The 230686-nt window shown below is 38.3% G+C and carries 199 protein-coding genes and 4 tRNA genes (2 of these 203 running past the window's edge); 115 read left to right on the top strand and 88 right to left on the bottom strand.

Features of this window, described 5'->3' with window-relative positions; genetic code table 11:
• The 3 genes from mtaB to BCL90_RS06310 all read left to right on the top strand — a co-directional run.
• Positions 1 to 500, top strand: partial view of a tRNA (N(6)-L-threonylcarbamoyladenosine(37)-C(2))-methylthiotransferase MtaB gene (mtaB, locus tag BCL90_RS06300; protein WP_121283145.1) — the final stretch only. It extends 823 nt beyond the left edge of the window; 500 of the gene's 1323 nt are visible here — the last part of the coding sequence; its start codon lies beyond the left edge, outside the window; the stop codon is at positions 498 to 500.
• A 502-nt stretch (positions 501 to 1002) separates the two neighbouring features.
• Positions 1003 to 2154 carry a prolipoprotein diacylglyceryl transferase gene (locus BCL90_RS06305; protein ID WP_121283146.1) on the top strand — a complete coding sequence of 384 codons (1152 nt, stop codon included), beginning with the start codon at positions 1003 to 1005 and terminating at the stop codon, positions 2152 to 2154.
• Positions 2155 to 2212: 58 nt separating this feature from the next.
• Positions 2213 to 3001 carry an inositol monophosphatase family protein gene (locus tag BCL90_RS06310; RefSeq protein ID WP_121283147.1) on the top strand — a complete coding sequence of 263 codons (789 nt, stop codon included), beginning with the start codon at positions 2213 to 2215 and terminating at the stop codon, positions 2999 to 3001.
• A 239-nt stretch (positions 3002 to 3240) separates the two neighbouring features.
• Here the strand turns inward: BCL90_RS06310 and BCL90_RS06315 are convergent, their stop codons facing one another.
• The 6 genes from BCL90_RS06315 to BCL90_RS06340 all read right to left on the bottom strand — a co-directional run bounded on the left by BCL90_RS06315 (position 3241) and on the right by BCL90_RS06340 (position 6628).
• Positions 3241 to 3792: a NifU family protein gene (locus BCL90_RS06315; protein ID WP_121283148.1), complete on the bottom strand. Its 552-nt coding sequence runs from the start codon at positions 3790 to 3792 to the stop codon at positions 3241 to 3243.
• Positions 3793 to 3879: 87 nt separating this feature from the next.
• Positions 3880 to 5226 (bottom strand): adenylosuccinate lyase, encoded by a 1347-nt coding sequence (purB, locus tag BCL90_RS06320; protein ID WP_121283149.1) that lies wholly within the window; start codon positions 5224 to 5226, stop codon positions 3880 to 3882.
• A 115-nt stretch (positions 5227 to 5341) separates the two neighbouring features.
• Entirely contained in the window at positions 5342 to 5539 is a 198-nt protein-coding gene (locus tag BCL90_RS06325; RefSeq protein WP_121283150.1) for a hypothetical protein, read from the bottom strand.
• Between the two features lie 141 nt (positions 5540 to 5680).
• Complete coding sequence (locus BCL90_RS06330) at positions 5681 to 6007, bottom strand: hypothetical protein (protein ID WP_244095061.1); 327 nt, start codon at positions 6005 to 6007, stop codon at positions 5681 to 5683.
• Between the two features lie 24 nt (positions 6008 to 6031).
• The gene (locus BCL90_RS06335; RefSeq protein WP_121283151.1) at positions 6032 to 6250 is read right to left on the bottom strand and encodes a hypothetical protein; all 219 of its coding nucleotides are present in this window, start codon (positions 6248 to 6250) and stop codon (positions 6032 to 6034) included.
• 156 nt (positions 6251 to 6406) lie between these two features.
• Positions 6407 to 6628 (bottom strand): hypothetical protein, encoded by a 222-nt coding sequence (locus tag BCL90_RS06340; RefSeq protein WP_121283152.1) that lies wholly within the window; start codon positions 6626 to 6628, stop codon positions 6407 to 6409.
• Between the two features lie 202 nt (positions 6629 to 6830).
• Between BCL90_RS06340 and BCL90_RS06345 the strand changes: the two genes are divergently transcribed.
• From BCL90_RS06345 to BCL90_RS06360, 4 genes are all read left to right on the top strand, one after another.
• Complete coding sequence (locus tag BCL90_RS06345; protein ID WP_121283153.1) at positions 6831 to 7397, top strand: RNA polymerase sigma factor; 567 nt, start codon at positions 6831 to 6833, stop codon at positions 7395 to 7397.
• A 6-nt stretch (positions 7398 to 7403) separates the two neighbouring features.
• Positions 7404 to 8498 carry a S1C family serine protease gene (locus tag BCL90_RS06350; protein WP_121283154.1) on the top strand — a complete coding sequence of 365 codons (1095 nt, stop codon included), beginning with the start codon at positions 7404 to 7406 and terminating at the stop codon, positions 8496 to 8498.
• 162 nt (positions 8499 to 8660) lie between these two features.
• Positions 8661 to 9296 carry a peroxiredoxin gene (locus BCL90_RS06355; protein WP_121283155.1) on the top strand — a complete coding sequence of 212 codons (636 nt, stop codon included), beginning with the start codon at positions 8661 to 8663 and terminating at the stop codon, positions 9294 to 9296.
• A 203-nt stretch (positions 9297 to 9499) separates the two neighbouring features.
• Positions 9500 to 9697 (top strand): cold-shock protein, encoded by a 198-nt coding sequence (locus BCL90_RS06360; RefSeq protein ID WP_121283465.1) that lies wholly within the window; start codon positions 9500 to 9502, stop codon positions 9695 to 9697.
• A 685-nt stretch (positions 9698 to 10382) separates the two neighbouring features.
• Here BCL90_RS06360 and BCL90_RS06370 read toward each other — a convergent pair.
• The 4 genes from BCL90_RS06370 to BCL90_RS06385 form a co-directional block, all read right to left on the bottom strand.
• Complete coding sequence (locus BCL90_RS06370) at positions 10383 to 11570, bottom strand: class I SAM-dependent methyltransferase (RefSeq protein WP_121283157.1); 1188 nt, start codon at positions 11568 to 11570, stop codon at positions 10383 to 10385.
• A 109-nt stretch (positions 11571 to 11679) separates the two neighbouring features.
• On the bottom strand, positions 11680 to 12942 hold the full coding sequence (locus tag BCL90_RS06375) for an aspartate kinase (RefSeq protein ID WP_121283158.1): 1263 nt from the start codon (positions 12940 to 12942) through the stop codon (positions 11680 to 11682).
• A gap of 1 nt (position 12943) precedes the next feature.
• The gene (locus BCL90_RS06380; protein ID WP_121283159.1) at positions 12944 to 13411 is read right to left on the bottom strand and encodes a GNAT family N-acetyltransferase; all 468 of its coding nucleotides are present in this window, start codon (positions 13409 to 13411) and stop codon (positions 12944 to 12946) included.
• A 1-nt stretch (position 13412) separates the two neighbouring features.
• Entirely contained in the window at positions 13413 to 14114 is a 702-nt protein-coding gene (locus BCL90_RS06385) for a YggS family pyridoxal phosphate-dependent enzyme (RefSeq protein WP_121283160.1), read from the bottom strand.
• Between the two features lie 93 nt (positions 14115 to 14207).
• Here BCL90_RS06385 and BCL90_RS06390 point away from each other — a divergent pair, with 93 nt between their 5' ends.
• The 5 genes from BCL90_RS06390 (at position 14208) to BCL90_RS06410 (ending at position 20358) form a co-directional block, all read left to right on the top strand.
• Positions 14208 to 14741, top strand: coding sequence for a DUF4296 domain-containing protein (locus BCL90_RS06390; protein WP_166792187.1), 534 nt, complete (start codon positions 14208 to 14210; stop codon positions 14739 to 14741).
• 1 nt (position 14742) lies between these two features.
• Positions 14743 to 17121 carry an endonuclease MutS2 gene (locus tag BCL90_RS06395; protein WP_121283162.1) on the top strand — a complete coding sequence of 793 codons (2379 nt, stop codon included), beginning with the start codon at positions 14743 to 14745 and terminating at the stop codon, positions 17119 to 17121.
• Between the two features lie 428 nt (positions 17122 to 17549).
• Positions 17550 to 18641, top strand: coding sequence for a PQQ-dependent sugar dehydrogenase (locus BCL90_RS06400; RefSeq protein ID WP_121283163.1), 1092 nt, complete (start codon positions 17550 to 17552; stop codon positions 18639 to 18641).
• Between the two features lie 297 nt (positions 18642 to 18938).
• Positions 18939 to 19643 carry a CoA transferase subunit A gene (locus BCL90_RS06405; RefSeq protein WP_121283164.1) on the top strand — a complete coding sequence of 235 codons (705 nt, stop codon included), beginning with the start codon at positions 18939 to 18941 and terminating at the stop codon, positions 19641 to 19643.
• A gap of 55 nt (positions 19644 to 19698) precedes the next feature.
• On the top strand, positions 19699 to 20358 hold the full coding sequence (locus BCL90_RS06410) for a CoA transferase subunit B (protein WP_121283165.1): 660 nt from the start codon (positions 19699 to 19701) through the stop codon (positions 20356 to 20358).
• A gap of 176 nt (positions 20359 to 20534) precedes the next feature.
• Here the strand turns inward: BCL90_RS06410 and BCL90_RS06415 are convergent, their stop codons facing one another.
• Positions 20535 to 21185 (bottom strand): uridine kinase family protein, encoded by a 651-nt coding sequence (locus BCL90_RS06415; protein WP_121283166.1) that lies wholly within the window; start codon positions 21183 to 21185, stop codon positions 20535 to 20537.
• A complete protein-coding gene (locus BCL90_RS06420) occupies positions 21182 to 22711 on the bottom strand; it encodes a LysM peptidoglycan-binding domain-containing protein (protein ID WP_121283167.1) in 1530 nt (509 codons plus the stop codon). The genes BCL90_RS06415 and BCL90_RS06420 overlap by 4 nt, the downstream gene beginning before the upstream one ends.
• Positions 22712 to 22993: 282 nt before the next feature.
• Here BCL90_RS06420 and BCL90_RS06425 point away from each other — a divergent pair, with 282 nt between their 5' ends.
• Together BCL90_RS06425 and BCL90_RS06430 are read left to right on the top strand one after the other, a co-directional pair.
• Positions 22994 to 23473 (top strand): Dps family protein, encoded by a 480-nt coding sequence (locus tag BCL90_RS06425; protein ID WP_121283466.1) that lies wholly within the window; start codon positions 22994 to 22996, stop codon positions 23471 to 23473.
• A gap of 106 nt (positions 23474 to 23579) precedes the next feature.
• Positions 23580 to 25415 (top strand): UbiD family decarboxylase, encoded by a 1836-nt coding sequence (locus tag BCL90_RS06430; protein WP_121283168.1) that lies wholly within the window; start codon positions 23580 to 23582, stop codon positions 25413 to 25415.
• 24 nt (positions 25416 to 25439) lie between these two features.
• On the opposite strand, the gene BCL90_RS06435 is transcribed toward BCL90_RS06430, so the two are convergent.
• From BCL90_RS06435 to BCL90_RS06445, 3 genes are read right to left on the bottom strand one after another with little or no spacing between them, the layout of a single operon-like run.
• Complete coding sequence (locus BCL90_RS06435; RefSeq protein ID WP_121283169.1) at positions 25440 to 27068, bottom strand: hypothetical protein; 1629 nt, start codon at positions 27066 to 27068, stop codon at positions 25440 to 25442.
• Between the two features lie 25 nt (positions 27069 to 27093).
• Positions 27094 to 27321 (bottom strand): hypothetical protein, encoded by a 228-nt coding sequence (locus BCL90_RS06440; protein WP_121283170.1) that lies wholly within the window; start codon positions 27319 to 27321, stop codon positions 27094 to 27096.
• Between the two features lie 46 nt (positions 27322 to 27367).
• Positions 27368 to 27694 carry a hypothetical protein gene (locus tag BCL90_RS06445; protein WP_121283171.1) on the bottom strand — a complete coding sequence of 109 codons (327 nt, stop codon included), beginning with the start codon at positions 27692 to 27694 and terminating at the stop codon, positions 27368 to 27370.
• Positions 27695 to 28062: 368 nt separating this feature from the next.
• Here BCL90_RS06445 and BCL90_RS06450 point away from each other — a divergent pair, with 368 nt between their 5' ends.
• From BCL90_RS06450 to BCL90_RS06485, 8 genes are all read left to right on the top strand, one after another.
• Positions 28063 to 28932: a hypothetical protein gene (locus tag BCL90_RS06450; RefSeq protein WP_121283172.1), complete on the top strand. Its 870-nt coding sequence runs from the start codon at positions 28063 to 28065 to the stop codon at positions 28930 to 28932.
• A gap of 10 nt (positions 28933 to 28942) precedes the next feature.
• On the top strand, positions 28943 to 29599 hold the full coding sequence (locus tag BCL90_RS06455; protein ID WP_121283173.1) for a hypothetical protein: 657 nt from the start codon (positions 28943 to 28945) through the stop codon (positions 29597 to 29599).
• Positions 29566 to 30351, top strand: coding sequence for a sensor histidine kinase (locus tag BCL90_RS06460; protein ID WP_121283174.1), 786 nt, complete (start codon positions 29566 to 29568; stop codon positions 30349 to 30351). Before BCL90_RS06455 ends, BCL90_RS06460 begins: the two co-directional genes overlap by 34 nt.
• Positions 30344 to 31003, top strand: a complete 660-nt coding sequence (locus tag BCL90_RS06465) for a response regulator (protein ID WP_121283175.1) — start codon at positions 30344 to 30346, stop codon at positions 31001 to 31003. Before BCL90_RS06460 ends, BCL90_RS06465 begins: the two co-directional genes overlap by 8 nt.
• A gap of 147 nt (positions 31004 to 31150) precedes the next feature.
• Positions 31151 to 31558, top strand: a complete 408-nt coding sequence (locus tag BCL90_RS06470; protein WP_134380592.1) for a hypothetical protein — start codon at positions 31151 to 31153, stop codon at positions 31556 to 31558.
• On the top strand, positions 31525 to 33528 hold the full coding sequence (locus BCL90_RS06475; RefSeq protein ID WP_121283177.1) for a hypothetical protein: 2004 nt from the start codon (positions 31525 to 31527) through the stop codon (positions 33526 to 33528). Before BCL90_RS06470 ends, BCL90_RS06475 begins: the two co-directional genes overlap by 34 nt.
• Positions 33529 to 33884: 356 nt before the next feature.
• Positions 33885 to 36893 carry a SusC/RagA family TonB-linked outer membrane protein gene (locus tag BCL90_RS06480; protein ID WP_121283178.1) on the top strand — a complete coding sequence of 1003 codons (3009 nt, stop codon included), beginning with the start codon at positions 33885 to 33887 and terminating at the stop codon, positions 36891 to 36893.
• Positions 36894 to 36918: 25 nt separating this feature from the next.
• Positions 36919 to 38316, top strand: coding sequence for a SusD/RagB family nutrient-binding outer membrane lipoprotein (locus tag BCL90_RS06485; RefSeq protein ID WP_121283179.1), 1398 nt, complete (start codon positions 36919 to 36921; stop codon positions 38314 to 38316).
• A gap of 122 nt (positions 38317 to 38438) precedes the next feature.
• Here BCL90_RS06485 and BCL90_RS06490 read toward each other — a convergent pair whose 3' ends face one another.
• Together BCL90_RS06490 and BCL90_RS06495 are read right to left on the bottom strand one after the other, a co-directional pair.
• The gene (locus BCL90_RS06490) at positions 38439 to 39968 is read right to left on the bottom strand and encodes an OmpP1/FadL family transporter (RefSeq protein ID WP_121283180.1); all 1530 of its coding nucleotides are present in this window, start codon (positions 39966 to 39968) and stop codon (positions 38439 to 38441) included.
• A 21-nt stretch (positions 39969 to 39989) separates the two neighbouring features.
• Complete coding sequence (locus BCL90_RS06495) at positions 39990 to 41000, bottom strand: hypothetical protein (RefSeq protein ID WP_134380595.1); 1011 nt, start codon at positions 40998 to 41000, stop codon at positions 39990 to 39992.
• Between the two features lie 198 nt (positions 41001 to 41198).
• Between BCL90_RS06495 and proS the strand changes: the two genes are divergently transcribed.
• The 5 genes from proS to BCL90_RS06520 all read left to right on the top strand — a co-directional run bounded on the left by proS (position 41199) and on the right by BCL90_RS06520 (position 46905).
• Positions 41199 to 42671 (top strand): proline--tRNA ligase, encoded by a 1473-nt coding sequence (gene proS, locus BCL90_RS06500; RefSeq protein WP_121283182.1) that lies wholly within the window; start codon positions 41199 to 41201, stop codon positions 42669 to 42671.
• Between the two features lie 110 nt (positions 42672 to 42781).
• A complete protein-coding gene (locus tag BCL90_RS06505) occupies positions 42782 to 43921 on the top strand; it encodes a cystathionine gamma-synthase (RefSeq protein WP_121283467.1) in 1140 nt (379 codons plus the stop codon).
• Positions 43922 to 44139: 218 nt separating this feature from the next.
• Positions 44140 to 44991: a TIGR02757 family protein gene (locus tag BCL90_RS06510; protein ID WP_121283183.1), complete on the top strand. Its 852-nt coding sequence runs from the start codon at positions 44140 to 44142 to the stop codon at positions 44989 to 44991.
• Between the two features lie 115 nt (positions 44992 to 45106).
• Complete coding sequence (locus BCL90_RS06515; RefSeq protein ID WP_121283184.1) at positions 45107 to 45721, top strand: Crp/Fnr family transcriptional regulator; 615 nt, start codon at positions 45107 to 45109, stop codon at positions 45719 to 45721.
• A gap of 536 nt (positions 45722 to 46257) precedes the next feature.
• Entirely contained in the window at positions 46258 to 46905 is a 648-nt protein-coding gene (locus BCL90_RS06520) for a response regulator (RefSeq protein ID WP_121283185.1), read from the top strand.
• 25 nt (positions 46906 to 46930) lie between these two features.
• Here BCL90_RS06520 and BCL90_RS06525 read toward each other — a convergent pair whose 3' ends face one another.
• Positions 46931 to 47116, bottom strand: a complete 186-nt coding sequence (locus BCL90_RS06525; protein ID WP_121283186.1) for a hypothetical protein — start codon at positions 47114 to 47116, stop codon at positions 46931 to 46933.
• A gap of 477 nt (positions 47117 to 47593) precedes the next feature.
• On the opposite strand from BCL90_RS06525, the gene dinB reads away from it, so the two are divergent.
• The 4 genes from dinB (at position 47594) to BCL90_RS06550 (ending at position 54050) form a co-directional block, all read left to right on the top strand.
• Positions 47594 to 48904, top strand: a complete 1311-nt coding sequence (gene dinB / locus BCL90_RS06535) for a DNA polymerase IV (protein ID WP_121283188.1) — start codon at positions 47594 to 47596, stop codon at positions 48902 to 48904.
• Positions 48905 to 48906: 2 nt separating this feature from the next.
• Entirely contained in the window at positions 48907 to 51918 is a 3012-nt protein-coding gene (locus BCL90_RS06540) for a DNA polymerase III subunit alpha (protein WP_121283189.1), read from the top strand.
• Positions 51919 to 52421: 503 nt separating this feature from the next.
• Entirely contained in the window at positions 52422 to 53528 is a 1107-nt protein-coding gene (locus BCL90_RS06545) for a Fic family protein (protein ID WP_121283190.1), read from the top strand.
• A gap of 12 nt (positions 53529 to 53540) precedes the next feature.
• Entirely contained in the window at positions 53541 to 54050 is a 510-nt protein-coding gene (locus tag BCL90_RS06550) for a YdeI/OmpD-associated family protein (RefSeq protein ID WP_121283191.1), read from the top strand.
• Between the two features lie 88 nt (positions 54051 to 54138).
• Here BCL90_RS06550 and BCL90_RS06555 read toward each other — a convergent pair whose 3' ends face one another.
• From BCL90_RS06555 to BCL90_RS06595, 8 genes are all read right to left on the bottom strand, one after another.
• Positions 54139 to 54894, bottom strand: a complete 756-nt coding sequence (locus BCL90_RS06555; protein ID WP_121283192.1) for a polyprenol monophosphomannose synthase — start codon at positions 54892 to 54894, stop codon at positions 54139 to 54141.
• A 499-nt stretch (positions 54895 to 55393) separates the two neighbouring features.
• On the bottom strand, positions 55394 to 56875 hold the full coding sequence (locus BCL90_RS06565; RefSeq protein ID WP_121283194.1) for a peptide MFS transporter: 1482 nt from the start codon (positions 56873 to 56875) through the stop codon (positions 55394 to 55396).
• A 64-nt stretch (positions 56876 to 56939) separates the two neighbouring features.
• On the bottom strand, positions 56940 to 58535 hold the full coding sequence (locus BCL90_RS06570; RefSeq protein WP_121283195.1) for a peptide MFS transporter: 1596 nt from the start codon (positions 58533 to 58535) through the stop codon (positions 56940 to 56942).
• Between the two features lie 136 nt (positions 58536 to 58671).
• The gene (locus tag BCL90_RS06575) at positions 58672 to 59568 is read right to left on the bottom strand and encodes a hypothetical protein (RefSeq protein WP_121283196.1); all 897 of its coding nucleotides are present in this window, start codon (positions 59566 to 59568) and stop codon (positions 58672 to 58674) included.
• 35 nt (positions 59569 to 59603) lie between these two features.
• Positions 59604 to 60779 (bottom strand): acetyl-CoA C-acyltransferase, encoded by a 1176-nt coding sequence (locus BCL90_RS06580; protein ID WP_121283197.1) that lies wholly within the window; start codon positions 60777 to 60779, stop codon positions 59604 to 59606.
• 439 nt (positions 60780 to 61218) lie between these two features.
• Positions 61219 to 61386: an Arc family DNA binding domain-containing protein gene (locus tag BCL90_RS06585; RefSeq protein ID WP_083488688.1), complete on the bottom strand. Its 168-nt coding sequence runs from the start codon at positions 61384 to 61386 to the stop codon at positions 61219 to 61221.
• 2 nt (positions 61387 to 61388) lie between these two features.
• On the bottom strand, positions 61389 to 61910 hold the full coding sequence (locus tag BCL90_RS06590; RefSeq protein WP_121283198.1) for a hypothetical protein: 522 nt from the start codon (positions 61908 to 61910) through the stop codon (positions 61389 to 61391).
• A 4-nt stretch (positions 61911 to 61914) separates the two neighbouring features.
• Positions 61915 to 62772 carry an SPFH domain-containing protein gene (locus BCL90_RS06595; RefSeq protein ID WP_121283199.1) on the bottom strand — a complete coding sequence of 286 codons (858 nt, stop codon included), beginning with the start codon at positions 62770 to 62772 and terminating at the stop codon, positions 61915 to 61917.
• A gap of 118 nt (positions 62773 to 62890) precedes the next feature.
• Here BCL90_RS06595 and BCL90_RS06600 point away from each other — a divergent pair, with 118 nt between their 5' ends.
• The 4 genes from BCL90_RS06600 to BCL90_RS06615 all read left to right on the top strand — a co-directional run bounded on the left by BCL90_RS06600 (position 62891) and on the right by BCL90_RS06615 (position 65437).
• Positions 62891 to 64969 carry an HD family phosphohydrolase gene (locus tag BCL90_RS06600; RefSeq protein ID WP_394341698.1) on the top strand — a complete coding sequence of 693 codons (2079 nt, stop codon included), beginning with the start codon at positions 62891 to 62893 and terminating at the stop codon, positions 64967 to 64969.
• Positions 64970 to 65050: 81 nt separating this feature from the next.
• Positions 65051 to 65137: transfer RNA gene (locus tag BCL90_RS06605), tRNA-Ser, on the top strand.
• Between the two features lie 102 nt (positions 65138 to 65239).
• Positions 65240 to 65313 (top strand) — tRNA-Pro (locus BCL90_RS06610).
• 50 nt (positions 65314 to 65363) lie between these two features.
• Positions 65364 to 65437 (top strand) — tRNA-Pro (locus BCL90_RS06615).
• A 111-nt stretch (positions 65438 to 65548) separates the two neighbouring features.
• On the opposite strand, the gene BCL90_RS06620 is transcribed toward BCL90_RS06615, so the two are convergent.
• The 10 genes from BCL90_RS06620 to BCL90_RS06675 form a co-directional block, all read right to left on the bottom strand.
• Positions 65549 to 67159: a hypothetical protein gene (locus tag BCL90_RS06620; protein ID WP_121283201.1), complete on the bottom strand. Its 1611-nt coding sequence runs from the start codon at positions 67157 to 67159 to the stop codon at positions 65549 to 65551.
• Between the two features lie 705 nt (positions 67160 to 67864).
• Complete coding sequence (locus tag BCL90_RS06625; RefSeq protein ID WP_244214189.1) at positions 67865 to 68116, bottom strand: hypothetical protein; 252 nt, start codon at positions 68114 to 68116, stop codon at positions 67865 to 67867.
• 314 nt (positions 68117 to 68430) lie between these two features.
• Positions 68431 to 68859 carry a hypothetical protein gene (locus BCL90_RS06635; protein WP_121283203.1) on the bottom strand — a complete coding sequence of 143 codons (429 nt, stop codon included), beginning with the start codon at positions 68857 to 68859 and terminating at the stop codon, positions 68431 to 68433.
• A gap of 499 nt (positions 68860 to 69358) precedes the next feature.
• Positions 69359 to 69808, bottom strand: a complete 450-nt coding sequence (locus tag BCL90_RS06645; protein ID WP_121283205.1) for a hypothetical protein — start codon at positions 69806 to 69808, stop codon at positions 69359 to 69361.
• Between the two features lie 62 nt (positions 69809 to 69870).
• The gene (locus tag BCL90_RS06650) at positions 69871 to 70320 is read right to left on the bottom strand and encodes an SRPBCC family protein (protein ID WP_121283206.1); all 450 of its coding nucleotides are present in this window, start codon (positions 70318 to 70320) and stop codon (positions 69871 to 69873) included.
• 227 nt (positions 70321 to 70547) lie between these two features.
• Positions 70548 to 71771 (bottom strand): DUF4272 domain-containing protein, encoded by a 1224-nt coding sequence (locus BCL90_RS06655; protein ID WP_121283207.1) that lies wholly within the window; start codon positions 71769 to 71771, stop codon positions 70548 to 70550.
• 517 nt (positions 71772 to 72288) lie between these two features.
• Positions 72289 to 72591, bottom strand: a complete 303-nt coding sequence (locus BCL90_RS06660; protein ID WP_121283208.1) for a hypothetical protein — start codon at positions 72589 to 72591, stop codon at positions 72289 to 72291.
• 77 nt (positions 72592 to 72668) lie between these two features.
• Positions 72669 to 73109, bottom strand: a complete 441-nt coding sequence (locus BCL90_RS06665) for an Hsp20/alpha crystallin family protein (protein ID WP_121283209.1) — start codon at positions 73107 to 73109, stop codon at positions 72669 to 72671.
• Positions 73110 to 73546: 437 nt separating this feature from the next.
• Positions 73547 to 74101: a hypothetical protein gene (locus BCL90_RS06670; protein WP_121283210.1), complete on the bottom strand. Its 555-nt coding sequence runs from the start codon at positions 74099 to 74101 to the stop codon at positions 73547 to 73549.
• A gap of 48 nt (positions 74102 to 74149) precedes the next feature.
• Positions 74150 to 74419 carry a hypothetical protein gene (locus tag BCL90_RS06675; RefSeq protein WP_121283211.1) on the bottom strand — a complete coding sequence of 90 codons (270 nt, stop codon included), beginning with the start codon at positions 74417 to 74419 and terminating at the stop codon, positions 74150 to 74152.
• A gap of 548 nt (positions 74420 to 74967) precedes the next feature.
• On the opposite strand from BCL90_RS06675, the gene BCL90_RS06680 reads away from it, so the two are divergent.
• Genes BCL90_RS06680 through BCL90_RS06690 form a run of 3 tightly spaced genes read left to right on the top strand, consistent with a single transcriptional unit; the run spans position 74968 to position 77761 of the window.
• Positions 74968 to 75750: a COG1470 family protein gene (locus BCL90_RS06680; RefSeq protein ID WP_244095063.1), complete on the top strand. Its 783-nt coding sequence runs from the start codon at positions 74968 to 74970 to the stop codon at positions 75748 to 75750.
• A gap of 39 nt (positions 75751 to 75789) precedes the next feature.
• A complete protein-coding gene (locus tag BCL90_RS06685) occupies positions 75790 to 76761 on the top strand; it encodes an ABC transporter ATP-binding protein (RefSeq protein ID WP_121283213.1) in 972 nt (323 codons plus the stop codon).
• Complete coding sequence (locus BCL90_RS06690) at positions 76748 to 77761, top strand: ABC transporter permease (protein WP_208529854.1); 1014 nt, start codon at positions 76748 to 76750, stop codon at positions 77759 to 77761. Before BCL90_RS06685 ends, BCL90_RS06690 begins: the two co-directional genes overlap by 14 nt.
• A gap of 133 nt (positions 77762 to 77894) precedes the next feature.
• Here the strand turns inward: BCL90_RS06690 and BCL90_RS06695 are convergent, their stop codons facing one another.
• The 7 genes from BCL90_RS06695 to BCL90_RS06725 all read right to left on the bottom strand — a co-directional run bounded on the left by BCL90_RS06695 (position 77895) and on the right by BCL90_RS06725 (position 90560).
• The gene (locus tag BCL90_RS06695) at positions 77895 to 80183 is read right to left on the bottom strand and encodes a GH92 family glycosyl hydrolase (protein ID WP_121283214.1); all 2289 of its coding nucleotides are present in this window, start codon (positions 80181 to 80183) and stop codon (positions 77895 to 77897) included.
• 147 nt (positions 80184 to 80330) lie between these two features.
• A complete protein-coding gene (locus BCL90_RS06700) occupies positions 80331 to 82538 on the bottom strand; it encodes an alpha-N-acetylglucosaminidase (RefSeq protein ID WP_121283215.1) in 2208 nt (735 codons plus the stop codon).
• Position 82539: 1 nt separating this feature from the next.
• Positions 82540 to 83772, bottom strand: coding sequence for an acyltransferase family protein (locus BCL90_RS06705; protein ID WP_121283216.1), 1233 nt, complete (start codon positions 83770 to 83772; stop codon positions 82540 to 82542).
• 8 nt (positions 83773 to 83780) lie between these two features.
• On the bottom strand, positions 83781 to 84761 hold the full coding sequence (locus tag BCL90_RS06710; RefSeq protein ID WP_121283217.1) for a metallophosphoesterase: 981 nt from the start codon (positions 84759 to 84761) through the stop codon (positions 83781 to 83783).
• A gap of 198 nt (positions 84762 to 84959) precedes the next feature.
• A complete protein-coding gene (locus tag BCL90_RS06715) occupies positions 84960 to 86558 on the bottom strand; it encodes a RagB/SusD family nutrient uptake outer membrane protein (RefSeq protein WP_121283218.1) in 1599 nt (532 codons plus the stop codon).
• A 12-nt stretch (positions 86559 to 86570) separates the two neighbouring features.
• Positions 86571 to 89612 carry a SusC/RagA family TonB-linked outer membrane protein gene (locus BCL90_RS06720; RefSeq protein ID WP_121283219.1) on the bottom strand — a complete coding sequence of 1014 codons (3042 nt, stop codon included), beginning with the start codon at positions 89610 to 89612 and terminating at the stop codon, positions 86571 to 86573.
• Positions 89613 to 89672: 60 nt separating this feature from the next.
• On the bottom strand, positions 89673 to 90560 hold the full coding sequence (locus tag BCL90_RS06725) for an inositol oxygenase family protein (RefSeq protein ID WP_121283469.1): 888 nt from the start codon (positions 90558 to 90560) through the stop codon (positions 89673 to 89675).
• 479 nt (positions 90561 to 91039) lie between these two features.
• Between BCL90_RS06725 and BCL90_RS06730 the strand changes: the two genes are divergently transcribed.
• The 3 genes from BCL90_RS06730 to BCL90_RS06740 all read left to right on the top strand — a co-directional run bounded on the left by BCL90_RS06730 (position 91040) and on the right by BCL90_RS06740 (position 95269).
• The gene (locus tag BCL90_RS06730; protein ID WP_121283220.1) at positions 91040 to 92047 is read left to right on the top strand and encodes a LacI family DNA-binding transcriptional regulator; all 1008 of its coding nucleotides are present in this window, start codon (positions 91040 to 91042) and stop codon (positions 92045 to 92047) included.
• A gap of 124 nt (positions 92048 to 92171) precedes the next feature.
• Positions 92172 to 93800, top strand: coding sequence for a sodium/sugar symporter (locus BCL90_RS06735; protein WP_121283470.1), 1629 nt, complete (start codon positions 92172 to 92174; stop codon positions 93798 to 93800).
• 50 nt (positions 93801 to 93850) lie between these two features.
• Entirely contained in the window at positions 93851 to 95269 is a 1419-nt protein-coding gene (locus tag BCL90_RS06740) for a glycoside hydrolase family 28 protein (RefSeq protein WP_121283221.1), read from the top strand.
• A gap of 59 nt (positions 95270 to 95328) precedes the next feature.
• Here BCL90_RS06740 and BCL90_RS06745 read toward each other — a convergent pair whose 3' ends face one another.
• The gene (locus BCL90_RS06745) at positions 95329 to 95613 is read right to left on the bottom strand and encodes a hypothetical protein (RefSeq protein ID WP_121283222.1); all 285 of its coding nucleotides are present in this window, start codon (positions 95611 to 95613) and stop codon (positions 95329 to 95331) included.
• 151 nt (positions 95614 to 95764) lie between these two features.
• Between BCL90_RS06745 and BCL90_RS06750 the strand changes: the two genes are divergently transcribed.
• Together BCL90_RS06750 and BCL90_RS06755 are read left to right on the top strand one after the other, a co-directional pair.
• Positions 95765 to 96088, top strand: a complete 324-nt coding sequence (locus BCL90_RS06750; RefSeq protein WP_121283223.1) for a TfoX/Sxy family protein — start codon at positions 95765 to 95767, stop codon at positions 96086 to 96088.
• Positions 96089 to 96251: 163 nt separating this feature from the next.
• Positions 96252 to 98132 carry a gamma-glutamyltransferase family protein gene (locus BCL90_RS06755; RefSeq protein WP_121283224.1) on the top strand — a complete coding sequence of 627 codons (1881 nt, stop codon included), beginning with the start codon at positions 96252 to 96254 and terminating at the stop codon, positions 98130 to 98132.
• Between the two features lie 132 nt (positions 98133 to 98264).
• Here BCL90_RS06755 and BCL90_RS25595 read toward each other — a convergent pair whose 3' ends face one another.
• Positions 98265 to 98420: a hypothetical protein gene (locus BCL90_RS25595; RefSeq protein WP_166792188.1), complete on the bottom strand. Its 156-nt coding sequence runs from the start codon at positions 98418 to 98420 to the stop codon at positions 98265 to 98267.
• Positions 98421 to 98765: 345 nt separating this feature from the next.
• Here BCL90_RS25595 and BCL90_RS06760 point away from each other — a divergent pair, with 345 nt between their 5' ends.
• From BCL90_RS06760 to BCL90_RS25900, 20 genes are all read left to right on the top strand, one after another.
• On the top strand, positions 98766 to 99497 hold the full coding sequence (locus BCL90_RS06760; RefSeq protein WP_121283225.1) for a hypothetical protein: 732 nt from the start codon (positions 98766 to 98768) through the stop codon (positions 99495 to 99497).
• Positions 99498 to 99717: 220 nt separating this feature from the next.
• Positions 99718 to 100602, top strand: coding sequence for a helix-turn-helix transcriptional regulator (locus tag BCL90_RS06765; protein ID WP_134380598.1), 885 nt, complete (start codon positions 99718 to 99720; stop codon positions 100600 to 100602).
• A 681-nt stretch (positions 100603 to 101283) separates the two neighbouring features.
• Positions 101284 to 101853: a DUF4255 domain-containing protein gene (locus tag BCL90_RS06770; RefSeq protein ID WP_121283227.1), complete on the top strand. Its 570-nt coding sequence runs from the start codon at positions 101284 to 101286 to the stop codon at positions 101851 to 101853.
• Positions 101850 to 102674, top strand: coding sequence for a hypothetical protein (locus tag BCL90_RS06775; protein WP_121283228.1), 825 nt, complete (start codon positions 101850 to 101852; stop codon positions 102672 to 102674). Before BCL90_RS06770 ends, BCL90_RS06775 begins: the two co-directional genes overlap by 4 nt.
• Positions 102675 to 102699: 25 nt before the next feature.
• A complete protein-coding gene (locus BCL90_RS06780; protein ID WP_166792189.1) occupies positions 102700 to 104280 on the top strand; it encodes a phage tail sheath family protein in 1581 nt (526 codons plus the stop codon).
• A gap of 33 nt (positions 104281 to 104313) precedes the next feature.
• A complete protein-coding gene (locus BCL90_RS06785; RefSeq protein WP_025146707.1) occupies positions 104314 to 104778 on the top strand; it encodes a phage tail protein in 465 nt (154 codons plus the stop codon).
• On the top strand, positions 104768 to 105238 hold the full coding sequence (locus tag BCL90_RS06790; RefSeq protein WP_121283229.1) for a phage tail protein: 471 nt from the start codon (positions 104768 to 104770) through the stop codon (positions 105236 to 105238). Before BCL90_RS06785 ends, BCL90_RS06790 begins: the two co-directional genes overlap by 11 nt.
• A 5-nt stretch (positions 105239 to 105243) precedes the next feature.
• Complete coding sequence (locus BCL90_RS26210) at positions 105244 to 105414, top strand: DUF5908 family protein (RefSeq protein WP_167467746.1); 171 nt, start codon at positions 105244 to 105246, stop codon at positions 105412 to 105414.
• A gap of 2 nt (positions 105415 to 105416) precedes the next feature.
• Positions 105417 to 106091 (top strand): CIS tube protein, encoded by a 675-nt coding sequence (locus BCL90_RS06795; protein ID WP_121283230.1) that lies wholly within the window; start codon positions 105417 to 105419, stop codon positions 106089 to 106091.
• Positions 106091 to 107890, top strand: a complete 1800-nt coding sequence (gene vgrG / locus BCL90_RS06800) for a type VI secretion system tip protein VgrG (RefSeq protein ID WP_121283231.1) — start codon at positions 106091 to 106093, stop codon at positions 107888 to 107890. Before BCL90_RS06795 ends, vgrG begins: the two co-directional genes overlap by 1 nt.
• 18 nt (positions 107891 to 107908) lie before the next feature.
• A complete protein-coding gene (locus BCL90_RS06805; protein ID WP_121283232.1) occupies positions 107909 to 108202 on the top strand; it encodes a PAAR domain-containing protein in 294 nt (97 codons plus the stop codon).
• Positions 108203 to 108206: 4 nt separating this feature from the next.
• Positions 108207 to 108635, top strand: a complete 429-nt coding sequence (locus tag BCL90_RS06810; RefSeq protein WP_121283233.1) for a GPW/gp25 family protein — start codon at positions 108207 to 108209, stop codon at positions 108633 to 108635.
• Between the two features lie 3 nt (positions 108636 to 108638).
• Positions 108639 to 112322: a baseplate J/gp47 family protein gene (locus tag BCL90_RS06815; RefSeq protein ID WP_121283234.1), complete on the top strand. Its 3684-nt coding sequence runs from the start codon at positions 108639 to 108641 to the stop codon at positions 112320 to 112322.
• Positions 112319 to 114679: a hypothetical protein gene (locus BCL90_RS06820; protein WP_121283235.1), complete on the top strand. Its 2361-nt coding sequence runs from the start codon at positions 112319 to 112321 to the stop codon at positions 114677 to 114679. Before BCL90_RS06815 ends, BCL90_RS06820 begins: the two co-directional genes overlap by 4 nt.
• Positions 114666 to 117479, top strand: coding sequence for a contractile injection system tape measure protein (locus BCL90_RS06825; protein WP_121283236.1), 2814 nt, complete (start codon positions 114666 to 114668; stop codon positions 117477 to 117479). The genes BCL90_RS06820 and BCL90_RS06825 overlap by 14 nt, the downstream gene beginning before the upstream one ends.
• Positions 117480 to 117592: 113 nt before the next feature.
• Positions 117593 to 119665, top strand: a complete 2073-nt coding sequence (locus tag BCL90_RS06830; RefSeq protein ID WP_121283237.1) for a hypothetical protein — start codon at positions 117593 to 117595, stop codon at positions 119663 to 119665.
• Between the two features lie 23 nt (positions 119666 to 119688).
• Positions 119689 to 120519: a hypothetical protein gene (locus BCL90_RS06835; protein ID WP_121283238.1), complete on the top strand. Its 831-nt coding sequence runs from the start codon at positions 119689 to 119691 to the stop codon at positions 120517 to 120519.
• Positions 120520 to 120589: 70 nt separating this feature from the next.
• Complete coding sequence (locus BCL90_RS06840) at positions 120590 to 121510, top strand: hypothetical protein (protein WP_121283239.1); 921 nt, start codon at positions 120590 to 120592, stop codon at positions 121508 to 121510.
• Positions 121500 to 122855: an ATP-binding protein gene (locus BCL90_RS06845; RefSeq protein WP_121283240.1), complete on the top strand. Its 1356-nt coding sequence runs from the start codon at positions 121500 to 121502 to the stop codon at positions 122853 to 122855. Before BCL90_RS06840 ends, BCL90_RS06845 begins: the two co-directional genes overlap by 11 nt.
• 10 nt (positions 122856 to 122865) lie before the next feature.
• Complete coding sequence (locus BCL90_RS25900; RefSeq protein WP_208529855.1) at positions 122866 to 123789, top strand: eCIS core domain-containing protein; 924 nt, start codon at positions 122866 to 122868, stop codon at positions 123787 to 123789.
• A 183-nt stretch (positions 123790 to 123972) separates the two neighbouring features.
• On the opposite strand, the gene BCL90_RS06855 is transcribed toward BCL90_RS25900, so the two are convergent.
• Positions 123973 to 124527 carry a hypothetical protein gene (locus BCL90_RS06855; protein WP_121283241.1) on the bottom strand — a complete coding sequence of 185 codons (555 nt, stop codon included), beginning with the start codon at positions 124525 to 124527 and terminating at the stop codon, positions 123973 to 123975.
• 333 nt (positions 124528 to 124860) lie between these two features.
• Positions 124861 to 124986: a hypothetical protein gene (locus BCL90_RS26105; protein WP_262707545.1), complete on the bottom strand. Its 126-nt coding sequence runs from the start codon at positions 124984 to 124986 to the stop codon at positions 124861 to 124863.
• A 294-nt stretch (positions 124987 to 125280) separates the two neighbouring features.
• Between BCL90_RS26105 and BCL90_RS06860 the strand changes: the two genes are divergently transcribed.
• The 6 genes from BCL90_RS06860 to BCL90_RS06890 all read left to right on the top strand — a co-directional run bounded on the left by BCL90_RS06860 (position 125281) and on the right by BCL90_RS06890 (position 134645).
• Positions 125281 to 126363 (top strand): efflux RND transporter periplasmic adaptor subunit, encoded by a 1083-nt coding sequence (locus BCL90_RS06860; RefSeq protein WP_121283242.1) that lies wholly within the window; start codon positions 125281 to 125283, stop codon positions 126361 to 126363.
• Positions 126364 to 126387: 24 nt separating this feature from the next.
• Positions 126388 to 129558 carry an efflux RND transporter permease subunit gene (locus tag BCL90_RS06865; RefSeq protein ID WP_121283243.1) on the top strand — a complete coding sequence of 1057 codons (3171 nt, stop codon included), beginning with the start codon at positions 126388 to 126390 and terminating at the stop codon, positions 129556 to 129558.
• Complete coding sequence (locus BCL90_RS06870) at positions 129551 to 130984, top strand: TolC family protein (protein ID WP_121283244.1); 1434 nt, start codon at positions 129551 to 129553, stop codon at positions 130982 to 130984. The genes BCL90_RS06865 and BCL90_RS06870 overlap by 8 nt, the downstream gene beginning before the upstream one ends.
• 389 nt (positions 130985 to 131373) lie before the next feature.
• Complete coding sequence (locus BCL90_RS06875; RefSeq protein ID WP_121283245.1) at positions 131374 to 132204, top strand: aldo/keto reductase; 831 nt, start codon at positions 131374 to 131376, stop codon at positions 132202 to 132204.
• A 776-nt stretch (positions 132205 to 132980) separates the two neighbouring features.
• A complete protein-coding gene (locus BCL90_RS06885; protein ID WP_244095065.1) occupies positions 132981 to 133442 on the top strand; it encodes a VOC family protein in 462 nt (153 codons plus the stop codon).
• 66 nt (positions 133443 to 133508) lie between these two features.
• On the top strand, positions 133509 to 134645 hold the full coding sequence (locus tag BCL90_RS06890; RefSeq protein ID WP_121283248.1) for a serine hydrolase domain-containing protein: 1137 nt from the start codon (positions 133509 to 133511) through the stop codon (positions 134643 to 134645).
• Position 134646: 1 nt separating this feature from the next.
• On the opposite strand, the gene BCL90_RS06895 is transcribed toward BCL90_RS06890, so the two are convergent.
• Together BCL90_RS06895 and BCL90_RS06900 are read right to left on the bottom strand one after the other, a co-directional pair.
• Complete coding sequence (locus BCL90_RS06895; protein ID WP_121283249.1) at positions 134647 to 134844, bottom strand: hypothetical protein; 198 nt, start codon at positions 134842 to 134844, stop codon at positions 134647 to 134649.
• A gap of 8 nt (positions 134845 to 134852) precedes the next feature.
• Entirely contained in the window at positions 134853 to 135074 is a 222-nt protein-coding gene (locus BCL90_RS06900; RefSeq protein WP_132397480.1) for a DUF3606 domain-containing protein, read from the bottom strand.
• A gap of 453 nt (positions 135075 to 135527) precedes the next feature.
• Between BCL90_RS06900 and BCL90_RS06905 the strand changes: the two genes are divergently transcribed.
• The 8 genes from BCL90_RS06905 (at position 135528) to BCL90_RS06940 (ending at position 144173) form a co-directional block, all read left to right on the top strand.
• The gene (locus BCL90_RS06905) at positions 135528 to 135701 is read left to right on the top strand and encodes a DUF3606 domain-containing protein (protein WP_121283251.1); all 174 of its coding nucleotides are present in this window, start codon (positions 135528 to 135530) and stop codon (positions 135699 to 135701) included.
• 10 nt (positions 135702 to 135711) lie between these two features.
• A complete protein-coding gene (ligD, locus tag BCL90_RS06910; RefSeq protein WP_121283252.1) occupies positions 135712 to 138408 on the top strand; it encodes a DNA ligase D in 2697 nt (898 codons plus the stop codon).
• A 50-nt stretch (positions 138409 to 138458) separates the two neighbouring features.
• A complete protein-coding gene (locus BCL90_RS06915; RefSeq protein WP_121283472.1) occupies positions 138459 to 138755 on the top strand; it encodes a Dabb family protein in 297 nt (98 codons plus the stop codon).
• A gap of 206 nt (positions 138756 to 138961) precedes the next feature.
• Positions 138962 to 139159 (top strand): hypothetical protein, encoded by a 198-nt coding sequence (locus BCL90_RS06920; RefSeq protein WP_121283253.1) that lies wholly within the window; start codon positions 138962 to 138964, stop codon positions 139157 to 139159.
• 217 nt (positions 139160 to 139376) lie between these two features.
• Positions 139377 to 140546: a DUF3095 domain-containing protein gene (locus tag BCL90_RS06925; RefSeq protein ID WP_121283254.1), complete on the top strand. Its 1170-nt coding sequence runs from the start codon at positions 139377 to 139379 to the stop codon at positions 140544 to 140546.
• A gap of 113 nt (positions 140547 to 140659) precedes the next feature.
• The gene (locus BCL90_RS06930; protein ID WP_121283255.1) at positions 140660 to 141805 is read left to right on the top strand and encodes a PAS domain-containing sensor histidine kinase; all 1146 of its coding nucleotides are present in this window, start codon (positions 140660 to 140662) and stop codon (positions 141803 to 141805) included.
• A 53-nt stretch (positions 141806 to 141858) separates the two neighbouring features.
• Positions 141859 to 143232 carry an NAD-dependent succinate-semialdehyde dehydrogenase gene (locus BCL90_RS06935; protein WP_121283256.1) on the top strand — a complete coding sequence of 458 codons (1374 nt, stop codon included), beginning with the start codon at positions 141859 to 141861 and terminating at the stop codon, positions 143230 to 143232.
• Between the two features lie 11 nt (positions 143233 to 143243).
• Positions 143244 to 144173 carry an NADP-dependent oxidoreductase gene (locus BCL90_RS06940; RefSeq protein WP_121283257.1) on the top strand — a complete coding sequence of 310 codons (930 nt, stop codon included), beginning with the start codon at positions 143244 to 143246 and terminating at the stop codon, positions 144171 to 144173.
• Positions 144174 to 144378: 205 nt separating this feature from the next.
• Here BCL90_RS06940 and BCL90_RS06945 read toward each other — a convergent pair whose 3' ends face one another.
• Both BCL90_RS06945 and mgrA read right to left on the bottom strand, forming a co-directional pair.
• Complete coding sequence (locus tag BCL90_RS06945; protein ID WP_121283258.1) at positions 144379 to 145320, bottom strand: cation diffusion facilitator family transporter; 942 nt, start codon at positions 145318 to 145320, stop codon at positions 144379 to 144381.
• A gap of 189 nt (positions 145321 to 145509) precedes the next feature.
• Positions 145510 to 146499 (bottom strand): L-glyceraldehyde 3-phosphate reductase, encoded by a 990-nt coding sequence (gene mgrA / locus BCL90_RS06950; protein WP_121283259.1) that lies wholly within the window; start codon positions 146497 to 146499, stop codon positions 145510 to 145512.
• Positions 146500 to 146865: 366 nt separating this feature from the next.
• On the opposite strand from mgrA, the gene BCL90_RS06955 reads away from it, so the two are divergent.
• The gene (locus tag BCL90_RS06955) at positions 146866 to 148038 is read left to right on the top strand and encodes an aldose epimerase family protein (RefSeq protein ID WP_121283260.1); all 1173 of its coding nucleotides are present in this window, start codon (positions 146866 to 146868) and stop codon (positions 148036 to 148038) included.
• Between the two features lie 73 nt (positions 148039 to 148111).
• Here the strand turns inward: BCL90_RS06955 and BCL90_RS06960 are convergent, their stop codons facing one another.
• Positions 148112 to 148777, bottom strand: coding sequence for an HAD family hydrolase (locus tag BCL90_RS06960; protein ID WP_121283261.1), 666 nt, complete (start codon positions 148775 to 148777; stop codon positions 148112 to 148114).
• Between the two features lie 96 nt (positions 148778 to 148873).
• Positions 148874 to 149506, bottom strand: a complete 633-nt coding sequence (locus BCL90_RS06965; RefSeq protein WP_121283262.1) for a phosphatase PAP2 family protein — start codon at positions 149504 to 149506, stop codon at positions 148874 to 148876.
• A 132-nt stretch (positions 149507 to 149638) separates the two neighbouring features.
• Here BCL90_RS06965 and BCL90_RS06970 point away from each other — a divergent pair, with 132 nt between their 5' ends.
• From BCL90_RS06970 to BCL90_RS06980, 3 genes are all read left to right on the top strand, one after another.
• Positions 149639 to 150682, top strand: a complete 1044-nt coding sequence (locus tag BCL90_RS06970; protein ID WP_121283263.1) for a tetratricopeptide repeat protein — start codon at positions 149639 to 149641, stop codon at positions 150680 to 150682.
• A gap of 15 nt (positions 150683 to 150697) precedes the next feature.
• Entirely contained in the window at positions 150698 to 151228 is a 531-nt protein-coding gene (locus BCL90_RS06975) for a metalloprotease family protein (RefSeq protein ID WP_208529856.1), read from the top strand.
• 426 nt (positions 151229 to 151654) lie between these two features.
• Positions 151655 to 152347: a lysoplasmalogenase gene (locus BCL90_RS06980; protein ID WP_121283265.1), complete on the top strand. Its 693-nt coding sequence runs from the start codon at positions 151655 to 151657 to the stop codon at positions 152345 to 152347.
• Positions 152348 to 152630: 283 nt separating this feature from the next.
• Here BCL90_RS06980 and pbpC read toward each other — a convergent pair whose 3' ends face one another.
• The 3 genes from pbpC to BCL90_RS06995 all read right to left on the bottom strand — a co-directional run bounded on the left by pbpC (position 152631) and on the right by BCL90_RS06995 (position 161581).
• Complete coding sequence (pbpC, locus tag BCL90_RS06985; protein ID WP_121283266.1) at positions 152631 to 155012, bottom strand: penicillin-binding protein 1C; 2382 nt, start codon at positions 155010 to 155012, stop codon at positions 152631 to 152633.
• Between the two features lie 350 nt (positions 155013 to 155362).
• Entirely contained in the window at positions 155363 to 155806 is a 444-nt protein-coding gene (locus tag BCL90_RS06990) for a transposase (protein WP_208529857.1), read from the bottom strand.
• A gap of 183 nt (positions 155807 to 155989) precedes the next feature.
• A complete protein-coding gene (locus BCL90_RS06995) occupies positions 155990 to 161581 on the bottom strand; it encodes an alpha-2-macroglobulin family protein (RefSeq protein WP_121283267.1) in 5592 nt (1863 codons plus the stop codon).
• A 213-nt stretch (positions 161582 to 161794) separates the two neighbouring features.
• Here BCL90_RS06995 and BCL90_RS07000 point away from each other — a divergent pair, with 213 nt between their 5' ends.
• Positions 161795 to 162217 carry a nuclear transport factor 2 family protein gene (locus BCL90_RS07000; protein ID WP_121283268.1) on the top strand — a complete coding sequence of 141 codons (423 nt, stop codon included), beginning with the start codon at positions 161795 to 161797 and terminating at the stop codon, positions 162215 to 162217.
• 133 nt (positions 162218 to 162350) lie between these two features.
• On the opposite strand, the gene BCL90_RS07005 is transcribed toward BCL90_RS07000, so the two are convergent.
• Together BCL90_RS07005 and topA are read right to left on the bottom strand one after the other, a co-directional pair.
• Entirely contained in the window at positions 162351 to 162755 is a 405-nt protein-coding gene (locus BCL90_RS07005; protein ID WP_121283269.1) for a hypothetical protein, read from the bottom strand.
• 93 nt (positions 162756 to 162848) lie between these two features.
• Positions 162849 to 165413 carry a type I DNA topoisomerase gene (topA, locus tag BCL90_RS07010; RefSeq protein WP_121283270.1) on the bottom strand — a complete coding sequence of 855 codons (2565 nt, stop codon included), beginning with the start codon at positions 165411 to 165413 and terminating at the stop codon, positions 162849 to 162851.
• Between the two features lie 553 nt (positions 165414 to 165966).
• Here topA and BCL90_RS07015 point away from each other — a divergent pair.
• Positions 165967 to 166479 (top strand): glutathione peroxidase, encoded by a 513-nt coding sequence (locus tag BCL90_RS07015; RefSeq protein WP_121283271.1) that lies wholly within the window; start codon positions 165967 to 165969, stop codon positions 166477 to 166479.
• 352 nt (positions 166480 to 166831) lie between these two features.
• Here the strand turns inward: BCL90_RS07015 and BCL90_RS07020 are convergent, their stop codons facing one another.
• Complete coding sequence (locus BCL90_RS07020) at positions 166832 to 167668, bottom strand: MBL fold metallo-hydrolase (RefSeq protein ID WP_121283272.1); 837 nt, start codon at positions 167666 to 167668, stop codon at positions 166832 to 166834.
• Positions 167669 to 167714: 46 nt separating this feature from the next.
• Entirely contained in the window at positions 167715 to 168158 is a 444-nt protein-coding gene (locus BCL90_RS07025; protein WP_121283273.1) for a MarR family winged helix-turn-helix transcriptional regulator, read from the bottom strand.
• Positions 168159 to 168328: 170 nt separating this feature from the next.
• Between BCL90_RS07025 and BCL90_RS07030 the strand changes: the two genes are divergently transcribed.
• Positions 168329 to 169558, top strand: a complete 1230-nt coding sequence (locus tag BCL90_RS07030; protein WP_121283274.1) for an MFS transporter — start codon at positions 168329 to 168331, stop codon at positions 169556 to 169558.
• A 203-nt stretch (positions 169559 to 169761) separates the two neighbouring features.
• Here the strand turns inward: BCL90_RS07030 and BCL90_RS07035 are convergent, their stop codons facing one another.
• Positions 169762 to 170799: a LacI family DNA-binding transcriptional regulator gene (locus BCL90_RS07035; RefSeq protein WP_121283275.1), complete on the bottom strand. Its 1038-nt coding sequence runs from the start codon at positions 170797 to 170799 to the stop codon at positions 169762 to 169764.
• 252 nt (positions 170800 to 171051) lie between these two features.
• On the opposite strand from BCL90_RS07035, the gene BCL90_RS07040 reads away from it, so the two are divergent.
• The 5 genes from BCL90_RS07040 to BCL90_RS07060 all read left to right on the top strand — a co-directional run bounded on the left by BCL90_RS07040 (position 171052) and on the right by BCL90_RS07060 (position 176280).
• Positions 171052 to 172881, top strand: coding sequence for a glycoside hydrolase family 2 protein (locus BCL90_RS07040; protein ID WP_166792190.1), 1830 nt, complete (start codon positions 171052 to 171054; stop codon positions 172879 to 172881).
• Between the two features lie 64 nt (positions 172882 to 172945).
• Entirely contained in the window at positions 172946 to 173770 is an 825-nt protein-coding gene (locus BCL90_RS07045; RefSeq protein WP_121283276.1) for an SDR family oxidoreductase, read from the top strand.
• Positions 173771 to 173837: 67 nt separating this feature from the next.
• The gene (gene uxuA / locus BCL90_RS07050; protein ID WP_121283277.1) at positions 173838 to 175001 is read left to right on the top strand and encodes a mannonate dehydratase; all 1164 of its coding nucleotides are present in this window, start codon (positions 173838 to 173840) and stop codon (positions 174999 to 175001) included.
• 741 nt (positions 175002 to 175742) lie between these two features.
• The gene (locus BCL90_RS07055) at positions 175743 to 175976 is read left to right on the top strand and encodes a hypothetical protein (protein WP_121283278.1); all 234 of its coding nucleotides are present in this window, start codon (positions 175743 to 175745) and stop codon (positions 175974 to 175976) included.
• Between the two features lie 230 nt (positions 175977 to 176206).
• A tRNA-Arg gene (locus BCL90_RS07060) sits at positions 176207 to 176280 on the top strand.
• Between the two features lie 123 nt (positions 176281 to 176403).
• On the opposite strand, the gene BCL90_RS07065 is transcribed toward BCL90_RS07060, so the two are convergent.
• The 3 genes from BCL90_RS07065 to BCL90_RS07075 all read right to left on the bottom strand — a co-directional run bounded on the left by BCL90_RS07065 (position 176404) and on the right by BCL90_RS07075 (position 179430).
• Positions 176404 to 177135, bottom strand: a complete 732-nt coding sequence (locus tag BCL90_RS07065) for a hypothetical protein (protein ID WP_121283279.1) — start codon at positions 177133 to 177135, stop codon at positions 176404 to 176406.
• A 393-nt stretch (positions 177136 to 177528) separates the two neighbouring features.
• Complete coding sequence (locus BCL90_RS07070) at positions 177529 to 178416, bottom strand: helix-turn-helix domain-containing protein (RefSeq protein WP_121283280.1); 888 nt, start codon at positions 178414 to 178416, stop codon at positions 177529 to 177531.
• A gap of 9 nt (positions 178417 to 178425) precedes the next feature.
• A complete protein-coding gene (locus BCL90_RS07075) occupies positions 178426 to 179430 on the bottom strand; it encodes an aldo/keto reductase (RefSeq protein WP_121283473.1) in 1005 nt (334 codons plus the stop codon).
• A 166-nt stretch (positions 179431 to 179596) separates the two neighbouring features.
• On the opposite strand from BCL90_RS07075, the gene BCL90_RS07080 reads away from it, so the two are divergent.
• From BCL90_RS07080 to BCL90_RS07090, 3 genes are all read left to right on the top strand, one after another.
• Positions 179597 to 180295 (top strand): DUF1826 domain-containing protein, encoded by a 699-nt coding sequence (locus BCL90_RS07080; protein ID WP_121283474.1) that lies wholly within the window; start codon positions 179597 to 179599, stop codon positions 180293 to 180295.
• A 124-nt stretch (positions 180296 to 180419) separates the two neighbouring features.
• Positions 180420 to 181136: a DUF92 domain-containing protein gene (locus BCL90_RS07085; RefSeq protein WP_121283281.1), complete on the top strand. Its 717-nt coding sequence runs from the start codon at positions 180420 to 180422 to the stop codon at positions 181134 to 181136.
• Positions 181137 to 181361: 225 nt separating this feature from the next.
• Positions 181362 to 181748 (top strand): hypothetical protein, encoded by a 387-nt coding sequence (locus BCL90_RS07090; RefSeq protein ID WP_121283282.1) that lies wholly within the window; start codon positions 181362 to 181364, stop codon positions 181746 to 181748.
• Between the two features lie 363 nt (positions 181749 to 182111).
• Here the strand turns inward: BCL90_RS07090 and BCL90_RS07095 are convergent, their stop codons facing one another.
• Complete coding sequence (locus BCL90_RS07095) at positions 182112 to 182345, bottom strand: hypothetical protein (RefSeq protein WP_121283283.1); 234 nt, start codon at positions 182343 to 182345, stop codon at positions 182112 to 182114.
• A gap of 162 nt (positions 182346 to 182507) precedes the next feature.
• Complete coding sequence (locus tag BCL90_RS07100) at positions 182508 to 182966, bottom strand: MaoC family dehydratase (RefSeq protein ID WP_121283284.1); 459 nt, start codon at positions 182964 to 182966, stop codon at positions 182508 to 182510.
• A gap of 383 nt (positions 182967 to 183349) precedes the next feature.
• Between BCL90_RS07100 and BCL90_RS07105 the strand changes: the two genes are divergently transcribed.
• From BCL90_RS07105 to BCL90_RS07120, 4 genes are all read left to right on the top strand, one after another.
• Entirely contained in the window at positions 183350 to 185740 is a 2391-nt protein-coding gene (locus BCL90_RS07105) for an ABC transporter permease (protein WP_121283285.1), read from the top strand.
• 500 nt (positions 185741 to 186240) lie between these two features.
• Positions 186241 to 188697 (top strand): TonB-dependent receptor, encoded by a 2457-nt coding sequence (locus tag BCL90_RS07110; RefSeq protein WP_121283286.1) that lies wholly within the window; start codon positions 186241 to 186243, stop codon positions 188695 to 188697.
• Positions 188698 to 188979: 282 nt separating this feature from the next.
• The gene (locus tag BCL90_RS07115) at positions 188980 to 189420 is read left to right on the top strand and encodes a PaaI family thioesterase (protein ID WP_121283287.1); all 441 of its coding nucleotides are present in this window, start codon (positions 188980 to 188982) and stop codon (positions 189418 to 189420) included.
• Positions 189421 to 189520: 100 nt separating this feature from the next.
• Positions 189521 to 189760, top strand: coding sequence for a hypothetical protein (locus BCL90_RS07120; protein WP_121283288.1), 240 nt, complete (start codon positions 189521 to 189523; stop codon positions 189758 to 189760).
• 265 nt (positions 189761 to 190025) lie between these two features.
• On the opposite strand, the gene BCL90_RS07125 is transcribed toward BCL90_RS07120, so the two are convergent.
• The 9 genes from BCL90_RS07125 to BCL90_RS07160 all read right to left on the bottom strand — a co-directional run bounded on the left by BCL90_RS07125 (position 190026) and on the right by BCL90_RS07160 (position 203036).
• Positions 190026 to 191297, bottom strand: coding sequence for a nucleoside recognition domain-containing protein (locus tag BCL90_RS07125; protein ID WP_121283289.1), 1272 nt, complete (start codon positions 191295 to 191297; stop codon positions 190026 to 190028).
• 259 nt (positions 191298 to 191556) lie between these two features.
• On the bottom strand, positions 191557 to 194415 hold the full coding sequence (locus BCL90_RS07130; protein ID WP_121283290.1) for a S9 family peptidase: 2859 nt from the start codon (positions 194413 to 194415) through the stop codon (positions 191557 to 191559).
• Positions 194416 to 194702: 287 nt separating this feature from the next.
• Positions 194703 to 196508 (bottom strand): membrane protein insertase YidC, encoded by a 1806-nt coding sequence (gene yidC, locus BCL90_RS07135; RefSeq protein ID WP_121283291.1) that lies wholly within the window; start codon positions 196506 to 196508, stop codon positions 194703 to 194705.
• A 20-nt stretch (positions 196509 to 196528) separates the two neighbouring features.
• Positions 196529 to 198145, bottom strand: coding sequence for a CTP synthase (locus tag BCL90_RS07140; RefSeq protein WP_121283292.1), 1617 nt, complete (start codon positions 198143 to 198145; stop codon positions 196529 to 196531).
• 159 nt (positions 198146 to 198304) lie between these two features.
• A complete protein-coding gene (locus BCL90_RS07145; RefSeq protein WP_121283293.1) occupies positions 198305 to 199066 on the bottom strand; it encodes a GLPGLI family protein in 762 nt (253 codons plus the stop codon).
• A gap of 6 nt (positions 199067 to 199072) precedes the next feature.
• Positions 199073 to 199762: a hypothetical protein gene (locus tag BCL90_RS26010; RefSeq protein WP_244095066.1), complete on the bottom strand. Its 690-nt coding sequence runs from the start codon at positions 199760 to 199762 to the stop codon at positions 199073 to 199075.
• Complete coding sequence (locus BCL90_RS07150; RefSeq protein WP_244095067.1) at positions 199710 to 201848, bottom strand: outer membrane beta-barrel protein; 2139 nt, start codon at positions 201846 to 201848, stop codon at positions 199710 to 199712. Before BCL90_RS07150 ends, BCL90_RS26010 begins: the two co-directional genes overlap by 53 nt.
• 144 nt (positions 201849 to 201992) lie before the next feature.
• A complete protein-coding gene (locus tag BCL90_RS07155) occupies positions 201993 to 202469 on the bottom strand; it encodes a DUF1572 domain-containing protein (RefSeq protein WP_121283294.1) in 477 nt (158 codons plus the stop codon).
• A gap of 24 nt (positions 202470 to 202493) precedes the next feature.
• Positions 202494 to 203036: a hypothetical protein gene (locus BCL90_RS07160; RefSeq protein ID WP_121283295.1), complete on the bottom strand. Its 543-nt coding sequence runs from the start codon at positions 203034 to 203036 to the stop codon at positions 202494 to 202496.
• Between the two features lie 267 nt (positions 203037 to 203303).
• Here BCL90_RS07160 and BCL90_RS07165 point away from each other — a divergent pair, with 267 nt between their 5' ends.
• Positions 203304 to 204257 carry a bifunctional helix-turn-helix transcriptional regulator/GNAT family N-acetyltransferase gene (locus BCL90_RS07165; protein WP_121283296.1) on the top strand — a complete coding sequence of 318 codons (954 nt, stop codon included), beginning with the start codon at positions 203304 to 203306 and terminating at the stop codon, positions 204255 to 204257.
• A gap of 116 nt (positions 204258 to 204373) precedes the next feature.
• On the opposite strand, the gene kdsB is transcribed toward BCL90_RS07165, so the two are convergent.
• The 4 genes from kdsB to trpS all read right to left on the bottom strand — a co-directional run bounded on the left by kdsB (position 204374) and on the right by trpS (position 207117).
• The gene (kdsB, locus tag BCL90_RS07170; RefSeq protein ID WP_121283297.1) at positions 204374 to 205162 is read right to left on the bottom strand and encodes a 3-deoxy-manno-octulosonate cytidylyltransferase; all 789 of its coding nucleotides are present in this window, start codon (positions 205160 to 205162) and stop codon (positions 204374 to 204376) included.
• Positions 205159 to 205362, bottom strand: coding sequence for a DUF5808 domain-containing protein (locus BCL90_RS07175; protein WP_121283298.1), 204 nt, complete (start codon positions 205360 to 205362; stop codon positions 205159 to 205161). Before BCL90_RS07175 ends, kdsB begins: the two co-directional genes overlap by 4 nt.
• A gap of 63 nt (positions 205363 to 205425) precedes the next feature.
• Positions 205426 to 206040, bottom strand: a complete 615-nt coding sequence (locus BCL90_RS07180; protein ID WP_090500686.1) for a deoxynucleoside kinase — start codon at positions 206038 to 206040, stop codon at positions 205426 to 205428.
• Positions 206041 to 206118: 78 nt separating this feature from the next.
• On the bottom strand, positions 206119 to 207117 hold the full coding sequence (trpS, locus tag BCL90_RS07185) for a tryptophan--tRNA ligase (RefSeq protein WP_121283299.1): 999 nt from the start codon (positions 207115 to 207117) through the stop codon (positions 206119 to 206121).
• 562 nt (positions 207118 to 207679) lie between these two features.
• Between trpS and BCL90_RS07190 the strand changes: the two genes are divergently transcribed.
• The 6 genes from BCL90_RS07190 to BCL90_RS07215 all read left to right on the top strand — a co-directional run bounded on the left by BCL90_RS07190 (position 207680) and on the right by BCL90_RS07215 (position 210837).
• Entirely contained in the window at positions 207680 to 208405 is a 726-nt protein-coding gene (locus BCL90_RS07190) for a lysophospholipid acyltransferase family protein (RefSeq protein WP_121283300.1), read from the top strand.
• 3 nt (positions 208406 to 208408) lie between these two features.
• Complete coding sequence (gene gatC, locus BCL90_RS07195) at positions 208409 to 208699, top strand: Asp-tRNA(Asn)/Glu-tRNA(Gln) amidotransferase subunit GatC (RefSeq protein WP_121283301.1); 291 nt, start codon at positions 208409 to 208411, stop codon at positions 208697 to 208699.
• 113 nt (positions 208700 to 208812) lie between these two features.
• Positions 208813 to 209571, top strand: a complete 759-nt coding sequence (locus BCL90_RS07200; protein ID WP_121283302.1) for an ABC transporter ATP-binding protein — start codon at positions 208813 to 208815, stop codon at positions 209569 to 209571.
• 82 nt (positions 209572 to 209653) lie between these two features.
• Positions 209654 to 210202: a cob(I)yrinic acid a,c-diamide adenosyltransferase gene (locus BCL90_RS07205; RefSeq protein WP_121283303.1), complete on the top strand. Its 549-nt coding sequence runs from the start codon at positions 209654 to 209656 to the stop codon at positions 210200 to 210202.
• Positions 210203 to 210287: 85 nt separating this feature from the next.
• Positions 210288 to 210509: a DUF2795 domain-containing protein gene (locus BCL90_RS07210; RefSeq protein WP_010603503.1), complete on the top strand. Its 222-nt coding sequence runs from the start codon at positions 210288 to 210290 to the stop codon at positions 210507 to 210509.
• 169 nt (positions 210510 to 210678) lie between these two features.
• The gene (locus BCL90_RS07215; RefSeq protein WP_109924584.1) at positions 210679 to 210837 is read left to right on the top strand and encodes a lmo0937 family membrane protein; all 159 of its coding nucleotides are present in this window, start codon (positions 210679 to 210681) and stop codon (positions 210835 to 210837) included.
• Positions 210838 to 211329: 492 nt separating this feature from the next.
• Here the strand turns inward: BCL90_RS07215 and BCL90_RS07220 are convergent, their stop codons facing one another.
• The gene (locus BCL90_RS07220) at positions 211330 to 211995 is read right to left on the bottom strand and encodes a 2-C-methyl-D-erythritol 4-phosphate cytidylyltransferase (protein ID WP_121283304.1); all 666 of its coding nucleotides are present in this window, start codon (positions 211993 to 211995) and stop codon (positions 211330 to 211332) included.
• Positions 211996 to 212053: 58 nt separating this feature from the next.
• Complete coding sequence (gene queA / locus BCL90_RS07225; protein ID WP_121283305.1) at positions 212054 to 213103, bottom strand: tRNA preQ1(34) S-adenosylmethionine ribosyltransferase-isomerase QueA; 1050 nt, start codon at positions 213101 to 213103, stop codon at positions 212054 to 212056.
• Positions 213104 to 213303: 200 nt separating this feature from the next.
• Here queA and BCL90_RS07230 point away from each other — a divergent pair, with 200 nt between their 5' ends.
• Positions 213304 to 214548 carry an ABC transporter permease gene (locus BCL90_RS07230; protein WP_121283306.1) on the top strand — a complete coding sequence of 415 codons (1245 nt, stop codon included), beginning with the start codon at positions 213304 to 213306 and terminating at the stop codon, positions 214546 to 214548.
• 606 nt (positions 214549 to 215154) lie between these two features.
• On the opposite strand, the gene BCL90_RS07235 is transcribed toward BCL90_RS07230, so the two are convergent.
• Positions 215155 to 216351 carry a pyridoxal phosphate-dependent aminotransferase gene (locus tag BCL90_RS07235; RefSeq protein ID WP_208529858.1) on the bottom strand — a complete coding sequence of 399 codons (1197 nt, stop codon included), beginning with the start codon at positions 216349 to 216351 and terminating at the stop codon, positions 215155 to 215157.
• A 113-nt stretch (positions 216352 to 216464) separates the two neighbouring features.
• Here BCL90_RS07235 and BCL90_RS07240 point away from each other — a divergent pair, with 113 nt between their 5' ends.
• The 3 genes from BCL90_RS07240 to bioA are packed head-to-tail and all read left to right on the top strand — an operon-like array spanning position 216465 to position 219197.
• A complete protein-coding gene (locus BCL90_RS07240; RefSeq protein ID WP_121283307.1) occupies positions 216465 to 217451 on the top strand; it encodes a cation diffusion facilitator family transporter in 987 nt (328 codons plus the stop codon).
• Positions 217438 to 217890: an NUDIX domain-containing protein gene (locus tag BCL90_RS07245; RefSeq protein ID WP_121283308.1), complete on the top strand. Its 453-nt coding sequence runs from the start codon at positions 217438 to 217440 to the stop codon at positions 217888 to 217890. The genes BCL90_RS07240 and BCL90_RS07245 overlap by 14 nt, the downstream gene beginning before the upstream one ends.
• Before the next feature lie 2 nt (positions 217891 to 217892).
• Positions 217893 to 219197, top strand: coding sequence for an adenosylmethionine--8-amino-7-oxononanoate transaminase (bioA, locus tag BCL90_RS07250; RefSeq protein ID WP_244095068.1), 1305 nt, complete (start codon positions 217893 to 217895; stop codon positions 219195 to 219197).
• Between the two features lie 574 nt (positions 219198 to 219771).
• Here bioA and BCL90_RS07260 read toward each other — a convergent pair.
• The 4 genes from BCL90_RS07260 to BCL90_RS07275 all read right to left on the bottom strand — a co-directional run bounded on the left by BCL90_RS07260 (position 219772) and on the right by BCL90_RS07275 (position 223145).
• Positions 219772 to 221145, bottom strand: a complete 1374-nt coding sequence (locus BCL90_RS07260) for an exonuclease domain-containing protein (protein ID WP_121283310.1) — start codon at positions 221143 to 221145, stop codon at positions 219772 to 219774.
• Positions 221146 to 221271: 126 nt separating this feature from the next.
• Positions 221272 to 221901, bottom strand: coding sequence for a hypothetical protein (locus BCL90_RS07265; RefSeq protein ID WP_121283311.1), 630 nt, complete (start codon positions 221899 to 221901; stop codon positions 221272 to 221274).
• A gap of 10 nt (positions 221902 to 221911) precedes the next feature.
• Positions 221912 to 222265 carry a response regulator gene (locus tag BCL90_RS07270; protein WP_244095078.1) on the bottom strand — a complete coding sequence of 118 codons (354 nt, stop codon included), beginning with the start codon at positions 222263 to 222265 and terminating at the stop codon, positions 221912 to 221914.
• A 121-nt stretch (positions 222266 to 222386) separates the two neighbouring features.
• Positions 222387 to 223145: a LytR/AlgR family response regulator transcription factor gene (locus tag BCL90_RS07275; protein ID WP_121283313.1), complete on the bottom strand. Its 759-nt coding sequence runs from the start codon at positions 223143 to 223145 to the stop codon at positions 222387 to 222389.
• A 397-nt stretch (positions 223146 to 223542) separates the two neighbouring features.
• Here BCL90_RS07275 and BCL90_RS07280 point away from each other — a divergent pair, with 397 nt between their 5' ends.
• The 4 genes from BCL90_RS07280 (at position 223543) to idi (ending at position 226416) form a co-directional block, all read left to right on the top strand.
• Entirely contained in the window at positions 223543 to 223818 is a 276-nt protein-coding gene (locus tag BCL90_RS07280) for a hypothetical protein (protein WP_121283314.1), read from the top strand.
• 329 nt (positions 223819 to 224147) lie between these two features.
• Positions 224148 to 225053, top strand: coding sequence for a MerR family transcriptional regulator (locus tag BCL90_RS07285; RefSeq protein ID WP_121283315.1), 906 nt, complete (start codon positions 224148 to 224150; stop codon positions 225051 to 225053).
• Positions 225037 to 225873, top strand: a complete 837-nt coding sequence (locus BCL90_RS07290; protein WP_121283316.1) for a phytoene/squalene synthase family protein — start codon at positions 225037 to 225039, stop codon at positions 225871 to 225873. Before BCL90_RS07285 ends, BCL90_RS07290 begins: the two co-directional genes overlap by 17 nt.
• Positions 225874 to 226416 (top strand): isopentenyl-diphosphate Delta-isomerase, encoded by a 543-nt coding sequence (idi, locus tag BCL90_RS07295; RefSeq protein ID WP_121283317.1) that lies wholly within the window; start codon positions 225874 to 225876, stop codon positions 226414 to 226416. It abuts the gene before it with no gap.
• A gap of 196 nt (positions 226417 to 226612) precedes the next feature.
• Here the strand turns inward: idi and BCL90_RS07300 are convergent, their stop codons facing one another.
• On the bottom strand, positions 226613 to 227350 hold the full coding sequence (locus BCL90_RS07300) for a DNA-formamidopyrimidine glycosylase family protein (RefSeq protein ID WP_121283318.1): 738 nt from the start codon (positions 227348 to 227350) through the stop codon (positions 226613 to 226615).
• 1 nt (position 227351) lies between these two features.
• The gene (locus BCL90_RS07305) at positions 227352 to 227555 is read right to left on the bottom strand and encodes a KTSC domain-containing protein (protein ID WP_121283319.1); all 204 of its coding nucleotides are present in this window, start codon (positions 227553 to 227555) and stop codon (positions 227352 to 227354) included.
• A gap of 538 nt (positions 227556 to 228093) precedes the next feature.
• Between BCL90_RS07305 and BCL90_RS07315 the strand changes: the two genes are divergently transcribed.
• From BCL90_RS07315 to BCL90_RS07330, 4 genes are all read left to right on the top strand, one after another.
• Positions 228094 to 228282: a hypothetical protein gene (locus BCL90_RS07315; RefSeq protein ID WP_090987306.1), complete on the top strand. Its 189-nt coding sequence runs from the start codon at positions 228094 to 228096 to the stop codon at positions 228280 to 228282.
• A 657-nt stretch (positions 228283 to 228939) separates the two neighbouring features.
• On the top strand, positions 228940 to 229752 hold the full coding sequence (locus BCL90_RS07320) for a HipA family kinase (RefSeq protein WP_394341699.1): 813 nt from the start codon (positions 228940 to 228942) through the stop codon (positions 229750 to 229752).
• Positions 229730 to 230113: a DUF3037 domain-containing protein gene (locus tag BCL90_RS07325; protein ID WP_121283321.1), complete on the top strand. Its 384-nt coding sequence runs from the start codon at positions 229730 to 229732 to the stop codon at positions 230111 to 230113. Before BCL90_RS07320 ends, BCL90_RS07325 begins: the two co-directional genes overlap by 23 nt.
• Before the next feature lie 173 nt (positions 230114 to 230286).
• Positions 230287 to 230686, top strand: the 5' end (the start) of a protein-coding gene (locus BCL90_RS07330) for an AAA domain-containing protein (protein ID WP_121283322.1). Its footprint extends 1514 nt past the window's final position; only the first 400 of its 1914 coding nucleotides appear in the window; its start codon is at positions 230287 to 230289; the stop codon falls past the right edge of the window.

Consider the following 230686-nt stretch of genomic DNA (forward strand, 5'->3'; position numbering starts at 1 on the left):
ACCGTAGCGATTTGTATGTTGAGCGTGTTGCTAAAATTAAGGAGGTAATGCCTCACTGTTGTATTGGCGTAGACGTAATTGTTGGTTTTCCTGGCGAAACGAAAGAAGATTTCCTGGATACCTATCAGTTTTTAAACCAACTTGATATTTCTTATTTACACGTATTTACTTACTCCGAACGCGAATTAACAGCTGCAGCCGAAATGAAAGGTGTTGTGGCAGGAAGTGAACGTAATGAGCGCAGTAAAATGCTCCATATTTTATCTGATAAAAAACGCAGGGCTTTCTACGAATCACAAATTGGTGCTGAAGCAGAAGTGCTTTTCGAAGCAGATCAGAAATCGGGTTACATGCACGGCTTTACTAAAAATTATGTGAAAGTACGTGCCAAATACGATCCGGTTATGGTAAATGAATTAAAAGCCGTTAAGCTTTTAGAAATTACTGCTGATGGAGAAGTAGAAGTAGCAGAACTGGAAACTGTTCATGCACATCATTAATTTAGTCCTGAGTCCTAAGTCATTAGTCAGAAGTCTTCAGTCAAATATCCTTTAGTGTCATTCTGAACGCAGTGAAGAATCTTTTACTATGAAAGGTTAAACCGTTTAGATAATAAAACATTTTACCATCACAATATAGATCCTTCACTGCGTTCAGGATGACAAATAAGCGGAGAAAGACAATCTCTTTTAGAATCTGTTTTTTGCACTTAATAATCCCCCAAGAACTACTGTAATAAGTTAATTAAACCTGATCGGAGCGAGCACGAACCCGATGTTTTTTCAATCGGGTGAGTAAAGTGGAGAGCAGGGCTGCAATAACCGATGAAATACCAAACCTCTCTTTTCAAAATAAAAAAGATTGATTTTTACCTCTTTCTTCAAATTTTAGATCTTGCTCTTTAGTCTTTCCGCTTTAGTCTTTAAGCTTTGGTCTTTAACCTTTGGTCTTTAACCTTTCAGCTTTGCGCTTTCTTTCCTATCTTCGCAACAAATTATTTGTATGTTTCCTACCGTTTCACATTTCTTAGAATACTTGTTCGGCATTAATTTACCGCTTCCATTTAATACATTTGGTGTTTTTGTAGCGCTTGCCTTTGTTGCCGGTTATTGGGCTTTTACCAAAGAGCTTAAACGTAAAGAGGCATTAGGCATACTCCACCCGATTAAAAAGACAATTGTGGTCGGTAAACCTGCTACTACATCCGAATTGATCATGAACGGTCTTTTTGGCTTTGTTATTGGTTATAAACTGGTTTATGCGTTGTTAAACTATAAACTTTTTGTAAATGATGCACAATCGATTTTAATGTCGGCCAAAGGAAATATAATTGGTGGTTTGTTTTTTGCAGGTTTATTTGCTTACTGGGATTATACCGAAAAAAATAAGCACAAACTAGACAAACCAAAAGAAACACAGGTAACCATTCACCCATACCAAACCATGAGTAACCTGATTGTTTGGGCGGCTATTTGGGGCTTTTTAGGCGCAAAATTCTTTGATAATTTAGAGTATTGGGATGATTTTGTTCAACACCCGATAGAGCGCTTATTATCTTTTAGCGGCTTAACTTTTTATGGTGGCTTAATTTGCGGCGGTGCAGCCGTATTAATTATCGCCAGGAAAAACGGAATTAAGCCTTTACAGATGCTTGATGTAGGTGGCCCGGGGATGATGCTGGCTTATGCAGTAGGTCGTATTGGTTGTCACTTAGCTGGCGATGGAGACTGGGGAATTGTAAATCCTAATCCAAAGCCATTTTCATGGCTTCCCGATTGGTTGTGGTCTTATAAATACCCCAACAATGTAGTAGGAGAAGGCATTCCAATTCCTGGTTGTACCGGAAAATTTTGTAACGAACTGGCACAAGGTGTATATCCAACACCGATTTACGAAGTAATTATCTGTTTAATTCTTTTTGCCTTTTTATGGCGCATCAGGGATAAAATAAAAGCACCAGGTTTGATGTTTGGTATTTATATGATCTTAAATGGTATTGAGCGTTTCTGTATCGAATTAATCCGGGTAAACTCAAAATACCATGTTTTTGGTTTGTCTTTTACACAGGCAGAAATGATTTCAACTTTTCTTGTAGTAGGTGGGATTGCACTAAGTGCTTATGCTTTGAGGAACAAAAACCAATTGGCTCAATAAACAGCCTTATAAATTCATTTAAAATCCAACAACAACCTTGTTCTGTTGTTAAACAGTTATGAATTACGAATTAATATGCAATAAAGTGATCTCGATTGTAAAGCTTACCGGAAATTTTATCCGTAAAGAGGCCTTGCAGTTCGACGTTCAGAAAATAGAATACAAAGGCTTGAATGATATGGTTTCTTATGTTGATAAAACAGCAGAACAGAAATTGGTTCAAAATCTTGAAAAATTAATTCCCGATGCAGGTTTTATAACCGAAGAGAAAACCATTAACCGGACAGGTAAAACCTACACCTGGATCATTGATCCTTTGGATGGTACAACTAATTTTATCCATGGCATTCCGGCTTATGGCATTAGCGTAGCACTTTATGAAGATGGATTACCTGTAATTGGTGTTGTTTACGAATTAAACAGGGGGGAGATGTTCTATTCGTTTAAAGGCGGACTTGCTTTTATGAATAAGAAAGAAATTAAGGTTTCTGTAAACCCTGATTTGGGTTCGAGCTTGTTGGCTACGGGTTTCCCATATTATCAGTTTGATAAACAAGAGAAATACTTAAAATTATTAGCCGAAATGATGCAGAAAAGCCATGGGGTACGTAGAATTGGTGCGGCGGCAATAGATTTAGTATATACAGCCTGCGGACGTTTTGATGCTTTCTTTGAATACAATCTGCAGCAATGGGATTTCGCAGCAGGATGCTTTATTGTTCAGCAGGCTGGCGGAGAGGTATACGATTTCTCTGGTGGAAATGATTACTTTGAAAAAAGAGAGATATTGGCTACCAATGGAAAACTTACCGCTGAAATGTTAACCGCAATTAAACAGTATTTTTAATGATGTTACCCGCACAGATCGTCATTCGATCGTAGCGGAGAAATCTTGTAGTTGAATATCGTAAAAAAATATCTCCATTCCGTTGCACTTCGTCCTATAGCTATCGGATTTATTTCAGGGTCTAGCCTAGCAGGAAAGATGCTGAAACAAGTTCAGCATGACGAGAAAGAAGAACGTATAAAAAAGGTCGCGATTCTCATCGCGACCTTTTTACTATATACTATGAAAAATGCACAATTTTAAAGCGCTTCCGACACTACTTCTGTAACTTCAGGTACCATTCTCTGTAATAAGTTTTGGATGCCTGATTTAAGTGTAATGGTAGAAGACGGACAACCACTGCAAGAACCACGCAGCTCTACAGTAACCACACCTTCATCAAAAGATTTATAAGTAATCGCACCACCATCCTGTTCAACAGCCGGGCGTACATAATCATGTAAAATCTGTTGAATTTTAATTTCAGTTTCCGTACCTTCAAAAGCAGGAGCTTCTTCGGCAGTTGCTTCTTTAATTTTTAATTCCGATTCTACAGCACCTTTAACAAATTCTTTTAGAATAGCTTCGATATCTGCCCATTCTGCATCATCTGTTTTGGTAATGGTAACAAAATTACTGGCAAAAAAAACGCCGGAAACGAAGTTGAACTTAAATAACTCTTTAGCAAAAGGCGAATGCTCAGCACTCTCTTTAGTTGCGAAATCCTCACTGCCATTTATTAACAGTTTATTTACCATGAATTTCATGGTCGCTGGATTTGGAGTTTGTTCTGTATATACGTTAATCGTCATGTCTTAATCAATTTGAATAAACAAAATTAACAATTACTCAGCAATAAAGCCTTTATTGGCTGTCTGCTTAACGTCAATTTAATTTTACTAAAAAACGCCGGTGTAATTAAAAGGAGTAATGGTTCTCAACTGCACTTTTACAGCTTCAGAAACCGCTAAACCTTCAATAAATTCGGCAATACTTGCTGCATTGATTTTTGAATTGGTTCTGGTTAATTCTTTTAAAGCTTCATAAGGGTTAGGGTAATTCTCTCTCCTTAAAACTGTTTGAATAGCCTCGGCAACAACTGCCCAGTTTTCATCTAAATCTGCATGTAAAGCAGCTTCATTTAATAAAATCTTATTTAGTCCACGTAAAGTAGAATTAATGGCAATTAAAGTATGTCCAAAAGGAACACCAACATTTCTCAATACGGTAGAATCTGTTAAATCTCTCTGTAAACGCGAGATCGGTAATTTAGCAGCAAAGAACTCGAAAAGTGCATTTGCAATTCCGGCATTTCCCTCTGCATTTTCAAAATCGATCGGGTTAACCTTGTGTGGCATTGCCGATGAACCAATTTCTCCGGCCTTGATCCTTTGTTTGAAATAGTTTTTGGAAATATACGTCCAGATATCTCTATCCAAATCGATAATGATGTTATTGATGCGTTTTAAAGCATCGCACTGGGCTGCAAACTGATCATAGTGCTCAATCTGCGTGGTATGTTGTGCACGGGTTAAACCTAATGTTTCATTTACAAATTTATTCGAAAAATCAACCCAGTTTACTTCTGGGTACGCAATGTGATGGGCGTTAAAGTTTCCGGTTGCACCACCAAATTTTGCACTATTCGGGATGTTTTTTAAACTTTCTACCTGGATAGCCAAACGGTCAGCGAAAACCAAAAACTCCTTACCTAATTTGGTAGGAGAGGCCGGTTGTCCGTGGGTATGTGCCAGCATAGGAATATCTTTCCATTCTGTTGCCAGGGCATTTATTTTTTCGATTAAAGAATCAATCGCCGGGTAGTAACTTTCGCTCAGCGCCAGTTTAATAGAATAAGGGATGGCAGTATTGTTGATGTCCTGAGAGGTTAAGCCAAAATGGATAAACTCTTTATAGTCTTGGAGAGATAAAGCATCGAATTTGCTTTTGATAAAATATTCAACCGCTTTAACATCGTGGTTGGTTACTTTTTCAGTTTCTTTAATTTCTAAAGCATCAGCTTCTGAGAAATTTTTGTGGATTTTGCGTAATTCAGCATAAAGATTTCGATCAAAATTTTCTAAGCCAGACAAGTTGATTTCGCAAAGTGCGATAAAATATTCGATTTCTACAAAAACCCGGTATTTAATTAGCGCTTCTTCAGAAAAGTAGGCGGCTAAACTTTCGGTAGTTTTTCTGTAACGACCATCAACAGGTGAAATAGCTTGTAGTGATGTTAAATTCATTATGCGGATTATATTTTTGCCGCAAATTTACTACAATTGATGGATTTTAAGGTCTTGATACCTAAAATAAAAAAGCCTTAGGCATACTAAGGCTTTTTTAAATGGTTTGATAAAACTATTTTTTAGTTGTATCAGCTGCTGTAGTGTCTTTAACTGTTGTGTCTTTTACTGTAGTGTCTTTAACTGTTGTATCAACAACTGATGTGTCAACAGCAGATGAATCACCGCCTCCAGCTTTTTTTTCTGAGTTACAAGCAACAACAGATAAAGAAAGAGCTAAAGCTAAAAAGCCAAATTTAAATGCATTTTTCATTTTTTTCGATTTGTTTGGTTTAAAAAAAAATTAATTACTTGCTAATTTATATAAAAAAATAAAAATTAACTCGTTTATGTTAAATAAAAAAGCTCATAATCTGAAATTATGAGCTTTTTTTGTATAAAATTGTGAAATAAATTAGTGTTTTACTTCGGTTTTCTCTGTAGTAGCTTTAACTGTAGTGTCTTTTACGGTAGAATCTTTAACTACTGTATCAACTTTAGTCGTATCAGTAACAATTGTAGAAGAATCTGTAACTGTTGTATCAGTACCATCAGCTTTTTTACCTGATTCGCCGCAAGCAGCAACTGTTAAAGATAGAGCTAGGGCTAAAAAGCCTAATTTGAATGCATTTTTCATGTTGATATATGTTTTAGGGTTAATATATACCATTAATACCTGAAAAATGAAAAGGTAACCCGCTTTTGGGGTAAAATGAAAAAACCTTTGAAAAATGAATTCCAAAGGTTTTTTTATAAAAAAGTTAAACTAGTGTTTAACTTCAGTTTTTTCTGTAGTAGTTTTTACAGTAGTATCTTTTACTGTAGAATCTTTTACTGTAGTATCTTTTGCAGTAGTGTCAGTGATTACAGTTGAAGAATCAGTAGCTGTAGTATCAGCACCTTCTGCTTTTTTCTCTGAGTTACAAGCAACAACTGATAAAGATAAAGCTAAAGCTAAGAAGCCTAATTTGAATGCATTTTTCATTTTGAATATTTTTTAAGTAATTAATTAATTTACCTGTTAATACCACTTATTTAAAAAGGTAACCCGAAAAAAGTAAAAAAAAGTAAAAAAAAGTAAAATAAAATAAAAAAGGCTTCCGATTTGCACCAGAAGCCTTTTTTTATGAGTAAAGTTAGACTAGTGTTTAACTTCTTCTGTAGTAGTTGTAGTAGCTTTTACAGTTGTATCTTTTACTGTAGAATCTTTTACTGTAGTATCTTTTGCAGTAGTATCAGTAACGATAGTAGAAGAATCAGTTAAAGTAGTATCAGCACCTTCAGCTTTTTTTTCTGATTTACAAGCTACAACTGATAAAGATAAAGCTAAAGCTAAAAAGCCTAATTTGAATGCATTTTTCATTTTTGAATTTTTTTAGTAATTAATTTCTTATTAATGCCGCAAAGGTAAAAAGGTAACCCGATAATTTTCAGAAAAGGTAAAATATTTTTTTCTGGCGATTTGGGTTACCGTTTGCTTTTAGTTTGTATTAAGCAATTATAGTAGCAATAAATATTTTTTTGTCTAATATTGGGTTACTATTTATAGAAAAATGTATTAACTAGTGAATAACAGTTTAAAGAGTTCAGTTCCAACAGATAGAGAGGTAATTTTAGGTATTCTAAATAACTCAGAAGATACACTTAACAAGTTATACAAAGCGTATTATGCGATGGTTTTGCAGTTTATCCTAAACAATAACGGTGATGAAGATGATGCAAAAGATGTTTATCAGGAAGGCATAATAATTTTATATAACAAAATTAAGGCTGGTAATTTTGAGCTCAGCAGCAAGCTGAAAACCTATATTTATTCGGTTTGCAGGCGTATTTGGCTAAAAAAACTTAGTCTAAACAGTAAAAAGGCCGGTAATATTACCGATTATGAAGATGTATTTGCTGTTGAAGAAGATGTAGAAAACCATGAAGAGAAAGATGCTTCTTTTGCAAAAATGCAATCGGCACTTGATCACCTGGGCGAACCTTGTAAAACCATTATTCAGGATTTTTATATCCACAATTTATCCATGCAGGATATCTGTGAAAAGTTCGGTTATACCAATACTGATAATGCAAAAACGCAGAAATATAAATGCCTGCAAAGGTTAAAGAAAATATTTTTTCAACCATAATTTGAAATGAGAAACGATTTGGAGTTAGATGCAATTATTGAAGATTATCTTTTAGGTAAACTTAATGCACAGGAAATGGAAGCTTTTGAACAGTTACGTCTTAATGATGCCACAGTAGATCATAAAGTAGTTTCGCATAAGTTCTTTTTAGCATCTATGGATACATTTGCAGAACAGCTGCGCTTAAAAGAACAATTAAATCATATTCATTCAGAAATTGATGTGGAAGGTCTGGCTTCAACACTTAGGCCTCATCCTTCACGTGTAGTTCAATTGTGGCGGAAACATAAATCTGCCATTGCAGTGGCAGCATCTTTTGTTGTACTTTCTCTGGTTTCTATCTACTCTATTCAGCACAGCACTCAACAGGCAGAGCGCTACAGACAGTTAAGTAATCGGGTAAATAATGCCATTAAAACACAAAATAGCTTAATTAGAAACATTAAGCATAACAATGCAACTTCTGATAAGCCAAGTACTCAGAATAGTTTTGGTGGGACTGGTTTTGCCATTTCTACCAATGGTTACATTTTAACTAATCTGCATATCATTAATGGTGCTGATTCTTTATATGTTCAAAACAGTAAAGGAGAATCATTTAAAGTAAAATCGATTTATACAGATCCTCAAAACGATATCGCAATTCTTAAAATAAACGATAAACACTTCAGTAACTTATCTTCTATTCCTTATACTATTAAAAGAAATACCAGTAACATTGGCGAAATTGTATACACTTTAGGTTATCCAAAAGATGATGCTGTACTTGGAGAGGGCTACGTGAGTTCTAAAAATGGTTTTATTGGAGATACCACTCAGTATCAGGTAGCCATTTCGGTTAATCCAGGTAATAGTGGCGGTCCGGTTTTAGACAATAACGGAAATTTGGTTGGTATTATCAGTGGCAAGCCAGATCAGACTGAAGGCGCAGCCTTTGCCATTAAATCAAAATATATCTTAGAGGCAATGAGGGCTATTCCCCAGGATTCATTGGGTATCAATAAACTTTCTGCCAACAAAAAGAGCTTATTGTCTGGTTTAAAACGTACCAAACAGATCGAAAAAATACAAGATTATGTATTTATGATTAAAGCATATTAAAATAATACCCCAAACAAATTAATATTTTTGAACCCTGTTGATTTAAATCTTCAGGGTTTTTTATTGGAATTGTAATTTGGAGGTCTGAAATTAATATTTAATCTATGTATTTACTATAGTATTGTTTAGATTTGTTATAGTCAAAATTAAATTAATAATATCATGAGTATAAGATTAGGCGATACCGCACCGAATTTCAAAGCCGATACCTCTATTGGCGAAATAGATTTTTACGATTATTTAGGCGATAGCTGGGGCGTGCTTTTTTCTCACCCTGCTGATTATACGCCAGTTTGCACAACCGAACTGGGTAGAACGGCTGCGCTAAAAGGCGAATTTGAAAAACGAAACGTTAAAGTTCTGGCTTTAAGTGTTGATTCTGCCGAGTCGCATAAAGGCTGGATTAATGATATCAACGAAACGCAAAATACTTCTGTTGAATTTCCAATCATTGCCGATCCGGATAAAACTGTGGCCAATCTTTATGATATGATTCACCCGAATGCTTCAGAAACATTAACTGTTAGATCATTGTTCGTCATCAGTCCTGATAAAAAGGTGAAATTAATCATTACTTATCCGGCATCTACCGGAAGAAATTTTAATGAAGTTTTACGTGTGATTGATTCTTTGCAGCTTACCGCAAATTATAGCGTAGCTACACCAGCCGACTGGAAAGATGGGGAAGATGTAATTGTGGTAAACAGCATTAAAACGGAAGATATTCCGGCTAAATTTCCGAAGGGGCACAAGGTAATTAAACCTTATTTGCGTACAACACCTCAGCCAAATAAATAAATCGAGTTTTATAGTAACGCAACATTCTTGTTGAACGGAGCAAAATGGCTTGTGTTAAATTCGTAAATTATTATATTTGGTAGTTTTGTTTCAATATTAACGCTTAAACTGGTTGTTTTATTTGTATTAATGCGCAATTGTTTAGATTAAATGCTGATCAAGGCTTAAAAGGTTTATTTATTTATACAATTTTTTATTTTTTTATGGCAACCGGAAAAGTTAAATGGTTTAATACGCAAAAAGGCTTCGGGTTTATTGTGCAAGAAGACAATAAAGATTTATTTGTGCACTTTAAAGATGTTTTAGGTGGAATCGAAAGCTTGAAAGAAAACGACATAGTAGAATTTGAAGTGGCTGAAGGCAGAAAAGGTTTACAAGCAGTAAACGTTAAGAAAGTTTAAGCAATAATATAACGATTATTTCTCAAGCCTACAAAAAGCTTTTCTAGAAGAAAGGCTTTTTGTATTTTGTAATGCCATGTTTGTCATTCTGAACGCAGTGAAGAATCCCTGACCTATGAATACTGGCTTCCGGACTGTGCCTTTGCACAAAGGTCGATTGGCATTTATGTTAGTTGCTCCTACTAGCAGATTCTTTATTACGTTTAGGATCACGACTTACTAATATGATATAATGGGTTCTGACCTATTTTTTTTGAAAAGCAGCAGTTGTGGTACTTCTGTTTCGATAGTCCCGCCATTTGCTTAATCCCGATTGAAATCCCTCTATGGATAAAATATAATACTCCAATCGGGATAACGCTGTCTGTCGGGTTTATTTTACAAACAACAGCTGTACTATTTAAGCCAGCTAAACCCGATCTTAGCGGGATGCCTATATTTTTCATCGGCAGAAGCGGGAGCGGGGCTGTAGGATCGCAAATGCTTCTGGACCTGCTTTCCAAAAAAAATAGTTGGTTTTGATTTAATTTTTTTAGTTAAAGATTCTTCACTGCGTTCAGAATGACAGAATCAATAGAGTGGTCGTCATCTCGACCGGAGCAACGCGAAGTGGAGAGATCTATTTAGGCAGATTTTTGCTTCGCAGAGCCTTTGGGTTAGCTCGAAATGACGATGCGCGGAAACCTTAATAATATTGAATAATCGAAGCCTTCAAAATCACATTTTCTCCATTTGCAATCTTTGTAAAAATCAAGAATTGTTCCTGATCTGACTTGATTTTATATTTCTTTACTAAATCTTCCGGTTTTGCAGGGTAATTACGAACAATTACATTCCCTTTTAAATTTGTCTCCTTTTTCAGTTCTCCCGTGTTTAATATGTCCTCGATTTTAAATATACGTCCAGGAAAATCTTTATCTACAATAGCCGAACTAAATAACTGCGTTTGAGGATGTAGTTTTAAAAGATTGTAAGTTGTGCCAATTAAATTAAAAGCACCTGATTTTAATAAAGCAGCATCGGGTTCATATAAGTAGTCATCGATATTTAAGTTTTCTGCAAATTGCGCTGAACCATTTGAAGATGACCTGTAAAAGGAAAAATCTTTTTCAATCCCGTTATTTAGCGTTACAGCTATAATTTTCGCGTCTTCGCGGTAATTTTTATCAATTACCCATAAAAGTTCTTTACACTCATTTTTTATACTTACAATGTGTATTTCACTCACCTGGCTCAATTCGGCTAATCCAGCTGAAATATCAAGCAGTGGCGCTGTTTTAACAATTATTCTGGAAGATTTTTCTAATAATATTTCCAGATGGCCTGCAATATCTGGGGTACAATCTTTTAACATAAAAACTTTACCCTTTTCGGCTCTTCGGGCTGGATCTACATAAATCGTATCAAAAGTAGTATCACTATTTTTAATATACGCAATGCCGTCTACCGCTTTAAATTCTATATTGGTTGCATGTAAAGCCTGTGCATTATGCTGGGCTATGGCAGATAGTTCGAAATTGATTTCGCAATGTGTAACCGCTTTTACCTTTTGCGAAAAGTAATAGCTGTCAATTCCGAAGCCTCCGGTAATATCAATCAATGTATCACCTTTAGCAAGCTTTGATTTGTATTTTGCGGTAATTTCAGAAGAGGTTTGTTCGATGGATAATACAGGAGGATAATAAATGTTTTCTGTGTGGAACCAGGTTGGTAATTTCTTCTCCGATTTCTTTTTGGCAGTGATTTGTGTAGCTAGCTCGGCTGGGCTAATACCTTCGAACGGACTTTTTGCTAGAGCAATCTGATTTACATCTGCATTTAAATTGACGCTGATATAATCTTGTACGGCTTTGGCTAAAAGTTTATTGTTCATTGTTTTAGGGTAGTATCAGGTATTAAGTAGCAAGTATCAAGTATTAGGTAGCGAGTATTAAGTAGCAAGTATCAAGGTGAACTCATCTCTTCCAACCCCGGACTTCCGACTATTTATTTTTCATCACCATCTGACAGGTATGCCGGCTCTTCACCTCTAATAAAATATCTTTATCAACTGTTACACGATCAATAGTTTGCTGGTTGTAATAACGGATGGTAACCAGTTCCAGGCCCTTGTTATATTTTACGGTAAATTCTTTTGAAAGGTCTTTAATCAGTTTTTCAATCTGGACAGGATGATCATCAACACTTACCGAAAAGCTGATCGCAGAATTAAGCATAGTATTGATTTTGATCCTGTGTGTATGGAAAAGTTCAAAAATATTGCTCAGATTTTCTTCAATAATAAATGAATAGTCTTTTGGGAAAATAGAAATCAGCGCCTGATTTACCTTAAAAATAAAAGAGGGTATAGGTAAGGGATTATTTTCTTTGGTAATTGCTGTTCCAGAGCCTTCTGGCTGGATAAATGACCTTACAAAAAGTGGAATCCCTTTGTTTTGAAGTGGTTTTATAGTTTTTGGGTGGATTACCGTTGCGCCATAATAAGTAAGCTCAATGGCATCATGATAAGAAAGCTGTGCTATTTTTTCCGTTTCATCAAACCATTTGGGGTCTGCATTTAATACCCCGGGAACATCCTTCCAGATGGTTAATGCAGCGGCATCTAAACAGGAAGCAAATATGGCTGCCGAATAATCAGAACCTTCGCGACCTAATGTTGTAGTGTAATTTTCGCTTGTTCCGCCTATAAACCCTTGTGTTACAATAATATTTTCTACTAATAACGGCAACAAGTCTTTTTGGATAATCTGATTGGTCTTTGCCCAGTCTACTTTACCTTCTTTATAAGTATTATCGGTCTGGATATAGTTGCGTGCATCTGCCCAAAGGGTTTTATTCCCCATTTCGTTTAACCAGGCTGCTACAATTTTAGTAGAAACGACCTCGCCTATAGATACAATCTGATCGTAAATATAATCAGGATTGTTATCAGGTTCATCCTCAATTAACCAATCGATCTCTACAAAGGTATTGGCCACATCATCATAAACAGGATGGTGTTTTCCCTGAAAAAGTTCGTCTATAATGCTGAAATGGAAATGTTTAATTTCTTCAAAAATTGCATGTGCCTCATCATTTTGCGAGAGGAAAGCATCGGTAAGGTCTTCCAGTCTGTTGGTGATTTTGCCCATGGCAGAAATTACGATCAGCAGATTTCCTTTTTTGTAATCGCGTACAATATTGGCGAGATTTTTTACACCTGCCGCATCTTTTACCGAGGCACCTCCAAACTTAAAAATATCCATATTAAAATGCCTTGATCTGTTCTTTAGAGAAAGCCGCGTTTAACCAGCCGCTTTCTAAATTTGCTTTATATTTATTGTAGAAGTTGATTGCTGGTTCGTTCCAGTCCAATACTTGCCAAACCATGCCACTATAGTTGCCATTTTTAGCCTCCTCTATTACTTTTTCGAACAATACTTTACCCAAGCCCTTTCCTCTAAATTCTTCTGTTACAATAAAGTCTTCGAGGTATAATCTGCATCCTTTCCAGGTGGAGTAACGTGTATAGTATAATGCAAAGCCTACAATCGTATCATTTACTTCTGCTACATAAGCTTTCCATACAGGATTTTTACCAAAACCAGCATCAATAAAATGCTCCAGACTAACCGTTACTTCTTCAGGAGCCCGCTCATAAACGGCCAGCTCTTTAATCAGTTCCAATATTCTTGGACAATCTTCTGCAGTTGCAAACCTGATATTGAAATCCATATTAGTTGGTCGAAATATCGTTTTTAAAATGTTTGATTATCCTTTTTCCGAAAATACTGCTGCCAATGCGGACCATAGTACTGCCTTCCGCGATCGCGATTTTATAGTCGGCACTCATTCCGGTCGATATTTCTTTAAAAGAATCCTCTTTACGGAAGAAACTCACTTTTATGCCGTCAAAAAACACTTTTAACTCATGAAATTCGATCGTAATCTGCTTTTCATTCTTGGTATTGGTGGCAATTCCCATTAATCCGACAATACGGATGTTTTTTAATTCAGCAAACGCTTCATCACGCAGAATTTCGATCACTTCATCAAAGCCGAGTCCAAATTTAGTATCTTCATCAGCAATGTAAACCTGTAATAAACAATCGATTACGCGTTTGTTTTTTTTCGCTTGCTTATCAATTTCCTGCAGCAGTTTCAAACTGTCTACTCCGTGTATCAGTTTTACAAAATGCGCAATGTATTTTACTTTATTGGATTGCAAGTGGCCGATGAGGTGCCATTCGATATCTTTAGGGAGCTGCGCTTCTTTTTCAACCATTTCCTGTACATGGTTTTCTCCAAAAATGCGCTGTCCGGCGTTGTATGCTTCTAAAATTGATTCTATCGGCTGTGTTTTTGAAACTGCAATCAGTTTTGCCCCATCTGATTCAACTTCGCTTTTATATTGTTTAAGATTATCAGCTATGCTCATTTATAACTATTTTTGGTAAAATTAATAACCTTGCCGCAATTTGGGCAAAAAATAATATTTAAATTAAGCATGAAGAGATTAATATGGGTTTTAATGATAGCTATATTATGGTTTGGCTGTAAGCCTGGTATACCTGATGGCATTATTAAACCTGATAAGATGGAGAAGATTTTATACGATATGCACATTGTTGATGGGTATCTTTCCAGCATTTATGTGGTAGATTCTGCAAAGAAGGTGGCTGCAGGTTATTATAAAGGGATTTATAAAAAATTTGGTACCGATTCTGTCCAATACAATAAAAGTTTACTCTGGTATAATACCAATCCGGTAGCGCTGGAAGCTATGTATAAAAATATTCAAAAAATGTTGACTAAGCAAAAAAAAGGAACGGAGTTGGCCGATTTAATGATTAGGAAAAAACAATTTAAAACTGATTCGTTGGTAATAGCAAAGAAATTTAAGGCCGATTCTCTTGCCATTAGAAAAAAAATGAAACCAGATTCTTTATCAAAGGTTAAAGCTGTGGCTGCAATTGCCAAAAAGAAAAAACAGGCCGATTCACTTATAAATATAAAAAAAGCTGGAGTAGCGAGCGCAATGCTCACACCAGCCGTAGTACAATAATATGTTATATCCCGAAAATTGTTTAGAACGTTTAGGTTTTGTGGAAATCAGGCAACTGATCAGCAAACATTGTTTAAGCCCTATGGGACAAACGATGGTGGAAAAGATGCAAGTGATGAACCGTTTTGATCAGATTGATAAATTTTTACGTCAAACAAACGAGTTTAAGAGTATTCTGCAAAATCAGGAACCCTTACAGATCAATACCTTTTTTGATATTAAATCGCTGGTTGAAAAAATCAGAGTGGAAGGTACTTATCTTTTAGAAGATGAGTGGTTTCAGGTATATACTTCCTTGCAAACTGTCTTTTCTGTTCTCCGTTTCTTCGAAGAGCGCGCGGAAGTGTACCCTACATTGGAAGCTTTATTTGAGCATCTGCCGATCGAAAAAAACATTCTGCGTAAAATAGAAACTGTAATCGATGCCAAAGGAAAGATTAAACCCAATGCATCGAAAGAATTGCAGGAAATTACCTCAGCTATTTCGAAGGCGGAGCAAGATGTGCGTAAACGCATGGATTCTATTTATAAACAGGCCATTGCTAATAACTGGGTTGCTGATGGCAGTTTAACCATCCGCGATGGCAGGATGTGTATCCCGGTTCTGGCTGAGAATAAACGCAAATTAAAGGGCTTTGTGCACGACGAATCGGCCACAGGGCAGACCGTTTATATTGAGCCGGAAGAGGTTTTTACTTTAAATAATAAGTTACGCGATTTAGAATTTGATAAGCGCCGCGAAATCATTAAGATTTTAATTGCGTTAACAGACGATCTTCGTCCGTATTCGCCATTATTGCTTTCTTACCATGGTTTTTTGACCAAGCTTGATTTTGTGCGTGCAAAAGCATTGTTTGCTTTAGATATTGAAGCTGAAATGCCCGGGTTATTAAAAGAGCCGAAAACCAAACTGATCAATGCGAGACATCCTTTATTATCAATCTCTTTTGCAGCCGAAAGGAAAACGGTTACACCATTAAATATCCATATCGATGCAGAAACGCGTGTAGTTTTAGTCTCGGGACCGAATGCTGGTGGTAAATCGGTTTGTATGAAAACGGTTGGCCTTTTGCAGATTATGTTACAGACAGGTCTGTTAATTCCCGTTGACGCCAATAGTGAGGTTGGCATTTTTGAAAATATTTTCGCCGATATTGGCGACGACCAATCGATAGAAAGTGATTTGAGTACTTACAGTGCGCACCTGAAAAAGATGCGTTATTTTGTAGAGCACGCTTCGCCAAAAACAATGGTATTGATTGATGAGTTTGGTACGGGTACTGATCCGCAGTTTGGCGGGCCAATGGCTGAAGCTGTTCTTGAGGTGTTGAATAATAAAAAGGTGAGAGGTGTAATTACCACCCACTATTCTAATTTAAAGCTGTTTGCAGGAAATACACCTGGATTGGAAAATGCATCGATGCTTTTTGATAATGCAAAGATGAAACCGCTTTACATTTTAGAAATGGGCAAACCGGGAAGTTCTTACGCTTTCGAAATTGCACAGAATATTGGTTTGCCAAAAGAAGTGATCCAGCTGGCGAAAGAGAAAACAGGATCTAACCAGAACCGGGTTGATACAATGCTTGTGGATCTGGAAAGAGAGAAGAAAAATATTTATGATGCGAAAGTAAGTTTGGCCAATCAGCAGAATAAAGCCAAAAACCTGGTTGCGGAAAATGAAAAGCTAAAAACATTTTTAGAGGAAAATAAAAAAATCCTGATTAAGGAAGCGAAACAAGAGGCGCAGAACATTATTAAAAATGCCAATAAACTGGTAGAAAATACCATTGCCGAGATCAAGGAAAAACAGGCTGATAAGGAAGTAACCAAGGAACTCCGCCAAAACCTGCAGCGCGAACTCGTTAAAAATACTGTACCAAAAGAGCGTCCTAAGCCAGTACCAGTAGTTGTAGGAGGTGAAATTGGAGTGGGGGATCTGGTTAAATTTACAGATAGTGAAACCATCGGTCAGGTTTTAGAAATTAACCGCAATGAACTGGTTTTGGCAATTGGTGATTTACGTTCTACCGTTAAAAAGAACCGGGTACAAAAGGTGAGTAACCGGGAAGCTAAAAAAGTGGTTCAGAGCAGTGCTAATTCTTTTGCAGGGCGCATGAATGAGGCAGTCTCTGGCTTTAGGGCTGAACTTGACCTTCGTGGGAAGCGTACAGAAGATGCCCTGTTCGAAGTAGAGAAATATTTAGACAAAGCTATTATGCTCGGTTTTCCCTCTATTAAACTTATTCATGGTAAAGGTGACGGAATTTTGAGAAAAATGATCAGGGAATATTTACGGAAGTATAGCCAGGTAAACAGAATGGAGGATGAACATGCGGATAGAGGCGGAGATGGGATTACGTATGTGTATTTGAATTGATTCGGATGGGTAATGTAGGAATGTAAAATGGATGATGGAGGATTTTGACTTTCATTCGCCTATTCCGTCATTACGAGGCACGAAGCAATCTTACCACTATGGGTGATGGCGAACGCTTTAACATTGCTTCTTCCGTTTCTTCTCTCAATGACGACTATTCTCATTTGCGATAAAATCGCAAAATTATTTATTAGCTCCTTTCTAAGGAGCGCAAGCGCAAGTAGATAAATCTTCATTTTCAACTCGATTTGGGAGCCACAAAGTGCTAATCGAAGATAATCTTAATGCTTTTAGTTGTGGTGCAGGATGTTACCATCCGGCACTAAATTACATTTTTTGAAATCTGTCAGATGGTAACATCTGACAGCAATACAGAAAAACTAAAACTTTTATAACCGTAACTATGTTATTTTTAAAATGTTACGGTTATGAAAAAAATCTTACTCTGCCTTTTTGTGGTATTGTTTACCACAACTTGCAAAAAGAATGACGATGATAGTAATGATGATCCAGGTACACTACCTGATGTAACGTTAAAATCAAAGGTTATTGTTTCTGGGTTAAGTTTACCATGGGAAATGGTTTACGGACCTGATAATCTGATCTGGTTTACTGAAAAAGCAGGGAAAATCAGCCGTTTGAATCCTGCTACAGGTCAAATTACACCCTTATTAACCATTTCAGAAGTACGTACCAATGGAGAAGGTGGTTTGTTGGGCATGGCCTTACATCCTGATTTCACTGCTAATCCTTATGTTTATGTGGTTTATGGATATGGAAGCACTTATAAGTCCAAAGTGGTCCGTTATACTTATAGCGGAGGTAATTTAACCAATCCATTAGTTTTACTCGATCAGATTCCAGCTGCCTCCATACACAATGGCTCACGCTTATTGATCAGCGGCGGTAAATTGTTTATCAGTACTGGTGATGCCTCCGATACTGCCAATCCTCAAAATATAAATTCATTGGCAGGCAAAATTTTAAGGATCAATTTAGATGGTTCTATTCCTGCAGATAATCCTTACCCAAATAATCCGGTTTGGAGTTTGGGACATCGTAATCCGCAGGGACTGATTCAGGTGGGCAACAAAATATTTTCCTCTGAACATGGACCGGATTCTGATGATGAAATAAATATTATCGAAAAAGGAAGGAATTATGGATGGCCGAACATCAAGGGTTTTTGTAATGAAAGTGGCGAACAATCGTTCTGTAGTTTGAACAATGTGGCAGAGCCATTAATCAACTGGACACCTACAATTGCACCAAGTGGTTTGACTTATTACAACAATGATTATATTCCGCAGTTTAAAAATTCGTTGTTGTTAGCGGTGTTAAAAGGTACGAAACTGATGCAACTGAAATTAGATGATACGCAGACAAAAATTATAGGGACTAAAGATTTTTATGTGAATACCTATGGAAGAATACGAGCTGTTTGCCAATCACCGGAAGGAAAGATCTATCTCTGTACCAGTAATGGAAATGATGATAAAATCATTGAAATTGCGAAATAAGCTTATTTATTTTTATTACCAGGGCACTTTTTACAGCGTTTGCCCTTTTTAAATTTCTCACAACATTTTTTGTGCTCAGCCGTGCAGCTTAGGATAAATCCCATGCCCTTTTGGAATTCAGGGTCTGTAGGTAATATAAACAGGCTTTCTTCTCTCTCGTAAATCATTGCAACACAAAGGTAATAGTTATTTAGATTAATTCCAATCAATTTATATTCCTAATAGATTTAAAAAATTTTAAATGCTGCATTTTTGATGGCAATTTGTAATTTAGCGAACTAACCAAAAATTCATAAAATGATAAATAAAGTGGTATCTGGAGCTGAAGAGGCTATCAAAGATATATCAGATGGTGCAACCCTAATGCTTGGTGGTTTCGGGCTTTGTGGTATTCCGGAGAATTGTATAAATGCTTTGGTGAGCAAACAGGTCAAAAATTTAACCTGCATTTCCAACAATGCTGGTGTTGATGATTTTGGTATCGGTTTGATGCTAAAGCAGCGTCAGGTTAAAAAAATGATTTCTTCTTACGTAGGAGAAAATGCTGAGTTTGAAAGGCAGTTGTTAAGCGGCGAACTGGAAGTAGACCTTATTCCTCAGGGTACTTTGGCTACCCGTTGTCTTGCAGCCGGATATGGCATGCCTGCAATTTTTACCCCGGCAGGTGTAGGAACAGAAGTAGCAGAAGGTAAAGAAGTACGTAATTTTGATGGTAAGGATTATTTAATGGAATACGCATTTGATGCCGATTTTGCCATTGTAAAAGCATGGAAAGGCGATACCGCAGGGAATTTAATCTTTAGATCTACCAGCCGGAATTTTAATCCAGTTATGGCTATGGCAGGTAAAGTTACCATCGCTGAGGTGGAAGAATTGGTAGAAGCTGGCGAATTAGATCCGGATTATATTCATACTCCTGGTATTTATGTGCACCGCATTTTTCAGGGTAAAGATTATGAGAAAAGAATTGAGCAGCGTACGGTGAGGAAGTCTGAAGTATAATAGCATATTAGTACATTACTCATTCTATCAATCAAAATTCAAACGTTTAAAATTTATGTTTTCAAAAGAAGAGATCGCACAGCGCATCGCTAAAGAAATAAAAGATGGATACTATGTTAACCTTGGCATCGGCATACCTACGCTGGTGGCCAACTATATTCCAAAGGGAATTAATGTAGTATTACAATCTGAAAATGGTTTGCTGGGCATGGGGCCATTTCCTTTTGAAGGGGAAGAAGATGCCGATTTAATTAATGCTGGGAAACAAACCATTACCACTTTACCAGGATCATCTATTTTTGATTCGGCCATGAGTTTTGGGATGATCCGTGCTCAAAAAGTAGATTTAACCATTCTGGGAGCCATGGAGGTGTCAGAAACTGGAGATATTGCTAACTGGAAAATTCCCGGTAAAATGGTTAAAGGAATGGGTGGAGCAATGGATTTGGTTGCCTCGGCCAAAAACATCATTGTAGCCATGCAGCACATCAACAAAGCTGGTGAAAGTAAATTGTTGCCAAAATGTACCTTGCCGTTAACCGGTGTGAAATGTATTAAAAAAATTGTAACGGAGCTGGCGGTTTTAGATATTTTACCTGAAGGTGGTTTTAAACTTTTGGAGCGTGCACCCGGCGTGAGTATCGAATTTATACAGCAATCTACGGCAGGTAGATTGGTTGTGGAAGGTGAAATACCTGAAATGAGACTGGATTAATTAGTGGTTTGTGGCGACACAAACCACGGCAATTAGAATGATCGTCATTCTCGCGCAGGCGGGAACCACGAAGTGCTCAGCGAAGCTAATCTTAATGGATCCTGTAAACCTATCAAGACATTACGATTCCTAGTAAAAAGAGAATTCAAGTTTTAAAAACTTGAATTCTCTGGTGTTTACTGTATATCCACCAAAATGCTATTCCTCAAATCATTCGAAATATTTTCCGTGATGGCGATAATTTCGTCTGGCTCATTGGTATTATTCATGACTACCTTATTGCATTGTTCACGGTAGGGTAGCAGGTATTCTTTATACGCGGGTACTACATGGTTGTGCCATTTGTACAATACGTCATCTTCCGGATAACCCCTTTCTAAACCATCGCGTTTGATACGGCGGTCCAAAGCAACTTGTTCATCCGCATCAACAAAAATGGTATGATCCAGTAAAGCGGCGATTTCTTTAAAATGGAGGATAAAAAGCCCCTCTACAATAATAATAGGTGCTGATTTAATTTCCAGTATTTTAACTACAGCCAAAGGGTTATTGAAGTTGTATTCTTTTTTATAAACCACTTCACCGCTCATTAATTGTTTAATGTCTCTCAAAAACTGTTCACTGTCAATGGTTAAAGGAAGATCGAAGTTGTATAATTTGTTTTCTTCCTGTGTCATGTCACCGGCAGGGATGTAATAATCATCCTGTGATACCAGGGTTACTTCATCTTGTTTAAAATGATGGAGAAAGCAGTTTAGGAAAAATGTTTTGCCCGATCCGCTACCACCGGCAATGCCAATTATGAATGGTTTTTTGTTTAAACTCATTGAGCACTATATGTTAAATTGCAGAAAAAACGTTTGTCTAAAGCGCCCAGTGAATCGGCTACAGCTTTAGTCATTACAATGATAACATCTTTTGTGGATTCGTTCTCTGTAAATTTACCAACAACTTTGGCAAAGGTAGTGCGGTTGGTCATTGGGTTGGTAATTTTGATTACCCTGCCCACAGGCGCTGTACGGTGCAAAACCAACATTTTTGTTCCGTCCATATCTTGGTCTTCAATCCAAACTGCGGCTCCTTTTTCTTCGATCTGACTTAAACCATATACGCTCGGATCCCGGCGAAGTTTAGGGTCTTTAACCATAGTACTGTCTGGTTCATTTTCCTGTTGTTCTTTTGATAAATCATTTACCGATTTAGGTTGTGGTGGTTTAGGAATAATCAGTTTCTGGCCTACCTTGATGTTGTTATCGTCCAGTTTATTTGCTGTTCTGATCTGATAAGCCGTTAAATTATATTTTTTAGCTATAGAGAAAATGTTTTCGCCAGTTGCTACCGTATGGATAAAACTTTCTTCTTTGGCTTCTACCGGTACTTCTTTTGTTTTGGTTTCAGCCTGTTTTTCTTTTGGTACCTGAACATCTGCAATGATGCCGCCAGGAACTTTTAAAACCTGCCCGATAGTAATGGCATTATCAGGAAGATTGTTCATTGTTCTAATCTGATAAGCAGTAATTCCATATTGCTTGGCAATGGTGAAAATGGTTTCATTCCTTAAAACGGTGTGTGTGCCTGCTGTATCACTGGATTTATTCTCTTGTTTAGGCTTCTCTTCAACAGTAGCTGAAACTGCTTTAGTTTCGTCGATGTTTTTTGTCGCCGGGATTTTAAGTTTCTGACCAATACGGAGGTTATTACCCGAAAGGTTGTTGACTTTTTTTACTTCTTCAACCGTAGTGCCGTATTTTTCGGCAATTTTTCCTAAAAATTCTTTACGCGCAACAGTATGCTCAATCATAGTTTGATCTGAAGCAGGAGTGCTGTTTACAGGTGATTCTGTATTGTTTTTTACAGGTGACGTAACTGGTTCAGTTGCCGCGTTCTGCGCTCCGTTTTTTGCCGGTATTTTTAAAACCTGACCGATGCTTAAATTACTGCCCTTTAAGTTATTTAAAGTCTTAATTTCATTTATGGTTGTGCCATATTTTTCGGCCAGCATATTTAAATTTTCTTTTGGCTTAATGGTATGCTCAATCACATTGCCAGTTGCAGCAGTTTGAGCCTGCGCATTGTTAGATGATCCTGTTGCTGTAAAAGGAATATTTGTAGGGACTTTGATGATCACACCAACCTGTAGATATTTGTTTTCGTTAAAAGCCATAATATCTTTTGGCGATACATTGTATCTTCTGCCAATAGAATAATAAGTGTCTTTTGCTACGGTTTGGTGAACGATCAGTTTTTTGCCTTTATTGTTTTCTACACCGATAGAGTCTCTTGCTGTATTGGCTTTAGCATTTGCAATATTAAGTGCAAATAACACTACAGCAGATAAATATATTTTATGCATTTATTTTTATCTAAATTTCTAAGTGAAAGGGAGCAATTATACGAATAATATTGTTAACCATCTTTAGTTGAACTGTTGGTTTTTATGTAAAAATAAGATCGTATTAATTTTTTTGAATTGATATATAATTCATATACAAACGTTTATAGTATCCTTATTTTGTTTTTATTAAATATTAAACGATTTAATAAATAACGTATTGTTCAAGAGACAAAATTGAGTAAAACTTTTATAAATTTGGTTTGTTACGTTGACAATAAAAACATTATAAATCATAACAAAATGGACGCTAAAGAAATAAGCTTAAACGAGAAAGAAGTTAAACCAGTTGTAGATCTGTTAAATGATTATTTGGCTAATTACCACATTCATTATCAAAAATTAAGAGGTTGCCATTGGAACATTAAAGGTCAGAATTTTTTCACACTTCATGTTAAGTTTGAAGAGTTATATACCAATGCTCAACTAACTATCGATGAAATTGCTGAGCGTGTATTAACCTTAGGTAAAGCACCGCATAGCCGTTTTGCTGATTATATTAAAGAATCTAAAATTAAAGAGATTGATACCATTGGAATGAAAGACCTTGATATGGTTGATGCTATTTTAGATGATATGGCTGCATTGATCGAATTGGAAAGAGAACTCTTAGAAGCTACTGATACTGCCGGAGACGATGGCTCTAACGATATGGTTAACCGTTTTATGCAGTTTAAAGAGAAAAATACCTGGATGTTACGCTCTTTCGCAGGTAAGAAATAATATCTTATTAGTAGGTTAAGTGGCCCTATATAAGTAGATTTATTGTAAAATCTGCTTATACAGGGCTTTTTTGTTTCATAGAAAGTCTAATTATTTATCTTTGGGCATGGCGTACAAAAGTTTAGCAGAATGTGTTTCCGATCTTGAAAAGCACGGTCATTTAATCAGAATAAAAGAAGAAGTAGATCCTTATTTAGAAATGGCAGCCATCCATTTGAGGGTTTACGAAAAGCAAGGACCGGCACTGTTATTCGAAAAAGTTAAAGGAAGTCTTTTTCCTGCAGTTTCTAACCTGTTCGGAACTTTAGAAAGATCAAAATTCATTTTTAGGGATACCTTACCTAAGGTACAGCAATTGGTTTCGTTGAGAAACGATCCTATAAAGGCATTGAAAAATCCATTCAAATATGCAGGTTCGGCAATGTCTGCTTTATCGGCTCTGCCTTTAAAAACACCGTCCGCGAAAAATAAGTTTTTGAAAACAAGCATCAGTCAGTTACCGCAGATTGTAAACTGGCCTATGGATGGTGGCCCATTTGTTACCATGCCACAGGTTTATACCGAAGATGTAGATAAACCGGGTGTATTAAATGCCAATTTAGGGATGTACCGCATTCAGTTAGGCGGAAACGATTATATTCAGGATAAAGAAATTGGTCTGCACTACCAGATCCACAGGGGAATAGGCGTGCACCAATCTAAAGCGAACGCCCTTGGACAGCCTTTAAAAGTGAGTATTTTTGTCGGAGGTCCGCCTTCACATCCTTTGGCCGCAGTAATGCCATTGCCTGAAGGTTTGTCGGAAATGACTTTTGCCGGTGCGCTTGGCGACAGGCGTTTCCGTTATTTTTATGACGATGAAGGTTTCTGTATCTCTGCTGATGCCGATTTTATCATCACCGGAACCGTTTATCCAAACGAAAATAAACCAGAAGGACCTTTTGGTGATCACCTTGGTTATTATAGTTTAACGCATCCTTTTCCTTTAATGAAAGTGCACAATGTGTACCATAAAAAAGATGCAATATGGTCGTTTACTGTAGTTGGTCGCCCGCCGCAGGAAGATACCAGTTTTGGCGCATTGATTCATGAGATTACCGGTTCAGCCATTCCACAGGAAATACATGGTTTAAAAGAAGTTCATGCGGTTGACGCCGCTGGTGTTCACCCTTTGCTTTTTGCCATTGGTAGCGAACGTTATACGCCATATTTAAAAGAAAGAAGACCACAGGAAATTTTAACCATTGCCAACCATATTCTGGGTAAAAACCAGTTGAGTTTAGCCAAATACCTTTTTATAGCGGCTAAAGAAGATAATCAGCAATTGAGTACGCATCATATTAAAGATTTTATCAAACATATATTAGAGCGGATTGATTTAACCAGAGACATCCATTTTTATACCAATACCACTATTGATACGCTGGATTACAGTGGAGACGGATTAAATAGTGGTTCGAAAGTGGTAATTGCTGCCGCAGGTAATCAAAAAAGAGAATTGTGGAGCCATTTCCCTGAAGGACTGAAGCTAAGTGATGCTTTTTATCAACCCAAAATTGCCATGCCAGGCGTTTTGGTTTTATCGGCTAATAAATACCTGAATCCAGAGAAAACAGCTGCAGAAATAGCGCTGCTGAATATGGCCCTGATCGATCAGGATTTATCTGGTCTGCCTTTAATTATATTGGCCGATGATGCTGAGTTTACCGCTGCAACGATTGATAACTTTGTTTGGGTAACTTTTACAAGAAGCAATCCGGCAGCAGATATTTATGGTATTAACGATTTTACGATCAACAAACATTGGGGCTGTAAGGGTTCGATGATTATCGATGCCCGAAAAAAGCCCCACCACGCACCCGAATTAATAAAGGATGGAGTGGTAGAGGCTAAGATTGATGAAATGGGTAAAGAGGGGGGAGCGTTATTTGGGGTGGTATAAATTTAAAAGCAGATTCAGTTAGTTTTATCTGCCCAAAATATATGTCGAATAACCAACTTGCAATTGCGAAAAATTATTCTTGATATTTCCTATTTCCCAATTCATCCTGAACCGACCAAATACTTTACTCTTAGGGTTAACCTGTATGGTCATGAGCATTTCTGATGTATTAAGCCAAGCATGGTTTTTAGGCTTTAATATGGAAGCATTATCTCTATCAAACCCCACCATTTGAACAACTTGATTTAAAGGTTTAAAGTATATCCATTTATTTGCTATTGAAAAGTTAAATTGTTCCTGAGGAAAAAATTTAATTTTAATTTCAGGATAAACCTGTAAGGTACTAACTGAAATATCTTTGGTAAATTTGGTTTTGGTAATGGTTGTACCATTAATTGTAGTTAATGAATCTATAGTGTCCGTAAATCCAAAACGTGCGCCTAAATTAAAGTAAATATGAAACTTTCGGCCAGGGTTATTTACAAATGCAAGATTCAGATCTGTTCCTACAGAAAGCCATTGATATTGATATAAACTTAGCGCATTTGCATATCTATGATATTGATTACCAAATTGGTTTATATTTGTACCACCAGTGTTAAACCGAACGGAATCTAAATCGTGGAGATTAAGTTTTCGATTATGTTGCTCAATTTTAGAAAGGGTAGCAACCGGTGAGATGTATTGAAAAAAACCACCGCTTTTATAAGCCCAATAATATAAAAATCGTGGTGCTCGGTGTTGATAGGTGTTTGTATTAATTCGTTTAGCCAATTCAACCTGAATAATACCATTTGGCTTTTCCTCATTAAAACCTTTAAAATCGGAATAGAAATGTGCTTCAAAAAGTTTACTTGTTTCTTCTTTGTGTAACATGATGGAAGTTCCACCTGGCATTTCATTCAAAGAGGTATCTTTGGGGCTATAATCTCGCCTACCGGGTTCTTTCCTATAATTATATGAAATGACATCGCTTAAATTCAATAAAAAAACTTTTGTTTTTTTTTGTGCATAAGGCGACGATTTTTCTTCATATAAGTTATACTTGTTGAAATTTCGAATATTATCTTCAGAAGACATTCCTACAGGATATTCCAAAATATATTTATGTGGTTCCTCATCTTTTTCAAATTTTACATACGCAACAATACTTTCGAGGTATCCTTCTGATATTTCGGCATCAATTTTAACTAGCTTATACCGGAGATCAGTTTTAGCCAATGAGAATTTATTACTGTCGGGATTAAAATAATTTATATATAATTTAGCATAAGGTTTAACACTAAATAATCCCGCCTCGGGCAATTTATTTTGTAAAATAAGTTGAAATTTGTTAAAAAGCTTGTTCGCAAATGTTTTCCAATTATCTTTTTCGAGTTTCTTTACAGAATCCGGAAGATTACAAACGGTGTCAAATGTTTGAACGAACCTTGTTGCAAAAGCATCAATATCTTGTGAATAATTGACATATTTTTTAAGTTCAGTATCCTTATCATCTTTTATTGTTACTTGTATGTAACCATCTTTAGGTTCACAGCTAATTGGGAAACTTTTTCCATTTACGATTAATTCCATAGTTAACGGATAGGTTTGGCCGAAAACTGAAAAGGAAATCAAAAGTAATAAAGTAAATATTGAATATATTTTCTTCATGATTTCGTTAGTTTAATTGTTAGAGTTATTCACAAATTTCAGTCGTTTCGAACCAAACACATTCGCCCGATGGATCAGACATGCACCTGTGAAGCACCCCATTGATACAAACACTATCACCACATTTACATGGAGATATAAGTTCAACATGATTAGAGCTATTGTCTTTTGCTATAAAACCAACAGTATGTTTTTTTACTGTTTCGTTTTTGAATTCAAGTGATAAGAATTGATTTTTTTTCTTTTTTGCCATGATTGATACTTTTTAATTATAAATGAATTTTACTGAAATTGATAGATTAATTATCATCCTGATTGGCAGAAGGAGCCAATAAACCCGCCAGTGCTCCGATTACCGCAGAGCCGATTGAAGCGATAATGGTAATTACTTTATCTGCAGCCTGTATTTCTTTAACATTGATTAAAATACCAGTGGTAACTACTAATAAAACCAAACTAAGTGCACTAACAACCAGTCTGTATATCCAAACATCATTTTTAGGGTTAGATGCTGCTTTTTTGATTAATGTATCCTTTGGGTCAGCATCAAATTGCTGCTTTAATTGAGGATTTTGGTCGAGGTCTTTAATAAAGCTTTCGACTTTGTTTAATGAGAGTTTTGTCATGATTTTAGGTTTTTAGTTTTTACTAATTTTCATCTGTTCTTTTATAAGGTTTATAAATGACCTGTTTTATTTAATTATTTTTCTTATCAAAACTACTGCTCGAAACATATTCAAATCAAGCGTGAAAACATTAGGATTTATACGCGTGAAAAGCGCAATGAGTTACCGTAAAATCGCGGTATTTTTAAATAAATGTACCTACGATTAAGTAATCGAAAAGCTGGATAAAAGCTGTTTAGTGCGGCTTTTTGAGTTTGAAAATGAGTTTGTTGTAAGGTTTTATATTGATTGTCTATTTTCTGTTTCAAATAAGGTTCGTGTATATTTAGATATAACTTATTTATAAACCTCAAACTAAATTAAAAGCTATGAAAGAGAATTTAACTAATTTCAGACAAAGACCATTACCAATTACTTATGTAACAACTTCAGAAAGTGAGAAAAGAATACAATGGTTTATTAATTTTAAATACCCTATACTTGATGCCTTAACCAAACAACAAGAAGGGGGGGCTGAAAACAAAAAACTGGATTTTATTGATCTAAAAACAGCAGTTGAATTTTTTAAGCGTATTCTTGTGGATAGCCCAAGTCGCAACTCTGTAAATGGGGTGAGGGCATATTTTGCCTCTCCATCTAGCGATGGCACGGTAAGTCCCGGTAAATGTGGCAAACTTACCCTCATTTTCGTGGCTGCTATTGGTGAGAAAAACTCGGATATAGGTTCATACTACGGATTTAAAGATGGGAATTTTGTTGTTATACCAGAAGATGAAGCTAGAGCAGCAGTTCACAATTTTCAAAAAATAAAAAGAAATAATCTTTTTAGTACCCTATCTGATGATGATATTCGAGACGATTGCAAAGAAACAAAACATTTGTTGTTTAGTATAGATCAAATAGAAGAAACAATTGCTGAGATGGAATATCAAAGTCAAAACCATGGAGATATAGTAAAAGGTTTTGGTATTCGTTTTTCTTCTTATACAGATCAAGATTATCGATTTGAAAATAGTAAGGTTGTTCAATATCATAAAAGGCTTACTATTGGTTTCTCCTTTATAGATTGGCAAAATGAAGATATCGGAATTAAACAAATTGATCCTGTGGAATTTAAGGAAAGACTTACAGTCACAATAAGCAAGGAGCGATTCATTGGAGATACCTTTGATACAGGTGTTCCTGCCCCACCTCCTCCAACCAATGATAATATGGCAGCATTAGATTACGAAATTTAATTAAGTCAAGATGTCTACACTAACTTATTTTTACATAGCATCGCTGGCTTTAGCAACGTTAGCAGGAATAATAAAATTCCGTAAGGATTTTCCTATTCATCTAAAAGTTATTATTTTGTTGTTGCCTTATGTTTTGCTTGTAGAAATAAGTGTAGTGTTTTTTAGAAACCTGATTAAAGACAATAATGTATTGCCACAGTACAATGTCGTTATGCTGATTGAGTTTCTGATATATGCCTATTTTTTTAAAACAATAATCGTTTCAGCATTTCTGAAAAAGGCAATATCAATCTTTATGATCTTGTTCCCTGTATTCTGGTATATTTCAGTGTTCTTTATATTTAAAATTACAGAATGGAATAGCTATATTTTTCTGGTAGGTGGCACTTTTACAATTATCTGGGCTTTAGTTTATTGCTATCAGTTGTTAACCTCAATCGAAAATGTGAGACTTAATAGTTGTAGCGAGTTCTGGATAGCACTTGGCATCATTATCTTTTATTCTAGCCAAGTTCCTTTTATGGGTATATACAATTTTCTGATCGTCAATTATCCATCATTAATTATGAACTTTCAGATTGGCCTTCAGGTAACAAATATTATTATGTACTCTTTATTTACGTATGCTTTTTTATGCAAAAAGACCATTATAATGAAGTATTCTTAGCGGTTTTACTCACTACAGTTATTTTTCTGTTCTTATCAATAGCAATTGTTTTCCTGATGCTCTATTTTCAGAAAAAGAAATTCCAGTATGCAAAAGAAAAAGGAGAACTGGAAAAGCAATATGGCGAGCAATTGCTGCAATCTCGGCTCGAAATGCAGGAGCAAACATTTGAAATGATAAGTGAGGAAATACATGATAATGTTGGGCAGTTACTAAGTTTAGCTAAACTACAATTGAGTATTCTGGAGCAAAAAGAAACCAGTGATAAATCATTGATTACTGAAATTAAAGTAAATTTGGGCAACGCCCTTACCGATTTACGTGATATTGCAAAAAGCTTGAGCACAAGCCGTATCCAGGAGTTAAGTTTGTTGCAGGCGGTAGAACAGGAATTACAGCGCATAGGCAGGGCAGGAGTTATTGTTTGCAAGGTTGAGGTAACCGGTAACGAACAGCAGATTGCAGAACAGAAGAAGACTATCATCTTCCGGATTGTGCAGGAAAGTTTGCAAAATATATTAAAACATGCCCAAGCCACCGCAATCGATGTTGGATTTGATTTTTCAGAACAGCTAAACATCACTATCGAAGATAATGGTGTCGGTTTTTGTGCGGGTGAAAAAGATAAATTTGAGACTGGGTTGGGGCTTCAGAATATTGTAAAACGCGCTACACTGATTATGGGAGAAGCTACAATCGATAGTGTGATTAATAATGGAACTAAAATTACCTTAACTATTCCTTATGTCTGACCAGATTAAAAATATAGCCTTAGTTGATGATCACGTCTTGTTTAGAAAAGGATTGGCTGCTTTAATCAGCTATTTTCCGTCCTATAACATATTATTTGAGGCTGCTAACGGAAAAGATTTTATCAGACAGTTAAAAATATACGATGTACCTGATATCGTGTTGCTTGATATCAACATGCCCGAAATGGATGGATATAGTACGGCTTCATGGCTGCGGACAAATCATCCGGAAGTAAACATACTTGCTTTGAGTACCATGGATGCAGAAACTGCTATTATTAAAATGATTACCAATGGCGCCAAAGGTTATGTGTTAAAAGATGCTGAACCTGAAGAGCTTAAACGTGCTTTTGACGAGGTGATCAGTAAAGGGTATTTTTATAATGACCTTGTGACCAGGAAAGTCATGCAGTCGCTGAGTTCGTTAGCTACAAATTCGAAAATCTCAGACTTCGTAAAACTTACAGAAAGGGAAATGGAGTTTCTGAAATATACCTGTACTGAAAAAACGTATAATGAAATTGCAGCTGAAATGTTTGTGAGTCCGCGTACAATTGATGGTTACAGAAATTCTTTATGCGAAAAATTACAGTTAAAAAGCCGTACAGGATTGGCTTTGTATGCCGTGAAGCATGGAATAGTTAAAATTTAGAGGTTTTTAAATCATATAATCTTCACAAACTGTGCTTAAAATTAAGTCACTAATTGGAGATAATTTGAGAATCTAGCTAAAATTTTCGATTTTTAACTAGATCATCGAAATATGCTTTCAAAATTTCAAATCCTCTTTACCTGTATCATGCTTTTATTAGTAGAGGTAAAGGCGCAGGATGTAAAACTAGATAGTGTGGCTTTAAATATTAACCATTATGGTTTAGAAACGGCTCAATCTAATCTGTTTGTTCATTTCGACAAAACCGTTTACACCAATAACGATCAGGTTTGGTTTAGCGGGTATTTGCTAAAAACCATTACCAACTTAGATCAATACCATACACTTTATTTATCGCTGATCAATAACAGTGATAGTAGTGTAGTAATCCAGGATAAATTTTTGATTGAAAAAGGATTTGCATTCGGTGCACTTACCTTGCCTGATTCGCTGCCGGGCGGTTCCTATCGTTTTGTAGCGAATACCATATTAAAAAGGATAATCAGCCAGATGGCGGATTCGTGCAGCCCATTATCATTAAATCTACTACTGTAAATCCATTAACAGCCAATATTTCTATTTTTAAAGCTTATGATGAGCAGAGCAAAAATGGAATAGCATTGTTAAAAATTTTATCCAGTGACAACCGTTTCGTTGAAAATGCAGAAATAAAATATCAGATCGGTAAGGATAAAAAAACATTGCTCACCGGTTCAGCTAAAAGTAGTGTAATTGGTGAACTGATGATTAACTTTCCTGCGGATAAAATTACACGGGATAATAACCAACTTAATGTTTCCATCAAAAAAGGTAAAGATATCAGGCACATTAAGTTTAATCTTCCGGTGAGGAGCCGTTCAAATTATCAGATTCAATTTTACCCCGAAGGTGGTTACCTGATTGATCGCTTAACTTCGAATGTAGGTTTTGAAATTAAAGACCTGGAAGGCACTGCAATGAAAGCGACGGGTATCTTGTATGAAAATGACATAGTGATTGATACCCTTAAAAGCAATTCTACAGGGCTTGGTTCATTTTCAATCTGTCCAAAGCCATCAAAAAAATATTACGTTAAACTTTTTGACAGTGAACAGGAAGGTAACAATTATCATTTACCTGCGGCATTAAAACATGGAGCTGTTTTAACAGCAGGAACAGCAATAGCCGAAAATGATTTCAGGCTACAGCTGGTGGCCAATAATAATCAAAAAGTTCATATTCTGGTGCATAATTTCGCTGATGTTTTTTTGCATGCCGATTTGATATTAGCGGCTAACAAAACCCAAAATTTAAGGTTTAAGTTAGATTCCGTTCCTATTGGATTAAATACCGTCACCATTTTAGATAGTAATTATCGCCCAATGGCCGAAAGGATTTTCTTTGCACATTATGATCAGCTTAATCAGACCGAATTATCTACTGATAAAAATGAATACGGCACAAGAGATCAGGTGAATTTAAAATTGAATGTAAGTGGTAAAAGTAAAGCTCCGTTGACGGCACTGGTGTCTGTTTCATGTACCCAAGCCAATTGGGTATCAGTTGGAAATAACCAGAATATTATCGATTATTTTTATTTACAACAACATTTAAAACCCCTTCCTAACCGACCGATGGGTTTGAAGTATGTGGATCAGGATTATCTGAATGATGTACTGCTGGTTAAAACCTGGAGCAGATATAAATGGCCTGAAGAAGAGGTGTTTAATAAAAAAGCAGCGCTTTCGAGCTTTGATTACCATGGTGAAATTACCAGAAGAAAGAAGTTACTGACCAGCCCCCTGGGTTTAACAACAATAGCTGGGGAAAACCTTAATTTTCTGGATACAGACAGTGCGGGCAGATTTAATATTCCATTTGATCATCTCCTGATTAAAGAACCGAAAACACCGGTTTGGCTGGGAATGGTTGCCGATAGATATGATTTGTACTCGCTTGAAATAAATAATCCGCAAGAAGAACTGACAAAATACATTGTACAGCAAAATTTTGAACTTCCCAATGTAAGAGCTGAGATACTTAATAATGGTTATCAAAGCATCACTTCAGCTGCTGGTATCAAACTTAAAGAAGTTGTGATTAATGAGAATAATCAAAATACCGATTATGCCGAAAGAACTTATAATAAATGTGGTGATTATGTTTGCAGGTATAACATTTTAAACTGTCCTAACCATCCTGCGGATGTTGGCAGTAGAAGTCCGGTAAATGGTAAAACTTATTCCAATGGGAAAGGTGGTGAAATGATTTACCAGGGGTGTTTGGAGGCAGAGCGTAAACCTAATATTACCATCCTCAAGGGAATCAACCTTGCTAAAGAGTTCTATGTGTCTGATATCAATAACAAAAATGAACCTATCAATTTTTCAACGGTGTATTGGAACTACCAAATAAAGATAAAAGGTGAAACATCCATTAGTTTTAATACAGGCGATTTAACCGGACCGTTTAAAATTATTTTACAGGGCGTAACGGATGGGGGAGTGGTTTATGGGGAGAAGGAGATTATGGTGAAGCGTAAATAAAAATTTTTAAGCATACACAGGTTATACTTTCAATTTTAATTAACTACTTTTTTGTTGATGCTACTTTGTGTATCTGCGAATCGCCTGATTTTTAACTAACAGAAATCGGTGCTGAAAATCTGGTTGGTTCAAACAACAATCAGTAGGCAGAAAGCCTAAATATCAAACATATTGCTTCAACATCATTTCGGTTGTTCAAATTTTATTTGATCAGTTAAATAAATCACAATTTATTAACGTATTTAAGAAGATTGTAACATTTGCGTTAATTTCTGGTCAATACGTGTTAAAATCAGCATTCTATCTGGCTTTTTATAAACCTAAATTTGGTCATACTACTAACTAAACTGAATACAATGACCAGATTAAAGATTACTTTGTTCATTTTGACTATGCTCTGTTGCGTGCAGATTTATGGTCAAACGCCACTGATTAGTGGCAAAATTATAGATGTATCGGGGCAACCAATTCCAGGTATATCGGTAAAAGTTAAAGGAACAGCCGTTGGTAGCTCTTCCGATGCAAAAGGGCTATTCTCAATTAAAAGCGGAAACCCGGCTACACTGGTTTTTAGTGGCATTGGTTATACAACCAAAGAATTTGCTTATAATGGGCAAAGCAACATAACCATCACTTTAAGCGAAGACCAGCAAAACCTGAATGAGATTGTAGTGACTGCACTAGGTGTAAAGCGGGAAAAACGTAACCTTACCTATAGTTCTCAAGAGGTAAAAGGTGAGCAATTGACCCAGACCAAAGAGCCTAATTTAGTAAATGCTCTGGCCGGTAAAGTTTCGGGTGTTCAGATTACGAGTTCTTCGGGCACTCCGGGTAGTTCATCGCGTATTGTAATCAGGGGAGCCAATTCCCTTTTTGGCAACAATGAAGCTTTGATGGTAATTGATGGTATTCCGGTTAACAATGATGAAACAGGTAATCTCAACATGGGGCCAGGCACCAACCGTATTGCCGATCTTGATCCAAATATTATAGAAAGCATCAATGTGTTAAAAGGTGGTGCAGCAACAGCGCTATATGGATCTGACGGTGCAAAAGGTGTGATTATTATCACTACAAAAGCAGGTAGCCTGAATAAAAAGCCTTCCTTGAGTTTTTCATCATCATTTTCTATGGAGAAACCACTTTTGCCCGAAATCCAGAATAAATATTCATTAGGATCTAACGGCGTATATTTTGATGGTGTGAACCAGAAAACAAGTACTTCATGGGGAGCAAGGATGGATACCCTGAAAATTAATGGTCAGCCTGCACAGGTATACGATCAGTCTGATTTATTTTTCAAAACCGGAAAAACATATACCAACACGGTAGCCGTAAATGGGGGTGGAGCTTACAACTCTTATTTTATATCGTATACCAATTTTGCTCAGGATGGAACGGTACCTGGCACTTCGTTCGACCGGAATACCGTTTTTGGGAAATTCAGCACCGAGATATTAAAGGATCTCAATATTACCTTTTCCCTTAACTATGCCAATACCAAAAACAATAGGCTGCCTGAAGGATATGCCCTTGAAAGCCCTGTATGGACTATTTTTACAGCGCCAGTTTCCTATAATCTACAGCCTGCCCTCAACCCGGACGGCACGCAGAGGCTGTTCCGTTTTTCCAGGAACAACCCATATTGGGTATTGGATAACATCAGCAATACTTCGGTAGTAAACAGGTTTTTACCAACTTTTAATGCTGATTACAAAGTATTGAACTGGTTAACTATAACGGAACGTTTTGGTGCTGATGTTTATGTTGAACAGGGCAAATATCATGAATCGTTGCTCTCGGTTTCGAACCCTAATGGCCGGATCGTAAACAACAACACCAATTTCAGGCAATATAATAATGACCTGATCATCGGTGCCAACAAAAGTTTTGGTGATTTTACCATCGATGCGCTATTGGGCAACAACATATTATCAACCTATACTGAAACTGCCTATGCCAACGGCCTGGGTATAACCGTTCCAGGGTTTGATAACATTGGATCTACATCAAATATAAATTTTAAGGAAACAAGTTATCTGACCAGAAAAATAGGATTCTATTTACAGTCTAATATTGATTATAAAAAATTCTTAATCCTCTCCCTTACCGGAAGGTACGACGGCACTTCTGTACTGGCCAAAAACAACAGTTTTTATCCTTATGGTTCTGCTGCTACAAGTTTTATCTTTTCCAATTTCTTTTCGAAAGAACTATCGGATATCATGAGTTTTGGGAAATTAAGATTATCCTATAGTACAGTGGGGAATGCCAGCATTGGGCCATATAACCTGCTTACGCCGTACGAATCATTGCCGATAAGAAACATTACCTTTCCTTATCAGCAACAGGCTGGCTTTTTGATCAGTCAAACCTTAGGCAATCCGAACCTAAAAAATGAACGGATCAATGAATTTGAGATCGGTTTAGAAACAGGTTTCTTTAAAAACCGTTTAAGCCTGGAGGTTACCTATTTCGATAAAAAGACAAACAACGGGATCATTCCTAATGTAGCACTGGCACCGTCAACCGGGTTTAACGCTACGAGTGTAAATACAGCTGTAATGCGCAACAGAGGTATCGAGCTGCTTTTAAATGCAAAACCTATAAAAACGGAGAATTTCAGCTGGGACCTGACCCTGAATTATAGCAGGATCAGAAATAAGGTCCTTTCGATCAATAATAATCTGGAGCGCCTCGACAACGGCTTTACCGTTATTTTTCCAAACCAGCCTTATGGGGTAATCTTTGGTACCCGTTACGCCAGAAACAGTGAAGGAAAATTGTTAATCGGTAATGATGGGTTACCATTTGCTGCAGATGAACAGGGTATAATCGGTGATATTAATCCAGATTGGATGGGCGGTATTGTTAATAATTTCAAGTATAAACAGTTTACGCTTAGTTTCTCTTTTGATATGAAAAAGGGAGGCGATATCCAAAACAATGTGGATGGTTACGGCTATTTCTATGGCACACCAAAAGTTACCGAAGACCGTGGTCCACGTGTTGTTGAGGGTGTAAATGCGACTACAGGTTTGCCGAATACAGTGTCTGTTTCAGGACAGGCTTATTACCAGAGGGCCAATGGTGTATTGGAATCGGTTATCCAGGACGGTACTTATGTAAAATTGAGAAATGTTAGCATGGGGTATAACCTAAAACCAACATGGCTGCAAAAAACACCTTTCAAAACTATTGGCTTGCAGGTTACGGGTAGAAATTTGTGGATATATGCACCACACTTTACAGGTGGAGACCCTGAAGTAAGTTCTTTTGGTTCTTCAAACGGATCTCAGGGGATTTATTCCTTCTCAACCCCAACATCCCGCTCGGTAGATTTCAGTTTAAGATTAACATTATAAACCCAATACATAAAAAAGAATCAACATGAAAAAGATATATTTCATTTTAAGTTTTGCATTTATGATGGCTTTTGCCGGGTGCAAAAAATATATAGATGTTAACTATGACCCCAACAGACCGATAGATGTTAAAGAATCGCTCATGTTACCGCCTATTCAGATTCTGATCTCCCAGAACATCAATGCATCAGGCGATGGAAATTTAAGTGTAGTGCTACAGCAATACCTTCAGGTAATGGCACTAAACCAGGTGGCACCAAACTTCGGTACTTATCAGATGTATAATATTGATATGAACGGTGACTGGAACAATGTATATGCGCGTACGCTGAAAAACCTAAGCCTCTTAAATGTAAAAGCAGCTGCAAACGGCAATTATAATTATACTGCGATTTCTAAAATACTCACTGCGTATACTTTGGGCTACGCAACCGATGTATGGGGAGATATCCCCTACAGTCAGGCTTTCAAGGGAATCGATGTTGCCAATCCTACTTACGATACCCAGCAACAAATATACACCGAGATACAGCGATTGTTAGATGATGGGATTGCAGATATCGGTCGCAATGCTGGTTTGGCTGCTGGCAGTGACGATCTGATGTACGCTGGCGATATGGCAAAGTGGAGAAAATTGGCTTATACTTTAAAAGCACGTTATTACATGCACCTGAGTAAAGCACCAGGAAATACAGCTTCTGCGCAAGCACAGCTGGCTTTGACTGCATTAACTAATGGTATGCAAAGCAATGATGATGATGCTAAAATTGCTTTCAGTGGTGCAGCAGGGGCAGAAAATCCATGGCAGCAGAATTTTCTGCCAGGCACTACATTTGTGCTGGCCAACACCTTTGTTGATGATTTTACTACCAGAAACGATCCAAGATTAAGTAAAATGGTTAAACCCGCCAAACAAACCGGTTTATATACGGGTCGGCAGATTGGTTTAGAAGAAATTGGAAATCTGGAAGCTTACTCAATCCCTGCCGATTTTTACGCAGGGGCCAACGCCAATAATTACCTGGTAAATTACACCGAGGCATTATTCATAAAAGCCGAAGCCACGCTCGTGGTATCGGGTTTTGCAGCTGCACAACCTTTTTATCAGGATGGTATCAAACAGCACATGACTAAGGTAGGGGTGAGCACAACCGATATGGATACCTACATTGCTTCGCGGGGGACACTCAGTAGTACAAATGCGCTTCGTTTAATTATGGAAGAAAAGTCGGTTGCCAACTTTCTTAATGCTGAAAATTATACAGATTGGCGTCGTACTGGCTTCCCGGTTTTAACCAAAGTTAAAAATGCACTCTCTGAAATTCCGAGAAGGGTACTTTATCCAAATACCGAAATTACAGCAAACCCACAACCGCAACAAAAGGCTAAAATTACCGACAGGTTATGGTGGGATGTTAATTAAATAGACATTAGTTAGTTAATAATGTTGAGGATACCCGATTGGGTATCCTTTTTTGTTGTAACAAAAGCGCCAGTTCCCTTATCGAAAACTGGCGCTTATTAATTATTTAAGAAAAATTATTATTAAAATCTTACCCCAAAAGTTAAGAATACATTATTTCTATTGCTTTTAACATCTGCAACAGGTTCTGTATAATCATCTAATAAATATGGACTTGAACTGAAGTTTGTTTTGTAGTTCTGATACGCTAAATCAAAATAATAGTTATCAATACGGTATCCAATACCACCGGTGTAATACTGACCCTGGTAAAATTTATTATCTCCACCTTTAACGCCGTTTCCATTTACACCATAACCAGCACGTAAACTCAATTCATTGGTTACTTTTACTTCTGCACCAACTCTATAGTTAACAGCTTCTTTATATGAGGCTTTGATAAAAGCATTATTGTCGTTTATTGTTGATGGATCTGAGCCGTTAGAAGCTGAAAAACGCATTGAAGAATAATCCACATAATCGACATCAGCTGATATTAATGCAGTACCTGCTATTACATAGCTAATACCGGCCGAAGCTTTTAATGGCGTACGTAAGTTATAACTGAAAGTATAATATTTAGTCGGGTTATTTGAGTTAGAAGGTGCATTTGTTGCATTTCCAGCTAAATTTGCTTGTAAAGTCTCGCCTGTATTATCTTCAATGTTCATCCAGGTGGGGGTCTGGAAATTTATACCAATTCTTAATTCATTAACCGGTCTGAAAATCATACCTAGTTTCAGGTTAAATCCACCACCTTTGGTTTCTTGATTTCTGAAATGCGTTAAGTTGTAATTTTCATTTCCGGTATATGCAGGGATTGATAAGCCATCATCAAAAGTGTTCACTATCCCCGCTTCGGTAAAAGTCGCATCGCTAATGTATTTCACATTTACAAAACTAGCGGTTGCGCCGATATATACTTTGTTGCCAAAGTTGAGGGCACCTGCCACATTAAATTCTGATGTTGAACCTAATCTGGATTCATCCCAATTTTGTTTAAAACTCGCATTGTTATAAGGTTCTGCTGAATATCCATTTGGAAAATTGGGTGCATTTTTATTAATTAAATAGCTATTATACGCATCTCCAGCTATTGAATTATCAATTCCACCACCATTGGCCTGATCTACGTAAGAATCCCTGATCGAGCTGTTTGTGTTGGTGCCGTTGTAACTGATGTTATTTAAAAAATCGTTATTCCGGGTATAGCTTAAACCAAATACCGTACTTACTAAACCTTTATCTACATCAGACCCTTTCATTTTGGCAGCAGGACTGTAAAATACTACGCCAATATTGTTCAGGTTAATCTGACTTTTATTAGCTTTCATATTATTCCCTAAATATCCACTATTGTTAGATACTGAATTGAATTCCGGAGTAATGCTAAATTCTGATTTGGTAAATAAACCTAAACCAGCGGGGTTGGCATTAATTGAACCAATATCGCCTCCAACACCAATTTGCGCTCCGCCCATTCCTTTAAACCTTGCCGAGCTTCCATAATTGGTTTGCGAAAAACGGAACGCATCGGGTGCATAACTTTGGGCGTATGTTGTTCCCATAGCAGCTACTGTAGCTACTAGAGAAGCCAGGATGATTTTTTTCATTTGTGTGTTTAGAATTTATAATTAACCTCTTCCAGCTCTTGATGGTCTTGAGCCACCGCCGCCTCCGCCGCCATTAGAACCACCGCCCCCGCCGCCATTTGATGGTGGAGGTGAATAACTTGGTCTGCTCTCGGTTCTTGCAGGGGGATTATAGCTCTCGTTTCTGGTAGGTCTGCTGCTTTGTGTACCTTGAGGTGCATAACCATTATTCCTGGTAGGTCTGCCACTTTGATTGCCTTGGTTTTGAGTATACCCACCTTGGTTTCTTGTTGGTCTGCCTGCATTATTGTTTGGTGCATAAGATACGCCGTTTGGATTGCTTACGCCAGATCTACTTGGTCTGCCTGCGTTTCCTGCGTTACCATTTCCATATCTTGGTACGCCTCTGTCATTACTTCCAGGTCTAGCTCTGTAATTACCTCTATTGGTATACACACCACCACCATAGTATCCGCCGCCGATACCCCAGCCTCCGCCGTAATATCCGCCGCCCCAACCGTAACGGTCATAGTAAGAATTTGGTCCCCAGGAGTTCCAGCCATAAGGATTGTTCCATCCGAAGCCATAATTGCCGTAATAGAATGGATTATTCCAGATGCTGCCGTAGCCCCATCCACCTCCAAAGCCGCCACCCCAGCCACCTAAGCCGTAACCGTTACCCCAACCCAATCCAAAACCTAAATAGTTAGATGGTCCGTAACTGTTGCCGTAATAATAGTTATCAAAATAGGGGTCGTAATAGCCCTGGAAACTGTATCCATTATAAAAACGGTTTATCCTTGAAGAATAATCCATGTCGTAATATGGATTACTTGTTCCATAATATTCATCATATTCTTCCTGTCCCTGGGCCTGATATTGCTGGCCTTGCCGGTTCTGAGGTTGAGGTGCCATTTCCACCTCCCTGGCTTTCGCCACAGTATTATAAACATCATCAGCAGGCTTGGTTTGAGCCAGTTTTGATGTAGAGCATGAGGCCACCAACCCTGCGGTGGCAATCATGACAATTGGTAAAAATTTAATTGGTTTCATTGTGTTTATATTTAGTTGTGTGTGTTCACGAATGTAATAAACAAGTTCCAAAAGTAGTTAATTCCTAACTATTTACTTATTCTAAAAATGTTAAATCACAATTGATATTAATTGTTGATCGTTTGTAGGCATAAATTTATAAATTTGCTATCGAATTTTACACTTTTTAACTTACAAATTACGTTCCAAATACATAAGATGAGCAAAGAAATTACAAGTAGAGAAGCCGATTATTCCCAGTGGTATAATGATATCGTACTAAAAGCAGATTTAGCAGAGCACTCTGCTGTGCGTGGATGTATGGTTATTAAGCCAAATGGCTATGCTATATGGGAAAAAATGCAGGCAATACTGGATAAAATGTTTAAGGATACCGGACACCAAAATGCCTATTTTCCATTATTCATCCCAAAGTCATTTTTCTCTAAGGAAGCCTCTCATGTTGAGGGCTTTGCGACAGAATGTGCAGTTGTAACACATTACCGGTTAAAAAATGACGGTAATGGAAATATTGTCGTAGATGAAACAGCTAAATTAGAGGAGGAATTAATTGTTCGCCCTACATCTGAAACCATCATTTGGAATACTTATAAAGGCTGGATCCAGTCATACCGTGATTTACCCATACTGATCAATCAATGGGCGAATGTAGTAAGATGGGAAATGCGTACCAGATTGTTTCTGCGTACTGCCGAATTTTTGTGGCAAGAAGGGCATACAGCACATGCTACAGCTGAGGAGGCAATTGAGGAAACAGAACGTATGCTCCATATCTATGCCGATTTTGCCGAAAATTGGTTAGCCGTTCCGGTAATCAGAGGTCGTAAATCGCCAAATGAACGCTTTGCGGGTGCTTTAGATACTTATTGTATTGAAGCCTTAATGCAGGATGGCAAAGCTTTACAGGCTGGTACATCTCACTTTTTAGGTCAGAATTTTGCCAAAGCTTTTGATGTTAAGTTTACGGGTAAAGATGGGAAATTAGATCATGTTTGGGCTACTTCATGGGGTGTTTCTACCCGTTTAATGGGTGCATTAATTATGGCCCATAGCGATGATTCCGGATTGATTATTCCACCAAAACTGGCACCAATTCAGGTGGTTATTGTTCCGATTTATAAAGGTGATGAGGATCTGGCCAGAATTTCTTCGTATGTAAATGAATTAACCATGCGTTTAAAAGGATTAGGCGTTTCGGTGAAATATGATGACAGGGATACACAACGCCCGGGATTTAAATTTGCTGACTATGAACTAAAAGGTGTGCCGATCCGTATTGCAATCGGTGGCCGTGATCTGGAGAATAAAACGGTAGAAGTTGCCCGCAGGGATACCAAATTAAAGCAGACTATACCTCAGGAAGGATTGGATATTTACATCGTAAAATTGTTGGAAGATATTCAGCAGAGTATGTTCAACAAGGCATTAGCTTATCGTGATGAACATATTACTGAAGCTAACAGTTACGAAGAGTTTCAGGAATTGTTAGATACCAAAGCTGGTTTTATTTCAGCACATTGGGACGGAACGCCAGAAACGGAACAAAAAATAAAAGAAGAAACGAAAGCAACAATTCGTTGTATTCCTTTAGATAATAAACTGGAAGATGGAGTTTGCATTTATTCAGGCAAACCATCTATTCAGAGAGTGTTATTTGCAAGAGCTTATTAGGTAGATGTGAGAGGGGAGATATGAGATTTGAGAGAAAAATAAATCTCATGTCTAATATCTCATATATCCTGTCTCATATCTCATATCTGGTTTCTCAAATCTTAAAAAAAATGAAATTCGCAACTAAAGCCATCCATGCAGGCCAGGAGCCTGATCCAACAACAGGTGCTGTAATGACACCGATATATCAAACCTCTACCTATTGGCAAAAATCTCCAGGAGATAACAAAGGGTATGAGTATTCGAGAGGCACCAATCCAACGCGTAAAGCTTTGGAAGATTGTTTAGCTGCTTTGGAAAATGCTAAATACGGTTTGGCATTTTCGAGTGGAATGGGCGCTACAGATGCTGTACTAAAATTATTGCAGCCAGGCGATGAAGTAATTACCGGAAATGACCTTTATGGCGGTTCTTATCGTATTTTTACTAAAATCTATACCAAATACGGAATCAAATTTCATTTTCTGGATCTTTCTAAGCCAGAGAATATGCTGCCGTACATTAACGATAAAACGAAACTGGTATGGATTGAAACGCCAACCAACCCAACGATGCAGATTATCGATATTGAAGGGGTAGCAAAAATTACCAAAGAGAAAAATTTAATCCTGACGGTTGACAATACCTTTGCGTCGCCATACCTGCAAAACCCTATCGATTTAGGCGCTGATATTGTGATGCACTCGGTAACCAAATATATTGGCGGTCACTCTGATGTGGTAATGGGCGCTTTGGTAACCAATGATGAGCAATTGTATAAAGACCTTTGGTTTATTTACAATGCTTGCGGTGCAACGCCAGGTCCGCAAGATGCTTTTTTGGTTTTAAGAGGGATTAAAACACTTCATTTAAGGATGAAAGCACACTGCGAAAACGGCGAACGTATTGCGCACTATTTAAAAACACATCCAAAAGTTGATAAAATCTATTGGCCGGGTTTCGAAGATCATCCTAACCATGATGTAGCTAAAAAACAGATGCGTGGCTTTGGAGGTATGATTTCGATTACCTTAAAAGGAGCTGATCTGGAAGAAACATTCAGGATCTCCTCTAATTTTAAGGTGTTTACGCTTGCCGAATCTTTAGGTGGGGTAGAATCACTGATCAATCACCCGGCTACCATGACACATGGATCTATTCCGAAAGAGGAAAGAGAAAAAGTTGGTGTTACCGATAACTTACTTCGTTTAAGTGTTGGGGTAGAAGATATTGATGATCTTTTAGAAGACCTGGAAAGGGCATTGGCATAAAATTTCAACCGGGCATTATGGTCTGCATTTGCCCGGTTTTTAATCTTTTTGTAAAGCCAGCTCTGTTCTATAATTTAATGTTTGTCCCGGCTTTACACTACATCTTTTTTGTTGAAGTGCCTGCTTCATTAAAATCTGCAAAACAAAAAAGGATACCGTTTCAATCCGGTTTAAGTGGCCAGTGTTGTGCTGCTATTTTTGTTTAAATAATTACTGATATGCAATTTCTGGAGCTGAAGAATTTTCTTGATAGCAAAGTTGAACAATATAACCAGCCTAATTTTATAGCAAACGATCCGGTTTGTATTCCACATCTTTTTGAGAAAAAGCAGGACATTGAAATTTCGGGTTTTTTTGCTGCGGTTTTGGCCTGGGGGCAACGGAAAACGATTATCAATAAATGCCGGGAGTTGCTTAACCGGATGGATAATGCACCGCACGATTTTGTGCTAAACCATAGTGATGATGATTTAAAACGTTTGCTGAATTTTAAACACCGCACCTTTAACGATACGGATCTGCTCTATTTTATTTCGTTTTTTAAGCAGCATTATAAAAATTTCGAAAGTCTGGAACAGGCTTTTATTCCTCAACAGGATATTTATAGAACTGAATACCTGGATATTTCTTCGACAGAGCGAAATATAGAGGTTTCTTCTGAAGTTTGTTATACCGCCGATCTTCATTTTTCAATAGAACAGGCATTGAACCATTTCAGGTCCTATTTTTTCTCGTTGGAAGATTTTCCGCACCGTACCAGGAAACATATCTCTTCACCGCAACAAAAATCGACCTGCAAACGCTTAAATATGTTTTTAAGGTGGATGGTAAGAACTGATAATAAAGGCGTTGATTTTGGGATCTGGAATACGCTAAAGTCTAAAGATCTGATTTGCCCATGTGACGTGCACGTAGACAGGGTTGGGCGCTTGCTCGGGCTCATTAACCGGAAGCAGACAGATTGGTTAACCGCCGTAGAACTAACTACTCATTTAAGAGCGTTTGATCCTTTAGATCCGGTTAAATATGACTTTGCTTTATTTGGTCTAGGTGTTGAAAAGGAGTTTTAAGGTGTTTTTAAATTATTAATAAATAAAAACTTCTTTTTTAAAATCAATGTTCTTATTATTACGTAATAATTCTCTTATTTAAAAGCGAGGATCGTCTATCCAAGCAGTAATTTCTATGATCGCAGTTAACTTGTCTGATGAGGAGAGGTGGAAGAAATACAATAATATTTCGCCTTTAATTGATGTTTTTAAAAAGTTTCATCCACTAAATGATGAAATAGAAAGAGGCATTAACCAGCATACATTTCCCATTAGTTATAAGAAGAATAAATACCTGGTTTCGCCAGTTGACCGTAATAAATTTTTGTTTTTGATTGTAAAAGGGGTGGTAAGGGGATTTATAAAAGATGGAAGCACGGAAATTACCACCTGGATTTCAAAAGAAAATGAAGTGGTAGGAACGATACGTAATTTATGGGGGGAAGGCGATTCGGAAGAGTATTTGCAGGCATTGGAAGATGTAGATTTAATTGCCATTCCGCATGTATTATCAGATTACCTGTTTGAAAACTTTACTGAAGCCAACATTGTAGGCAGAAAAATGATGGAGTTGTATTACCGTTCTGCAGAGGAGCGTGCTTATCTTTGTAGAATTTCTTCTGCCGAAAAAAGATATAAACGATTCCTGGTTTCTTTCCCTGGCCTGATAGACCGCGTTTCTTTAAAATACATTGCATCTTTTCTGGCCGTCAGGCTGGAAACACTCAGTCGTATCCGGGCTAAGATCTAATCATTCTTTTACAATTTTCTAACCCATCACCATTCTTTTTTGCCTCTGAAGTTTGGTACTTAAAATTATTCTGTGTTGCTGATCATATAGCTTCAGTGGGTGTTGCTCAAGTAGATGTATTAGCAATGGTAACAGTTGCGTAATTGATTAGGCTTTTGAGGAACTGTTATTGCTATTGCCTTATTTAATTGCCGCAATATCTTAGTATTGATTACAGGTTTAGGAGCTTTGGTGTTAACTTATAGTATTACAACATTTGGCAGTAATACTATTTTGACCATTAACAGCTGCGGTTACACTTACGATTTCTCAGTTGGCTATTAATAGGTTATAGCAGTAGAATGCATGATATTTCCTAATCATATTCGTCCTTTAAGTCTAACATTATATGGGCAACTCTTATGTTTTATTAACAAAATTATTGAATTGTGTATAATAATATTTACATTTTTTACCGAAAAATTAGCTACAATTGCGTAAAAAAAATAACTTTTTACTAACTTGCGCAATATCCTTAATTATTATCCTTAATTATAATGAAAACAAAAAATGCTGTAAGTACTTTCACCGTACTCATCGCTGATGATCATGAAATCATCCGACGTGGATTAAAAGGTTTAATATCAGACTTTTGGTCTGGTGTTGAAATCATTCATGCGTCTACTTTAGAGCAGGCGCTTGTGGAAGTAGAAAAATCACCAAGTTTAATCATCATTGATGTAAACTTGCCTGGAGGTAACAACCTTAAGGTAATCGATCAAATTAAGTTGGTTCAGCCTAATGCTAAAATCCTAGTATTTTCTTCTTTAAATGAAAATATTTATGCAGTTCCTTATTTAAAATCAGGGGCTTCTGGTTACCTGACCAAAAATGCTGAAGAATCAGAGATTGTGACTGCAATTACTACAATTTTAGCTGGCAGCCGCTACTCAAGCCGAAATGTTAAAGAGAATATGTTCAATAGCATATTAGGTAACGATGCCGATAATCCTTTCACTAAACTTTCGGGCAGAGAACTTGAAGTGGCAGAACTTTTAACAAAAGGTATTGGTGTATTGGAAATTTCTAACCAGTTAAAGCTTCAAATGGGTACAGTAAGTACGTATAAATTGAGGCTTTTTCAAAAACTGAAAATAAAAAGCATTATAGAACTAGCTGAAAAGATGAGTATTTACGAAAGATAAAAGAGTATTATACTCTTTTATCTTTCTAAGCTTTTTTACTTTTATCTACAGTACCAGGCCCACTCTCTCCTGATTCATTAGGTGTAGAGCCAGCCTGACCAAATTTTTCTGAAGAACCCTGTCCGTTTTGATCGAAGGAGGCCTTTTCTTTTGAGCTTCCTTCATTTTTATGATTTTTTTTTGCCGTGTTTTTATTGTCTTTAGTTTCCATAGGATAAATGTTTATTACTAGTTTAACATTTTAAAACAGACAAAGTTTTTATTAACGCTCTGAGTTGATTGTATTCCCACGTTCCACTGTATTATTTTAGTGCTTCTTATATGTTCGTGAGTCTGGGTACTTATTAACCAGCGATCGTGATGGTTTTCTCGCGAATATCAAACATTTTAGTAGTCTTATAACATTTCTAGCTCGCTGTAGTATTAAACTAAAAGCTAAAATTGTAGTATTTGTCAAGAATTAATCTATTTCCGTGGTTCGTGTCCGCACGCACCAACGCGTTGGTTTCTCCCATAAACGTCAATCGTTTTTTTAGTCTGAACCCATGCTCCTGCCTAATCATGATGTAAATTAACAACAAAAAAACTAAAATTGTTAGTATTTTGTTAAGAATTAATCTACTGTAAATCTTTATTAAGCTAAAATTATTAGTAATTTTGATTTCAATCATCCCCTTATAATACGAGAATGGATAAAGAAAGGCAGATTATTCATATGGATCAGGATGCATTTTTTGTATCGGTAGAAATCAGAAAAAATCCCAAATTGTTGGGTAAACCCGTAATTATCGGTGGTGGCGGCGATAGGGGAGTGGTAGCTTCGTGCAGTTACGAGGCACGCCAGTACGGCATACATTCTGCGATGCCCGGCAGGACGGCAAAATTGCTGTGTCCCCAGGCTATATTTTTAAAAGGCGATATGGAGGAATATTCTAGGGCATCGCACGAGATTACCGAGATTATTGCCGATAAAGTTCCTCTTTTCGAAAAAGCCAGTATTGATGAACATTATATCGATATGACGGGTATGGATCGCTTTTTTGGCTGTATGAAATTCGCGTCAGAACTCAGGCAAACCCTTATTAGAGAGATGAAATTGCCCATTTCCTTTGGTTTGTCGATCAATAAAACCGTAGCCAAAATAGCCACCAACGAATCTAAACCCGGTGGCGAACGGCAGGTCACTTTTCCTGAATTGCGGCCCTTTCTCGATCCCCTGGCTATTCACAAAATTCCGGGTATTGGTCATGCTACCTATAAAAAATTAAGCGAAATGGGTGTTCGCGAAATCCTTACACTTACGCAGATTCCACAACAGCTCATGTTTAAAATTTTAGGGCAACATGGTTTAAGTTTGTGGCAAAAAGCAAATGGGATCGATCTTTCGCCCGTGGTGCCTTACCGCGAAAGAAAATCAATCGGTACACAGGCCACGTTCGAAAGCGATACCATGGATATGGCTAAATTGAAAGCCATTATAACCGGAATGGTTAGCGGACTAACCTTTCAACTGCGTAATCAGAAAAAACTAACCGCCTGCATTACGGTAACTGTGCGTTACACCAATTTCGAAACCGTTACCCAGCAGGAGCGAATTCCTTATACCTCGCTTGATTCATTTCTGATCAGCAAAGCACATAGCCTGTTCGAAAAGGTATATTCAAAACGGATGCTGCTGCGCTTGGTGGGTGTAAAACTTTCGCACCTGGTGAGTGGTTACGAACAGATTGGTTTATATGATATCGCCGAAGAAGAATATAGTCTTTGCCAGGCCATGGATAAGGTGCGTAACAGCTATGGTGCCGAAGCCGTAGTAAAAGCCTCTATTGTTACCCAACCACCCCGCGATGAAAAAGGAAAAATAATTAAGTACAATCCCCGTAAAAAGAAAATTTTAATCGAAAACCAAACAGAAGAAGAGCCGGAAGTAAGGAAACGTTCAAAAATCAGAAGTTTTATGAGCGAAAAAGGAATAACGGGTACTAAATCTTACGAGTAGTTATGTTTTTGAATGTTCATTCTTCTTACAGCCTGAAATATGGTACGCAGAGCATTGATCAACTGATTGCTGCTGCACGGCGTTTAGGGATCCATCAAATGGTTCTTACCGATATCAACAACTCAACGGGTGCAGTAGAGTTTATTCGCGAGTGTTATAAGCAAGGCATTGCCAAAGAAGCCGACGAAATACACAGGGGCAATATTCCTTATCAGATTAAACCTGTTGCAGGAATCGAATTTCGAATCGATAACAAGCTGTTATATGTAGGCATTGCCAAAAACAGAGAAGGCATGCGCGAGCTGAATGAATTTTTAAGTCACCACAACATCTACAACCTTCCATTGCCAGAGGTTCCGCCCCAAATGGAAAATGTGTACATTATTTATCCTTTTCATAAAACTTTTAATCAAACGTTAAAAGCAAACGAATATATAGGTGTGCGTGGAAAACAGCTGAATCTTTTATATAAACATCCCCTTTTGGGTCAGAAAGAAAAACTGCTGGTGTGGCATCCCGTTACGGTAGGCGACAAAATTACTTATCGGTTGCACGAATATTTAAGGGCTATAGAACTCAATACGCTTTTAAGTAAAGTAGCTGAAGAACAAAAATGTGATCCCGATGAATTTCTGATCCCTGAAGCCGAACTGACACAGCAGTTTGAACAATATCCTTTTATTGTTCAAAACACGCAAAAGCTGATCAATAGTTGCGATTTAAGTGTTTATTTTGAGGATGGTAATACACCTACCTCCAAAAACAAGTTTTTTTATACAGGAGATTTCGAAGGAGATAAAAAAATGCTTCGGGAGTTGGCCGAAGAAGGACTTAAATATCGTTATGGCGAAAATAATGAAGAAGCCCTTAAGCGTTTGGAAAAAGAACTGCGGATTATCGAACTTAAAAATTTCTGTGCCTATTTCCTCATTACCTATGATATCGTACATTATGCAATGTATGAGCGGGGTTTTTATCACGTAGGCCGTGGCTCGGGCGCCAACAGCATTGTAGCCTATTGCTTGCGCATTACAGACGTAGATCCGATTGATCTCGATCTGTATTTCGAACGGTTTTTACACGAAAAACGGACAAGCCCACCAGATTTTGATATCGATTTTTCATGGGATGAAAGAGAAGTGATACAGCGTTATATTTTTGAACGCTATCCTAAATGGCATGTTGCTTTTTTGGGTACCATGAGCACTTTCAAAGACAGGGCAATTATCAGGGAAATTGGTAAGGTGTTGGGTTTACCCAAAGGCGAAATAGACAGTTTTACCGATCCTACTAAAGAGCGGGAAAATTTGCTTAATGCTACTTATCAGAAGCTTTTGGCCGTGCACCGTTACATGAAAAGTATGCCCAATCAACGTTCTATCCATGCAGGAGGAATTTTGATTTCAGAAGAACCGATTACCTATTATACCGCATTGGATATGCCGCCAAAAGGTTTTCCAACAGTACAATGGGATATGTATGAGGCCGAAGCAATAGGTTACGAAAAATTCGATATTTTAAGTCAGCGGGGCATTGGACACATCCGCGAGGCCGTGCAATTGATCAAAAAGAATAAAGGAAGAGCTATTGATATCCATGATTTTCCAGCTTTTAAAAAAGATCAGAAACTAAACGATATCCTTAAAGAAGGGCAGCCCATAGGGTGCTTTTACATCGAATCGCCAGCCATGCGGCAATTGCTTAAAAAGCTGAAATGCGATAACTACCTTACCCTGGTGGCCGCCAGTTCCATCATCCGTCCAGGGGTGGCCAGTTCTGGCATGATGAAATCCTATATCGAGCGTTACCATGCGCCCGATAAAGTGGTGTACCTCTGCGAGGTGATGAAAGAGCGGCTTAGCGAAACTTATGGCGTAATGGTTTACCAGGAAGATGTAATTAAAGTTTGCCATTACTTTGCTGGTCTCGATTTGGCCGATGCCGATGTGTTGCGCAAGGCCATGAGTGGTAAATACCGCTCTAAACTGGCTTTTGATGAACTAGTGAACAAATTTAAGGTTTCGGCCCGGCGCCAGGGACATTCAGAAGAATTGGTTAACGAAGTATGGCGGCAGATTTCTTCTTTTGCCGGCTACAGTTTTTCAAAAGCGCATTCAGCTTCTTTTGCCGTTGAAAGTTACCAGAGCCTTTACCTTAAAACGTATTACCCTATGGAATTTATGGTCGCGGTACTCAATAACTATGGTGGTTTTTACAGTAGATGGGTTTACGTGCACGAACTGCAAAAAACAGGCGCCAGGGTGCATTTACCTTGTGTTAACCATAGCGATGAGGTGGTAACCATAACAGGCAAAGATGCCTACCTGGGTTTTATCGGCATTCAGGGATTGGAAGAAAAAAATATCAGGACCATCCCGCAAGAACGTAAAGCAAACGGCGAGTACCTTGATCTTGAAAATTTTGTGAAAAGAACCTGCATTTCCCTCGAACAGGCCATTATTTTAATCCGGTTAGGGGCATTGCGTTTTACCGGGAAAGACCGTAAAACTCTGCTTTGGGATGTACACAATTACCTTGGCTTTAAGCAGAAAAAGGTAAACCATGCGGAGCTTTTCAAGTTAAGTTACAAAACCTATCAACTTCCGGCATTAGCCGATTCCGAACTCGAAAATGCTTACACAGAACTAGAGTTATTGGGTTATCCACTCAATTATAAAATGTTCGATTTTCTAAAAACCCCTTATCGGGGCGATACCATGGCAGCCGATATGCACAAACATTTAGGTAAAACAGTAAGGATGGTAGGGAACTATGTTTGCGAAAAAACAGTACACACTATTAAAAACACCAAAATGTGGTTCGGTACTTTTTTAGATGCCAACGGCGATTTTTTTGATACTACCCATTTTCCCAATAACACGCCCATGTATCCTTTTAAAGGAAAGGGCTGTTACCTTATTTTAGGTAAAGTGGTAGAAGATTTTGGCTTCCAGAGCATTGAAGTATTAAAGTTTGCAAAGTTAGATATCCAGATGAACCCGATAGCGATTTAAACCGTTTCGTACTTATCAGAACTCCGCTTTAAAAAATGGGAATGATATACTGATTCAGTATATTATTCAGGATAATTATAGAGAAGCTCTTCTGCCGAAGTAATCCTTCGGCCGTTATAAATGTGCGCTTTAAAATTGCTTCCCCGAAAAGCAGGGATAGATTGTGCCGCGCAATTACGCTCACCCTATTAAGATTTGTCATTCTGAGCGTAGCGAAGAATCTTTCTTAATGAAATGAGCTTGCAGTTGGTCGTGTCATTTCGAGCGCAGCCGAGAAATCTGCTTCATCCCATTCTATTCGAGTCTGTCAATGGTGACAGACTCGAAGGATCTTTTCATAGCAAAACTTATATGTTCCTTAAATCCCTTAAATGGTCAAAACAATAAAAGTTCAATCGTTATAACTTTTCAAAATGCATTCTTAACATCATGAGCCGAATAATCTTTCTAATCGGCTCATGATTTGGCTTTTTTTTGAGCCGAATAAATTGTATATTCGGCTCATGCAATATAATTGGGAGCTACCGACATGGCCAAATTTTACCTTTTCAATCAAAGAAATTGAACAATACCTTTATGATTTTGCTCAAGAAACTGGTGAAGTTAATGCCTTATTAAAATCATTACCAGATGATGTCAGGCAGGAGACATTATTGGAAATGATATTGTCTGAAGCAATAAAGACTTCAGAAATTGAAGGAGAATTCCTAAGTAGAAAAGATGTAATGTCATCTATTAAAAATAACCTCGGACTTAATAAAACACCTGATGTTGTTAAGGATAAACGTGCTTCTGGGATTGCTGATTTAATGATTGATGTAAGAAACACATTTTGTGATTCCTTAAGTGAAAAAAAAATGTGGTATTGGCATAGTCTTTTATTTGCGGAAAGTAAGTATATAACTGTAGGTACCTGGCGTAAAAGCAACGATTCGATGCAAGTTATATCAGGAAGTTTAGGAAAAGAAAAAATCCATTTTGAAGCACCACCATCGCATCGTGTTGTAATTGAAATGAAAGCTTTTATTACTTGGTTTAATGAAACTAAGCCACAAGGACGTATAGAAATTAAAGATCCTATAATAAGATCAGCTATTGCACATTTATATTTTGAAACAGTTCATCCTTTTGAGGATGGCAATGGTCGTATTGGAAGAGCAATTGCTGAAAAAGCAATTGCCCAAACATTAGGAAGGCCAGTAATGCTTAGTTTATCTAAAATTATTGAAAGAGATAGATCTGCATATTACAAGGCTCTGAAAAAAGCTCAAAGAAGTAATGAAATTTCTGACTGGTTAAAATATTTTGTAAATATTGCCTTACAGGCACAAATAGATGCAAAGCAGATGATTGATTTCACACTTCGTAAAATCAAGGTTTTTGATTTATTTAGGGAGAAGTTAAATGATAGAAAGAAAAAAGTGCTGCAGAAAATGTATAGTTTTGGCGTAGATGGCTTTGAAGGTGGAATGACCGCTAAAAAATATATTTCCATTACTAAAACTTCGAAAGCTACTGCCACAAGAGATTTACAGGAATTAGAAAGTTTGGGTATTTTAATCGCTTTTGGCGGCGGTAGGAGTGTGCATTATAAAATTAAAGATTCGTAAAAAGATTAAACCATGATCCATTTTAAAGCAGAAATAGAGCGTTTCGAAACCATGGGCGAGAAAACAGGCTGGAGTTATGTGTTTATTCCGGCAGCACTGGCCAGCGAAATCAAAGCAGATTGTAAAAAATGTTTCAGGGTAAAAGGGAAGATAGATCAATTGGAGATTAATGGTATGGCAGCCATGCCAATGGGAGAGGGCGATTTTATTATTGCCTTAAAGGGCGAAGTCCGTAAAAAATTAAGAAAAGAAGCCGGAGCAAGTGTTGAACTTTATTTAGAAGAAGATAAGGATTTTAAAATAGAAATGCCCGAAGATCTCGAAATCTGTTTATCAGAAGAAGAACATTTAATCCAAAATTTTTTAAAACAGCCTAAATCGCATCAGAACTATTATATCAACTGGATTAACCAGGCTAAAACTGAACCTACCCGTACCAAAAGAATTGTAATGACGGTTAAAGCCATGGATAAAGGGCAGGATTTTGGCGCAATGATCAGGGAATCGCAGGGGAAGTCTTAATTTATTAGTTCTAAGTCTGTAGTCCTTAGTTGGAAGTGAATAGAACCAGGTGATGTGGATTTAAGACTCTGGACTCTGGACTTCGGACTTAGGACTTAGGATTCCCGACTCCAGACTCCCTTTTATAACTTCTAAACCAACTCCAAACTTTCATCTGGATTACACCTAAAAAAGCTTCTCTGAAAATACGGGTGCTCATTTTTGATGTTCCTTCGGTACGGTCAGTGAAGATGATGGGAACTTCTACTACTTTAAAGCCAAATTTAATGGCGGTGAATTTCATTTCGATCTGAAACGCATAACCAACAAACTTAATTTTATTTAATGGAATGGTTTCCAGTACAATTTTGCGGTAACATTTAAAACCCGCCGTAGCATCCTGAATGTTTATCCGGGTAATGATACGCACATACATTGAAGCAAAATATGACATTAGAACCCTACCCATTGGCCAGTTTACTACATTTACACCCTTAACGTACCTGGAGCCAATGGCTACATCTGCACCATTTACACAAGCTTCGCGTAAGCGAGCCAGATCATCCGGGTTGTGAGAGAAATCGGCATCCATTTCAAAAATATAGGCATAATCGTGTTGTAATGCCCAGTTAAAGCCATAAATATATGCTGTACCCAAACCTTGTTTACCCGCACGCTCTTCAATAAATAAATGCCCTTCGTATTCTTTTTGCAGCGATTTTACAATTTCAGCAGTTCCATCAGGAGAACCATCATCAATAATTAAAACATGAAAAGGTTGTGTTAAAGAAAAAACCTTTCTAATGATTTTTTCGATGTTTTCCTTCTCGTTGTAGGTGGGGATGATGACTAAACTATCTGACACGCTTGTTGTGGTTTTTTTAATAATGAAGCTTTTGGCCTTTATATTTGATATTTCTAGTTGGCAATTGCTTTTAAACTGCGAAAGTAAATATTAAATATGAAACCGTTATGAATTTTCGTTAATTCCACGTGATTTGTCCCCCCGCGGTCGTCATCCTGAACTTGTTTCAGGATCTATTAATGCCATTATTTCCCAATATATCTTAGATCTTATTGTTTCCCGCTGATTTCGCAGATCTGCGCAGAATTAGATTTAAAGTCACTAAACCATTGTTCCTAAACCCGACAGCAGCGGTAGCGCCCGATTGAAAAGAGGGACTATAGCGAATGGCGGGACTGAAGATGCCAAGAACTCCAGTCCTTTCCTTTCCAAATATTAAAGTATATGCCCATTTTTTCTTAAAATACTTGTCGACAGTCTGAGTGTAACGGAAGACTCTTCCTTTTATACCTTTATAATAAAAAAGATTCTTCACTGCGTTCAGAATGACAAAGAACTATTACCTCACTTCCTGCATCAATCTCTTAACCAGTTGCGAAAAAATAATTAATGCCAAACCTGCAATTAAAGAGTACAAAGCCAATGCTTTGTAACCTTCGGTATAAGCCATTAATTTAGTTGGTAGTGAAGCATTGTCGATACTCGACATTTCTGCACCCAGTTTTCCGGCAGCCAATTGCCCAAAAGCACTTGATAAAAACCAAAGTCCCATCATCATGCCGAACATTTTCTTTGGCGAGAGTTTGGTAATAATCGACATCCCAATTGGCCCTAAACAAAGCTCGCCAAGGGTTAACAATAAATAAGCCAGCGTAAATACATTTAACGAACTAATGCCTTGTACATTGGCGAAGAACCTGGTGGCATAAAAAACGTAAAAACTTAAAGCCAATAACAGGAAGCCGATCCCAAATTTTACCACCGTATTGGGCTCTATTTTACGTTTGTATAGGCCAAGCCATAAAATGCCGACAATCGGACTAAAAACAATAACAAAAAACGAGTTAACACTATTGTTTACCACATTGGGATCGATATTAAAAAAGAGGATTTTATGATCCAGGTTGTCCTTTGCAAATAACGAAAGCGAACCGCCACTCTGTTCAGATATGGCCATAAAAATGAAGTAACAGAAGATAAAGACGAATGCCGCCAATAGTTTATATTGTGCTTTTTTATCTTTTATTTTAAAGGTTTCGTATAGGAAATAAACCAGGGCAACAACGCCTATGGTGTACATGAAATAATCAGTAAAGGCCGTGTTCTTTACCATGATATAAATCAATGGAATACACAGTATCGAACCCACATAAACGGCTATTTCCCATAGCTGCTGTTTTGATTTTTTAAGGTGTAGCAATGGTGAACTCCCGATAGGACCTAAGTGTTTTTTGGTAAAGATGAACGTGCCTAAGCCAAACATCATTACCAGGGCGGCAGATAAGAAACATAAATGCCAGTTGTAATATTTACCCAGATAAATACAGATGGCACCACCCAGTAAGCCACCTACATTAATACCGGCATAAAAAAGTCCGTATCCTGCATCTCTGCGATTATCTTTCTCGTGGTATAATTCGCCAACCATTGATGAAACATTGGGTTTAAAAAAACCGGTTCCGATAATGGATAGGGTAATGCCTATATAAAATAAATCGTGTGGAGAGAGAGCCAGGATTAAGTTTCCAATAATCATTAGCGTTCCGCCCCAGAAAAGAGATTTTCTGAATCCTAAAATCTTATCGGCAAAAATACCACCTATAAAAGTGAAAGCATAAACAAAGGCTTGTATAGCACCGTACTGCAGGTTCGATTTTTGGTCGCTTAAACCCAGTTGTTCTACCATAAAGAAAGCCAATACCCCACGCATTCCATAAAAACAGAAACGCTCCCACATTTCTACCAACGATAAATGCCAGAGTTGTTTCGGGTATTTTCCTTCAAAATTCTGAATCTCTTCTATTGAAACTGTTTTTTCCATTAAATAGGTTTAAAAATTAAAAGCCCGATAAAGATCGGGCTTTTAGGTAAAAGTTATTTTTTTATTAGTGAACACCGTGCATCCATTTGCGCAGAATAGGGCTTATGGCAAACATAATTAAACCTGCTACAATTGGTATTATGGTGAATATTAGGAAGAAAGTCGAAATTGAATAAGCAGCGCTTATTTTGTCAATTAATGATCCTGTAGCTCCGGCCAGGTAATTACCAATGGCAGTACAGGTAAAAAATACACCAAACATTAAACCCACAAGGTTTGAAGGTGCAAGCTTACTTACATACGATAGTCCAACAGGAGAGATACATAACTCGCCAACAGTATGGAAGAAATAGGCAAAAATTAACCAGAATAAACTTACTTGCGCTGAAGTGGCTCCTTGTGGAATAGACGAACCGCCATAAGCTAAGCCTGCGAAACCAATACCTACAAAAATTAAACCGAAGCCAAATTTTACTGGCCCGCTTGGGTTAAATTTGGTTTCCCATATTTTAGAAACAATAGGCGCCAGGGATACGATAAAGAATGAGTTTAATACACTAAACCAGGAAGCCGGAACTTCGGTACTTACAGACCCCATTTCTCTGCTTACTTTCCAGATGGCCAATACCCAGATAATGGCAAAACTCAATAATGTAAATAAAATAGTTGCTGGATATTTCTTGAAAATTTTGCCTGCTAATGAAAACAGCACAAAAGTTACGGCTACCAATGGAAATATGGTCAGGATGGCATCAACCCATTTAAAGGTTGTAGCTGCTCCTCCTGTTAAGTTTCTTAAGGTGTAATCTTTTGCAAAAATCGTCATCGATCCGCCTGCCTGCTCAAATACCATCCAGAAGAAAATGGTAAAAATAGACAAAATGGCGATTACCCATAAGCGTTGACTTCTAACTTTTTTAGGAATTTCTTCTACCGTTGGATCTGCTTTTTCTACTGCTTTAGTTTTATCAACTGCCGAACCAATTACACCGAATATTTTTTGTCCGAAATAAAACTGTAGCATTCCGAAAAGCATAAATACGCCAGCTAAGCCGAAACCATAATGCCAACCTACTTTTTCGCCAATATAACCGCACATTAACATCCCGATAAATGCACCGGAATTGATACCCATGTAAAATATGGCATAAGCACTATCTTTTTTATCGCTAATAGGGGGGTAAAGTTTACCTACAATTGAAGAAATATTTGGTTTAAAAAATCCGTTACCAATAATTAATAAAAGCAAACCAACATAGAAAAAATTGGTGCTAACCCCTTCAAGAGCCATTGCAGCGTGACCGAGCGTCATAATAAAAGCACCGATAATCACCGCTTTTCTATAACCTGTAAATCTATCGGCAATTAAACCACCAAGTATTGGTGTAAAGTATACCAAACCGGTATAAATAGCATAAAGCTGTAAGGCTTCAGGCCGTGGCCAACCCCAGCCGTTTTTGCTCAGATCGCTAATCAGGAACAAAACCAAAATGGCCCGCATTCCGTAATAACTGAATCTCTCCCACATTTCGGTAAAAAAGAGTACAAAAAGGCCAACCGGATGGCTAAATAATTTTTCAGGAGAAACCCCTTGACTGGTTAAGTGGAGGTCTAGTTCCTTATCATGGTCAATACTAATGGTTTCATTAGATGTTTGCATAAAACATTTGTTGGTTTTAGTTTATGAATTCAGAATTTGTGTGTTGTTTAAGCTAGTTAGCAGGGCGCAATATAGTGAGCGATTGCCAAACTCACAAATTTTTAAGTAAGGAGTAAGGTAAATGGTTTGTTAAGAATTAAAACTTTCTGATGGGTTTAACATTTTTCTTTGGGTCTGCATAAAGTTCATCACTCGAATTTGGATCATTGTTAAGGATAATATCTTCTTGCAATTTTAGCCTTCCACCGATAATTTTAAAGCCATCAAAAGTGCCGTCTGATCCGTAATATTCAAACTTTCCCTTAATTTCTGGATCAAAAGAAGCAAGATGGTCAAATACAATCATGCCTGCTTTCAAATCCGTTTTTAAAGTCATGGCATTTGATTTAGCATACTCAAATATGATCCTGTTTTTTCCTTTTAGTTCTTTGCCGTCAAAAACAGGCGCGCCGAAGGTGAGCTTATCCTTATCAAAAGAAAGAATATCGATTACCTTTTTAGTGGTCATTTGGGTATTACCCTTCCAGCCTAAAAGTATATAATAAGGCAATCGGTTTCCGCTGGTTACCGGAACAATTTCGTAATACCTGGCACCAAACCATTTCTGATTATTGGTAATGACATTGGGATCGCCAAGATTTTCGGTCTGATCAATTAAGGGGTAAAGTTTCAACGGGCCATTTTTTGTATTCATCTGAATGGCGCCATAATAGCGGTATGTGCCGTTTTCGAGCAGTACATACCAACTCAAAATCCTAAAAGCCTGATCAGGTGATTTAATTACCGATACATTTTTAAGCGAATCTAAAGGATAAGAAAAAGAATTAGATACTTTTAATGCCTCAACCAATGTTTTTACAAAACTGCCGTTTATATCTAATTTTTGAGCATCGCTTTGCGCAGAAACAACCCTTGCCGATATTTTAATCAGTGTATCCTGAAAAACATTTAAAGTATTTGGTGATTGCTGTGCTTTTACACTAAAGCCTAACGTTCCAATAATTAAAAGGATGTAAAATCTGATAACTTTCATACAATCAAATGCGCCATACGCTGCAAAACCAAAGATTATAATTTCTCGATAACGAGTGCACTTGCGCCACCACCACCATTACAGATTCCGGCTACACCGATTTTTCCGTTATTTTGCGCCAAAACCGAAAGTAAGGTGACTACAATCCGCGCACCCGATGCGCCAAGTGGGTGACCTAAGGAAACGGCACCACCATTTACGTTAACCTGGTTGTCGTTTAGTTCTAAAAGTTGATTATTTGCGATAGAAACTACAGAAAAGGCTTCGTTGATCTCAAAATAATCTACATCTTTTATGTTGATACCGGCTTTGTGTAATGCTAATGGAATTGCTTTTGATGGTGCGGTTGTAAACCATTCTGGTGCCTGTTGTGCATCAGCGTAACCCAAAATTTTAGCTAAAGGTGTTAAGCCTAGTTCTTTTGCTTTATCTGCACTCATTAGAACCAATGCCGCTGCGCCATCGTTTAAAGTTGATGCGTTTGCTGCAGTTACGGTTCCATCTTTTTTGAAAACAGGTTTAAGTGAAGGTATTTTATCAAATTTAACCGCTGTGGGCTCATCATCGGTATCAACCAATGTAATCTCGCCTTTACGGTCTTTAACCTCTATGGCTATAATTTCATCGGCAAATTTCCCTGAAGTTTGTGCGTTTTGTGCTCTTTTGTACGATTCGATGGCAAAATTATCCTGTTCTTCGCGACTAATGTGGCATTCGGTAGCGCAAAGTTCGGCTGCAGACCCCATGTGGTAATCGTTGTAAACATCCCAAAGGCCATCTTTTACTAAACCGTCTGTAACCTGTCCGTGGCCCAGGCGATAACCGTTTCTTGCCTTATCCAGGTAGTAGGGAACATTGCTCATGCTTTCCATGCCACCAGCAACAATAATTTCATTATCGCCATTTGCAATGCTTTGTGCGGCAAGCATAATTGCTTTTGTACCCGAAGCACATACTTTATTTATGGTTGTGGCAGGTAAATCTGGTAATCCGGCAAATTTTGCAGCCTGTGTAGCAGGTGCTTGTCCAACGTTAGCTGATAAAACATTACCCATATATACTTCCTGGATCTGTTCTGGTTTAAGGCCAGCTTTTTCAATGGCTGCTTTAATGGCAAAACCACCGAGTTGAGTAGCAGAAAATTGAGCTAATGAGCCTCCAAAACTACCTATAGGTGTTCTCACAGCTGATACAATAACAACTTCTTTCATGTAAACTAATTTTTATGAATTTTTGGTTAGGCCGCTAAGTTAGTCAAACCCCGCAGGTTTCCAAAAACTATGAGGTTTAAAAATAACGTTTAAGGAATGATTTTAGCACATTTGAAATAATAAGTTTTTAATAGGTTTTGGAAAGGTGCTGTAGTGTTTCTTGGGGTTGGTTTAGTCCTGCTGTTCGCTGTAGCCCTCATGCTTCGGGGCTGTCGCTGCCATCAGGTTTAAATTACCTGGGCTGGTGGTTCTTTGGCCAGGTTGCTTTTCCAGTGCTGATTACTCCCCTCCTTGTTTTAAGGAGGGGTGCCCGCAGGGTGGGGTGGTTAAATAATGTGAGGTTATTTGGAGCCCGATCCTTGCTTAGCTTGGGGAACGCCCAATTCAGTTAGCAGTTAGCAGTTAGCAGTTAACAGTTATCGGTTGGCAATTTTCAGTTTTATTCTTCTTTTGCTTTTCCCTTCTTTCGCGATTTTAATGCCTGCGTGAGTAGAAACTCGATCTGCCCGTTTGTACTTCTAAACTCATCGGCAGCCCAGGTTTCCACTTCTTTTAATAAAGCAGGACTAATTCTTAATACAAAAGCTTTTTTATCTTTCTCCGCCATTCTTATTGTATTGCTTGTATATTATACCTCGTTTTTAAATTAATCAAAAACATCTCCAGATCTTCTATTTTATTAGAACTGAACAACAGCTTTTTACCGTTTTTAAATTCCAGTTGCAATCCTCTGTTTTTATCGTTTAATAAATAAGCCTTATCTTTAATTTTAAACCAGAGCCGATTTTTTACGCCATAACCCCCGTATTCAGAAAATGCATCGTACTTCCTGATGTACGCTTTTTCAATACGCTCCCAACGGAAATGACTTGATGTAAAGTGAAAGGGGGGATACCGGAAAGAAACCTCTTCAGGTGTTATTTTTAGGGTGAGCTTATGCTGTTGCACTAAAAAAATGATTAAAAACGGAGATAGGAGCGCCAAAACCGGGGCGAAGTACATTTCTTTAAGTTCAGCGATACTTAAGCCGTTATTCTGAAAAATAAGTAGGGCCGCTGTTGGAAATATAGTGGCTGCCGTAACCAGATAAAGCCACCAGATCTTCAATCCATGTTTTTCTTCAAATTCCATTAGCTTAATTATACAAAGTTCCGGTGTTTACTACAGGTTGTACATGGCGATCCCCGCATAAAACCACCAATAAATTGCTTACCATGGCTGCTTTACGCTCTTCATCCAGATCAACAATCCCTTTTTGTGATAATTTCTCTAATGCCATTTCTACCATACCTACGGCGCCTTCAACAATTAATTTACGGGCTGCAATTACTGCTGTGGCCTGTTGGCGCTGTAACATGGCACTGGCAATTTCCGGCGCATAAGCCAAATGCGAAATCCTGGCCTCTAAAACTTCGATGCCTGCGCGGGATAAACGTTCGTTCAGCTCGTTTTCTAAAAGTTCACTTACTTTTTCAGCGCCATCTTTTAAGGTAATGCTGGTTTCTTCCCCTTCAGCATGGTCGTATGGGAAGATATTGGCTAAATGCCTTACAGCAGCTTCACTCTGAATGTTTACATATTGCATGTAGTTTTCTACAGAGAAAACAGCTTTGGCAGTTTCGTTTACTTTCCAAACCACCACAGCGGCAATTTCGATCGGGTTGCCCAGTTTGTCGTTAACCTTTAACTGCTGCCCGTTTAAATTGTTGGCTTTTAACGATAAGCGTCTTTTTGTGGTTAAGGGATTTACCCAGAAAAAACCATCGGCTTTTACCGTGCCGATATATTTTCCGAACAGGGTAAGTACCATCGATTGGTTGGGGTTAATGATTAAAAAGCCCGGAAATAGTAAAAATATATCTATGGCTAATAAAATCCCTCCCCAGAGAAAAATTTCTGAAACAAAGCAGAAAATGGAAGCAGCCAGCAACAATATGCTTATTGCGAATGTTAAATAACCAGATGGCGGATTAATAATTTTTTCTTGATACATAATTGATATTAATTTGATATCATAAAGTAAAATATAAAATCTGGTAATTGCAAACAAAACCCGTAAAATGTATATTAGATAAAAATGCTATTTTTGACAGTACAATAATTACATCGTTTTGGCTAAAATCAAGAGAAATTCACACAAGATCCTTTACCGGAAATATTCATCAAACCTGAAATATGTGATGATGATATTTACCGTTTTCATTATTACGCTATTCCTGCCCAAACAACCCCGGTTTAGATATGAGTTCGAAAAAAATGCGGTATGGAAAAATAAGGATCTGATTTCGCCTTTCAGCTTTGCTATTTTAAAAACCAACCCGCAGGTTAGTGCAGATAAAAAAAATGCCTTAAAAGATATTTTGCCCGTTTACCAATTGGATAGGGGCATTACCGCAAATGCATTGGAAGAGTTTGCCAATGAATTTGATGTGAAATGGAAATCAAAACAGCTTAACGAAAAGGACAGGGATGTATATAAAAGTGCTGCCTATAAATTGTTGCAGCGTATTTACCAGAGAGGAATTATTGGCTTGAATGTGAAACACCAGGCCGGGGGTAAAAACTACGACTTTTCTCTGCTTGAAAACAATGTGGCACAGGAGAAAAATACACAGGATGTTTTTACCGCAGAATCGGCCCTGATATTTTTTAAAGATAATTTTAAGGCCCCTAACCAGGTAATGGGCGATCTGGTGGCAAACCTCGCAATTGATCATATCACTCCGAATATTGTGTTTGATGAGCGGTTAACGCAAACCATACAAGATAATACGGTTAACAATATTTCTACTACGAAAGGGATGGTGCAAAAAGGCGAACTTATTGTGGCTAAGAATGATGTGATTGACGAAGAAATTTATCAAAAACTGGAATCTTACAAAGCTACTTACGATGCGCAGACCAAAACAATCGGCAGCAGGGCATTGGTTTACCTTGGGCAGGTGATATTGGTTGCCTTTATAGTGGCTATTTTAATGTCGTTCCTTTTTCTTTTCCGGAAGGATATTTTTGCCGATAACCGTCAGCTTTCGTTAATCCTCATTGTAACCACAGGGATGCTGCTTGCTTTAACCTGGGCCATTAAGATGGAAATCCCAAGTTTGTACTACATTCCGTTCTGTGTAGTGCCTATTATCATCAGGATCCTGTTTGATACGCGTTTGGCACTTTACCTCCATATGCTGGTGATTTTAATTGCCGGTTTCTTTGTGGCCAATAGTTTCGAATTTGTATTTTATCAGGTTACTGCGGGTATGGTTGCCATATTCAGTATAAAAAACTTCGTCAAACGCGAAAGATTCCTGGTTTCAGCCTTATTTATTCTGCTGGCTTATTTTGTTTCTTTTATAGGCATTGCCTTACTGCGCGAAGGATCTTTCCGCGAAATAGAATGGCTGAATTTTATTCCTTTTGTTTTTAGCGTACTTTTATCGCTTTTGGCCTATCCGTTAATTTACCTGTTCGAACGTATTTTTGGTATCACTTCGGATGTGGCCTTAATTGAGTTGACCAATACCAATAATAAGTTGTTAAGAGAACTGGCTTTTAAAGCGCCTGGAACCTTTCAGCACTCTTTACAGGTAGCCAACCTTGCTGAAGCTGCGATATTTAAAATTGGAGGTAATTCTGTGCTGGTAAGGGCAGGGGCCTTATACCACGATATTGGTAAAGTAGACAATCCACAGTATTTTATTGAAAACCAAAATACCGCTGTAAGTCCGCATGATAAATTACCTTATGAACAAAGTGCGCAGATCATTATTCAGCATGTGCATAAAGGAATTGAGATTTTAAGAAAAAACCAGATTCCTGAAGCGATAATTGATTTTATCAGAACGCACCATGGAAATACGCGTGTTGATTATTTTTATCAATCGTTTTTGAAAAATACACCGGAAAAATTTGTCGACGAAAATATTTTTCGTTATCCCGGCCCCATACCTTTTAGCAAAGAAACAGGTGTGTTAATGCTCGCCGATTCGGTCGAAGCTGCCTCAAGAAGTCTGAAAAATCCCGATGCGCAGAACATAAATGACATCGTTGAACGTATAATTAACTACAAATTGGAGCAAAATCAGTTAGATGACTGCGATTTGACGTTAAAAGATATTGAGACTATCAAATTGATATTCAAGACGATGCTGATGAGCATCTATCATGTGCGTATAGATTATCAACAAATTTTGTAATTTTTTTTTGTTGGATAACTTGTTTTACTATATTTGCAGACCTCAAAACAACGCCGGTAGGGCAGAAAAGAGAGGTTTGAAGGAGAGGTGCCTGAGTGGCCGAAAGGAACAGTTTGCTAAACTGTCGTACTGGTAACGGTACCGCGGGTTCGAATCCCGCCCTCTCCGCAAAGAATAAAAATTTGCAAATAAAAATGGAATTGTCAATTTAAATCCGTTACTTTGCAATCCCTTCGAAAAAGGGAAATAAAAAAAAGAAGATACCAAGTTCGGGATGTAGCGTAGCCCGGTATCGCGCCTGCTTTGGGAGCAGGAGGTCGTAGGTTCGAATCCTGCCATCCCGACAAAAAGTTGATCCACTTTTAAAACAGGATTAAAAGATCGATACCAAGTTCGGGATGTAGCGTAGCCCGGTATCGCGCCTGCTTTGGGAGCAGGAGGTCGTAGGTTCGAATCCTGCCATCCCGACACAAAACAAAAAGCCTTTAGATCGTTAGATTTAAAGGCTTTTTTGTTTGCGCCCGGCATGTGCGCAAACTCGGATCAAGTCTATTACTTCCAGAATATATTCGATTATTTTTAAACTTCAATCTTTAATATCTTACCAAGCTCACCCATGCTGTTAATATTTATTTCTTCAAGTTTTAGTGAAGGTATCGCCTTCATTACCATGAAAAAGTGTTCGTTTACATCTTTGTAGCCAGTTTTCAGTAGAAAATAATTCAATAGAATACATCTTACCGACGTATGAAGAAAGTTTAAGTATGTATCGTTATAGATGTTTCTCTCAGGATTGCTTTTGACAATTTCAACATGCTTGGATTTACATAATGCATAATCAGGACTATTTTTACATACTGCTGTATTAAAGGGTTGGCACCCACCACTATGAACCATACAATTTCGATGTCTGTACCAGATAGTTAACAAGTTATCAATTCTGTCAACATTGATCGATTTTAACGGCAACAAATTTGATAAGAAAGGATTCTGCTTCAGACTATCTCTGAAATACTCTCGAACTTTATCTTTGATAGTTGGCTTTGGGTTGCTATTACCAATTTTAGAATTACCATTTGCTTTATGTTGAATTTTTGATCCATCTAGATAAGTCTTTTTAAGAACATTTTCGGGGTACTTCTTACTTTCTGCTAGAACTTCAAGTATCGTCCAAAGTTTAGAATATTTAATCTCTACATGTTGTTCATTAACAGCGTCCCTGTAAAGATTTGTCAACAGCGAGAAAAAAGGATCATCTTGTATTAGCCTTAGAACTTTTTGGTTTAGGTATGGATCCTCCCCAAACATCTCGCCAGACATAATATTATTCGCACTAAAAGTTTCGGGCTTACTATAAAATAACTTCTTGGTTTGCGAATCTATTACTATCGCAGATATGATTTCTCCCTTTGTGTCCCTGGTCAGCGAAAAAGATTGAAGTAGGTTTTGGGTAATGCTTTCAGATATGTTATATGCTTCTAACTCATTTTTCGCGAAAATTTTTGGATAAAAAATTACCACTCCTGGATTTTCATATTTAATCCTATCGTTTGGGTCATAACTAATACATACATCAAGGCCGATTTCGTTCGCAATAAACGAGTTTATATAGTCGTAAATATTTGATATAGAGTATTTTGAATATGGAATAATTTTAAGTTTTCCATATGTAAATTGTTTATCTAGATATAAATTCTTAACAAAAAAATATGATGAAAAAAAGTTTTGGTTGGATTTATCTCCCAATCCACTAATAAAATTTTCATTTCTGTTCTTTTGAATATTTTCGACTTCGGTGAAAATGGCTTCTTTTACATCTTCGTTGTTGGAGTATATTCTAAAATGACGTTGCTGAACATGTGCGTCTCCGTAGTCGTCAAATTTCAAGGGAAACTCTGAATCTATTTTTTCGTTTTTCAGTAGTTCTATATCGCTAAAAAAATAAATTCCTTCCTTGAGTATGCTGGCTTTCAACCTAAGTATGTATAGATTATCTCCATTTTTTATCAAGTCTTGGGTAAAAGAACCCCTAATTACATTGTATTCTGATGAGGGGTCAATTTTTGCAATCTCGTATTTGATAAAGTTGAACTCCGAAACGTCTTTAGAAAAAGTAAGCTGAAATTCCATGGTTTGTTCTATTTGGAAATTGCTTTCTTTTGATTCAATAATTATGGTTTTTTCTTCCATTCTTTAAAATAATTCTTCCGATTGCCGCGCGATTCTAAACTATCAGTTGTTTAGCTAATATATGAATTATTGAACTAATAATAACTCATTATGGCCTCAAGTTAACCCATAATTGAGATTTTATTTCACTTTGAAGCAATTACTACAAATATTCTGGTCAATCTCCGACCAGTTGTGAAATTTCTTCCGGCAGACCGTTGAGAGTAATTTTTATGGATGAAGTTAGCAAACTTTCTTATTGTTTCAGGTTGTTCGAGTTCCATCATTGTAGTTATCAGCATTGGCCATCTCTTTTGACTGGCTGTAAAATCGTAAATAGGCAAATATGGAGGTGCCTAATATAGGGAATTGCCTACAAGTTTTCATACTGCTCCTTGCCCATTATTCGCTTAAGATCCCTCACCACATCGAAAGCCACCACGCTACCGCATCCCTTGAACAGAACGTCGCCCAAATTAGGATTTCCCTCCTCCCAAAAGAAAGTTTGAATAATTGGACAATCCCTTTTCCATCACATCGCAGAGGTCTTTGTTGTAATAGGCGTATGCCGTCTTAAAGACACAAAAAGCCTTTAGATCGTTAGATTTAAGGGTTTTTTTGTTTGCGCCCGGCATGTGCGCAAACTCTGGATCAAGCGGAAATTAGTATCATTCATTTTTCCTGGAATATTCTGGGGTGAAAACATTGTTCAGTATATCTTTTTACCTATTCGGCGTAATAATATTCGGCATATAAAACGCCATTTTTAATGGTGAATTTTGCAAATGGTTTTTCCAGTTTTGGTACCGCTATTAAACGAAAAGTCTCCTTAGTTCCATTGTCGAATTTGCAGTCCACATCTCTTGCCCAGATCATTTCGAATTCGGTGTTGCTAATCTTTTTTACCGGATAGAAATACACGCATTGACCGTGGTACTCAAAAGCCAGCGAGGTTTCTCCAATATTTAGTGTAACCATTTTGTGGATCTGTCTGTATTTTTTCACAGAGAAGCCTGAACTTCGGATCAGCAGACAGTATTCAATGCGAAAAGGCCAGGCAATTACAGCGGCCGTCTTTTATTTCTATTGATGATAAACAAAATAATAACGAGAATTACTCCTGCCAATACCACCCATACTATTGCCTGACCGACAATATATCCTAATCCAAATGCTATATTTCCCACATTGGGAGTACCTTGTTGTCGGCTCGCCTTATCTGCGGTAATCTTTAAGGAATTGAAAAATCGCTCCCGGGCGGGTTTAGACATTTCGTCTTTATCTTTATCTGTCTAGAAATCAACATAAAGCATTTTGTTGTTCAGGAACAGCATCCTTTTAAAGCGTAAATTTGATAATTTGGGATTGTTGGTTATATACTTAATCTCATATCCTTGCAACCCATCGATATGGTAAGGCTTTTTACTTACGAGTTCGCCCTTTGATGTGTTTAATGTTCCTCCAATAAATCCGGAATAAAGGCTGTCAAGTTCGTTGTGACTGAAACCTGCTCCGTTGTTAGTAAGATCAGAAAGGCCGGCAAGATAAAAGCCTGATGAATCACGATAATGATGTACATGTTGGCCTAAGGTATCAGTGGTTTGAGGTTTGTCAGGGAAGTCAATTGCGGCTATATCGCCCAGTTTTTGATGGAAAAATCCTTTCCTAAACGAGCATAAGGCGATAAATAACACCAAAATTGCAAATATTTTTTTAGTCATAAAGGCTTTCTGGTAATTTTCGTAATTGATTGAATGATAAGGAACAACACAAGGTAATCATTGCAGCCAAAATTCACGAAGAATTGCGCATCTATATTTTATGGTTTGATATCAAATATGCTAGAGCGTTAGCAGGAGGGAAGGCAACTATTCCATGACCCTATACAACCCAAAACCGGGGGAATAAAGGTGTTTTATGCCCTGCAATGTAATCACTTGTGGCAGAATCAAGTTCTCCCCCTTGAACTTAAGGTCGCCTAACTTATAATAATACATGTATACCGGAGAGGGGAGCGTGCCTTGTTGCCATCGAATTAGCACATCGTCATCAAATTTCTTCACATCTTTTGCAGTTCTTGAAAATTCACTGTTAAAAAGATAGTCGTTGCGCACAAATAGTGTTTCATCTTTTATTTCAAAAATATTACAACGTTCCTGATGCACAGTTACATATTCACAAGGTTTGTAACCGTATCTCTTTAAAAGTGCTGTTTCATATTTATGAAAGTGCCAAAAGTTTTAAACTGTCATTTTCAATTTTAAGTTCTTCCGACTTTACACTCAAGCTGTCGGTAAAAACTACATTTTTGAAGTCCTGGGATTTGCGATAATCCGGATAGAAGTATTTTTTACGATTAAAATAAAGATTACCTTTTTTATCTATGAAAAAAGGCAGATCCCAATCATAAGTTTTCTCAAAAATGATCCGTTTGTTTACGTCCATTATTTTAAATGGAGCGTCACTTCTGTCTGGTTTCAAAAAAAATCTGTCATCTTCTAAAAAGATAATTTCACTTAAATTTTGCATGTCTGTAACCAGCTTAAACTTACGCTGATCTTTAAGTAATTCGGAAATTAAAGGTACTTCCGGATGGCTGTCTTTCTTTGGAAACGGATTACATGCCGAAGCAAACATCATCATAATCAAACCAGCAAATTTACTTCTCATGGTGCGTTTTTTAGCGTTGTAATCATAACAAAAACTGAACCATAAGCATGATTGCCGGTTTGCTAAGCATCTGGTATGTTTGTCTCTACAAGTTTAATGAGCTTTTCAAGGGATTCCTGCCAACCAAGATAACACATCTCCAGAGGTATCATCGCAGGGATGTTTTCCTGTAATATTTCTAAGTCTGTACCTACGGATGTTTTTGTGAACCAGATGGTATTTATAATGGTACCAGTCAGATTTAAATCTTCAAACTTATCTGTGTATTTTAACAATTCATTCGGAACTACCTCCAGGTACTCGCCACCAAAGGCGTTAGTACTTCCTGTGGTGAAATTCTGGAAAGACATTTTAAATGTGCCGCCCGGCTTTACATCCATGTCATAAATAATACCGAGAAATCCATAAGGCGGCATCCACGATGCAAGTGCTTTAGGCTCGGTAAAAGCACGGTACACCTTTTCAGGGGATGCTTTAATCACTCTGTGTAATGAAACGCTGTTGTCTGACATACAATTATTTTTATTTTAGAATTTACTTTGCTTAACAAAGATGACGTTATTACCAGGTAATTTGCAGGGTGATATACGACAATTTAAAGGGGATATGGGACAATATCTTTCTGTGACAACATGGTGCTGGCCAACTTTCAGTATAGCGACCACATATACCGAACCTGGGTTTTTAATGTTATGTAATTGAGCATATAGTAGATGAATTTTATCCGAATCAGGATAGGCTAAGTATCACAACTTACATCATCCCAATCTTGTTCACCATACCTGATTAGCCAATTTAGGGCATAGTGCCTTTCATACACTACACCAGAAATAGCTTCTTCAAGTTGGACGTTTGCCAATCTTGCATCTACACAAGCCCAGTCGATTCTGTAGTAAAGGTCATTTGCATCCAGAATTTCAGCTGCAGATCTTGTTTCAGCTATGGAATTGATAAAAGTATTTGGGTCTTTTCCGGCACCAACAGGATAATCTTGTTCAGGGATGTCATTTAAATCGCAAAGTTGGCCAGGGAAATTAAGTTTATCAACCTTACCTAAGGCCCACATCAGCGTGTAAATACATTCGCTTTTCCAACTTTCCGTATTTTTCCGCTCTTCGGTAGGATGACCAAGGAATTCTTTTTCTTCAGGTGTGGTTTGTGCCCATAAATCGTATTGTTGCAAATAGGCAATTGCAATATCAGCCGGTATCACATTATTTGCAACAAAATTAGTGACGGCCAGAATGCATAACCTGGTCGAAATTTCTTTTGGTGTCCTTATTAAAGTTTCACTTTCAGCGTCGATGCAGGGTAAACTTGAATTAACTTTGATGCCTCTCACGTTCAGTATTGCTTCACTTCTTTCTTTTCTTCTGATTTGATCGTCAGATAATTGAGATTGTTCCTTATCAAAATATTTCGACTCAATATTAACACTAAGTTTTTCAATTTCTGAATTTCCTGAGGTATCCAGGATTAGATCTAAATTGTGATCTAAAAAGTGTTGTCTGCCAGACTTGCTGATTAAAGTGCCTGGCTGTGTGAATATAACCGCATCAAACTCAGTTGCGAGTTTTTGAAGTAATGGTTTTATGTCTTTGCTCTCCTGCGGTTCCTGTTCTACAGAAAACTCGCTATTTATAGTAGAGACTTTAGCCAGTATCAAATTTTTCAACTGTTCATTTGATGCCGGTAATGCTGTAATATATCCGTAAAGGCCTTTTAAGTTTGCCGTTAGCGGACTGTCGTCAATTTCCGGAAGCTGGTAGGAGGGGAACGCCCTTTCACGATAGCTTACTTTAATCTTAATAGATGGACTAAATAACCCACCTTTTATAACCAGTTGCGCTATTTTATCTTCACCTGGATCACTTATGGATAGTGTCGCTTTAGGAAATTCTTTCTGAAGCAGGTCTGTGATTTTTTCAAACCCCAGGTAGTGGGAATAATACGTACAAATCATATAATTACTTTAAGCCGGTGATGAATCATCGCAACAAAAACTGAACCATACATGGGATGAATTTCGCTATTTCCACAGCTTATTATTAAAGACCTCATGAAATTACCAAGTTGCGCTGGCAAGAAAATGGAAAACTAGAGGCTGTCTCATAAATATAAAATTGTCATCCTGAGGGATAATTTATTGTATAAAAATCAATATGAATGGACAGGAGAATTTTTAACGAACTGTAGACTGTGAGGAATCGTCATTGCGAGAAGGCTTTTTCAGCCGACGAAGCAATCTTACAACGATCGTTACTAGCGTGCGCATTAAGATTGCTTCGTGCCTCGCAATGACGATTTTTCTATTGGAGTATGGTCAATGGTAGCTTGTCGAAGAGGCTGTTTTAAATGTCTTACAAGGCGTTTCTGGCTGATGTTCTTTTGTGCCAGATAGACCAGTTTCAGGAGGCTCAAGCAAAAAAGTTCGGGGCGAGCATAATATGCTTTTTTAACAAGAATCGATCAAACCAGTATTAACAATCAATATTTCCGTTCTCCAGGTGGGCGATACGGAATATTTCCTTTGTAATGATTGCGATATTTTCTTTTAGCTCATCCAGAGAGCAGTTTATGATGCCGGTAGGAATAGGCAGTTCCATAAGTTCTTCCAGAAATTCTATTTTTAACGAACAGCCTGGAGCATCTTCTGCGCTTCCTTTTAGCTGTGAGAAAATTTCACTGGCTTCTTTTTTGTCTTTGCCGAGAGAAAATTTGCCATAGGTGATTTTTCCACCTGGCCCCTGAAGGCTGATGTTGATGGTGAAACGGGTTTCCATAGCTAAATGTTGTATTTTTTTAACAGATTTGAGTACATTATGAATAAAAAGTGCCGCATTTAGCGGCACTTGGGGAATTATTGTATTTCGATCTGTCTGGCGATCGCTTTAGCCTCTTCCTTTTTGGGAATGTTGAGTTTGAGCACGCCATCCGTATAAGCAGCCTGAATTTGCTCAACGTTAGCACTTTCCGGAAGGGTAAATGATCTGGTAAATGCCGAGTAGCTATATTCCCTTCTGTTATAGATTTTACCTTCAGTATTGTTTTCGGTGCGCTGCTCAGTAGAAATGCTCAGCATATCCCGTTCTACGGATACCTTGAAATCTTCTTTCCTTAATCCAGGCGCCGCAAGTTCAATGTGATATTCTTCATTCGACTCGGAAATGTTAACCGCAGGTACAGTGCTTAAACGACGGTCGTTAAAAAAGGTATCACCTAATACTGATTCGAAGATGTCATTAAAGCCTGGCAATAATGAACTGTTCTTTTTTTCTGGATTGAATTTAACCAATGTCATAGTTTTTTCTCCTTTTAATGTTTTAATAATAAATGGACTATAAATCAATTAATTTAACGCTTTAACCTTATTCCAAAGGTTACATTTCCAGTTAATCAAGTGCTGTGCCAAGGTGCTCAAGGCAGGCTGGCGAACGGTTTTCTCTGAAAAATTTTCATCTTTTATGAAATTTTTTCAGAGTCATTGCTGAAATTTTTTCAGTTTTACCCTCCTGTATCTGGCCGCTCTTAAATTAGCGAAATGAAATAATTGTAGCGCTAATGGCTCAATTGCAGTTCACCGTATTTATCTGCTTTCTCCATTTTTACTTATTCTTAAAGCATTTCAGCAGGCAACATCGGATAATAGCAACCAAAAACCGGATACATTATACGAATAACATCTTTTTCGAGCCCCTGCCTCGCTGATCAATTAGCCAATACACCATAAAATCAACATTAGCGCGTACGTTCAAAGTAGATGATATGGTTATCGAAGTTACCCTGATAAGGATTCCCTTTTGCCCGGAAACCATTGGCGACAAGAAATCGCTGACTGCTAGAAGTTGCTGTGGTAGAAAATATAATACCATGATGATCGCTGATTTTATTGAGTAACATCCGTTTTAATGTGCTGCTGATTCCCTTTCTACGAACTGATTCACGAGTGAATGAATAACCGATTTCTAAAAATGGTTTGTCTATACCTGCTGTAATACCAGCTTTTTTATACACTTCTTCCAGGTAAGATAGACATGGTCTTTTAATAGCCGAAATGCCGACCAGTTTTTTGCCATTGTAGCAGAATGCAAGAAACGCTGCATTGAAAATCTTTAAGGGCAGATCAACAGGCGAAACTTTATTTCCCTTTTTCAATAATAAATAGAAGTGATGGAGCTGGATCATCGAACAATCGTAGGGTCTTTTGATTTCAAAATGGCAATTGCCGAGAAAATTCGGCTGCTCATGATAGTCCTGATCAAATACCAGGTCGGTAGATGTATTGTGGTTCATCAGAATAAATTTAGGTAAGGGTAGGAATGGCCGGTTTTTTATGGCAGCTTATTTGTTTTTGATACTTAATGATGTACGTAAAGGGCCTGATAAGGCAAGCATTTCGCACACTTTATCATTCCAGTCTATCAACGCATCTTCAGGTGAGGTTCCAAGGCCCGAAACATCGTGTTCCTCTTCAAAGGATAATACTGCATAAAAGCAATCACCATCCTGATATACGGAGGGTTTAAATTGCATCACAAAAGTGGGTAATCTATATCTGTTATAATCAAAATCTACCAGTTTTCCTGGTATCGTTCTGGCTTGCTGTTTCATCGCTTAATGTTTATGGAAACATTGTTATTTACCTGTTTTTTTACTTGTTGTATGCAAACGTACCTGTAAAGTAGCCAACCAATGTTTCCTTAAGGTTAGCCGATTATTGTTTATTTGTTAAGTGTTTGATGGAGATGTGTTTTGGAGGAAAAAAGCCCTGATTATATGTTTTCTGGAGATAATGGCAATATTTTCTTTTAGCTGATCCGGCGGGCAGTTTATTGTGCCGATAGGAATGGGCAGTTCCATAATTTCTTCCAGAAATTCTATTTTTAACGAGCAGCCTGGAGTATCTTTTGCGCTACCTTTTACAGTATCAAATAGAATGCTCCATGAGTATCAGACAATAATATAAATTGTTAAAAAATGTTAAAATATTTTGAAAAAAAAGTAACTTTTTTTTGTTTTGAGGCCTCGTCAGATAATAAGATCAGAAAACATTTTTTAGAGCAATCATTAATAATTTGGTTTAGATTATGTCACTACAATTACTACCCGAAGCCTTGCGAAAAGGCTTATTTCGCACACTTTTATTAATTACTTTTTTTGTGGCGACCAAGCCACTTCATGCGCAAAATAGAGAAACTCCGAAAGGCACATCCGAATTTTCCGCCAAGCTGATTAACATCGAATCTGCTGTTAACGAACCGTTCCGTTTTTCAGCGTCGCTGCACAATGGATCAGCTAGTCAACAAGTTTACGAACTTAAGTCGGAATTGCCCGTAGGATGGCAGATTAGCTACCGTGTGGACGGTAGCCTGGTAACCTCTGTAAATTTAGCAGGTGGCCAAACACGGGAGATCGCCATAGAAATTACTGCACCCAACAACGCTGCTACCAGGAAGTACCTCATTCCTGTCAAAGCCGTATCCTCTTCGCAGACCCTGCCGCTACAACTGGAAGCGGTGGTTAAGGGATCTTATGGTGCCAGCCTTGGTACGCCTAGTGGAAGGCTGAGTGAAGAACTTACGGCTGGTTCTCATAAAGATATTGAGCTTGAGGTGCATAACACGGGCACACTGCCACTATCCTCGCTGAGTATTTCTTCACAACTGCCTACTGGATGGGAAGCCAGTTTTTCGCCAAGTCAGATTGAAAGACTCGAAGGTGGTAAAAAGGCGACCGTTAAAGTGACGCTAAAAGTGCCGGATAAAACAATTGCCGGAGACTATAGTGCCACCTTTACCCTGGGCGGTAACAATGCCAATGCTCAGGCCCCTTTCAGAATCTTTATCAAAACCTCTGTGCTTTCTGGCTGGATTGGTATACTCATTATTGCACTGGCAGTTGCAGCAGTATATGTACTCATCCGTAAGTACGGTCGTAGGTAGCCATTTTTTTAAGAAACCTTAAAATCTTCAACCAGAAAGATGGAACCTATCATAGATTTAAAGAACCTGTGCAAAAGCTATGGTTCACATGTCGCTGTTGATCAGCTTAACCTAAAGATTCCCCATGGCGAAATATTCGGGTTGCTGGGGCCAAACGGCGCAGGTAAGACCACCAGTATACTCATGATGCTTGGCCTGACTGAACCCGATAGCGGTTCGGCCATCGTTTGTGGTTATGATGCCACACGAAATCCGATTGAAGTAAAAAGAAAAGTAGGCTATATGCCCGATAATCTGGGCTTTTATCCACAGTTAACCGGTCTTGAAAACCTGGTGTATATGGCAAGGCTTAACGGGTTGCCTGAAAAGGATATCATCGAAAACGCCCGGCGATTTATGGAATTGGTAGGGCTGAAGGCAGCCTCAGATAAGCCAGCCTCCAGTTATTCCAGGGGGATGAAGCAAAGACTCGGGTTGGCTGAAGTGCTCATCAAAAAACCGGAACTAATTATCCTGGATGAGCCAACTTTGGGGCTGGATCCGAACGGAGTGAAGGAGTTTCTAGAACTTATCAAATCGTTGCAGCAGGAACAAGGCTTAACGGTATTGCTTTCATCACACCACCTTCACCACGTTCAGCAGGTTTGTGATAGGGTAGGTATATTCGTGGATGGAAAGTTGCTAGCCACCGGCGATTTGCCTACACTTTCCCATGAGCTCTTCGGGAATACAGGTGTAGAGACGAGTATCTATCTGACTCAAGTACCAATGGATGCTGATGTACTGAAGGATAAATTCAGTAGTTTTCCGGAGCTTAATAGTTTGACTATTAGTGGTGTGAACCTGCAATTTAATACTACTGAGGACATTACCCCAAAACTCATTCGCAGGCTTATCGAATCAGGTCTAGATATCCAGGCCGTAAGCCAAAAACAATACGGACTGGACGAGATTTATGAGAAATATTTTGAAAAAAACACAAATTTAACCCCAGAGCATGAAAGCGATTAGCGAAAGCCATTATTGGGCAACAAATAAAAATAATTCAAAGGAAAATTACCAGCTCAGTCCTTTTAAGGTAATGGTGAGAAAAGAGGTGTCAGATCACGTACGCAGCTGGCGTTTTATCCTGTTGCTTGCGCTGGTGGTGCTCACATTTTTTGCCTCACTGTACATTTCCATGTCCAACATCCGGGCAACCTTTACCAATACAAACGACCCTGATCATGCGTTTTTTTACCTAAAGCTGCTTACAGCCACAGATGGCTCAATGCCGCCTTTCCATATTCTGATGAGTTTTTTAGCGCCGTTGCTTGGTATCACTATGGGTTTCGATGCCATTAATTCGGAACAGAACAGCGGTTCGTTGACAAGATTGTTAGCCCAGCCTATCTACCGCGACAACATCCTGCTGGCCAAATTTTACAGCGCAATGCTGATTATCGCAACGTTATTTATTTCCCTCACATTGCTGATGATTGGCGGCGGACTGTTTCTTACCGGGGTAAGGATTGAGCCTCAGGAGTTTCTGAGAATTCTTGCCTTTGCCTTACTCACCATGGTTTATGTCGGTTTTTATTTAAGCCTGTCTATCATGCTTTCGGTTGCTTTTCGCCACGCCGCCACTTCAGCCTTAACTGCGCTGGGCATCTGGCTGTTTTTTACGGTATTTTATCCAATTGTGGTTAATCTGGCAATCAGGGCCTTTTTACCGGATGCTGCTTATCTGACCCAAAGTGAGACGATGGCCTACAATGAATTAATTCTGAGTATCATGCGTATTGCCCCGGGGCAGCTCTACAGCGATGCTGCAACTACCATGCTAATGCCATCTATCAGGAGTCTTGGGCCAATGAGCATGGAGCAGCTTTCCGGCGCCATTCCTTTGCCGCTTCCACTACGGGAGAGTCTGCTGATTGTGTGGCCGCAACTTAGTGGACTATTAGCAGGCAGCATTGCTTGTTTTGCACTCTCTTATTACCTTTTCATGCGTCGTGAAATCAGAAGTTAATATTAGGAGGATTGAAGAAGTCAGCATCTTTCTTAGAAATTTTTGCATTTATCGTCACCCTGATCCGATCGCTATCTGATTTATTTCAGAGTCTTAATGAAATGAACAGAAAGATGCTGACCACACTGTAGTTTTATGGTGTGGCAGGTTGATCCTGGAGATAAAAGATCAATTTCCCACCCTGGATCAATGATTGGTGTGTAATTTGATTTTTGGTAAAAGGCTTACCATTAAAAATGATTTTTGAGCTATAAATAGATTTTTTACTCTTTTTAATAGCGGTTATGGTTAATTTTTTGCCATTGTTAAAGGAAATCACAGTTTGTGTAAACAAAGGACTGGTTAGTTGGTAATTTCCTGAAACGGGGTCTACCGGATAAAAACCCATTGCCTCAAATACATACCATGCCGACATTTGTCCTGCGTCGTCATTGCCACTTAAACCACCAGCGCCGTCATCATATTCTTCGGCTAAAATGTGGGATACCTGCAGCTGGGTCTTCCAGGGAGCAGCGGTATAATTATACAAAAAGGGGATCTGGTGACCAGGCTCGTTGCCGTGCCAATATTCCTTTTTGTCGAAAAGGGAATCCAGTTCATTTTCGAGGTTTTTACTTCCGCCCATCAGTTTAATTAGTCCAGGCATATCATGTGGTACATAAAAAGTATATTGCCTTGGCGTTCCCTCCGTAATATAGGACTCACGGCGATCAGGATAAAATGGCTTATACCAACTGCCATTGGCAAAGCGGCCCCTGGCCATCCCTACCTGTTGATCGAACACGTTTTTATAATTAGATGCCCTTTCCATCAGCTGTTTATAATCCGCTGTTTTACCCAGATCTTTCGCTACAGTAGCCAAAGCATAATCATCGTAGGCATACTCGAGCGTTCTGCTCACCTGTTCCCGTTTGTGAAAAGCATCCGGAATGCTGTCTTCCATAGGGATATAACCATATTTAAGGTAACTGTTAATGCCGCGGCGGCCTTTGCCATTGAGGTAATCAGCCGAATCTGGCATTTGAAAGGCATTTTGGCGCATCAGGCGATAGGCTTCCTTTACATCAAAACCACGAATCCCCTTGTTATAGGCCGAAGCCAGAAAAGCAGTAACGTGGTCGCCAATCATGGCTGCGGTATAATTATTCCAACAGGGGAAAATGGGCAGCCAACCACCTTGTTGCCCTTTTAGAACCAATGAATTTGCAAAATCGTTAGTCAGATCGGGTTTTAATAATTCTATAAGCGGTAATTGGGCGCGGTAAATATCCCACATCGAAAAATCATCGTAATAATTTCCTTTTGTCTGTGTTTTTTTGATGTAACTGCCTGCAAATTGAGGGTAACCACCATCTACATCGTTAAATAAACGGGGGTGCTGCTGTGCATGGTAAAGTGCCGTGTAGAATATCCGCTTATTTTTTTCATTAGGGTCGTTAACCTTAACCTGGCCAAGCGACTGCTCCCAAACACGACTTGTTTTAGCCACAACGGTTTCGAAACTGGCCGTATTGATCTCGGTTTCGAGGTTAAGTTTTGCTGCAGCTATGCTGGTAAAAGAAGTACCGGCGTAAATACTAATGCTTTCTCCTTTTTGTAGTTTAAAGCCCATATAGGCCCCTAAATCTGTCTGGTTTTGGATGGATTGATGTGCTGAAACATTGCTTCCGCTAAATACACCACTTCTTGTAAAACCTTTTTTAATGCGGATGAAAAAATAGCCGCTAAAGCCTGCCGGTTGTCCCCAGCCCTGGTAAATGCGGTGAACAGGGTTGTATCCTGAGATTTCACCTCTTTGGCGGTCAATTTTAATATATCCTTTACCCTGATCACTATTCGGGGTAATTAACAGATAAACACTATCTGCCTTTAATGCTGTAATTTTAATCAGGCCACAACGCAAAGTGGCGGTAGCCTCCGTTTGGAGGTTATAGCCGGGTAAAATTGTTTTGTAATAAGCAGGTGTAGCTACTTCACCCTGATGTGTATAATCAACAGCGTAATCTGTTGGGCTGGTTTTCAGTTTGCCAGAAATGGGCATAATGGTAAAGCTACCATAATCCTGCGTACACGAGCCACTGATCCAGTGACTGGCCCTGATGCCATAAAATTTCTTATTGTTGTAATAATAGGGGGCAAGGCATTTTTTTTCCGAAAGCTGAGTTTGTGGCGTCCACTGGGTCATGCTAAAGGGTGGCGCAACGGCTGGTATGGTATTGGCCAGCCGTTCCGTTTTGTCTTCTATATGCTGGCTGGCTAGTGTGGTACTTGCGGATGTACCCGAAAATGGCTGCACATATTTGATTACAGATTGCTGCGCAAAGGTTTTATTGCCAACAAACATAAAAAGCAATAAAATACGGGTATAAAATGTTAATCGGACTTCCCGGTTTTGACTTCGTTTTGTAAACGGTTTAATCATTTTTATATCAGAAAAGCTAATCATCGCAGCGTTTTTATTGCCTCTTTCTAGTCAATTGGTAGTTTAGGATTTTTAATGGATACCTGATCTGTTTTTTTCAAAACGATGCTGTTATTGTGTGCTGTTTTTTAATTTCCACAACGAGGTTTACTGGTGTATTATGCCCATGGTTTTGCGGTATTTCTGATACATTTCCATAGCGACATTTACCGGGTTTCCAACGGTTTTGGTTGGGTAGTCTTTTCGTTGGTTTACCCATTTCCATTCCCAGTTGCTTACTTCTTCATTAAATTGGCTGGTATTAAAATCACTTTGCTGTTTTAGTGATCGTTCGGCACGGGCAAAGAAAAGCTGCCACCTTGGTTTATAAAAATCGGTTAACAAACCGCTCCATTGCCTGCAGGCATACTCATTCAAGGGACTTTTAGTATCGCCCCATAGGGTAATCAGGTCTTTGGCATTCATTTCGTAAAGTGCTTTTTCGGCCGGGGTTTCTCCCCATTGTCTCGCATCACTTACCCATGGGCCAAGCATAAAATCTTTTCTGGTTCCCAATAGCCTGTCCATATCATCAATCAGCTGTATAAATTTGCTGCTTTCTTTTTTAAACGTAACCAGGTCTTTTTTGCGGTAGGCCGCCACCATGTTTCTTTGTACAGGCAAGGCATAATTGGCCATTACCTGTCGGGTGATATCAACCAGATCGTATTGAAAGCCATCGCTGGTTTTGCAAAGCGGTGCGGCTTTTACAAATTCATCCCAGGCCGGCAGCAAATCTTTTTCCTGGTAATTTAAGGTGGTTTTTGCCCAACGTGTTAACGAATCGAAAGTAGGTCGTGCCTGAATAATCGATTCTGCACCATCTCTGATATATTTATCGGCCGGAACGTTGTAAACGGTTTTACGCAATATTTCCCAGCCTTTTAAAGCATTTACATTACTTTTTCCGTAGCGGTTGCGCACAAATTTGGGTAACCAGGTTTTCAAATTAATGGGTTTAGACTGCCAGGCATTATCCATCATTAACTCATAAAGTACCGGATTTTGTTCTATGCCCTCCATGCTCAATCCAATACCTTTCATTTTACCACTTTGTGGATCATTGAGCGCCTCGGCCGGGGCAGTTGCCACTACATCCATCCGCCCAAAAAGATTGGTATTGCCACCAAAATTGTGCAACATATTCCAGATCCATGGTTTACCATAAAAGCCTTGTGTCCTTTTCCAAACCGGTTCTATTTCGGTAGCCAGGTCAAGTAAAATCATTTTATCGTTTGGTACGGCCTTTAATAAGGCCTCTGTTTGCGGCTCTTTCCAAAATTTTCGATCACTGTAGAATAACCATCCTTGCATTACCCAAATGGCTTTCGGATCTGCTTGTGCCATACCGTCGTAAATCCTTGCGCTCAGTTTACCTAAAAACTCCGGATCGGCAGAAGGCGGCTCATTCTCATTAAAAGTATCGGCTGAGTAAAGGTGATCGGTACCCAATAATTCGGTTTGTTTCTGCAGGAATTTCTTCCCGATCTGCGCAAACATCGGATCTTCAGAATCAAGGATGTAAGTATCGGCAAAGCCATTGGTCCAGTTGGTGGCTTTTAACTTTGCTTGCGGGAATTTGCTTTTAAATGCTGCCGGCACATGTCCGGTAAAGGCAGGCAGTACCGGTTTCATCCCCAGCGACCTTTGCCGGGCTAAAATTTTCTTTTGTAGTTCAAAGTGGCTTTTCATCCAGCTTACCGGAAGCGGACCACCCCAGCCATCAATATTACCCATCCAAAACCACGAGAAATAAGCAGGGCCGGTAAAAAAACCTTTAAGTTCTTCATCCGAAAAGCCCATTTCTTTGTATAAAAGGTACCAGGTATATTCTTCGCCGGTAATGGCAAGAGGCATGTTGATACCATGAAGAGCCATCCAGTCTATCTCTTTTTCCCAACGCGACCAATCCCACCAGCTCATACTGTAATTAAAAGTACAATAGTTTAAATAGTAACGGTAATCGTAGGGTGTTTCCTTTCTTAATTTCGTTTTTACAGCAGGCAGGGTAACAGGCAGATTTAAATTGGTGCCATTCCAGGTAATCTGGCAGTGGGCATATTCAGTCAAATAATAATAAAAAGCCGAAGCCAGGGCAACACCGCTGCTGCCACTAAGTACGATCTTATTGTTTTTGCTCTCAATTTCAAAAACATCCTTGCCGTTTGCTGCAGCAATACTTTTGGTAACGAATGCCTGGTGTTGTTTGGGTAAAATCCGTGCAATAAGTTGATTAGATGAGACCAGGTATTCCTGAGACCACAGGTTAGTGAACGGTAGTACGAGCAGCACTACGAATAGCATTTTTATTTTCATATCAAATTTTTAGGAACCACTTTTTATCGAAGAGGAACTTTAAGCCAAACAATTGTATTAGGAGTACACCGGTCCATACGCCAGCCTGTTGCCACGAGTCGGGGATGGTATTGATGATTCCGCCGAAGAGGAAGTTAGAAGTAGATTCGAAATTAAACAGACCGTGAGCAAAAATATAAATTAATATGGAATTGGTACCCATCCATACCATGGGCATGCACCATTTTTGATAACTGCACACATCGATAAAATAATAGAAAAGTGCAAAAAGTATGATGCTCCAGCCGCCTGCAAAGATGACAAAGGTGCTCGTCCAGATGGTTTTGTTGATCGGGAAAAGGAAGCTGCCCGCAAGCGCAATTAACAGTAATGCAATACCCGCAATGATTAAATACAATACTTTTTTATTTGGATTGGGACATACTGTTTTATTCTTGATAAATGTGCCGGTAAATATACCCAGCATGGCCGAGCAAATGGCCGGTATAGTACTCAGTAAACCTTCGGGATCGTAAACTACCCGGTGAAGCTTACCTGGAAGCAACAAACGATCTATATAAGCAGAAAGATTGCCCTCTGGCGTAAAAATGCCACTGCCAAAGCCTGGAACAGGCACAAAACGCATAATGAGGTAATAGCCAACCAGGATAGATACAAACCAGATGACTTGTTTTTTAAGTGAGTTATTGAGGTAAATTAAAGCGGCAAAGAAAGTGGCCAGGCCGATACGACCCAGTACACTGGCAAAACGGATCTGCTCATAACCTTTCCATTGCAGCATGCCGTTAACTACTGCACCCAGTAAAATTAAAATCAGGGTTCTTTTAATCAGGGAATAATAAATTTTACCTGTTGAAGCCTGCCCGGTCTCTTTTTCCATGAAATACTTCTGGTAAGAAAAAGGCATAGATACCCCCGAAATAAAGATAAAAAGCGGGAAAATAAGGTCGTAAAAGGTAAAGCCATTCCAGGGCGAGTGGTGTAGCTGATTACTTATGCCTACCAAAATCTTTTCGAACAGGGAAAGGTTTGGGGTGCTTGCAATGGTCCAGTTGTGCGGATCCCGTACTAGTGCATGGTCTTCTTTAATGCCATTGGCCAATCCATGAAAAATACCTTCGCCACTCACAATCCAAAACATATCAAAGCCACGTAAGGCATCCAGCGATAGCAACCGCTTGGGTTTATTTGCTATGGGTGCTGTTGAAGATATGGTATTGGTTGGTTGATCCATGATTCAGATTATTTTTTAATCAATGTATTATAAATAATCTCCCCCTGATCGTTAATGGCTTGTACGCGTAATTGGTTGTTGGTAACCGAGAATAACATGAAGCCATATTCAGATGCCACCATTTCAGCATCGGTAATGAGTTTTACTGGTGTTTTTTCAGAAGCTGAACCAGAAATAAAATAATGTGTTTTTCCGGCAGGTTTAATATACTGCATACTGTGTTCGTGACCGGTAAGATACACATCTACGCCATATTTTTCAAAAGTTGATTTTAATGAATTGCGCACAGCTTTGGTATCATACGCATCGGTGCGGCTGCCGCCCGTATAAATAGGGTGGTGGCCCACAACAATTTTCCATTTAATTGCAGGATCGGTATCCGCAAGTGTTTTAGCTATCCAACGTTTCTGCGCGGTGGTATCCTGTCCTTTAACATTCGGACCATATTCGGCATTACTGTAAAATTCGGGTATAAGTGGGTTGGTATCAATAAAAGCAATGAGCACCTGGTTATTAAGGTCACCATTGATGGGAAATTTCTTAGCGTAATATCTGGCCGGCATTTTCCACCTGCGGCTGATTTTGGAGTATTCTACCTGTGCATCAGGGCTTGATTTATAATCATGGTTGCCCAGTACAGGGTACCAGTCCCATTGCAGTGAAAAATCGGTATATATATCTTCGAAAGAATATTTAAAAGAAGGGTCTTGAGCGCTGATTACGCCACTGGGATAAAAGTTATCGCCGGTAGAAATGATAAAATTAGCCTTTACTTCAGAAGCCGTAATACCCATTTGTTTGGCTACCTGTTTTTGATGATCGGCGCCATTCCGTCCCCAATCGCCCATGGCGATGAAATTTAAAGCATTGCTTTCTTTGGTCAGGTTTTTTGTTGTTGAAGAGGCCTGAGGTGAATTTTTGGTTAAAGTTTGTGCATGTAATGAACCCGAAATAACAAGGGGGAAAATCAGTAGTAATTTTTTAATCATAAAGGCAGATTTGTGCTATTGCAAGTTTAGGATAAAAAAATAAGAAGAGGCTATTTCATAAATCAATTTATCTTTGAATTTTGTCACGCTGAGCTTGTAGAAACGCCTTAAGAGATAGTTTCACAAGTCCTTCGACAAGCTCAGGATGACATGATGTATTTATGAGACAACCTCTTCTTATAAAGTTGCTGGATATTTCTAATTGTATCCTGGATTCTGTTTTAGCTTAGAATTTAAAATCATCGCTGAGGCCGGAATTGGCATTAGGCGATGGAAGGTTTGCGCATCCGTTTTGAAGCCCCATGTACCTTCATACTTGCCAAAGCGAATCATGTCGTTACGGTGCCAGCATTCCCAGGCCATTTCTCTGCAACGTTCTTTATACAAATCTTCAAGGGTAACTGAGGTCCATGCTGGTGAGGTTGTACGAACTGCTCTTAGTTGATTAACCAATGATAAAGCAGTTTGACCTTGTGTAGGTGTTGCACCTCTCAATATAGCTTCTGCTTTCATTAACAAAATATCAGAATACCTGAAAACCGGTACATCATTATTCTGGTTTCTGCTGGATGATGTGCTGTCACAGTAAAATTTATTATTTCTGTATCCCATATTCCAGGCTATTTCATCGTTTCCTGCATCGAATGGTCTTGATGCATCTCTAAGGGTTACGGTTGGTGTAATATCAACCTGGTAAGTGAGTGCAGCTGAACCATCAGAACCTGCATAAAATTGATCGTATCCTTTTTTTGTGGTAGGTACTGTTACCGGTGAGCCATCATAATAAGTCTGTAGCCCCTTTATCCATTGTGCATTCCTTTTATCATTAGGGTCATTGAAATTAGCATAATATTCGGGCAAGGTACTCATTGGTGCACTTGGCGTAAATTTTAAGCTGTATTTTTTCTGTAAGGAACGAGGCATGGAGTAACGCGAATAAATCATGGTACCATTACTAAAACCCGGATCGAAAGGGATTGCGAATATAAATTCTTTGATTTGCGGCCCGTTATCAATAAAGAACATCTTTTTAAAATCGCTTTCTAAACTGTAAGGAGAACCTGAGGCACCAATAATGGCATCGCACATGGCTACCGCTTCATTGTATTTTGGTGTATTAATATAAACTTCTGCATTCAGGTACATTTTAGCCAGAATAGCATAGGCTGTATATTTATTTGGGCGGCCATAGGTCGCTGCTCCTACAGCGCTGCTTAAATTAGGCAATACTTCTTTAAGTTCTGCTTCAATAAAATTGAAAACTTCCTGGCGCGATTTGGTTTCAGGAGGCGTTGTTTGTCCAAAAGTAGTCACAACAGGAATGTTTCCCCATAAATCCATCATCAGGAAAAATGCTAAGGCTCTTGTAGCCCTAACTTCAGATACAGCTACTGTTTTTGCAGGAGATTCTGGAGCATCTTTCAGTAAGAACAAGCTTTGATTTGCTTTACTGATAGTTGCAGAAAGCCAGCCCCAGCCACTATTAATATGGCCATTATCTTTATTCCAGGTATGCTTATGATGGTTTTCAAATACGCCACCATCGTACCAGTTACCGCCCCTGGCAGGCATAATGGCTTCATCAGTACTTAAAGATTGCATAAAGAAATAATCGGTACTCCAGTTTTGGCGAAGCTGTACATACACCTGACCGGTTAGCTGTATAAAGTGTTGGTCTGTTTGAGGAAATGTTTCAGGAGTTAGCTGTGTTTCCACTTTCAAGTCCAGTTTATGGCAAGATGTGAGCAGGCTTAGAGATAAAGCTGTACCTGCTATGTATTTAATAAGATTTTTCATCTTTTGTGATTTTTAATTAAATGATACGTTTAACCCGAATAAAAATGTTCTGGTTTTAGGATAAAAGTTATTGGTATCTACCCCTGGAGCAGTACCGCCCTGATTAATTTCCGGGTCGATTCCTTTATAGCCTGTTATTACAAACAAGTTATTCGCTGTAGTGTACAAACGAATAGAATTTACACCAGGAATGATTCCTTTTTTGAAAGTATATCCCAGTGTTGCGTTATCTAAGCGTAAATAGCTACCATTCTCTAAGAACCTGCTAGAGTATTTAGGAGCGTTAAAATCAGCTGTTGATTCATTTTCAACCTCTACAAGGATATTGGTAAACTGGGCAGTGCTCGGTCTAAACAAATCAGCACGGGTAACGTTCATAATTTTAACGCCTAATGCCGCTCTCATAAATACACTTAAATCAAAATTCTTATATCTTAAATTGTTTGACCAACCTAACAGCGCTTTCGGTTGCGCATTGCCAAGAATATAATAATCGGTTTTGTTGAGCGGGGTCTTTGTTATGTTTCCTGCAGCGTCATAATACTGTGAAACACCATTTGCATCTTTACCTGCATATTTAAAGGTGAAAAAAGTTCCGATTGGCTGCCCTGGTTGTAGTATTTGAATTGTTGCACCACTTTGTCCGGCACCGTCAGGAGAAACGGTAAGACGATCCTCGATGTTGAATCTGCTATCATCCGATAATGAAATAATTTTATTTTTATTATGGGCTAAGTTGAATCCTGTAGTCCAGCTGAAGTTATCGGTGCTTACTGGCGTACCATTTAAAACCACCTCAATACCTTTGTTGCTCAAACTACCAACATTTGCCGTATAAGATGGTGCTGGATACAGGTTATTATCTACAGGGAATGTCAAAATCAGATCAGTTGTTTTTTTATCATACACGTCCACCGATCCTGTTAATCTGCCATTAAACAACCCAAAGTCCAAACCAATATTGGTTGTCGCGGTTTTCTCCCATCTTAAATCAGGGTTTTCATTTTGGATTGCACCGTATGCACCTTCTCTTGGAGAACCATTGTAATAAAACTGACCCACATTACCATATATGAGCTTGGTTGTCAACGGTGCAAATCCAAGAGAGTTACCCGCAATACCATAACTACCTCTCAATTTAAGGGTTTTGATTATGCCTGCGTTTTTAAAGAAATTTTCCTGATCAATGTTCCATGCCGCACCTACAGATGGGTAATAACCCCATGTTTCATTTATTCCGAATACATTAGACCCATCTCTTCTAATCGATCCCTGAAGGAGGTATTTGTTTTTGTAATTATAATTTACCCTGGCAAAATCAGAGATCATCAAAATTTCCTGATAAGTTGTGCCCGGGTTATAATCAACCCTGAAATCAGTTACCGCGTATGGGTTTCCTAAACTTAAGTTGTTGTAACTTACCTGGTTAATCGGGAAGTTTGTTGAGGTAGCCTGAAAACCATCATTATTTAGCGATTGTTGATAAGAATAACCCACCACGGCATTAATATCATGGTCACCAAATTTTTTATTCCAGGTTAAATAGGTCTCTATAATTTTATTGGTGCTCTGATAGGCATTTCTTTGTGCAAAGCCATCTTTACCCACCAAAGTTACGAAGCTCGGCGTTGCAGGTGGCTCCGGCGTATTACGAACATTGTTATACCTGGAAGTATAAATGCTGTTATAAAATGCACTATAAATATTTTGGCTATTCTGGTAGGATGCAGAAACATCGTAAGAGAAACCGAATGGTAATTTTAAGTTAACGGTTAAATTTCCTAAAATATTTTTATTCTTCAGGTTCTCTGTACCGTTTTCAAGCATAGAAACCGGATTATAATAGCTGGTTTGGATCAGGTTATCAAAATAAGAGCCATCAGGATTTTTTACCGGCGCTGTTGGCAGGTAAGTAAGCATTTGCGACAGTACCGTATTGCGATATGGAACCTGATTAGCGTTGGTTACCGAATTGCTAATGTTCAATCCAATCTTCAACTTATCGTTTAAAGCTTTTTGTTCAATTCCGATGCGACCGATAAATCTATCTAAATCGCTGGTTTTGATAATACCTTCTTGTTTAAAATAATTTAAACTGGCATTGTAGGTGGTTTTTTCGGTACCACCACTTAAAGAGACGTTGTGGTTGTATGATAAAGCATTACTACGTTGTACCTCATTTTGCCAATTGGTATTAGCACCTTTATCATTGGCTGGTGTAAGGGCCGAATTGCTTTTCGCCAGGAATGCCTTTAATTGATCAGCATTCATCATGTCATATCGGTTAGATACGTTTTCTACACCAAAGTAACCGTTGTAAGCAATTTGTGTTGCACCTGCTACACCTTTTTTGGTGGTGACCATAATTACACCATTGGCAGCCCTGTTACCATAAATAGACGCAGCGGCTGCATCCTTTAACACGTCGATAGTGGCGATATCATCTGGCGCAAGAATCGAAATGTCGGCACCAACTACGCCATCAATTACAAATAATGGCGATTGCGCACCGTCACGCAGGGTAGATGCACCACGCATAATGATTGCTGCATTTTTGGTAGGATCTCCATTTTTGGTAATGTTTAAACCCGGTACCTTACCTTGTAACATCTGGCCAATATCACTAATAGCCCCCCGATTCAAATCATCGCCTTTAACCGTAGAGATGGAGCTGGTTAACGCTTTTCTTGAGCTTTTACCATAACCAACCACAACCACATCATTAAGAGCAGCGGTAGATTCTAAGATAGTAACCTTATAAGTAGATGCTGTACCTACGGTAAGTTCCTTAGTTTGATAGCCCAGGAAACTGAAAAGAATTTTGTCACCGGTTTTTGCTGAAATGCTGAACGATCCATCTGTACCTGTAGAAGTTACTTTCGAAGTACCTTTTACTGAAACAGACGCACCGATTACAGGCTGGTTTGTATTATCTAATAAATTTCCAGTAATTTTTCGTTCAGTTTGCGCGTAGGCAACATTGAACACCTGGCTGATGAGTAAAAGCAGCATAAATAAGCCGCTATACTTTAAGCGTGTACATTTAAATCTCATGATTTTTGTAAAATTAGATTCATAAATTGTTTATTTGGTTATTAATGTTTGGAGATAGAATTAAAATTTAATAGTAGCCGGTAAATATTTAGCCACCAATGCTTTGTAATAAGGTTGCAGTTCTTCCCAGCTTTTCTGATTGGGGTTTTTAGAATATAAATCGTAAGGGTTAAACAGGTTAACCCATTTAAACATTTCATGGTCCTTTTCATTCATCAGGTGATCGTATGCATTTTCCCTGTGCTGTGAATAAAAAGAATGGTAACGGAGCATATATAAACCTGGTTCTGGCAAATAGGGTTTCATCATGTGGTACACATATTCATCGTGCCCCCAAGACATATCTACATTATCCAGCCCGCAATTTTGAGTATAAACACCCAATTTGGTTTGATAAGTTTCATTGTTGTAATCGGGATTCTGACTGAAAAATTCAGGATAAACAATTTTATCTGAATAAGCACAACCTACCGGGAAAGTATCGCCAACTACAGCCCATTGTGGCTCTCCGAATAAACAAAGCACTTTACCCATATCGTGGATTAAACCAACCAACACCATCCAATCAGGGTGGCCGTCGTTTCTGATGGCCTCAGATGTTTGCAACAAGTGCTGCATCTGGTCTAAATCGGTGTCAGGATCAGAATCGTCTACTAACTTATTCAAAAAATCAAACGCACTCCAGATAGGCATCTCTTGTTTGTCGAACTTTAAGTAATCTGCTTTTTTCTGCTTTACGAAATCGTATGTTTGATAGGTATGGTTAAGCCTGTAAAATTCTTTTACACTATCCTTTTCAGTTTCTTCGTAATTTCTGAACTGCTCTTCTTTTTTGTCCGCATTTATGTTTTTAGGATCCGGATAGCGGGTTAATATATCCTCTTCCCATTGATCAAGATTTTGCAACGGATTTTGGTTGTCCTTTGAAGATGCACTTTGGTTTCTCATAAGGCTAGAAATTGATTTGAATAAAATTTTGTTGGTTGTTGGGTTAAAGTTGAGTTTTTGAAAGCTTAAAATTTTATGTTTGGCCAACTTTATTTACTTAAACGATTACGTAAAATCTTATTTTTGACTGCGGAATACGAATTAAATTTTAATTTAAGTGGTTGCAATTTGTTGCTGGTTTAACAAATGCCGCTCTTCCCGGATGGATGATGGCGAAACGGACAAAAGAAAAAAATTGACGATGATGTTACGATTATTTTATATTTGCGTGTACGGCCAGCTATTTATTCATCATTGAAAAGATATCGGGCTGAATCAGCTAACTTATTTTTAACTTCAACTTCCTCTGTTTATATCCGTATAGACAGGAAGCTACTGTTTTTGATGGAGGTGCTGATGAAAAAGAGAGGGGTTGGCCTGTCGTAATTCTCACGGTAAGGCCGGGTAAACCTCAAAAAACTAACAAACAAAATAAAGATATGGCGGAAACAGTTAATATTAAGCGGTTGGCTCAGGAATTGAACATTTCTATTGCAACCGTTTCTAAGGCCCTAAACGACAGTCATGAAATCAGTTTAAAAACCAAAAACAGGGTGTGGACTTTAGCTAAAGAACTGAATTATACACCAAATCCGGCAGCGAGTAACCTTCGGAGCAATAAAACAAAAACTGTTGCAGTAGTTATCCCCTGCGTAGCCAATAATTTTTTCTCCTTATCCATAATGGGAATTGAAGAAATAGCCCGACAGTATGGTTATCATGTGCTCATTTATCAAACCCACGAAAATATAGAGGCAGAAAAAGCTTTTACCAACAGTTTGTTAAACGGAAGGGTAGACGGTATTCTTACTTCTGTATCAAGCAGTGAATACAATAGTGAATATTATGCCAATTTGGTTAAGAAAATTCCGCTGGTATTTTTCGACCGGGTGTATGAAAACCTGGATGCGGTTAAAGTAACTACTGATGATTATGAAATTGCTTTTCAGGCCACTGAACATTTAATTGAGTGTGGCTGTTCCAAAATTGCCTATTTATTTGGCCTCGAAAATCTTCCCGCAGGTAAATCGAGGTTTGCGGGTTATCTCGACGCACTAAAATCACATGGGATAACGGCTTCGGATGAACTCGTGATTAGATATCATGATGATGAAGAATTTAACCTGTCACAGATCAAAGAATTGCTTAGGAATTATAAACCCGATGCACTTTTTTCTTCTATTGAAGAATTCATCATTCCTGCTTATTGTGCCTGTAGAGAATTGGGTTTGCAGATTCCGGATGATGTTAAAGTACTCAGTTTTTCTAACCTGAGTACGGCAAAGCTCTTAAGTCCTTCGCTTACAACAATTTCGCAACCTGCCTTTGAAATTGGACGTGAAGCAGCAAAATGCCTTTTCAAAATCCTTCACAATAAACAACTGGACGATGAACAGAATATCATATTGAAATCTGTATTGACCAAACGCGAATCCACAGGTTGTTAACAGGATAAATTTATGTTATTGCCGGCTGATAGGCGAAAACGTTTACGTAATTAAATAATTGAATTAAACCTTCAACATTGGGATTTTTTCTGACTTTTAAAAAAACCAAATGTTAAAAATCCTTATGAATCACTTGTCTGTATTCGATTATGTTGTTTTTTTAATGTATTTTATCATTGTTTCGGCGTATGGCTATTGGGTTTATCGAAGCAAGAAACAAAAACGTACTGATACGAAGGATTATTTTTTAGCAGAAGGCTCACTCACATGGTGGGCAATTGGTGCATCTATCATTGCTTCTAATATTTCTGCCGAACATTTTATTGGTATGTCTGGTTCGGGTTTTGCCATGGGCCTTGCCATTGCCAGTTACGAATGGATGGCTGCTGCTACATTAATTATTGTAGCCATATTCTTTCTGCCCATTTACATTAAGAACAAAATTTACACCATGCCACAGTTTTTGTCTAACCGTTATAATAATACGGTAAGTACATTAATGGCTGTTTTTTGGTTACTTGTTTATGTATTTGTAAACTTAACTTCCATTTTCTTTCTTGGTGCTATCGCTATTGAAACGATTACGGGTATTCCTTTTAATATCTGTATCATTTTTCTGGCCATTTTTTCAGCCATTATCACCCTTGGGGGCATGAAGGTAATTGGTTATACCGATGTAATACAGGTTTTTGTTTTAGTGGCAGGCGGACTGATTACCTGTTATATGGCGCTTAAACTGGTAGCTGATAAATTGGATGCACCCAGTGTTTTGGCCTCTCTTCCTTTGTTGCGGAGCGAAGCATCTGATCATTTTCATATGATATTTTCTAAAGGAGATAAATTTTACAACGAATTGCCTGGTATTGCGGTACTGGTAGGCGGTTTATGGATCAATAATTTAAATTATTGGGGTTGTAACCAGTATATTGTTCAGCGGGCATTAGGAGCCGATTTAAAGACCGGGCGTAGCGGATTAATATTTGCCGCGTTTTTGAAATTACTTATTCCGGTAATTGTTGTTATTCCGGGTATTGCAGCCTACGTGCTTTATCAACGTGGTTATTTCCAATCCGAAATGCTTGATGCAGCCGGTACAGTTAAACCCGATCATGCTTACCCGGTCCTCATGAATTTATTGCCCGCAGGAATAAAAGGGCTGGCTTTTGCTGCACTTACTGCCGCTATAGTAGCCTCACTTGCCGGAAAATGCAATAGCATTGCCACTATTTTTACACTTGATATTTATAAGAAATTTATTAAACCCGAAGCTTCAGAAACACGATTGGTTTCCGTTGGTCGCTGGTCTGTGGTTGTCGCATCTTTAATTGCTATTGTTATCGCTCCTGCATTGCGCAGTTTTGATCAGGTTTATCAGTTTATTCAGGAATATGTTGGTTTTATTTCGCCGGGTGTTTTTGCTATCTTTTTACTGGGCTTTTTCTGGAAGAAAACGACTTCACGTGCAGCGCTTACCGCTTCTTTATTAACCATCCCTTTATCTACTTTTTTTAAATTCCTGCCTACCATAACAAGCGGCGCTATTGCACCGATTCCTTTCTTGAACAGAATGTCGTGGGTATTTGTTATTATAATGGTTTTAATGGTCGTGGTAACTTTAACTGATCCTAAAAGTAAAGATAACCCACAGGGGCTGGAAATTGACAGCAGCATGTTTAAGGTTACTCCGGCATTTACCATTGCCTCGGTTATTATCTGTGGTATTCTTGCAGCGCTTTATACCGTCTTTTGGTAAACAAGTCATGGCTTAAAATAACCCATTGTATATTTATAACGAATTGAAAAATGAAGATTAGAATTTTACTTTTTTTTGCACTGCTGATTTCTTTCAGTGGGATGGCCCAGAATAAATTATATAATATTAAAAATTATGGTGCGGTTGGCGATGGCAAAACCAATGATGCAGTTGCCATTCAGAAAGCCATAAACGCCTGTTCAGCAGCAGGGGGCGGGCAGGTAATTGTACCCGCCGGGCATGTATTTTTGACCGGTCCTTTTAACTTAAAATCGTTTGTTGATTTAAGGGTAGAAGGTGGTGCTAAACTCCTGGCTAGTCCTGATGAAAAACTATATACGCAAAGTGCTTTTAGAGAAAATAAAGGTGAAGGTACCATCTGGATTGGTGGAGAAAAGCTTGAACAGGTAAGCATTAGCGGCACAGGGGTGATTGATGGGAATGGAATTTCGTTTATGGGGGAGGAGCTTAGCGACTCGTATGTTTTAAAACCTTTTAATATTGTAGATCCGCGACCACATTTGCTTACGCTAACCGGTTGTAATAAACTGAATATAGATGGGGTAACTTTTCAAAATTCTGCCTACTGGACCGTTCATTTAATAGGCTGTAATGATGTTTCGATATCCAATATAACATTACTCAACAGTATTAAAATCCGCAATAGCGACGGAATTGATCTGGATCACAGTAAAAATGTGCGGATTACCAATTGTTTTATCGAATCGGGCGATGACTGTATCTGCTTAAAAAACAGGCGTGAGTTTGAAGAATATGGCGCCTGTGAAAACATTGTTATTAGTAACTGTACCATGACTTCCAGCTCATGTGCCATTAAAATAGGTTCTGAAAATATGGACCGGATCAGTAATGTACTGATCAATAACTGCAATATCAGAAAGAGTAATCGCGGTATTGGTATTCAAAACCGTGATGAGGGTACCGTAAATAATGTGATTTTCTCTAACCTGTTTATTGAATCGAAACTTTTTTCGGATGTATGGTGGGGCAAGGCAGAGCCGATTTATATTACCGCTTATCCAAGAGCAACCAGCAACAATAAAGATGCTGGCTGGCGTTTGCCGAAGGGACAAACCAAGGGCAAGGTTGGAGCAGTTAAAAATATTTATTTTAGTAATATCAGATGTACCGGAGAAAGTGGTGTATATATCAGTGGCGAAAGCCCTGATAAAATTTCCGGGATCTATTTTGACCAGGTTAGTGTTTACCTTGATAAAACAACAAAAGAAGCAGGAGGGATATATGACCGCAGGCCAAGCAATGTTGAAGGGCTTGTTAAAAGTGCGATTGCGGGATTTTATTTTGAAAATACCGGATACATCAGCCTGCTTAACAGCAATGTGGTATGGGGTATAAATAAGCCAGGATATGCAGGAAAAGCTTTGGAGGAAAAGAATGTGAGTAAACTTAAAACAGTTAACTTTAGCGAAACTACAGTAGAGAAGTAAAGAAATTTTAAATACCTGGGCTGTGTTTGTGAGCCAGCCCCTGCTGCGTTTTTAGTAGATTAGTTTATCTGTTGCTTTCCGGTTTTATTGGTATCAATTTCAGCTAATGCAGCTGTAATTTCATTAATCGTTTTGATACTGAAAACATGTCGGCCAGTTAACCACCTTTTGATTTCATCAGGATTAATATCCAATATAGAAGCAAGTTCGTTTTCAGTTGAACCTTTTACGGCAAGTAATGCTGTAGTTTTAAGGGCAACTTCGAGATTTAGCTGTTCTAGTTTCTCAATTGCAGGATTTCCGGTTTCTTCCAGCCAGATAGAAACAAAATCGTTTTCTTCCATTTTAGTCTTTTTTACCTTTTAGCGCAACGGTTTGTCTGAACGAGCAACCAGCTTTTAGGGCGGCAAATTTAGTGATTAAGCGTATCATTGCAAACCAGAATCAAAAGAAAGATTTTAATCAAATTAAAGTTTAAATTAAATCAATTTAAAAATGGCATCAGATCAGAAATTCGTAGACTTTGTTATCGATCAGATTGGTTATTCCGGACAGGTTACCTGTAAGAAAATGTTTGGTGAATACGGTTTGTATTTTGACGATAAGTTATTTGCGCTGGTGTGCGATAACAAATTGTTTGTTAAGCCTACTTTATCGGGAAGAGCGTATATAATTGACGTTGTGGAAGCACTACCTTATCCTGGCGCAAAAAATCAATTTCTAATAGAAGAGCAGTTGGAAGATAGTGATTGGCTAAAAAAGCTGGTAAGCATCACTGTAGCTGAGCTGCCCGAGCCCAAACCCAGGAAAAAGAAATAAGGTCAGAATTTAACTTTAGTCCTGATGTATGAGTTACTAAAAAATGTATTAGCTGTTGTAACCGTGCTTAAATTTCGTAACAAGCTTGTTTTATTGCCTTAAATTAAGCGGTTTTAGTACTGACGCGGATTGTTGTCGTACATATTTTAGTTATATTAGAAGTATGAAAAATTTAGTCCTGTTTCTATTATTATCACTTTTTCTTCGTCCTTTATTTGCACAGCAAACGCAAAAGCCGATGCTTTACGGCAACAGCTGGATGGCCATCACGGGAAAGCCAATGGCAGCAACAGCAGGGGCAATGATCTTTCAACAAGGAGGAAATGCTGTTGATGCAGCATGTGCCATGTTAGCTGCTACTTGCACCATGTGGGATACCTTGAGCTGGGGAGGAGAAACACAGGCACTGATTTACAATCCGAATACAAAAAAGGTGATCGCCATAAATGCGATGGGCGTTGCCCCAACCGGAGCAACCGTAGCCTTTTTTAAAGCTAAAGGTTATAGTTTTCCGCCAGAATACGGTCCTTTGGCCGCCACCACGCCAGGTACGCCCGGCGGCTTGATCTACATGTTAAGTAAATACGGTAGCATGAGCCTGGGGCAGGTTTTGGCACCTGCCATGCAGATGGCTGCAGGTTATGCCATAGAAGCACAGGCTGCAAACAGTATGGAGCGCGATAAAAAAATGATTAAAACCTGGCCTTATAGTAAAAAAGTATTGTTGCCACATTTGGGCGAGAAACGTGAGGCGCCGGAAGCAGGGGAGATTTTTGTTCAAAAAGATTTGTTAGCCACCCTAACCAAAATGGTTGAAGCAGAACAAGCAGCGTTAAAGAAAGGCAGCTCCAGACAAGAGGCATTAATGGCCGCTTATGATCGTTTTTATAAAGGAGACATCGCGAAAGAATTTGTTCGCGGAAGCAAAGAACAAGGTGGTTTAATTACCATGGATGATCTTGCGAAATGGAAACCGGTTGAAGAAGAAGCACTAAGCACCGATTATAAAGGAATTAAAGTGTATAAATTAAAACAGTGGACACAGGGTCCGGTTTTACTCCAGGCATTGAATATATTGGAGAATTTTGATCTAAAAGCAATGGGCTATAATAGCTCCAAATATATCCACACTGTTTATCAGGCTATGAATCTGTCTTTCGCCGACCGCGATTTTTATTATGGAGATCCTAATCAAAATCCTGCTGAACCGATAAAAGGTCTTTTAAGTAAAGATTATGCAAAACAACGGGCCTCACTTATTCAGGCAGATAAAAATGATGCAAACATAGGTCCTGGTGATCCTTATCCGTATGAAGGCAGGAAAAACCCTTACTTAAATCTGTTAAAGAGCAGGGGTTTTAACCTTGATACATCCAAACGAAATTTTGCACCAAAACATGACCTGGGTAACAATACGCCAAAAGAAATTTATGAAGACCGTTTATGGCGGGGAACAACATCTATAGAAGCTGCAGACAAAGCAGGTTGGGTGGTATCAGTTACCCCAAGCGGAGGCTGGCTTCCGGCGTGTATTGCAGGTAATACTGGTATTGGAATGAGTCAACGCATGCAAAGTTTTGTGCTCGATTCTGCCTTAAACCCCTTCAATGTTGTTGCGCCTGGCAAACGACCAAGAGTAACCTTATCGCCCTCATTATTTCTCAAAGATGGTAAGCCTTTTATAGCTGCCGCAGTTCAGGGTGGTGATACCCAGGACCAGAACTTGCTGCAGTTCTTTTTAAATATGGCTGAATTTGATATGAATGTTCAAAGGGCAACCGAAGCAGCTAATTTTAACACCAATCAACTTTGGCTTTCGCTAGGTGGTACTAAAACGAGCGACAGAGAACCAAAGCCTGGTCAGATCTTGTTAAATGCTAATACCAAAGAGGAGGTGCGTACTGAACTAAAAAAAATGGGATATACGCTCAGTTTTTCAGAACGTACCAGTGGGCCAATCAATGCTATTTATTTTGATTGGAAACACCATAGTTTGCAAGGTGGCTCGAGTAACCATGGCGAAGATTATGGCATTGCATGGTAGTAAATTAGAATGGTAAATAAACTAACTTGAATTGTATTATTTGATAAAAATAACGAACAAATGTGCCGAAAACACGCCTAGTATTGAAATTTACAATGCACTTAACGACTAAGCGTAATTACAGTTTAATATCTATAATTGTATGCTTTGGTTAAGATTTGTATTTTCTGGCTCTGGATTGCCCGGTGCTTCGGCTAACGGTGCTATGCCACAAGCTGCCCATATAAATTTAAAAATATTTAGGAATTCGCATTGGATATCCCTTTCAGATTTTATTTCGTTTTCCATGTTGTGCCGCTTTAATCTGCTTATAAAACAAAGAAAGGCTGGTTTGTGTTTGCTAAAATAATGCTTTAATGTAAGTATTATGTTTCGCAAATGTTAAGGATTAGCTTAATTATTCCGGAAAACCTGCTTGAACAATTGCTGGCAAGGTGCACCTGCAATTGCTTCCAAATGTCCTTGTATATTGAAACTACCAGGTGATCCGTTATTTTTACTTAAATGAGCACTGTAGGTTAATAAAAGCAAGATTAAATTAGCATTGTTTGGTTCGATTTATAAAATATATTGGATTATTTCCTGAAAAATTTTAAATTGCTAGTACAATCTAATAAATTATAATCCCTCTCAATGAATAGCTACGCCAACAAAACACCTGAAAACAAAATAGCTGATGTTGCCAATTTTGTGACTAAATCAGCAAGCAAGATTAAACTCCCTTATAATTTTGCAGATAACAGACCAACAGCTATTGCGCAGCTAAAGTTACAGCAAGCCGTTAACAATAGCCTCCGGCTAAATGGCTCAACTGCGGGCAGGGTTATCCAACGCATGGAGGAAGAAAAAAGTATTGGTGAGCGGCTCAGCAAAAGGTCAGCATTTAAAAAAATGACCGATCGGCAAAAGAAACTTTTTGGAGGAATTGATGGGGATGCTGCAAGAGCTGGCCGTAGAAGTGATGCCGCAGACCGCTCCAATGCAAAAAGGCAAGAATTGAGGGACGCAGTGCGGCGCAATTTATGGAATGGTAGAAGCCGCCCGGCTTTTACACATGATACGCTTAATCAGATACTCGCAGGTACAGACTCCAAAGCACGTAAGAAGGATGGTGTTAAAGTTTACCGATGCAAGGACGGCAAATTCTATCCACGTAAGAAAGACCGGGTAGGTAAGGAACCTTTTGTGAGTATAGACCACAATAAAAACTGGAAAGAGTATATTCTTAGCACGGCTGAACCAGAAGAGGATGGTAATATCAGTAAAGTTTCTGCATCAGTAGCCTATAATGACTTGACAAATCTGGTATTGATGTCAAGCAATCAGAATTCTTCAAAAAATGGTCCTAAAGGTGTATTCGATTAGGTTCTCAATGGTATACAATAAAGTTGAATAAATTATTCCTGTTTGCTAAATTATCATTTGGTTTCGCATAGGTCATTATATTTCAGCAGGTGTTTGCGTATTTCACCTTTTTGTAAAAGGTGAAAATACGTCCTCTATACTTCATTTCTTTTATTGATATTTGATACAACCAGGAGTTGTGATGATGATAGTGTGCTGGTTTCAAAATAAACCAAATAACATGTTAAATGAGAAAGTAATAGTTGTAGGATACGACGATACAGCCAGTTTTTTAATTTTGCTGGATAAATTAAAACGATCCATAACTTTTACCTATCATATTATTTCAGCAACCATGGCCACGGGTTTAACGGGTATACTGGGTTCAATGAAACCAGATCTGGTTATTTTATCTTTCTCTAATAATCAATACATGCTCAACGAAATAGGGACATTAACTGTAAAGTCGTTAGTCCCCATATTGTGCATAACAAGAAGGAGTGAAAATGAAATGCTAAACTGGCCTTTTAATCATATTGTATTTAGCTGTCAGCAGGAGTACCTTCATCAGGCTTCTTATCTGAGTTCGAGGGTTAATTCTATTTTGTTAATGAAAAAAGAGCAGCCAGCGCCGCCAAGAGTGATGGGCTTTGCGGATACGGCCATTGCTACTGCCGATCATAACCGAAACTTAAGCCGTTATGTAATGGAACTCGATCAGAAAGTAGATGTACTTTTAAAAATAAAAGAGCGCATTGGCGAGCTTTATCCAAATGTAGATGACCGAACCAGAACGGAACTGATTTCTATCGTTAATACGATTAAAATATCTGCGAACGATTATAAACTCTGGGACGATTTCAAACTGTATTTCGAAGAAATTAATCCCGGTTTTTTACTACAACTTACAAAAGCTTACCCTGCATTAACCTCAATAGATCTTAAATATTGCTGTTACCTTAAAATGAACATGAGTAATGATGATATTAGAAATTTACTGGGTATTAATCAGGAAAGTGTCCGCACACACAAGTATCGGCTTAAAAAGAAAATGTCATTGGCAAGAGACCAGGATCTTGCTGCACATCTAAGGGCAGTAGATCAACATAAATTGAGTATGGCTTAGGTGTCTGCCTCAACTTACTTTGTCATTCTGAACGCAGTGAAGAATCTGTATTTTACCTCCTCAATCTCTAATATAGAATCGGCCTGAATCGAAGCTTATTTTTGTTCCTGTGTTAATAGGTTTAAGATTTTTCGCTATGCCACTACTGATGTTGTTTCGTAAATTATTATTAATCAGTGTTTTTAACTGCTTTCGCATTTCCATCCAGCTAGGCTATAGCATGGTATCCCCGTTCTACTTAAATCCGGCCTAACAAATTTTTCGGGCTGCACTGTTCTGGCCGCAGAACTGCATTCAAAAGAAAAATTTTCAGGCGGCATTTTTTTTTTCATGTGTATTTATGTTTTTATTTGCATTCAAGATAGCTTCGCTGGTCTTTTGATGCCCAAAAGAAAGAGCCCTTCGGCGGCGGTGAGCCGAGGCAAGACTGCGCCGTAGGACAAGAGAAAACAACTGTACGTCATATTGATTTTGAACAATTAATTAACCCTCAGAATAACAGCATACCACAACCTATTTCCCGTCTACGATTTGTCTACGCATTATTTTCGGTCAGCCTTCAATGTATATGAAAAGTATACATCATTAGTGCTGTTTTTAAATACAAGATATCTAATTTTATATCATCATCCCATTGCAATTATCCATCACAAACAAACTGATTCAATCAAAGATGCTAGTATGATTAACGAGGCGCTCCAATTTACTTGCGATACCCTGGATCAATTTCTAAGGAATCGCTTTGGTTTAGATGAATCAAAAGTGATCAAGAATACGCTGATCGATAGCAATGGAAGTATACCTGGTGCAAATCAAAATAAAATTGTAATCTCGCTAATCAATGTCGAAAAGGAAACCGCTAAGCCCTTTAACGTGCGCAACCATCAGCTTAGTAACGGAAGTTATGTAAATGTGAATCCCGCTGAAAGATTTAACCTCGATGTTTTGATAAGCTCCAATTTTGACGATTACAGCGAAACACTAAAATTCTTGAATGCGGTAATCTTATTTTTTCAGGTTAATGCGGTATTATCTGCAAATACTTCTTCATCTATACCAAGGGGACTTGATAAATTGGAATTTGATATAGAAAAACTCAACTATCAGGAAATGAATAACCTGTGGTCGGCTATGGGGGCAAAATATCAACCCTCTGTTATTTATAAGATGCGGTTAATCACCATACAGGGATTTGAAGCAGATGGGTTTGTAGGTGCAGTTTCGGTAATGGATAATCAGGTAACGCAATGATCGAAAAATATCAACGCCTCTTTCAGCTGGATGTATACCACAGTTATTTCCAGAAAAGCATTTGCCGCTGCCTGGAATTTAATGCCGATAGTGCTACCGAACAATTGATGAAAAGGTTCCGTCTTCTTATCAGGAGGCAGATTAATGGTATAGGTTTGTATGGTAATGCTTCGCAACCTCTGAAAGAGCTATTAACTTATATAGAACAAGTTACCGGACAGCATGCTTTTTGTTTTGAAATGAGGACCAATAACCCCGACTTTAACTTTTTTACCGAACTGCCTCCCAATTGGGTAGGACAGCTTTTATATGATAGCAGTAATATTACTGTAGATGATCAAAATATACAGCTCAATCAAGAGCTGTCCGGCAACCCGGGTACGAACTGTATAGGAAAAGTAACCCTGCGTTTTGCTGATATTTTAAAATTTGATAAGGATATGGGAACTGTGAGTTTCGACATTAAATTGATGGCAAGGGCAACACAATGGCAATACTTTATCATCAATAGAAATGCGTTGCCGCTGGATAATCTTGCCATTTCAGGAAAAGAGCCTATTGATTTTGAAGGACCGGAAAATGTAGTGATGGAAACCAGTCAAAATGCGTTGTTGTTCTCTTCGGGAAGCAAGCTCATTCCATTAAGCGAGGTACCCGTACACAAATTCGACCTGATCAACCATCCGCCATCAAACGATAATAAGACTGTGCAGCCACAAATAATTATTAAGGGCCTGCCAACCCCCATACCCGAGTGGATAGGTAAGGTAACGGATAATGCGGCTGAACAGCTTTCTTCACCCATGTATGTTTATTTATAAAACCAATAACCGCTAAAAATAAGTTATGATTGCATCAAACATTAAGTCTCCCGGTGTTTACATCAATGAGCAAAATGCCTTTCCCAATAGCGTAGTCACGGTGGCTACTGCGGTTCCGGCATTTATAGGCTATACGCCCCAGGCCGAATACAATGGTAAATCGTATACCAATGTGCCGTATAAAATTACATCATTTGCCGAGTTTCAGTCGATTTATTGTTACCCTAATCCGGCACCACCTGCAAGTCCGGCGGTACAGTATAGCCCCGAATATTATTTGGTACAGCAAAAAAGCCAACCTACCGATCGTGACTATATGATCATCAATGGTTTATATTATTCCATTTTGCCCGATCCCAATACCATTTATTACATGTACAACAGTATTGAACTGTTTTATCAAAATGGAGGTGGTGAAGCGTATATCGTATCTGTAGGTACTTATGGCCCTGCATCTGCACAGCCGATGGGTGTAGGACAGCAGATTATTAATCCAAATGTTTCCTTATCACAGCTTCAAGACGGTCTTAAACTTTTACTTAATGAGCAGGAACCTACCATGTACATCTGCCCGGAAGCCACTTTGTTATCCGTAGATGAAAATGGCACCCTGATGGGAAATATGTTGGCGCAAAGCCAGGACATGCAAACAGCAGTATCAGTTTTCGACATCATTGGCGGCCGAAACCCCGACCCGATAACCTATTCTGCCGATATTGATACTTTCAGGGAGCATACAGGTGAGCAGGGCTTAAGCTATGGCGCTGCGTATTATCCTTTTATTGGTACCACCATTATGGAAAGCACCGATATCAATTATACCAATCTTTTTGGCGGCGATGTTACACTGCTTGAACCACTGTTAAATCCACCATCAAACCCCAATCCAACGGCAGCAACCATCCTTCATAATATCGAAAATCCTCCGGGAGCACCCTTAACGGTAACACAATACAATAATGCATTAATTAATGCGAGTAAGGTATATGCCACCATTATTAAAAATGTACTGGCACTAGCCAATATTCTTCCGGCAAGCGCAGGCATGGCGGGCGTAATGACCACTATTGATAACCAGGAAGGTGTGTGGCAGGCTCCGGCCAATACTTCCATTACTGCTGCGGTATCTTTACCCATCAATTTATCAGAAAGCCAGCAGGGTAGCCTTAACATCGACCCGGTTTCAGGTAAATCCATCAACGCCATCCGCTTTTTTAACGGCATTGGTATTTTAGTATGGGGCGCCAGAACGTTGGATGGAAACAGCCAGGACTGGAGGTACATTTCGGTAAGAAGAACCATGATCATGATCGAACAATCATGTAAACTGGCGGCACACTCTTACGTTTTCCAACCCAATGTGAAAAATACCTGGGAAGCAGTTAAAGCAATGATCAGCAGTTTCCTTAACACGATTTGGAAAGAAGGTGGATTGATGGGAGCAACCGCTGCAGATGCCTTTTCGGTAGATTGCGGTTTAGGTACAACCATGACCGCCGATGACATCCTGAACGGATTTATGAACGTAACCGTGCGTGTTGCCGTGGTACGCCCTGCAGAGTTTATTGTGCTTACTTTCCAGCAGGAAATGCCGGTTTCCAGTTAACAGATTTATACATTAATTTAAAAAGATAATATTATGGCAGATGATGGAAGCGCACAAGGCGCAACATGGCCCTTACCGAAATTTAGGTTTGAGGTTGATCTTGGTACCGAATTAAAAGGTGTTGGATTTCAGGAAGTATCCGGAATGGATGTCGAAAATCAGGTAATCGAATACCGCAAAAGCAACAGTCCGCTTTTTTCTACAGAGAAAATGCCAGGATTGGTAAAATACGGCAACGTAACCATGAAACGTGGAATTTTTGTTAACGATAACGTTTTCTGGGATTGGCACGCAGAGATTAAAATGAACCTGATTAAAAGACGTACAGTGCTGATTAAACTGCTCGATGAAGCAGGTAATGTAACCATGCAGTGGCAATTAGATAATGCATGGCCGACAAAAATCAGCAGTACCGACTTAAAATCAGAAGGAAATGAAGTGGCCATTGATACATTGGAGATTGCGCACGAACAGTTAACCATCACGAATGGCAAGTAATACTTATCCGGTAGGGTTTTATTTCATGGTTTGCTTGAAAGGGGAGAATGCAGCCTTTCAGGAGGTATCAGGAATTTCTAAGGAGTTAGGCATAGAAGAAGTGGTCTCGGGTGGGGAAAATCGGTTTAAATACCGGCTCCCCACTACTTCATCGAGCCAAAACCTGGTACTTAAAAGAGCGCTTGTTCCGGAAGGATCGGGCCTTGTTGATTGGTGTGTGAGCAGCATGGATGGCGGGCTTGGCGTTACCATTCAAACCAACGATATTTCGGTTAGCCTTTTAGATGCCAACGGAGATATGCTGGTGATGTGGACTTTCCATAAAGCATATCCGATAAAGTATTCGGTATCTGATTTAAAATCTCAGGAAAATGCCCTTGTAATCGAGTCTGTCGAACTGGCTTATACCTATTTCGAGATTACGGATAATGGAACTAATACTTCTAACCTATTTGATTAATCATTATGCCTGTAGAAATAAGAGAACTTATAATTAAGACGCAGATATCAACCAGCGAAGCAAACCACCAGGCTCGAATCAGTGTAGAAGATGTTAAACAGTTGAAAAAGCAACTGCTGGCTGAATGCAAGAAAATGATCACCGAACGCACTAAAAGAGGCAGTAATGTACGTTAGTTATGGGAAGTCTGGAACCATTGAAAATTACCGGTTATACGGATGAACAGTTTACCAAACGTTTTCCCGGTCCGCCGTACCTGATGATGCTCAATCCCGAGTCTATTAAATGGCAACGGAGCATTGAATATAACCATCAGCAGGCACCCGATTCCAGTGCACCATCACAACGTTACAAAAGTACGCCAAGCGATAAACTGAACTTTGATGTGGTGATTGATTGTACCGGAATTGTTGACCCTAAACGGGTTGATATGGCCAAAGAGATCAGCACGTTAGAAAATATTATTTTTACTTATAACGGAACCATTCACCGACCGAATTTTGTTAAAGTGCAATGGGGTAAAGATCTCCTTTTTAATGGGGTACTAAATTCCTTTGATATCTCTTATACTTTGTTCCGGCCTGATGGAAGCCCCTTGAGGGCCAAAATTTCGCTGGGTTTTGGACAATATATTTCCCCCCAAACGGTAGAAATACAGGATCAGGACGAATCGCCTGATATCAGTCACCTCGTTACCGTAGTAGAGGGAGAAACATTGCCCGAACTATGCGAAAAGGTATGGAATAATGAAAAATATTACATTCAGGTAGCCCGCTACAACGGCCTTAATAAATTCAGAAACTTAAAAGGAGTAGAAAAACTGATTTTTCCGCCCATCATTCCAAAAATATAATGGCATCATCATCCAATATTCCTAGTGGCAATTTAGCCACCTATACCGTTAAAGTTGCAGGCAATACAGTTCCTGGAGAAGTAAATGTGCTATCTGTGCGGGTAGAAAAAAGAATAAACCGCGTTTCTACCGCAATAATCACCATTTTAGATGGCGAAGCAAATACCGGAACGTTTGAGGCGAGTTCTTCTTCTGTTTTTGTACCTGGTAACATCATCAGTATCGAGGCCGGTTACGATTCGTCCAACACTGTAATCTTTAAAGGGATTATTACCCGTCAATCTATCCTTATTAATGACCTTGTCGGTTCAGCTCTGGAAGTAGAATGCAAGGATGAAGCAATAAAAATGACCGTGGGCAGAAAGAGCCTCACCTTTGCACAAAAAAAAGATAGCGATGTAATCAGTTCCATCATCAGCAGTTATTCTTCCTTAACGCCTGATGTAAGCGGAACAACTACCGTTTGGCCCGAGCAGGTACAGTTTTATGTAAGCGACTGGGATTTTATGCTTTCGCTGGCAGAAATGAACGGCTTGGTTGTTACCACACTTAACGGTACCGTCGCCGTAAAAGCACCAGGCGCAAACCCTAGTCCGGTAATAACAATTGGTTATGGTCGCGGATTAATGGAATTCAGGGCAGATATGAATGCCATAACTCAGTTAGAGAGTGTAAAATCAAGCACCTGGGATTATAAACAACAGCAGGTAGCCAGTGCTGAAGCGCCAAACAACTATGCCGGACCAGGAAATATCTCCTCCAAAACATTAGCTGAAGTAGTTGGCCTGCCTGAATATGAATTGCAAACCACCGCAGCGATGGAAACAGAAGAGCTTAACAACTGGGCCAAAGCGCAGATGCTAAAAAGTGAGTATGCCAAAATACAGGGAGAGGCTAAATTTCAGGGTACTAACCTGGTTGATCCCGGTAAATTTATGACCTTGAATGGTCTTGGCGATAGGTTTAACGGCGATTATCTTATTTCTGGTGTTATCCATGACCTTTCTGATGGAAACTGGCTTACTGAAGTTTCTGTAGGCCTTTCGCCTCAATGGTTTATCGAAGAACCTGATGTAATGGCACCTTCAGCTTCTGGCATGTTGCCTGGCGTTAGGGGTATATTTAATGGTACCGTTAAAAAAATGTATGATGATCCCGATTCGCAGTACCGCATTTTAGTAGACGTACCTCTATTTGACCAAACCGGTCAGGGCATTTGGGCAAGATTGGCTAATTTTTATTCAACAAGCGGTGCAGGTGCCTTTTTTCTGCCCGAAGTAGGTGATGAAGTGGTGCTGGGTTTTTTAAACGAAGATCCACGCAACCCTGTGATATTGGGTAGTATGTATAGCAGTCCGAAAAATAAGCCTTATACAGGCCTTAACCCCAATGAAAAAAACTCCATAAAAGCAATTGTTTCCAAATCGAATATCAACATCGAATTTGATGATGAAAATAAGGTGTTAACCATTGCCACCCCGGACAAAAACACAATGATTTTCAGCGATAAGGATAAAAAAATCACCATTCAGGATGAACATAACAATAGCATTGTCATGTCAGCAAGCGGGATTACCATCAAAAGTGCTACAGATATTAATATACAAGCAGATCAAAAAGTGAATATCGCAGGTACACAGGGTGTAACTGTAAAAGCGCCAACAGGAGATGTTGCGGTTAGTGGTTTAAACATTAAACAGGTAGCCGACAGCCAGTTTTCCGCAGAAGGATCAATGACCACAGAAATTAAAAGCGGGATGGAACTGAGCCTGAAAAGTGCAATGATTATGATTAATTAATTTTAAAACAGACGAAATATGCCACCAGCAGCCAGATTAACTGATTTTCACCAATGTCCAATGGTAACGCCGGCACCTATACCACATGTTGGCGGACCGATTATAGGACCAGGCGAACCTACTGTATTGATAGGGAAATTACCAGCCGCGAGAGTAGGCGATATACTGGTTTGTGTAGGACCGCCCGATAGCATTATAAAAGGCTCAGCAACGGTAATGATTGGCGGAATGCCGGCAGCCAGAATGGGCGACCCAACTGCCCACGGCGGAACAATTATGCTCGGTGCATTTAATGTAATGATTGGCGGTTAACGAGATGACAAAAGAGACAAATAAAGCAGATCATCATTTTCTGGGTTCAGGATGGGCCTTTCCGGTTACTTTTTCGGTTGGTAACCACCAACTGAACCTGAGTGCTTACGAAGAAAACATTAACGAATCGATTGATATCATCCTGCAAACCAGAAACGGTGAACGATGTATGGAAGGTGGCTTTGGTAGTGGCCTGCAACAGTTTCTTTTTAAAAAAATGGATGAGACCCTGAAAGGTGAAATAAAGGAAACCATTACTTATGCCTTAATGTATAATGAACCCCGCATTACGGTAACCAATGTAGATGTACAGTTCAGTGATGTTAGGGGAGGTGTAGTAGAGATTTTGCTCACCTACATGTATAACCAGACCAATACCCGGCACAATTATGTTTTCCCGTTTTACATTAACGAGGGAACCAATTTAATTTAAAGTATGAAATTAGTTAACGCGAATAGCATCTTAAATTCAGTTGCTGAAGCCCTGCACCCTGGCGCTTCATTAATTGATGGACGGACGGAGCAAGATTGGCTCCGCTTTCTGTCTGAATTTGCTACGCTGATTAATTTTTACGATCAGGATAATGTGGTACATGGTAACTGGGAGCCTTTTATTTTAAAAGACCCTGTTTTTCTAATGGCCACCATTGCCGGAACTAATTTCACTAAATTATACAACCTTTACCTGCATACCTGCCATAAATTAGAAAGGCAAAATGATTTAGGCGATACTTTTAACCAGCTTTTCGATCAGCTAACCTTTATCTTCATCAAGATTCAAAACTGGATGCATTACATGCAACAGTCGGCAGCCAATTATCCGCTTAAAACTTATGTAGGAGAGCAGATCAGGGACACTTTTGCTGATGCATTACAGGCCATTATTGATTTGCGGCAAGCCTTATTCAGCAGCGCCATGCTGGTGGGCATAGTTCCAACTAATCCCGCCATTATTTGGAAATTAGATACTTATGAATACCGGATCTGGAGAGAAGGAGTATTTAAAGGCCCTTATTGGAAATTAATGAGTTTATTACCGTTTGTAAAAGATAATGCCATAGTGGCCATTTTTAAGGCGGTAACACACATTGGTGATGCACTGTTTAATTTTTTACAGGTAATTGTTAAGCAGGCCAATATTGAATACGACCATTTATCGAAGTTAAAAGGCAGCTTTCCTGATACTACTTTGCTGCGCACCTTTATTCATCTTTTAAAGGTACAGCAAACGCAGCTTAACCAGATTAGTGATAAACACTTAAATTTTTATTATCGCGATATTTTAAAACAAACCGAACGTAAGGCAACAGCAGACCGCGCTTATTTAACGGCTGGTTTAGCCATTGAAACGGCTGTAGTCAATTTACCAAAAGGCACCTTGTTTGATGCCGGTACCGATCCACAAAAGAATCCCATTGTATTCGCCAGTACGGATGATGTAATTTTAAATCCGGCAGTTATTCCTTTGGTTTATACCTTATCGAGGGCACCAGCGGCTAACCAACTTTCATATCTTCAGTTACAAACGATTGCTGATCCGGGCGTGGTGCAAAAGGATCCTGCAGGGGCAGTTTTATCATGGGATACTTTGGGTAATCATCAACCCAATCAAGCAATACAACAAGCACTGGGCATTGCATTTGCTTCACCCATGTTGTTGCTAAGAGAAGGCACAAGGCAACTGAAACTATCTTTGACTTATAGCGGAACAGCAGACCTGAACATGCTACGCGATGCAAAGTGTTACCTCAGTACATTAAAAGATTGGTTTGAGGTGAGTGCTGATTTTCAGCTGAATGAAACGGATCCTGAACATGCTATTATCATTACGATTGTACTGCAAAGTACCGATCCGGCGATTGAACGTTTCCTGATCAATCCGGATGGTGTTGTAAGTGACTGGCCAATGTTTAAGCTGGTGTTTAACCAGGTTACGCCTGCAACCGTGGCACCACCCATATTGCAGCGCATGAAAATAGAAGTAAACGTTACCGGTATGGAAACCTTTCAGCTCTATAACGATTACGGTGCACTGAGTACCAAAGTAGCTTTTCCGTTATTCGGCCCAACTCCGGCTTATGGCAGTAATTTTATTATTGGGAGTAATGAAATTTTTAGCAAGCCGGTTAATTCCTTAAAACTAGCCTTAAACTGGTCGGCATTACCACCCGATTTTTCATGTTATTATCAGGCTTATAACCTTTACATCAACAAAAAACTCAATATAGCTGCAATAGCTAAACCTTCGTTATGCGAAAAAATATTTGGAAAGAAACAAGCGGATCCAGTGCCATTTCCGGAACTAACCGAACCTTATAATAATAAATGTTTTGTGGTGGGCTTTCAGGTGCTGGAAGAAAAGAATTGGAAATCAGCGCTGTTTAATACCTTGCCTCCGGTAACTCAAAAAACAGCTGATACGGTAACAACTGCTTCAATGTCAGATCAGCCTGTTAATGAAGCGGCTACAAATCTGCTTTTTGTGGTAGATAATGGCGAAATGGATTCTTTGAGTAGTTATGAATCTACCAGTATTCCACTTTCCGCCTGCAACCCTGACCTGCAAAACCAGCCTATGAAATTTACAGAGGCCAGTACCGGTGGTTTCATAAAAATGGACCTGCAAGGGCCAGATTATGGCTTTGGCCCGGCTGTTTATCCCAATGTAGTATCGGCTGTTGCAATTTATAACTCACAAATTCTGTACAATAATGAAAATGTGACCTTTGTTGCTGCAGCACAATTGCCTTTTACACCAAAATTAAAAAGTTTTAGCGCAAGCTACGCCGCTGCTGTTGAGTATGTATTTAACAGTGAAAGCAAGGATGCCGCAACGATTAAGGATTACCCGGTTCAGGCATTCTTATATACCCCTTTTGTCAATTATGTGGTGTACGATAACCTGAATCAGCCGCCGGCTCAAAAATATACCATAGGAGATGTTACAAACAATCAATTAGGTATTCCCCTATATGCTTCATATAACTACGATGGTTATTTATACCTTACTGTTGATCATTTAATTCCAGCCAGCAGTTTTAATATTTATTTCGAATTGACGCGGAAATATGTAATGAGAAGCCCTGTGGCAGCAGAGGTTAGCTATTATTATCTCGGTACTGAGGGTTGGGCACCACTTATAGTACTCACTGATGGAACCGATAACCTTACCTCTTCGGGCATTGTGACCTTAAGTATACCGGCCAACATTACTTTAACAAGTATGCTCATGCCACCAGAATGTTATTGGATTACCATTGTAGCCAACGATATTAGTCACATAGCCGCAACCGTTTTATTAAGCACAAATGGCATCAGTGTACAGCGTTTAGATACTGCACCAACCGATGCGGTTAACGTTCCTGTCATAGCGGCAAATACGATTACCAAAACCAAAAGTCCCTTGCCAAAAATCAGTACGGTGCAGCAGCCTTTTCCTTCTTTCGGCGGCAAAGTGGCAGAAAATGCCCTAGCCATGAACTGGAGGGTAAGCAACCGCATTAAAACAAAAGACAGGGCCACAACTGCATCTGATTATATACGACTGATTAAACAGGAATTTAACGGCATTTACGACGCCGCAGTGATTTATAATCCGGTGTTAAAGTGCACCCAAATTTACGTGGTAAAAGCGGTGGATAGCTGGATGGCAGCTCATGCATTCCTTCCGATGGTAAGTGTAAGTGAAGAAGAAAATATTCAGCGCTACCTAAAGCAAAAAACTTCGGCTTTTTCGGAGGTAAAAGTATCTAATCCTGATTTTCAGTCCGTAACCGTTTATGCGGTAATTACTGTTCAGCAGGGCTATGAGTTTTCGGCTGTTCGGCAAACTTTAACCCATGCATTGAACATTTACCTTTCCCCATGGATTAAAAGTACCAGTACCCAGGTAGAAATTTATCAGGAGATTACCGATGTACAGGTGGCTGCGTTTATTAAAAATTTGAATGGTGTGGCTGCGGTAGAAAATGTGGCTTTTAAAACCTGGATGTACCACCCCGAACTTACCGGAACACCAGTAACTGCCAGTTTGCAAACGAGTATTAGCCTGATCAAAAAATCGGCCTTGTTTATTTCTAACCTGGTTCATCAGATCAGCCTTAAACCTCTGGTATTATGAGTGAGCTGAATTTCATCATTGATCAGCCCCTGCCGCTCAATCAGGATTATGCTGCACTTAAAGCTGAGGGGCTTGCCTACATCCAGTTACACAGCGGGCATGAGTGGACTAACCTTAATAATGTTGATCCAGGGGTTACTATTCTCGAACAAGTATGTTATGCCCTTACCGAATTGGGTTATTGCAACGATTTTCCGGTTGCCGATATTTTAACAGATCAGGATGGAAAGCTTGAAGTAAAAGATCAGTTTTACCTGCCTGAAGAAATTTTAACTACCTCACCTATAACCATCACCGATTACCGTAAATGTCTGATTGATGGTGTAAGCGGGGTAACTAATGTTTTGATTGTTCCTGTTTTTGGCAATAATCATGCTTATCAGGTTTATTTGCAACCAAATACAGCAGTTGAAAAGGAAGAATTATGTAATGCGGCTTTCATTTACCTCAATAAATGCAGGAATTTAGGCGAAATGTTTCTACCACCGCTTTGTTTAACTGATGATTTTCATACCGTGGCAGGCAAAATAGAAATTGCTGATGAAACGCAACTGAAAAAAATATTAGCTGAATTGCAGCAACGTGTACAGCAGGCCATATTTCCAAAAGTGGTACCCTTGGGTTACAATTCGAAAGAAACGGATGACGTACCTACTGATGAAATTTTTAACGGACCTCTGTTGCAACATGGCTGGATTCCTACTTCCGCGCTTGGTGAAAAGAAAGATCAGTTACAACTGATCGAATTGCAACAACTGATCCTGGATGTGCCGGGCATAATTGGTGTGAGCGGTTTAAACTTCGATCAGCAACCTTTAGCTCAAGAAATCCATACCGATAGTGATCATTTGCTTGAGATCAACTGGTCCACCTCTTTAGATAATGGTCTTGAAATTTATTGCAAAGGCCGGAGGTTGTTTAGCGCAACAAATTTGCTCATGTTAGCAGCCGTTAGCAGCCCACAAACACCTGGGCCGGGTCCGGTTTTTGGTGCAATACCAAGCCTGAGGATTACGCTCCCTGGCGGAATTTTCAGGGATATCAATTCTTATTATTCTATTCAAAATACTTTCCCCGAAATTTATGCAGTAGGCGCAGATGCTACGGTTGATAATGCCAGTGATTTTCAGAAAGCTCAATCAAGACAACTTAAGGGCTACTTAACACTTTTCGATCAGGTTTTGGCTAACCAGTTTTCGCAATTGGCTAATTTAGGTACCCTGTTTTCCTTTAAAAATGCCAAAAGCGGAACACCTTCCGACCAGGCATTTTTTTATAATACGAAGAACAGTTTGGAAGAAATCCCGTCCCAGTATCCGGTGCCTTACCTTGTTTTTTCGCCAACTTATTTTTATCAGTCGCTTTATTCAGTTCCACATATCAGGCCACTGCTAAAAGATAATGAGCTCTATAATTTTAGCATTGGTGCAGAAACTGAGCAGGAAATGGAGTATGCTAGCTGGCTAGCCTACCAGAAAGATCCCTACAACCCTTATATTAAAGGCCTAATGGATATGGTGGAAGATGATGCCACTAATCTGCTAAGAAGGAACAACATGTTGGATCATTTGCTGGCCCGACATGGCGAATCACCAATGTTGATCAATACCATCATCAGTGGTTCTTATTACGCCGGAGAAAGTTTAAAAGACCAGGTGATTTTTAAAAGTCTCTACCTGCAAAATTTAGGATTACTCACATATTTCCGGGTAAAGGCCTACAATTACACCAGCGCTGAAAAAGTAGCTGATTATTTTATTGACGTTCCTAAAGATTTTAATATCAGTGTGATGGGTGGTTATACGAATGATTTTATCTTTAATTCTGCCGCGACTGATCGGATGGAAGCACTAGATACCGTAGATTTTATCAATTATTCTGCTGTAGAACTGAAGTTAAACCTTCTTTTTGGCTTAAAGCCACTTTATTGCGACTTTATGGAAAATCAATTCGATGAAACGGCATCAGCAATGGAACTAAAGCTGGCCATCTGGATGATTTTAGAACGTAAAGGCTTGCTGCTGATCGAAACCGGATTGCTTTCCCCTTATGTTCCTGTTCCTGCAAGCATGGAGCAGGTAATTTTGATCTTTCCGTCATTTATTCCACAGATGAATTCCGAAGCATTTAAGGAGCGCTTAAGCCTGTTTTTAACAGAAGCCATGCCCGTTCATGTTTCTTACCGCTGCCTGTTTTTAAATACCAGCTTATTAGAAATACTGATTGTAGCTTATGCCGATTGGCACAATGGATTGATTTATCCCGCAAATCCTTTAAATAAAAGTGTAGCTGCCAATGCTAATAGTCTGATGAAAGTAATTAACTTAACTTATACCCAAGCAGATGCCTCAAAATAGCCATAATCTGATTTCGAGGCTTACATGGGATACCGTGTTTGATAGCAAAGCACAGGGAGTAGCGCTTCAGGAGCGGTTAAGCAATTGGAGCGGTTTTCATTTGCAGCAAGAAATGGCAGCTGTTTTTGATAAATTTTGCCCGCCTGGTCAAACCTGGAAAATCCAGTCACTTGAACTCGATTTAGGCATAATCAATTTCGATCAGTTAGAAACCGAACTTCCCATTAAAATTCGTCAGCAGCTGAATGAAAAACTGGTAGAAATGATTCTTTATTCGCATCAACGGGGCAAGCAGATCGAAATTCTGGATGAAAAAACATCCCATCTGCAGCTGATGCGGTATTTTTTATGGAATGGGGCGCTGCCATGGAATCACCAGGCTGCCGATGGTTCTGTAAATCAGATTTTGGCCCTTCAACTGCATCAGAATAGGGCAGAGCTGGTGGATATGTTAAAAGAATCGGGATTTAGTTCGGAGCAGGTAAGGCGGCGGATGGCCTGGCAATTTAGTGAGCCGAATATGATCAAAGTCATTGAGGCCATAGAACCCAATGTTAATGGGCAGATTATTCTATTTTCGAACGAACTGACTAAAATTCAGCAGAAAGAAACCGTGGTTCAGGCTGCCAGCACTACAGATTTTAAGAAAAATGTATGGTTTTGGGTACTTAATTACCTCTTAACCGAACGTGGAACGGTATTTAACCGGATCCAGTTTATGAAAAGCAGCATTGTGCAAATGGCTGCGCACTATAACATGCAGTACGATCAGCTGTTCGAACTGATAGAATTGGCTGTGGCAAAGCTAGCCAGGAGTTTAAGCCTGCAGTCTGATTTTATCCTTACCCTGCAACTCCTGTCGAAGGAAAATCGAGACCAGCAAAAAAACAAGACCAGACAAGTAATTGAAGATGTCGACCATTGGTACTTATTAGAGACCCTTTTTCTTGACCAAAACTTAAGGCATACAGCCGGAAAAGCCGCAACATTTAATGATCTGGTTAGCGCTTTAGCCAAAGAAGATGCTGTGCGTTTTAAAACACTCATCAGTTCTTTCGGGAGTAAAAGTGATTTTTGGCTGCCTTTAATTAACGATTTATCCAACCACAGCCTAAAAGTCGTTTTTACGGCTTTCAAATATAGTAAACCGGTAATTTTAACAGAAAGCATCATTTTCTTAAACCGGTTAATGGGCAGTACAAAGCAGCAAACCGAACGTAACCAGTTATGGTATGAAGGTTTGATGTTTATCCTCCGTCAAGATCATACATCCTTTACTGAAACGGCCTTTCTTCAGGTTTTGATAGCTGTTTTGGCACAGAATAAACAGCTATCTGCTATGGCCTTGTTAGATCAGTTATTGGTTGCAGAAGTGCCTGTTACGTTAAAAACATTGCGCCACACCTCGCTCTACCACCTATTAACAACTGTTTTTAAGTCAGAAGTTTCGCGGATGCCCGTATTGCAATTTAAAAAACACCTCGAACAGCTTATCGCCCTATGCCATTTGCAGGTAAAGGGAGGAATTAAAAACCGGAAAAGCTTCGAAACCTTAAAAAATATACTCGATAATTATGCAAGGCTATACCCAAAAGCCCTTAAAGAAACGTTGATGGCTACGCCTGATGCAGAAAATTTAGCACCGATGCTTCCGGTATCAATAAGTGGTAAAAACTTTACCGCATTCTTGCTTCCCCAAGGAGTAAGCTGGACCACTTTGCAGGAAATTCCCCAGGCTAACCAATCTGGACAAAACGAAATCTGGTTGGCTGAAATGCAACAGAATCCTAATAAATTGCTTGAATTTGTAAAAAAGGAGATCATAACCGATCACCAGTGGCTTTGGCTTCAAAAAGTGGTTGGTTTTGATGAATTACTGGTTATCGTGGGCAATTTACACCCTAATCGCCAACCTATATTTGATGTTTTAGGTCAGTTTTACCGTGTATTGGGCACCATTTCATTTAGCAATATAACTGGCAGTGAAATACAGTTTATCCTGTTCAAAAAAGTAACCACAGCATGGATTTCGGGCAATTGGAAGTTAATTGCTGCTGAAAACATCTGGAACGAACTGATCTGGGAGTTGTGCGGCAAGAGGACGGTTCCTAAAGCAGCATTTATAAGCCAGATGGGGGCGCACAAGCAAGCCCTGCCACCACTATTGCAATTGGCGCTCGAATCGCTGATTGTTCAGGATCGTTATGCTGATGAACCCAATAATGAAAATCCTAAAATAATGCATGTAAAACTAGTTAAACCCATTATGATGAAAGAAAAAGCCGATAACTTAAAAGGAGCAATAAGTGTTAAAAATGCTGGACTGGTTATCGTTAACAGTTACATAGCCATACTTTTTGAACGGCTAGGCCTTACACGCGATCGTAAATTTATTAATGTCGAAAGCCAGCTACAGGCTGCGCATTACCTGCAGTACATCGTAACCGGACAAGGACATACTGAAGAATCCTTTTTGCCGCTCAATAAAATTTTATCCGGGATACCGCTGGTTCGACCAGTAATGGAAGGAATCAGCATTTCAACAGAAAATAAACAAGTCATAGATGGATTAATAACAGCCGTAATTGGCCATTGGTCAGCCATTGGTAGCTCTTCAATAGATGGTTTTAGAGGCAATTGGTTGGTAAGGGATGGATTACTTGCCGAAAGAGAAGAGCGATGGGAGTTAACGGTAGATAAACGGCCGTACGATCTTTTAATTCACAGGTCTCCGTTTTCATTCTCAATCATTAAACATCCATGGATGGATAAACCACTTCACGTAAACTGGTCTTATTAATATGGAAAGAATAAACGCAGATCAACTGGTTTACCATCTGGATAGTAGCTAGTGCTTATGATTTTGAACCTACATTAAACATTAAATCAATTTAACGAACTAAGATAGAAATTATGAATTCTTACAATGAAAACCTACATTCAGCTATCGTAAACTCTTTGCAGAGTCTGGATATCGAAGAACAAGACCTTTATTCGCAGGTAAATGCAGCAATGTTTACCCTTTACCATGCAGAGGGTGCTACCATTGCTGCAGAACAGAACCTAGCTATAGCAACAGATACTTACCAATCCAAAACGGCCACACAAAACCAGGCCACTAAGGATAATAACGTTCTGGTAAACCTTTTGGGCACTGCCACACAGGCCAATCAGTTTGTTAAACAATCTACAACCAATATAGCGGTTTCTGCATCCAATGTACAGATTGCAACCAATTCAATTGTTCGCCTGGCTGGCGATATGGGTAGTATTTACAGCATTTTAAATGCCGCAGATTTTGACAGTAGTATTTATATGCTGGCAAGAGAGGCCAGTAAGCTAATAAACGAAACCGCTTACGACGCAGAAGTAACCTCTCAAATGGCTATGGAAGCTTCTACACTTACTGCAGAAGTATCTGCGTCAACCGTGCTTGATATGGCCAAAGCCACTAATGGCCTGATGAGTTCGGTACTGAAAATTACAACCGCCGATTTTAATACTGCTACCCAGAATATTGTAACGGATAGCACTGCAATCGCTGCAGTACGGTCGACTGAAAAACTGGATGAAGGTGCATTAGAAATGATCAATATCTCTTATAATGCTACTAAATCTGCCTATGCACTTACCAACAAGGAATTAAACCTGAACCTGAATGTAGAAACCAATACCGATAACCCGCTTAGTTTTACGGTAAATTTTGACCTGATTGAAAGCCCGTTTCCAAGCGGTAAGACAGATGAAAACCCGATGTACCCGGTAGAAAAGTATTACATCATGGTGGTTAAGGATGCTAAAAAACAAACTTTTTCTATTTCTAATGCAGAAAATATCCTGTCATTAGGCAATAGTGAGGTTATTAAGGTAACGCCTGTAAGCACTTCACCGGTAAGCCAAAAGGTTGATGTTTACTATAACATTAAGGATGGGGATAAACCACCTGTAACCGATTCAGACAATAAGCCAATTGGACTGGGAGAAGATTATGTGGTATTCGTAATGGCCATTTTTACAGACGATTATAAAAGAAAAACCAATTGTTACGACGATTATTTATCAGCGCCATCTCAGGTATTTACCCTAACTACCGAACTACAGCCGGTAGCTGGCAAAACGATTAAGGTTGTGGCTTATGATGATAAAAACTTGACCGATAACGAACGTCGCCTTGCATTAGCGGCTAAAAACGACCAGCTTAAAAACTCAATTGGTACGGCAGATGATAATGCTATTGTTGATTTTACATATTTGATGACTTTCGAAACGGAAGAAAACCCAGATCTTGATATAGAATACCGTTGCATGTTTTTGCCTTTCAGTGCAAATGCTTCCGATCGCTTACTCACCGTCGAATCGCTTGATTTTTTGGTTAAAAGTGAACTTCCATTAATGGAAGAAATTACCATCGCACTTGATCCTGTAATTGCTGCTTTGCAGGAAGAAAACTATACCAACGAACTTAAAATAGGTTTATTGGAAACCGAACTAAGCAAGCTGAATGAACAAGTTACAGCCAATACTAAAAAAGATGCGCCTGTTAGCGAAGAGGATGCAGAAAAGCAAAAATCGTTGGTTGTAAACCAAAAAACAATTACTGCGCAGTTAAAGGAACTGCAAAAAAGCCATGATGCCAATGTGAAACAATTCCATAAACTAACGGCGCAGAAAGACAAAATGGCACATTCTATATCGGACGAAACAGTTGCCAAACCGGGCTTCCTGTTTAACGTGGCGATTGCGGAACAGGTGTATGCAGATAGTTATATCGTGGCAAGAAAAAATACAGATAAAACAACTGATGTTGCAGTACAGTGGATTGCTTTTATTGGCCCTGATGCGACTGATAATTTTGGTAACAGGTTAATTAAGGGCGACCAGTATCTCCCTGTAGCGCTTTCTTATTCAACAGCAGCTGCAGAAAATGCAGACGATTTTGTAAATGCCCTGTCTGAAATGGATAAAACAGAATATTTTAAGTATTAACGGATCATTAAATTATATACATCATGAAAACGCCAACAAAAAATATAACTGCACCTATTCTCGAACGCTATAGGAAATATGGGGTTACCGAGCGTAAAAAAAACGAACTTGATGCCTTAACCATCCAGGTGATGGATGCGCAGGGAAATGTAGCACAATATCAGTCTATTGTTAATGCATTAACCACAAAGTCTAATGATTTACAGGGCTTTTTAGCCACTGCCACTAATAATAAAACACAAGCCTACAACAATAAGATTTTGATCGATCAGCTGGTGCAAAGTGCTGCCGACCTCCAAAGCAACTCTAAAATTGCTTTTAACGAAATGGTTGAGGCTAATGTACAGACCAAATTTCTGACCGCAAAAATAAATACGGTGATTAATAAACTGATTTATAGCGCGGAAGTAATTAATAAACTGGCAAATGTTATTGTAAGGAAAAAAGCACTAAACCCATTAATTTCTGACGAATTGGTGAGCATGGTTACGATTGCAGGTGCAGATGCCAACAATGCAGTGGCCTTAACCCTGGTGGCTTTACAGAGTGCCTTTGTGGCACAAGCTACCGAAATGGAGGCAGAAACAACAATAGGGTTGGAGTACACGCAATCTATAGGCTTTACCGAAATGATTACCGGATACGCTAACGCCGATGGACTGGCTTCTCTTCAGCAACTTTTTTACCAGGCCTATGCCGTTGCCAAAAAGAATTATACGTTAGCAGAAAAAGCTAATTTTACCGCTGCTAAACAATTAAATATGGCAAAAGCGAGCCTCAATACAGCACAGGTTAAACTTAAATCGCTTCAATCTGGTTTGGCGGCAGCCAATGCAGCAGCTTTAGCTTCTTAATTTGTTAAATTTAAATGCTAATCCACCGTTTCTTTTATATTGAAACGGTGGATTATATATCCTTTTCGATATGGAAAATGTGTACATGAATTTTTACCAGAATTTTTATAGGCGTAGCGGCGGCTTTATCCCTGTAGCGCCATTAGGCCAGTCTGTTTTACCCGGTGATTTCTTCCAGATCAGAAATGGGCAAATGATCGTACTTGGAAACATTTTTCGCAACAAGGTTATCGAACTTCAGGATATAGAAATTGGGTATAATAATAAGCTAAATCCTACAGGGTGGAGTTTTAATGATGGCGTAACCAAACCTTATTCAGGTCGTGGAAGTGGTCGTGCCCCTATAGCTGGTGAATTTGAGTTTAGTAAACAAATTCTTGCTTTCGCAGAAAAGGGTAGTTTCATTTTTAAGGCAAATGAGCCCGAATCGATCCGGATGCTCAACTGGAATGATATTCAGCAAGCCTTAATTATCAGGCTTACACAAACTTATTATTCGTTCAGGGAAGTTTATGTGGTTACCGAAGTTGCGACTACCAACGATTGGACACTTGCAGTTTCGGGTGCAGATTTAGCTGAACTCGAAATTGCAACAGATGAAGAAAATTTCGGTTTGGTTGATCTCTTTGGTCATCATTCTTCAAAGACCATTCAATCTAAAGACATAGAATTTTATCACCGCGAAGAAAGACGAAAACCCTCTTTTTATAAAGCTAAAAAACTGGTGGTAAGGGAAGAAAAGGTCGAAACTTTAGTTTCAGAGCTCATTGCCCAATGGCGTGGGTACAACGAATGGGCACTGGGCTTTTACGAATACGATTTTCATTACGACCATCACTATGTTAACGATCAGAGTGCTTACTCGCAAGGCAATATACTCGATCTCCTTGCTCCAAACGAACTGAACCCAAATACCGCTCTGCTTTATTTTAAATGGGCGGATGCAAACCTCGATGATGTAGAAAAACTATTTAACCAATATGGAGAATAACAATGCTTTAACGGTACTTAGACAAGAACTTGATTGGTTAGAAGCGGTAATTGCCCAATGTATGGCCACTTATTTTTTGCAAGAGGGGCACGAAAAAGACTGGATGGAAATTCCTTTGCCCAATCTTTCACTTAGTGATAGCCCTTATGCCGATATGGTTGAAAAATGGAACCTGGATATTTACGCAAGGCTTGCCATTGCACTCAGCATGGCACCACACCTGCGTCCTGAAATTCTTGATACTTTTTTTACCAAAAATCAAATGCACGACAGAGGTTTTACCGAATTTGGAGGATTAACGACTAAAGATTATAATGGTTTTTTACCTACTGGCGAAACCCTTTGTTTTTTACTTACCGTTAAGCATCCGGAAATGCGCTACAAGCTCATGGAGCTACTCGGAAAAGAAAATATTCTTTATAAGGAAGATGTACTTATCCTTACCGAAACAGAAAGTCATTTGCCATGGTTAAGCGGGCAGCTGAGTTTAAGCAGAAGCTGGTTTAATTATTTCCTTACCGGAAAGAAACTGATGGCCGAAAACAGTGCTTCATTTCCCGCTCAAAAAATCAGTACGGCGATGGAGTGGGAAGATGTAGTGCTCAATCATTTGGTGCTTACACAGATTAATGAAATTACTGCCTGGTTATCGCATGGCCACACCCTGATGGAAGATTGGGGATTAGCCAAAAAACTGAAACCAGGTTACAGGGCATTATTTTATGGTCCTCCCGGTACAGGTAAAACCTTAATGGCTACTTTAATCGGTAAAACAACCGGGCGTGAAGTATATAAAATAGATCTGTCCATGATCGTTTCCAAATACATCGGAGAAACCGAAAAGAATCTTTCGAAAATATTTGATGTGGCACAGCACCAAAACTGGATCCTGTTTTTTGATGAAGCTGATGCCCTTTTCGGAAAGCGTACCCAGGCCGACTCGGCTAACGACAGGCATGCCAACCAGCAAACAGCCTACCTTTTACAACGAATTGAAGATTTTCCTGGCGTAGTTATCCTGGCTACCAACCTCAAGGCCAATATGGATGAAGCTTTTTCGCGTAGGTTCCAATCTGCTATTCACTTTACCATGCCCTCTGTTCAAGAACGTTATCAACTTTGGCAGAAAGCTTTTTCAGGTGTTTGCAAACTTGATGAAAGTATTAACCTGGAAGCTATTGCCGAAGAGTACCAACTGGCAGGTGGAGCAATTATTAACGTATTGCGCTATTGTGCCTTATCGGCCATTACTAGAAACGATACCCTGGTAAACCAGCAAGAGCTCCTGGCAGGGATTAAAAGGGAATTTAAAAAAGAAAATAAAACCGTTTTCATTACAAATTAAAGCTTACAGGATGAATATCTACAAAGACAATGCTCAGGAGCATAAAAACGAATCTGTTTCCTCCAATTTGCCTAAAAAAAGCCATAATAAGGCTATTTTTAAATTTGACGATAAACGGCCTCAGGCAGTTGCACAACTGAAATTGCAAAGTGGAGCTGATGACTATGTTCAGCAGCAGGCACATCCTGTTCAGAAAAAAGGCACCGGTGGCAAGTTACCCGATAACCTGAAAAACGGTATAGAAAACCTTTCTGGCTTATCAATGGACGATGTAAACGTACACTATAATTCAAATCAGCCCGCACAGCTACAGGCCCACGCTTATGCACAGGGAACAAATATTCACATAGCGCCCGGACAGGAGAAACACCTGCCTCACGAAGCCTGGCACGTGGTACAGCAAAAACAGGGAAGGGTAAAAGCTACCTTGCAGCTAAAAGGCGAAGTAAATGTAAATGATGACAAGGGATTAGAACATGAGGCCGATGTAATGGGAGCGAAGGGAATGAGTACAGCCCATCAAATTGAAAATCACCCAGTTCAGTTAGCTAAAAACATGTCAGGAGGCCATCAATCTTTATTTGCAGGTATTGTGCAACGGAACTTAACAACAAAAAGCAGTTTGCATGGTGATAAAGTAGATGGAAGCATGCCAGCTGTTAGAACTGAAGTGACCAGAGTGATTAATGAAAACAAGAACGGAGAGGTGCTTGATGATATTGGTCGGTTACAAACTTCTATTGCCTCCAGAAAAGCAGAACAGGCTACATTTAAAGATAAAACTGATCCTGAGTATATAAAGCATGCTGCCAGAATTACAAATGAGGAAGCAGAATTAGCACGTTTACAGGTTGCCAGGATCCGACAATTGGCAAACAGGCCTAAAGCAAAACCAAAGCCTCAGGCAGATGCAGATGGCTGGACAACGGTTTAATGAATTTACAGCAACATATTATCGCTTTTCAATACCCTAAAAAACTAATCACTACCTCGTCGGTTATTGATGGATAAACATGCCTATCCTGATGAACGTATAAAACAACCGGGTTTCGATAGCCCCATGCTTTTGGCAGAGGGCTATCGAAATATTTGTTGTTTTTATTTAAAAAGCGGACAATTAAAACGCACCGTCTTCTTTAACCATTTTATTAATGGCTTTTTGTACCTTGATTACATCTGTTTCAACTGTTTTTCTAACCGCTGCATCAAATGACGCTGCAAATTCTGCACTGATAGAAATCTGGTCTTTTTCATTCAGTACATTGAGTACAAAAGCATGGCTTCCAAATTTAAATCCGCTTTTTATTCTGATCACGTCTTTTTCAAAGATTTTCAAAAATTCGTAACTGTTGCTGATCTGATCAAAACAATCTCTTACCGCTTGAAAAACAAGGTGTGTTTCTATATCCAAACCGTTTATAATTACCGTAACCGAAGTGAGGTCATTTAGCTCCGGAAGAAGGTCTTCGCTGTAAATAATGTCTTTCGGGTCCAGGATTACAACCGTTTCTTTATCTGCACTTTCACCTGCCTGTTGTGTTAATTGTATAGTGGCGTTACCGTCTTTTAGGGTAACGGAGCTTGCAGAAGTTTGTTCAATTTTAATATCGCCAATGGTATCTTTTATAATGCCTACAACAAGTTCTAGCGCTTTTGATTGGGTATTGTTCATTATGGTATTTTTTGCAAAGGTAATGCTTGCCTACGGTGCCGGATAATTATCGTTTAAAATAATATAATATTTGTTGCTAAGTATTTTATTTTTAATGACTTAATTTTTTTATGTTGACTGGTGTTGTTTTATTTCAACTGTTTGTTAAATGACGAAGGTAAAGCTGCGGATATCCAAAAAGGATTTCGTGAGGGTAATTGCTTCATATCCTCGTAACCGATTTCTGATATGTCATCTTCATCAAACTGATAAATGCTGGCTCCCGGATAGCAGATGTGCGGAGGGGAGCGCCCGGCGATAATAAACTAGACCTGGCCCGCTTTTTCCAATTGATTAATTCATTTCATGTAGTTCAACAGTCATAAAACCTTTTTCTTCACTATACAGCAAATATTCAATTACAATAAAAACAAGCGTTTTTTTAGGGAAAATGCCAATTTCTTCATCTAAAGGAATCATTAATTGCTTTATTAGTTAAAAAAGTACCCTAAATATGCTGTTTGCAGTTATAAATCACCTTTTTATGTGCTAAACCATGATTTTCAGAATGGAAACCTGAAGTTCAACTTCATTATAACTTCATAAATCTGTATTTATTTCGCCTTCGAATTAAATCATTGCGTAACCACAATTTATTGAAATCAATTAAGTATCTGCAAACCGGTCGTAGATAGCTTTTCATTATAAATTGATTGCCAATGAAAACTAATTAAAGAAAAAAATAAATCAGATTAAAACCATTAACGAAAAAAAATGAAAAGAGTTCTCATGTGCTTAGGCTTGTGTACTTTGCTTTACGTAACAGGTTGCACCTCGAAGAAAGAAGAAAAGGAAGAAGTAGCTACTTATGCAGTAACCACGCCGTTAAGGATGGATACTTCCTTTACCAAAGAATATGTTTCGCAGATTAAATCCGTTCGGAACATAGAAGTTAGGGCCCAGGAAAAGGGTTATCTCCAAAATATTTATGTAGATGAAGGCCAGCATGTAAAAGCAGGTCAGCTGTTGTTTAAGATTATGCCTAAGGCAGCTCAATCTGAGTTGCTAAAAGCACAGGCTGAAACTAAATCGGCAGAAATTGAACTGGAAAACACCAAATTACTGTCAGATAAAAATATCGTTTCTAAAAATGAGCTTGCTATGGCCAAAGCCAAACTGCAATCGGCTAATGCCGAAACTTCTTTGGCTAAATTCCATTTGTCTAACACCGAAATCAGAGCGCCATTTGATGGCACCATCGACCGTATTCCTTTAAAACTGGGTAGTTTGGTTGATGAAGGTGCTTTGTTAACCAGCCTGTCAGACAATAGCCAGGTTTTTGCTTACTTCAACGTATCGGAGCCGGAATATTTAAACTACCAGAGCGCTGCAAAGGCAAAAGGGCAGCAGGAAGTAAGTTTATTACTGGCCAATAACGAGTTGCTAAAATCGAAGGGTAAAGTTGAGGTGATCGAAAGTGAATTTGATAACGAAACTGGGAACATTGCATTCAGGGCAAGGTTCAACAATTCCGATAATTTACTAAGAAACGGCGAAACAGGTAAAATCCAGATGGTTGTTCCTTTAAAAAATGCCATTGTTATTCCACAGAAAGCAACTTACGACATCCAGGATAAAACTTATGTTTTCGTAATTGATAAAAGCAATAAGGTACACTCCAGGGCCATTACCATTGCAGGCGAGCTGCCGGATTTATACATCATCGGCGACGGCATCACAATAGAAGATAAGATCTTACTTGAAGGTGTACAGAAAGTTAAAGACGATGATAAAATTGCCTTTAAATTCCAGCAGCCTCAGGATGTGATGAAACAATTGAGATTGAAAACAGAATAATCTAAACCCCTCCATACTTATTTTATGTTTAGTAAATTCATACAAAGGCCCGTCCTTTCTATCGTAATATCGCTTATTATTGTGTTTCTCGGGGTGCTGGCCATCAGCTACCTGCCGGTAACACAATTCCCATCCATTTCACCGCCTAAAGTAAATATTACGGCAGAGTACCCCGGGGCAAACAACGAATTGTTGATTAAATCGGTGGTTATTCCGCTAGAGCGTGCACTTAACGGTGTACCGGGAATGAAATATATTGCTTCTGATGCAGGTAATGATGGTGAAGCATCAATTCAGGTAGTATTTAACCTGGGTACCGATCCCAATCAGGCCTCGCTTAACGTACAGAACCGTGTAGCGGCCGTTACCAATAAACTTCCACCTTTAGTGGTTCGCGAAGGGGTTAAAATTACCCGTGAAGAGTCGAACATGTTGATGTACATCAACTTGTACAGTAAAGACCCTAAAATGAATCAAAACTTCCTGTATAACTATGCCGATATCAACTTGCTTTCCGAGCTAAAAAGGGTTGATGGTGTAGGTTTTGCCGATATTTTGGGAGATAGGGATTATGCCATGCGTATCTGGTTAAAACCAGACCGTATGCAGGCCTATAAAATTTCTGTAGATGACGTAATGAAGTCGCTTGACGAACAGAGTTTAGAAGCCTCTCCAGGTAAAACAGGAGAGAGTTCGGGTAAGCGTTCGCAGGCTTTTGAATATGTGTTAAAATATTCAGGTCGTTTTAATACCAAAGAAGGATATGAAAACATCGTGGTAAGGGCAACTCCCAATGGAGAATTGCTTCGCTTAAAAGATATCGCTGATGTAGATTTTAGTGCTTCTGCTTACAATTTATACTCTACCTTAAACGGTAAGGCATCTGCTGCGATCGTTTTAAAACAATCTTACGGCAGTAACGCCAGTCAGGTTATTAAAGATGTTAAGGCTAAAATGGCCGAGATTAAATCGGCTTCATTTCCTAAAGGTTTAGATTACGAAATTAGTTACGACGTTTCCAAATTCCTGGACGCATCTATAGAAAAGGTAATCCACACTTTGGTGGAGGCTTTTATACTGGTGGGTTTAGTGGTATTCTTATTCCTTGGCGATTGGCGTTCAACCCTTATTCCAGCCATTGCTGTACCGGTATCCTTAATCGGAACCTTTGTGTTTATGCAGTTCTTCGGCATTACACTCAACTTAATTACCCTATTTGCTTTAGTATTGGCCATTGGGGTAGTGGTAGATGATGCGATTGTGGTAATTGAGGCAGTACACGCCAAGATGGAGCATGACAGGCACCTTTCGGTACTCAAAGCTACACAACAGGCCATGAAAGAGATTGGCGGAGCAATTATTGCGATTACTTTCCTGATGGCATCGGTATTTATTCCGGTAGCATTTATGTCTGGTCCGGTGGGTATTTTCTACCGTCAGTTCTCTATTACCATGGCAACGGCAATCATTCTTTCGGGTATTGTGGCTTTAACGCTTACACCGGCATTATGTGCCATTATGTTGAAGAACAATCACGGTTCAACCAAAAAGAAAACCATGATCGACCGTTTCCTTGATGGTTTTAATAATGGTTTTAACAAACTTTCCGGTAAATATGAACTGGTATTGAGCAAAGTGGTAAGCCGAAGGATATTAACCTTTGGTATATTAGTTGCCTTTTGTTTGGGTGTTTGGGGATTAAGTGGAAGTGTACCATCAGGATTTATTCCTAACGAAGATCAGGGGATGGTGTATGCCATTATCCAAACGCCTCCGGGATCTACTTTGGAACGTACCGACCAGATTGCTGAGAAGCTGCAGAGCATGTGTGAAGACATTGACGGTGTAAAATCAGTTTCATCATTGGCAGGATATGAAATCCTTACCGAAGGTACAGGATCGAACTCGGGTACCTGTTTAATTAACCTGAAAGATTGGAGCGATCGTAAACATTCAGCAGCAGAAATTATTGAAGAGCTTGAAGAGAAATCAAAATCTATCCCTGGTGCAACCATCGAATTTTTCCAGCCACCAGCAGTTCCGGGTTATGGTGCAGCAGGCGGTTTCGAGCTTCGTTTATTGGATAAAGCAGGTAGTGGCGATTACAAAAAAATGGAAACCGTTGCCAAAGATTTTGTACGTGAGCTGAATAAACGTAAAGAGCTTTCATCCGTATTTACTTTCTATAGTGCGAGTTTCCCGCAATACATGCTGGATGTTGATAACGACATTGCGCAACAAAAAGGAGTAAGTATTGATAATGCGATGAATACCCTGTCAACATTTGTAGGGAGTAATTACGAAACCAGCTTTATTAAATATGACCACCAGTACAAGGTAATCGTACAGGCCTTGCCTCAATACAGGGCTTTACCAGAGGATATCTTAAAACTATCGGTTAAAAATGACCGGGATGAGATGGTGCCTTTTTCGGCCTTCATTAAAATGCGTAAAGTTTATGGTTTATCGGAGATTACCAGACACAATATGTACAATGCTTCAGAGATCAGCGGACAATCTGCTCCAGGTTATAGCTCGGGTGAGGCCATTAAAGCCATTACTGAAGTAGCCAAGAAAACTTTGCCAAGGGGATTTGGTATCGATTGGGCAGGTATTTCTAAAGATGAGGTATCAAGAGGCAACGAGGCCATTTACATTTTCCTGATCTGTTTAGGTTTCGTGTACCTGGTTTTGGCCGCGCAGTATGAAAGTTTCATTTTACCACTTTCAGTAATCCTTTCTTTACCGGCCGGTATTTTTGGCGCATTCCTCTTCCTTAAATTATTGGGACTGGAAAACAACATTTATGCACAGGTGGCCATGGTAATGTTGATCGGGTTATTGGGTAAAAATGCGGTGCTGATTGTGGAATTTGCTACGCAGCGCCAAAGTCAGGGAGCAACAGTGCTTAAAGCGGCAATGGAAGGTGCAAGTGTGCGTTTCCGTCCGATTTTAATGACCTCTTTTGCCTTTATCGCAGGTTTGATCCCCTTGATGATTGCAACAGGGCCTGGTAAGATCGGTAACCGTACCATTGGTTCGGCTGCTGCGGGTGGTATGCTTTTCGGTACCATTTTCGGTGTAATCGTGATCCCTGGGTTATATTATATATTCGGAACAATTGCAGCTAAACACAAGCTCATCAAAATTGAAGAAGAACATCCGTTAACTGAAGAAATTGAGAATAATGTTTAAGAATAATCTTTATAAAGGCCTTGGATTGGTGTTAATATGCGCAGCATATACCGCCTGTAAGCTACCGGAAGTAGCCCAACGTGCCGAAAATAAAAATGTACCTGTGAGCTTTAATGGCTCACAGGATACAGTAAGTACAGCTGGTATTCAATGGCGTAACTTTTTTACAGATCCTAACCTGATCAACCTGATTGATACTGCACTTAAAAATAACCAGGAGCTAAATATTACCCTTCAGGATATTGAAATTGCCAAAAATGAAATCAAGGCCAGAAAAGGAGAACTCTTACCAAGCGTAACCTATGGCGCTGGTGCCGGATTTGATAAAGTGGGCCGTTATACCAGTTCGGGTGCCGGCGATGCTTCTACAGAAATTACGCCAGGCAAAGGTGTGCCAGAAGTACTGCCTGATTATCACTTCGGTTTACAGGCCAATTGGGAAGCGGATATCTGGCATAAACTGCGTAATTCTAAAAAAGCGGCCATTAGCCACTACCTTTCGACAGTAGAAGGTAAGAATTTCGTAATTACCAATTTAATTGCCGAGGTAGCCAATTCGTATTATGAGTTATTAGCGGCCGATAACCAGTTAGAAACGGTAAAAAAGAATATCGAACTGCAGAGCAATGCTTTGGAGCTGATGAAAATCCAGAAACAGGCTTCAAGGGTTAATGAACTTGCGGTGCGTAAATTTGAGGCAGAAGTGCTAAGCTCAAAAAGTTTAGAATTTGATATTCAGCAGAACATTACCGAAACGGAGAATAAAATTAACTTCCTGTTAGGCCGTTATCCTCAACCGATCGTCAGAGACAAATCTAATTTTACAGATTTGGTTCCGCCAACTGTACAAACAGGTTTACCTTCACAGCTATTGGCTAACCGTCCGGATATTAAACAGGCGGAGTATGAACTAGCCGCTGCTAAATTAGATGTTAAGGTAGCTAAAGCACAGTTCTATCCATCATTGGGTATCTCCGCTGCAATTGGTTATCAGGCTTTTAATCCTTCATATTTATTAAGAACACCAGAATCTTTAATTTATTCTTTAGCCGGAGATTTAGCCGGGCCACTAATCAATAAAAATGCGATAAAGGCAGAATATTTAACAGCAAATGCCAAACAGTTGCAGGCAGTTTTTGATTATGAAAAAACCATTTTAAATGGTTACATTGAAGTTGCCAATCAGTTATCAAAAATTAGCAATCTACAGAAAAGTTATGATCTGAAGTCAAAACAGGTTGCTGCACTTACACAGTCGATTGATATTTCGAACGATTTGTTTAAATCTGCCAGAGCCGATTATTTTGAGGTATTGATGACCCAACGCGATGCATTACAATCGAAGTTAGAGCTGATCGAAACTAAAAAACAACAGTTAAATGCTGTAGTAGATATTTATCATGCTCTGGGTGGCGGATGGAGATAGTTAAATTCATATAAACTCATTTCATTATTATCCTTATAAGTTAAGCTGTTCCAAATCGGGGCAGCTTTTTTCTTTTTTGTCATTCTGAGCGCAGCGAAGAATCTTTAGCTGCTAACGCTCGTTTCTATCCAGCGTTAAATACCTTTCGGTATCGTCATTGCGAGGAGGCCCTTTCAGCCGACAAAGCAATGACGATCTTTCTCTTAGGGCTGTCAATGTAGCACAGCGAAGAATCTTTATAGTGGCTAACGCTCGTTTCTGAAGTGCGCAAACACAAGAGCAGGTTTTTACCCTTTGTTCATTTATTTATCATAAAATTCATTTTGCAAACAATGACATCTGCCTGCGGTTATCTTTATCATTGAATTTATCATCATATCTGAAATAAAATGGAAAAAACTACATTTAAATTTGGCGAATTAGAAGTTAACCGCTTAGGCTATGGCGCAATGCAATTAACCGGAAATGGTGTTTTTGGCGAAGTAGAAAACCGCGAAAATGCAATCACGGTTTTGCGCGAAGCAGTGGCGAATGGCGTTAATTTTATTGATACAGCGGAGGCTTATGGACCAAAATTTAACGAGACGCTTATTGCCGATGCTTTATCACCTTTTCAAAAAGGTCTTTTTATAGCCACTAAAGGCGGTTTTGATCGACCAGGTCCAAACAATTGGGTGCCTAATGGTGCACCAGAAAAAATCAGACAGGATATTGAAGGAAGTTTACAGCGTTTAAAAGTAGATTCAATCGATTTATGGCAACTGCACCGCATTGATCCCAATGTGGATGTCGCCAAAACCCTGGCGCCTGTGGTAGAAGCCGTGAAAGAAGGTAAAATAAAAAATGTTGGCTTATCAGAAGTAACCATCGATCAGATTAAGCAGGTGCAAGACATTCTTCCGATAGTTTCGGTTCAAAATTTATATAACCTTAGCAACAGGCAGTGGGAGGGTGTTTTGGATTTTACAGCAGAACAGGGTCTGGCTTTCATTCCATGGTTTCCGTTAGCTTCTGGTCCGCATAAGTTAGCCGATAAGATTAAAGCAATTGCCGATACACATAACGCTACAACCGCGCAGATTGCTTTAGCCTGGTTATTAAAAAGATCATCAAATATCCTTTTAATTCCTGGAACAAAATCTGTAGAACATTTAAAAGAAAATTTAAAAGCCGCAGAAATTGAATTGACTGAAGAAGAATTTGAAAGTTTAGCGAAGTAAGATGATTTGTCATTCTGAGCGCAGCGAAGAATCTTTTTCTTTTTTGCAGGTTTTAGCCTACTTTACTGGTCTTAGCGTCTCGCTAAGACCTTTTTTTATTGCAATTAATTTTTTCGACGGAAGCACAGAGAACACGGAAAATCCCCGCGATCATTTTTGACTTGAGTGCAACGCAGTCGAGAACTACGAACTGCTCAGCGAAACTAAATCTGTTTACATAGATACATTAACTCGTGTCGTCATCCTGAACTTGTTTCAGGATCTTTATTTGATAGAATGATCAAGTTCAAAGATCTCATTTACTGGTCTTAGCGTCTCGCTAAGACCTTTTTTATTAAAATTCATTTTGCCACGGAAGCACAGAGAACACTGAAAATTCCCCACGAACGTCCTTTCGAGCGGAGTGCAACGCAGTCGAGAAATCTGTCTAGATAGATCTCTCGACTGCGCTGCGCTACAGTCGAGATGACGACGATTCTAATGGAATCAATGGTAGCGCAGCAAAGAACCTGAAGGCTCTGCGAAGCAGATTTTTTAGTATGAATACATTAACTCGTGTCGTCATACTGAACTTGTTTCAGGATCTTTATTGGATAGAATGATCAAGTTCAAAGATCTCACCACTCTGCATTGCTCCAGGAGATAATGATCGCGCCTTTGCGTTTTTACGCACTTTGTCATGCTGAGCGGAGTCGAAGCACCTCTCAAAAAAAATGATTGGAGAATGTATTAAAAAAAATATAAAAATTATTCCTTTAGAAGTTTGATATTTAAACATGAAAAAAGTCTTTCTAACCACCATCATTTTATTTTCTATCCTATTTCAAAAAGCCATGGCGCAAAATAAACCAGAAAATACCCCCGCTATTTTAAATCATATCGCTGTTTATGTAGCCGATTTAAACAAAGCCACTACTTTTTACGAAAGTGTTTTCAACCTTAAAATGATTCCCGAACCTTTTAAAGATAACCGACATACCTGGTTTACCTTAGGGCCAGCCGGACAGTTGCATTTAATCCAGGGGGCAAAGGGAAATGAAACTTTTGATAAAAACGGACACTTGTGTTTCAGTGTTCCGTCAGTTGATGAATTTGTAAAAAAGCTGAATGCCAAAAATATCAGTTTCGAGGATTGGCCAGGAAAGAAAGATGGAATTACCCTCCGTGTTGACGGCGTAAAACAAATTTATTTTAAGGATCCGGATGGACATTGGCTTGAAGTGAACGACGCCAGGTAAATTCTTTGCTACGTCAGACCTTTGTTTTGCTACATCATTTATATTTATTCCATATCCTGCAAGACTATGAAATTTAAATATTTTTATGCACTTTTTTTGATCGTTGGTTTTATCACGCCATCAAAAGCACAAAACGAAAAAGCTGAGGCTGAATTTAAATCCGTAATGGAAAAATATCAGGCTGTTGGCGCTTCCGTAGCGGTAGTCAAAAATGGCCAGATTATTTATACCCATTCGTTTGGTTTAAAAGATTTGGAGAAAAAACTACCTTTAACCGATCAGGATATTTTTAGGATTGCTTCGATATCTAAGTCTTTTTCAGCAACATCTATTATGCAGCTGTTAGAAGCAGGTAAAATTTCTCTCAATGATGATCTTGGAGATCTGGTCGGTTTTAAAATCAGAAATCCAAAATTTCCAGATCAGAAAATTACTTTAAAGATGGCGTTGTCGCATACGTCCAGTTTAAACGATTCGCAGGGATATTTAAATTTCGATGTGATCAATCCCGATAAAAATTCAAATTGGGCCAAATGTTATAATGATTATGCCCCGGGAAGCAAATTTGATTATTGTAATCTTAACTTTAACCTGATTGGTGCAATCATTGAGAAGAAGTCGGGCGAACGCTTTGATTATTATGTGAAAAACCACATTATAAAGCCATTAGGACTTTACGCTGGTTATTATATAGATTCTTTGGACAGCACACGTTTTGTGAATTTGTACGAGTATCATCCAGATACCAAAACTTATACACCTTCTCCAGGTGCTTACGCGCCGAGGCGGAAAGAAATTGCCAATTATGTGATGGGTTATACCACACCGATTTTTTCGCCAACAGGAGGAATGAAAATTTCGGCTACAGATTTAGCTAAATACATGATGATGCATATAAATTATGGCACATCAAATGGTGTTAAAATAATCACCAAAAAAAGTGCTAAAATGATGCAAAAGGCCTTAACAGATGAGGAAGGATATGGCCTGGCCATCAGAACTGCAGATCAACTTATACCCGGGGTTAAGTTAAAAGGACATACCGGCTCTGCTTATGGGTTATATAGTACCATGTTGTTTAATCCCAAAGAAAAGTTTGGATTTGTTATTATTACGAACGGAATAAATGCAACCTATACAGATGGTTTTCCCGATTTCAGTCGCGCCGCCATTAACAGTTTGTACCAATCTTTTTTTAAATAGCTTAAAGCAGGTTAGATAAACCATTTTTATTAAAGAAAGCGGTTAAAGTTCTAATGCCTGCCTTTGGATGGTTTATATTGTTACCTTTTGCTTTTTGGTCGAAAATACTTTTAACAGGTTGCAGATCAATTAAATGTGATGATTCTGTATTGGATTGACCGACCGTTACCGGATTTTTGCCTTGATTTCTATAATACATAATCTTTACTATTGATTCACAAACCTTTGATAGGTACTTCCTGATTTAATTTTTTCCATCGTGAAGTATTCTTTCAGTTTGGAGAATTCCATGCTGTGAAGTGCTTTTACAGCTGATTTAAGTGTTTCAGTGCTTATGCCCAATCTGGCGGCCCAATAGTTGCGGTCTTGTTCGTCTGCAATCTCGATAAATTCTTTTCTGGCATTCATCGAATTAAGTTGATTTTCCATTTTTATAATTTTGGTTAGTACCATATAAAAACAGAATATTTTCTTTTTGGTTTTCAAATTTTGTCAGTTAATTCTCAAAAAATCGTATTAATCTTAAATTTTAGTTAATCCCTAAAATTGAACTCCCGAAAAATGGCTTTAAAGCAATAATTATTTGACAAATTCGGTCGTTTTCGGTATTTAACTATCATCACTGAAAAGAGTAATATTTTCTTTACAAAACACCCGCTGTCATCAGCCTGCCTTATTTTCTGGTATGGTTAAAGGTTATTTATAATGCTACCAATAATAGGTTCACTTATGCGGAAGAAACAGAGCCTGAAATGGTTATTGCGCTAACAGATTAAGTTTAAAATTTTATTTTCTTAAAGGTTTTAATGCCCGTTTGCAAAGACGGGTGTTAAAACCTTTTTCGTTACAGGACTGTTTTATAGCTGTCTAATCAGAATATTTATGGATGATAAACAAAAAAAAGGTGGTTCTGATCGGTCAAGAATCAACATTGACGAAGCTTATGAGCTGGATTATTGGTCTAACAAGTTTGGCGTGAGCAAAGATAAACTTAAAGCTGCCGTAGAAACAGTCGGAACCTCTGCCGATGCAGTTGAAGATTATTTGAAAAAGTAAAATATTGATTATGAGTTTGAAAAAGTATGTTTCCAAACGCGATTTCTCAAAAACTACAGAACCTAAATCGGGTAAAAGCAGCGATCGTAATAAATTACATTTTGTAATTCAAAAACACGATGCATCCAGGTTGCACTACGATTTCAGACTCGAAATGGAAGGCGTTCTAAAAAGTTGGGCGGTGCCAAAAGGTCCATCAACCGACCCGAAAACTAAACGCCTGGCCATGATGGTAGAAGACCATCCTTACGATTATAAAGGTTTTGAAGGCATTATCCCGCAGGGCGAATATGGTGGAGGAACCGTGATTGTGTGGGATGAAGGTACCTATGAACCGATTGAGGCTATAAAAGGTAAAAAAGCACAGGAAAAACATCTTTTAAAACAGTTAAATGAAGGTTCGTTGAAAATTAAATTGAACGGAGAAAAACTTCATGGCGAATTTGCTCTGGTTAAAACGCATGGCATGGGCGAAAATGGCTGGTTGCTCATTAAACATAAAGATGATTATGCCTCCACAAAAGATATAACCAAAGAAGATAAATCGGTTCTTTCCGGAAAAACCATCGAAAAGATGGAGAAGACGTCGGATAAGGTTTGGAAAGAAGGAAAAGAGCAAAAAATAAAGCCCGAAAAAAAAAATCCCGGGCCAAAGGTTAAAAAAGAAACAAAACCAGTAGGGGATGATAAAAGCATGGATGTAAAAGCCATTCTGAAAAAAGCGCCAAAATCGGCCATGCCTGAAAACATAAAACCCATGTTGGCCACATTGGTTGATGAGCCATTTAATGATCCAAACTGGCAATATGAAGTAAAATGGGATGGATACCGGGCCTTAGCATTTATCAACAAAGGAAAAGTAGAACTCTTTTCGAGGAATAATAAATCATTTAACGAAAAGTTCTATCCCATTTATGACCTGCTTAACGAATGGAAAATCAATGCCGTTTTGGACGGGGAAATTTTAGTGTTGAACGACAAAGGCATATCCAATTTCGGTTCATTGCAAAACTGGCGAAGTGAAGCTGATGGCGAACTCGTTTTTTATGTATTCGATATTCTTTGGTATGAGGGCAAAAACCTGATGGAAATACCGCTTGATGAGCGTCAGGCTATTTTAAATGATGTACTGCCGACCGATGATGACCGTTTGCGTTTAGGGAAAGTTTTCAAAGCCAGTGGTGTCGATTTTTTTGATGCCGCTCAAAGGATGGGTTTGGAAGGCATCATCGCCAAAAAAACGGATAGCACTTATGTTCCTGACCGAAGATCGAAAGAGTGGTTGAAAATTAAAGTGCACAAACGCCAGGAGGTTGTTATAGCTGGTTTTACCAAAAATGCCGATACCTCCAAATCTTTTAGTTCACTTTTACTCGGTGTATATGAAAAAGGAAAATTGCAGTATGTTGGCAAAGTAGGTACCGGCTTTTCGGATAAACTGCAAAAAACAATGATGGAGCAGTTTAAGCCGATAATAGTAGATAAAAGCCCTTTCGAAAGTATCCCCGATGTAAATAAACCCTCACGTTTCAGGCCAAATCCACCAAAGGCCAAATCCACCTGGTTGAAACCACAATTGGTTTGCGAAGTAGCTTTTACGGAAGTAACCGAAGACGGTGTTTTTCGTCATCCTTCCTTTCAGGGAATGAGGGATGATAAAAAAGCGAAAGAAGTGGTAAGAGAAATAGAAGCGCCAACAGAAAAAATTGTTGATGACGCTAATGAAGAAAACCCACATAAACAGGCAATAAAAGCACCAGAAGGTAAACAACCTAAAACTTTGTTGAATCCGAAAGATGAAACGCAGGTGAGAAAAATAAAAGGCCATGAACTTAAATTTACCAACCTGAGCAAAGTGTATTGGCCAGAGGATAAAGTAACCAAAAGGGATATGTTTAACTACTATTATCAGGTTGCTGAATACATTTTACCTTATCTTAAAGACCGCCCTCAATCGCTAAATCGCTTTCCTGGCGGAATACATGGCCCTAGTTTTTACCAGAAAGATGTAAAAGGAAAAGCGCCGGATTGGGCCGAAACTTTTCCGTACGAAAATGGCGAAGGCGAAAAAAAGGAATACCTGGTTGGAACAGATGAAGCTTCCCTACTCTGGATGGCCAGTTTGGGCTGTATAGAAATGAACCCCTGGTTTAGCCGCGTGCAGCACCCTGATAACCCTGATTATTGCGTAATCGATCTCGATCCTGATAAACACACTTTCGATCAGGTGGTTGAGGCTGCCCTTGAAACCAAAAAAGTGCTTGATGCCATTGAGGTGCCCAGTTACTGTAAAACCTCAGGCTCTACCGGTATGCACATTTACATTCCTTTAAATGCCAAATACGATTATGATCAGAGTCAGATGTTCGCTAAAATCATTGTAAATCTGGTACATAAACAGATCCCTGATTATACGTCATTAGAACGGATGATAGCTGCACGAAAAGGGAAAATGTACCTCGATTTTTTGCAGAATAGGCCAGGGGCAACCATCGCCGGACCTTATTCTTTACGGCCAAAAGTGGGAGCAACGGTTTCCATGCCTTTGCATTGGGATGAAGTAAAACCTGGTTTGAAGATGAAAGACTTCAATATTTTTAATGCTGTAGATCGTTTAAAAGTTGAAGGGGACTTGTTTAAAGGTGTTTTGGGCAAAGGTATAGACTTAAAAAAAGCCATAAATAAGGCCAAGAGTGTTTTTGGATAAAGATGAATGATCTTTTCCCGCTTTCATTATATTTGAAAAAAATTAAAATAATGATCGCACACCACGTTTTATTCTGGCTTAAAGCCGATACCACCGACGAGCAAAAAACTGCTTTCCGCAATAGCTTACAAACATTAGAAAACATAGAAGTTGTTAAAACTTTTCATCTTGGCATACCAGCCCAGATTGAGCGTGCCGTTGTAGATACTACTTATACCTTTAGCTTGTTTTTATTATTTGAAGATTTGGCTGCGCATGATGTTTACCAGGTTCATCCATTGCATAAAGCTTTCTTAGATGAATTCAGAGTTTATTTCGAAAAGGTTGTTATTTACGACGCAGCATAAGATTTAATGCCTTCGATAAACCGGAGGCATTTTTTTATGGTTGTATGCTGTGTTTTCTTCAGCGTATCGTTAAACTTTTTTAAGAAATGTTCAACTGGTTTATGAAATGGCAGATTACTAATTAAAAATACAATTTTATATAATTATTTATAATTCCAAAAACCAAAATGTTTTTGATTGCGTAAATGTTTTAAACCGCGATCATTATGGAAAAAACAGCTACATTTATTAAAAGAGCCTCAATTAATGTAAACCAGTTGGATAGCATTAAAATTGGTGATTTTTTATCTGATGAATATGGTAAATCAGGCAAAGTATGTGAAATCGAAAAAATAAACCGTTCCGGTGAATTTCATTATTACTTTAAATTATCTAAATCGGGCACAATCTTAATTATTCTATAATTCTTTATTAGTTCAAGCATTTAGTGGTTTTCTGTTATAGATGTATCTTGTAACCATTGCTTTTCTATATCCGTTAATCATGTAGTTTTGGCGAATATGCCATCCTCATTGTTTAAGATAAAATCAATGTCAGGGATAATCATGTGAAAATTTAGTCGAGGGTTTAGAAAAACTTAAGCTTTTGTTATGCGTATATTGGGTTATATTAATTCGAATTATGCCAGATAGCGAAGACCATTTTTATTCCAATTTGCCCATTCATAAAATGCCATTACATCAGTTATTGGTTAAAAATCAATTATTTGAAAAGGTAATTTCAAGCTGGTGCGTAATCATTACCGATATCAAGCGTTCAACAGCTGCTGTAAATTCGGGGCTGCACGAGAATGTTAATCTTATTGCTACGGGAAGTATTGTTGCCGTGCTCAATATTGCGTTTAAAGCCAATATTTCGGTTCCATTCTTTTTTGGTGGCGATGGAGCCACTTTTATTGTTCCGCCAGGTATTGTAGATGATGTAATGAAATCACTGTTAAAATACAAAGAGAACACTTTACTGAATTTTAACCTCGATTTAAGAACAGGGATTATACCCGTTGCAGAAATTTATAAAAATGGTCATACCCTTAATATTTGTAGATTTAGCAGCGCTGAAACATTTTCTATACCCATAGTTTTAGGTGATGGTCTGGCTTATGCCGAACAAATTATAAAGGGAGAGAATTACCTGTTGGCTGATCATCATACCGCAAGCGATGAAATTGATTTAAGTGGAATGCAATGTCGCTGGGACAAGATTGAACCACCCGAAAACAGTGATGAGGTGGTTACTTTAGTGGTTATTGCATCAGAAATAGCGCAACAGGCAGCCGTGTTCAGCAAAGTAATCCTTCACCTTGATCAAATTTACGGAAGTCCGGAAAAGCGTCAGCCCATTTCTGTTCCTAAATTGATTTTCCGAACAAGCTTTAATAGTTTGGGTAAAGAGATGAAGCACCGCCTGGGAAAGATTAAATTTCTTGAACTCATTAAATCATGGTTCATCAACGTTTACGGATATATTTATTTCCGGACAGACCGTGGTAAAAAATACCTCAGGCAACTTGTCGAAATGTCGGATACACTCGTGGTAGATGGCAGGATAAATACGGTAATTACCGGTACGGCAAAGCAACGATTGGCATTGGAGCAAGCCCTTAACCAGCTTGAAAAAAACAATGAAATTTTGTATGCTTACTATGTAAGTGGCGAATCGGTAATGTCTTGTTATGTAAGGGACCTGGAAGATGACCATATTCATTTTGTTGATGGAGCAGATGGAGGATATACTCAGGCCGCAGGAATTCTTAAACAGAAAATACTCGATAAATTTAACGCTTTGCGATAAAAGTCAACAATTTGACATACTATTTAACAGACTAACCAAACATTTGTGAATGCTGACTTGTATGATACTTAGTTCAATTTGATTCATCAAAATATCAGCATAGTCTACCATATATGAAAAGTTATTCAAAGGTTTTAAGTAATGATCAACTTTTAGAGGTTCTTTTCTTATCAAAAGATGCAACAGCTATATACACTTCAGAACAAATTGTAATTGAAATGGCCAACGACGCCATGATTTCTTTTTGGGGTAAAGATCGCTCTGTTATTGGCAAACCCCTGGAAGATGCAGTGCCTGAGTTAAAGGGACAGCCTTTTATTAATATGCTGAAAAATGTATTGCTAACAGGAATTACGGATAATGGTGACGCTATTCCTGCCGAAACAATGAGGGATGGTAAGTTACAGACCGCTTATTATACCTACGAATACCGGGCCATTAAGGATGATTCCGGAATCCCTTATTGTATTCTTCATACCGCTAGCGATGTTACTGATATGGTGAAGGCAAAAAAGGCAATCAAGGAGACAGAATTGCAACGTGAAGCACTAGATCAGGAACAGATTTTAATTGGCATTAAGGAAGACCAGCAAAAGAATGATTTTATCAGTATGGTAAGCCATGAGTTGAAAACGCCATTAACTTCTATCAGTGCTTACGTACAGTTAATGCAGAGTCGAAGTTTACCAGATACTTTTGTCACAAGTACTTTAGCTAAGGTGCAAAAGCAAATCCGGAAAATGAGCACATTAATCAGTTCTTTTTTAAATGTAGCGCGTTTAGAATCAGGAGAAATTCAATTGAATCTATCACATTTTGATCTCAATAAACTGATTCATGATCTTGTTGAAGATTTAAGATTAATACATCCCACTAATCAGATTGATTTTGAAGGGGGAGATGCTAAATTAATTTACGCAGATAAAGATAAAATTGGCTCTGTAATTTCAAATTTGATTAGCAATGCTGTAAAATATTCAGATCAGAACAGTACTGTTTTGATTCAATCGGCAACCATAGAGAATGAAATAAATGTTTCTGTAACCGATCATGGCATTGGCATCCAGGCCCATGATCTGGAAAAACTTTTTGACCGGTTTTATCGTGTAGAAAGCCAACAAACTAAAACCATTTCGGGTTTCGGGATAGGTTTATACCTTAGCGCAGAGATCATTAACCGTCATAACGGCAAAATATGGGTAGAAAGTAAGTACGGCGAAGGTTCTACCTTCCATTTTGAGATTCCAATTGTTTCTTAGTTGATATATTCAAATAAAAAACACAATCTTAAATGCTCATTTGTTACTGTTAAATGAGCATTTCATCTATAAACCCTGTAAACGGGGCAATCATAAAAACTTATCAGGAAGATACTGAAGCGTTAATTGATCAGAAAATTGATCAGGTACATCAGGCTTGGTTAAGTTATAAGGAAACCGATTTTCAAAGCCGCTCAAAGCTACTCCTGCAGGTTTCGAAACTTTTAATCGAACGTAAAGATCAGCTGGCTGAACTTATGGCGTTAGAAATGGGCAAACCTTTAAAAGCTGGTGTTGCCGAAGTTGTCAAATGTGCTTCTGTTTGTGAATATTATGCAAAAAACGGTGCTGAATTTTTAGCCGATCAAATCATAAAAACCAGTGCAACCAAAAGTTATGTGAGTTTCCAGCCTATTGGTGTAGTATTGGCCATTATGCCCTGGAATTTCCCTTTCTGGCAAGTGTTTCGCTTTTTTGCGCCAGCTTTAATAGCCGGCAATTGCGGTGTTTTAAAACACTCATCAGGTGTTACGGGCTGCGCCATAGAAATAGAAAAAGTAATTGTGGATGCTGGCTTTCCTGCCAATGTTTTTAAAACACTGATTTGCAGTAGTAAAGCCATCCCAAAAGTAATCGAAAACCCCTATATCAAAGCCGTAACGCTTACAGGAAGCACCGAAGCCGGTAAGAAAGTAGCCGAACAAGCAGGGGAATTAATTAAAAAAACAGTTTTGGAACTTGGTGGGAGCGATCCTTATGTAATTTTGGAAGATGCTGATTTGGAAAAGGCGGCCAAAATATGTGCGGAAGCCAGGTTAATTAATAACGGGCAAAGCTGTATTGCTGCGAAACGCTTCATTGTGGTCAAAAAAGTTGAGGAGCAATTTACCCAGCTTTTTAAAGCCGAAATGGCAAGTAAAAAAACTGGCGATCCCTTACAGAACGATACTGATTTAGGACCAATGGCGAGGGCAGACCTTCGTGATGAATTGCATCAGCAGGTTTTAAAGAGTATCGAACAGGGTGCAAAATGTATTCTGGGTGGAGAAATCCCCAGTATGGAAGGCGATAATGCCTATTACCAACCTACGATATTAACCCATGTAAAAAAGGGCATATTGGCTTATGATGAAGAAATATTCGGTCCGGTAGCTGCAATTATCTCCGCAGAAGATACTGAAGATGCCATCCGCATTGCCAATGATACCAATTTTGGACTGGGTGCTGCCGTTTTTACCGAAAATGCAGCATTAGCAGAAGATATTGCGCGAAATAAACTTGCAGCAGGCTCTTGTTTTGTAAATGAAGGTGTTAAATCAGATCCAGCATTGCCTTTTGGAGGCATCAATGAATCTGGCTACGGCCGTGAATTAAGTATGTTCGGTATTCATGAGTTTGTGAATATCAAAACAGTGTACATCAAATAATAATATCCGATATGAAAGCAGTTAGAATCCATGAGTTTGGCGGACCAGAAGTTTTATCCATAGATGAAATTCCGGTTCCCCAGCCAGCACCAGATGAAGTATTGATTAAAGTGCATGCAACCAGCGTAAATCCGGTGGATTGGAAAATTAGAGAAGGACAAAGGAAAGAGAAATTTCCAGGAAAATTACCTTTAACCCTCGGTTGGGATGTTTCCGGAACAATTGAAGCATTAGGCGAAAAAGTGAGTGCTTTTAGAAAGGGAGATGAAGTGTATGGCAGGCCAGATCCAACTAAAAACGGTGCCTATGCCGAATACATTGTGGTAAAAGCCAACATCATTAGCATTAAACCCACTAGCATAGGGCATACTGAAGCTGCCGCAGTACCCTTGGCAGGTTTAACGGCGTGGCAAGCCTTATTCGATCATGGTTTGTTAAAAGCCGGACAAAAAGTACTGATTCACGCTGCAGCCGGTGGGGTAGGAACCTATGCCGTACAATTTGCAAAATGGAAAGGAGCTTATGTAATCGGTACCGCATCAAGCGCTAATATCGATTTTTTGAAGCGCTTAGGTGCCGATGAGGTAATCGATTATAAAATGGAAGATTTTGAGACCGCTTTAAGTGATGTTGATCTGGTTATAGATACCATTGGTGGAGAAACGCAACTCAAATCGTTAACTATATTAAAAGATGGAGGAAGGGTAATTACCACTTTAATGCCAGAGTTTGTGGCAGAAGCAAAGGCGAAAAACGTTCATCTTATCGGTTTTATGGCACAATCAATTCCTGATCAGCTAGCTGAAATGGCCACTTTGATCGATTCTGGTAAAGTTAAACCCATTATAGAAAAAGTTTTGCCTTTTACCAGCGCCAGACAAGCTCAAACCGAAAGCGAGCAGGGACATACAAGAGGAAAGATTGTATTGCAGGTAATTTAGGGTAGGGAAGTCTGAATTTGGATGTCTGAAGATTAATAAATAATTTATCTTAATATCGTTCTCCTGAAGAAATTCAGAAGGACGATATTATTCAAACTTTAACTCTTAATGATCTTAACAGCTTAATGGTGAAAAAAAACACCTAAATCTCTTTTTGAGTGCTTTGCGTCTCTCTCAACGTCATTTGTGCTGAAAAAAACAAATATTACTCCAAACAAATGTCCTTACTAAAATCATTCTCCGGTACGTCGGCAGACTGTGGTTGAATAATGACAAACTTGATCACGTTATATTCTGATTTTATTTTATCCCTCAACCTGTCTATTGCATTGGTTAAATCGGTGGTGTTTAATTCTGCTTTAAACGTAAGAATGAGCACCAGCAATACTTCCTTTGGCGATTGATATTGGGATAAAATGCTTGTTACCATAACCACATCCTGATCATTTTCTGCCAATTCTTTTATCTTCTGCTGTGTTTCTGGCGTTAAACCTTCGCCCATTAATAAACTACGGCTTTCCCTGGCCAATATAAAGGATACGAAAATTAAGAGTGTACCTACCAAAACGGAAGCCAGTCCATCTAAAAATGGAAGATTTAAATTGTGGCTTAACACCATAAATATAAAAACAATCAATAATCCTAAAACGGCAGCTCCATCCTCAAATAATACTAAAAAGCCAGAGGGATCTTTGCTTTTAATAATGGCTTTCCACCAGGGCAACCCTTTACGTGTTTTGTTAAATTCCTTCATCGCAATGATCAAAGAGGCACCCTCAAATAAGAAAGATAAACCCAATACCACATAATTCCAGGTTGGATTGCCCAAAATTTCAGGATGACGGATATGCGCAATCCCTTGCGAAATAGAGACCACGCCACCTAAACCAAAAATCATGATAGATACAATAAACGACCAGAAATACAACTCTTTACCGTAGCCAAATGGGCGGGATTTATCAGGTGGTTTTATACTTCTTTTTAAGCCATAGAGCAATAAAAGCTGGTTGCTGGTGTCAACCGTAGAGTGAATGCCTTCTGCAATCATTGATGAGCTGTTGGTAAATGCCCCTGCAATGAATTTGGTTACTGCAATTAATAAATTGGCCGCTAATGCGCTGTAAATAGAATTGTTGGCTCTTGCCATAGATTAAGAAATGTAAAGGATTCATTTCTTAAACGGTTTTAATTTGATTTGGTTTTGAAAAGTATGAGCGGATATAATCATCCTTTCGATCACTCTGGAGAAATCTTTTAACAAGTTCAAAGATCTCTCCATTTTCTTATGCTCCATCCGATAGCTACCGGATCGGGATGACGGTTATTTTTGGGATTTTTAACCTAAAATCTCATCAATCAATTTGATTTCAGTTTCACTAAATTCAATGTTATCTAATGCTTTAATTGAATCGGTAATCTGCTCTGGTTTACTGGCGCCAATCAGAACAGTAGTTACCCTGTTGTCTTTCAGGATCCATGATAAAGCCATATGTGCTAATTTTTGTCCCCGCGATTTAGCAACATCATTAAGTTTGGTAATTATCGCTAATTTCTCTGGTGTAATATTACTTTCTTTCAGGAAAATACCACTTGTAGCAACTCTCGAATCGGAAGGAATGCCGTGTAAATATTTATCGGTAAGTAAACCTTGTGCCAATGGCGAAAACGGAATACAACCCACACCATTTTGTGCTAAAACATCAAGTAAACCATTTTCTACCCAACGTTCAAACATAGAATATTTCGGCTGGTGGATTAAACAAGGAGTACCGTTGTCTTTTAAAATTTTAATTGCTTTTGCAGCTTCTTCCGCCTGATAATTTGAAATACCCACATACAAAGCTTTGCCTTGTTGAACTAAAAGACTTAAAGCGCCCATAGTTTCTTCCAAAGGAGTTTCAGGATCCGGCCGATGGTGGTAAAAAATATCTACATAATCCAGTTTCATGCGTTTTAAGCTTTGGTCTAAGCTAGAAACCAGGTATTTTTTCGAACCCCAGTCACCATAAGGACCATCCCACATGGTATATCCCGCTTTGCTCGAAATAATCATTTCGTCACGGTAGCCTTTAAAATCTTCATAAAGGATTTTTCCGAAAACTTCTTCAGCCGAACCAGGAGGTGGGCCATAATTATTGGCTAAATCGAAGTGGGTAATTCCATTGTTAAAAGCAGTATAGATGAGATTTTTGCTATTTTCAAAAACGTTTACATATCCGAAATTATGCCATAAACCCAGTGATATTGCGGGCAATTTTAAGCCACTGTTCCCACAACGGCGATATGGCATTTTGTCGTAACGATCTGTTGAAATGATTTGGTTCATATTTTGGTTTTGATTGCCACAATAATAATCAGTTTTAGCGGATTTTAATGGCTATTCGTTAATATATTCCAGCTTGTAAGTGATGATTATAGATCAGTATTTTCGTCGCTGCAAATATTTGGCGAAACTGATTAAAGGTTGGGAGTGAAACAATAATTATAAATACTGCCTTCGTTTCCTTAAAAGTTAAGATCCGGTATTTTAAGATTTCCACATTTTGTGATTATCAATTCTGCAAATTGTATCGTTGCTGATTTCTTAGGTAAATTATTCTATAAGATATGCTTTTTACTTATTCTAAATCGTTTTATTTTTGAAATTAAGTGATATATTTATAATTGAAATCTAAACCAAATATTCCATTTTATGAAATTAAAATCATTAGCAGGCCTCGGCGTTCTGGCTGCAATTGGGTTTGCGTCCTGCCAATCTGAAACCAAAAAATCTTCATCAGCAGATAGTTTGAAAAGCGATTCTGCTGAAGTTGTAAAATTAGTCCCCGATTCTTTTAAAAAGGAAATTGATGGTAAACAAACAGCATTGTATACTTTAAAGAATAAGAACAATGCGGAAGCAATTTTTACCAATTACGGCGGACGTTTAGTGAGCTTATTGATGCCAAACAAAGACGGAAAACTGGTGGACGTGGTGGTGGGATTTAAAAGTGTTGGTGATTACGAAAAATCTACCGAACCCTATTTTGGCGCAACTATTGGCCGATATGGCAACCGAATTGCCAAAGGTAAATTTACGCTTGAAGGTAAAACCTATTCGCTGTTTACCAATAATGGCCAGAATACCCTTCATGGTGGCAAAAAAGGCTATCAATATGTAGTTTGGGATGCGAGCCAGCCCAATCCCAATACTTTGATGCTACATTATCTATCAAAAGATGGCGATGAAAATTTTCCTGGTAATTTAGATGTTAGGGTAACTTATACCTTAACAGATGATAATGAGTTGAAAATGGATTATGAAGCTAAAACAGATAAAACCACAGTGGTAAATTTAACAAATCATGCATTTTTTAATTTAAATGGCGATGGAAGCGGTGAGATTTTGAATCACAAAGTGCAGATTTATGCAGATGAATATACCCCTGTTGATTCTACTTTAATCCCGACAGGTAAAATGGAAAAGGTTAAGGGTACGCCCTTAGATTTCACCACCGCAAAAACTATTGGTGCTCGTATAAATGATAAAAATGAGCAATTAACTTTCGGTAAAGGTTACGATCACAACTACGTGCTTAATAAAACCAAAGCAATGGGCATGTTCCATGCGGCTACGGTTAAAGGAGATAAGTCGGGTATTATAATGGATATTTATACGCAGGAGCCAGGTTTACAGTTCTACAGCGGAAACTTTATGCAGAGTAAAAATACTTTTAAAACTGGTGCTAAAGATGATTTTAGAACTGCAATTGCAATGGAAACACAGCACTTTCCGGATTCTCCAAATCAACCTGCTTTTCCGTCAACGGTTTTAAAGCCAGGAGAGGTGTATAAAACGAGTTCTATCTATAAATTTACCAAATAATCATGTTGAGGATCAATATATCCCGATAATCATAAAATAAATACGGCCTGTAGAAATGCAGGCTGTACTTATTTTAGAAAAGATCCTGCAAAATGGGATCAGTATAATCTTCTATAAAAGCAAAAACGTTATGGTAATCAGAAAATTCTTCCCTGGTGTGCATGGTGGTTAGTACAACACATTTCATCCCCGCATTTTGGGCGGCTTCAACACCTTTTGGTGCATCTTCAAAAACAATACATTGCTTAGCTTCAATACCTAAAATTTCAGCCCCTTTGGTAAAGGTTTCCGGATCTGGTTTACTATTCACAACGTCTTCAGCACTTACTATAGCTTTAAAATAAGAGCGGATATTTAAGTTATCAAGAACGAAATTAATGTTGAAAGGAATAGCTGCCGAACCAATTGCCATTTGAATGCCGGATTGTTTTGCTTTTTCGAAAAAATCGCCTAAGCCAGCTATTAACGATAAATGTTTTTTATATGCCGCCTGATAGCGGTGTTCCTTCTCGATAGAAATCTGATCAATTTGTTCCTGTGAGAAATGACCAACACCAAAAACACGTTCCAACAGATCCTGGTTTTTGCCATACATTTGTTTTTTAACGGCATCGAAGCTGATACTTGCGCCTAAATCTTGCGTAAGTATATCATGCCAGGCACGATTGTGGAAAGCCATATCATTAATCATGGTTCCATTAAGATCGAAAAGGAAAGCTTTAGGTTTATCGTTCGTCATGGCGGCAAAATTATCAGATTTTTTTATGATTATGATAAAATACGGTTATCATTACCGAAATTTAACTCATCAAGAAAGAGGAACAGTAAGAAAGTGTTAATCTTTTTGCTTTTTAAAATAAAAGTAACAAAGTGGGAATAGGCAAATCAGGCCTAGCAGAAAACCCCCAACAGTATCTGTAAACCAATGTGCACCCAGGTAAATTCTGGATGGGGCAATGGTGATCATCAAAAATGCTGATAAATAAGTTACTATATTTCTGGTTAGCTTGGGCACATCTTTCAACGTATTCATCAAAATAATTAAGAACCCAAAAAAGAGCGTGTAAGAAAGTACATGTCCGCTAGGATAGCTTTGAAACCGGTTTACTTCCACCAGTCGTACGTAAAATGCAGTAGGGCGAGGACGGTTGATTACATTTTTTATACCCAGAATAATTAATCCAGATAATAAAACTGTTGAAATGAATATTCCCTCGCATTTATATTTCTGATAGTAAAATATGATCGCCACTATTACTACCGAAAGTAATGAATAGGGAAGTTCGCCAAAAAAGCTGATGGCCAACATCAATTTATCCAACCAGTCTGCGTGGTATTGCTGAATAAATAGCGAAGTTCTAATGTCAAAATCTAGTATGGGATGCCGAGCAATAAAAAAACTTAAACAAGTAAAGGCAGCAATTAGCAATGCGAGTATTAAAATTAGTGTATTTCGTTTTAAAGTCATAGGTAAATCAAAAAATCAAAACTATGGATTTTATGGCAATAGAATAAAAAAAAACAGGCTTTTTAAATTAGATACGTTTTAATGGCCTAAATTGTTAAAAAATATTATCTTTAATGCTTTAACGAATCTCACATGCAAGAAAATCATTCCACAGAAAGTGCGCCAGAAAGCCATTTTAACGAAAGCCTGTGCGCAAACTGTCAGATAAATGTATACGAGCCTGGCTATGCCATTAATTTATGTTCTGATTGCCGAAAAAGTTTAATAAAGTATCCCATACCCAAATGGATTAAATTTTTCGCGCTCGGCATCTTAGCGGTTATGGTGATCAGTTTGTTACGCACGCAACAATATATTTCTGCTGCAGTCCATTTAGGTAAAGCGGAGAACGCAATCGATCAAAAACATTTTATAACGGCACAACGCGAGTTGAGTTTAGTATTAAATAAGTTCCCGAAAGACTTTAATGCCAATGCCTACATGATGGTTGCAAGTGCCTATAATTTTGATTTTGAAGCATACCAGATTGCTTTTGACAAGATAGCGGATATAAAAACAGAGGATGAAAACTTATTGAGCAAGGTAAATGCGGCTTCTGAATATATTGCCCAGTCGTTCCCTAAGGACACGTTGATGTATAAACGTATTGTTGCCGTCGCCAAGGATAAAGAAAAATTATTGGCTATGGTAGATAGTACTGACGAAATTGTATTAAAAACGCATATCGCAAACTTTTTATTCGAGACAAAAGATTATGATCGGGTAGATGATATTGTAAACAAGGTATTGGCAGTTGATCCTAATTTTTATCAGGCTTTGAGTTTAAAAACTGCTGTTAAAAGAAACACGGCCAAATATGATGAAGCTTTGGCCCTTTGTGATCGATTATTGGCATTTAACGCCGAAGATATTTATGTTTTATCGCAAAAGGCCAGAATTGAACTTAAACGAAAACACGATAGAGAGGCTGCCGTTTTTGCTTCAAAAGCCCTGTCCCTTGATCCTGATAATGACAGTGCCATTGAAGCCACGGCGATGGTAGACTATTTTGCCGGCAGGAAAAAAGAAAGTTTGGCGAGTTTGGCTAAAATAAAGGCCCATGAAACTCACTCGGGAGATAGCACCATATCGAAACGTTTATCACCCATTATTTTGGGCTCAGAAATTTATAGGTAATTAGAAGATAAAATTATGTTTGTTCCAGGTATATTAATCAGTATTGCTACTTTTCCGGGCGTAATTGTACACGAGCTTGCCCACCAGCTTTTTTGTAGATTATTTAAGGTTCCGGTATTCGAAGTTTGCTATTTTAGAACGGAGAACCCTGTAGGTTATGTTTTACACGAGCCCGCACCAAAGGTTTATCAAACGGTATTTATTTCTGTAGGGCCGTTTATTGTTAACTCACTGTTGTGTTTTATTATTGGTTTTTCTGCTGCGTTGCAGTTTAAATTCGACTCGGCCAATGTTTTAGATTATTTACTGATGTATCTGGCCATTTCTATTGGTGCAAATGCATTTCCAAGTACAGGAGATGCAAACAGTTTGTGGAATGCGGTTGTAAAATCAAAAAATACTTCCTGGTTGTCTAAAATAGTTGTGACTCCAATAGTCGGTTTCATATATGCCGGTGCATTGGGATCTTTCTTTTGGCTCGATATTATTTATGGTGGTGCCGTTGCTTTAGGTTTACCTTATCTAATCATTAAATTTTTGGTGTAATAAAAATACAATCGTGAGGAATATTCATCAAGGAAATAAGACGATTCATCAAGGAAATACGACTATCTGTATAATCTGTTATAATAAGTTGAAATGATTTTTAATATTCGGGTCAGATAATAAGGATATCTATGCTTAACAGGTTGGCAGGATTAATTTCCTGCCGACTAAAGAAGCACACCCTTCGACAATTTATTCACAAATTATACTTTTTGTGTTAACGCTTCGGCCCAAGCCTACCTCCTTTAAAAGAGGAGGTGCTTAGGTTGTTACCATATTTCCGTTTTAGCGCTTCAAGTATTTCAGGTTGTTATTTTACCTGTATCTTTCTTTAAATTATAGATAGGTTATCGAGTATTTTTGTGGCTATCCATTTAATATCCGTAATTTGGTTTTTTAATTTGCAGAATGCAAATCCTAAGACTGATGAAGACTAAACTATTTTCATTTATATTCTCCCTTGTATTTGTAATTCAGCTATATGCAGAATATAGCAATAATACAAGCTTGCGTACTTTTTCTAAACCGCTGATTGTGCTGGTACTTTTGGTATGGCTATATGTTGCTACAAATTTGAAAGGCCGTTTCCATAAAAGGATTTTTACAGGATTAATTTTTGCATGGGCAGGAGATCTGTTATTGATGCTGCAGGATGGGAGGACGAGTTTTTTTATCTTCGGATTGGCTGCTTTTTTAGTTTGCCATATTTTTTACATCAGGGCATTTACGCTCGATCATAAATCGAATCCAAGTCATAAAACACCCTATTTTTTATGGGCTGTGGGTGCATTTGCCATTTTTTGCTCAGGTCTGTTTTTCTACCTCCAGCCAAAACTAGGAGCAATGCAGTTCCCTGTTTTAATGTATGCCATTATCATCTGTGTGATGGCATTAATGGCTGTTAACCGCTATGGAAAAGTGAATATTTTTAGTTTTAAACTTACTCTTTACGGTGCGTTGTTTTTCTTGCTGTCTGACAGTTCTTTAGCCGTTAATAAATTTGCGCAGCCCATTCCACAAGGCGGTGCGCTGATTATGGCTACTTACATGATTGCACAGTATTTTATTGTTTACGGTACTATTGAGCGCAAGTTGGTGGTAACGCGGACGGAAGTGTAGGGAGTTGTGGCCTGCAATTGGATTTTTGTTTTTTTGAAAAGCAGGGTTCTGTGTTAATCGGTTACTGTAGTCCTGCTATCGTTCCAATCTTTTTAACAGGTGCTGTCAGTGCATTGAATACGGAGGAAGCGTATCGGTTACAGATGCTTCGTGCCTCAGCATGACAGTGTATTTATGGTCGTTGCAAATTAAAAAGGATTTTCACTATATCAGGTTTATAAAACTCAAGGCCGTAGAGGAAAGAAAAATATAAATCACTACCTACATCTTCAATCCTCACCTTTTAACTTCCACCTTTCTTTTCCTTATCCAAAACCGTAAAAATCTGTACCAGGCGTTCTCCATTTTCATCAACTAATGTTAAGGTATGTTTACCTGGTGGCGGACTAATGGCCAATTGATGAAAATTAGTGGTGGTGCTTACGTATTCATTATCAATGTGCCAATATATTTTAGCACCTGGATTTCTGTGTGCTGCATTAAGCACAATTTTGCCTCTTGATCCATCCTGTTCTAAGGGAATGTACACTATCGCGTTGTTTTTTGGATAAATGATTTCCATTACACTATTTCCGCCCGAGAGTTCACAGCCAGCTTTAAAAGGAGGGAGGGATTTGTAATCGCTATTTTTTATTTTATAATAATATTCCATGGCCGGTGGTAAAATAAACCAGCTTTTGTGCCGCATATAGGGTATGCTTTCGCATTGGTCGGTGACCCTAAAAGTACCTGTTCTGTCTAAATGGACCAATTTGTGAAAAGGACAAATGGCAGTTTTTTCTCCCGAAACAGGGACAAACTCTTCTACAACATCAGTGCAATATTCTGCTGCCTTGTAACCGCTTTTTTTGCAAATTTTAAGCTTTTTAAGCTTGGTTTTGGGCGTTTCAAACCATTTTCCATTAGGTAATAACCTAAAAATATCAAAGAGTACTGGTGCGGCTGCTTCTATTCCTACCAAACCTGGTCTGCCTTCGCCATCTGCATTACCCACCCAAACACACACTACATAATTTGGAGTTAAGCCAACGGCCCAGGCATCGCGAAAACCAAAACTGGTACCAGTTTTCCAGGCTATTCTTTGCGACGAGGAAAATTGTTCCCATAAACCTTCATCTCCCGGGCGCATCACTTCTTCCATGGCATTAAAGGTTGCCCATATTGCACCATGATCTAAAAATGAGTTGCGCTGATAGTCTTTTTCTTCTTTAGTTATATTATTAAAGTAAGTTGCCTGTTTATAGTCTTCAGGATTGTAAAGGCCTTTGTAGGTATTGAAATGATTAAGCGTACGCACCATACCCATGTAAGTATTGGCCAAATCCCACATCGTAACTTCACTGCCACCTAAAATTAATGACAGGCCATAATGATCTGCTGGCTGGTTCAGTGTGCCTATTCCCAATTTTTTTAATTTATCATAAAAACGTTCGTATTTATATTGCTGCAACATTTTCACTGCCGGGATGTTCAGAGAGCGGCTCAGCGCCTTATCTGCAGCAATGGCGCCGTCATAACCCAGATCATAATTTTGAGGCGAATAACCTGCTATTTGAGTCGGGATATCTGGAATTAAGGTGTGCGGCAATATGAATCCATCATTCATCATGCTGGCATAAAGCAAAGGTTTTAAGGTACTACCAGGACTTCGTGGGGCTTTAATCATATCTACGTGACTTTGTAGATCAGCATTTTCCGGCTGGTAAATATTACCTACATAACTCACCACATGACCAGTTTTGGCATCAAGCACTAAAGCCGAAATATTATTAATGTCATTGGCTCTGTAGCGGTTGTTATAGCGTTTTAATATCGAGTTTACTTTCAACTGGATGTTTTCATCCAATGTGGACGTAATCCTCGTAGAATTGATTTTTAGACTTGCTCTTTCCGCTTTAAAACGGTTTAATAAATGGGGCGCATTTTGTGGTAGGGGCATGGGTTTGCCTGGAACAGGCTCTAACTTAGCTAAATTAGCCGTTGCCTGATCTATGTATTTTAACTTGCCTAACTTATCTAATAAATCGTTTCTTTTTTTGATCAGCCTGCTCGAGTTTTTACCGGGATGAACCAACGACGGGCTGTTGGGAAGAACGGCTAAAGTAGCCATCTCACCCCATGAGAGCGTTTTGGCATCGCGACCATAATAGCGCCAACTTGCAGCTTCTAAACCCACAACATTACTTCCAAAAGGCGCGTTAGCAGCATATAGGCCAATAATTTCTTCCTTTGAGTATTTTATTTCTAAGCGTAATGCTAAAATTACTTCCAATAGTTTTTGCCAAACCGTTCGGTCTTGTTTTCGTGATAAACGGATTACCTGCATGGTTAATGTACTGCCGCCACTTACTACACTTTTTGCCTGCCAGTTTTGTCGCATAGCCCTGCTCATGGCCAATATATCTACGCCAAAGTGGTTATAGAATCGTTTATCTTCAAAAGCAATAATACAATCCTTAAATTTTACAGGAACACTATCGGCTACCGGGAAGCGCCACTGTCCATCGCTGGCAATTGCAGCACTCAGTAAATTGCCATTGCTGGCCTCAATTACATAAGAAGTAGGCGTTTTGAAAAGTTTTGAGGGTAATGAAAAAAGGAAAGCCAAAAGCAATGCAAAGCAGATGAGATCGGAAATGAGAAATGCTTTTGGGATTTTGTTCATGTAGATTTGCAATTGAAACCTATCAGGTTTTTAAACCTGATAGGTTTGAAATTTATTTGTTAATTTATCTAATTTCGGTTCGTGGGGACACGAACCGAGGCTTGAGAAGTAAAGTTCTTTTGTTTTTATATGCCATGGTTTGTGTCTCCACGAACCATTTTTACTATTGTTTAAAATTCTATCGCCATGGTCGTGTCTCTATCGCCATGGTTCGTGTCTCCACGAACCATTTTTATTACCAATTTTTAAAATTCTAATCTTAAATCCTTTAAAAACGAATAATCAGTCTCATTCTTTTCATAAAAAGAGGCAGACGAATATAAATAATCTTCAGGATCCGTTGCTAATTGCTAGTGTTCCGTACACGGATTGTTGTGTAGGTAATCTAACTTTTGATAAGCAACTTCTGGAGTATATAAATGTATTGCTAGTGAATCTCTCTGCCAAAATTCATAATTTTTATTAATGGAATTTTTATAAAAATGAATAAGCTCATTTGGACTTAATAATTTTTTGAACTCGTGTGCCGTATATTTTAAAAATGAACCTTGGACTGTTTCTTTACCGTTAAGTTCATTTGTTCGCCAAATAGTATGTATATGATTGGGCATGATAACAAAGGCAAAAATATCAAGTTTGCTTAATTTACTCAAATGCTCGAATGAACTTAAAATAATATGCTTAAACTCATCTTTTTCCAATAATTTCTGCCATTTGTTAATGGTAGCTGTCCAAAAATAAATTTTTCCGATTTCAATGTAATTCTTTCTGCTGGCTTCAAATAATTTATCCATTTTTATTAGATTTCAGTTTATGGAGATGCAAGCAGGGAGTAGCTGTGGTTTTATTAAATTTTGGTTCGTGGAGACACGAACCGAGGCTTAAGAATTAAGGTTCTTTTCTTTTTTATAACCAAGGTTTGTATCTACAAAAATTAAACCTCGCAGGTTTTAAAAACCTGCGAGGTTTGAAGATATCTACTTCACCACCTGCACCCACTTACCTGCTTCTGTGGCCGAGATATCATTGTTATACATCGCCTCACATTGAACAGCCGATAAATAATATTTGCCTAAATAAGATGCGTTCAGCAATACCTTATACACCAGGCTTTCGCCTTCTCTTACATTAAAGTAAGTGAAAACGCGGTCATCCCTAATGTCCTGATAGGTAAAAGGAGATGAGGCTAAAATACTTTGATTATCGTTCACGCGTGTATTGATAATTTCCCACCCGGAAGGAAAAATTTGGGTTAGTGCCATTTGTTCGTAGTAACCCATTCGCCCTGGATTTTTTACAGTTACTTCTGCATAGAAATCTGTTCCTTGTTTTAAAGTAGTAGGATCTAAAACTTTTCCGTTTAAACGTTTGTAAATCACATTCATATCCAAAACTTCAGGACGGTTAGGTAAGAAGTTGTTCTGACCAGCAACAGGCTGTCCTTCTAAAACCAAACGAACAAAAAGTACATTATTTCCATTATTAGTAACCGAAGCGGTATTTCCCTTAAAGGTTACAGGTATACTATTAATATATTGAGTAGAATTTACAGGAGCTGATTTTCCATCCAATACATATTGAAATTGCAGTTTATTTGCCGATTGGTTAGATCCACAGAATTTAGCAATAGCCAACAAACTATAAGCGGTTGTTTGTGTACTGTACCAGGTATTTTCGCCAAGCTTGGCTGCTAAAGGCTGTAATAAACTGGCTGCTTTTGCTTTCTGACCCAGTAGGGTTAACGTTTCTAAAATCATCGCTTCATCGCGTACATCAGATCCATAAGTTCCACCTAATTGTTTGTAAGCCTGGATGGATGTATCCAAACCTCTGATCATGTTTTGTGCCACCTCATTTTGCCCGGCCAGTTTATAAGCCGCTGCCAAACGCCATTTCGCTGCCACAGATAAATATTGGAAAGCTTTTAAACGGTTCATGGCAGCCATTTCAGGTTTTTTAGCCAGTGCCAGCATGTATAAACGGTAGGCTTGTGATAAATCGCCACCATAGAAATTATTGCTGTTTGGTGCCCAGTTTGTGGCTTTTGATTTTTGAAAGCGCAATAGCTCATCCAGAAGGCCAACAGGTAGGGTATAACCAGCATTTTGTGCCTCAACTAAGAAATGGCCGGCATAATTACTTCCCCATTCGTCGGATGTGCCTTCTCCAGGCCAGTAAGATAAACCACCATCAGTAGTTTGGAAACCTTTTAGTCTGTTTATGCCAGCTTTAATATTTTTCTCTGTTCTGGCTTTCTGTTGTTCATTCAATGGGCTCAACCGATCTAAAAATAGTTGTGGAAATATGCCCGAAGTCGTTTGCTCAACACAGCCATGGGGATATTGAATGAGGTAACTCAATCTTTTACCAAGGTTAATCGCCGGGATAGAAGATACCTCCAGTGAACCAGAATTAGTACCCGTCATTCCGATCGGTAAATAGTTTACAGCCCATTTGGTATGCGGCTGAACGGTTGCAGAAACCACATTGGTTACATAAGGGTTTGGATTTCGGATGTCCATTTCCACATCGTAAACCGTTTTTTCGGAACCACTCTGCGCGATTACTTTTACCTTGGCAATACCTACATTATTCGGCGCTTTTACCTCGAAAGAAGTCATCTGCTCACCCGTTTGTTTGTAGTAAAGCTGTTGTTTGTTACTGCCTTGAACAATTAAATTACTGGCCTGAAGCTGTACGGATACCTTTTTAAGGTTATTCTCTGTAGCGAAAACGGTTACAGGGAGCGTAAAACTCTCTCCCGGGCCGATTACCCTCGGTAGGGTAGCCAGAACCATTAGCGGCTTTTTAACCTGAACCGATTTTTCTGCAAAGCCGTAAGCTGCATCCTGTCCGGCAACTACCATTGCCCTTACCGCACCGATATATTGTGGCAATTTAAATTTATGTGTTTTACTTTCGCCTTTGCCAATGGTAAATGGCCCCATAAATTTAACCACTGCTTTAAAACGATTGGCTTTAGCCGGATTAAGGTTTTTATTGATGCTACCATCACCGCCAATGCTTAAAATACGTTCTAAATTTCCACCCCATGCGCCAAGTACATAGTCGAATAAATCCCATGTTTTAACGCCCAAACCTTCGCGGGCATAAAATGCACCATGCGGATCTGGTGTTTTAAATCGGGTTAAATCCAATAAACCTTCATCAACCAGGGCAATGGTATAGGTCATTGCTTTACCGTTTTGCTCGCCGACAGTAATGGTGTTTTCGGTTTCCGGTTTAATTTTATCGGCCATTTTAATGGTCGGTTTTAAAATGGTTTGCGGATCTTCTATAGAAAGTGGAATAGCACCATACATTCTAATTGGCAAATCGTTAACCGTTTGTGCATGCGGTTGTAATAAAGTGATATTGGCAAAAACATTTGGCGCCATCTCTTTTTCTGCCTTAAATTTAAATTGCGTTTGTCCGGCTTTGGTATCTACCCAGAAGGTTTTTAATACCCGGCTTCCATTTTCAATTGAGATTAGTGCTCTTCCATTTTTGCCCGTTGGGATGGTTAAGGTAATATCTTCTCCAACGGTGAATTTTTCTTTATTGGCCGTGAAAGATAACATAGAAGCCTCTGTTGGGTTGCTGCCTTGTTCGCGTTGTGCCCAGCCTGGCCAATCTACATAAACAGATTTTCCTGTAACATGCCCACCATTTACATCGCGTACTAAAATTAAATAACGGCCCCATTCTGGTTCATCAATACGTAAATTCCAGCTTCCTTTTCCGTTGAACAGGTTAACCTGATGACTTTCTACCAGTTTATTGTACTGGTTTTGGGTGAAATTGGCGTAAGTGTATTGATCATCCTGTTCCCACCACCAGCGCCATTGTGTTTTATATAACTCTACTGTAACGGTTTTGGTGCCGCTCAATAATTTTCCATCGGTATTTACATTAACGATTTCAATTTTATGCTCTTTTCCGGTAACCAACATGCCACTTAAACGATCGCCCTTCTCAGCACGGATGCCTAAATAGCTATTGTACACATGGTAAGGAATGCTGAAATTATCGATGCTGAAATTGCCTCCCGGTTCGAAAACTTTTGTTGTAAAGTTTGCTCTTAATACACCAGGAGCTGTATTGTTCTCATTTAGATTGGTGTTAATCTGAGCGGTACCGTTTTGGTTTAAAGTACCTTCGAAAATGGTTTTAACCTGCGATTCAAAGTTAACCGTAGGATTATCAAAACTAAAACCCTCAAAGCCTTTAAACTTGGTTTCGGTAGTATTTAAGTTTACATCAACCTTAGCTTTTAAGTTTTGCGCAACGGCACCGAATAGCCATTTGGCTGACAGGGTAGCAGCTGAGGTTCCTGCGCTTAAATATGTTCTGTTACCAACGTTGAAATCAATTTTCAAACGGTTTGGCATTACGGTTTCAATTTTTAAGGTTTTGGTAAAAGTAGCACCGCCTGCTTTCACTTTGGCCATCCAGTTACCAGTAGGTGCCGTACTTTCTGTAGCGGTTTTAAAGGTGTAGAACCCATTTAAAGGCTTGCCATTAATCAATCTTTTGTAAAGCTGGCCTTTAGGATTATAGAATTCCATGGTTACCGGATAATTGGCCGGAAGTTTTTTTAGTTTATCTTCCAGAACGAAAGAAACAAATAAACTGTCGCCAGGTCTCCAAACGCCGCGTTCTCCATAAATAAAACCTTTTAAACCACTTTGAACTACATCGCCTCCCACATCGAACCTGCTTAAAGGAAGCGAGCTGCCATCGTCTAATTTCAGGTAGCCACGTTCTGAACCATTTTTAGCGATCAATAAAAATGGCTGGCGTTTTAAGTCAAAACTTGCAAAACCATCACCATCAGTTTTAGTCGTAAAAATGATCTGTTTCTGGTAATCCATTAATTCGAGGTTTATACCACTCAATGGTTTTGCCGTTAATAAATCGGTAGCGACAATTAGCATGCTGTTATCGTTACCGCGTTTGGCCACTAAGCCTATATTCGAAGCAATTAAATTCCTGCTGGCCCAGCGCTGGTTGGTATAAAAAGATGGTGTACATGGATTGTCTTTATCGTTCCATTTGTAATTAGAAGGATAATAATTATTATAACGCTTCCAAAAATCATCGTCCTCATCAATCTTTTCACCATAACCATCATAATCCCCATATTCGCTTTCCTCATCGCCACCATCGCCTTTTTCTACTCCGGCTTTGCAATTGTAAGCGTTATATTCCTGTCTGAAAGCAATGGTAACACGATACATCGCACCAGGCTCCGTACGGATCATTTTATCCAGATCGAGTGTAAAGCGATTCTTTTTATGAAGGTTAAGCGCTTTGTCTTCATCTAATCGAACGGTTTTCTGTAAAATAGGTTTCGCTACCCTGCGCAGTTCATTGCCATCCTTATAGCTATTGGTCTGGAAGAACTGTGGAATATTATTTTCGTAAATTTTGATTACTGTTACATCAACCGCTTTTAAATTAATTGCTTCGAATGGTAAAACCAATTTTCCGGAGTTCGGTAAAATGGTACCTGCACCTGCAATGGTAACCGATGGAAGTTTATCTTCAAAAACAAGATTAGCTACTTTACCGGTGGTTAGCGTTTTGCCATTGATATTTTCGACCCCTGCATTTACACTTAAGGCATAATTGCCTTTTAATTCTTCAGGAGCGTAAACTTTAACCTGACTGGCATCAATGGTATACCTAACATCGCTTAGGTTACCAAGGGTGATCATACCGGTTAAATCCTGACCTACGCCAATCGGCTCAGAAAACTGTACTAATGCATAATCTTCTTCCCCCTGAATGGCTTTCATATCAAGGATTTCAAATTTATTTATGGACGGAACACGAACTTCCAGTTCTCCTTTCTGATCAGCATCAATGGCATCACCATCCCACTCTAATTTTAGATTTTGGTCGTTACCAGTCTTTTTAATGCTATCAATGGTGAATTTCGAGGTGTTTTTGGCCGGATCATGCTGCCACTTGATTTTTAACTTTTGGTCAAAATCCAATGAAACGGTTTTTTCTATTTTACTGGTTTCTTCCACATCGGCAGTAGCCACTTCACCTGTAAGTTTCATGTAATCGAGAGAAGTGTTGTTCTGCGAAACCAATCCGTTTTGAGAAAGCATGATCCCCGGGGTAATTACTTTAAATTCAAAATCGAAATCTTCAAGCCCTTTTTCTGTAGCAGAAACTTCCGAAAGCTTAAAGGTAGCCTCGTAGTTTTTGCCTGGTTTGAGGTTTTCATCAGGTCTGAATTCAACCGTTTGAGGATCTATCCAATAGGTTTTTCCAGAGATAGAAGGAGAGAAGTCGAAAAGTTCGCGGCTATCTGCTTTGCCTAAATCCTGCATGCCCGTTGCGGCATTAGCCAGGTGGACGCGAATAAAACTCTTTTTCGAAATGGTACCTGAAGTATAGGCTTCGATATATTTCGCATAAGCCTGGTTTTCCTCGTGGTTTTTCTTTTTTCTATTGAAATAGATAAATACGATTGCCACTATCGAAACAGCAAGCAGGCCAATAAAAATAAATTTCTTTTTTGAGGACGATTGATAGGTAGATGGTTGTTCCATAAATGAAATTCGTTAAGATAAATGGGAATATAATGCTGCGGTTGCCGCAATTGTTATGCCGTAATTTATTTGGATATGCCGAAATTCCGCTGTTCTTTCTAAAAATTAACTAAAATCGACGTTAAAAGAAATAATGTTGAAAATTAAAGCGAATGGTTTGTTCATTTGCATGGATTTGGATAAGTTTACAAGATAAATCAAATACAACCAGATATGATCAAGAAACTCTTAATTTTTTTGTGTTTATTAATTTCTACACATTTTTGTTTTGCACAGAAAGCTGAAGTAGAAAATGCAGTGACGCAATTGACCAAACTGATGGTTAGCCCAGATAGCGTGGCTTTGGATAAAATGGTGCTTAATAATTTAAGCTATGGGCATTCGGGTGGAAAAATACAGAATAAACAGGAGTTTTTACATTCTTTACTTTCTGGCGAATCTGATTTCGTAGATATCAACTTAACTGATCAATCGGTTATTATTCAGAATAAAACAGCCTTGGTTAGGCATACCTTAAATGCTAAAACGAATGATAAAAATGTCCCGGGAAATGTAAAATTATATATTCTTTTAATCTGGAGTAAAGAAAAATTAGGCTGGAAGTTGCTTGGAAGACAGGCGGTTAAGGTTTTGTGAGTTTTTTACAATTTCGGAATCCGATTCCGAAATTGTAAATTTATAAAGCGGTTAAGGTGCCTTAGTTGAGTACCTGGTCTTGAGTCATAAATCGGTAGTCAAAGACTCTGGACTGAGGACTTAAGACTCATGACTACTTTATCATCACTCCCGGTCTATTCACCAATGGGATTTTAATCAGATTAGAATCGATGATGCTTTCGGGAAGGAAAATAAATTTTTTGTCGTAGATGGTGCTATCTATGTAGTAGCTTAGCCAATATTCGTTCGTTAAGCCAAAAACTTCGGGATCAATGGCTTCTACGCCAGCAAAAGAATTTGCTTCCATATCACCAACAAAGTGCCTTAACACAGATGTTTTTACCTGTTTCCCGTCTTTTTCACCATAACCCTTGGAGCTGATTAAAACATTTGTTATGGGTTCGTTTTTTAAATTGACGAGATAAACCGTCCAGCTTTTTACTTCAGGTGTTTCGCCCATTAATACAACGGCCATTGCGATATCTTCAACTGTATTTTCTGGTAAATCTGCTTTCAACTGGGTTAACTGTTTAAACTGCTTAATCGGTTAATTGTATAATTTATTTTAGGATGATAGAATCCTACCATCCTAAAATCATTTAATCCTGGCCTATTTTTTCTTCGCTACTGCCTTTTTTGCCGGCGCTGCTTTTTTCTTTGCCGGCGCTTTTTTCTTCGTTTCAAAAGCATTAGGTACCTGCTCCACAATCATTTTCTTAACGGTTTCCAAATCAATATCAACCAGTTCTTCTGGAGTGTATTTTTGTTTGGTAGCCTCATTGTATCTCAATTTCAGCATCAATTTGCCAAAACGGATGAATGGTCCCCAACGGCCATTTTCAATAGAGATTTTTTCAGCATCCCAGGTTTTAATGTATCTGTTGGCTTCTTTTTCTACTTTTTTGCCGATTAAGGTATTGATATCTTCTTGTGTTAAATTGTCGAAATCGTATCCTTTTGCCGGAATATTGATGAAGAGATCATTCCATTTAATAAACGGACCAAAACGGCCTTTACCTTTTGTAACGCCTAAACCTTCATAGTGGGCAATAGGTGCATCATCATCCATTTTCTGTTTGATAATTTCTACTGCTCTATCATAAGTTACCGATAAAGGCTCCTCATTTTTAGGAAGTGAAATAAAACTTTCGCCCCACTTTACATAAGAGCCAAAACGGCCAACCCCGATCATTACCTCTTTACCTTCAAAATCAGGTAATTGAAAAGGAAGTTTAAACAGTTCCAATGCATCATCCAAAGTAATGGTGGCTACCGATTGATTACGCATTAAACTGGCATAACGTGGTTTTTCTTCCTCATCAAGCTCGCCGATCTGCACCAATGGTCCAAATTTACCTACTTTAGTGTATACATTTTTGCCTGTGGCAGGATCTAAGCCTAATAAACGTTCACCTGTAGCGCGTTCGGCAGTTTCTAAAGTGGTTTCTACTTCACTATGAAATGGATTATAGAACGAGTGCAGCATTTTAGTCCACTCCTGTAAACCTTGCGCAATTTCGTCAAATTCCTTTTCTACTTTGGCTGTAAAGTTAAAATCAACAATGCCTTTGAAATGTTCCACTAAGAAATCGTTTACCACTTCACCAATATCAGTTGGGAAGAGTTTTGATTTCTCGGCACCGGTAATTTCCGATTTGATTTCTTTTTTTACCTGTCCGTCTGCTAAAACGATAGATGTAAATTTACGTTGTTTACCATCTCTGTCTTCTTTTACCACATAACCACGGTTTTGTACCGTAGAAATGGTTGGTGCATAAGTAGACGGACGGCCAATGCCCAGTTCTTCTAGTTTTTTAACCAAACTGGCCTCTGTATATCTTGCCGGCGGACGTGAGTAACGTTCCGTTGCCTGCATTTCTTTTAAAAATAATTCCTGCCCCTTACTTAAAGGAGGTAAAATTGAACCACCTTCTTTTTCTTCGTTTTCTTCATCGTCAGTAGATTCCAGGTAAACTTTTAAGAAACCATCGAACTTTAATACCTCACCTTCTGCAACCAAATGTTCTTTTCTGGTCGAAGCGGTAATCTGCGCGGTTGTCTTTTCAAACAAAGCTTCACTCATTTGCGAAGCAATGGAGCGTTTCCAGATTAAATCATATAAACGTTTTTCTGAAATATCTCCATCTACAGTATGTCTGTCGAAATATGTCGGGCGGATGGCTTCGTGAGCTTCTTGCGCACCAGCCGATTTGGTTTTATAAACGCGATGTTGGTGGTATTTATCTCCATAAGCAGATTTAATCTCGGCAGCAGCAGCATTTAAAGCGGTTTCTGATAAATTTACAGAGTCTGTTCTCATGTAGGTAATCTTACCCGCTTCGTACAGTCTTTGCGCCACCTGCATAGTTCTCGCAACCGAAAAACCTAATTTTCTGGAAGCTTCCTGTTGCAGGGTAGAAGTGGTAAAAGGAGCGGCCGGATTGCGTTTTGCCGGACGGGTTTCTAAACTCGTGATATCGAATTTAGCATTTACACAATCCTGTAGGTATTTTTCGGCATCTGCTTCGCTTTCAAAACGTTGTGGCAATTCTGCCTTCACCATTTCTTTTCCTTTGCCGGTAGAAAACTGAGCGGTAATTTTATATGCAGCAGCTGCATTAAAGTTCAAAACTTCTCTTTCTCTGTCAACAATTAAACGTACGGCAACAGATTGTACACGTCCAGCAGAAAGTGATGGCTTTACTTTTTTCCATAATACAGGAGAAAGTTCAAAACCTACCAAACGGTCTAATACACGGCGTGCCTGTTGGGCATTTACCAGATTATAATCAATCCCACGGGGACTATCGATTGCTTTTAGAATTGCAGGTTCGGTAATTTCATGAAATACAATACGTTTTGTTTTCTCTACTTTCAGGCCTAAAGTTTCGAATAAGTGCCAGGAGATGGCTTCTCCCTCGCGGTCCTCATCGGATGCTAGCCATACCATTTCGGCCTCTTTAGCTAGTTTTTTTAATTCGGCGACAACGTTTTTCTTGTCGGCGGGTACCTCGTAGGTTTGGGCAAAATTGTTCTTAATATCAATCGCCATATCGCCCTTAACTAAATCACGGATGTGGCCATAACTAGATTTCACAAGGAAATCTTTGCCTAAATAGCCTTCTATAGTTTTAGCTTTTGCGGGTGACTCGACGATTAATAAATTTTTGGCCATGAAATACGTTTTTGTGCAAATAAAGCTATAATTAAAGCATAAATCCAAACCTGAGAAGAATTTAATATATTTTTTTTATCAATTAAGTGATAAATATGTTGGTTTATAGGTCGATTTTAATCTGGTTTTAATCTTTTTTGTTTTTGAAAAGCAATAACAATGCTGTTAGGTTAAGGTTGGGCCCGCCCCGTTTCTGTCGATGAAAAATCGGCATCTCACTTCGGTCGGATTTAGTTGGCTTGGCTGGTGCTGCTATTCAGGTTTTAATAGCGTTTTGCCAGTATGAAGCGATAAGAACAGACTTTGTTAATTAAACCGGATAGAGCGGAATAGCCCACAGCGCAGCGAGGACTATAAGCGATAGCAGGGCTACAACTGCGAAGAACTACTGCGCGCTCATTTCCTGATCAAAAGAAATAATGATTTATGATAAATAGCTGCCTCAATGGCAATACCTTAGGTGTTTTAATTATGGATATCACATAATTTACAGCCACATTACATCAAGACAACCGATTTGTACTTATATTCGTATATAAAAATAAAAACAACGATGATCAGCACAATTCTAATCCTATTAAACTTATTGGTATCTCCACCAAAAAATGTTTACGATTTCAGCTTTAAAACCATTGATGGTAAGGAAATTAAGCTTTCTAAATTTAAAGGCAAAAAAATCCTAATTGTTAATACAGCATCTAAATGCGGTTTTACGCCACAGTACGAAGATTTAGAAAAACTTCAGAAACAATATGGTAAAAAGGTAGTATTAATCGGTTTCCCGGCAGGTAACTTTGGCGGACAGGAATTTTCTACCAATGCGGAAATTAAAGAGTTTTGTACCGGAAAGTATAATGTTTCGTTTTTGCTTGCAGAAAAAAGCAGTGTTAAAGGCGATGACATCAGTCCTTTGTTTAAGTATTTAACTTCTCAGACGAATACTGAAGAGCAAGGCGATATTAAATGGAATTTTGAGAAATTTTTAATCAACGAAAAAGGAGAATTGGTACACCGTTTCCGTTCAAAAACAAAACCTACTGACGAGGCGATTATTAAAAACCTGTAGAAGGATGTAAAATGGACAATGTAAGAGGGAAGATGTATTAATCTTTCGCTTCTTTAAATAAATTAAAAGGTAAAGTGGTTTAAGCCATTTTGCCTTTTTTTATGCATTATATATTATGGGATTGGAAATTTGTGAAAAAGAAAGGGGCTTAAATCCATAAGCCCCAAATAAACCAAACAAACTATTTATGAAGTTTATATAAAACGCCTGCTGAGATAAAAAGTTTTCTAGAAAAGTAAATTTATTGTTGGTAGATATAGTGTTAACAGCTCAATCGCCATTGATAACGTGAAATAGGCGGTACTGTAACCGAATTGATGGAAAAAGCCAGTATGTTTTTGACGCTGAGATGTTAAAACAGGTTAAGCTGTTCGGGTTGGTACAGGCTAGGGTCAAAGCTGTAAACTTCAGGTTTATTTTGCCTGTTGCTAACGTAATAAAGCGCTGTTTCCTCATGTCTTGAAGCTACTTTTACAAAAGTATCGCCAGCCACATTTTTAAAAAGATTTTCAACCAACTCTGCGTTATTATTATCTTTTGATAAGTGGCTCAATAAGAGATGGCTCATGTATGGCGCCTTGTGATTGATGAAAAGTTCCAATGCCTGTGTATTGCTCAGGTGGCCATGTCCACCCGTAATCCTTCTTTTCAAAAAATAAGGATATTTACCACTCTCCAACATCTGTGCATCGTAATTGGCTTCCAGGAAAGCGGCATGACAGCTTTTGAAATGGGTAATTAAACGATCGCATACTGCGCCAATATCTGTAAAAACACCAACCCTTACGCCATTACTCTCAACAGTAAAACTATAAGGATCAGCCGCATCGTGAAATTTAGAAAAGGCAGCAATCTTTAAGTCGCCAATATGAATGTGCTGTTGATGGCTTAATGAAAAGGTATTGTTTGCATCCAAAAGAAGCCGGCTGCTTTTTAAGGTAGCTGTACTGATGTAGACCGGGAGTTTATATTTTTTAGCAAAAACAGCTACCCCTTTAATATGGTCGCTGTGTTCGTGCGAGATAAAAACTGCTTTTACTTTGTCTATAGGTAAACCCAAACGGTTCATCCGGATTTCAACCTCTTTACAGGTTAGGCCAATATCAACCAAAACGGCTTCATTATCATTACCTATATAATAACAATTGCCATTACTGCCCGAATTGATTGATGTAAAATATAATGCCATTTTCAGTTTGCAAGATAAGGCTTATTTGGCGAAGCAAAAAAGAAAATTATACTCTTGCACCGTTGTGTTCTACTAAACGCGAAAGCAGGGGCAGGAAAGCCTGGATGAGGTTGATTTCTTCGGAAGAAAAGATTTTTTCCATGGTTTGTACCAGCCATTCTTCTTTTATTTTTCTAGTTGCAATAATGTGTTTTTCGCCAAGTTTGGTTAAGCCGATAAAAACCTTTCGTTTATCCTCTTCGCTTGGGAAACGCTCTACACATTTGGCATCAAACAGGCGGTTAATGATCTGCGAAATAGCTTGCTTGGATACTCTTTCCATGTCTGCCAGTTCTGTAGAAAGCATTTTACCATGCTGTTCCAGTAATGACATGGTCAGTAATTCAGCGTTACTAAAGTCCGAACTTACATTCTGCTTGCGTAGCTCTCTGGTTAAGCGGGTAACAGTGCTCCTTAACTTTGCGGCAATCTCTTGTGTTTGAGTAGGCATCTTATTGGTAAATAAACTTTACAAATATAAGGTTTAATTTTTATAGATAAACTAAGTAACTTTTATTCGGTGTGTAAATTATGATGTTTTCGTGATAAAAAGGAGTTGTTTTGGTTTTAGAGTTTAATCAAAATTTTTTACTTTTGTAAAGTTACTTTACTATTTTAATCATGGGTATTTTTCGTTCGTTAAGACATTACAATTACAGGTTATTTTTTACAGGTCAGGCTATTTCACTAATAGGCACGTGGATGCAGCGTGTTGCCATAAGCTGGTTGGTTTACCGTTTAACAGGTTCGGCATTTTTGTTAGGACTGATTACTTTTTTGAGTTTAATCCCTTCGCTGGTACTGGCACCCTATGCAGGTAGCTATGTAGACAGGCATAATAAATACAAGATATTAGTAATTACCCAGATCATTCTGATGCTTCAGGCTGGTGCTCTTGCTTTAATGATCTGGTTTAAGGTGTACGATATATTCTGGATTGCAGCACTTTCGCTGGTTCAGGGCCTGGTGAATGCTTTTGATGTGACTGCGCGCCAATCGTTAATGGTAAATTTAATTGATGATAAAGAAGATTTGCCAAACGCCATAGCGCTCAACTCTTCAATGTTTAATGCGGCCAGGCTAGTCGGGCCGGCATTGGCAGGCGTAATTTTAAGTGCCTGGGGAGAAGATATCTGTTTCCTGGTTAACTTTGTAAGCTTTATTGCGGTGTTAGGCTGTTTAGTCATGATGAAACTGAAACTCACAGAGCACCAAAAATCGACAGAAAATATCTGGATTGACCTGAAAAAAGGTTACGATTATCTTAAATCATCTCCGGATTTGGCCTCTATGGTATTAATGATGGCTGCATCGAGTTTATTGGTAATCCCTTTTACTACTTTATTGCCTGTTTTTGCAAAAGATATTTTTAATGGAAACGCCACAACATTTGGGTGGTTTGAAAGTGCTGCCGGACTTGGGGCCTTCTTCGGGGCAATTTACATGGCTACTTTAAAGGCAGGTCAGAATCTACAGAAAATTGTAATGATGTCGGGTGTACTGTTGGCTATTTCTGTCGTGGCACTGGCCATATCTCCATCGTTAATATTGGCTTTAATCTGTACCGGTATGGCTGCTTTGGGTTTAATGGCGCAAAACTCATCTATTAATACCTATTTGCAGACCCACGCCGATGATGTAATGCGCGGCAGGACTTTAAGTTATTATATTATGGCTTACCAGGGGGTATTGCCAATTGGTAGTTTGTTAATGGGCTACCTGGCGCATCTTTTCGGCACGCAAGTGGTTGTGGCTTTCGAAGGTGTTGCAGGATTATTGATTGTGGCAGCGTTTGTATATCATGAAAAACATAGAAATCAATTGAATAGCAGTGCAATGTCGCTGAATTAATATTTTCCTTGAAACTTCTCCAATCGTGGCGTCATCTCGACAGAAACGCAGTGGAATGGAGAGATCTGTAAAAACAGATTTTGCTTTTTTTACCATTAAGGAGTTAAGAAACATTAAGGTTTAGTGCAAATTGTTTCCCACAGATTAAGCAGAAAAGAAACGCAGATTTTTACAGAGTAGGTTAAAACGCCAAACGCCAGCCGCTATACGCTACCCGCATTTAACCCGTGCACAATCAACTTACAATCGACCATTACTTTTTGGTAATTATGAATATCAATTTCTTTGTTAATCAATTGTATCAATAATGAAATTGCATTTTCACCTACCGATTCGGGGTTTTCTTCAATAGAGGCGATAGGGGGCGAATCGAGATAACTGATGAAAGAAGTGTTGCCAAATCCTATACACTCCACTTCGTTGGTTTTGAAGTGCTTTGTGGATCTTAGGTACTTGATCGCGTCGAATAAGATAGGTTCTTTAAAAGCCACAAGCGCAGTGGGTTTATTTTCGGGATAAACAAATAAATTCTTAATTGCCGTGATTGTATTTTCCTTATCAAAATCGGTGTAAGCAACTAATTCTGATGAAAAAGGCACCTCGTTATCTTTTAACGCATTGATATAGCCATTAAAGCGATCGTGCGTGAAATTAATCATTTTGGGACCACCCAAATAAGCGATCTTCTGATGCCCTCTGTCTATTAAAAGCTTAGTAGCCTGGTAACATCCCTGGAAAGTATTGCACAATACTTTGTGGCAGTTGAGGTTAAAACTAGGGTTCCGGGTATAATACACCACCGGAATGCCTATGTTTTCGAACTGGTTTAGGTGTGTAAAATCTTGTGTATGCTTCGAAATAGCCACTATTAAGCCATCTACCCGGCTCCGCAATAACATATTTGCAGATTGAATCTCTTTTTCCAGTTCATCGTGAGATTGACTGATAATCACGTTGTATCCATTTTGTGTGGCAAATTGCTCTATGCCATAAATACTCCTGGTAAAAAAGTGATCTAAAAGATTGGGTAAAATAACGCCAATAATGCGCGATCTCTTTTCCTTTAAATTGATAGCTGATTTATTCGGCGTAAAATGAAAATCGCGGGCCATTTCCTGAACGCGCTGCCTGGTGTATGCATTTATAGTCGGGTAGTTATTAAGGGCTTTTGATACTGTTGAAACTGACATCTTTAACTTATCAGCTAAGAATTTCAGTGTAACAGGGGTATTGTTCGTCATCTTTTCCAATCTCAGTACATAATTAAGAAAAAAAGCAATTATTTCAAACGTTTGAAATGTATTTTTGGTAGATTTTATGGCGTTTTGGCCTTTTTAAAACCATTTAATCTTTTAAGCTTTTCTAAATTCGTTACCACAATATAAACCAGGCAAAAACAGAATATTGCTTAAATTTAGGCTAACGACAGAGAAACCGTCCGCAATTAATTGTTAGTTTTGAAACGATCAATTAATAATATTAAAACTTAAGTTATGCTAAAAACAACCTATAGCGTATTTTTAATCTGCTTTTCGCTCCTTTCATCATTCAGTTACGGTCAGGTTACCGCTATACAGAATATTCAGGGTCGGAAAATCCAGAGTCTTAATGGTAAATGGAATTATATTATCGATCCTTATGAAAATGGTTATTACGATTATCGTCATGATCCTTATGATCAGTCGAATACCGGATCCGGAGGTTTTTATGATGATAAAGTTCAGAAAGATAAGTCAGAGCTGATTGAGTATGATTTCGATCATTCGCCTCAAATGAATGTTCCGGGTGATTGGAACTCGCAATCAGAAAAATTAGAGCTTTACGAGGGCAATGTTTGGCTTCGCAAAAAGTTTGATGCAAAACCCGAAAAAGGGAAAAAGTATTTCGTTTACTTTGGTGCGGTAAATTACGAAGCCCATGTTTATCTTAACGGTAAAAAACTAGGAGTGCACAAAGGTGGATTTACACCCTTCCAGTTCGATGTAACCAATAATTTAAAAGCTGGCGAAAACTCCCTGGTGCTTAAAGTTGATAATATCCGTAAACAGGATGAAATTCCAACTGTAAATACCGATTGGTGGAATTATGGTGGCATAACACGTGATGTTTTTTTAGCAGAATTTCCTGAGCATTTTATCAGTGATTACAAACTTCAGCTTGTTAAAGGAAATAATAATCTGTTAAGTTTTTCAGCAAAACTTGCCGACGCCACTGCCGGACAAGAAATTACGCTTTCTATCCCGGAGCTTAAGCTCGAAAAGAAATACAAAACAGATGGCGAAGGTAAAATTGCTGATGAGTTTACCTGGAACAATTTAAGCTTATGGTCGCCGGAAACACCAAAATTATATGCAGTAAATATTAAAACCGATAAAGAAGATATTAATGATAAAATTGGTTTCAGAACCATTCGGGTTGATGGCGATAGCATCCTGTTAAATGGTAAATCTGTTTTTTTAAGAGGAATATCACTACATGATGAAAACCCTCTTTTAGCCGGGCGTTTGCGCTCAGAAGGGGATATGCGGATGATGCTGCAATGGGCAAAAGACTTGAATTGTAACTACGTTCGCCTGGCACATTACCCGCATAACGAAGAGATGATTCGCCTTGCCGATGAAATGGGACTATTGGTTTGGGCCGAAGTGCCTGTTTACTGGACCATTAGCTGGACTAACCCGGCTACCTATGCCAATGCCAAAAAACAATTGACAGATTTAATTGTACGCGATAAAAACAGGGCAAGTGTAATCGTTTGGTCGATTGGGAATGAAACCCCGCTTAGCGATGCCCGTTTAAGTTTTATGAGCAATTTGGCAGAAACTGCCCGTGCCTTGGACGATACCCGTTTGGTAGCTGCCGCTTTAGAGGTACACCGCGAAGGGAATACGATCATTTTAAACGATCCTTTGGGCGAAAAAATTGATCTGGTTAGTTTTAATGAATACGCTGGTTGGTACTGGGGAGGTAATCCATCCGAAATTACCAAATACAATTTCGATATCAAATATAAAAAACCTGTGGTCGTGACTGAATTTGGTGGCGATGCACTGGGCGGATTCCACGCTGATGAAAATACCCGCTGGAGCGAAGAGTACCAGGAGGCATTGTATAAAAACCAGATTACCATGTTGAGCAAAATCGGTGCTTTACGCGGGATGACGCCATGGATTTTAACTGACTTCAGGTCACCAAGAAGACAACATCCAATTTATCAGAATTTCTGGAACCGTAAAGGATTGATCAGTGAAACAGGCAAGAAAAAGAAAGCCTTTTATGTACTGAAGGATTTTTACGACCAGATGCAGGTTAAATATAAATAATAGATGAACAACCGTAATCTTTTGATTCACGAAAGGATATAGAATAAATAAAAGAACTAATTAGATGATAAAAGAAATAGAGAGTCTGTTTTCGTTAAGGAACAAGGTAGTAGTGGTTACTGGTGCTACAGGTGTTTTGGGTGAGGCTTTTGTAAATGGATTATGTGCCGCGGGTGCTGTAATCGTTGTGATTGGAAGAAACGAAGAGGCTGCAAAGCAAAGGGTTGCTGATGTAACAAAAGAAGGTGGAAAAGCCATTTATATTATTGCTGATGTACTGAATGAACAGAACCTGCTCGATGCGAATGAAACCATTATCAAAGAATTTGGCCGTATAGATGCTCTGGTAAACGCCGCAGGTGGAAATGTGGCAGAAGCCGTGATCCAGCCTGGAAGTGATATTTTTGAACTTAATATTCCAGCCCTGAAACAGGCATTTGACCTCAATTTATTTGGAACCATTTTGCCTACGCAGATTTTTGGTAAAGAAATCGCAAAAAATGGGGGAAGTATTGTGAATATTTCATCTGTTTCGGCTAACCAGGCCATTACACGCGTATTGGGTTACTCATTGGCCAAAACTTCAATAGATTGTTATACCAAATGGATGGCTGTAGAACTGGCCAACCGCTACCAGGATAAAATCAGGATCAACTCAATTGTTCCGGGCTTTTTTATCACCAACCAAAACAGGGCTTTACTCACCAATGCAGATGGTAGTTTAACCGCAAGAGGGCAGGCCATTATTTATAAAACACCATTTAAACGTTTCGGTGCTCCTGAAGAATTAATTGGTGCATTGGTATATTTACTAAGTGATGCCTCTAAATTTGTAAACGGCGAAAATATTAAAGTGGATGGTGGATTTACTGCATTCTCTGGCGTTTAAATATCAGAGTAATGCTCCAACTATTATCGGTGTAATCATATAAATCAGTATAATCATATATTATATAATGAAAAAATTAGAACAAACCTGGCGTTGGTATGGTCCAAACGATCCGGTTAGCTTACAAGACGTTAAACAGGCTGGCGCTACAGGCATTGTAACTGCATTGCATCATATTGCGCATGGCGAAGTTTGGCCATTGGAAGATATTCAGGAAAGAAAAGCCATTATTGAAGCTGCAGGTTTAACCTGGTCGGTTGTAGAAAGTGTTCCCGTACACGAAGCGATTAAAACGCGTAGGGCAGATGCCGGGCAGTATATCGAAAATTATAAAACCTCTTTGCGTAACCTTTCTGCCTGCGGAATTAAGATTGTATGTTATAATTTTATGCCGGTTTTAGACTGGACACGTACGCAACTGGACCTCGAAATGACCGATGGATCGAAAGCGCTTTATTTTAACTGGATCGATCTGGCTATTTTTGATCTTTACATTTTAAAGAGAGAGAGTGCAGAAGCTGATTATTCGAAATCTATTTTGGATCGTGCTGCAGCTAAATTTGCTACTTTATCAGAACAGGATTTGGTTGATCTCCGTATCAATGTATTAATGGGAATCCCTAACGAAAAAGAAATCGAACTGGAGACCCTGCGCAACAGTATTAATGAATACAAAGCCATTGGCACACAGGGCTTAAAAGAAAATCTGAAATTTTTCTTATCCGCTATTGCTGAGGTTTGCACCGAGGAAGGCATCAAAATGACCATTCACCCGGACGATCCGCCTTATGCTATTTTAGGTTTGCCAAGGATAGCAAGTACACTGGAAGATTTTAATTACATCATTAAAGAAGTAGACCAGGCATTTAACGGTGTTTGTTTCTGTACGGGTTCTTTGGGTGCCGGTATGGGTAATAATGCATTAGAAATCTTCAATGCGGTTAAAGAGCGGGTGTATTTTGCGCATTTGCGGAACGTCAAGAAAGATGAAGATGGTAGTTTTTACGAAGCAGATCATTTAGGTGGTGATGTAAACATGTATGAAATCATGAAAGCATTAACAGAAGAGAATGCATTGCGCGATAAATCGATTCCTTTCCGTCCAGATCATGGTCACCAAATGTTGGATGATCTGGCAAAAGAAACCAATCCGGGTTATTCGGCTATTGGCAGGTTAAGAGGTTTGGCCGAACTGAGGGGCTTAGAAATCGGGGTTACAGGGAATTACTAAACAAATTTCCTGGAGAAACACATTCTCGATCTATCCCCATTTTTTTGTCATCCTGAGGGATAATTTATTGGTGTAAAAATGAATATTAGTTACAGATGATTTTTTGTGCTATGTGCCGGCGAGGAATTGTCATTGCAAGTAACCATCAGGTCAGTGGCCTGAAAAAAATAGGAATGACGTCCTGTACGCGCTTTCTAACGTATTATGTTTAAGATTTTGCATCCTGCAAAACTCATTGAGCTAAGATGTCTAAGGTGGTCGTAAAAATTAAAGATTATGAAGTTTAATTAACCACCTTAGACACCTAAGAACATCTAATTCATTAAGTAATTCACACCATATAAACTTATATGGTCCTTAAATGTCTTATATGGTCAAAAAAATAACACTAAATATCAGTTGTTTAAATAAACATCATTATAAGGAGGCCTTTCAGCCGACAAAGCAATCTTACAACTATCGCTAGTAGCGAGCGCTTTAAGATTGCTTCGTGCCTCGCAATGATGATCTTTCTATTGGGGCTGTCAATAGTAGCGTAGTCCGAAGGATCTTTTTAGCGTTTAATTTACCACAGATAAACACAGATTTATTTGTGCGTATTTTTGTAATAGTTGCGCTTGTATACGCCTTTCGCCAACCGCCAAACAATACCGTTTATCCTTATTATCCAGAAATACACCCCGATTGCCAAAATTTTAACTCACCTTTGCTTGTGGCTTGAAATTTGAGTCTCTTAAAATTATGGAAAATAGCAATAATCCCAAGAAGAAGATCTTAACGCCTTCTGTTGTGCATGACGATTTACCAGAGGTTAAAAAGCCTGAGCATTTGAGGAAAGTACCGTTAGATCAAGATAGTGGATTGCCTGAAAATCCAGAAAGGAATTATCACCACGAAGAATTAAAGAGCATAACCTCCAGTCATGACGAAATCCGGCATGCAGATGACGATATCTGGAACGGGGAAGACGCTTAAATTAAAATTCTAATCATTTTTAGCTAACTTATTCCGATCTTTTAGCCGGGAATACGGTGTTTAATGTTGTTTTTTGTGAGCAGAATTAAAATTTATTTAGCCTAAATTAAATTTTAATTGCTTCGCTCTTAATTACTTATTTGAATTGAGAAAAGCAGCTTCTAAATAGTTTAAAATATATTTTTACATATTAAATAGAACTTCTATATTTGCAGCTCATTAAAAAATGAGCCTCGGTAGCTCAGCTGGATAGAGCGTCGGTTTTCTAAACCGAGGGTCAGGGGTTCGAGTCCCTTCCGGGGTACGTTTGAAGGCTTCTAGTTAAAAACTGGAAGCCTTTTTTTATTTCATTTATATACTTCTTTAAGTTGGGTCAAGTAGAAGAGTATCAATTGATAATTTCTAATCAACCTGAATTTTTGCGTATTTACATATCTAAACCATCATATGCAGATTTTTCCCAACTCTTAAGCTCTTTGGCTGTTAAATAACTTGATCTTATGTCTTTCTTACCATGGGTTTTTGCAAGAGGCCTCAAAGCTTTTGATTGATCAGTTTCATATCCATCATCATCAACGTTTCCGTCAAAAGCAGCACCCAAACTTCTATTCCTTGATGGATCTCCAGGCCTTAAATTAAAAGGACTATTGTTTAATGCTTTAATCAGAGAACTTTCATCGGTTATGTCTTTCACATCATTATAGTAGCCTTTGAAGCCTTTTTTGTATTTGCCAAAATCACGTTCAGGAATGGTTACTTTTTTTATAACCTGCTTAATAAGAAAATGGTCTTTGCTGGTCACAATCGTCTTAATATCTTTTAAAGAAAGCCTATGAGCCATATCGTATTTCTTGGCTTTTACATGACCATTGCCGGTTTTCCTGATTTTTGCTGCAGGACCGGAAAATGATGGTCTGCCTCGGCCAAATTGTATAACATTAGAAGAAGTTTGGTTACTTTTTGTATTGTTCTCGAAGGTTTTGAACTGGATGGCTTCGTAGCGATTATTTAACGTCTCCTGAAATTGCCGCTGTGCAACAGCCTTTGTTCTATTATCTACAAATTGTGAAACTGCTTTCTGCTGGTAGTTTTTCTGTGAATAAGTATGATTAGAAGTTTTACTTTCGTTATCTGTTTTTTGTTTAGCGTAAGTGTTCATATTTGAGATAGCGTAATATGTTAAATCGACAAAAACTTTTTTTAACTTTAGATAAGACTAATATAGTTATTAAAATGTCAAGTGTGTTTATGCTTTAACACTTATTTGCCAAATTTTCCCTGACCCCGTTTGAGGAAAGGATTGGTTTAGGAATTATGATCACTACCTTACCATGTGTGCATATCTGAGTATTTTCAAGGTATTTCAGCTAATAGTCAGCTTGATAGCGGGGGGGGAGAGGAGATTCGTTTAGAACACTCATTGCAACTTTATTCCGAATGTCATTTCGGCTTATACTTCATTTTAGATGAATTGTGGTGTTTATGCAATGCCCATTTTTATATAGTTAAATCTAAAATCACCTGGATTTATACCTCCTCGAATATGTGTTGGTTAGTTAAAAGCCTGACGAAATTCCAGCGGCGACGAATTCGTTTTCTTTTTGAAAAGCGTACTAAAAGATTGCGGGTGCTCAAAGCCCAGCGCATACGCAATCTCGCTAACCGAGAGGCTGGTTGTGGAAAGTTTTTCCTTGGCTTTTGCGATCAGTTTTTCATGGATATGCTGCTGTGTATTCTGCCCGGTGTGAACCCGGAGCAGGTCACTCAGGTAGTTCGGTGAAAGGTTCATTTGCTCTGCAATAAATTGTACCGTGAGCAAAACCTGTACGTCGTTGTTAAAATAATCATCGATCAACTGCTCGAACCTGGTTAGTAGTGCTGAATTATTATTCTTGCGGGTCAAAAACTGCCGCTCATAAAAACGGTTGGAGTATTTTAACAGGCTCTCGATCTGCGTGAGAATGATCTCTTGGGTATATTTATCGATATGCTGGCACTCCTTGTCGATTTTATGCAGGATAGTGATGAGGTCATCTTCTTCTTCGGCAGACAGATGCAGCGCTTCGTTAACCGCATAATCGAAAAAACCGTAGTGGTTAATCGTATGGGCCAGGGGATGCTGTAGCAGGAAGTCCGGGTGAAAGATGAGGAGGTAACCAGACCCGCATTCCATATTTTGCAGGTCCAGTTGTTGTACCTGGTTAGGTGCAGTAAAACTCAATACTCCTTTATCGTAATCGTAATGTTGCTGTCCGTACCTGATCTTGCCTTTGGCTTCACGTTTGAGTGCCACGCAATAGAAGCGGTTAACGAAACCTTTCCAGATCTCGTCTTCCAAAAAGACACTTTCCGCCAGATTGATCACGCTGACCAGCGGGTGGCGAGGTTCTGGTAAGGATAGCAAACGGTGAAATTCTGATATTGAGTTAATGGAGTTCATAAAACAAATTTAATCAATTAAGCCCATACTGAACTCATCATAAGGTGCTCCGGTATCCGTACCCAAAGGCACGATGTTTTCCAGTTGCGCAAGATCCGACTCAGTTAATACAATGGTTGTTGCCGCAATGTTTTGCTCCAGGTATTTCCGTCGTTTAGTTCCCGGGATCGGAAGGATGCCCTTGCTCATGATCCAGGCCAATGCCAGCTGCGACGAAGTAATCTGCTTAGCTTCAGCCATTGCTTCGATGGCTTTCACCAACTCAATATTTTTGTCGAACTGTGCACCCTGGAAACGCGGAATTGCCCTGCGGAAATCGTTTTCAGGTAGGTCATTTATACTTTTGATCTGTCCGGATAAGAATCCACGTCCTAGTGGTGAGTAGGCTACAAAACCAATGCCCAGTTCCTTTAAGGTTGCCAGAATCCCACGTTCTTCCACTGTCCGCTCAAACAAAGAGTACTCGCTTTGTACGGCAGTGATCGGGTGCACGGCATGCGCCCGCTTAACCGTTTCAGATGAAACTTCAGACAAACCGATATAACCCACTTTTCCTTCTTTAACCATCTCGGCCATTGCCTCAACCGTTTCCTCGATCGGTGTGTTTTTATCCAGGCGGTGCAGATAATACAGATCAATGTAATCTGTATTCAGGTTTTTGAGCGAACGTTCCAAAGATTTCTTTACATATTCTTTCTTACCATTAATTGCCCAGGTTACCTTATTGTTATCATCGATCTCCCAGCCAAATTTGCTCGCTAAAATATACTGATTACGTTTGCCACTGATCGCTTTGGCGATCAACTGTTCATTCTTCAGCGGTCCGTACAGATCGGCAGTATCTAAAAAATTACCACCTAATTCAAGCGAACGGTGAATCGTCGCGATGGCTTCCTGTTCATCTGCTGGGCCATACATATGCCCCTCTTCAAAGCCCGTCATGCCCATGCATCCAAGGCCAATTGAAGGCACAACCAGACCCTGGCTGCCCAATGCTATTTTTTTTATTTCCATGATCCAAAGGTCGGCAAGCCAAATTATAAGCATGTATGCAAACCCCTGAAGCTTGTAAGCAAATCAAGGAATGATTTTTTTAATGTCTATATGTTTTGATTTATGAGAAGCTTAAAAATTAACTCTTATTTTTGTAGTTCATATCGGCTATATGGCTTCACTAAAAATGGATAAAAAAAAATCTGATCGTCCACAGATTGCGGTGGTCTCCACTTTTTCTGATCTTTTGGATACAGATTTTAAGGGAGATATTAACGCCGTTTGCTTGCATAGAGACCTGTTGGGCGATTTTAAGGAAATTGTGTGCAAACTTGAATTGAAAGCGGATCTGACGGAAATATCTATTGAAGATCTCCAGGCACTCGAGCTTTCAGAAAAAGGAAGTATGGCCAGGGCGGTTATCCAGAGCGATTTTCAGCTGTTGGCAGATTCCGGAGCATCGCCTTCCCTTAATTTAATTAAAGGTTACGAGCGGGATGAGGAGTTTGATTTCATTTCAACAGATGTATATTCTTTTCATGTAGACCGATCGCCCATTGGCACAGATACTTTTTTATGTACCTACTATGGTGCCGCCAGCGAAATTTTAGCCAATCATCAGGCTGAGCAAAAAGTACAGGTGCCGGAAATCCGGCAAAAGCTCAGGGAATTGCATAATGGTACCGAGGAAGATTTTGATAGCTTTTTGACGGAACATTATTTTGAGCTGCATTATCAGGCCAAGCCAGGTGGAGTACCTGTAAACCTGGGATTGGGCCATTTATGGAGACTTGCCGTAGATCATCCTGAGAAACAGTGTTTACCCTGTATCCACCGGGCACCAATAGAAAATGATGGGGAATATAGATTGTTGCTCATTTGCTAAATTAGCCAGGCTAAGTTTTTAAGCAGATAGAATGTTATGGTTTTCTGTTTTTCTCAGGTGCTAATGACATCGGTAAATATGTGTTATGGCTTTTTCATCAATATAATTCAAATATATTTGCGATATGTTTAATAACGGCATCTTTTTGCCTATCATCATAATTGCTGGTATTGCTTATAGTACCCTGGCCAAAAAACTCACTGTTCCGGCTGCGGTGACTGGAGGTATGCTGGCCTGTCTTATTTATATTGCTGCTGGTTATACAGGCGTTGCGATGATGAGCCTGTTTTTTATCATGGGTTCTGCAGCCACTTCGTGGCAGAAGCATAAAAAGCAGCCTTTTGCCACAAACGCGGAAACTAAAAATGGCCGTAGCGTGCTGCAGGTGCTGGCCAACGCCGGGGCTGCTGGTATTGCGGCTATAGTAATTTTGTTTTATCCCTCCCTCACTTATTTAATGCTTCCGGCAATGGCGGCAGCTTTTGCTTCGGCTACTGCAGATACGCTGTCATCCGAGCTGGGGATGGTTTATGGAAAACGGTTTTTTAATATTATTTCTTTCCGGCCCGACCGCTGCGGCATGGATGGTGTAATCAGTCTGGAAGGAACGTTGATCGGTATTGGCGGTAGCTGTATTATTGCTGCAATTTATGCGCTGGGAAACGGATGGAATATTAACTTTTACTTTATCGTTATTGCTGGTACGGTAGGAAACCTGACGGATTCTATTTTGGGTGCTGTACTTGAGCGCAAAGGTAGAATCGGCAATGATATGGTCAATTTTTTGAATACATTAACAGCCATGCTGGCGGTATTAATATTGAAAATTATTTTTATTTAAAATTGCTGTGAATATTTGGATAAAATGTAGGCCAATGCAGATTATGCTATCAATTACTATTAATAATTTCAATGGTGAAAATCGTACTCACCTTTAATATCAGGCCGATTATACCTTACTGCCTTAATTTTTGAAATCATCTTTTTGCATAAACAAAATTTATTTTTCGCCAATTTATAATAAGTTTTTTCGCGATATTTATACTATTGTTTATTCCATAAGATCATGAAAAAAATCATTTTTGTTTTACTGCTTGCAGCCTGTGGATTTTCAGGTTACGGGCAAACCTACAAGCCTATTACCAGCAAGGATAAAACCTATCTGGGAACATTAAAAGGAGTGAGTTACACCTATAAACAGGGCGTTGTGACCCTGAAGAATAACGGCAACTATAATTTAGGTACAGTGAGTATTGTGGCCTCATCGAAAGTGGACAGTACCCTGTTCGGGATTGTTTTGTTTGACGAAGGGGTTGAAAAAGGAGAGACTGTTAAAGCTGAATTTTATTTTACCACCGGCATTGGTAAAAAGGAACATGAGGTGCCTTTAAAACAGGTTGATCAGAAGAATCTGGTACTGTCTTTTGATACGGCGACCCGGGCTGTAAAATAATCGTTTGCGGTATTACTTTTTTAAGTGTTGATTTTAACTTACAGGTCAGTGCATTGTTGGCAGTTTAGCAAAATAAGCCTGATTGCCCCGGAAAATAGCCTATATCTGTATCGATAATTATTGAGAATCAATTTTCCATAACATGTTATAAATATTTAACACTGGCTTAATAATCGATATTTAGATTTGCGCTATAAATATTTGGTTAGTATTTATAAGTTTAGGTTAGTTGATAAGAAAAGCCCGGATGGATATCCGGGCTTTTTATATTTTAAGCATCATTTCGATACATTTTCATTGAACTAATCTATTTTATAAGGACTGGTCAATCCTTAATAATACTTAAGAACTGATTGATGTAGTTTATTTCACACCGGTTACCATATAAATACTCTGACCAACAGCACCTTCATAACCAAATACCAATTTATATTCGTAAAATTTTTCGATTTCGCTTTTAAAAGAATCAAAAGAAGGCGTTTCTTTTGATGCATATTTAGGATCCCATTGAAATTTACTTCCAATTTTTAAAGTAGCTTTATTACCGTTATTCGCATGGTTGATGATTAATTGGGTAGGGGTGATGATGTTTTCCATATGTCAAATTTAATAATCTTATCTATTTAAATTAACGCCTAGTCAGCAGAATTATTTCCAGACCAATGTAACAATTAGGAAACCGTATCGGGCGCATATCGCGTTAAGTCAATAGGAAAATAGAAAAATGATGGTCTTCAATTTGCCAGATCACCTTAGCATCTATATAAAATGATATAAAAATACCACGTCACCCACATATGCTGGTTTTGGCTGGTCTTTAATTACAAGAGTAGCCTGAATGGTAACTTTAGTTATTCCTCTCAAATTACTGATAGAAATTAATTTAGCTTTTAACTGCACTTCGCTATCCACTAAAACGGCCTGACCAAATTTAAAGCGTTCAATGCCATAATTAATTTCCATTTTAATATTACGTACATCTGCAATCTGCTTCCATAAATAAGGAATTAATGACAAGGTTAAATACCCATGTGCAATTGTTGCCTTAAAAGGTCCCTCATTTTTAGCTTTCTCCGGATCGGTGTGTATCCATTGATGATCCAGGGTTGCATCGGCAAATTTATTGATCTGTGCCTGGTCTATAGTATGCCATTGCGAAACACCCAGTTCTTTACCCAGATGCGATTCATACTCTTCAAAATTATTAATCACCAACATATATTCTGTTTATCTTTTTATAGGATTAGTATTGTTTACAACTCCCTTAGGTATAACAGTCCTTCAGGTATTATAGTTTCACTCACTTTTTTGCATCCAATTATAATCATAATAACCGTGTTTTTGACGATATACGGATAAAAATTTTGAAGGGATTTTTCTGACGATTTTAGTCTAATCAGTGCAGGTTGTTTATAATCAGTTAGATATAGATTGTAAGGCGATTTTGAGAATTTATATATTGTTACTAAAATTTACTGTCCGCTTGCGAACAGTGTTGTTCGTTTATGAACAGTAGTTGTATTTTATTCGCCTTTTCCTCGTTTTAAACCGCATATTTATATTTGGCATAAGAATGGAGTTGTTTGCCGAAATTTAACTCTATGTTCAGATTAAACTTGAAAATTGCTTTTAGAAATCTGATTAAAAACAGATCATATACCTTGATTAACATACTTGGTCTGTCTGTCGGGATGACTAGTTGCATTTTGATTTTCATATTTATCAGGTTTCAATTGAGTTTTGATACACACTTTAAAAATGCAGATCGGATATATAGGTTTGTAACCGATTGGAAATATAATAATTTTGATGATTATTCTGCAGGTGTACCCATACCGTTTGCTCCGGCTGCTAAACAAGAGTTAGAAGGAATAGAGAAAATTGCAAGAATTTCGCGCAATAGTGGTGTTATACTTGTACGCAATGGTAATGGTACCGAACATTTTAAAGCGGTAAAAGATGTATATTTTACAGAGGCTGACTTATTTGATATCCTACAGGTGAAATGGCTGTATGGGAAACCAACCCAATCGCTTTCAGAACCCAATACTGCAGTTATTTCGGAAAAAACCGCTAAAGCTTTCTTTGGTTCTGCTCAACAGGCCATCGGTAAAAGTTTTACCTTTTGGAATTCCATCCAGCTAAGAGTAGTTGGTGTAATTGCCGATATGCCAGGCAGTAGTAGCATTCCATTGGAGATCATGATCAGTTATCCTACTTTTTATGGCAAAAATAATCAGGATTGGGATTCTGTAAGCACTTATAACGAATGTTTTGTGTTGCTAAAACCTGGTGCTTCGATGGCTGTATTTGAACAGTCGTTAGAACGAATGAACGATAAATATCTAAAGCAAAAAAAGCTTGCCGGCAATCAACGTAGTCATCTTCAGGCTTTATCTGATATTCACTTTAGCGAACGTTATAATAATTTTGCTGAAACAAATATTACCAAAAAGGAAGTGTACGGCCTGGCAATTATAGGTCTGTTTTTAATGGTTACGGCCTGCATCAACTTTATTAATCTGGCAACAGCGCAGTCGGTTAACCGTTCAAAAGAGGTGGGTGTACGTAAGGTGATGGGGGCCATGCGCAGGCAGCTCGTGTTTCAGTTTTTGGCTGAAACCACAACGATAACAGTTATTTCTATGCTTTTGGCCTGTATCTTTTCAGAGTTGATGTTACCTTTTTTATCGCATATTTTTAAAGGGGAAGTTTCATTATCTTTATTTACGGATCCTACAGTTTTTATCTTTTTGTTTTTTCTGGTTGTTCTGGTCAGCTTTTTGGCAGGATTTTATCCGGCAATGATTATTTCGGGCTTTAGTCCGGCTTTAGCCATTAAAAATAAAATAAGCATCCAATCTGGGAATCTAAGTTTGAGAATGATATTGATTGTGATACAGTTCAGTATTACCATTGTACTTATTATTGCCACAGTTGTCGTCATCAGGCAAATGCAATATGTGAGGGAAAAACCGCTTGGCTTTAACAAAGATGCGGTAGTTCTCCTTGGTTTCCCAGGAGATAGTGCAAGCATGAGCCGTCAACAACTGTTTAGGGAGAAACTGCTTCATGTTCCGGGCGTAGAAAAACAAAGCTATTTTGTTAGGCCACCACTTTCTGGTATGATGAACACCACAAATTTTTATGTTGATGGCAGAGAGAACAAAGATTTTGAAGTTCGCCTGAGCATGAGCGATGAACATTATTTTGATCTGTTCGGACTACAGTTTGTGGCGGGAAAAGTTTACCAAAAGAGTGATACAGCTAATGCGTACATTGCAAATGAGACCTTTGTAAAGAAGATAGGTATTGCTAGCCCACAGTTGGCGCTTGGGAAAGTAATCTCACAGAATGGAAGAACAGGGCCTATAGTTGGTGTAGTTAAAGATTTTAATGACCAGTCACTTAAAGAAAAAATATCGCCAATGGTTTTTTACCAGGAAAAAAGGCAATACTATAATATGGGACTTGAGCTTGATGCCAGGCAGATCAGCCCGGCCATGAAAGAGATAGAAAACCTTTGGAAAAGCAGTTTCCCTAACGAAGTGTACAATGCCAAATTTATGGATGATGATATTAACAAGTATTATGAGTCAGACCGCATTACAGGTCTTTTATTTAGGATATTTGCAGGTGTAATTATGTTTATCTCATTTATAGGTCTTTTCGGACTGGTTTCTTTTGTTGCGGCACAACGTACGCGTGAAATGGCCATCAGGAAAGTGCTTGGCGCTACAACGTTAGAGTTGGTAAAAATGCTGAATAGTTCATTTATCAGGATGGTTTTTGTCGCTAATCTAATTGCATGGCCGTTAGCCTACATCCTGGCAAATAAGTGGTTGTCAGGTTTTGCATACCGTACTTCTATGGGGTTTTGGCCATTTATATTGGCTATGGCAACATCAATGGTGCTAACATTGATTACCGTAAGTTTCAGATCTTATCGTGCGGCAAATGCAAATGCTATAAATGCACTTAAATACGAATAATCTTTAAATTATTTCAATTGTATATAACCCAAAATACTCAAGTGTTTTAAGTACTACCATATCTACGTGTGTTACGCTGAGTGTATTTGAAGAGCCTTTTGCTTGATTATTTCCCTTAAATATGTCACCCTGAGAGTTAATTATTGTATAAAAATCAATAAAATTAAATAAGAATTTAAAGGGATTAAATCACCTCGGATTATCGTCAGCAATGACAACCTTTCTTAAGAGATCTGTCAATTGTAGCCTAATCGAAGGATCCATCTCTGCGTAAATCTGCTAATCTGTTGGCGACATACGCTATAGTTTTCTGATAGATCAAAAAAAAGCCGGAAACTGTAAGCATTCCATACCACCTCTCTCCATTAAAAAAGACTTTTCGTCTTACGCTAAACGCTTATCTACCTTTATCTTAAATATCATCTAAATATTTTATTTGATATATTTAAATTAAAATTTAGATTTGTCTAAAATTATATTTAGACAAATCATTTTAATTCATGAAAGCCCCGTTATTATATTGCTTCTGTTTTTTTATATCACTAAATGCCATTGCCCAAAAGGCTACAGTTAAGGGAATAGTGACTTCTCAGAATAGTCCTGTAGAAAATATTAACATTAAAATTTTAGGAACTAATCAGTCAACAAAATCTGGAAGTTCAGGTAGTTATCAATTCAACGGAATCCCTCCTGGGAATTGCGATCTGGTTTTTTCAGGCATCGGTTATCAGTCAAAGCGAATTAGAATAACTTTAAAAGGAGATACGACTTTGGTTAATGCTGACTTATTAAGTTTAGCATCAGATTTAAACGACGTGGTAATTACGGGGGTAAACCGGGCAACACAATTACGGAAAAGTCCTGTGCCTATTGCTGTACTTTCTAAAAAAACAATGGATCAAAATGTTAATACAAACCTGATAGAAGCCATTGTGAAAGGCGTGCCAGGAATTACAGCGGTTACCACGGGCCCAAATGTTTCTAAGCCTTTTATAAGGGGTTTAGGTTACAACCGTGTGTTAACTTTGTATGACGGTTTAAGGCAGGAAGGGCAGCAGTGGGGCGATGAACATGGAATTGAGGTGGATGAATATGGCATTACGAGGGCTGAAGTTGTAAAAGGTCCGGCCAGTTTAACTTATGGTTCAGATGCATTGGCTGGAGTAATTAATATGATTCCTTATACGCCGAATTTTGAAGATGGAAAGTTGAAGGGAGATTTTACTGCAAATTACCAAAGTAATAATGGGATGATTGGTTCATCGCTCGGATTGGCCTACATTAAAAACGATTGGAAATATACCTTTAGGGCGACCGGGAAAACAGCACATAATTACCAAAATAAAATTGATGGTTTGGTGTACGGAACAGCTTTTAGAGAATACAATTTATCTGCCAGTGCCAGAGTAGATAAGACCTGGGGTTTTACTAAAACAGCAATTACCTATTACGATAATTTGATGGAAATTCCTGATGGTAGCAGAGATTCTTTATCGAGACGATTTACCAGACAGGTTTTGGATGATGGAGACGATATTAAAAACAGACCTGTTGTGCCTGAAAGTGAATTGAATACCTATTCCATCAATCCCTTGCATCAGCACATTCAACATTACCGTTTTTATAACACCAGTCAGTTTAAATTTGGAACGAGTGATTTAAATGTATTGATTGGCGGACAGCAAAGCGTGAGGAGAGAGTATAACCACCCTACATTACCAAGTCAGGCAGGGCTTTATGTAGTGTTAAACACTTTTAATTACGATCTTAAATACAATCTGCCAGACTTTGCCGGGATCGAAAGTACTATCGGGGTAAATGGTATGTACCAGGGAAACAGGAGCAAGGCCGCTACCGATTTTCCTATTCCCGATTATGATCTTTTCGATATCGGTGCTTTTTATTTCGCAAAGAAATCGATGGGCAAGATAGATGTTTCCGGCGGAATCAGAATCGATAGAAGGAATATCAATTGGGGCGATTTTTATGTAGGTACGAATGCACAAACGGGTTTCGGCGAACAGGTAAGCCCCAATAACCCCACCGGCAAGTTGCAGTTCCCTTCCTTCAATAAAAACTATTATGGCTTATCAGGAAGCCTGGGCTTAACTTATAATATTTCAGAAAAACTTTTGATTAAAGCCAATATTGCAAGAGGGTACAGGGCTCCAAATATTACAGAAATCGGTTCGAACGGCTTAGATCCAGGCGCACATATCGTGTATTTGGGTAACAGGACTTTTAAGCCTGAATTTAACCTTCAGGAAGATATTGGCATTATTGCTTACTTAAAAGATGCTGATATTAGTGTAGAACTGTTTAATAACAACATTCAGAACTACATTTATCAATCGCGCTTAACTGATGCCAGCGGAAATCCGGTGGTTATTGTTCCTGGTAACTTAACCTATCAGTACCAACAATCAAAAGCCAGGTTATACGGTGCAGAGATTTCTGTAAATCTCCATCCAAGGGCTTTCAAATGGCTAAGTTTCAATAATAGTCTCGCTTATGTAGTCGGGTTGAACCAGAACCAGGAACTGTTAAATAAACATGGTAGAGACGCGAAATATTTGCCTTTTATTCCGCCATTACAAGTGAGAACAGAGATCAAAGCAACAGCGCAAAAGCCTGTAGGTATTTTTGATAAACCTTATATTAAAATTGATGCTGCTTTTTTCGCTGATCAGGATAAATTTTATGCGCTGGATAATACGGAAACCTTTACCTCAGGTTATACTTTAATCAATGGTGGAATAGGGTCAGCGCTGAAAACAAGAAAAGGAAAAAACATCTGTGATATTTTTCTTCAGGCCGATAATATTTTCAATATCGCCTATCAATCAAATTTAAACAGGTTGAAGTATTTCGAATATTATAACCGCTCGTCCAATGGCCGGTCAGGGATTTACAATATGGGCAGGAACCTAAGTTTTAAAGTTATAATACCAATTTAAGAATGGAGGATAATATGGATGATGGAAGATGTAAGAGGGGAGATGGATGACTATTAGGTGGACTTGCCCATTATCCATCTTACATGATTACATTTTCCATTTTTCTTTAGCGCCATTAAACCTTTTTTCTGCCAGCCGTTCCATCTTATGGACTATGGACTATGGACTATGGACTATGGACTATGGACTATGGACTATGGACTATGGACTATGGACTACCGATTATGCTCCATTTTTCCTACTTTTACCTCAACCATCTTACATGATAACATTTTACATCTAATGGAACCATCTTTAAGCGAACAGCGTTTAACTTTTTTAAGGCAATCAATTGGCAAGGTAATTTCCAATTCGCCTTCAAACTTTATGAACTGGCTGGCTCCGGTTTTAATTAAAGCAGAACATGGTATCTTGGTGTGCCAGTATACCATCCGTAAAGAAATGACCAATCCTTATCAAATTTTGCATGGTGGTGTAACCGCAGGTATTATAGATGATTTAATTGGTGCCACTGTTTTTACGATGGGATTAAATGAACGGTATACAACGGTGAATAATTATATCGATTATTTTGCCACGGCCAGTGAAGGCGACGAAGTTATTGCAGAAACCTCGATTGTAAAAAGAGGACGCACGATATTAAATCTGCAATGTGAAATATTTTTACCCTCAAAAAAGCGTTTAATTGCTAAAGGCTATTCCAATATGTTAAACATAGGTTAAGTTTTTTCTGATAGTTTAAAGATTAATTATTAATTCCTTTAAATTAACGAAACATTCTCGTTTATAATTTGTTGTACATTAACCAAAAATATAATGAGCCATGTTAGAAAATTATTCCACCCTGCAATTCGATGTGAGAGGCAAAATTTTTAAGGGATTTTGCATGCGTATTCAAGATGATTTTCATGAAACCTATGCCGTTGTTTTAGATGGCTATCATTCTTTCTGTATCTGGCTAGATAATAAAACAGAAAAATGGTGTGCTTCGAAAAACGTAGCAATTGATCCCGATGCCATCGATGAAATTATCCACAGGATATCTATTCCTCAAACATCTTAATAATTTACCTAATAAAAATATTGTAGTATAAATCCTGTAGCTGGTCTGCAGGATTATGCTGCTTTAATTTATATTTTCTCCTTTTTCCTGCGCTTATTTTGTCATTCTGAATGAAATAATCTTTAAATGAAGGCGAATTGAAAGATTTCCAATTTTCCCGAAATGAATATCTCTGATGCCTAATGACTATTAAAACAGATTGCTTCGCTGGATGAAGAATCGGTTTCGCAAGGAGGTTGATACACCAATGACTAATTAACGGACTTTACGCAAAAAACATATAACTAAGCGCTATGGCCGTACAAACTCCAACTAAATCGGCCAGTAACATTGAGCCAATGGCATAACGTGTATTTTTTATGCCAACAGAACCGAAGTAAACCGCTACTACATAGAAAGTGGTATCAGAAGCACCTTGAAAAACCCCCGATAATTTACTTGCAAAAGAATCTGGTCCGCTTGAGATCATGGTGCTTACCATCATTCCACGCGCAGCACCGCCACTTAAAGGCCTGATTAAGGCTGTAGGTAATGCGTCAACAAATTTGGTGTCAGTTCCAAAAAATACAAACATGCTTTTAATTCCGCTCATGATCACATCAAAAGTCCCGCTGGTTCTCAGCATGCTTACCGCAACTAAAATTCCAACTAAATAGGGGATAATTTTCAATGCGGTTTCAAATCCACCTTTGGCACCATCAATAAAAGCATCAAATACATCTATCTTTTTATATAATGCTCCTAATACGATCAATAAAAAGATCAGCAAAATTATTCCACCGCTTAATAAGCCTGAAAATGATTTTATACTTTCGGCATTTAACTTGCTCACATACCAAACCAGTAAGCCAACTACTGCCGAGATACTTAATACCCAAGTAATGATAACAGGTTGAAATAAGTTTATTTTTTGTTTAAAAGATACGATGAGCATGGCAGCCATGGTACCAACAAATGTTACAATTAAACAGGGAATGAAAATATCGGTTGGATCTTGTGCATTTTGAGTAGACCTGATGGCGATTACACTCACTGGAATTAAACATAAACCTGCAGCGTGTAAGCATAAAAACATGATCTGCGAATTACTGGCAACGTCCTTATTTGGATTAAGCTCTTGTAAACTTTCCATCGCCTTTATACCAAATGGTGTAGCCGCGTTATCTAAACCTAATAAATTGGCTGAGAAATTCATAATCATGTGCCCCATCGACGGATGCCCCTTTGGGATTTCGGGAAAAAGTTTCGAGAAAAAAGGGCCAATAATCCTGGACAATAAACGGATACCGCCTGCTTTTTCGGCGATGCTCATTAGCCCCATAAATAAAGCCAATGTTCCGATTAATTTAATGCAAAGGTCAACCGCAATCCAGCAGGTTTCAATGATGCCATCTAATTTTAAAGGGTTTAATGGGTCAGATGATTTACCGATGACCATCCAGTTAAAAATATCGCTATGTCCGAAAAAGAAACATTTAATACTCGCTACAACGATAGCCACAATAATAAACGCTGACCAGATTCTGCTTAATGCCATTAGGGTTGTGTAGTTTTATTTGAAGCCGTTAAAATACCTTTTTTAGTCGAAACTTCATAGAAGAGAGTTTGGAGTTCAGAGTTACTGGCGATAGCCCTATACGATTCAATAGTAGTAATGAATTTATAGTAATTTATCCAACGAAAAAATCCATGATACATATTACTTGTATCATGGATTTAGATTCTTAGTTGTCAATGTTGGATTGTCATTTTCTGAATTAGCACTCCAAACTCCCAACGCCAAACTCCTAACTCAGCTAAGGTTTATCATCCGTTAATTCAAAACCCCATGTTTTTCCTTTTTCGGTAGCAGGAATTCCACTTGTCATCCAGGCCGGAGCTTTCGCACCTTTTAAGTAATAGTCGAAAAATTGTTGTTCCCGGATTTGAATATCCTTGCGGTTCTGGCGTTGAACCAGGTTGTGCGCTTCACCATTGTAATTTAACATCCAAACGGGTTTGCCTAAACGACGCAGGCCTGTAAACATTTCGATCCCCTGATACCAAGGCACAGCACCATCTGCATCATTAGCCATGATCACCACAGGTGTATTAACTTTCGGTAACATAAATAATGGTGAATTCTCAATATATAATTCAGGTTTTTCCCAAAGTGTTGCACCGATACGGCTTTGTGTTTTCTCGTACTGGAACTGACGGTTCATACCGGTTTCCCAACGGATACCCCCATAAGCCGAAGTCATATTCACCACAGGTGCACCCGCCCAGGCTGCTGCATACATGTTATTTTGCGTAATGAGATAGGCTACCTGATAACCACCCCAGCTTTGACCCTGGATGCCGATTTTACTACCATCTACCCAGCTGTTTTTTTTCAGACTTTCCACACCTGAATTGATGAATTCAACTGCTGATTTACCTGGATGACCAGTTTCATAACTAATATCGGGTGCGAAAACTAAATATCCGTTACTCACGAAATAAGAAATGTTTAGGCGCGAAGGAGTAGGAGCCGGCGCTTGATAAGTATATAACCCATCCGTTAGTTTTTCGTAGAAATAAGCAATCATCGGATGCTTCTTATTTGGATCGAAATTTTCGGGTTTATACAAAATACCTTCGGCTTTATAACCCTTTGGTGTAGTCCACTTAACCAGCTCAGCCGTGCCCCAATTGTAGTCTTTTTGTTGAGGATTGGTATTGCTTAATTTGGTTTCCGTTTTGAAATCGGTGGTGATATAAACATTCGGCGATTCTACATAACTGGCTTTATCGTAAATGTAAATATCAGCATCTTTAGCTTTTACCAGGTTGGAATATTTAAATTTAGCCATTACAACCAGTTCAGGTGCTTTAGCTGAACCTACGCTGGTGTGGTAAAAACCATTTTCTTTTGTCAAATTGTTAAAGCCATCTAACCAGACCGTTTCGTTTGCTTTTACAAATTTGCTGTCTGCATTGCGTTCAAACCTGTTATCCTGTTCTACTCTTTCGTAACGGAAAGTAAGGTTATTGGCTCTTCCGAAACCGGCAGTAATGTTTTTTGGTGCCGTTTTTCCATCTGGAGAGAACGACCAGATATCATATTTATCGTAAATCAATACGGCTTTATCACCTTCAGTCCAGGTGGCTAAACCATAAGCAGAAGGTAAGTCAGGTACATCATTTTCTTCATTAACAAATTTTTCTGTTAATCCGGTTGTTAGTACAGTTAATTTGCCTGTGGTTATGTTATAAGTATTCCAGCTACCCGCTTTTCTATCAAAATATAAAACGTAGTTTCCGCCAGGAGAAGCCATGGCATATCCGCTTAAATTATCAATGATTTTCTTTTTCTGACCATTTTTAGTGTCAACTAAATAGTAATCTTTTGTGGTAGAACCGCTCCATTGCGATTCGATCCTACGGCCATAGTCTGTAGATGCTAAAACCACATTTGCATCACCTTCCGCAACCATATTGGCATCAGGTAGTTTTAGATCTGTTAATGGAATTACTTTAGGATCGCTACTGTAAACATCAATAACGGATAAATAACTTTTTTTGCTGTCCCTGTCCGCATTTTTAAGCTGCATCGGCTGCAGGTAATCGTCTTTGTAGTTCCAAACATCAACTTTGGCCACTTCGAAATCTACGATTGTAGTGTCTTTTGGCTTTTTAATGGGAGAGATGCCAAAAAATAATTTCTTGCCGTCTTTACTAAAAGTAATTTTACCATCGCCATTAACCGACCATTTTGCAGGCAGTCCGGGCATATCAAAATCAACCAGTATCTGCGCTGTATCGAGTGTTAAAGAGTTGTAATAAATATTGTAATCTTTTATTTCTTGTTTCTCCGGACTTTGCTCACCCACAAAAGCAATATGTTCGCTTTCCTCATCAAAAGTGAAGTTTTTAAAACTTCCTTTCCCTTTAATCAAGGTTTTTAATATGCCTTTTTCTGTATTTAGTAAGAATACACCCTGAGGGGCCGTTTTGTCTTTTTTAGATCCACTGCAGGCAAAAACCAACTGTTTGCCGTCTTTACTGAAATAATAATCGGTAACGAATTTATAGGTTTTATCTGTGCCTGTTAAAAGGTTTTTCACTACCAGATCGGTTCCTTCTTCGGTTTTGCTTTTTCCCGCAGGTTCATCATCGGCAAAATCAGTTTCGCCATCTTTTTTCTCAGCAGGTTTTACTGTTTTCTTTGCCGTATCTGGTTTTTCAGTTAAATAGGCCATTACCCCAGCGCCTTCTTCAGGGAATTTGAAAGATTTTACCCTTGCTACTTTTGTAACAGCACTGGTAGTAAGGTTGGCAATGCCCAACGAGTCTTTTGGTAATTCATCTGTCTTTTTCTTTTTAATTTTAGCCTGACGTAAGTCTTTATTTAAAGGACGGATGTTAAATGCTGCGAACTTAGAATCGTTGCTAAATTGCGAGTTCATCCCTCTTGGGATATTTATCTTTGCATTCGTTTTAACATTAGTAAGGTATAATTGTGCATCTCCTTCTTGTTGTAAGATGCTGTACATAGCCCATTGACCATTATTTGATAATTGCTTTGTGCCTACTGATTCCCAGGTATCATATACCGAATGATCTAAAGGTTTCTTTTGTGCGTAGGCAAAGCTGACAACGAAAAACAGAATAATAGTTAGTCTCTTTTGCATTTTTAAATTTATTAATTTGTTGGTTGAGATTTAATCTTCTAAAATTGGAATTTTTTAGCTTATTAGGAAACTTGTATACCAAATTTTACAATAAAAAAGGGAATTGGAAAGGTAAAACGTAAGATGGGATTTGTAAGAAGTCTGGGAGCGGAGGAACGAAGTTTAAGCTTTCCAGAATTAACGCCTAACGCCATGCGCTTAGTGCTCTTAGCTCAACGCCCTCTGCTCAAAACTAAAAACCCTCAATCACTTTAAGCAATTGAGGGTTTTCTTATAAAAAGGATAAATTACTTTTTAGCTTGTTGTTGCTGACGCATATAGTCATCTAAACGCTGTTGAAATTTAGATTTTTTCTTTTTCTCGTCAGCTGGTCTGGCTTTGTTTTGCTGGATTAGCGCATGAATTTTATCGTCGTCAACCATTTTACGGATTAAGAATTGCTGTCCGAAAGTCATTAAGTTGGCTAAGAAATAATAATAGTTTAATCCGGCAGGGTAGCTGTTCAATACCCCTAAGAAAATAACCGGCATAATATAACCGATGTATTTCATTTGGCCTGTTGCTCCAGAAACCTGGTTATTGAAATAAGTCATAATTAATGTAGAGATGGTCATCAATACACACATTAAACTTAAGTGATCGCCAATTTGAGGGATTTTTACGCCAAATTTGATAAACTCATCATAGGTTGATAAATCTTTCATCCACAAGAAACTTTCACCGCGTAGCTCGAATAAGTTCGGGAAAAAGAAGAAGAAGGCCATTACCAAAGGCAGCTGTAATACCATTGGCAAACATCCACCCAAAGGATTTACACCTGCTTTCTTATATAGTTTTAAATATTCCTGTTGAACCAATGTTGGGTTATCTTCACCTACTTTAGCTTTAATTTCATCCATTTCTGGTTTCAATACACGCATTTTAGCCATTGATAGGTATGACTTGTAAGTAAGTGGTGATAAAGCAAGTTTTAACAAAATGGTTAATACCAAAATGATTAAACCGTAGTTCCAGCCAAAGCTGTTTAAGAAGTTAAATACCGGTAATACAATAAAGCGGTTAATGTATTTTAAAGGCCAGTAACCCATATCAACCTGCTGCTCTAAATCATAACCTTGTGCTTTTAGGGCAGAGAATTTGTTGGTTCCGAAATAGAATTCCATTTCATAAGCCTGGTTAGCCGTATGCGCATAAGGCAATTGCATATTGGCATCATAAAACTTCACCTGTCCAGGAGCCGTTGGGATTTTAACCTCTAAACTTCCCTTTTCGAAAGCTTGTTTAGAGATTAAAGAAGCTGAGAAAAAGTGTTGTTTAAAAGAGAACCATTGGATTTTACCTTTCGATAATTCTTCTTTCTCATCTTTCGAAACGCTTAAGTGGTTTACATCGCCATCTAAATATTTGTAGTATGGTGTAGAATACCGGTGTTCACTATCGAGTGATTTTTCTTGTTGTAATAAGATAGTCGACCAATTTAAACCAATAGTATTACCTGCAATTACCTGTTGTAAACCAACTAAATTAACATTGAAAGCTACGTTGTTGCTTAAGGCCTTTAAATCGTAAACATATTCTACGTAAGCATTAGCGCCATAGTTGGCACGCATGGTAACCGTATTGCCTGTTTTTGTCGAGGTAAAATATAAATCGTTGGTATTAATTACTTTACCAGCTACATTTAAATTTAAGCCAAACTTGTTTTCGCTACCAGCAAATAAAATAAGTGGTTTACCGGTAAAGGTTTTCTGTCCTTTAACTTCAACAGATGTAATTTTACCACCTTTATTGCTTAAAGTGATTAATAATTTTTCGTTTTCCAGAACCGTATTGGCTTCAGTACCCGTTAAAGCAGTGCCAAAAGGGCCTTTTAGGGCTAAAGAATCTACAGCTGGGTTAGCAATCGCAGCAGTTTTTGTTGTGTCTTTTTGAATTGGGCTAACGCCAATCTTTTTTAGTGAATCGGCTCTTTTTGTAGAGTCGATTCTTACTTGTTCTCTTTTTACTTCAGCTTCATTTGGCTTCAAAAAGTAGAATGATCCTGCCAAAATGATCATGATCAGGAACAGTCCTGTGAAGGTATTTCTATCCATTATTTATGTATATACTGCTTTTAATTCGTTTTCTTTTTTGCAAACTCCATCGCAGCGGCGACAAATTTAACAAAAAGTGGGTGAGGATTAGCAACTGTTGATTTTAATTCTGGGTGAAACTGTCCGCCAACGAAAAATGGATGATTTTTTAGTTCCACAATTTCAACCAAATTGGTTTGCGGATTCATACCTGACGCAATCATTCCTGCATCTTCATATTGCTTTAAATAAGCATTATTAAATTCGTAACGGTGACGATGACGCTCATTGATATGCGATTTACCATAAATAGAAAAAGCTTTTGTTCCTTTTTTAATATCGCAAGGATAAGAGCCTAAACGCATTGTTCCACCTTTATTGGTTATTTTTTTCTGCTCTTCCATCATGTTAATGACCGGATTTGGCGAATTTTCTTCAATTTCTGTCGTGTGTGCATCTTTCAAACCTAAAACATTACGGCCAAATTCGATAACTGCACATTGCATACCCAGGCAAATCCCGAAGAAAGGGATATTGTTCTCACGAACATATTTGATGGCATCAATTTTACCCTCAATACCGCGGCTACCAAAACCCGGTGCAACTAAAACACCTTGTAAATGACTCAATTTCTCTTTTACGTTATCCGGGAAAATACCTTCAGAGTGGATATATTCTACCCTGACTTTACATTCATTTTTCGAACCTGCGTGTACAAAAGATTCGATAATTGATTTATAAGCATCAGGTAATTCTACGTATTTACCAATCAAACCGATTTTTACTTCGGCAGTCGGGTTTTTTAAACGGCCAAGGAAATCTTTCCAGCTTTCCATATCCGGATCGTTCTTGGTAGGCAGTTTTAATTTCGATAAAACAGTTTTATCCAATTGCTCTTTTAACATCAACAATGGCACATCATAAATAGTAGATGCATCCATCGATTCGACTACCGCATTGATGTTAACGTTACAAAATAATGCAATTTTTTTTCTGATATCAGCGCTGATGTGGTGTTCTGTTCTGCAAACCAATATATCTGGCTGTATTCCGTATTCCAATAAGGCTTTAACCGAGTGTTGTGTTGGTTTGGTTTTTAATTCACCGGCAGCAGCTAAATAAGGAACCAGGGTTAAGTGAATAACAATTGCATTGGAGCTGCCTTCTTCCCACTTAAACTGACGAACAGCTTCGATAAATGGCAGAGATTCAATATCACCAACGGTACCACCAAGTTCGGTAATTACAATGTCGTATTCTCCGCTATCTCCCAAAATGCGCATGTTACGTTTAATCTCGTCGGTAATATGTGGAACAACCTGCACCGTTTTGCCTAAATATTCGCCTTTACGCTCTTTACTAATTACGTTTTGGTAAATGCGGCCAGTAGTAATGTTATTTGCCTGAGAAGTTGGAACGTTAAGGAAACGCTCATAATGACCAAGATCCAAGTCGGTTTCAGCACCATCTTCAGTTACAAAACATTCGCCATGTTCGTATGGGTTTAATGTTCCTGGATCGATATTAATGTACGGATCGAATTTTTGAATGGTTACACGGTAGCCACGTGCCTGTAAAAGTTTAGCTAAAGATGCGGAAATGATGCCCTTACCTAAAGAGGAAGTTACACCGCCCGTAACAAAAATATACTTTGTCATGATTGATAATTTGTGGAATTAACCAAGCTTTTTAAGCCTGTTTAATTGTTTTTGTACGGGATACAAAGGTACAAAAAATTATCACTCGATTGGGTTTTGTATGAATATTTTTTATTGGATTTATGTGGTTGATATTGAATATTTTAGGCGAGATGCCTCTTAAAGTATCAGCGTATAAAGTTCTTTTTTAATATCTGCTATCTTTCTGGGATTCTTTTTATCATCATAACGCGTGTAAAGGTCGACCATTTTTTTGAAATCTTTTTCCGTATCGGTTCTCTTTCCCTTTGCCGGAGGTGCGATGTTTAAAATCGGAACATTTTTCGCTTCAACCTTGATAGCAAACCAGGTGGTGTTGTAACGAGGTATGGCCAAACCCAATATCATTCCCGGTAAACCGGTAAATCCCTCCGGGCCACCTTTTAATAAAATCTCATCAGTATAAAAGGCCACTACAGTAACAGAATCGTTTATTACGGTTGTCGCCTTACGGCATTCGTAACCAGCAATTTGGCGTACATCATGCATAATTTTCCATTGGAGACGGGGAATAGTGTCTTTTAAAATAAAATCCTCGCCATTTATTGGCTTTCTGATTACCCTTGCTTTTTTGCTGAAATCTGTATACATTTCATTGGTATTCTCACCAGCAATAAAGAAGAAATTATTATCGTTTAAGGTTTCCTTCGGTTTAACCTTATAAATGGAGCTACTATCGTTAAAACTATAATTCCAGCTGGAAGTCCTGTACTTGCTCATTTTATCTTTGGCATCGTCTGACATCCAATCGTTTTCTGCCAATTGCTGCTTTTGGTTGATCTTTTTTTCAAATGTTATTTTAGCACTTCTGATGAAAACAGCTTGTGCCCTGATTATGGTAACTGCAAAAAATAAAATTATGCTTAATCCTAAATATTTCATCTGATGTTATTTTTTGTCTTGTTTAACAAAGTTTCCGGTTAAATTATAGGTGACACCGATCAGGACATACCTTGGAATAAAACTGTTGGTGTTCTCACTAATACTGTTGCCGCCAACATATCGATTGTAACCGATTCTTTCAGCTAAAATATCTGAAATCGCTACTTTTAATTCCAGTTCCTGGGCTTTAAGCATCTTCTTTGATAAATAGGCATTCCAGATGGCAACATTTACCGGCTTGCTGAACGAAGCGTTGGCAGGCTGGTATGATAATGATATTGAGGTATTGAATTCGGTATTGTATGGCAGTTCTATCGTACCGGAGATTTCGTGGTTATGGTAAAAGTTTTTACCATTATTTATGGAGCCGATGGATGAGCGGCTGTTTGAAAAGGTAAAGGACGGATCGTACTGAATTTGAAATTTATCGCTGTAATAACTGAAACGAGGGCGTAAACTGATACTGTTGTTTACATTTTCATTCAGTTTATTGTTTAAAATAGAAACCGAGTTTGAATGGTTATAACTGGCATTTAAGCCCGTACTAAAATTAATTTTGCTGAAACTTTTATTAAAACTTGCACCGGCGTAAAAATTGTTATTGCCATTCAGATTGATGTAACTACTTGTCGTTTTGTTTACCTCATCTACTGTACTCGTACTCGCTACTGCATTTTTGGTAAAACTGTAGCCCATACACATATGCGTACATTTGCGATTTTTGCTGGTAGGTGTTTAAATTAAAGCCAAAATTATTGTTGAATGATGGTTTTAAATTTGGATTACCTTTTATTTCGTAAAGTGGATTGTTTATTTGCCTGATGGGTTGTAGTTGATCTAAGCTGGGCTGTCGCGTATTTCCGTTATAGTTTAAGGATGCACTTGTATTTTTACCGAGTTTATAGTTAAGGTTACTCTGTGGTGCCCAGTTTAAGTAATTTCGGTTAAATTTGTTGCTGCGGTCTAAATCATTCAGCTCGAATGTTGTTTGTGTAGCCTCTGCACCGCTAGATAAAGTAAATTTCTTCGCCCGATATTGTAATACCACCTTGCCTATATTCGAAAAATTATTAAAATCGAAATTATTACTTAGCGAATCGATCCGTTTATTATTTAATGACTTATCGAAAACCAGTTTATGGCTATTGGAGTTTACCGTTTTAAAGCTATAGGCGGTTTGCAAGGATAATTGTTTGTTCAGCGGTTCAGTATACGATATTCTTGCACCAAGTGAAGTTTCCTTGCCCGAGTTATCATTGAGGAAGTCCTGAGTGATCGGCGGCCCTTTAGGTACGCCGTTGTCATCATAATAATTGGTGACACTTTTACTGTTGCCGAGACTGGTGCCGTTTTTGGTTTCTGGTTGTAAATCGATAGACAGTGTCCTTCCTTTTTTGGCAAACTTTTTCGAATAATTGATATTGCCGTTAAACAGATTGTCAACTCCGTTGCTATTGTTTGTTTGATCACTGTTGTTTACAAAAAATCCTGCTCCGTTTTTGGTTTCGTTAGTGCTTTTGTATTCATTACTGTTTTTGTTTTTGCTCGCAGCAAATGATATCTTTAATGTAGACAGCGAGTCTATCTTAACATCAACGCCTCCTTTTAAACTCTGTCCCGAACTCTTAGTTTCGCTGTTTGCACTGCTGGAACTAAAGAAATTTGTTCCATTTGGCAATAGTGACTGGTTTTTAGAAGTCGTTCTATCTATAACATCCCGATTGTTGCCTTTATAATTGAGTTTCAGACCTACTTTATTTTCATTCCATTTATCGGAGAAATGTGCGCCATAACTGGTGATATCAGGCAAGCCGTCTGTTGGCGAGAAACCATCATCATCTCGATTGCCGTACATAATCATAACGGTACTGCCATCATCGCCAACTTCAATTACATCATAATCATTTCCTTTTAATCTGCTCATGGCTTCACTTGCTTTCGAATCCTGGTTGGTATTAGAGTTAAATCCAAAGACTGCAGCTTTTAATTTACTTTTGTAGATACCAGCCATGCCCCCAACGTTTTTAAAATGATTTAAATCACTGTTGGCATCCAGCGTGCTCAGATAGCCATTTTTAGCATTCTCCTTGAGTTTAATATTCATCACCTTCTCTTTGGCATCACCCTCTTTTATTCCCGATAATTCTTCCTCTTTGGTTTTTTTGTCGTAAACCTGAACTTCACTAACTGCATTAGCCTTTAGGTATTTCTGGGCCAGAAGCGGATCATCGCCAAAAAATTCTTCTCCATCAACCAAAAGAGTATTTACATCTTTTCCACCTGCTTTTATTGCACCATCTTTATCTACTTCAATTCCAGGTAATCGCCTTAACAGATCCTGCAGGTTGGCATGTGGCTTAACTGCAAAGCTATCTGCCTGGTAGGTTATCGTGTCGCCTTTCATGCTGATGGCCTGTTTTTGTGCCTTGATTGTCACCTCATTCAAAAGTGTGGCTTTGCTATCCATTGCAATATTACCCAGGTTAAATTTAGATGAATCTGACAACTGGATGTCTCTTATATAATCGGCCATTTTAGGAAAGGTGATGACTAAAGTATAACTGCCTTTTTTTAGGTTAGCTAATTCGAATTCACCGTTGGCTTTGGTCCGCGTATCCGTAACTAGGATAGAATCTTTGCTTGATACCAGCAGGATAGAACTGTTTTGTAATTTTTTCTTCTCAACCGTATCAACAACGACGCCTTTTATGCTTGCTTTTTGTGCGAGTGCTGGAAAAAATAGTAGTGAAAAAATAAAAACCGGGAAGAGTTGCTTGAGCATGTATGTTTTAGAGAAACGTTAAATAATCTGTGTTTGGTTATGTGCTCTAAAATACAACTATTTATTTAGTTTATGAATAAATGTTAAAATATTTTTTTATGGTGGAAAGAGGAGGGAAAGCTTAATGTACAGAATGATGGCATTTTATTTCCCTGCTGCCAAAATCAATTTTTTGATGAGTACAATCTGTCCTAAATGATAATAACTGTGTTCAATTACAGCTTCTATATTCCGCAGGTGAGTGCCATACTTTTCTGTTACAAATATCTCGTCTAACTTTTCATCTGGCATTTTTTCTACTGTGATAGCAAAAACTGAAGCATTTGTCAAAAAATCATTGACTAGTTTTTTCCAGTCTGCTTCTGAATATATAGGTGGAAGATTATAACTGTACTGGTCTTTAATTTCTAAAGGTCCACCATTAAATACATGTAAAAGTCCAAGCAGATAATAATTAATATGATAGGTTAGGGCAGCAATGGTATTTAAATTTTCTACCTGATGGATGGCCTGTTGCCAGGTAATTTCTTCTAACTGATCTCTATAATTGGTATTAGCTATCCAATAACCATTTAAAAAAATCTCTCTTAAGCGATTTGCTATAAAATCAGATTTTTTCATCGATAAACTTTTAAATAGTTTTGATTAACAACAATTATAATAAATTTTCACCTTCTGCTCTTTTTCGCTCCAGGCAATATAAATGTTGTTCTCTTTTCCTAAACGGTATTTAAAGCCATTTAAACCTGATTTTTTTAGTTCCTCATAAAGGGCCTTATCCGGTGTGTATTTATCCGCCTTATCTTCGGGCATTACTGCTGGCTCCAGAAAATTATCATCGCTGAAAAAGTCGTCTGCAATGGTTTTTAGGAAAATAACCTGGTCTTTCTCTTTCGAAAGGTCAACGTTAGGGTCGGTATTGTTAACCAGTTCTGTTCCCTTTATTTTAGCATTGTAAATCTCTTTTCCATCAGCATTTTTGATCGTGAAATTTAATACCATTTCCTCTGGTTTTCTGCCGGTAAGTTCTATCCTAAAAGTGTCCAAACGTTTTAAATCAGAAAAAGATTTAGCCAGACTTTGGTTCACATTTTTAAACTCAATGGCATTGGTCTCTTTTTTGCCATTCGAATTACAGGCAACAAGCGCTAAAAGACAGATAGCAAGGAAGAGCGGTATATTTCTCATATTTCAAAACTACAAATTTTATCAGGTGGTTTAAAATTAAAAGGAGTAGCCACCCGATAACCACAATTGAAAATCGAAATATCAATCAGGCAATTTGTTTAAATTATTCTGAACATTAAAATAATTTCCCTAGCCTAACGGTAATGAATAGTATGTTTCGTTACAGGTAAACTAAAACACGAAAATTTTGGCGATACCATTAAATATTATTGGATTAGATCATTTTGTTATTATATTTGTGTAACTGATTACGTAATCTATTTTGTTATGAATTTTTTTGAAGAAGTAGGTAAAGTAGCCATTGGCAGCAGGTTAAGAATTTTGACCGATAAGGTGACTGAAGATGCAGCACAAATTTATAAGTTGTATCATATTGATATGCAGCCCAAGTGGTTTCCTGTATTTTATGCTTTAGTCCGGGAAAAAGAAAAAACAATTACCAAACTGGCTAGAGATATTGGCCATTCTCATCCATCTGTAAGCAAAATTATCAGTGAGATGCTGAAAAAAGGTTATGTCAAAGAAAGTAAAGACAAAGCTGACGGGCGTAGAAATGTAGTGAGCCTTTCAAAAAAAGGAGTGGAGATCTCTAAAGAAATAAAAGATCAGATCATTGATGTAAATGCCGCTATTGAAGAGATCTCGGCACAAGCGCAGCATAAACTTTGGGAAGCAATAGGCGAATGGGAATTTTTACTGGAGCAAAAAACTTTATTAAGAAGGGTAATCGAAAAGAAAAAGGAAAGAGATAGTTTAAAGGTTGAAATTGTAGATTACCTGCCCGAATACCAGGAAATATTCAGGTCGCTGAATGTAGAATGGATTTCAACGTATTTTACCATGGAAGAATCTGATTATAAAGCTTTGGATGATCCTCAGGGTTATATTTTAGATAAAGGAGGTTTTATTCTTGTTGCGCTTTACGAAGGCGAACCCTTGGGCGTTTGTGCGCTGATTAAGATGAATGATGAAGAATATGATTTTGAACTGGCCAAAATGGCCGTATCGCCAAAAGCCCAGGGAAAAAATGTTGGGTTTTTACTGGCGAATGCCATTGTTGAAAAAGCTAGGTCATTAGGTGCCTCTAAAATTTATTTAGAAAGCAATACCATTTTAAAACCGGCCATAAATCTTTATCACAAATTGGGTTTTAAAAAAGTGGCAGGTAAGCCTACTCCTTATGCACGATGTAATATTCAGATGGAGCTGGCGGTAAAATAGTCTGAAGTCGGTAGTCCGAAGAAGATTGATCTCAAGTCATTAGCATTTGGCCGTGAACCATCAAACTATCAACCATGAACCAACCAATAAACTAATGACTAATGAACATCAAAACCTTAGTCGTGCTTCAGCGCCTCCAATAAATTGTTTAATTTCAATAAATCTTCAGGGGTATCAATAGCAACAGTTTCAAGGTCGGTAACTTTGGTTTGGATATAAAAACCATTTTCAATCCAGCGCAGCTGTTCCAGACTTTCGGCAATCTCTAATGAGGATGGAGGAAGTTTGGTTATGGCTTTTAACGACTCCGTGCGGTAACCGTAAATCCCGATGTGTTTATAAAACTGGTGTTTCTCTGCCCATACACCCGGTTCACCATTTCTGATAAAAGGAATTGGACTGCGACTAAAATATATCGCCCGGCCATTTACATCAATCACCACTTTAGGGCTATTGGGATTGTATACACTTTCCTGACTTTGAATAGATTTGATTAATGTTGCTAACTGTACTTTTTCTTCAATAAAACAGCTTGCCAATAAATCGATCTGGGCAGGTTCGATAAAAGGTTCATCGCCCTGGATATTGATCACGATATCGTATCCCGTTAAAGTTTCAATCACTTCTGCGCACCTGTCCGTTCCACTTTGGTGATTAGAGGAGGTAAAGATAAATTCTCCGCCAAACCTGGTCACTTCATCTGCAATCCGTACATCATCGGTGGCAATTACTACTTTTGATAAGCTTTCGGCTTTCGATGCTTGCTCATAAACCCTCTGGATCATGGTTTTTCCGGCAATATCCACTAAAGGTTTTCCCGGAAAGCGGGTAGAGGCATATCGCGCCGGAATAATGCCTATAACCCCTAAATCCCCACGTGGGGACTTTAAATTTTTACCGATCATATATTGTTGCGATAGAATTGATAAAAAACAAATATAAAGATCAATGCAATAATAATAAAAGATACAGGATGAGCGAAATTAAATGTCCAGCCCAGCAATTTTACACGCTTTGGAACAATTAACCTGGAGTCTTTTTTGTTGAAATAAAAAGTACCCCATTTCCAATTTTCTGGATTTTCATGCTCGAAATCTTTTTGCATATTTATCGCATTAAATATTTAAACCATTTATTATGAATGCAACTCCCCTTTAGGGACTGGGTGTTAAAACAGTCCGTTAATCTCTGCCTCTATAGATTGGATTACCGTTCCTAAATCTTCGGGATTATTGGTGAAATCTAATTTGTCTTTATCTAAAATTAATAATTTCCCGAGTTTATACCCCTTAATCCAGGCCTCGTATTTTTCGTTTAGTTTAGAAAGGTAATCGATACGGATACCTGCTTCGTATTCACGGCCACGGCGCTGAATATTGTTAACCAAGGTAGGTACCGATGCACGCAGGTAAACCAATAAATCTGGTGGTTTAATAAAAGAGGTAATATTATCAAAAATAGCCCTGTAATTATCATGATCGCGGGTGGTCATTAAGGCCATATCGTGGAGGTTCTCTGCAAAAATATGTGCATCCTCGTAAATGGTCCTGTCCTGGATTACATTACGTTTATTGACTTCAATATCAGTGATTTGCTGAAAACGGCTGTTCAGGAAATAAATCTGAAGATTAAAGCTCCAACGTTTCATGTCGCTGTAAAAATCTTCCAGGTAAGGGTTATTGTCCACAGCCTCATATAAAGCTTCCCATCCATAATTCTTAGCCAATAAACCTGTTAAGGTAGTTTTACCGGCACCTATATTTCCTACAATTGCTATGTGCATATTTTTTTGCGTTTTGCGGTGAGCGTTTTGCGTAAGGCGATTATAGCGCCAACCGCCAGCCGCTTACCGCAATATTAATTAAAAACTTTTAAACCCGATTAAACTGCGAACCTCTCTGATGGTTTTTTGAGCACTTTCACGAGCCTTTAATGCACCATGTTTAGCCACTTGCCTTAAATAAGAATCATCTTTGGCAATGTCCTGAATGCGTTCACGCATAGGCGCAGTAGCAATAATCATATCTTCTGCCAGTTGTTTTTTGAAATCGCCGTAACGGATCTGCATTTTGTTGTAAAGCTCTTCAAAATGCGCATGCGTATCAACACTCGAAACTACCTTCATTAAATCGAAAAGATTCTGGATCGGTTCAGGTTTTGGTTGGTTTTCTTCCGTCGGACCACCATCACTAACCGCTCTCATTACTTTTTTACGAATAGTTTCAGGATCATCAGACAGGTATACCGCATTGGCTTCGCCTTCTGATTTGCCCATTTTTCCTTTTCCATCTAAGCCTGGTACTTTAACCAGTTTATCAGAGTAGCTAAAAGCATAAGGTTCAGGGAAATATTCGGTATTATACAATCTGTTGAAACGGTTTCCGAAAGTACGGGCCATCTCTAAATGTTGTTCCTGATCTTTTCCAACAGGTACTTTGGTCGCCTTATGGATTAAAATATCGGCTGCCATTAATACCGGATAAGTTAATAAACCTGCATTAACGTTATCGGGGTTGGCACGTACTTTATCTTTAAATGAAGTACTACGCTCTAATTCACCCATATAAGCGTTCATATTTAGGTATAAATATAGTTCCGCAATTTCGGGAACATCACTTTGTATATAAATGGTGCTATTTTCTGGATCTATTCCACTTGCCAGGTACTCAACCAAAACATGTTTAATATTTCCATGTAAATCGGCTGGAGTTGGATGTGTAGTTAAAGAATGTAAATCGGCGATAAAAAAGTAGCAGTTATATTCGCTCTGCATTTGAACAAAGTTTTTAACTGCACCATAATAATTACCCAAATGTAATTTTCCTGTTGAGCGGATGCCGCTCACCACTGTTTCTTTCATAATGGCACGAAATTAAAAATAAAATACAAGCAAATCATAATCGCCTTGATTTTAATGATAAGATTTTTAGTGTAGTCGTCCTCTCGACCGTAGCAGCGTAACTTGCGATCGCTATCTACACTGAATTTTCAATAATTTAATCATCATTTCGATCGAAGTCCCGTTTCGTGGTCGTCATCTCGACCGTAGCGCAGCGTTGTGGAGAGATCTATAACAACAAATCCCTTCCCTCTAATGGTTAGAGTCTCACCGACCACAAGAATTTATTTAATAGATTTGAAAATGAAAGCCAGCATTTCATCGGAGGTTTCAGCCCTTCTTTCCGTTGCAAGTCCTCGCTGCGCTGTGGGCTTTACACTTCAATAAGGTTTATAAACAAAGGTGTCTGCAAGCATGGAGCCGTTTTTACCTGCTAGCATCATCGGATCGAGAATCCTCATCAAGCGGCCGTCATCTCGACCGGAGCGAAGCGAAGTGGAGAGATCTGTGAATTGGCTGTTTCTCACCGCAGTCTTTATCCTTAGTTTGAAATATCAAACTATTTTATATTTTTGGTATATCTATGACCAACTTTCTAAGGCAAGTACACCGGATATGGTTTTTATTCTGGATATTGTTTTTCTTCGCTCTCTTTTATCCCCTTTACTACATTACTTCACGTAATGAAAAATATTACGGTATTTTAAACTTTTTCCGTAAAGCCAATAGCTTTTTATGCAGCCTGTTTTCGGGTGTTTTTTTTCGCTACCACTACGAAGAAAAGCTTATTCCTAAACAAACTTATATTTATTGTGCCAATCATACTTCCAATCTGGATATTATGATTTTTTGCATCATGGGGCATGGAAAATTCCATTTTATGGGAAAAGATGAGTTATTGAATAATCCTGTATTGGGCATTTTCTTTAAAACCATCGATATTTCTGTAAACCGCGACAGTAAAATTTCTGCTTTTAAAGCATTTAAAAAAGCTGGCGAAAACCTTGAAAAGGGGATGAGCCTGGTCATTTTTCCGGAGGGTAAAATTGATGACCATTATCCACCGAAGTTAGGCGAATTTAAAAATGGCCCGTTTCGTTTAGCCATTGATAAAAATATCCCTCTGGTGCCTGTGAGTATTACCAATGTTTGGAAAATTAATTGGGATGATGGCGCAAAATATGGAAGTAAGCCGGGAATTTGCGATATTTACGTCCACAAACCCATAAATACCTCAACGTTAGCTGATGTTGATTCTGATGTATTGAAAGAAAGGGCTCACAGTTTGATTGAGAGTAAGTTAATTTAGAATATGAATTTAGACGCAAAAACCATCCATAAAATAGCCGATCTGGCCCGAATTCATATTGATGAAAAGCAGGTGGATACACTGATTCCTGAAATGAACAAAATTTTATCATTCATGGAAAAGTTAAATGAATTGGATACCTCAGATGTAAAACCTTTGGTTTATATGAACGAATCGGTAAATGTTTGGAGGGAAGATGTAGTTAAGCAGGAAATAACTACAGCTGATGGTCTGAAAAATGCAGCAAAGCATACTGACCAATTTTTTATGGTTCCAAAAATTATTGAAAAGTAATGGTGTAATCGTCATGCTGAATTAATTCAGCATTTTTAAGCTTAACATTTGTGCAGTAATTTTATCCCTCTTGTAACATCTTACCCTTTACGCTTGTCTAAAAAAGAAAAAACATGGAGAAACCACTCATCACTATAAAAGAAATTGGCCGTAAATATGTTATTGGATCTGAAGTGATTCACGCTTTAAAATCAGTTTCTTTAGATATTAATAAAGGCGAATTTGTAGCATTGATGGGCCCGTCTGGTTCTGGTAAATCAACCCTGATGAATATTTTAGGCTGTTTGGATACGCCGTCAAGCGGAACATATATTTTAAATGGAACGAATGTAAGTCAAATGAGTGATGATGCCTTGGCAGAAGTACGCAACCAGGAAATCGGCTTCGTTTTCCAAACTTTTAACTTATTGCCACGATCAACTTCTCTTGATAATGTTGCTTTACCTTTAATTTATGCCGGAACAAGTAAAAAGGATCGGGATGCAAGGGCAGCTAAAGCATTGGAAAATGTTGGTTTAGGCAATCGTATGGATCATAAACCCAATGAACTGTCAGGTGGTCAACGTCAGCGTGTGGCAGTGGCCAGGGCTTTAATCAATAATCCTTCTATTATTCTGGCCGATGAGCCTACCGGTAACTTAGATACCAAAACATCAATAGAAATTATGGGACTGCTTGAAGAAATTCACAGTAAAGGCAATACCATTATTTTGGTTACGCATGAGGAAGATATTGCGCAGCATGCCCATCGCATTGTACGTATGCGCGATGGTTTGATTGAAAATGATTATTTAAACACTGATATAAAAAATGTATCTCCACGCTTGCAGGCATTGAAGGATAACGGTAGCGATTGGGAGAAAATAAACTAGCACTAAGGTGTAAGGCTTAGGGCGTAAGGTTTAAGGCTTTTAAAACCCTATACCTTAAACCTTTTGCCTTTAACCTTTCTAAATGAAAATCTACACTAAAACTGGCGATAAGGGCCAAACATCACTTATTGGTGGTACGCGTGTACCTAAATATCATTTACGTATCGAAACCTATGGTACTGTTGACGAGTTAAATTCGTACATCGGTTTAATTATGTGTCAGGATATTGAGGTATGCGACCAGAAACTGCTAAAAGAGATTCAGGATAGGTTATTTACCATTGGCTCGTCGCTGGCTGCAGACCCGGAAACTTCTAAAATGAAGATTCCCGATCTGCACGATACTGATATTACCCTGTTGGAAAATGAGATGGATCTGATGAACGAAAAGTTGCCTGCCCTAAAACATTTTGTGTTACCTGGCGGAAATACTGTTGTTTCTTACTGCCATATTGCACGCTGTGTTTGCAGAAGGGCAGAACGTTTGACAGTCGAGCTTGCAGAAAATAGCTTTGTAGATGAGCGGGTAACAGTTTATCTGAATCGTTTAAGCGATTATTTATTCGTTTTGGCACGAAAACTGACGGTTTATTTTGAGGCTGAAGAAAAAATTTGGATTCCTCGGTTATAATAGTGGAAAAATAAGTTTGTTTTGCTCAAAAATTTTAATATACTTTGCGCAATAATAAGAACAGGAATTTAATTGAATTGACGATATGTATTGGACATTAGAATTAGCATCGCACTTGGAAGACGCACCATGGCCTGCAACTAAAGACGAATTAATTGATTATGGTATCCGCTCTGGTGCCCCGGTAGAAGTAATTGAAAACTTACAGGCATTAGAAGATGATGGCGAACCTTATGAAACGATTGAGGAAATTTGGCCTGACTATCCAACTAAAGAAGATTTCTTCTTTAACGAGGACGAATACTAGGATTTTAAAACAGATAAAAAAACCTTTCAGTAAAACTGGAAGGTTTTTTTATTTATTATTTTAATGATGTAAATCAGTAGGATAAGCAAAATATTTACATTTTTTAAACAAAATCTAAAAGCCGTGTGTTAATAATGCAAAATGTAACATTACTAAAAAAATTAACACTATGGGAAATTTATTGTATTTAGTCGCAGTAGTATTGGTAATACTATGGGTGATCGGATTTGTATTTCATGGCTTCGGCGATGTTGGTGGTATCATCCACGTATTATTGGTAATCGCAGTAATTGCCATCTTATTAAAAGTAATTGGCAGGGCAGCGTAAAAATATATCGCACCGACATTCATTCGTTCAGAAGTAGGGAACACTTTGAAATAGATGGATTAAAAAAAGGAGTTTCATTTTTGGAACTCCTTTTTTATGCGATTGTTATGCTACTTCTTTCAGTTAAAAATGTTGTTATCAATTGTATTGTAGCTAAGCTATGGTCACGTATTTTTTATATAATAGACCTGAAATGAACTACTTTTGGTTAGATCGCCAAAGTTCTGCTATCAATGACAGATTTAAAAAATCGCCGTCATTTCGATCCGATAGCTATCGGATGAAGCGCAGCGAAATGGAGAAATCTTTAACATAGTTCAAAGATTTCTCTACTACGGTCGAAATGACGAAACTTCGGAGCTGTTTATCTCCTTAAAATCGATTGTCATTTATACTGATTTTACAAAATAAATTATTCACCGTGGTGAGAGCAAGTGTTTAAAATAACAGCACAACTTCTCTCTAAGGGTATATTTTTTCGAATTTAAACTTTTAGCTCTTTAATAACAATTCTGCCAGCTCAAGATCAATAGGATAGGTGATTTTAATATTTCCTCTTTCTCCTTCGATGATATTAATTTCATACCCGATAGATTCTACCACACTTGCGTCGTCGGTGAAATGGGCTTTAAACTCCTGGTTGTAGGCTTCTTTAAGAATATTATGGCTAAAAGTCTGAGGTGTTTGAACCAGAAAGATTTCATCACGATTTAATGCCGTCGTTTTGTCGTTTCTAAGCAAGCGTACGCTATCGCTGGATTGTACTGCCGCAATAACATTTCCCTGTAGCTCAGCTGCTTTAAAACAGTTGTCTATAAGGGATTTGGAAACGAGTGGACGAACAGCATCGTGAATGGCAACATAACTTTCCTCTTCAATAGCGGAGATTGCATTTTTTACAGAGTAAAAACGCTCTGTTCCGCCGTCGATAACCTGGTGCGGGATATGGAAATTAAATTCTTCGCATAACCTGGCCCAGTAAGCCTGCTGATCTTTGTTTAGAACTAATAAAATTTTGGGTTGAGTATCGCTTTGTGCAAAAGCTTTAATAGTATGCATTAAAACCGGAAGGTTTTTGAGCAGTAGAAATTGTTTTGGGGTTTCTGTTTGCATCCGATTGCCAGAACCGCCTGCTACAATTATAGCGTAGTATTTCATGTTTGAGCGTTTAGGGGTTGGCGTTTAGCGCTAAACCGCTAAACGCCAACCGCAAAACTTATATAATTAGCATGGCATCGCCATAGCTGTAAAATTTATATTTTTCTTTTACTGCAACTTCGTAAGCATTCATTACATTTTCATATCCGCCAAATGCACTAACCATCATCAATAAAGTAGATTCCGGGGTGTGGAAATTGGTAATCATTGAGTTAGCAATACTAAAGTCGTAAGGAGGGAAGATGAACTTACTGGTCCAGTCGTTAGCTGCTTTTAAGGTTCTGTTAGCAGAAACAGCCGATTCGATAGCACGCATTGAAGTGGTTCCTACCGCACAGATTTTTCTTTTATCCTCTAAAGCTTTGTTTACAATGTTCGCATCTTTTGGTTCGATGATAAACTGCTCCGAATCCATTTTGTGTTTAGTTAAGTCTTCAACCTCAACCGTTCTGAAAGTTCCTAAACCAACATGTAAAGTTACTTCTGCAAATTCTACACCTTTAAGCTCAAGGCGTTTCATTAGCTCACGACTGAAGTGTAAACCAGCAGTTGGAGCTGCTACTGCACCCTCGTGTTTAGCGAAAATAGTTTGATAACGTTCTTTATCCTCGGCAGTAGCTTTACGTTTAATATACTTAGGAAGAGGAGTTTCACCTAAAATTTCAACGTTTTTTCTGAATTCTTCGTCAGTACCTTCAAATAAGAAACGGATAGTACGACCACGTGATGTGGTATTATCTACAACCTCGGCAACCAATAAATCGTCGTCGCCAAAATATAATTTATTGCCTACGCGGATTTTACGTGCCGGATCTACTAAAACATCCCATAAACGTAATTCCTTGTTTAATTCACGTAGTAAGAAAACCTCGATGGTTGCACCTGTTTTTTCTTTATTGCCATATAAACGGGCTGGGAAAACCTTGGTGTTGTTTAATATCATTACGTCTTTGTCATCGAAATAACCTAAAACGTCTTTGAAAATTTTATGTTCAATTTTACCGCTGTCTTTGTGTAAAACCATCAGGCGAGCTTCATCGCGTTGTTCTGCCGGATTGTTGGCAACTAATGATTCAGGTAAGTTGAATTTGAATTGTGATAATTTCATTCTTGATGAATTTTTTGAGGTGCAAAAATACGAATTTAATTTTTCTTTTTCGTATTTTATCAAACGCAATTTGTGTATATTATGTTTTGAACATTTTAAATCAAATAATACAGTGTGATTAATGCATTGTAGACGTAAAATTAATTAGTTTTGAAGATAAGCTGTAACCTTTTGAGAAGCTTTGCATCTAACCTTTAATTATGATAATCTTTAGGCTAATAGGCGAGAGTTTCCGTTTTGCATTTGATGCACTGCGCCAGAATAAATTGCGCACCATGTTATCGCTTCTGGCTATAACAATTGGTATTTTTACCATTATCGCTGTATTTTCTGCAGTAGATACCTTTCGTGGTAAATTGCAGGCCAGTGTAGATAAATTAGGTTCTAACACCATTTATGTTCAAAAATGGCCCTGGAGTTTTGGCGATAATTACCCATGGTGGAAATATATGAACCGTCCTCAGCCTTCGTTGCGCGATTTTGAAGCTCTCCGGGAACGAATTGAAAATGCACAAGGCGTTACCTTCGAAATATCGACCAGCGATAGGACCATCAAATATAGAAGTAGTTCGGTTGAAGGGATTTCAGTGTGGGCGGCATCGCACGATTTTAATAAAACCTGGAATTTCGAGCTTCAGGATGGGCGCTATTTTACTGAAAATGAAAGTAAAAACGGATCACCTGTTTGTATTTTAGGTTCTGATATTGCCGATGGACTTTTTGATGGAGATGCGGCGGTAGGTAAACAGGTCCAGATTTTAGGAAGAAGATTGACTGTTGTTGGTGTTTTTAAAAAAGAAGGGGAAGACATGTTGGGTACTTCTCTTGATAAAAATGTAAATATTCCCATTGCTTTTGCAAAAGGTGTTTTAGATATCCAGAGTGAACGTTATGGTCCACAAATTACCGTTCGTGGTAAGGATAATGTAAGCTTAGAAGAAGTTGAAAGCGAATTAAAAGGCTTAATGCGTTCCATCCATAGAATTAAACCAGGCCAGGAAGAAGATTTTGCGTTAAATAAAACCACTATTATTTCTAACCAGTTAGATTCGATGTTTAAAATGGTGAATATTGCCGGTTGGGTAATTGGTGGATTTTCAATTTTGGTTGGTGGTTTTAGTATTGCCAATATCATGTTCGTTTCGGTTAAGGAACGTACCAATATTATCGGTATCCAGAAATCATTGGGCGCTAAAAATTATTTTATCCTGCTTCAATTCATATTTGAATCCATCTCATTATGTATTTTAGGTGGTTTGCTGGGTTTATTACTCGTCTTTTTACTCGCGCTGGGGATTGGTGCTGCCACAGATTTCCATATTATATTGGGCTTGAATAATATTGCCTTAGGTATTGGAATATCGATCATTATTGGTACGATCTCTGGTTTTTGGCCTGCATATTCAGCCTCGAGGTTAGATCCGGTAGAGGCGATTAGAAGTTAATTCAGTTGACAGTTTTTAGTTAGCAATTTGCAGTTGTCTGCACTTACCGTAGTGAATAAACCTTATTGAAGTGGAAGCCCGCAGCATAGCGAGGAATATAACGGAAAGAAGGACTGGATTCTCCGATGGGATGCTTGCTTTCATTTTCAAAGTATAAAGAAATACTCTTATGAGGTCTGAATTAAATAAGAAGATTTCTGGCGATAAAATCGCCTTTCTCATTAATCCTCGTTACAAACGAGGACTATAGTAGTTGACAGTTTTTAGTTTCAGTTGCAATGCCCATTGTTCATAAACCTTATTGCAGTGGAAAGCCCACAGCGCTGGACTTGCAACGGAAAGAAGGGCTGAAACCTCCGATGAAATGCTGGCTTTCATTTTCAAATCAAAAATATTATTCTAGTGGCCAGTGAGGAACCAAACACAAAGGGATTTGTTGTTATAGATCTCTCCACTACGCTGTGCTCCCGTCGAGATGACGGCCTTGAGATGGGAATGTAGTCAAGATGATGATCATACTATAGAAAATAAAACCCCTCATTAAATTTTAATTAACGAGGGGCTTTTATTATATGAAGTCAACTGAAAACAGCCAGTTGCAAAAGACTAGGCTAATTTACCTAAAGCTTCTTTAATTCTTCTTAATGCTTCAACTAAACTCTCGTCGGATGCTGCATAAGATAAACGGATATAGTTATTGTTTCCAAAGGAATCGCCACCAACGGTTGCTACGTGACCAACGTTTAATAAATATAAAGCAAGATCTGATGAATCTTTAATTACGTTTCCATCTGCATCTTTTTTACCGAAGAAAGAGCTGATTTCAGGGAAAAAGTAAAATGCCCCATCAGGAAGATTTGTTTTTACCCCTGGAATTTCGTTTAACAGGTTATAAACCAATTCTCTACGGCGTAAAAATGCTTCTTTCATTTCTAAAACACTTGCTAAACCTTGCTCGTAAGCAACAATTCCGGCTCTTTGTGCAATTGAGCATGTTCCGGAAGTTGTTTGTCCTTGCAATTTATCGTTGGCGGCTGCAATTTCTTTATTTGCTGCAATGTAACCTAATCTCCAGCCTGTCATGGCGAAAGCTTTAGAGAAACCATTAACAATGATTACACGGTCTTTAATGCTGTTGAATTGCGCGATAGATTCATGTTTATCAACAAAGTTGATGTGCTCATAAATCTCATCAGATAAGATGTAGATATTTGGATGTTTTTCGAAAACGGCAACCAGGGCTGCTAATTCTTCTTTGCTGTAAACTGATCCTGTTGGGTTACAAGGCGAAGAAAACATAAATAATTTCGATTTCGGCGTAATGGCTGCTTCTAATTGTGCAGGAGTAATTTTGAAATCACTTTCGATATCTGTGTCAATAAAAACAGATTTTCCTTCTGCCAGGGTTACCATTTCTGAGTAAGAAACCCAGTAAGGTGTAGGGATAATTACTTCATCCTCCGGATCAATCAAAGTTAGAATAACATTTGATAAAGATTGTTTTGCACCTGTTGAAACAACGATCTGCGAAATATCATAATCCAGGTTGTTTTCTGTTTTTAACTTGTTTACGATTGCCTGGCGCAGGTCTGGATAGCCCGGTACCGGCGAATAACGTGTATAATTTTCGTCTAATGCCTGTTTAGCAGCATTTTTTACGTGATCAGGTGTGTTGAAATCGGGTTCGCCAACGCTTAAACTAATGATGTTAATGCCCTTAGACGCTAATTCGCGACCAAGTTTAGTCATTTTAAGGGTTGCAGATTCGGAAAGACTGTTGATTCTTTTGGATAAGGTGCTCATGGTTAATTACTTTGAGCGCAAATATATAAACCAAATATTATTCTGCACTAAAAAAGACATAGTTTTTCTTATTTAATTTATTCGATAAGCGTATTTTTGAAAAAAATATCCTTGTGTCGGTAAAAAAGAAAGCGATAATAATTTCTCTGGTGGTGAGTGTGGTACTGATGCTGGCCAAGTTTTTAGCGTATTTTATTACGGGGTCAAATGCGATCTTAACGGATGCAGCAGAAAGCATTGTAAATGTAATAGCGGGCAGTTTTGCCTTTTATAGCATCTACCTGAGTACGCAGCCCCGCGACGAAAATCATCCTTACGGACATGGTAAAGTTGAATTTTTCTCGGCTTTTGTTGAAGGAATATTGATTTTGATTGCTGGCGTGGTGATTATTTTCAAATCATCGTATAACCTGATTTATCCCCATGTAGTGGGGGAGCTTTTAACCGGAACGCTTATTATTGGTGTTACGGGCTTAATTAATCTGATTGTTGGTTTGTACCTTATAAACGTTGGTAAAGATGAGCATTCGGTTACCTTGCAGGCCGATGGCAAACATTTATTAACTGATACTTATACCAGTGGAGCGATTGTGATTGGATTAATCTTAATTCAGTTAACAAATATTATTTGGTTGGATAGCTTACTCTCCTTTTTCGTAGGCTTTTACATTGTTTATTCTGGTTATAAACTCACCCGTGGTTCGGTGGGAGGATTAATGGATGAAAGCGATTTTACCCTGGTTGAAGAAGTAGTAGATGTTTTGCAGAAGAACAGGCACAATCCCTGGATTGATGTACATAACCTGCGTACGCAGCAATATGGCCCTGAATTTCACATCGATTGCCACGTAACATTGCCCTATTATTTTGACTTAAATAAAGTTCACCGCGAAATCTCTCAGATTGACGAACTGATCAATAAAAATGGCTTTCGTAAAGCAGAGCTTTTTATACATGCAGATCCATGTTTACCTGAATGTTGTCATTATTGCCACATGAGCGAATGTCCGGTAAGGGCAGAGGCCTTTAAAAAAGAAATTGTGTGGACGCCTGAAATAGTAATCAAAAATAAAAAGCATTTCGAAAATGAGCTACTTTAATGTTAGGGTTTATGGTTTGTTAATTAACCAGCATGATGAGGTTTTGGTGAGTGATGAAGAAGAATATGGTTTCCGTTTCAGTAAGTTTCCTGGTGGTGGTTTAGAGTTTGGTGAAGGCTTAATTGATGGATTAAAACGTGAGTTTATGGAAGAGTGTAATGCTGAAATTGAAGTATTGTCTCATTTTTATACCACAGATTTTTTTGAAAAATCATCATTTAATGATAGCCAGGTGATTAGCGTGTATTATCTCGTTAAAGAAAAAGCTCCGTTGCAGCTGGCCTTTAAGGATACGATTTACGATTTCGATGGATCAGGCGAAATTCTTCAGGCTTTCAGGTGGGTGAAAATAGAAGATTTAAACATCGAAGATATCACCTTTAAAACAGATAAAACCGTAGCTCAGCTTTTAAAAAATCAATATTCAGTTAAAGTATAATTATGATGCCCGATAATTCCCAAGTCTCCACTTCTTTCTCCGAACTCAATCTAACAGAACGCGATAAAAAGGTAATCTGGCATCCTTATACCCAAATGAAGAATGCGCTACCGCACATCCCGATTGTGAGGGGTGAAGGGGTGTACGTTTTTGATGAGCATGGAAAACGGTATATCGATGCGGTTTCATCCTGGTGGGTTAATATTCATGGCCATTCGCACCCTCACATCGCACAAAAAGTAGCCGAACAGCTCACTGTACTCGAACATGTAATTTTTGCAGGTTTTACGCACGAGCCCGCAGTATTGTTGGCAGAAAGGTTGTTGCCAATCTTACCTGGGAAACAAGATAAAGTTTTTTATACGGATAACGGATCAACAGCAGTAGAGGTAGCCTTAAAAATGTGCCTGCAGTACTGGGACAATAAAGGTACCCCAAAAACGAAGATTTTAGCTTTTAAAAATGCCTATCATGGCGACACCTTCGGCGCTATGTCGGTAAGTGGCCGCAGTATTTTTACGGATGCTTTTAACAGTTTATTATTCGATGTAGAGTTTATTGATCTGCCTGATGAAAGCAATATCTCAAATCTAACCTCTCATATCTCAAATCTTACAGATACCGCTTGTTTTATCTTCGAACCACTAATTTTAGGTTCTGGTGGAATGTTGATGTACGAGGCGAAATACCTTGATGAACTGGTTGCTGCCTGTAAAAAAGCAGGTATCTTGATTATTGCTGATGAGGTAATGACGGGCTTTGGCCGGACAGGCACTTACTTCGCCTGCGAGAAATTAATTCATAAGCCCGATATTATTTGTTTAAGCAAGGGTTTAACCGGCGGAACAATGCCTTTAGGTATCACAACCTGTACCGATGAAATATTTGATGCCTTTTTAAGTGACGATAAATTAAAAACGCTCTATCACGGACATTCTTTTACCGCTAACCCTATTGCTTGTGTAGCTTCTTTAGCAAGTTTAGATATATTGTTGCAGAAAGAAACACTGGCCAATATTAAAAGGATAGAGGCTAAACACGCTTTGTTTTTACAGGAGATTAAAGCGCATCCTAAAGTTAAAGCAGTTAGACAAACGGGTACCATTATCGCTATTGAGTGGGAAACAGGAAATGAAACCTCTTATTTAAGTAATCTGCGTAATTTATTGTATGCCTACTTCTTAGATAAGGGGATTATATTAAGGCCATTGGGCAATATTATTTATATCCTTCCACCGTATATAATCAGCGATGAAGATCTGGATTATATTTATGCAGCCATAAAATCGGCTTTAGAAGAAGTATAGGTGCTTTTAGGTCATAGCGAGACGCTATGGCCAGTATTAAGTTTTTTCGAAATGTGGTGATTCAATAGCTTCATCAGAAGATAGACCGTGAGTTATAAAAGTTAAACTATCCATCCCTTATTGCGTAAAAGAAATTGTCGAACTATTGAATATTTGCTTCGGCAATCGGCTATTAATTTTAAAAGCTAACACTTTAACAGGTTTTTCATCCGTGTCGTAAAAATAAAGCGTATTGGTAGTCAGTTTAAATGGTAATTCATTGGGCATATCGAAATGATATCTGGCTTTGAATTTTTTATTTGGACTATAAAATATAAGCCAGCTATTTCCGTGGTACACCATAGCAGCCTTTATTCGGCTAAATTCTTTAACTACATAAAATCGATTTTTTTGGTTTTTATCTGTTATTTTTCCTAAATATGTAGATCTGGTATCACCATTTTCCGTTTTTTGAAATATCTCCTTCCCAATATTCTTTTCAATGAATATTACATTTTTTGCAAAACATAAAGTAGATGAAAGTAACAATAGCAAGATTATTGCAGAATATCTTATTAGCATTGAATTAAGTTTTCTACAATTTATACAATTTCTGTGGATGTTGTTCAGCGTAATTCAGAATTAAATTTAAAATATAACTATTGGATTGATAAATGGATAAATCGTTCTTGATCGGCGCCAATCCATCTGCCAGGTAATTTTTGTCGGTAAAATAACCCATTCCATAAAATTTCCCGTTTTCTACTACTAAACAACTAAATTCTTCCTCTTTTCTGCCTTCGTCTACCAATGCGAAACTTGGTTGCTGATTTTGAACATCACTTAATGCTGAATTTAATTTTTTGTTGTAAACGGCCACGGTTTCTATTCCACTACAGGCACCAAAACATTGCCCATTTTCATGTGCATAACATTTGGTTGCTGTTTTTTGCAAATAACAGAGCTTAGCACAAAGTTGGTATTTATCAATTAACTGTGTTAAAAAGTTATAGCCTTCCAATAAACTGTTAAAACTCTGTATGGCATTATTATTCTTTTTATGTTTATCAACGGCTAAACGCAGGTACCCGTTCTGATCTTCAAAAACGTATAAATCGTATTTATGCTCATAACGTTTCATGGCCCGGTTGTTTTCAGGCCAAAGGCGCTTAATTTCATTGGCTTCTAAAATTAAGGCCATCAGTTCAGTTCCGCAGATCACGAAGTCGACATGATGTATGGTACGCAAAAAATCTTGTCGCTGCCGGTTCGGAGTGTTACCCGTAAAATGACTGGTTACGCGTTTTTTAAGGTCTTTGGCCTTACCCACGTAAACAATTTTGCCTTTACTGTCTTTAAAATAGTAAACCCCAGGCTGATTGGGCAATCTTAAAATAGAAGCTTTATCTAAGTGCGGCGGTAAAACCTGCTCTTTAGAAGTTTTCTTTAACATTTCTGGAATGATCCCTTCCAGATCATTATCCAATAACATATTAAAGAGGATACTGGTAGCGTCTGCATCTCCTGCTGCCCGGTGCCGGTTTTGAATCGGTATCTGCAAGGCAGTACAAAGTTTCCCTAAACTATAAGATGATTTACCAGGAATTAGTTTTCTGCTCAACCGTACCGTACAAAGCTTTTTGCATTGTAAATCATATCCTGCAGCTGCTAAATGATGCTTCAAAAAGGAATAATCGAAGTTTACATTGTGTGCTACAAAAACCTTATCGCTTAAGAGTTCATAAATTTGTAAAGCAACGTCATCAAAAGCTGGTGCATCCATCAATATATCATCATCAATACCGGTAAGTGCCGTAATGTAATCGGGTACGGGCTGCTTAGGATTAATGAGGGTAGTGTAAGATTCAACGATTTTGTTGCCATCATGAATGTTAATAGCAACCTCGGTAATGCCATTTGCTGAGGCATGACCACCAGTGGTTTCGATATCTACAACTGCGTATAACATTAAAATAATTTGAAATACAAATCTATGCTAAAATAATTAGTATAAAAATAATTTTGATTATTTCTTTAGTATAAAAAAAGCGGTTACATATTTAACGTAACCGCTCCCGTATTTTGTATGTAGCTGTTATTTAAGTTTATTGAGCAGTTTGCTTAAATTAGGTTTAATACCAATAGAAATTGGCACAGTATTAAAAGCCCTGTTCTGGATCTTACTAAAACCATACATGTAACTGGCCTCCACAAACAAATTAGCGCCACCAATATTGTATTCAATTCCGCCACCACCTTCGGCGATGCCTAAACCATTTGATTTATTATCAAGGGTAACCTGCAAAGTTGACGCATTAACCGCTGCCTGTGGGGTAAGGATAATTCCACCACCTGCACCTGCAAAACCATAAAAGGCCCATTTATTTACAATTTTACGGTAACCCAATGCCACATTTAATAAATAGGTGGTGGCTCTTCCTTTTTGAATCGTATAGGTGTATCCCGCATCTGGTGTAATCTGATTAAAAGTAAAGGCGTGTAAACTTACTTTGGGGTAAAGGAATAAACCGCCTTCGCCTAAACCCAGGTTTAAACCTAATGATGTTGAAAATTTAGGCTTAAAATAATCGGAAGTTTCACCCATTGGGAATGCAAACCCAATTCCACTCATGGAGTAAAGTTTGTCGGGCCTGTTTTGTGCCATTACTTTGGTTGATACCATGGTAACCAGCAATAGAAGCGGTGTTAGTAGTTTTAATTTCATATCTGATTTTTTAATTTTCGGTTAAAGCATCTACTTTTCTGAGTAAATCTGCTATATTAAAAGGTTTTTCTAAATAATCATCGGGTTGGTATTTTTGTGATGTGATGTAGTTCTCATCATATCTCGCCGATGCCATTATAATTGGTATATGCGCTGTTTCAGTATTTAACTTTAATTCTTTAAATACGGCACGGCCATCCATTCCATTTAACATGATATCCAAAATGATCAGATCGGGTCTAAAATCTCTTATCGTTTTAAAAATATACCGTGGGGAAAGTAGTGGATAAACTTTATAATGTTCGGTTTCTAATACTTCCTGGAAAACTTCTAACACATCTGGATCATCATCCACAATCAGCACTCTTTTCAAAACAGACAATCAATTAAATAATAAATAGATTATCCTAATACAAAGTTTTGGATGTAATGTTTTGAATATACATTAAAATGAATTGGCAATGCTGATGATGGGCGATTAAAAACTATATGCAGGCATCAGAACCGGGTTTTTCTTGTGGCAAATTATTCTTGATAAAATTTGCGAAAAGTTCTATGAAGGTGTCTGAGACGGTAAACGATATCTCACCCGAGAGCAGTATTTTGTGATTAAGTACACTTTTGATATGCTGTTTTGCAATCACAACAGAAGGAGTAATCTGAATAAATGCGGAATGCTCTTTTAGCATTTTCAAGGTCTTGATAAAATTAGATTTCGAACTCAAAAAAGCATTTTTTGTGGTTTTAAACTGAATATCGTCTCCTATTTCTTCAACAGCAATCAACTCATTCAGATCTATTCTTACCAGGTCGCCATTTTCTCCATGCAAAGGGATATAAAAGAAATGATCATCTAAAATGGAAAAAGGATGCTTTGCTTTTTTTCCGGTTGGGTAAAGGTTATTTATCGTTTTGGCTAAATGTAAAATAGAGTAGGGCTTAAGCAAATAGGCATCCGCCTCAACTTTAAAGGCATCAATGGCATACCTTGGGTGCGCAGTTGTGAAAACGAGGAATGTCGTTTTTTGCCTTAACAAGCTTGCAAGTTCGATTCCGGATAATGAGGGCATTTCGATATCCATAAAAATAATATCAACAGGGTTAGACGCCGATATCTCTGTCAGGGCTTTGAGCGGTTCAGTGAAAATTTGGATAAGCTCTAAATCAGGCAGCTTTTCCATATATGCCGTCAAGCTCTCTAGCGAATGAGGATCGTCATCAATAGCAATACAACTTATCGACATTTCTTATAGTTTAGTTGATGCAAATTACAATTTCAATGAGTAAAACGAAAAAAAAACATGTTTGCAATGTATTTTTATGTATTCGGCAAGGAAAAATAGCTTTTTTTTGAGATGATGTATGATTTGAAAATTTTAATTAAAATTATTAAAACAGTTCCTTATTTCATTTTAAAAACATATTACTTTGAAATATTTGTTTAACGGGCAACAGGTTGAATTAGGGAACAGGTTGAAGCTAAACGCCTGCAGAAGCGTAATAGTACAAAAATCAAAGTCAAAAATTCAATAAAAAAACATTTAATTGCTTGTATAATAATATATTGTATTTTGAAACGTATTAATTTATAGATATATTTAATAACAGAATAATTATCCTCAATTATTAAAACAATATCCCATGGAAAATAGAATCCGCAACCTCAACAGATTAAACGTATCTATCACAAAAAAGGTTATCGAACTGCAGGAACAAGGTTACGACTGTGATTTTCTTTTGCTGGCCAATGGTAGTTTGCAATGTATGCAAACAAATTTAAATTATCCGTTGAGTACAGTAGCTATTAAACAGAGAGAACATGGCTACGATTTCTTCAGCCAATCTTATAAAAATGTTCATACCATAGAAACTGGTAATGGTGAAAAAGGTGTGTTACTTACCGAAAAGCTATTTTAACTTACTGTTTCCTGGCCTTCTGATTTATGCTTAACCTAAGTTTGAAATTTACTATATCCTTTAGTGCCGATTATAGGCCGCGAGAATGAAACAAAGATGACATGCTTTCGAAGTCCTGTCTTAATGCCATCTCGTTCGTTTCAACATTTCTTCAAGTCAGATATAAGCTGAGCCTAACGTGATAAAATTTAAGGAAACTTGCTTTTTATACAACCTCATCGAATCAAAGCGTTCAATTCTTCTTTTAAAATAAATTTCTTGCACATGGAGTAAAAAACTTTTTTTTCTCTTTTTTGTTTAAGTTTTATTGAATATATTTAAACAAAATAATGACTTACTCAATTGCAGATCTTGAACAGCTTTCGGGCATCCATTCTCACACCATCAGGATCTGGGAGCAACGTTATAATGCGTTGAGTCCGTTGCGATCTCAGGGCAATACGCGTTTATACGATGATCAGCAGCTTGTAAAACTATTAAACATTGTAACCTTAAATAAAAGCGGCTTAAAAATTTCTAAAATCTGCAGTCTCTCAGATGAACAGATTGATGAACTTCTCGACCAACAATTTTCTCGTCCTGCTGATGATAAGCAAGATGATTATTATGTTTCTCAACTTATAAAGTATGGTCTGGCTTTTGATGAGTCCTCTTTTAATCATTTAATTGATCAATGCATCGATCAATTTGGGCTTTCTGACTGTTACCGGAAAATAATATATCCTTTGTTATTACGCCTGGGTTTAATGTGGCGAAAAGACGATATTTGTCCTGCGCACGAGCATTTTTTATCAAATATTATCCGTCAAAAAATATTTACCCATATTAATAATCTTCCTTTAACTAATCAATCAGGTCAGCGTTGGCTGCTTTTTTTACCGGAAGACGAAGATCATGATATTGGGTTGCTTTTTGCCAATTATATGCTGCGGATGCAGGGTCATCAGGTTGTTTTTTTAGGTAGCAAAGTCCCGTTGGATTCGATTAGCCGAATATTTTCAACCTTAAATGTTGGCCATGTTCTGCTTTTTATGATAAAATCTCAATTAGCGTCTGCAGCACAACAATATATCGATCAATTGTCTGAAATATGCCCGGACACTAAAATCCACCTTGCTGGAAATAGTGAGGTTATCGGTAAACTAAACCATATCGATCACATCAACTGGATTAAAACGCTTGATGAATTTGAAAAAACAATAGAATACCCTGTTTTACATGAAAGAAATTTTTGATCAACTATCTGCCGATTGTAGCCGGCTTACCACTAAATCATATAGTACGAGCTTTTCGTTTGGAATTTATTTTCTTGGTAAAGAACTACGCCAACCCATACATGCTATTTACGGCTTTGTACGTTTAGCAGATGAAATTGTAGATAGCTTTCATCATTATGACAAGAAATTTTTATTAGCAAAATTTAAAGAGGATACTTTTGAAGCCATTAACCTGGGCATAAGTTTAAATCCCATCTTAAATTCATTTCAAAAGGTTGTGAATCAATATCAGATAGATATGGAACTGATTGTTCTTTTTCTAAGAAGTATGGAAATGGATCTTTCCACACAGAAATATACTCCTGAACTTTACAACGAATACATTTTAGGTTCTGCAGAAGTAGTAGGATTGATGTGCCTAAAAGTTTTTACCCATGGGAGCGATGTAGGTTATGAACAGTTGAAACCTTATGCCATGAAATTAGGTTCTGCATTTCAGAAGGTTAATTTTTTAAGGGATGTTAAAGCTGATCATCAAACACTTAGCCGTAATTATTTTCCTAATGTTAATTTGGCATCATTTTGTGATAATCAAAAAAGAGAAATCGAAGAAGAAATTGAAACAGAATTTGCGATGGCACTAATTGGTATTAAGCTATTACCTGCTGCTTCCAGAAATGGCGTATATTTGTCGTACATTTATTATAAAAAACTATTTGCAAAGATAAAGCGCTTAAGTGCTGAAAAAATCATGACTGAACGGATCAGGATTTCGAACACCCACAAGGTTGGTTTGATGTTTGATTCGATTATCCGTAATAAGTTAAATGTAATTTAAATGGAAGAGCAAGTTATTCTAGTTGACCTGGATGATGTGCCTAGAGGGCAGATGGATAAGATGGAAGCGCACGAAAAAGGTATGTTACACCGTGCTTTTTCTGTTTTTATTTTTAATTCTAAGTGCGAACTGTTGCTGCAGCAAAGAGCACTGCACAAATACCATTCGATGGGCTTATGGACGAACACCTGCTGCAGTCATCAGCGGATTGGAGAGAGTAATATCCGCGCGGCTAAAAGGAGGTTGATGGAAGAAATGGGTATCGATTGCGAATTAAGCTTTTTGTTTAAATTTACTTATAAAGCAATATTTGAAAATGGCTTAACGGAACATGAGATAGACCATGTTTTTTTTGGCATGAGCGATAAATTACCCGTTATAAATCTGGATGAAGTAGCATCCTTTAAGTATGTGGATTTGGAAACTTTAGCAAAGGATATTGAGGTTAATCCAAATGCCTATACACCATGGTTGAGAATCTCTTTAGCTCAAGTGATCGCATACGCATCAACAGCTAAAACAAAAAACGGGCATACAGCCTAAGCCATATACCCGTATCTAAATTAACGCTCTCGAGGACAAATATAAGGCTACTTTTGAAAATTCCTAAAATTTAATATTTCTTTTACTTTAAGATTATAGTTGGATGTAACATAAAAGGTTTTACTATAATTTAAATGCTTAGTATTTAGTGTTTTATGTTTTTCACTAAAAAAATAGGCCGAAAAATATTTTTTAGCTAGAGGTATAGTTTTTGGCATTTTTCGCAAAAGTAAGTCTGACGATGTGTTTTGCCAAGTTCCTTTTTCTCTATTTTGTGTTTAAGCGGGCACTCTTTCTTACTGTATACCTCCCAATGCTTACTTAATGTATTTTCCTTTTTCCATTTTAAAAAATCGAAGCTATAATTCCTGGCCTCCTTAACCAATGCCTTTAATTTTGCAGGTGGTAAATTTTCAATTTTAGTCAGGGGATGTATGCGGGTACGGTATAAAACCTCATTTTTAATAATATTACCCACTCCACTAAAAATTTGCTGATCGAGCAATATGTCGCAAACCATTATCTGGGGATTTTCTTTCAATGTTTTAATAGCTGCGCTACTGCTCCATTCATCAGCCATCACATCGTTTTCCCAATTGTAATGTTTTTTAACGTTTCCTTCCAAAAGGTCAACTTTGCAGGTATAGAAATTTAATTCATCTTTTTTAAAGATCAAGCCCAGCTTTAATGGTGTTTTTTTACGTTCGTTAATTAAATAACTGCCAAATAACATAAAATGAATGCGGATGGTGAAATCGTTAAAACAGATCAGGAAATGTTTACCCCAGCTTTTAAAATCCTGGATTTTTTGATGGAGCAATCTATCTTTGTCGAAATCTTTTACATTACCTGCCACTTCCAGTACTTCTGGTTTGCCCAGATGAAGCTCCTTGATTAAATCCTTTAATATTACGATTGATGGACCTTCAGGCATATTATTCTTCCCCTAGTTTCTGGAATTTATATTTACCTTTAATATTGCTGTTAAAATATCTTCCTTTTGATCCGGATGCTTTTAACATCTTGTAAATCTTTCCGGGAACATTCTTGTAGAGATAAACCATGCCAGTTACAAAAAAGATTTTTAGTGTTTCTGTAGCTACATCATAATTAAAATATTTGATTACTGATGATGGCATAATATCAGGTTATACCTTATAAAACAGCGACCGTTATAAATGGTTTCAATCATTCTTGAGTGTTGCTTCTTCTTTTTGAGCTTTGATTTTTTCATTCTTCAAATCGATACGGATAATGTTGTATAAGCTCATATAAACGTTTGCTATCCATACTATTGAAAAAAAAGAAATAATATAGCCGCGCCAATCCGGATAAATCAATGTGAATTTGGTAATAAAGAGCAATATTAAGGTTACATAGTGACTAAAGCAGTATTCGCATGTAAATACATAAAAAAATTTCCTTTTTAACAGTTGGTTGCAGCTTTTAGAGCGATTTACGCAGAATTCACGTGCTTCTCTGAAAATCTCTTCTTTGGTAACTGTCCACGCGATGCAAGCTACAGGCAAAGCCATAATAAAGAGATAATAAAGGTGTGTTTCCATAGTAATTAAATCGGATTATAAATACAACCTTAAACAGTAGAAAATGTTTAATTAAGCAATGAACATTTTAATCACATTTATGTTAAATAAAATATAGCTAATTATTTATTTTATGGAAAGATCAGAAATTATATCTCTATTAGAGGTAATTAACCAACAGGTAAGTTCTTCAGTTTTAGGTGGCATGGAAGAAGAATATGAAGAGTTGGAAAGCATGGGACTGATTAAAATTAACCGCGAATCGGTACAATGGTCTTCTGCGATAACTCCTGCCGGCATTGCTTATTTGGGGCACGATTGATTCGGTTATTTAACGCCGAAAAATCGTTTGTCAGTCTTGGGGTTAATTTATTTTATAAAAATCAATATTAATGGACAGGAGAGTTTTTAACGAACTGTAGACTGTGAGGAATCGTCATTGCGAGAAGGGTTTTTCAGCCGACGAAGCAATCTTACAACGATCGCTACTAGCGTAGGCATTAAGATTGCTTCGTTCCTCGCAATGACGATTTTTCTATTGGAGTCTGTCAATGGTAGCGTTGTCGAAGACCCTTTAAATAAATTAAATTCTTAACCATATAAGAAATATAAGATCATGTAAGGTTGCGTGTTCTTGTATGGTTAAAATGATTTGGAATCTGTGTAATCATTCAATATCATGATTATTTTAATTTGACTACTATTAGTGCCCAATAGCCCTGATGGCAATGGAAATCCCTTTTGGATGATTGTTGAATTGTCTGATTTAATGATTTTAACCAAAAGGATTGGAATGTACAGCAGGACTGAACCCTCAATAATGGTTACTGACATTGCGCTTCAAAAAAACAACTGGCAATTTTTAACGATTGATCTGTAGACCTCCTACCAATATCTTTACGACTAAACTTTGACTAATTTATTGTTGGAATTCTGCTAAATTTGCAACAAGTTTAGAATTGTGCCTAAATAAAAATAAATGGCTATTCTATCTGCAGATATGAACGATTTACAACTTAGAACGGTAAATGTAACCAGATACGTTACACCTTTGCGCGAGGGTGGCTCTATGCCTGCCATTGCGGAGGCGGATGATAACTTTTTATATGTACTGAAATTTAGAGGGGCAGGCCAGGGTACCCGGGCTTTAATTGCCGAACTAATTGGTGGCGAAATTGCCCGTTATTTAGGTTTGCGGGTACCTGAATTGGTTTTTGCCAATCTGGATGAAGCTTTTGGGAGAACAGAGCCTGACGAAGAAATTCAGGATTTGCTAAAAGCCAGTGTGGGTTTAAATTTGGCATTGCACTATTTATCAGGGGCGATAACGTTCGATCCAACTGTAACTACGGTAGATGCTAAACTCGCCTCGCAAATTGTATGGCTTGATTGTTTTCTAACCAATATGGACCGTACCTGCAGAAATACCAATATGTTACTGTGGCATAAGGAACTTTGGCTAATTGACCATGGTGCTGCATTATATTTTCATCATTCCTGGCAAAATTGGGAAGAGCAGGCTATTAAGCCGTTCTTTTTGGTAAAAGACCATGTATTGTTGCCATGGGCTACTGAACTGGATAATGTAAATGAAGAATTTAGTAAACTACTTAATGCTGAGAAGATCGAAGCGGTTATTAATTTAATTCCTGATGATTGGTTGGAAGGCGAAACGAACTTCGAAAGTAAGGCAGAGCACCGTAATGCCTATACGCATTTTCTTACTAACAGGTTGGCTCATTCAACTATATTTTTAAAAGAAGCACAGCATGCAAGGGAAATTCTTATTTGAGTATGCTGTGATTCGCGTAATGCCCAGGGTAGAACGTGAAGAGTTTATTAATGTTGGTATTATTTTGTTTTGTGCCAGGCAAAAATTTCTAAAAAGTGTTTTTTTCCTGGATGAGAAAAGAGTAAAGGCTTTTTCTGCAGAGATAGATTTAGAAGAGTTAAAAGAGAATTTATGTGCTTTTGAGAGAATAAGTACGTCTGCGAAAGGATCAGGTCCCATTGGTCAATATGACCAGGCTTCCCGGTTCAGGTGGCTTACGGCAACCAGAAGTACCGTAGTGCAGTGCTCTAAGGTACACCCAGGCTTTTGCGATGATGCGGAAGAGACTTTATTGAGGTTGCACCAGGAACTGGTTCTGTAGCGCCATGCGCATGGCGCTAAGCGTTTGAATTAACTTTATGAACAACTATTTTCTGTTCCTGAACAATCTATCAATCTAACAATTAATCAGTTTACAATTGGCAGTCTTCAGTTATCAAGCAATCAATATAACAATCAAGCAATAAAATAATTTACACCATTAACCATCTAGCCTTGCCAAAAGAATATTTCAAAAAACTTCAGGATCTGCTCGATACCGAACGCAACGAAGATTTACAATCCTACCTAAAACTTACTGAAAATACTTCGGCTGCCGATAGGAGGGCCTTGGGTTTAACGTGGTATCCTATTGCAATCAGGAATACAGAAATAGGCCGTGGCGATTATTTAACCGTTGAACTGGAAAGAACTACCCATCAGGATTTTTCCCATCAGTTCCGCTTTGGTTCTGCTGTGGTATTATTTTCTAATCACGATGCCAAAGAAGATCGAATAGAGGGCATTATCAGTCATCAAAGTGGTAGCCGGATGAAAATTAGCTTCCGTGTTGATGAATTACCAGATTGGACCAGAGATGGCAAACTCGGCGTAGATTTACTTTTTGATAATAACA

Origin of the sequence: Pedobacter alluvionis, assembly GCF_003664035.1 — a bacterium.
GTDB classification, from domain to species: domain Bacteria; phylum Bacteroidota; class Bacteroidia; order Sphingobacteriales; family Sphingobacteriaceae; genus Pedobacter; species Pedobacter alluvionis.

Excerpts from the sequence above, each read along its gene's own strand:
- BCL90_RS07140 (WP_121283292.1), bottom strand. The coding sequence starts at position 198,145 with ATGACAAAGTATATTTTTGTTACGGGCGGTGTAACTTCCTCTTTAGGT.
- BCL90_RS07300 (WP_121283318.1), bottom strand. The coding sequence starts at position 227,350 with ATGCCTGAAGGTCCATCAATCGTAATATTAAAGGATTTAATCAAGGAG.
- BCL90_RS06860 (WP_121283242.1), top strand. The coding sequence starts at position 125,281 with ATGAAAAGAGTTCTCATGTGCTTAGGCTTGTGTACTTTGCTTTACGTA.
- BCL90_RS06655 (WP_121283207.1), bottom strand. The coding sequence starts at position 71,771 with ATGATTTGTACGTATTATTCCCACTACCTGGGGTTTGAAAAAATCACA.
- BCL90_RS06945 (WP_121283258.1), bottom strand. The coding sequence starts at position 145,320 with ATGGCAAGAGCCAACAATTCTATTTACAGCGCATTAGCGGCCAATTTA.
- BCL90_RS07260 (WP_121283310.1), bottom strand. The coding sequence starts at position 221,145 with ATGTTATACGCAGTTGTAGATATCGAAACCACTGGTGGTCATGCCTCA.
- BCL90_RS07190 (WP_121283300.1), top strand. The coding sequence starts at position 207,680 with ATGACCAACTTTCTAAGGCAAGTACACCGGATATGGTTTTTATTCTGG.
- BCL90_RS06845 (WP_121283240.1), top strand. The coding sequence starts at position 121,500 with ATGGAGAATAACAATGCTTTAACGGTACTTAGACAAGAACTTGATTGG.
- BCL90_RS06970 (WP_121283263.1), top strand. The coding sequence starts at position 149,639 with ATGCAAGAAAATCATTCCACAGAAAGTGCGCCAGAAAGCCATTTTAAC.
- ligD (WP_121283252.1), top strand. The coding sequence starts at position 135,712 with ATGAGTTTGAAAAAGTATGTTTCCAAACGCGATTTCTCAAAAACTACA.
- BCL90_RS06895 (WP_121283249.1), bottom strand. The coding sequence starts at position 134,844 with ATGTATTATAGAAATCAAGGCAAAAATCCGGTAACGGTCGGTCAATCC.
- BCL90_RS07065 (WP_121283279.1), bottom strand. The coding sequence starts at position 177,135 with ATGAACACTTACGCTAAACAAAAAACAGATAACGAAAGTAAAACTTCT.
- BCL90_RS07035 (WP_121283275.1), bottom strand. The coding sequence starts at position 170,799 with ATGACGAACAATACCCCTGTTACACTGAAATTCTTAGCTGATAAGTTA.
- BCL90_RS06540 (WP_121283189.1), top strand. The coding sequence starts at position 48,907 with ATGTTTTTGAATGTTCATTCTTCTTACAGCCTGAAATATGGTACGCAG.
- BCL90_RS06470 (WP_134380592.1), top strand. The coding sequence starts at position 31,151 with ATGCTTTTATTAGTAGAGGTAAAGGCGCAGGATGTAAAACTAGATAGT.
- BCL90_RS06920 (WP_121283253.1), top strand. The coding sequence starts at position 138,962 with ATGGAAAAAACAGCTACATTTATTAAAAGAGCCTCAATTAATGTAAAC.
- BCL90_RS26210 (WP_167467746.1), top strand. The coding sequence starts at position 105,244 with ATGCCTGTAGAAATAAGAGAACTTATAATTAAGACGCAGATATCAACC.
- BCL90_RS06740 (WP_121283221.1), top strand. The coding sequence starts at position 93,851 with ATGAAGATTAGAATTTTACTTTTTTTTGCACTGCTGATTTCTTTCAGT.
- BCL90_RS06455 (WP_121283173.1), top strand. The coding sequence starts at position 28,943 with ATGTCTACACTAACTTATTTTTACATAGCATCGCTGGCTTTAGCAACG.
- vgrG (WP_121283231.1), top strand. The coding sequence starts at position 106,091 with ATGGCATCATCATCCAATATTCCTAGTGGCAATTTAGCCACCTATACC.
- BCL90_RS06405 (WP_121283164.1), top strand. The coding sequence starts at position 18,939 with ATGATAAATAAAGTGGTATCTGGAGCTGAAGAGGCTATCAAAGATATA.
- BCL90_RS06425 (WP_121283466.1), top strand. The coding sequence starts at position 22,994 with ATGGACGCTAAAGAAATAAGCTTAAACGAGAAAGAAGTTAAACCAGTT.
- BCL90_RS06465 (WP_121283175.1), top strand. The coding sequence starts at position 30,344 with ATGTCTGACCAGATTAAAAATATAGCCTTAGTTGATGATCACGTCTTG.
- BCL90_RS06645 (WP_121283205.1), bottom strand. The coding sequence starts at position 69,808 with ATGAGAAGTAAATTTGCTGGTTTGATTATGATGATGTTTGCTTCGGCA.
- BCL90_RS25595 (WP_166792188.1), bottom strand. The coding sequence starts at position 98,420 with ATGGAAAACGAAATAAAATCTGAAAGGGATATCCAATGCGAATTCCTA.
- BCL90_RS07100 (WP_121283284.1), bottom strand. The coding sequence starts at position 182,966 with ATGTTGGTGATTAATAATTTTGAAGAGTATGAATCGCATCTGGGTAAA.
- BCL90_RS07000 (WP_121283268.1), top strand. The coding sequence starts at position 161,795 with ATGATCAAGAAACTCTTAATTTTTTTGTGTTTATTAATTTCTACACAT.
- BCL90_RS06690 (WP_208529854.1), top strand. The coding sequence starts at position 76,748 with ATGAAAGCGATTAGCGAAAGCCATTATTGGGCAACAAATAAAAATAAT.
- BCL90_RS06430 (WP_121283168.1), top strand. The coding sequence starts at position 23,580 with ATGGCGTACAAAAGTTTAGCAGAATGTGTTTCCGATCTTGAAAAGCAC.
- BCL90_RS06965 (WP_121283262.1), bottom strand. The coding sequence starts at position 149,506 with ATGACTTTAAAACGAAATACACTAATTTTAATACTCGCATTGCTAATT.
- BCL90_RS07160 (WP_121283295.1), bottom strand. The coding sequence starts at position 203,036 with ATGAGAAATATACCGCTCTTCCTTGCTATCTGTCTTTTAGCGCTTGTT.
- idi (WP_121283317.1), top strand. The coding sequence starts at position 225,874 with ATGGAAGAGCAAGTTATTCTAGTTGACCTGGATGATGTGCCTAGAGGG.
- BCL90_RS06590 (WP_121283198.1), bottom strand. The coding sequence starts at position 61,910 with ATGGAATTTGAAGAAAAACATGGATTGAAGATCTGGTGGCTTTATCTG.
- BCL90_RS06360 (WP_121283465.1), top strand. The coding sequence starts at position 9,500 with ATGGCAACCGGAAAAGTTAAATGGTTTAATACGCAAAAAGGCTTCGGG.
- BCL90_RS06815 (WP_121283234.1), top strand. The coding sequence starts at position 108,639 with ATGAAATTAGTTAACGCGAATAGCATCTTAAATTCAGTTGCTGAAGCC.
- BCL90_RS06435 (WP_121283169.1), bottom strand. The coding sequence starts at position 27,068 with ATGAAGAAAATATATTCAATATTTACTTTATTACTTTTGATTTCCTTT.
- BCL90_RS07220 (WP_121283304.1), bottom strand. The coding sequence starts at position 211,995 with ATGAAATACTACGCTATAATTGTAGCAGGCGGTTCTGGCAATCGGATG.
- BCL90_RS06550 (WP_121283191.1), top strand. The coding sequence starts at position 53,541 with ATGATCCATTTTAAAGCAGAAATAGAGCGTTTCGAAACCATGGGCGAG.
- BCL90_RS07235 (WP_208529858.1), bottom strand. The coding sequence starts at position 216,351 with ATGAGCACCTTATCCAAAAGAATCAACAGTCTTTCCGAATCTGCAACC.
- BCL90_RS06810 (WP_121283233.1), top strand. The coding sequence starts at position 108,207 with ATGACAAAAGAGACAAATAAAGCAGATCATCATTTTCTGGGTTCAGGA.
- queA (WP_121283305.1), bottom strand. The coding sequence starts at position 213,103 with ATGAAATTATCACAATTCAAATTCAACTTACCTGAATCATTAGTTGCC.
- BCL90_RS06990 (WP_208529857.1), bottom strand. The coding sequence starts at position 155,806 with ATGGATAAATTATTTGAAGCCAGCAGAAAGAATTACATTGAAATCGGA.
- gatC (WP_121283301.1), top strand. The coding sequence starts at position 208,409 with ATGAATTTAGACGCAAAAACCATCCATAAAATAGCCGATCTGGCCCGA.
- BCL90_RS07165 (WP_121283296.1), top strand. The coding sequence starts at position 203,304 with ATGAATTTTTTTGAAGAAGTAGGTAAAGTAGCCATTGGCAGCAGGTTA.
- BCL90_RS07115 (WP_121283287.1), top strand. The coding sequence starts at position 188,980 with ATGGAACCATCTTTAAGCGAACAGCGTTTAACTTTTTTAAGGCAATCA.
- BCL90_RS06340 (WP_121283152.1), bottom strand. The coding sequence starts at position 6,628 with ATGAAAAATGCATTCAAATTAGGCTTTTTAGCTTTAGCTTTATCTTTA.
- BCL90_RS06995 (WP_121283267.1), bottom strand. The coding sequence starts at position 161,581 with ATGGAACAACCATCTACCTATCAATCGTCCTCAAAAAAGAAATTTATT.
- uxuA (WP_121283277.1), top strand. The coding sequence starts at position 173,838 with ATGAAAAAATTAGAACAAACCTGGCGTTGGTATGGTCCAAACGATCCG.
- BCL90_RS07245 (WP_121283308.1), top strand. The coding sequence starts at position 217,438 with ATGAGCTACTTTAATGTTAGGGTTTATGGTTTGTTAATTAACCAGCAT.
- BCL90_RS06805 (WP_121283232.1), top strand. The coding sequence starts at position 107,909 with ATGCCACCAGCAGCCAGATTAACTGATTTTCACCAATGTCCAATGGTA.
- BCL90_RS06705 (WP_121283216.1), bottom strand. The coding sequence starts at position 83,772 with ATGGATCAACCAACCAATACCATATCTTCAACAGCACCCATAGCAAAT.
- dinB (WP_121283188.1), top strand. The coding sequence starts at position 47,594 with ATGGATAAAGAAAGGCAGATTATTCATATGGATCAGGATGCATTTTTT.
- BCL90_RS06755 (WP_121283224.1), top strand. The coding sequence starts at position 96,252 with ATGAAAAATTTAGTCCTGTTTCTATTATTATCACTTTTTCTTCGTCCT.
- BCL90_RS06770 (WP_121283227.1), top strand. The coding sequence starts at position 101,284 with ATGATTAACGAGGCGCTCCAATTTACTTGCGATACCCTGGATCAATTT.
- BCL90_RS07280 (WP_121283314.1), top strand. The coding sequence starts at position 223,543 with ATGGAAAATAGAATCCGCAACCTCAACAGATTAAACGTATCTATCACA.
- BCL90_RS06440 (WP_121283170.1), bottom strand. The coding sequence starts at position 27,321 with ATGGCAAAAAAGAAAAAAAATCAATTCTTATCACTTGAATTCAAAAAC.
- BCL90_RS06675 (WP_121283211.1), bottom strand. The coding sequence starts at position 74,419 with ATGAAACAGCAAGCCAGAACGATACCAGGAAAACTGGTAGATTTTGAT.
- BCL90_RS06665 (WP_121283209.1), bottom strand. The coding sequence starts at position 73,109 with ATGACATTGGTTAAATTCAATCCAGAAAAAAAGAACAGTTCATTATTG.
- BCL90_RS26105 (WP_262707545.1), bottom strand. The coding sequence starts at position 124,986 with ATGATTCCTTTAGATGAAGAAATTGGCATTTTCCCTAAAAAAACGCTT.
- BCL90_RS06400 (WP_121283163.1), top strand. The coding sequence starts at position 17,550 with ATGAAAAAAATCTTACTCTGCCTTTTTGTGGTATTGTTTACCACAACT.
- BCL90_RS06370 (WP_121283157.1), bottom strand. The coding sequence starts at position 11,570 with ATGAACAATAAACTTTTAGCCAAAGCCGTACAAGATTATATCAGCGTC.
- BCL90_RS06955 (WP_121283260.1), top strand. The coding sequence starts at position 146,866 with ATGAAATTAAAATCATTAGCAGGCCTCGGCGTTCTGGCTGCAATTGGG.
- BCL90_RS06725 (WP_121283469.1), bottom strand. The coding sequence starts at position 90,560 with ATGAGAAACCAAAGTGCATCTTCAAAGGACAACCAAAATCCGTTGCAA.
- BCL90_RS07200 (WP_121283302.1), top strand. The coding sequence starts at position 208,813 with ATGGAGAAACCACTCATCACTATAAAAGAAATTGGCCGTAAATATGTT.
- BCL90_RS07305 (WP_121283319.1), bottom strand. The coding sequence starts at position 227,555 with ATGCCATCATCAGTAATCAAATATTTTAATTATGATGTAGCTACAGAA.
- BCL90_RS06490 (WP_121283180.1), bottom strand. The coding sequence starts at position 39,968 with ATGAAAAAAATCATCCTGGCTTCTCTAGTAGCTACAGTAGCTGCTATG.
- BCL90_RS06310 (WP_121283147.1), top strand. The coding sequence starts at position 2,213 with ATGAATTACGAATTAATATGCAATAAAGTGATCTCGATTGTAAAGCTT.
- BCL90_RS07325 (WP_121283321.1), top strand. The coding sequence starts at position 229,730 with ATGCAAGGGAAATTCTTATTTGAGTATGCTGTGATTCGCGTAATGCCC.
- BCL90_RS06715 (WP_121283218.1), bottom strand. The coding sequence starts at position 86,558 with ATGAAAAATCTTATTAAATACATAGCAGGTACAGCTTTATCTCTAAGC.
- BCL90_RS06625 (WP_244214189.1), bottom strand. The coding sequence starts at position 68,116 with ATGGTTACACTAAATATTGGAGAAACCTCGCTGGCTTTTGAGTACCAC.
- BCL90_RS06635 (WP_121283203.1), bottom strand. The coding sequence starts at position 68,859 with ATGACTAAAAAAATATTTGCAATTTTGGTGTTATTTATCGCCTTATGC.
- topA (WP_121283270.1), bottom strand. The coding sequence starts at position 165,413 with ATGGCCAAAAATTTATTAATCGTCGAGTCACCCGCAAAAGCTAAAACT.
- BCL90_RS07045 (WP_121283276.1), top strand. The coding sequence starts at position 172,946 with ATGATAAAAGAAATAGAGAGTCTGTTTTCGTTAAGGAACAAGGTAGTA.
- BCL90_RS06585 (WP_083488688.1), bottom strand. The coding sequence starts at position 61,386 with ATGGCGGAGAAAGATAAAAAAGCTTTTGTATTAAGAATTAGTCCTGCT.
- BCL90_RS06325 (WP_121283150.1), bottom strand. The coding sequence starts at position 5,539 with ATGAAAAATGCATTTAAATTTGGCTTTTTAGCTTTAGCTCTTTCTTTA.
- BCL90_RS06760 (WP_121283225.1), top strand. The coding sequence starts at position 98,766 with ATGAATAGCTACGCCAACAAAACACCTGAAAACAAAATAGCTGATGTT.
- BCL90_RS07180 (WP_090500686.1), bottom strand. The coding sequence starts at position 206,040 with ATGCACATAGCAATTGTAGGAAATATAGGTGCCGGTAAAACTACCTTA.
- BCL90_RS06305 (WP_121283146.1), top strand. The coding sequence starts at position 1,003 with ATGTTTCCTACCGTTTCACATTTCTTAGAATACTTGTTCGGCATTAAT.
- yidC (WP_121283291.1), bottom strand. The coding sequence starts at position 196,508 with ATGGATAGAAATACCTTCACAGGACTGTTCCTGATCATGATCATTTTG.
- BCL90_RS06925 (WP_121283254.1), top strand. The coding sequence starts at position 139,377 with ATGCCAGATAGCGAAGACCATTTTTATTCCAATTTGCCCATTCATAAA.
- BCL90_RS07030 (WP_121283274.1), top strand. The coding sequence starts at position 168,329 with ATGGGTATTTTTCGTTCGTTAAGACATTACAATTACAGGTTATTTTTT.
- BCL90_RS06780 (WP_166792189.1), top strand. The coding sequence starts at position 102,700 with ATGATTGCATCAAACATTAAGTCTCCCGGTGTTTACATCAATGAGCAA.
- BCL90_RS06525 (WP_121283186.1), bottom strand. The coding sequence starts at position 47,116 with ATGGAAACTAAAGACAATAAAAACACGGCAAAAAAAAATCATAAAAAT.
- BCL90_RS06450 (WP_121283172.1), top strand. The coding sequence starts at position 28,063 with ATGAAAGAGAATTTAACTAATTTCAGACAAAGACCATTACCAATTACT.
- BCL90_RS06695 (WP_121283214.1), bottom strand. The coding sequence starts at position 80,183 with ATGATTAAACCGTTTACAAAACGAAGTCAAAACCGGGAAGTCCGATTA.
- BCL90_RS07020 (WP_121283272.1), bottom strand. The coding sequence starts at position 167,668 with ATGGCATTATATTTTACATCAATCAATTCGGGCAGTAATGGCAATTGT.
- BCL90_RS07105 (WP_121283285.1), top strand. The coding sequence starts at position 183,350 with ATGTTCAGATTAAACTTGAAAATTGCTTTTAGAAATCTGATTAAAAAC.
- BCL90_RS07015 (WP_121283271.1), top strand. The coding sequence starts at position 165,967 with ATGATCAGCACAATTCTAATCCTATTAAACTTATTGGTATCTCCACCA.
- BCL90_RS07070 (WP_121283280.1), bottom strand. The coding sequence starts at position 178,416 with ATGAACTCCATTAACTCAATATCAGAATTTCACCGTTTGCTATCCTTA.
- BCL90_RS06580 (WP_121283197.1), bottom strand. The coding sequence starts at position 60,779 with ATGAAAGAAGTTGTTATTGTATCAGCTGTGAGAACACCTATAGGTAGT.
- BCL90_RS06670 (WP_121283210.1), bottom strand. The coding sequence starts at position 74,101 with ATGAACCACAATACATCTACCGACCTGGTATTTGATCAGGACTATCAT.
- BCL90_RS06575 (WP_121283196.1), bottom strand. The coding sequence starts at position 59,568 with ATGAAAGTTATCAGATTTTACATCCTTTTAATTATTGGAACGTTAGGC.
- BCL90_RS06790 (WP_121283229.1), top strand. The coding sequence starts at position 104,768 with ATGGCAAGTAATACTTATCCGGTAGGGTTTTATTTCATGGTTTGCTTG.
- BCL90_RS07145 (WP_121283293.1), bottom strand. The coding sequence starts at position 199,066 with ATGAAATATTTAGGATTAAGCATAATTTTATTTTTTGCAGTTACCATA.
- BCL90_RS06595 (WP_121283199.1), bottom strand. The coding sequence starts at position 62,772 with ATGTATCAAGAAAAAATTATTAATCCGCCATCTGGTTATTTAACATTC.
- BCL90_RS07290 (WP_121283316.1), top strand. The coding sequence starts at position 225,037 with ATGAAAGAAATTTTTGATCAACTATCTGCCGATTGTAGCCGGCTTACC.
- BCL90_RS06855 (WP_121283241.1), bottom strand. The coding sequence starts at position 124,527 with ATGAACAATACCCAATCAAAAGCGCTAGAACTTGTTGTAGGCATTATA.
- BCL90_RS07175 (WP_121283298.1), bottom strand. The coding sequence starts at position 205,362 with ATGCAAAAAGATTTCGAGCATGAAAATCCAGAAAATTGGAAATGGGGT.
- BCL90_RS06785 (WP_025146707.1), top strand. The coding sequence starts at position 104,314 with ATGGCAGATGATGGAAGCGCACAAGGCGCAACATGGCCCTTACCGAAA.
- BCL90_RS06975 (WP_208529856.1), top strand. The coding sequence starts at position 150,698 with ATGTTTGTTCCAGGTATATTAATCAGTATTGCTACTTTTCCGGGCGTA.
- bioA (WP_244095068.1), top strand. The coding sequence starts at position 217,893 with ATGATGCCCGATAATTCCCAAGTCTCCACTTCTTTCTCCGAACTCAAT.
- BCL90_RS06685 (WP_121283213.1), top strand. The coding sequence starts at position 75,790 with ATGGAACCTATCATAGATTTAAAGAACCTGTGCAAAAGCTATGGTTCA.
- BCL90_RS06460 (WP_121283174.1), top strand. The coding sequence starts at position 29,566 with ATGCAAAAAGACCATTATAATGAAGTATTCTTAGCGGTTTTACTCACT.
- BCL90_RS06930 (WP_121283255.1), top strand. The coding sequence starts at position 140,660 with ATGAAAAGTTATTCAAAGGTTTTAAGTAATGATCAACTTTTAGAGGTT.
- BCL90_RS07095 (WP_121283283.1), bottom strand. The coding sequence starts at position 182,345 with ATGGAAAACATCATCACCCCTACCCAATTAATCATCAACCATGCGAAT.
- BCL90_RS06570 (WP_121283195.1), bottom strand. The coding sequence starts at position 58,535 with ATGCAAACATCTAATGAAACCATTAGTATTGACCATGATAAGGAACTA.
- BCL90_RS06765 (WP_134380598.1), top strand. The coding sequence starts at position 99,718 with ATGTTAAATGAGAAAGTAATAGTTGTAGGATACGACGATACAGCCAGT.
- BCL90_RS06480 (WP_121283178.1), top strand. The coding sequence starts at position 33,885 with ATGACCAGATTAAAGATTACTTTGTTCATTTTGACTATGCTCTGTTGC.
- BCL90_RS07110 (WP_121283286.1), top strand. The coding sequence starts at position 186,241 with ATGAAAGCCCCGTTATTATATTGCTTCTGTTTTTTTATATCACTAAAT.
- BCL90_RS06395 (WP_121283162.1), top strand. The coding sequence starts at position 14,743 with ATGTTATATCCCGAAAATTGTTTAGAACGTTTAGGTTTTGTGGAAATC.
- BCL90_RS06900 (WP_132397480.1), bottom strand. The coding sequence starts at position 135,074 with ATGGAAAATCAACTTAATTCGATGAATGCCAGAAAAGAATTTATCGAG.
- BCL90_RS07040 (WP_166792190.1), top strand. The coding sequence starts at position 171,052 with ATGCTAAAAACAACCTATAGCGTATTTTTAATCTGCTTTTCGCTCCTT.
- BCL90_RS06355 (WP_121283155.1), top strand. The coding sequence starts at position 8,661 with ATGAGTATAAGATTAGGCGATACCGCACCGAATTTCAAAGCCGATACC.
- proS (WP_121283182.1), top strand. The coding sequence starts at position 41,199 with ATGAGCAAAGAAATTACAAGTAGAGAAGCCGATTATTCCCAGTGGTAT.
- BCL90_RS06720 (WP_121283219.1), bottom strand. The coding sequence starts at position 89,612 with ATGAGATTTAAATGTACACGCTTAAAGTATAGCGGCTTATTTATGCTG.
- BCL90_RS06520 (WP_121283185.1), top strand. The coding sequence starts at position 46,258 with ATGAAAACAAAAAATGCTGTAAGTACTTTCACCGTACTCATCGCTGAT.
- BCL90_RS06890 (WP_121283248.1), top strand. The coding sequence starts at position 133,509 with ATGAAATTTAAATATTTTTATGCACTTTTTTTGATCGTTGGTTTTATC.
- BCL90_RS07120 (WP_121283288.1), top strand. The coding sequence starts at position 189,521 with ATGTTAGAAAATTATTCCACCCTGCAATTCGATGTGAGAGGCAAAATT.
- BCL90_RS07090 (WP_121283282.1), top strand. The coding sequence starts at position 181,362 with ATGAAAAAAATCATTTTTGTTTTACTGCTTGCAGCCTGTGGATTTTCA.
- BCL90_RS07205 (WP_121283303.1), top strand. The coding sequence starts at position 209,654 with ATGAAAATCTACACTAAAACTGGCGATAAGGGCCAAACATCACTTATT.
- BCL90_RS06620 (WP_121283201.1), bottom strand. The coding sequence starts at position 67,159 with ATGGAAGAAAAAACCATAATTATTGAATCAAAAGAAAGCAATTTCCAA.
- BCL90_RS06820 (WP_121283235.1), top strand. The coding sequence starts at position 112,319 with ATGAGTGAGCTGAATTTCATCATTGATCAGCCCCTGCCGCTCAATCAG.
- BCL90_RS25900 (WP_208529855.1), top strand. The coding sequence starts at position 122,866 with ATGAATATCTACAAAGACAATGCTCAGGAGCATAAAAACGAATCTGTT.
- BCL90_RS06385 (WP_121283160.1), bottom strand. The coding sequence starts at position 14,114 with ATGAGCATAGCTGATAATCTTAAACAATATAAAAGCGAAGTTGAATCA.
- BCL90_RS06750 (WP_121283223.1), top strand. The coding sequence starts at position 95,765 with ATGGCATCAGATCAGAAATTCGTAGACTTTGTTATCGATCAGATTGGT.
- BCL90_RS06650 (WP_121283206.1), bottom strand. The coding sequence starts at position 70,320 with ATGTCAGACAACAGCGTTTCATTACACAGAGTGATTAAAGCATCCCCT.
- BCL90_RS06745 (WP_121283222.1), bottom strand. The coding sequence starts at position 95,613 with ATGGAAGAAAACGATTTTGTTTCTATCTGGCTGGAAGAAACCGGAAAT.
- BCL90_RS06380 (WP_121283159.1), bottom strand. The coding sequence starts at position 13,411 with ATGGATTTCAATATCAGGTTTGCAACTGCAGAAGATTGTCCAAGAATA.
- BCL90_RS06885 (WP_244095065.1), top strand. The coding sequence starts at position 132,981 with ATGAAAAAAGTCTTTCTAACCACCATCATTTTATTTTCTATCCTATTT.
- BCL90_RS06510 (WP_121283183.1), top strand. The coding sequence starts at position 44,140 with ATGCAATTTCTGGAGCTGAAGAATTTTCTTGATAGCAAAGTTGAACAA.
- pbpC (WP_121283266.1), bottom strand. The coding sequence starts at position 155,012 with ATGAACAAAATCCCAAAAGCATTTCTCATTTCCGATCTCATCTGCTTT.
- BCL90_RS07130 (WP_121283290.1), bottom strand. The coding sequence starts at position 194,415 with ATGCAAAAGAGACTAACTATTATTCTGTTTTTCGTTGTCAGCTTTGCC.
- BCL90_RS07125 (WP_121283289.1), bottom strand. The coding sequence starts at position 191,297 with ATGGCATTAAGCAGAATCTGGTCAGCGTTTATTATTGTGGCTATCGTT.
- BCL90_RS07025 (WP_121283273.1), bottom strand. The coding sequence starts at position 168,158 with ATGCCTACTCAAACACAAGAGATTGCCGCAAAGTTAAGGAGCACTGTT.
- BCL90_RS06735 (WP_121283470.1), top strand. The coding sequence starts at position 92,172 with ATGAATCACTTGTCTGTATTCGATTATGTTGTTTTTTTAATGTATTTT.
- BCL90_RS07075 (WP_121283473.1), bottom strand. The coding sequence starts at position 179,430 with ATGGAAATAAAAAAAATAGCATTGGGCAGCCAGGGTCTGGTTGTGCCT.
- BCL90_RS07315 (WP_090987306.1), top strand. The coding sequence starts at position 228,094 with ATGGAAAGATCAGAAATTATATCTCTATTAGAGGTAATTAACCAACAG.
- BCL90_RS06865 (WP_121283243.1), top strand. The coding sequence starts at position 126,388 with ATGTTTAGTAAATTCATACAAAGGCCCGTCCTTTCTATCGTAATATCG.
- BCL90_RS26010 (WP_244095066.1), bottom strand. The coding sequence starts at position 199,762 with ATGGGCTACAGTTTTACCAAAAATGCAGTAGCGAGTACGAGTACAGTA.
- BCL90_RS06505 (WP_121283467.1), top strand. The coding sequence starts at position 42,782 with ATGAAATTCGCAACTAAAGCCATCCATGCAGGCCAGGAGCCTGATCCA.
- BCL90_RS06660 (WP_121283208.1), bottom strand. The coding sequence starts at position 72,591 with ATGGAAACCCGTTTCACCATCAACATCAGCCTTCAGGGGCCAGGTGGA.
- BCL90_RS06905 (WP_121283251.1), top strand. The coding sequence starts at position 135,528 with ATGGATGATAAACAAAAAAAAGGTGGTTCTGATCGGTCAAGAATCAAC.
- BCL90_RS07275 (WP_121283313.1), bottom strand. The coding sequence starts at position 223,145 with ATGTCGATAAGTTGTATTGCTATTGATGACGATCCTCATTCGCTAGAG.
- BCL90_RS06445 (WP_121283171.1), bottom strand. The coding sequence starts at position 27,694 with ATGACAAAACTCTCATTAAACAAAGTCGAAAGCTTTATTAAAGACCTC.
- BCL90_RS07155 (WP_121283294.1), bottom strand. The coding sequence starts at position 202,469 with ATGAAAAAATCTGATTTTATAGCAAATCGCTTAAGAGAGATTTTTTTA.
- BCL90_RS07215 (WP_109924584.1), top strand. The coding sequence starts at position 210,679 with ATGGGAAATTTATTGTATTTAGTCGCAGTAGTATTGGTAATACTATGG.
- mgrA (WP_121283259.1), bottom strand. The coding sequence starts at position 146,499 with ATGAACCAAATCATTTCAACAGATCGTTACGACAAAATGCCATATCGC.
- BCL90_RS06795 (WP_121283230.1), top strand. The coding sequence starts at position 105,417 with ATGGGAAGTCTGGAACCATTGAAAATTACCGGTTATACGGATGAACAG.
- BCL90_RS07080 (WP_121283474.1), top strand. The coding sequence starts at position 179,597 with ATGGATAAAAAAAAATCTGATCGTCCACAGATTGCGGTGGTCTCCACT.
- BCL90_RS06915 (WP_121283472.1), top strand. The coding sequence starts at position 138,459 with ATGATCGCACACCACGTTTTATTCTGGCTTAAAGCCGATACCACCGAC.
- BCL90_RS06420 (WP_121283167.1), bottom strand. The coding sequence starts at position 22,711 with ATGCATAAAATATATTTATCTGCTGTAGTGTTATTTGCACTTAATATT.
- BCL90_RS06980 (WP_121283265.1), top strand. The coding sequence starts at position 151,655 with ATGAAGACTAAACTATTTTCATTTATATTCTCCCTTGTATTTGTAATT.
- BCL90_RS06775 (WP_121283228.1), top strand. The coding sequence starts at position 101,850 with ATGATCGAAAAATATCAACGCCTCTTTCAGCTGGATGTATACCACAGT.
- BCL90_RS06495 (WP_134380595.1), bottom strand. The coding sequence starts at position 41,000 with ATGAAACCAATTAAATTTTTACCAATTGTCATGATTGCCACCGCAGGG.
- BCL90_RS07085 (WP_121283281.1), top strand. The coding sequence starts at position 180,420 with ATGTTTAATAACGGCATCTTTTTGCCTATCATCATAATTGCTGGTATT.
- BCL90_RS06830 (WP_121283237.1), top strand. The coding sequence starts at position 117,593 with ATGAATTCTTACAATGAAAACCTACATTCAGCTATCGTAAACTCTTTG.
- BCL90_RS07210 (WP_010603503.1), top strand. The coding sequence starts at position 210,288 with ATGTATTGGACATTAGAATTAGCATCGCACTTGGAAGACGCACCATGG.
- BCL90_RS06545 (WP_121283190.1), top strand. The coding sequence starts at position 52,422 with ATGCAATATAATTGGGAGCTACCGACATGGCCAAATTTTACCTTTTCA.
- BCL90_RS06730 (WP_121283220.1), top strand. The coding sequence starts at position 91,040 with ATGGCGGAAACAGTTAATATTAAGCGGTTGGCTCAGGAATTGAACATT.
- BCL90_RS07055 (WP_121283278.1), top strand. The coding sequence starts at position 175,743 with ATGGAAAATAGCAATAATCCCAAGAAGAAGATCTTAACGCCTTCTGTT.
- BCL90_RS06700 (WP_121283215.1), bottom strand. The coding sequence starts at position 82,538 with ATGAAAATAAAAATGCTATTCGTAGTGCTGCTCGTACTACCGTTCACT.
- BCL90_RS06335 (WP_121283151.1), bottom strand. The coding sequence starts at position 6,250 with ATGAAAAATGCATTCAAATTAGGCTTCTTAGCTTTAGCTTTATCTTTA.
- purB (WP_121283149.1), bottom strand. The coding sequence starts at position 5,226 with ATGAATTTAACATCACTACAAGCTATTTCACCTGTTGATGGTCGTTAC.
- BCL90_RS06710 (WP_121283217.1), bottom strand. The coding sequence starts at position 84,761 with ATGATTAAAAAATTACTACTGATTTTCCCCCTTGTTATTTCGGGTTCA.
- BCL90_RS06390 (WP_166792187.1), top strand. The coding sequence starts at position 14,208 with ATGATAGCTATATTATGGTTTGGCTGTAAGCCTGGTATACCTGATGGC.
- BCL90_RS06415 (WP_121283166.1), bottom strand. The coding sequence starts at position 21,185 with ATGAGTTTAAACAAAAAACCATTCATAATTGGCATTGCCGGTGGTAGC.
- BCL90_RS06350 (WP_121283154.1), top strand. The coding sequence starts at position 7,404 with ATGAGAAACGATTTGGAGTTAGATGCAATTATTGAAGATTATCTTTTA.
- BCL90_RS06565 (WP_121283194.1), bottom strand. The coding sequence starts at position 56,875 with ATGGAAAAAACAGTTTCAATAGAAGAGATTCAGAATTTTGAAGGAAAA.
- BCL90_RS07285 (WP_121283315.1), top strand. The coding sequence starts at position 224,148 with ATGACTTACTCAATTGCAGATCTTGAACAGCTTTCGGGCATCCATTCT.
- BCL90_RS06825 (WP_121283236.1), top strand. The coding sequence starts at position 114,666 with ATGCCTCAAAATAGCCATAATCTGATTTCGAGGCTTACATGGGATACC.
- BCL90_RS06840 (WP_121283239.1), top strand. The coding sequence starts at position 120,590 with ATGGAAAATGTGTACATGAATTTTTACCAGAATTTTTATAGGCGTAGC.
- kdsB (WP_121283297.1), bottom strand. The coding sequence starts at position 205,162 with ATGATCGGTAAAAATTTAAAGTCCCCACGTGGGGATTTAGGGGTTATA.
- trpS (WP_121283299.1), bottom strand. The coding sequence starts at position 207,117 with ATGAAAGAAACAGTGGTGAGCGGCATCCGCTCAACAGGAAAATTACAT.
- BCL90_RS06875 (WP_121283245.1), top strand. The coding sequence starts at position 131,374 with ATGGAAAAAACTACATTTAAATTTGGCGAATTAGAAGTTAACCGCTTA.
- BCL90_RS07320 (WP_394341699.1), top strand. The coding sequence starts at position 228,940 with ATGGCTATTCTATCTGCAGATATGAACGATTTACAACTTAGAACGGTA.
- BCL90_RS06870 (WP_121283244.1), top strand. The coding sequence starts at position 129,551 with ATGTTTAAGAATAATCTTTATAAAGGCCTTGGATTGGTGTTAATATGC.
- BCL90_RS07265 (WP_121283311.1), bottom strand. The coding sequence starts at position 221,901 with ATGAAATTAAAACTACTAACACCGCTTCTATTGCTGGTTACCATGGTA.
- BCL90_RS06835 (WP_121283238.1), top strand. The coding sequence starts at position 119,689 with ATGAAAACGCCAACAAAAAATATAACTGCACCTATTCTCGAACGCTAT.
- BCL90_RS06935 (WP_121283256.1), top strand. The coding sequence starts at position 141,859 with ATGAGCATTTCATCTATAAACCCTGTAAACGGGGCAATCATAAAAACT.
- BCL90_RS06515 (WP_121283184.1), top strand. The coding sequence starts at position 45,107 with ATGATCGCAGTTAACTTGTCTGATGAGGAGAGGTGGAAGAAATACAAT.
- BCL90_RS06960 (WP_121283261.1), bottom strand. The coding sequence starts at position 148,777 with ATGACGAACGATAAACCTAAAGCTTTCCTTTTCGATCTTAATGGAACC.
- BCL90_RS06315 (WP_121283148.1), bottom strand. The coding sequence starts at position 3,792 with ATGACGATTAACGTATATACAGAACAAACTCCAAATCCAGCGACCATG.
- BCL90_RS06410 (WP_121283165.1), top strand. The coding sequence starts at position 19,699 with ATGTTTTCAAAAGAAGAGATCGCACAGCGCATCGCTAAAGAAATAAAA.
- BCL90_RS07150 (WP_244095067.1), bottom strand. The coding sequence starts at position 201,848 with ATGCTCAAGCAACTCTTCCCGGTTTTTATTTTTTCACTACTATTTTTT.
- BCL90_RS06485 (WP_121283179.1), top strand. The coding sequence starts at position 36,919 with ATGAAAAAGATATATTTCATTTTAAGTTTTGCATTTATGATGGCTTTT.
- BCL90_RS06375 (WP_121283158.1), bottom strand. The coding sequence starts at position 12,942 with ATGGATATTTTTAAGTTTGGAGGTGCCTCGGTAAAAGATGCGGCAGGT.
- BCL90_RS07230 (WP_121283306.1), top strand. The coding sequence starts at position 213,304 with ATGATAATCTTTAGGCTAATAGGCGAGAGTTTCCGTTTTGCATTTGAT.
- BCL90_RS06940 (WP_121283257.1), top strand. The coding sequence starts at position 143,244 with ATGAAAGCAGTTAGAATCCATGAGTTTGGCGGACCAGAAGTTTTATCC.